General features: G+C 72.6%; 208 protein-coding genes, 1 pseudogene and 2 riboswitches. Of the genes and pseudogenes, 131 read left to right on the forward strand and 78 right to left on the reverse strand.

Annotated elements, in window-relative coordinates:
- The first annotated feature begins 537 nt into the window (after window positions 1–537).
- The 7 genes from infA (at window position 538) to truA (ending at window position 4,791) form a co-directional block, all read left to right on the forward strand.
- On the forward strand, window positions 538–759 hold the full coding sequence (gene infA / locus ACGF3J_RS04830) for a translation initiation factor IF-1 (RefSeq protein ID WP_003948620.1): 222 nt from the start codon (window positions 538–540) through the stop codon (window positions 757–759).
- A 68-nt stretch (window positions 760–827) separates the two neighbouring features.
- Entirely contained in the window at window positions 828–941 is a 114-nt protein-coding gene (gene rpmJ, locus ACGF3J_RS04835; protein WP_003974245.1) for a 50S ribosomal protein L36, read from the forward strand.
- Window positions 942–1,128: 187 nt separating this feature from the next.
- Entirely contained in the window at window positions 1,129–1,509 is a 381-nt protein-coding gene (rpsM, locus tag ACGF3J_RS04840) for a 30S ribosomal protein S13 (protein ID WP_003974244.1), read from the forward strand.
- Window positions 1,510–1,576: 67 nt separating this feature from the next.
- Entirely contained in the window at window positions 1,577–1,981 is a 405-nt protein-coding gene (gene rpsK / locus ACGF3J_RS04845) for a 30S ribosomal protein S11 (RefSeq protein WP_007443997.1), read from the forward strand.
- A gap of 147 nt (window positions 1,982–2,128) precedes the next feature.
- A complete protein-coding gene (locus tag ACGF3J_RS04850) occupies window positions 2,129–3,151 on the forward strand; it encodes a DNA-directed RNA polymerase subunit alpha (protein WP_003966937.1) in 1,023 nt (340 codons plus the stop codon).
- A gap of 143 nt (window positions 3,152–3,294) precedes the next feature.
- Window positions 3,295–3,795, forward strand: coding sequence for a 50S ribosomal protein L17 (gene rplQ, locus ACGF3J_RS04855; RefSeq protein WP_161327693.1), 501 nt, complete (start codon window positions 3,295–3,297; stop codon window positions 3,793–3,795).
- Between the two features lie 141 nt (window positions 3,796–3,936).
- Window positions 3,937–4,791: a tRNA pseudouridine(38-40) synthase TruA gene (truA, locus tag ACGF3J_RS04860; protein ID WP_161327692.1), complete on the forward strand. Its 855-nt coding sequence runs from the start codon at window positions 3,937–3,939 to the stop codon at window positions 4,789–4,791.
- Here the strand turns inward: truA and ACGF3J_RS04865 are convergent, their stop codons facing one another.
- On the reverse strand, window positions 4,792–5,685 hold the full coding sequence (locus ACGF3J_RS04865) for a hypothetical protein (RefSeq protein ID WP_161327691.1): 894 nt from the start codon (window positions 5,683–5,685) through the stop codon (window positions 4,792–4,794).
- A 74-nt stretch (window positions 5,686–5,759) separates the two neighbouring features.
- Here ACGF3J_RS04865 and ACGF3J_RS04870 point away from each other — a divergent pair, with 74 nt between their 5' ends.
- From ACGF3J_RS04870 to glmM, 4 genes are all read left to right on the forward strand, one after another.
- A complete protein-coding gene (locus ACGF3J_RS04870) occupies window positions 5,760–6,965 on the forward strand; it encodes a glycosyltransferase 87 family protein (RefSeq protein ID WP_161327690.1) in 1,206 nt (401 codons plus the stop codon).
- Window positions 6,966–7,172: 207 nt separating this feature from the next.
- On the forward strand, window positions 7,173–7,616 hold the full coding sequence (gene rplM, locus ACGF3J_RS04875) for a 50S ribosomal protein L13 (RefSeq protein ID WP_122615770.1): 444 nt from the start codon (window positions 7,173–7,175) through the stop codon (window positions 7,614–7,616).
- 42 nt (window positions 7,617–7,658) lie between these two features.
- Window positions 7,659–8,171 (forward strand): 30S ribosomal protein S9, encoded by a 513-nt coding sequence (gene rpsI, locus ACGF3J_RS04880; RefSeq protein ID WP_073725049.1) that lies wholly within the window; start codon window positions 7,659–7,661, stop codon window positions 8,169–8,171.
- Between the two features lie 157 nt (window positions 8,172–8,328).
- Window positions 8,329–9,687: a phosphoglucosamine mutase gene (gene glmM, locus ACGF3J_RS04885; RefSeq protein WP_161327689.1), complete on the forward strand. Its 1,359-nt coding sequence runs from the start codon at window positions 8,329–8,331 to the stop codon at window positions 9,685–9,687.
- 79 nt (window positions 9,688–9,766) lie between these two features.
- Here glmM and ACGF3J_RS04890 read toward each other — a convergent pair whose 3' ends face one another.
- Window positions 9,767–10,708, reverse strand: a complete 942-nt coding sequence (locus tag ACGF3J_RS04890) for a DUF389 domain-containing protein (protein WP_161327688.1) — start codon at window positions 10,706–10,708, stop codon at window positions 9,767–9,769.
- A 31-nt stretch (window positions 10,709–10,739) separates the two neighbouring features.
- Window positions 10,740–11,729 carry a type I pantothenate kinase gene (coaA, locus tag ACGF3J_RS04895; protein WP_161327687.1) on the reverse strand — a complete coding sequence of 330 codons (990 nt, stop codon included), beginning with the start codon at window positions 11,727–11,729 and terminating at the stop codon, window positions 10,740–10,742.
- 236 nt (window positions 11,730–11,965) lie between these two features.
- On the opposite strand from coaA, the gene ACGF3J_RS04900 reads away from it, so the two are divergent.
- Both ACGF3J_RS04900 and glmS read left to right on the forward strand, forming a co-directional pair.
- Window positions 11,966–12,757 (forward strand): hypothetical protein, encoded by a 792-nt coding sequence (locus tag ACGF3J_RS04900; RefSeq protein WP_161327686.1) that lies wholly within the window; start codon window positions 11,966–11,968, stop codon window positions 12,755–12,757.
- Window positions 12,758–12,853: 96 nt separating this feature from the next.
- Window positions 12,854–14,701, forward strand: a complete 1,848-nt coding sequence (glmS, locus tag ACGF3J_RS04905) for a glutamine--fructose-6-phosphate transaminase (isomerizing) (RefSeq protein WP_161327685.1) — start codon at window positions 12,854–12,856, stop codon at window positions 14,699–14,701.
- 12 nt (window positions 14,702–14,713) lie between these two features.
- On the opposite strand, the gene ACGF3J_RS04910 is transcribed toward glmS, so the two are convergent.
- Together ACGF3J_RS04910 and ACGF3J_RS04915 are read right to left on the reverse strand one after the other, a co-directional pair.
- Window positions 14,714–15,175, reverse strand: coding sequence for an ASCH domain-containing protein (locus ACGF3J_RS04910; protein ID WP_161327684.1), 462 nt, complete (start codon window positions 15,173–15,175; stop codon window positions 14,714–14,716).
- A 351-nt stretch (window positions 15,176–15,526) separates the two neighbouring features.
- Window positions 15,527–16,993: an NAD(P)H-hydrate dehydratase gene (locus tag ACGF3J_RS04915; protein ID WP_161327683.1), complete on the reverse strand. Its 1,467-nt coding sequence runs from the start codon at window positions 16,991–16,993 to the stop codon at window positions 15,527–15,529.
- 72 nt (window positions 16,994–17,065) lie between these two features.
- Here ACGF3J_RS04915 and ACGF3J_RS04920 point away from each other — a divergent pair, with 72 nt between their 5' ends.
- A complete protein-coding gene (locus ACGF3J_RS04920) occupies window positions 17,066–17,674 on the forward strand; it encodes a helix-turn-helix domain-containing protein (protein WP_161327682.1) in 609 nt (202 codons plus the stop codon).
- Window positions 17,675–17,712: 38 nt separating this feature from the next.
- Here the strand turns inward: ACGF3J_RS04920 and ACGF3J_RS04925 are convergent, their stop codons facing one another.
- Window positions 17,713–18,084 carry a holo-ACP synthase gene (locus tag ACGF3J_RS04925; protein WP_161327681.1) on the reverse strand — a complete coding sequence of 124 codons (372 nt, stop codon included), beginning with the start codon at window positions 18,082–18,084 and terminating at the stop codon, window positions 17,713–17,715.
- Between the two features lie 89 nt (window positions 18,085–18,173).
- Between ACGF3J_RS04925 and alr the strand changes: the two genes are divergently transcribed.
- The 4 genes from alr to ACGF3J_RS04945 all read left to right on the forward strand — a co-directional run bounded on the left by alr (window position 18,174) and on the right by ACGF3J_RS04945 (window position 21,515).
- Entirely contained in the window at window positions 18,174–19,340 is a 1,167-nt protein-coding gene (gene alr / locus ACGF3J_RS04930; protein ID WP_161327680.1) for an alanine racemase, read from the forward strand.
- 97 nt (window positions 19,341–19,437) lie between these two features.
- Complete coding sequence (locus ACGF3J_RS04935; RefSeq protein ID WP_161327679.1) at window positions 19,438–20,697, forward strand: alpha/beta fold hydrolase; 1,260 nt, start codon at window positions 19,438–19,440, stop codon at window positions 20,695–20,697.
- Window positions 20,663–21,196 carry a tRNA (adenosine(37)-N6)-threonylcarbamoyltransferase complex ATPase subunit type 1 TsaE gene (tsaE, locus tag ACGF3J_RS04940; RefSeq protein ID WP_161327678.1) on the forward strand — a complete coding sequence of 178 codons (534 nt, stop codon included), beginning with the start codon at window positions 20,663–20,665 and terminating at the stop codon, window positions 21,194–21,196. The genes ACGF3J_RS04935 and tsaE overlap by 35 nt, the downstream gene beginning before the upstream one ends.
- Window positions 21,197–21,341: 145 nt before the next feature.
- A complete protein-coding gene (locus ACGF3J_RS04945; RefSeq protein WP_202557797.1) occupies window positions 21,342–21,515 on the forward strand; it encodes a hypothetical protein in 174 nt (57 codons plus the stop codon).
- Window positions 21,516–21,570: 55 nt separating this feature from the next.
- Here the strand turns inward: ACGF3J_RS04945 and ACGF3J_RS04950 are convergent, their stop codons facing one another.
- On the reverse strand, window positions 21,571–22,125 hold the full coding sequence (locus ACGF3J_RS04950; protein WP_161327677.1) for a hypothetical protein: 555 nt from the start codon (window positions 22,123–22,125) through the stop codon (window positions 21,571–21,573).
- A gap of 151 nt (window positions 22,126–22,276) precedes the next feature.
- Between ACGF3J_RS04950 and tsaB the strand changes: the two genes are divergently transcribed.
- The 8 genes from tsaB (at window position 22,277) to ACGF3J_RS04990 (ending at window position 29,428) form a co-directional block, all read left to right on the forward strand.
- On the forward strand, window positions 22,277–22,930 hold the full coding sequence (tsaB, locus tag ACGF3J_RS04955) for a tRNA (adenosine(37)-N6)-threonylcarbamoyltransferase complex dimerization subunit type 1 TsaB (protein ID WP_161327676.1): 654 nt from the start codon (window positions 22,277–22,279) through the stop codon (window positions 22,928–22,930).
- A gap of 50 nt (window positions 22,931–22,980) precedes the next feature.
- Window positions 22,981–23,466, forward strand: a complete 486-nt coding sequence (gene rimI, locus ACGF3J_RS04960; protein ID WP_161327696.1) for a ribosomal protein S18-alanine N-acetyltransferase — start codon at window positions 22,981–22,983, stop codon at window positions 23,464–23,466.
- Entirely contained in the window at window positions 23,459–24,583 is a 1,125-nt protein-coding gene (gene tsaD, locus ACGF3J_RS04965; RefSeq protein WP_161327675.1) for a tRNA (adenosine(37)-N6)-threonylcarbamoyltransferase complex transferase subunit TsaD, read from the forward strand. Before rimI ends, tsaD begins: the two co-directional genes overlap by 8 nt.
- Window positions 24,580–24,834 carry a hypothetical protein gene (locus ACGF3J_RS04970; RefSeq protein WP_161327674.1) on the forward strand — a complete coding sequence of 85 codons (255 nt, stop codon included), beginning with the start codon at window positions 24,580–24,582 and terminating at the stop codon, window positions 24,832–24,834. Before tsaD ends, ACGF3J_RS04970 begins: the two co-directional genes overlap by 4 nt.
- Before the next feature lie 381 nt (window positions 24,835–25,215).
- Window positions 25,216–26,268: a LacI family DNA-binding transcriptional regulator gene (locus tag ACGF3J_RS04975; RefSeq protein WP_161327673.1), complete on the forward strand. Its 1,053-nt coding sequence runs from the start codon at window positions 25,216–25,218 to the stop codon at window positions 26,266–26,268.
- A 289-nt stretch (window positions 26,269–26,557) separates the two neighbouring features.
- Complete coding sequence (locus tag ACGF3J_RS04980; protein ID WP_161327672.1) at window positions 26,558–27,595, forward strand: LCP family protein; 1,038 nt, start codon at window positions 26,558–26,560, stop codon at window positions 27,593–27,595.
- A gap of 165 nt (window positions 27,596–27,760) precedes the next feature.
- A complete protein-coding gene (locus ACGF3J_RS04985; protein ID WP_122615791.1) occupies window positions 27,761–28,117 on the forward strand; it encodes a YciI family protein in 357 nt (118 codons plus the stop codon).
- A gap of 57 nt (window positions 28,118–28,174) precedes the next feature.
- Window positions 28,175–29,428: a sigma-70 family RNA polymerase sigma factor gene (locus ACGF3J_RS04990; RefSeq protein ID WP_161327671.1), complete on the forward strand. Its 1,254-nt coding sequence runs from the start codon at window positions 28,175–28,177 to the stop codon at window positions 29,426–29,428.
- Window positions 29,429–29,449: 21 nt separating this feature from the next.
- Here ACGF3J_RS04990 and ACGF3J_RS04995 read toward each other — a convergent pair whose 3' ends face one another.
- Window positions 29,450–30,631, reverse strand: coding sequence for a class I SAM-dependent methyltransferase (locus tag ACGF3J_RS04995; protein WP_346346020.1), 1,182 nt, complete (start codon window positions 30,629–30,631; stop codon window positions 29,450–29,452).
- A 90-nt stretch (window positions 30,632–30,721) separates the two neighbouring features.
- Between ACGF3J_RS04995 and ACGF3J_RS05000 the strand changes: the two genes are divergently transcribed.
- The 5 genes from ACGF3J_RS05000 to ACGF3J_RS05020 all read left to right on the forward strand — a co-directional run bounded on the left by ACGF3J_RS05000 (window position 30,722) and on the right by ACGF3J_RS05020 (window position 35,250).
- Window positions 30,722–31,678: a polysaccharide deacetylase family protein gene (locus tag ACGF3J_RS05000; RefSeq protein ID WP_161327669.1), complete on the forward strand. Its 957-nt coding sequence runs from the start codon at window positions 30,722–30,724 to the stop codon at window positions 31,676–31,678.
- Complete coding sequence (locus ACGF3J_RS05005) at window positions 31,675–32,403, forward strand: polysaccharide deacetylase family protein (protein WP_161327668.1); 729 nt, start codon at window positions 31,675–31,677, stop codon at window positions 32,401–32,403. Before ACGF3J_RS05000 ends, ACGF3J_RS05005 begins: the two co-directional genes overlap by 4 nt.
- A gap of 298 nt (window positions 32,404–32,701) precedes the next feature.
- Entirely contained in the window at window positions 32,702–33,010 is a 309-nt protein-coding gene (groES, locus tag ACGF3J_RS05010; RefSeq protein WP_003974211.1) for a co-chaperone GroES, read from the forward strand.
- A 127-nt stretch (window positions 33,011–33,137) separates the two neighbouring features.
- Window positions 33,138–34,760, forward strand: a complete 1,623-nt coding sequence (gene groL, locus ACGF3J_RS05015) for a chaperonin GroEL (protein ID WP_161327667.1) — start codon at window positions 33,138–33,140, stop codon at window positions 34,758–34,760.
- Between the two features lie 178 nt (window positions 34,761–34,938).
- The gene (locus tag ACGF3J_RS05020; protein ID WP_161327666.1) at window positions 34,939–35,250 is read left to right on the forward strand and encodes a cold-shock protein; all 312 of its coding nucleotides are present in this window, start codon (window positions 34,939–34,941) and stop codon (window positions 35,248–35,250) included.
- A gap of 83 nt (window positions 35,251–35,333) precedes the next feature.
- Here ACGF3J_RS05020 and ACGF3J_RS05025 read toward each other — a convergent pair whose 3' ends face one another.
- A complete protein-coding gene (locus tag ACGF3J_RS05025) occupies window positions 35,334–36,293 on the reverse strand; it encodes a hypothetical protein (protein ID WP_237552408.1) in 960 nt (319 codons plus the stop codon).
- A gap of 457 nt (window positions 36,294–36,750) precedes the next feature.
- Between ACGF3J_RS05025 and ACGF3J_RS05030 the strand changes: the two genes are divergently transcribed.
- The 4 genes and pseudogenes from ACGF3J_RS05030 to ACGF3J_RS05045 all read left to right on the forward strand — a co-directional run bounded on the left by ACGF3J_RS05030 (window position 36,751) and on the right by ACGF3J_RS05045 (window position 38,326).
- Window positions 36,751–37,161, forward strand: coding sequence for a hypothetical protein (locus ACGF3J_RS05030; RefSeq protein WP_393853486.1), 411 nt, complete (start codon window positions 36,751–36,753; stop codon window positions 37,159–37,161).
- Between the two features lie 22 nt (window positions 37,162–37,183).
- Window positions 37,184–37,288: pseudogene (locus ACGF3J_RS05035) on the forward strand (transcriptional regulator); the annotation flags it as partial.
- A 6-nt stretch (window positions 37,289–37,294) separates the two neighbouring features.
- Window positions 37,295–37,648 carry an RNase A-like domain-containing protein gene (locus ACGF3J_RS05040; RefSeq protein ID WP_346346021.1) on the forward strand — a complete coding sequence of 118 codons (354 nt, stop codon included), beginning with the start codon at window positions 37,295–37,297 and terminating at the stop codon, window positions 37,646–37,648.
- A 9-nt stretch (window positions 37,649–37,657) separates the two neighbouring features.
- Entirely contained in the window at window positions 37,658–38,326 is a 669-nt protein-coding gene (locus tag ACGF3J_RS05045) for a contact-dependent growth inhibition system immunity protein (RefSeq protein WP_237552407.1), read from the forward strand.
- 390 nt (window positions 38,327–38,716) lie between these two features.
- Here the strand turns inward: ACGF3J_RS05045 and ACGF3J_RS05050 are convergent, their stop codons facing one another.
- Together ACGF3J_RS05050 and ACGF3J_RS05055 are read right to left on the reverse strand one after the other, a co-directional pair.
- Window positions 38,717–39,490 carry an SDR family NAD(P)-dependent oxidoreductase gene (locus ACGF3J_RS05050; RefSeq protein ID WP_393853487.1) on the reverse strand — a complete coding sequence of 258 codons (774 nt, stop codon included), beginning with the start codon at window positions 39,488–39,490 and terminating at the stop codon, window positions 38,717–38,719.
- A gap of 95 nt (window positions 39,491–39,585) precedes the next feature.
- On the reverse strand, window positions 39,586–40,254 hold the full coding sequence (locus ACGF3J_RS05055) for an MOSC domain-containing protein (RefSeq protein WP_393853488.1): 669 nt from the start codon (window positions 40,252–40,254) through the stop codon (window positions 39,586–39,588).
- Window positions 40,255–40,335: 81 nt separating this feature from the next.
- Here ACGF3J_RS05055 and ACGF3J_RS05060 point away from each other — a divergent pair, with 81 nt between their 5' ends.
- Window positions 40,336–41,271 (forward strand): LysR family transcriptional regulator, encoded by a 936-nt coding sequence (locus ACGF3J_RS05060; RefSeq protein WP_161327661.1) that lies wholly within the window; start codon window positions 40,336–40,338, stop codon window positions 41,269–41,271.
- A 100-nt stretch (window positions 41,272–41,371) separates the two neighbouring features.
- Here the strand turns inward: ACGF3J_RS05060 and ACGF3J_RS05065 are convergent, their stop codons facing one another.
- Window positions 41,372–41,710, reverse strand: a complete 339-nt coding sequence (locus ACGF3J_RS05065; protein ID WP_161327660.1) for a WhiB family transcriptional regulator — start codon at window positions 41,708–41,710, stop codon at window positions 41,372–41,374.
- Between the two features lie 422 nt (window positions 41,711–42,132).
- On the opposite strand from ACGF3J_RS05065, the gene ACGF3J_RS05070 reads away from it, so the two are divergent.
- The 4 genes from ACGF3J_RS05070 to ACGF3J_RS05085 all read left to right on the forward strand — a co-directional run bounded on the left by ACGF3J_RS05070 (window position 42,133) and on the right by ACGF3J_RS05085 (window position 46,710).
- Window positions 42,133–42,744 carry a response regulator transcription factor gene (locus tag ACGF3J_RS05070; protein WP_003948568.1) on the forward strand — a complete coding sequence of 204 codons (612 nt, stop codon included), beginning with the start codon at window positions 42,133–42,135 and terminating at the stop codon, window positions 42,742–42,744.
- A 483-nt stretch (window positions 42,745–43,227) separates the two neighbouring features.
- Window positions 43,228–43,815, forward strand: coding sequence for a sigma-70 family RNA polymerase sigma factor (locus ACGF3J_RS05075; protein WP_064729392.1), 588 nt, complete (start codon window positions 43,228–43,230; stop codon window positions 43,813–43,815).
- A gap of 149 nt (window positions 43,816–43,964) precedes the next feature.
- Complete coding sequence (gene guaB, locus ACGF3J_RS05080) at window positions 43,965–45,470, forward strand: IMP dehydrogenase (protein WP_161327659.1); 1,506 nt, start codon at window positions 43,965–43,967, stop codon at window positions 45,468–45,470.
- A 115-nt stretch (window positions 45,471–45,585) separates the two neighbouring features.
- Window positions 45,586–46,710 carry a GuaB3 family IMP dehydrogenase-related protein gene (locus ACGF3J_RS05085; protein WP_161327658.1) on the forward strand — a complete coding sequence of 375 codons (1,125 nt, stop codon included), beginning with the start codon at window positions 45,586–45,588 and terminating at the stop codon, window positions 46,708–46,710.
- Between the two features lie 70 nt (window positions 46,711–46,780).
- Here ACGF3J_RS05085 and ACGF3J_RS05090 read toward each other — a convergent pair whose 3' ends face one another.
- The gene (locus tag ACGF3J_RS05090; RefSeq protein ID WP_393853489.1) at window positions 46,781–47,989 is read right to left on the reverse strand and encodes a nucleotide sugar dehydrogenase; all 1,209 of its coding nucleotides are present in this window, start codon (window positions 47,987–47,989) and stop codon (window positions 46,781–46,783) included.
- Window positions 47,990–48,274: 285 nt separating this feature from the next.
- Here ACGF3J_RS05090 and ACGF3J_RS05095 point away from each other — a divergent pair, with 285 nt between their 5' ends.
- The 8 genes from ACGF3J_RS05095 to ACGF3J_RS05130 all read left to right on the forward strand — a co-directional run bounded on the left by ACGF3J_RS05095 (window position 48,275) and on the right by ACGF3J_RS05130 (window position 63,704).
- Complete coding sequence (locus tag ACGF3J_RS05095; RefSeq protein ID WP_393853490.1) at window positions 48,275–49,981, forward strand: glycerol-3-phosphate dehydrogenase/oxidase; 1,707 nt, start codon at window positions 48,275–48,277, stop codon at window positions 49,979–49,981.
- A gap of 147 nt (window positions 49,982–50,128) precedes the next feature.
- Window positions 50,129–52,177 carry a protein kinase gene (locus ACGF3J_RS05100; protein WP_393853491.1) on the forward strand — a complete coding sequence of 683 codons (2,049 nt, stop codon included), beginning with the start codon at window positions 50,129–50,131 and terminating at the stop codon, window positions 52,175–52,177.
- A gap of 152 nt (window positions 52,178–52,329) precedes the next feature.
- Complete coding sequence (locus ACGF3J_RS05105) at window positions 52,330–55,224, forward strand: protein kinase (RefSeq protein ID WP_393853492.1); 2,895 nt, start codon at window positions 52,330–52,332, stop codon at window positions 55,222–55,224.
- 145 nt (window positions 55,225–55,369) lie between these two features.
- On the forward strand, window positions 55,370–57,085 hold the full coding sequence (locus ACGF3J_RS05110) for a protein kinase (protein ID WP_393853493.1): 1,716 nt from the start codon (window positions 55,370–55,372) through the stop codon (window positions 57,083–57,085).
- Window positions 57,086–57,205: 120 nt separating this feature from the next.
- Window positions 57,206–58,303 carry a serine/threonine-protein kinase gene (locus tag ACGF3J_RS05115; RefSeq protein ID WP_393853494.1) on the forward strand — a complete coding sequence of 366 codons (1,098 nt, stop codon included), beginning with the start codon at window positions 57,206–57,208 and terminating at the stop codon, window positions 58,301–58,303.
- 81 nt (window positions 58,304–58,384) lie between these two features.
- Window positions 58,385–60,097 carry a protein kinase gene (locus ACGF3J_RS05120; protein WP_393853495.1) on the forward strand — a complete coding sequence of 571 codons (1,713 nt, stop codon included), beginning with the start codon at window positions 58,385–58,387 and terminating at the stop codon, window positions 60,095–60,097.
- A gap of 103 nt (window positions 60,098–60,200) precedes the next feature.
- Window positions 60,201–61,814, forward strand: coding sequence for a succinic semialdehyde dehydrogenase (locus ACGF3J_RS05125; protein ID WP_161329273.1), 1,614 nt, complete (start codon window positions 60,201–60,203; stop codon window positions 61,812–61,814).
- 99 nt (window positions 61,815–61,913) lie between these two features.
- Complete coding sequence (locus ACGF3J_RS05130; protein ID WP_393853496.1) at window positions 61,914–63,704, forward strand: GMC oxidoreductase; 1,791 nt, start codon at window positions 61,914–61,916, stop codon at window positions 63,702–63,704.
- 598 nt (window positions 63,705–64,302) lie between these two features.
- Here ACGF3J_RS05130 and ACGF3J_RS05135 read toward each other — a convergent pair.
- On the reverse strand, window positions 64,303–64,611 hold the full coding sequence (locus tag ACGF3J_RS05135) for a chorismate mutase (protein WP_202558241.1): 309 nt from the start codon (window positions 64,609–64,611) through the stop codon (window positions 64,303–64,305).
- 335 nt (window positions 64,612–64,946) lie between these two features.
- Between ACGF3J_RS05135 and guaA the strand changes: the two genes are divergently transcribed.
- Complete coding sequence (guaA, locus tag ACGF3J_RS05140; RefSeq protein WP_161329275.1) at window positions 64,947–66,527, forward strand: glutamine-hydrolyzing GMP synthase; 1,581 nt, start codon at window positions 64,947–64,949, stop codon at window positions 66,525–66,527.
- A 27-nt stretch (window positions 66,528–66,554) separates the two neighbouring features.
- Here guaA and ACGF3J_RS05145 read toward each other — a convergent pair whose 3' ends face one another.
- Window positions 66,555–67,052: a pyridoxamine 5'-phosphate oxidase family protein gene (locus ACGF3J_RS05145; protein WP_393853497.1), complete on the reverse strand. Its 498-nt coding sequence runs from the start codon at window positions 67,050–67,052 to the stop codon at window positions 66,555–66,557.
- A gap of 126 nt (window positions 67,053–67,178) precedes the next feature.
- Here ACGF3J_RS05145 and ACGF3J_RS05150 point away from each other — a divergent pair, with 126 nt between their 5' ends.
- From ACGF3J_RS05150 to ACGF3J_RS05160, 3 genes are all read left to right on the forward strand, one after another.
- Window positions 67,179–67,982, forward strand: coding sequence for a class II aldolase/adducin family protein (locus ACGF3J_RS05150; protein ID WP_393853498.1), 804 nt, complete (start codon window positions 67,179–67,181; stop codon window positions 67,980–67,982).
- A 271-nt stretch (window positions 67,983–68,253) separates the two neighbouring features.
- Window positions 68,254–69,549: a hypothetical protein gene (locus ACGF3J_RS05155; protein ID WP_393853499.1), complete on the forward strand. Its 1,296-nt coding sequence runs from the start codon at window positions 68,254–68,256 to the stop codon at window positions 69,547–69,549.
- A 238-nt stretch (window positions 69,550–69,787) separates the two neighbouring features.
- On the forward strand, window positions 69,788–70,318 hold the full coding sequence (locus ACGF3J_RS05160) for a DoxX family protein (protein WP_202558242.1): 531 nt from the start codon (window positions 69,788–69,790) through the stop codon (window positions 70,316–70,318).
- A gap of 58 nt (window positions 70,319–70,376) precedes the next feature.
- On the opposite strand, the gene ACGF3J_RS05165 is transcribed toward ACGF3J_RS05160, so the two are convergent.
- On the reverse strand, window positions 70,377–70,592 hold the full coding sequence (locus ACGF3J_RS05165; RefSeq protein WP_161329280.1) for a hypothetical protein: 216 nt from the start codon (window positions 70,590–70,592) through the stop codon (window positions 70,377–70,379).
- Entirely contained in the window at window positions 70,579–72,000 is a 1,422-nt protein-coding gene (locus ACGF3J_RS05170; protein WP_393853500.1) for a PspC domain-containing protein, read from the reverse strand. The genes ACGF3J_RS05165 and ACGF3J_RS05170 overlap by 14 nt, the downstream gene beginning before the upstream one ends.
- A gap of 180 nt (window positions 72,001–72,180) precedes the next feature.
- Here ACGF3J_RS05170 and ACGF3J_RS05175 point away from each other — a divergent pair, with 180 nt between their 5' ends.
- On the forward strand, window positions 72,181–73,470 hold the full coding sequence (locus tag ACGF3J_RS05175; protein ID WP_161329282.1) for an ATP-binding protein: 1,290 nt from the start codon (window positions 72,181–72,183) through the stop codon (window positions 73,468–73,470).
- Window positions 73,467–74,213: a response regulator transcription factor gene (locus tag ACGF3J_RS05180; RefSeq protein WP_122615817.1), complete on the forward strand. Its 747-nt coding sequence runs from the start codon at window positions 73,467–73,469 to the stop codon at window positions 74,211–74,213. Before ACGF3J_RS05175 ends, ACGF3J_RS05180 begins: the two co-directional genes overlap by 4 nt.
- 69 nt (window positions 74,214–74,282) lie before the next feature.
- Here the strand turns inward: ACGF3J_RS05180 and ACGF3J_RS05185 are convergent, their stop codons facing one another.
- Entirely contained in the window at window positions 74,283–75,338 is a 1,056-nt protein-coding gene (locus tag ACGF3J_RS05185) for an NlpC/P60 family protein (RefSeq protein ID WP_393853501.1), read from the reverse strand.
- A gap of 344 nt (window positions 75,339–75,682) precedes the next feature.
- Between ACGF3J_RS05185 and ACGF3J_RS05190 the strand changes: the two genes are divergently transcribed.
- The gene (locus tag ACGF3J_RS05190) at window positions 75,683–76,036 is read left to right on the forward strand and encodes a hypothetical protein (RefSeq protein WP_161329284.1); all 354 of its coding nucleotides are present in this window, start codon (window positions 75,683–75,685) and stop codon (window positions 76,034–76,036) included.
- Here ACGF3J_RS05190 and ACGF3J_RS05195 read toward each other — a convergent pair.
- Both ACGF3J_RS05195 and ACGF3J_RS05200 read right to left on the reverse strand, forming a co-directional pair.
- Window positions 76,014–77,033, reverse strand: coding sequence for a tellurite resistance/C4-dicarboxylate transporter family protein (locus ACGF3J_RS05195; RefSeq protein WP_161329285.1), 1,020 nt, complete (start codon window positions 77,031–77,033; stop codon window positions 76,014–76,016). The two genes, ACGF3J_RS05190 and ACGF3J_RS05195, sit on opposite strands and share 23 nt — an antisense overlap.
- A 27-nt stretch (window positions 77,034–77,060) precedes the next feature.
- Entirely contained in the window at window positions 77,061–78,257 is a 1,197-nt protein-coding gene (locus tag ACGF3J_RS05200; RefSeq protein ID WP_161329286.1) for a C40 family peptidase, read from the reverse strand.
- An 8-nt stretch (window positions 78,258–78,265) separates the two neighbouring features.
- A riboswitch (cyclic di-AMP (ydaO/yuaA leader) is annotated at window positions 78,266–78,440 on the reverse strand.
- Between the two features lie 231 nt (window positions 78,441–78,671).
- Here ACGF3J_RS05200 and pcrA point away from each other — a divergent pair.
- Window positions 78,672–81,188, forward strand: a complete 2,517-nt coding sequence (gene pcrA, locus ACGF3J_RS05205; RefSeq protein WP_161329287.1) for a DNA helicase PcrA — start codon at window positions 78,672–78,674, stop codon at window positions 81,186–81,188.
- Between the two features lie 97 nt (window positions 81,189–81,285).
- Here the strand turns inward: pcrA and ACGF3J_RS05210 are convergent, their stop codons facing one another.
- Together ACGF3J_RS05210 and ACGF3J_RS05215 are read right to left on the reverse strand one after the other, a co-directional pair.
- Window positions 81,286–82,971 (reverse strand): M23 family metallopeptidase, encoded by a 1,686-nt coding sequence (locus tag ACGF3J_RS05210; RefSeq protein ID WP_393853502.1) that lies wholly within the window; start codon window positions 82,969–82,971, stop codon window positions 81,286–81,288.
- Between the two features lie 196 nt (window positions 82,972–83,167).
- Window positions 83,168–84,151: a triacylglycerol lipase gene (locus ACGF3J_RS05215; RefSeq protein ID WP_161329289.1), complete on the reverse strand. Its 984-nt coding sequence runs from the start codon at window positions 84,149–84,151 to the stop codon at window positions 83,168–83,170.
- A 532-nt stretch (window positions 84,152–84,683) separates the two neighbouring features.
- On the opposite strand from ACGF3J_RS05215, the gene ACGF3J_RS05220 reads away from it, so the two are divergent.
- Window positions 84,684–85,100, forward strand: a complete 417-nt coding sequence (locus tag ACGF3J_RS05220; protein WP_125492772.1) for a cobalamin B12-binding domain-containing protein — start codon at window positions 84,684–84,686, stop codon at window positions 85,098–85,100.
- Between the two features lie 57 nt (window positions 85,101–85,157).
- Here ACGF3J_RS05220 and ACGF3J_RS05225 read toward each other — a convergent pair whose 3' ends face one another.
- Together ACGF3J_RS05225 and ACGF3J_RS05230 are read right to left on the reverse strand one after the other, a co-directional pair.
- Entirely contained in the window at window positions 85,158–86,786 is a 1,629-nt protein-coding gene (locus tag ACGF3J_RS05225; RefSeq protein WP_393853503.1) for a DUF5691 domain-containing protein, read from the reverse strand.
- A 191-nt stretch (window positions 86,787–86,977) separates the two neighbouring features.
- On the reverse strand, window positions 86,978–88,345 hold the full coding sequence (locus tag ACGF3J_RS05230; protein WP_393853504.1) for an SWIM zinc finger family protein: 1,368 nt from the start codon (window positions 88,343–88,345) through the stop codon (window positions 86,978–86,980).
- Window positions 88,346–88,476: 131 nt separating this feature from the next.
- On the opposite strand from ACGF3J_RS05230, the gene ACGF3J_RS05235 reads away from it, so the two are divergent.
- The 6 genes from ACGF3J_RS05235 (at window position 88,477) to sucD (ending at window position 97,191) form a co-directional block, all read left to right on the forward strand.
- Window positions 88,477–89,601 carry an AAA family ATPase gene (locus ACGF3J_RS05235; protein ID WP_386931287.1) on the forward strand — a complete coding sequence of 375 codons (1,125 nt, stop codon included), beginning with the start codon at window positions 88,477–88,479 and terminating at the stop codon, window positions 89,599–89,601.
- Window positions 89,602–89,751: 150 nt separating this feature from the next.
- A complete protein-coding gene (locus ACGF3J_RS05240) occupies window positions 89,752–92,169 on the forward strand; it encodes a DUF5682 family protein (RefSeq protein WP_161327512.1) in 2,418 nt (805 codons plus the stop codon).
- Window positions 92,166–93,335 carry a VWA domain-containing protein gene (locus ACGF3J_RS05245; RefSeq protein ID WP_161327511.1) on the forward strand — a complete coding sequence of 390 codons (1,170 nt, stop codon included), beginning with the start codon at window positions 92,166–92,168 and terminating at the stop codon, window positions 93,333–93,335. The genes ACGF3J_RS05240 and ACGF3J_RS05245 overlap by 4 nt, the downstream gene beginning before the upstream one ends.
- A 171-nt stretch (window positions 93,336–93,506) precedes the next feature.
- Entirely contained in the window at window positions 93,507–94,484 is a 978-nt protein-coding gene (locus ACGF3J_RS05250; RefSeq protein WP_161327510.1) for a hypothetical protein, read from the forward strand.
- A 609-nt stretch (window positions 94,485–95,093) separates the two neighbouring features.
- The gene (sucC, locus tag ACGF3J_RS05255) at window positions 95,094–96,278 is read left to right on the forward strand and encodes an ADP-forming succinate--CoA ligase subunit beta (protein WP_125495374.1); all 1,185 of its coding nucleotides are present in this window, start codon (window positions 95,094–95,096) and stop codon (window positions 96,276–96,278) included.
- Window positions 96,279–96,306: 28 nt separating this feature from the next.
- Window positions 96,307–97,191, forward strand: a complete 885-nt coding sequence (gene sucD, locus ACGF3J_RS05260; protein ID WP_161327509.1) for a succinate--CoA ligase subunit alpha — start codon at window positions 96,307–96,309, stop codon at window positions 97,189–97,191.
- Window positions 97,192–97,302: 111 nt separating this feature from the next.
- On the opposite strand, the gene ACGF3J_RS05265 is transcribed toward sucD, so the two are convergent.
- The gene (locus tag ACGF3J_RS05265) at window positions 97,303–98,466 is read right to left on the reverse strand and encodes a helix-turn-helix domain-containing protein (RefSeq protein ID WP_161327051.1); all 1,164 of its coding nucleotides are present in this window, start codon (window positions 98,464–98,466) and stop codon (window positions 97,303–97,305) included.
- 96 nt (window positions 98,467–98,562) lie between these two features.
- Here ACGF3J_RS05265 and ACGF3J_RS05270 point away from each other — a divergent pair, with 96 nt between their 5' ends.
- Window positions 98,563–100,236 carry a DUF6350 family protein gene (locus tag ACGF3J_RS05270; protein WP_393853505.1) on the forward strand — a complete coding sequence of 558 codons (1,674 nt, stop codon included), beginning with the start codon at window positions 98,563–98,565 and terminating at the stop codon, window positions 100,234–100,236.
- 156 nt (window positions 100,237–100,392) lie between these two features.
- On the opposite strand, the gene ACGF3J_RS05275 is transcribed toward ACGF3J_RS05270, so the two are convergent.
- A complete protein-coding gene (locus ACGF3J_RS05275; RefSeq protein WP_161325912.1) occupies window positions 100,393–101,217 on the reverse strand; it encodes a hypothetical protein in 825 nt (274 codons plus the stop codon).
- A gap of 278 nt (window positions 101,218–101,495) precedes the next feature.
- Between ACGF3J_RS05275 and purN the strand changes: the two genes are divergently transcribed.
- The 3 genes from purN (at window position 101,496) to ACGF3J_RS05290 (ending at window position 104,333) form a co-directional block, all read left to right on the forward strand.
- Window positions 101,496–102,134: a phosphoribosylglycinamide formyltransferase gene (purN, locus tag ACGF3J_RS05280; RefSeq protein WP_360883190.1), complete on the forward strand. Its 639-nt coding sequence runs from the start codon at window positions 101,496–101,498 to the stop codon at window positions 102,132–102,134.
- Window positions 102,131–103,690: a bifunctional phosphoribosylaminoimidazolecarboxamide formyltransferase/IMP cyclohydrolase gene (gene purH / locus ACGF3J_RS05285; protein ID WP_161325914.1), complete on the forward strand. Its 1,560-nt coding sequence runs from the start codon at window positions 102,131–102,133 to the stop codon at window positions 103,688–103,690. Before purN ends, purH begins: the two co-directional genes overlap by 4 nt.
- 196 nt (window positions 103,691–103,886) lie before the next feature.
- The gene (locus ACGF3J_RS05290; protein WP_393853506.1) at window positions 103,887–104,333 is read left to right on the forward strand and encodes a peptidoglycan-binding protein; all 447 of its coding nucleotides are present in this window, start codon (window positions 103,887–103,889) and stop codon (window positions 104,331–104,333) included.
- Window positions 104,334–104,408: 75 nt separating this feature from the next.
- On the opposite strand, the gene ACGF3J_RS05295 is transcribed toward ACGF3J_RS05290, so the two are convergent.
- The 5 genes from ACGF3J_RS05295 to ACGF3J_RS05315 form a co-directional block, all read right to left on the reverse strand.
- Window positions 104,409–105,770: a protein kinase gene (locus tag ACGF3J_RS05295; RefSeq protein ID WP_393853507.1), complete on the reverse strand. Its 1,362-nt coding sequence runs from the start codon at window positions 105,768–105,770 to the stop codon at window positions 104,409–104,411.
- Window positions 105,767–106,507: an FHA domain-containing protein gene (locus ACGF3J_RS05300; RefSeq protein WP_161325917.1), complete on the reverse strand. Its 741-nt coding sequence runs from the start codon at window positions 106,505–106,507 to the stop codon at window positions 105,767–105,769. Before ACGF3J_RS05300 ends, ACGF3J_RS05295 begins: the two co-directional genes overlap by 4 nt.
- A 138-nt stretch (window positions 106,508–106,645) precedes the next feature.
- Window positions 106,646–108,235 carry a serine/threonine protein kinase gene (locus tag ACGF3J_RS05305; protein WP_393853508.1) on the reverse strand — a complete coding sequence of 530 codons (1,590 nt, stop codon included), beginning with the start codon at window positions 108,233–108,235 and terminating at the stop codon, window positions 106,646–106,648.
- On the reverse strand, window positions 108,232–108,978 hold the full coding sequence (locus ACGF3J_RS05310; protein WP_161330106.1) for an FHA domain-containing protein: 747 nt from the start codon (window positions 108,976–108,978) through the stop codon (window positions 108,232–108,234). The genes ACGF3J_RS05305 and ACGF3J_RS05310 overlap by 4 nt, the downstream gene beginning before the upstream one ends.
- A 132-nt stretch (window positions 108,979–109,110) precedes the next feature.
- A complete protein-coding gene (locus ACGF3J_RS05315; protein ID WP_161330107.1) occupies window positions 109,111–109,719 on the reverse strand; it encodes a hypothetical protein in 609 nt (202 codons plus the stop codon).
- Between the two features lie 250 nt (window positions 109,720–109,969).
- Here ACGF3J_RS05315 and ACGF3J_RS05320 point away from each other — a divergent pair, with 250 nt between their 5' ends.
- The 9 genes from ACGF3J_RS05320 to ACGF3J_RS05360 all read left to right on the forward strand — a co-directional run bounded on the left by ACGF3J_RS05320 (window position 109,970) and on the right by ACGF3J_RS05360 (window position 122,038).
- Complete coding sequence (locus tag ACGF3J_RS05320; protein WP_122615840.1) at window positions 109,970–110,824, forward strand: bifunctional methylenetetrahydrofolate dehydrogenase/methenyltetrahydrofolate cyclohydrolase; 855 nt, start codon at window positions 109,970–109,972, stop codon at window positions 110,822–110,824.
- A gap of 298 nt (window positions 110,825–111,122) precedes the next feature.
- Window positions 111,123–111,563, forward strand: coding sequence for a DUF3017 domain-containing protein (locus tag ACGF3J_RS05325; RefSeq protein ID WP_393853696.1), 441 nt, complete (start codon window positions 111,123–111,125; stop codon window positions 111,561–111,563).
- Between the two features lie 371 nt (window positions 111,564–111,934).
- The gene (locus ACGF3J_RS05330; protein ID WP_393853509.1) at window positions 111,935–113,248 is read left to right on the forward strand and encodes a DUF2690 domain-containing protein; all 1,314 of its coding nucleotides are present in this window, start codon (window positions 111,935–111,937) and stop codon (window positions 113,246–113,248) included.
- A 377-nt stretch (window positions 113,249–113,625) separates the two neighbouring features.
- Window positions 113,626–114,615 carry a malate dehydrogenase gene (locus tag ACGF3J_RS05335; protein ID WP_161327434.1) on the forward strand — a complete coding sequence of 330 codons (990 nt, stop codon included), beginning with the start codon at window positions 113,626–113,628 and terminating at the stop codon, window positions 114,613–114,615.
- Window positions 114,616–114,853: 238 nt separating this feature from the next.
- Window positions 114,854–116,383: an aldehyde dehydrogenase family protein gene (locus tag ACGF3J_RS05340; RefSeq protein ID WP_161327433.1), complete on the forward strand. Its 1,530-nt coding sequence runs from the start codon at window positions 114,854–114,856 to the stop codon at window positions 116,381–116,383.
- A gap of 58 nt (window positions 116,384–116,441) precedes the next feature.
- The gene (locus ACGF3J_RS05345; protein ID WP_161327432.1) at window positions 116,442–117,974 is read left to right on the forward strand and encodes a GMC family oxidoreductase; all 1,533 of its coding nucleotides are present in this window, start codon (window positions 116,442–116,444) and stop codon (window positions 117,972–117,974) included.
- Window positions 117,971–119,134: a glycine betaine/L-proline ABC transporter ATP-binding protein gene (locus tag ACGF3J_RS05350; protein WP_161327431.1), complete on the forward strand. Its 1,164-nt coding sequence runs from the start codon at window positions 117,971–117,973 to the stop codon at window positions 119,132–119,134. The genes ACGF3J_RS05345 and ACGF3J_RS05350 overlap by 4 nt, the downstream gene beginning before the upstream one ends.
- On the forward strand, window positions 119,134–121,080 hold the full coding sequence (locus tag ACGF3J_RS05355; protein WP_161327430.1) for a proline/glycine betaine ABC transporter permease: 1,947 nt from the start codon (window positions 119,134–119,136) through the stop codon (window positions 121,078–121,080). The genes ACGF3J_RS05350 and ACGF3J_RS05355 overlap by 1 nt, the downstream gene beginning before the upstream one ends.
- Window position 121,081: 1 nt before the next feature.
- Window positions 121,082–122,038 (forward strand): ABC transporter substrate-binding protein, encoded by a 957-nt coding sequence (locus ACGF3J_RS05360; RefSeq protein WP_161327429.1) that lies wholly within the window; start codon window positions 121,082–121,084, stop codon window positions 122,036–122,038.
- Between the two features lie 125 nt (window positions 122,039–122,163).
- Here ACGF3J_RS05360 and ACGF3J_RS05365 read toward each other — a convergent pair whose 3' ends face one another.
- Window positions 122,164–122,610, reverse strand: coding sequence for a carboxymuconolactone decarboxylase family protein (locus tag ACGF3J_RS05365; protein ID WP_161327428.1), 447 nt, complete (start codon window positions 122,608–122,610; stop codon window positions 122,164–122,166).
- On the reverse strand, window positions 122,607–123,119 hold the full coding sequence (locus ACGF3J_RS05370) for a carboxymuconolactone decarboxylase family protein (protein WP_161327427.1): 513 nt from the start codon (window positions 123,117–123,119) through the stop codon (window positions 122,607–122,609). The genes ACGF3J_RS05365 and ACGF3J_RS05370 overlap by 4 nt, the downstream gene beginning before the upstream one ends.
- Window positions 123,120–123,166: 47 nt before the next feature.
- On the opposite strand from ACGF3J_RS05370, the gene ACGF3J_RS05375 reads away from it, so the two are divergent.
- The 6 genes from ACGF3J_RS05375 to ACGF3J_RS05400 all read left to right on the forward strand — a co-directional run bounded on the left by ACGF3J_RS05375 (window position 123,167) and on the right by ACGF3J_RS05400 (window position 129,734).
- Entirely contained in the window at window positions 123,167–124,555 is a 1,389-nt protein-coding gene (locus ACGF3J_RS05375) for a PLP-dependent aminotransferase family protein (RefSeq protein WP_393853510.1), read from the forward strand.
- Between the two features lie 78 nt (window positions 124,556–124,633).
- A complete protein-coding gene (locus ACGF3J_RS05380; protein ID WP_114530095.1) occupies window positions 124,634–124,981 on the forward strand; it encodes a hypothetical protein in 348 nt (115 codons plus the stop codon).
- Between the two features lie 4 nt (window positions 124,982–124,985).
- A complete protein-coding gene (locus tag ACGF3J_RS05385) occupies window positions 124,986–126,170 on the forward strand; it encodes a glutathionylspermidine synthase family protein (protein WP_161329036.1) in 1,185 nt (394 codons plus the stop codon).
- A gap of 107 nt (window positions 126,171–126,277) precedes the next feature.
- Window positions 126,278–126,364: riboswitch (ZMP/ZTP riboswitch) on the forward strand.
- 29 nt (window positions 126,365–126,393) lie between these two features.
- On the forward strand, window positions 126,394–127,839 hold the full coding sequence (locus ACGF3J_RS05390) for a glycine hydroxymethyltransferase (protein WP_161329035.1): 1,446 nt from the start codon (window positions 126,394–126,396) through the stop codon (window positions 127,837–127,839).
- Between the two features lie 126 nt (window positions 127,840–127,965).
- Window positions 127,966–128,979, forward strand: a complete 1,014-nt coding sequence (gene trpS, locus ACGF3J_RS05395; protein ID WP_161329034.1) for a tryptophan--tRNA ligase — start codon at window positions 127,966–127,968, stop codon at window positions 128,977–128,979.
- Between the two features lie 176 nt (window positions 128,980–129,155).
- Window positions 129,156–129,734, forward strand: a complete 579-nt coding sequence (locus ACGF3J_RS05400; RefSeq protein WP_161329033.1) for a 2'-5' RNA ligase family protein — start codon at window positions 129,156–129,158, stop codon at window positions 129,732–129,734.
- A 25-nt stretch (window positions 129,735–129,759) separates the two neighbouring features.
- On the opposite strand, the gene ACGF3J_RS05405 is transcribed toward ACGF3J_RS05400, so the two are convergent.
- Both ACGF3J_RS05405 and ACGF3J_RS05410 read right to left on the reverse strand, forming a co-directional pair.
- Window positions 129,760–130,515, reverse strand: coding sequence for a decaprenylphospho-beta-D-erythro-pentofuranosid-2-ulose 2-reductase (locus ACGF3J_RS05405; protein WP_161329032.1), 756 nt, complete (start codon window positions 130,513–130,515; stop codon window positions 129,760–129,762).
- Window positions 130,516–130,531: 16 nt separating this feature from the next.
- Window positions 130,532–131,893, reverse strand: a complete 1,362-nt coding sequence (locus tag ACGF3J_RS05410; protein WP_161329031.1) for an FAD-binding oxidoreductase — start codon at window positions 131,891–131,893, stop codon at window positions 130,532–130,534.
- A gap of 133 nt (window positions 131,894–132,026) precedes the next feature.
- Between ACGF3J_RS05410 and ACGF3J_RS05415 the strand changes: the two genes are divergently transcribed.
- Genes ACGF3J_RS05415 through ACGF3J_RS05430 form a run of 4 tightly spaced genes read left to right on the forward strand, consistent with a single transcriptional unit; the run spans window position 132,027 to window position 134,881 of the window.
- Window positions 132,027–132,536, forward strand: a complete 510-nt coding sequence (locus tag ACGF3J_RS05415; RefSeq protein WP_385794681.1) for a phosphatase PAP2 family protein — start codon at window positions 132,027–132,029, stop codon at window positions 132,534–132,536.
- Window positions 132,529–133,479 (forward strand): decaprenyl-phosphate phosphoribosyltransferase, encoded by a 951-nt coding sequence (locus ACGF3J_RS05420; protein WP_161332667.1) that lies wholly within the window; start codon window positions 132,529–132,531, stop codon window positions 133,477–133,479. Before ACGF3J_RS05415 ends, ACGF3J_RS05420 begins: the two co-directional genes overlap by 8 nt.
- Complete coding sequence (locus ACGF3J_RS05425; RefSeq protein ID WP_161332668.1) at window positions 133,473–133,943, forward strand: GtrA family protein; 471 nt, start codon at window positions 133,473–133,475, stop codon at window positions 133,941–133,943. Before ACGF3J_RS05420 ends, ACGF3J_RS05425 begins: the two co-directional genes overlap by 7 nt.
- Window positions 133,931–134,881 carry a YihY/virulence factor BrkB family protein gene (locus tag ACGF3J_RS05430; protein WP_237552866.1) on the forward strand — a complete coding sequence of 317 codons (951 nt, stop codon included), beginning with the start codon at window positions 133,931–133,933 and terminating at the stop codon, window positions 134,879–134,881. The genes ACGF3J_RS05425 and ACGF3J_RS05430 overlap by 13 nt, the downstream gene beginning before the upstream one ends.
- On the opposite strand, the gene ACGF3J_RS05435 is transcribed toward ACGF3J_RS05430, so the two are convergent.
- Window positions 134,829–136,103: a D-alanyl-D-alanine carboxypeptidase gene (locus ACGF3J_RS05435; RefSeq protein ID WP_346346345.1), complete on the reverse strand. Its 1,275-nt coding sequence runs from the start codon at window positions 136,101–136,103 to the stop codon at window positions 134,829–134,831. The two genes, ACGF3J_RS05430 and ACGF3J_RS05435, sit on opposite strands and share 53 nt — an antisense overlap.
- A gap of 91 nt (window positions 136,104–136,194) precedes the next feature.
- On the opposite strand from ACGF3J_RS05435, the gene ACGF3J_RS05440 reads away from it, so the two are divergent.
- Both ACGF3J_RS05440 and ACGF3J_RS05445 read left to right on the forward strand, forming a co-directional pair.
- Window positions 136,195–136,434, forward strand: coding sequence for an SCO4848 family membrane protein (locus tag ACGF3J_RS05440; protein WP_122615862.1), 240 nt, complete (start codon window positions 136,195–136,197; stop codon window positions 136,432–136,434).
- A gap of 36 nt (window positions 136,435–136,470) precedes the next feature.
- The gene (locus tag ACGF3J_RS05445; RefSeq protein WP_161332671.1) at window positions 136,471–137,799 is read left to right on the forward strand and encodes a metallophosphoesterase; all 1,329 of its coding nucleotides are present in this window, start codon (window positions 136,471–136,473) and stop codon (window positions 137,797–137,799) included.
- Here the strand turns inward: ACGF3J_RS05445 and ACGF3J_RS05450 are convergent.
- The 4 genes from ACGF3J_RS05450 to ACGF3J_RS05465 form a co-directional block, all read right to left on the reverse strand.
- On the reverse strand, window positions 137,790–138,557 hold the full coding sequence (locus ACGF3J_RS05450; protein WP_161332672.1) for a TetR family transcriptional regulator: 768 nt from the start codon (window positions 138,555–138,557) through the stop codon (window positions 137,790–137,792). The genes ACGF3J_RS05445 and ACGF3J_RS05450 overlap by 10 nt on opposite strands.
- Window positions 138,558–138,568: 11 nt before the next feature.
- Complete coding sequence (locus tag ACGF3J_RS05455; protein WP_393853511.1) at window positions 138,569–139,054, reverse strand: thiol-disulfide oxidoreductase DCC family protein; 486 nt, start codon at window positions 139,052–139,054, stop codon at window positions 138,569–138,571.
- A gap of 3 nt (window positions 139,055–139,057) precedes the next feature.
- A complete protein-coding gene (locus ACGF3J_RS05460; protein WP_161329039.1) occupies window positions 139,058–139,465 on the reverse strand; it encodes a hypothetical protein in 408 nt (135 codons plus the stop codon).
- 84 nt (window positions 139,466–139,549) lie between these two features.
- Window positions 139,550–139,960, reverse strand: coding sequence for a VOC family protein (locus ACGF3J_RS05465; protein WP_122615867.1), 411 nt, complete (start codon window positions 139,958–139,960; stop codon window positions 139,550–139,552).
- A gap of 169 nt (window positions 139,961–140,129) precedes the next feature.
- On the opposite strand from ACGF3J_RS05465, the gene ACGF3J_RS05470 reads away from it, so the two are divergent.
- The 3 genes from ACGF3J_RS05470 (at window position 140,130) to ACGF3J_RS05480 (ending at window position 141,480) form a co-directional block, all read left to right on the forward strand.
- Entirely contained in the window at window positions 140,130–140,594 is a 465-nt protein-coding gene (locus ACGF3J_RS05470) for a TM2 domain-containing protein (protein ID WP_161329040.1), read from the forward strand.
- Complete coding sequence (locus tag ACGF3J_RS05475) at window positions 140,587–141,006, forward strand: DUF2752 domain-containing protein (RefSeq protein WP_122615869.1); 420 nt, start codon at window positions 140,587–140,589, stop codon at window positions 141,004–141,006. Before ACGF3J_RS05470 ends, ACGF3J_RS05475 begins: the two co-directional genes overlap by 8 nt.
- Window positions 141,007–141,213: 207 nt before the next feature.
- Entirely contained in the window at window positions 141,214–141,480 is a 267-nt protein-coding gene (locus ACGF3J_RS05480) for a TM2 domain-containing protein (RefSeq protein ID WP_122615870.1), read from the forward strand.
- A gap of 72 nt (window positions 141,481–141,552) precedes the next feature.
- Here ACGF3J_RS05480 and ACGF3J_RS05485 read toward each other — a convergent pair whose 3' ends face one another.
- From ACGF3J_RS05485 to ACGF3J_RS05505, 5 genes are all read right to left on the reverse strand, one after another.
- A complete protein-coding gene (locus tag ACGF3J_RS05485; protein WP_122615871.1) occupies window positions 141,553–142,326 on the reverse strand; it encodes a succinate dehydrogenase iron-sulfur subunit in 774 nt (257 codons plus the stop codon).
- The gene (gene sdhA, locus ACGF3J_RS05490) at window positions 142,326–144,080 is read right to left on the reverse strand and encodes a succinate dehydrogenase flavoprotein subunit (RefSeq protein WP_161329041.1); all 1,755 of its coding nucleotides are present in this window, start codon (window positions 144,078–144,080) and stop codon (window positions 142,326–142,328) included. The genes ACGF3J_RS05485 and sdhA overlap by 1 nt, the downstream gene beginning before the upstream one ends.
- Window positions 144,081–144,099: 19 nt before the next feature.
- Entirely contained in the window at window positions 144,100–144,582 is a 483-nt protein-coding gene (locus ACGF3J_RS05495; RefSeq protein WP_122615873.1) for a succinate dehydrogenase hydrophobic membrane anchor subunit, read from the reverse strand.
- Between the two features lie 5 nt (window positions 144,583–144,587).
- On the reverse strand, window positions 144,588–144,968 hold the full coding sequence (gene sdhC / locus ACGF3J_RS05500) for a succinate dehydrogenase, cytochrome b556 subunit (protein WP_079163643.1): 381 nt from the start codon (window positions 144,966–144,968) through the stop codon (window positions 144,588–144,590).
- Window positions 144,969–145,190: 222 nt separating this feature from the next.
- Window positions 145,191–145,700: a 2-oxo-4-hydroxy-4-carboxy-5-ureidoimidazoline decarboxylase gene (locus ACGF3J_RS05505; protein WP_346346282.1), complete on the reverse strand. Its 510-nt coding sequence runs from the start codon at window positions 145,698–145,700 to the stop codon at window positions 145,191–145,193.
- A gap of 251 nt (window positions 145,701–145,951) precedes the next feature.
- On the opposite strand from ACGF3J_RS05505, the gene ACGF3J_RS05510 reads away from it, so the two are divergent.
- The 6 genes from ACGF3J_RS05510 to ACGF3J_RS05535 all read left to right on the forward strand — a co-directional run bounded on the left by ACGF3J_RS05510 (window position 145,952) and on the right by ACGF3J_RS05535 (window position 151,511).
- Window positions 145,952–147,517, forward strand: a complete 1,566-nt coding sequence (locus ACGF3J_RS05510) for a glycoside hydrolase family 20 protein (protein WP_393853697.1) — start codon at window positions 145,952–145,954, stop codon at window positions 147,515–147,517.
- Window positions 147,518–147,668: 151 nt separating this feature from the next.
- Complete coding sequence (locus ACGF3J_RS05515) at window positions 147,669–148,205, forward strand: hypothetical protein (protein WP_161331538.1); 537 nt, start codon at window positions 147,669–147,671, stop codon at window positions 148,203–148,205.
- Between the two features lie 87 nt (window positions 148,206–148,292).
- Entirely contained in the window at window positions 148,293–148,823 is a 531-nt protein-coding gene (locus ACGF3J_RS05520; RefSeq protein WP_161331539.1) for a hypothetical protein, read from the forward strand.
- Between the two features lie 126 nt (window positions 148,824–148,949).
- Entirely contained in the window at window positions 148,950–149,357 is a 408-nt protein-coding gene (locus tag ACGF3J_RS05525) for a hypothetical protein (RefSeq protein ID WP_161331540.1), read from the forward strand.
- Window positions 149,358–149,712: 355 nt separating this feature from the next.
- Window positions 149,713–150,375, forward strand: coding sequence for an RNA polymerase sigma factor (locus ACGF3J_RS05530; RefSeq protein WP_161331541.1), 663 nt, complete (start codon window positions 149,713–149,715; stop codon window positions 150,373–150,375).
- Complete coding sequence (locus ACGF3J_RS05535) at window positions 150,375–151,511, forward strand: hypothetical protein (RefSeq protein ID WP_161331542.1); 1,137 nt, start codon at window positions 150,375–150,377, stop codon at window positions 151,509–151,511. The genes ACGF3J_RS05530 and ACGF3J_RS05535 overlap by 1 nt, the downstream gene beginning before the upstream one ends.
- Before the next feature lie 131 nt (window positions 151,512–151,642).
- Here ACGF3J_RS05535 and ACGF3J_RS05540 read toward each other — a convergent pair whose 3' ends face one another.
- Window positions 151,643–152,551 (reverse strand): L,D-transpeptidase family protein, encoded by a 909-nt coding sequence (locus ACGF3J_RS05540; protein ID WP_161331543.1) that lies wholly within the window; start codon window positions 152,549–152,551, stop codon window positions 151,643–151,645.
- Between the two features lie 163 nt (window positions 152,552–152,714).
- Between ACGF3J_RS05540 and ACGF3J_RS05545 the strand changes: the two genes are divergently transcribed.
- Together ACGF3J_RS05545 and leuE are read left to right on the forward strand one after the other, a co-directional pair.
- On the forward strand, window positions 152,715–154,313 hold the full coding sequence (locus ACGF3J_RS05545) for a methylmalonyl-CoA mutase (protein ID WP_393853512.1): 1,599 nt from the start codon (window positions 152,715–152,717) through the stop codon (window positions 154,311–154,313).
- 71 nt (window positions 154,314–154,384) lie between these two features.
- Window positions 154,385–155,041 carry a leucine efflux protein LeuE gene (gene leuE, locus ACGF3J_RS05550; protein WP_161328646.1) on the forward strand — a complete coding sequence of 219 codons (657 nt, stop codon included), beginning with the start codon at window positions 154,385–154,387 and terminating at the stop codon, window positions 155,039–155,041.
- Between the two features lie 13 nt (window positions 155,042–155,054).
- On the opposite strand, the gene ACGF3J_RS05555 is transcribed toward leuE, so the two are convergent.
- A complete protein-coding gene (locus ACGF3J_RS05555) occupies window positions 155,055–156,479 on the reverse strand; it encodes an FAD-dependent oxidoreductase (RefSeq protein ID WP_393853513.1) in 1,425 nt (474 codons plus the stop codon).
- A 72-nt stretch (window positions 156,480–156,551) separates the two neighbouring features.
- Here ACGF3J_RS05555 and ACGF3J_RS05560 point away from each other — a divergent pair, with 72 nt between their 5' ends.
- On the forward strand, window positions 156,552–157,202 hold the full coding sequence (locus ACGF3J_RS05560; RefSeq protein WP_161328644.1) for a TetR/AcrR family transcriptional regulator: 651 nt from the start codon (window positions 156,552–156,554) through the stop codon (window positions 157,200–157,202).
- On the opposite strand, the gene ACGF3J_RS05565 is transcribed toward ACGF3J_RS05560, so the two are convergent.
- Together ACGF3J_RS05565 and ACGF3J_RS05570 are read right to left on the reverse strand one after the other, a co-directional pair.
- Window positions 157,187–158,182, reverse strand: coding sequence for a class I SAM-dependent methyltransferase (locus tag ACGF3J_RS05565; protein ID WP_393853514.1), 996 nt, complete (start codon window positions 158,180–158,182; stop codon window positions 157,187–157,189). The genes ACGF3J_RS05560 and ACGF3J_RS05565 overlap by 16 nt on opposite strands.
- 188 nt (window positions 158,183–158,370) lie before the next feature.
- On the reverse strand, window positions 158,371–159,285 hold the full coding sequence (locus ACGF3J_RS05570; protein ID WP_161328642.1) for a class I SAM-dependent methyltransferase: 915 nt from the start codon (window positions 159,283–159,285) through the stop codon (window positions 158,371–158,373).
- Between the two features lie 301 nt (window positions 159,286–159,586).
- Here ACGF3J_RS05570 and ACGF3J_RS05575 point away from each other — a divergent pair, with 301 nt between their 5' ends.
- Complete coding sequence (locus ACGF3J_RS05575) at window positions 159,587–160,681, forward strand: acyltransferase (protein ID WP_161328643.1); 1,095 nt, start codon at window positions 159,587–159,589, stop codon at window positions 160,679–160,681.
- Window positions 160,682–160,742: 61 nt separating this feature from the next.
- On the opposite strand, the gene ACGF3J_RS05580 is transcribed toward ACGF3J_RS05575, so the two are convergent.
- The 3 genes from ACGF3J_RS05580 to ACGF3J_RS05590 all read right to left on the reverse strand — a co-directional run bounded on the left by ACGF3J_RS05580 (window position 160,743) and on the right by ACGF3J_RS05590 (window position 165,489).
- On the reverse strand, window positions 160,743–162,116 hold the full coding sequence (locus ACGF3J_RS05580) for a polysialyltransferase family glycosyltransferase (protein WP_161329017.1): 1,374 nt from the start codon (window positions 162,114–162,116) through the stop codon (window positions 160,743–160,745).
- 3 nt (window positions 162,117–162,119) lie between these two features.
- Window positions 162,120–163,085, reverse strand: a complete 966-nt coding sequence (locus tag ACGF3J_RS05585; protein ID WP_161329018.1) for a glycosyltransferase family 2 protein — start codon at window positions 163,083–163,085, stop codon at window positions 162,120–162,122.
- Between the two features lie 136 nt (window positions 163,086–163,221).
- Window positions 163,222–165,489 carry a polysaccharide pyruvyl transferase family protein gene (locus tag ACGF3J_RS05590; protein ID WP_161329019.1) on the reverse strand — a complete coding sequence of 756 codons (2,268 nt, stop codon included), beginning with the start codon at window positions 165,487–165,489 and terminating at the stop codon, window positions 163,222–163,224.
- A gap of 158 nt (window positions 165,490–165,647) precedes the next feature.
- Here ACGF3J_RS05590 and ACGF3J_RS05595 point away from each other — a divergent pair, with 158 nt between their 5' ends.
- The gene (locus tag ACGF3J_RS05595; protein ID WP_161329020.1) at window positions 165,648–166,844 is read left to right on the forward strand and encodes an RNA-guided endonuclease TnpB family protein; all 1,197 of its coding nucleotides are present in this window, start codon (window positions 165,648–165,650) and stop codon (window positions 166,842–166,844) included.
- A gap of 29 nt (window positions 166,845–166,873) precedes the next feature.
- Here ACGF3J_RS05595 and ACGF3J_RS05600 read toward each other — a convergent pair whose 3' ends face one another.
- From ACGF3J_RS05600 to ACGF3J_RS05610, 3 genes are all read right to left on the reverse strand, one after another.
- A complete protein-coding gene (locus tag ACGF3J_RS05600; protein ID WP_393853515.1) occupies window positions 166,874–168,139 on the reverse strand; it encodes a hypothetical protein in 1,266 nt (421 codons plus the stop codon).
- A gap of 130 nt (window positions 168,140–168,269) precedes the next feature.
- Window positions 168,270–169,604, reverse strand: coding sequence for a polysialyltransferase family glycosyltransferase (locus tag ACGF3J_RS05605; RefSeq protein WP_393853516.1), 1,335 nt, complete (start codon window positions 169,602–169,604; stop codon window positions 168,270–168,272).
- Entirely contained in the window at window positions 169,601–170,575 is a 975-nt protein-coding gene (locus ACGF3J_RS05610; protein ID WP_161331199.1) for a glycosyltransferase family 2 protein, read from the reverse strand. Before ACGF3J_RS05610 ends, ACGF3J_RS05605 begins: the two co-directional genes overlap by 4 nt.
- Before the next feature lie 198 nt (window positions 170,576–170,773).
- Here ACGF3J_RS05610 and ACGF3J_RS05615 point away from each other — a divergent pair, with 198 nt between their 5' ends.
- The 13 genes from ACGF3J_RS05615 to ACGF3J_RS05675 all read left to right on the forward strand — a co-directional run bounded on the left by ACGF3J_RS05615 (window position 170,774) and on the right by ACGF3J_RS05675 (window position 186,240).
- Window positions 170,774–172,114 (forward strand): DUF6716 putative glycosyltransferase, encoded by a 1,341-nt coding sequence (locus ACGF3J_RS05615; protein ID WP_161331198.1) that lies wholly within the window; start codon window positions 170,774–170,776, stop codon window positions 172,112–172,114.
- Window positions 172,115–172,461: 347 nt separating this feature from the next.
- Window positions 172,462–173,748, forward strand: coding sequence for an N-acylneuraminate cytidylyltransferase (locus tag ACGF3J_RS05620; RefSeq protein WP_161331891.1), 1,287 nt, complete (start codon window positions 172,462–172,464; stop codon window positions 173,746–173,748).
- Window positions 173,749–173,760: 12 nt separating this feature from the next.
- A complete protein-coding gene (locus ACGF3J_RS05625; RefSeq protein WP_161331892.1) occupies window positions 173,761–174,699 on the forward strand; it encodes an N-acetylneuraminate synthase family protein in 939 nt (312 codons plus the stop codon).
- 52 nt (window positions 174,700–174,751) lie between these two features.
- Entirely contained in the window at window positions 174,752–175,819 is a 1,068-nt protein-coding gene (locus tag ACGF3J_RS05630) for a hypothetical protein (RefSeq protein WP_161331893.1), read from the forward strand.
- Between the two features lie 270 nt (window positions 175,820–176,089).
- The gene (locus ACGF3J_RS05635) at window positions 176,090–177,328 is read left to right on the forward strand and encodes a M20 family metallopeptidase (RefSeq protein ID WP_161331913.1); all 1,239 of its coding nucleotides are present in this window, start codon (window positions 176,090–176,092) and stop codon (window positions 177,326–177,328) included.
- A gap of 204 nt (window positions 177,329–177,532) precedes the next feature.
- Window positions 177,533–178,573: a BMP family protein gene (locus tag ACGF3J_RS05640; protein ID WP_161331894.1), complete on the forward strand. Its 1,041-nt coding sequence runs from the start codon at window positions 177,533–177,535 to the stop codon at window positions 178,571–178,573.
- A gap of 281 nt (window positions 178,574–178,854) precedes the next feature.
- Window positions 178,855–179,901 carry a BMP family protein gene (locus tag ACGF3J_RS05645; RefSeq protein WP_161331895.1) on the forward strand — a complete coding sequence of 349 codons (1,047 nt, stop codon included), beginning with the start codon at window positions 178,855–178,857 and terminating at the stop codon, window positions 179,899–179,901.
- A 232-nt stretch (window positions 179,902–180,133) separates the two neighbouring features.
- Window positions 180,134–181,693 (forward strand): ABC transporter ATP-binding protein, encoded by a 1,560-nt coding sequence (locus ACGF3J_RS05650; RefSeq protein ID WP_161331914.1) that lies wholly within the window; start codon window positions 180,134–180,136, stop codon window positions 181,691–181,693.
- On the forward strand, window positions 181,693–182,817 hold the full coding sequence (locus tag ACGF3J_RS05655; RefSeq protein ID WP_122615902.1) for an ABC transporter permease: 1,125 nt from the start codon (window positions 181,693–181,695) through the stop codon (window positions 182,815–182,817). Before ACGF3J_RS05650 ends, ACGF3J_RS05655 begins: the two co-directional genes overlap by 1 nt.
- Window positions 182,814–184,079: an ABC transporter permease gene (locus tag ACGF3J_RS05660; RefSeq protein ID WP_125493311.1), complete on the forward strand. Its 1,266-nt coding sequence runs from the start codon at window positions 182,814–182,816 to the stop codon at window positions 184,077–184,079. The genes ACGF3J_RS05655 and ACGF3J_RS05660 overlap by 4 nt, the downstream gene beginning before the upstream one ends.
- Complete coding sequence (locus ACGF3J_RS05665) at window positions 184,076–184,468, forward strand: cytidine deaminase (RefSeq protein ID WP_122615904.1); 393 nt, start codon at window positions 184,076–184,078, stop codon at window positions 184,466–184,468. The genes ACGF3J_RS05660 and ACGF3J_RS05665 overlap by 4 nt, the downstream gene beginning before the upstream one ends.
- Window positions 184,469–184,497: 29 nt before the next feature.
- Entirely contained in the window at window positions 184,498–185,781 is a 1,284-nt protein-coding gene (locus ACGF3J_RS05670) for a thymidine phosphorylase (RefSeq protein WP_161331896.1), read from the forward strand.
- Window positions 185,782–185,847: 66 nt separating this feature from the next.
- A complete protein-coding gene (locus tag ACGF3J_RS05675; RefSeq protein WP_161331915.1) occupies window positions 185,848–186,240 on the forward strand; it encodes a Uma2 family endonuclease in 393 nt (130 codons plus the stop codon).
- 1 nt (window position 186,241) lies between these two features.
- On the opposite strand, the gene ACGF3J_RS05680 is transcribed toward ACGF3J_RS05675, so the two are convergent.
- Window positions 186,242–187,162 carry an AEC family transporter gene (locus ACGF3J_RS05680; RefSeq protein ID WP_161331897.1) on the reverse strand — a complete coding sequence of 307 codons (921 nt, stop codon included), beginning with the start codon at window positions 187,160–187,162 and terminating at the stop codon, window positions 186,242–186,244.
- A 144-nt stretch (window positions 187,163–187,306) separates the two neighbouring features.
- Between ACGF3J_RS05680 and ACGF3J_RS05685 the strand changes: the two genes are divergently transcribed.
- Window positions 187,307–187,678 carry an STAS domain-containing protein gene (locus tag ACGF3J_RS05685; RefSeq protein WP_237552792.1) on the forward strand — a complete coding sequence of 124 codons (372 nt, stop codon included), beginning with the start codon at window positions 187,307–187,309 and terminating at the stop codon, window positions 187,676–187,678.
- On the opposite strand, the gene ACGF3J_RS05690 is transcribed toward ACGF3J_RS05685, so the two are convergent.
- Together ACGF3J_RS05690 and ACGF3J_RS05695 are read right to left on the reverse strand one after the other, a co-directional pair.
- Complete coding sequence (locus tag ACGF3J_RS05690; RefSeq protein ID WP_161331899.1) at window positions 187,571–188,575, reverse strand: sigma-70 family RNA polymerase sigma factor; 1,005 nt, start codon at window positions 188,573–188,575, stop codon at window positions 187,571–187,573. The genes ACGF3J_RS05685 and ACGF3J_RS05690 overlap by 108 nt on opposite strands.
- 163 nt (window positions 188,576–188,738) lie before the next feature.
- A complete protein-coding gene (locus tag ACGF3J_RS05695) occupies window positions 188,739–190,022 on the reverse strand; it encodes an MFS transporter (protein WP_161331900.1) in 1,284 nt (427 codons plus the stop codon).
- Window positions 190,023–190,085: 63 nt separating this feature from the next.
- Between ACGF3J_RS05695 and ACGF3J_RS05700 the strand changes: the two genes are divergently transcribed.
- Window positions 190,086–191,039 (forward strand): LysR family transcriptional regulator, encoded by a 954-nt coding sequence (locus tag ACGF3J_RS05700; protein WP_161331901.1) that lies wholly within the window; start codon window positions 190,086–190,088, stop codon window positions 191,037–191,039.
- A gap of 21 nt (window positions 191,040–191,060) precedes the next feature.
- On the opposite strand, the gene ACGF3J_RS05705 is transcribed toward ACGF3J_RS05700, so the two are convergent.
- Window positions 191,061–191,822: an alpha/beta hydrolase gene (locus ACGF3J_RS05705; protein WP_202558893.1), complete on the reverse strand. Its 762-nt coding sequence runs from the start codon at window positions 191,820–191,822 to the stop codon at window positions 191,061–191,063.
- A gap of 157 nt (window positions 191,823–191,979) precedes the next feature.
- On the opposite strand from ACGF3J_RS05705, the gene ACGF3J_RS05710 reads away from it, so the two are divergent.
- Entirely contained in the window at window positions 191,980–193,170 is a 1,191-nt protein-coding gene (locus tag ACGF3J_RS05710) for an adenosine deaminase (protein WP_161331902.1), read from the forward strand.
- A 139-nt stretch (window positions 193,171–193,309) separates the two neighbouring features.
- Complete coding sequence (locus tag ACGF3J_RS05715; protein ID WP_161331903.1) at window positions 193,310–193,678, forward strand: ATP-binding protein; 369 nt, start codon at window positions 193,310–193,312, stop codon at window positions 193,676–193,678.
- 86 nt (window positions 193,679–193,764) lie between these two features.
- Here ACGF3J_RS05715 and ACGF3J_RS05720 read toward each other — a convergent pair whose 3' ends face one another.
- The 5 genes from ACGF3J_RS05720 to afsQ1 form a co-directional block, all read right to left on the reverse strand.
- On the reverse strand, window positions 193,765–193,968 hold the full coding sequence (locus ACGF3J_RS05720) for a PspC domain-containing protein (protein ID WP_064729508.1): 204 nt from the start codon (window positions 193,966–193,968) through the stop codon (window positions 193,765–193,767).
- A gap of 95 nt (window positions 193,969–194,063) precedes the next feature.
- Window positions 194,064–194,615, reverse strand: coding sequence for a VanZ family protein (locus tag ACGF3J_RS05725; protein WP_393853517.1), 552 nt, complete (start codon window positions 194,613–194,615; stop codon window positions 194,064–194,066).
- A 90-nt stretch (window positions 194,616–194,705) separates the two neighbouring features.
- The gene (locus ACGF3J_RS05730) at window positions 194,706–195,326 is read right to left on the reverse strand and encodes a hypothetical protein (RefSeq protein ID WP_161331905.1); all 621 of its coding nucleotides are present in this window, start codon (window positions 195,324–195,326) and stop codon (window positions 194,706–194,708) included.
- A complete protein-coding gene (locus ACGF3J_RS05735) occupies window positions 195,326–196,945 on the reverse strand; it encodes a HAMP domain-containing sensor histidine kinase (RefSeq protein WP_161331906.1) in 1,620 nt (539 codons plus the stop codon). The genes ACGF3J_RS05730 and ACGF3J_RS05735 overlap by 1 nt, the downstream gene beginning before the upstream one ends.
- The gene (gene afsQ1 / locus ACGF3J_RS05740; RefSeq protein WP_234955147.1) at window positions 196,942–197,619 is read right to left on the reverse strand and encodes a two-component system response regulator AfsQ1; all 678 of its coding nucleotides are present in this window, start codon (window positions 197,617–197,619) and stop codon (window positions 196,942–196,944) included. Before afsQ1 ends, ACGF3J_RS05735 begins: the two co-directional genes overlap by 4 nt.
- A gap of 254 nt (window positions 197,620–197,873) precedes the next feature.
- Here afsQ1 and ACGF3J_RS05745 point away from each other — a divergent pair, with 254 nt between their 5' ends.
- Window positions 197,874–198,617, forward strand: coding sequence for a SigE family RNA polymerase sigma factor (locus ACGF3J_RS05745; protein ID WP_161331908.1), 744 nt, complete (start codon window positions 197,874–197,876; stop codon window positions 198,615–198,617).
- 293 nt (window positions 198,618–198,910) lie between these two features.
- Here the strand turns inward: ACGF3J_RS05745 and ACGF3J_RS05750 are convergent, their stop codons facing one another.
- The gene (locus tag ACGF3J_RS05750) at window positions 198,911–199,546 is read right to left on the reverse strand and encodes a uridine kinase (RefSeq protein WP_393853518.1); all 636 of its coding nucleotides are present in this window, start codon (window positions 199,544–199,546) and stop codon (window positions 198,911–198,913) included.
- Between the two features lie 159 nt (window positions 199,547–199,705).
- Here ACGF3J_RS05750 and ACGF3J_RS05755 point away from each other — a divergent pair, with 159 nt between their 5' ends.
- Window positions 199,706–200,110 (forward strand): hypothetical protein, encoded by a 405-nt coding sequence (locus tag ACGF3J_RS05755; RefSeq protein WP_161331909.1) that lies wholly within the window; start codon window positions 199,706–199,708, stop codon window positions 200,108–200,110.
- A gap of 84 nt (window positions 200,111–200,194) precedes the next feature.
- On the opposite strand, the gene ACGF3J_RS05760 is transcribed toward ACGF3J_RS05755, so the two are convergent.
- The 3 genes from ACGF3J_RS05760 to deoC are packed head-to-tail and all read right to left on the reverse strand — an operon-like array spanning window position 200,195 to window position 203,518.
- On the reverse strand, window positions 200,195–201,100 hold the full coding sequence (locus tag ACGF3J_RS05760) for an aldehyde dehydrogenase family protein (RefSeq protein ID WP_161331910.1): 906 nt from the start codon (window positions 201,098–201,100) through the stop codon (window positions 200,195–200,197).
- On the reverse strand, window positions 201,093–202,529 hold the full coding sequence (locus tag ACGF3J_RS05765; protein ID WP_161331911.1) for an aldehyde dehydrogenase family protein: 1,437 nt from the start codon (window positions 202,527–202,529) through the stop codon (window positions 201,093–201,095). The genes ACGF3J_RS05760 and ACGF3J_RS05765 overlap by 8 nt, the downstream gene beginning before the upstream one ends.
- A gap of 5 nt (window positions 202,530–202,534) precedes the next feature.
- Window positions 202,535–203,518: a deoxyribose-phosphate aldolase gene (gene deoC / locus ACGF3J_RS05770; RefSeq protein WP_161331918.1), complete on the reverse strand. Its 984-nt coding sequence runs from the start codon at window positions 203,516–203,518 to the stop codon at window positions 202,535–202,537.
- A gap of 127 nt (window positions 203,519–203,645) precedes the next feature.
- On the opposite strand from deoC, the gene ACGF3J_RS05775 reads away from it, so the two are divergent.
- Window positions 203,646–204,323 (forward strand): PH domain-containing protein, encoded by a 678-nt coding sequence (locus tag ACGF3J_RS05775; protein WP_393853519.1) that lies wholly within the window; start codon window positions 203,646–203,648, stop codon window positions 204,321–204,323.
- Window positions 204,324–204,785: 462 nt separating this feature from the next.
- On the opposite strand, the gene ACGF3J_RS05780 is transcribed toward ACGF3J_RS05775, so the two are convergent.
- The 3 genes from ACGF3J_RS05780 to ACGF3J_RS05790 form a co-directional block, all read right to left on the reverse strand.
- Complete coding sequence (locus tag ACGF3J_RS05780; RefSeq protein WP_161330872.1) at window positions 204,786–206,435, reverse strand: phospho-sugar mutase; 1,650 nt, start codon at window positions 206,433–206,435, stop codon at window positions 204,786–204,788.
- Between the two features lie 388 nt (window positions 206,436–206,823).
- Complete coding sequence (locus ACGF3J_RS05785) at window positions 206,824–207,648, reverse strand: purine-nucleoside phosphorylase (protein ID WP_122615924.1); 825 nt, start codon at window positions 207,646–207,648, stop codon at window positions 206,824–206,826.
- 93 nt (window positions 207,649–207,741) lie between these two features.
- On the reverse strand, window positions 207,742–208,179 hold the full coding sequence (locus ACGF3J_RS05790; protein WP_125495169.1) for a gamma-glutamylcyclotransferase: 438 nt from the start codon (window positions 208,177–208,179) through the stop codon (window positions 207,742–207,744).
- 85 nt (window positions 208,180–208,264) lie between these two features.
- On the opposite strand from ACGF3J_RS05790, the gene ACGF3J_RS05795 reads away from it, so the two are divergent.
- Window positions 208,265–209,713 (forward strand): NAD(P)H-quinone dehydrogenase, encoded by a 1,449-nt coding sequence (locus ACGF3J_RS05795; protein WP_161330873.1) that lies wholly within the window; start codon window positions 208,265–208,267, stop codon window positions 209,711–209,713.
- A gap of 179 nt (window positions 209,714–209,892) precedes the next feature.
- On the forward strand, window positions 209,893–210,879 hold the full coding sequence (locus ACGF3J_RS05800; RefSeq protein ID WP_161330874.1) for a DeoR/GlpR family DNA-binding transcription regulator: 987 nt from the start codon (window positions 209,893–209,895) through the stop codon (window positions 210,877–210,879).
- Between the two features lie 145 nt (window positions 210,880–211,024).
- On the opposite strand, the gene ACGF3J_RS05805 is transcribed toward ACGF3J_RS05800, so the two are convergent.
- A complete protein-coding gene (locus ACGF3J_RS05805) occupies window positions 211,025–212,797 on the reverse strand; it encodes a biotin carboxylase N-terminal domain-containing protein (RefSeq protein ID WP_161329402.1) in 1,773 nt (590 codons plus the stop codon).
- A 374-nt stretch (window positions 212,798–213,171) separates the two neighbouring features.
- On the opposite strand from ACGF3J_RS05805, the gene ACGF3J_RS05810 reads away from it, so the two are divergent.
- Window positions 213,172–213,654 (forward strand): hypothetical protein, encoded by a 483-nt coding sequence (locus ACGF3J_RS05810; RefSeq protein WP_161329401.1) that lies wholly within the window; start codon window positions 213,172–213,174, stop codon window positions 213,652–213,654.
- Here ACGF3J_RS05810 and ACGF3J_RS05815 read toward each other — a convergent pair.
- The 4 genes from ACGF3J_RS05815 to ACGF3J_RS05830 form a co-directional block, all read right to left on the reverse strand.
- A complete protein-coding gene (locus tag ACGF3J_RS05815; protein WP_161329400.1) occupies window positions 213,623–214,246 on the reverse strand; it encodes a nucleoside triphosphate pyrophosphatase in 624 nt (207 codons plus the stop codon). The genes ACGF3J_RS05810 and ACGF3J_RS05815 overlap by 32 nt on opposite strands.
- A gap of 38 nt (window positions 214,247–214,284) precedes the next feature.
- The gene (mmpB, locus tag ACGF3J_RS05820; protein WP_272924142.1) at window positions 214,285–214,413 is read right to left on the reverse strand and encodes a morphogenic membrane protein MmpB; all 129 of its coding nucleotides are present in this window, start codon (window positions 214,411–214,413) and stop codon (window positions 214,285–214,287) included.
- Between the two features lie 135 nt (window positions 214,414–214,548).
- Window positions 214,549–214,755, reverse strand: a complete 207-nt coding sequence (locus ACGF3J_RS05825) for an acyl-CoA carboxylase subunit epsilon (RefSeq protein ID WP_161329399.1) — start codon at window positions 214,753–214,755, stop codon at window positions 214,549–214,551.
- A gap of 9 nt (window positions 214,756–214,764) precedes the next feature.
- A complete protein-coding gene (locus ACGF3J_RS05830) occupies window positions 214,765–216,357 on the reverse strand; it encodes an acyl-CoA carboxylase subunit beta (protein ID WP_161329398.1) in 1,593 nt (530 codons plus the stop codon).
- A gap of 110 nt (window positions 216,358–216,467) precedes the next feature.
- Between ACGF3J_RS05830 and ACGF3J_RS05835 the strand changes: the two genes are divergently transcribed.
- A complete protein-coding gene (locus tag ACGF3J_RS05835; protein ID WP_161329397.1) occupies window positions 216,468–217,331 on the forward strand; it encodes a biotin--[acetyl-CoA-carboxylase] ligase in 864 nt (287 codons plus the stop codon).
- Window positions 217,332–217,882: 551 nt separating this feature from the next.
- Window positions 217,883–219,028: an adenylate/guanylate cyclase domain-containing protein gene (locus ACGF3J_RS05840; protein WP_161329396.1), complete on the forward strand. Its 1,146-nt coding sequence runs from the start codon at window positions 217,883–217,885 to the stop codon at window positions 219,026–219,028.
- Window positions 219,029–219,053: 25 nt separating this feature from the next.
- On the opposite strand, the gene ACGF3J_RS05845 is transcribed toward ACGF3J_RS05840, so the two are convergent.
- Window positions 219,054–219,698 carry a hypothetical protein gene (locus ACGF3J_RS05845; protein WP_202558275.1) on the reverse strand — a complete coding sequence of 215 codons (645 nt, stop codon included), beginning with the start codon at window positions 219,696–219,698 and terminating at the stop codon, window positions 219,054–219,056.
- A gap of 209 nt (window positions 219,699–219,907) precedes the next feature.
- On the opposite strand from ACGF3J_RS05845, the gene ACGF3J_RS05850 reads away from it, so the two are divergent.
- From ACGF3J_RS05850 to hutH, 3 genes are all read left to right on the forward strand, one after another.
- On the forward strand, window positions 219,908–220,708 hold the full coding sequence (locus tag ACGF3J_RS05850) for an enoyl-CoA hydratase/isomerase family protein (RefSeq protein ID WP_161329395.1): 801 nt from the start codon (window positions 219,908–219,910) through the stop codon (window positions 220,706–220,708).
- Window positions 220,709–220,780: 72 nt separating this feature from the next.
- Window positions 220,781–221,929, forward strand: a complete 1,149-nt coding sequence (locus tag ACGF3J_RS05855; protein ID WP_161329394.1) for a sensor domain-containing diguanylate cyclase — start codon at window positions 220,781–220,783, stop codon at window positions 221,927–221,929.
- 138 nt (window positions 221,930–222,067) lie between these two features.
- A complete protein-coding gene (hutH, locus tag ACGF3J_RS05860) occupies window positions 222,068–223,606 on the forward strand; it encodes a histidine ammonia-lyase (RefSeq protein ID WP_161329404.1) in 1,539 nt (512 codons plus the stop codon).
- Between the two features lie 68 nt (window positions 223,607–223,674).
- Here the strand turns inward: hutH and ACGF3J_RS05865 are convergent, their stop codons facing one another.
- Entirely contained in the window at window positions 223,675–224,001 is a 327-nt protein-coding gene (locus ACGF3J_RS05865) for an LPXTG cell wall anchor domain-containing protein (RefSeq protein ID WP_346346136.1), read from the reverse strand.
- Between the two features lie 109 nt (window positions 224,002–224,110).
- Between ACGF3J_RS05865 and ACGF3J_RS05870 the strand changes: the two genes are divergently transcribed.
- The gene (locus ACGF3J_RS05870; RefSeq protein ID WP_161329393.1) at window positions 224,111–224,464 is read left to right on the forward strand and encodes a hypothetical protein; all 354 of its coding nucleotides are present in this window, start codon (window positions 224,111–224,113) and stop codon (window positions 224,462–224,464) included.
- Window positions 224,465–224,580: the final 116 nt, after the last annotated feature.

A 224,580-nucleotide genomic window follows, 5' to 3' on the forward strand; every position in this document is an offset into this window, starting at 1 on the left:
GCGGCGCCGGATCCGTTGGCCTGACGCCGGGCCGAGCCGCGACCGCCGGTCCGAGGCCGGCACAGCCGCTCGAAGCTTGTGCGGCGCCCGTGGCGCGGAGCCCGCGAGGGCGGGCGTGAAGAGATCGGTCGGGGGCAGGGCGAAGCCGGCGGAGATGGGTGTGACGGCGGCGCCGGATCCGTTGGCCTGACGCCGGGCCGAGCCGCGACCGCCGGTCCGAGGCCGGCACAGCCGCTCGAAGCTTGTGCGGCGCCCGTGGCGCCGAGCCCGCGAGAGGTGCGTGGAGGGATCGCCCGGCGGCGGGGCGGAGCCGGCGGAGCCGGGTGTCACGGTCGCGCCGGATCCGCCGGCGTGAGGGGTCGGTGCCGAGGGTGGAGCCCTTGCATAACGATCTCGCATCCGGGGCAGACTTCCCCGTTTCGCCTTTCAGGGGCTGCTGACGTAGACTGACTCGTCGGCTCTCGTGCACCCGCATGTCTGCATGCGCTCGTACGGTGCGCAGGAGTCGATCAAGGTAGTCGATTCGAAGGGCGAAGCGTGGCCAAGAAGCAAGGTGCCATCGAGATCGAGGGCACTGTCGTCGAGTCTCTTCCGAACGCCATGTTCAAGGTCGAGCTCCAGAACGGCCACCAGGTCCTGGCACACATCAGCGGCAAGATGCGCATGCACTACATCCGCATCCTCCCTGACGACCGGGTCGTGGTGGAGCTGTCTCCGTACGACCTGACGCGTGGCCGGATCGTCTACCGGTACAAGTAGATCTTGCCCACGTCCCAGGCCGTCAGGCCCCGGGACCGCCGGCAACTGACCCGGAGAACCTCACACCCATGAAGGTCAAGCCGAGCGTCAAGAAGATCTGCGACAAGTGCAGGGTGATCCGCCGTCACGGTCGGGTCATGGTCATCTGCGACAACCCGCGCCACAAGCAGCGCCAGGGCTGACGCACGACCGTCCCTCCGCGATTCGCAGGACTTCGCGCGACGCGAGCTGAACATGTTCATACGCAGAACCCGGGCGCCCAGGCGTCCGACACCCCCGGTTCGGAGGCCGGGGACCCGACTCGTACCTCATACGGCGGCCGGGGACCGGTTCTGTGGAAGACCTCCGACAATCAACTGGAGCCATTGAATGGCACGCGTTTCCGGTGTTGACATCCCGCGCGAAAAGCGCGTCGAGATCGCCCTCACCTACGTGTTCGGCATTGGCCGGACCCTCTCGCAGCAGACGCTCGCCGCCACCGGCGTGGACCCGAACACCCGTGTTCGGGACCTCTCCGAGGAGCAGCTCGTCGCGATCCGCGAGTACGTCGACAACAACATCAAGACCGAGGGTGACCTTCGCCGCGAGGTCCAGGCCGACATCCGCCGCAAGGTCGAGATCGGCACCTACCAGGGTCTGCGTCACCGTCGTGGCCTGCCCGTCCGCGGTCAGCGCACCAGCACGAACGCCCGCACCCGCAAGGGCCCGCGTCGCGCCATCGCCGGCAAGAAGAAGCCGGGCAAGAAGTAGTCCGCAGCGGACTTCGCCGTCCAGCGGTCTTCGCTGTAGGACCGACCACCTCCCGTAGGAGAACGACATGCCCCCCAAGGGACGTCAGGGCGCGACCAAGAAGGTGCGCCGCAAGGAAAAGAAGAACGTCGCTCACGGCCACGCGCACATCAAGAGCACGTTCAACAACACGATCGTGTCCATCACGGACCCGACCGGCAACGTGATCTCCTGGGCCTCCGCCGGCCACGTCGGCTTCAAGGGCTCCCGGAAGTCCACGCCGTTCGCCGCGCAGATGGCCGCCGAGTCGGCTGCCCGCCGCGCCCAGGAGCACGGCATGCGCAAGGTCGACGTGTTCGTCAAGGGCCCGGGTTCCGGTCGTGAGACCGCCATCCGCTCCCTGCAGGCGACCGGCCTCGAGGTCGGCTCGATCCAGGACGTCACGCCCACCCCGCACAACGGCTGCCGTCCCCCGAAGCGCCGTCGCGTCTGATCGCGTTCCGCCGCGACGTCGCTTCATCGCTTCACCCGCTTCACCAGGGTTTTCGGGCGGTACGGCTCCTTCGGGTCGTATCGCCCGTACCCTTGCAGTACTGGTCGGGCGTCAAATAGCGGGCGCCCCTGACTGAAGGATCACCACATGCTGATCGCTCAGCGTCCCTCGTTGACCGAAGAGGTCGTCGACGAGTTCCGCTCCCGGTTCGTCATCGAGCCGCTGGAGCCGGGCTTCGGCTACACCCTCGGCAACTCCCTGCGTCGTACGCTCCTCTCCTCGATCCCCGGCGCTGCTGTCACCAGCATCCGGATCGACGGTGTCCTGCACGAGTTCACCACCGTGCCGGGCGTCAAGGAGGACGTCACCGACCTGATCCTCAACATCAAGCAGCTGGTCGTGTCGTCCGAGCACGACGAGCCCGTCGTGATGTACCTGCGCAAGCAGGGCCCGGGTCTGGTCACCGCCGCCGACATCGCGCCCCCGGCCGGTGTCGAGGTGCACAACCCCGACCTCGTCCTCGCCACGCTCAACGGCAAGGGCAAGCTGGAGATGGAGCTGACCGTGGAGCGCGGTCGCGGCTACGTCTCCGCCGTGCAGAACAAGCAGGTCGGTCAGGAGATCGGGCGCATCCCGGTCGACTCGATCTACTCGCCGGTTCTCAAGGTCACGTACAAGGTCGAGGCCACGCGTGTCGAGCAGCGCACCGACTTCGACAAGCTGATCGTCGACGTCGAGACCAAGCAGGCCATGCGTCCGCGCGACGCCATGGCGTCGGCCGGCAAGACCCTGGTCGAGCTGTTCGGTCTCGCCCGCGAGCTGAACATCGACGCCGAGGGCATCGACATGGGTCCGTCCCCGACGGACGCCGCGCTCGCCGCCGATCTGGCGCTGCCGATCGAGGAGCTGGAGCTCACCGTTCGGTCGTACAACTGCCTCAAGCGCGAGGGCATCCACTCCGTGGGTGAGCTCGTCGCCCGCTCCGAGGCCGACCTGCTGGACATCCGCAACTTCGGTGCGAAGTCCATCGACGAGGTCAAGGCCAAGCTCGCGGGTATGGGGCTTGCGCTGAAGGACTCGCCTCCCGGATTCGACCCGACCGCCGCCGCGGACGCCTTCGGCGCCGACGACGACGCGGACGCCGGGTTCGTGGAGACCGAGCAGTACTGATCGGTTTTCGGCTGCGGGACCGCTGTGGCTGGTCGCGCAGTTCCCCGCGCCCCTTGGGCGCGGGGTCTCCGACGGGCGACCGCCCGCTCGGATACTGACTTCGGTACCTGATACGGCCGGGGCAGACACCTAGGAGAAACACCATGCCGAAGCCCGCCAAGGGTGCCCGTCTGGGCGGCAGCGCCGCGCACGAGAAGCTGCTCCTCGCGAACCTCGCGAAGTCGCTCTTCGAGCACGGCAAGATCACAACCACCGAGGCGAAGGCCCGCCGCCTGCGCCCGTACGCCGAGCGTCTGGTCACCAAGGCGAAGAAGGGCGACCTTCACAACCGCCGTCAGGTGCTCCAGGTGATCACGGACAAGAGCGTCGTCCACACGCTCTTCACCGAGATCGGCCCGCGCTACGAGAACCGCCCCGGTGGTTACACGCGCATCACCAAGATCGGTAACCGCCGTGGCGACAACGCGCCCATGGCCGTCATCGAGCTGGTCGAGGCGCTGACCGTGGCGCAGCAGGCGACCGGTGAGGCCGAGGCCGCCACCAAGCGTGCCGCCAAGGACGCCGACGTTGCCGAGACCAAGGTCGACACGACCAAGGGCGACGAGGCTGCCGAGGCTCCCGCCGAGGAGTCGAAGGACGCCTAAGCGTCTGCCGGGGGCTGTGCGATTGCGGCTGCGGGTTCGTCGTGGCTTGTCGCGCAGTTCCCCGCGCCCCTTGAGGGCGTTGCGGGTCCGTCCCCTGTAGGGGGCGGGCCCGCTTTTTTGTGCACCTGAGAGGATCCTGGAGTGAGTGACGAAGTTGAGGCCGGGTACGTCCGGGTGCGGTTGGATCTCTCCTACGACGGGAGCGAGTTCTCCGGGTGGGCCAAGCAGGCCGGCGGGCGGCGGACCGTGCAGGGGGAGATCGAGGACGCGCTGCGGACCGTCACGCGGTCCCGGGAGACGTACGAACTGACCGTGGCGGGCCGCACCGACGCCGGGGTGCACGCCCGGGGACAGGTGGCCCATGTCGACCTGCCGCGCGAGGTGTGGGCCGAGCACCACGTGAAGTTGCTCAAGCGGCTCGCGGGGCGGCTGCCGAGGGACGTGCGGGTGTGGGCCCTGCGTGAGGCGCCCGGCGGCTTCAACGCCCGGTTCTCCGCGGTCTGGCGGCGCTACGCCTACCGGGTCACCGACAACCCGGGCGGCGTCGACCCGCTGCTGCGCGGCCACGTCCTGTGGCACGACTGGCCGCTCGACGTGGACGCCATGAACGAGGCCGCCCGCGGACTGCTGGGCGAGCACGACTTCGCCGCCTACTGCAAGAAGCGGGAGGGGGCCACCACCATCCGGACGCTGCAGGAGCTGAGCCTGGTGCGCGGGGAGGACGGGATCGTCACCGCCACCGTGCGGGCCGACGCCTTCTGCCACAACATGGTGCGCTCCCTCATCGGGGCGCTGCTGTTCGTCGGCGACGGACACCGGACGCCCGACTGGCCGGCGAAGGTGCTGGCCGCCGGGGTCCGCGACTCGGCCGTGCACGTCGTACGCCCGCACGGGCTGACGCTGGAGGAGGTCGGTTACCCGGCGGACGAGCTGCTCGCCGCCCGGAACAAGGAGGCCCGCAACAAGCGGTCCCTGCCCGGGGCCGGCTGCTGCTGATCAGCCCTCCGCCGCCGCCGACGCCTGGGCCTCACCGCGCCCGCGGATCTGCCGGAAGGCGAACTCCGCGAGGTCGTCGCCGGCCCGGAACACCTCCGTGGACTTCTCCGTGACGTCCTTGCCGCTGGTGGAGCCCGCGACGGTGAAGTAGGCGTAGCGGCCGTAGGAGTTGGTGGTGGAGCGGCAGACGGCGCCGGTGCAGAAGGACTTGACCCCGCCGCCGGACAGCGAGCGCACGATGCTCTTCTTGTCGGCCTGCTTCTTGGCCTTGGCGGCCTGCGCCTCGGTGTCGAAGACGGCCACGCCGACGGTCACGGCGGTGTCGCCCTGGGTGTACGTGACGCGGATCAGGCGGGTGCAGTCGTTGTCGTTCAGGACCTTCGGCAGGGTGCCCTGGACGGCCGAGCCGCAGGTGCGGGTGTCGGCCGTCGGTCCCTTCTTGTAGACAGTCTCGCCCATGGTCAGCTGCGTGCCGGGGAAGAGCAGGTCCGGGCTGAGCGGGGCCTTGTCCTTCTTGGCGCTGGCGACGAAGTCCTTCGGGTCCAGCGGCGGCGGGGCGCTGGTCGGCGCGAAGGAGGGGGCGGTGGCCGTCGCGCTCGGGATGTCGGCCGTCCCGGGCAGCTGCGAGGACGGGCTGTCGGAGGCCTGACCGGAGCCGTTGGCCGAGACCACGGCCACGGCGACGGCACTGGCTATCGCCACGGTGGCCAGCGCGCCCCCGCCGATGAGGAACAGCCGGCGGCGCTTGGCACGGGCCTCGGAGGCCTCGGCGAGGGCCGCCCAGTCCGGGGTGTTGTCGCTTTCACCACTGTTCCAGGGCTGCTGTTGCTGCTGCTGCGACTGCGGTGTCCAGGGATCCCACTGTGACTGAGGTCCCCCCTGCCCAAAGCTCATGGGGCGCATCTTAGACGGGCCGAGCGGCGTGCTGGTGCGCGTCCCCGGGGCCCGCAGCGCCTAGCGTTCCGTGCATGCGGACGGGCAAAAGCGACATCTCCGGGTGGTTGGTGCGGCCTGCGGGAGGGCACCTGTGGGCGGTTCTCGTGACCGTGTTGGCGGCCTGCGCGGCCCACGCGGCACGTGTGACCTCGGACGGCGGGATGGACAACGCGATCGTCGTGCGGGCCGCCCGCACCTGGCTGGACGGCGGCTCCCCGTACGACGATCCGCACTTCCTCTATTTTCCGAGCGCGGTCCTCGCCGCCGTCCCGCAGGCGCTGCTGCCCGGGGCCGTGCTGCCGGTGCTGGTCCCGTGCGCGGTGACGGTCCTGCTGGCGCTGGCCTGGGCCTGTGCGCTGCGGCTGCACCGCGTGCCGCTCGGCAGCCGACTCGCCGTCCTCGGGCTGACCGGGCTCGCGGTGGGCTTCGCGCCGTTCGGGCACCTGGTGCGGCTCGGCAACTGGACGGTGACGGCGACCGTGGCGCTCCCGCTGTCCCTGCTGCTGGCCGGCCGGGGCCGGTGGACGGCGGCGGGGGCGGTCGTCGGCGCGGCGGTCGCGCTCAAGCCGCTGCTCGCGCCCGTCCTGCTCCTCTTCCTGTTCGCCGGACGGTGGCGGGCGCTGGCGACCGCCGTGCTGGTACCCGCGCTGGCCTCCGGGGCGGCGGCGCTGGCGATGCCCGACCCGGCCGGCTTCTTCACCCGCACCCTGCCCTTCCTGCTGCGCGGCGACGACGGCTTCGTGCGGCTCTACGAGGCCTCCCCGGCGGCCGTGCTGCCCCGGCTGGGGGTGCCGCAGGGGCTCGCACAGGGGCTCGCGGTGGCGGCGGCGTGCGCCGGGGTGCTCTGCGCATACCGGCGCTGGCGCCGCGGGGACCCCGGTCCGCTGCGGCTCGCGGAGACCGGCGCCGGACTGATGCTCTCGGCGTTCCTCGTCTCCCGGCCCTCCTACGACCACTACCTCCTGGTCGCCGTGCCGCTGCTGCTCGCCGGGCTGCCGTACGGTGGATCGGTGGCCCGCGGGGTGTGGTTCTGGATCTCCCTGGTGCCCCAGGTACCGGGGCTGACCTGGCCCTGGCTGGATTCGGAGCGGCGCCGGGCCTTCCGGGACGCGTTCACCCTGTGCGTGCTCGCGGTGACGGTGGCGCGGCAGGGCCGGGCCGGTGCGCCGGACGCCGGCGGCCGGGTGCCGACCGGGCGGTCGCCGGAGCCCGCGCGGGCCCCGGCGACCCCGTTTTGACCCGGCCGTGGCCGCCCGGGTATTCTGCACAGTCGTATGTGTATTGGCTTGCTCATTCTCACGTGAGGGGCCCTTACACCGGTCCACCGGGACCGATGACCAGCGACCAGCACGCGGTATGCGTCACCGCGGTGCGGTCAGGGCTGTCGTGATCGTCTTCGGTGACCATGTCAGGACCACTCACTGAAGAAGCGAAGGCTACGAACCGTGCGTACGTACAGCCCCAAGCCCGGCGATGTGACGCGCCAGTGGCACGTCATCGACGCTCAGGACGTCGTCCTGGGTCGTCTGGCCACCACTGCGGCCTCCATCCTGCGCGGCAAGCACAAGCCGATCTACGCGCCCCACGTCGACACCGGTGACTTCGTCATCATCATCAACGCCGACAAGGTGCACCTCTCCGGCAACAAGCGGACCCAGAAGATGGCGTACCGCCACTCCGGCTACCCGGGCGGTCTGCGCTCCGTGCGCTACGACGAGCTCCTGGACAAGAACCCGGAGAAGGCGGTGGAGAAGGCCGTCAAGGGCATGCTCCCCAAGAACTCGCTGGGCCGTCAGATGCTCTCGAAGCTGAAGGTCTACAAGGGTGACCAGCACCCGCACGGCGCGCAGCAGCCGCAGCCGTTCGAGATCACCCAGGTCGCGCAGTAGTTCCGGCCACCCCCTAAGACTGAAGAGAATCTGAGGAGCATCGTGGCCGAGACCACTGCCGAGCAGCCGCTCGAAGAGATCGACATCGACAGCTACACCACCGAGTCCGAGGTCCCCGTCGAGGGTGAGTACACCTCGGAGTCCATGGCCTCCGCCTTCGGCGAGCCCCAGCCGGCCGCCGGCCTGGGCCGTCGCAAGAACGCCATCGCCCGCGTCCGGATCGTCCCGGGCACCGGCAAGTGGAAGATCAACGGCCGCACCCTTGAGGACTACTTCCCCAACAAGGTGCACCAGCAGGAGGTCAACGAGCCCTTCAAGGTGCTCGAGCTGGACGACCGTTACGACGTCGTCGCCCGCATCGCCGGTGGCGGTGTCTCCGGCCAGGCCGGCGCGCTCCGTCTCGGTGTCGCCCGCGCCCTGAACGAGGCCGACGTCGACAACAACCGCGGTCCGCTCAAGAAGGCCGGCTTCCTCAAGCGCGACGACCGTGCGGTCGAGCGCAAGAAGGCCGGTCTGAAGAAGGCCCGCAAGGCTCCGCAGTACAGCAAGCGCTAAGTCGCACCGGCTGTACTCCGAACGCCCCGGCGGCACGCCACTGTGCTGCCGGGGCGTTCGTCTATCCCCGTCGTTGGGCGTATAACGGCACAAGACGTTCAAGCGTTCAGAAGCTGAAATGCTTGTGTTCGGAATTGACGTTTCCTCAGGAGGACAAGTGGGACGACTCTTCGGCACGGACGGCGTGCGCGGCGTCGCCAACGCGGATCTGACGGCCGAGCTGGCGCTCGGACTCTCCGTGGCCGCGGCGCACGTACTGGCCGAGGCGGGCACCTTCGCCGGACACCGGGCGACCGCGGTGGTCGGCCGGGATCCGCGCGCCTCCGGCGAGTTCCTGGAAGCCGCCGTCGTCGCGGGTCTGGCCAGCGCCGGCGTGGACGTGCTGCGGGTCGGCGTGCTGCCGACGCCCGCGGTGGCCCACCTCACCGGCGCGCTCGGCGCCGACCTCGGCGTGATGCTGTCCGCCAGCCACAACGCCATGCCCGACAACGGCATCAAGTTCTTCGCCCGCGGCGGCCACAAGCTCGCCGACGAGCTGGAGGACCGGATCGAGTCCGTCTACGCGGAGCACCGCACCGGCGCCCCCTGGGACCGCCCGACCGGCGCCGGCGTGGGCCGGGTGCGGGACTACGACGAAGGGCTCGACCAGTACGTCGCGCACCTCGTCGGTGTCCTCCCGAACCGGCTCGACGGTCTGAAGATCGTCCTCGACGAGGCGCACGGCGCGGCCTCCCGGGTCTCGCCGGAGGCGTTCGCGCGGGCCGGTGCCGAGCTGGTCACCATCGGTGCGGTGCCCGACGGCCTCAACATCAACGACGGCTGCGGTTCCACCCATCTCGACCTGCTCAAGGCCGCCGTCGTCGAGCACGGCGCGCACCTCGGCATCGCCCACGACGGTGACGCCGACCGCTGCCTGGCCGTCGACCACACCGGCGCGGAGGTGGACGGCGACCAGATCCTCGCCGTGCTCGCGCTGGCCATGCGGGAGCGGGAGGCGCTGCGTTCGGACACGGTCGTCGCGACGGTCATGTCCAACCTGGGCTTCAAGCTCGCCATGGAGCGCGAGGGCATCCGGTTCGTGCAGACCGGCGTCGGTGACCGGTACGTCCTGGAGGAGATGAAGGAGCACGGCTACGCCCTCGGCGGCGAGCAGTCCGGGCACGTCATCATCCTCGACCACGCCACCACCGGTGACGGCACGCTGACCGGGCTGATGCTGGCGGCGCGGGTCGCGCAGACCGGCCGCTCGCTGCGGGAACTGGCGGGCGTCATGGAGCGGCTGCCGCAGGTGCTGATCAATGTGCCGGACGTGGACAAGTCGCGGGTGACGACCTCTGCCGAGTTGGCGACGGCGGTCTCCGAGGCCGAGCGGGAGCTGGGCAGTACCGGGCGGGTGTTGCTGCGGTCGTCCGGGACCGAGCCGCTCGTGCGGGTGATGGTCGAGGCGGCGGACATCGAGCAGGCTCGGTCTGTTGCCGGGCGGCTGGCGGATTCCGTCAAGTCCGCGCTGGGGTAATCGCCGGGTTGGGGGCGGGGGTTCTGTCCGTCGCGGGCTGCGGGTTCGTCGTGGCTTGTCGCGCAGTTCCCCGCGCCCCTTAGGGGCGTGACGCTGTCCGGCGTCGTTGGGTTGCCCACAGGGCCTTCTGGGCGAGCAGGGTCAGGGTGCCGGCCAGGATGATGGCGACCAGGTTGAGCAGGAGTTGCTCGCTCGAGCGGAACGCCTGGTGGGTGTCGTCGTAGAAGAGGGCCACGGCCGCGTTCGCGGCCGCCGGGACGGTCGTCACCGAGATGGCGACGCCGACCAGGGCACCCGACTTGGCGGAGGTCAGGGACAGCGTCCCCGCGGCCCCGGCCAGGACCGCCACCACGAAGGAGAACCAGTCGGGGGCGTAGACGAACCCGGTGTTGGGGCGGTCGCCCTCCAGCCTGGCCTCGCTGAACAGGTTGAACGCGTCCATCATCCAGCTGAAGCCCACCGTCACCGTCATCGCCACCGCGAAGCCCACCAGCAGGGCGGTCAGTGAGCGCAGGGCCAGCCGCGGGGCCCGTTGGACGATCGCGGTGCAGACGCCGGCGAGGGGTCCGAACTCCGGGCCGACCGCCATCGCGCCCACGATCAGGATCGCGTTGTCCAGCACCACACCGCAGGCCGCGATCATCGTGGCCAGCGTGATGAAGGCGACGTAGGTGACGGAGAGGGTCGACTCCTCGTGCGTCGCCTCCTCCAACTGCTCCCACAGCACCGCGTCGGCGGGCTCGCCCGGGGCGTCCTTCTCCGCCTTGTCGGCCCGCTCGGAGAGGGACAGGTCGATGTTCTCCGCGGTGATGGCGCCGCAGCTGTCGATGCCCAACGACCGCAGGCCGCCGATGAGTTCGTCACCCGCCTCACGGGCCACGTCGCACATGACGACGTCCCCCTCGGGCTCGCGGGCGACGCCCGGCAGGACGACGAGATGAGTGGTGCCGACGGTACGGTCGATCAGTCGGACCACCTCGTCGGTCCGGTCGGCCGGGGTGATCAGGCGCAGATGCAGCATCCGGTATTTCTACCGTCGACCGCGCCCCGCGTCACAGCTTGCGCAGACTGAGGCGCTGCACCTTGTGGTCGGGGCCCTTGCGCAGGACGAGGGTGGCCCGGCCCCGGGTGGGGGCCACGTTCTCCACCAGGTTGGGCTTGTTGATGGTGCGCCAGGTGGTGCGGGCGTAGTCGAGGGCCTCCTCCTCCGACACCTGGGTGTACTTGCGGAAGTACGAGGACGGGTTCTGGAAGGCGGTCTCGCGCAGCTTCCGGAAGCGGCTGAGGTACCAGCGCTCGATGTCCTCCGTGCGGGCGTCGACGTACACGCTGAAGTCGAAGTAGTCGGCGAGCCCGACCCTGGTGCGGCCGTCCTTGCCGGGCAGCGCGGGCTGGAGCACGTTGAGGCCCTCGACGATCAGGATGTCGGGGCGGCGGACGACGAGCTTCTGGTCCGGGACGATGTCGTAGATGAGGTGGGAGTACACGGGTGCCGTGACCTCCGCCTTGCCCGCCTTGATGTCGGCGACGAAGCGGGTCAGGGCCCGGCGGTCGTACGACTCGGGGAAGCCCTTGCGGGACATCAGGCCGCGTTGCTCCAGTTCCCGCGTCGGCAGCAGGAAGCCGTCGGTCGTGACCAGTTCCACGCGCGGGTGCTCGGGCCAGCGGGACAGCAGCGCCTGGAGCAGGCGGGCGACGGTGGACTTGCCGACCGCGACCGAGCCGGCGACCCCTATGACGAACGGGGTGCCGGACTGGGAACCCTGCGCGCCCAGGAAGGTGTTCAGGGCTCCGCGCAGCCCGTCGGTGGCGCCGACGTAGAGGTTGAGGAGCCGGGACAGCGGGAGGTAGATGTCCCGCACCTCGTCGAGGTCGATGACGTCGCCGAGGCCGCGCAGCTTCTCGACCTCCTCGGCGGTCAGCGGCAGCGGCGTCTTCTCGCGCAGCGCGCTCCACTCGGGGCGGGTGAGGTCGACGTAGGGAGTCGCCTCCGGCCGGTGCCGGTGGGCGCTCCGCGGTATCGAGGGGACCGGAGAGATCACAGTCCATTGTTAACGGAGTTTGAACGGGGCGGCAGGTGGGCTGTGTCACGCCCGCACCGGGCCGTCGCGGCGGAGATCACGTGGGCGTCACGGTCGGATATCGGCTGGCACAGTCCTGATCACCTGTCAGTCCGCTGTGTCTAGAGTCATCGCACGTTTGTACGGATGTTTGTCCTGGCGCCTGCGTGGTGTGCGGACCTTCGAGGGCATCCGCCATCTGGAAGAAAGAGCCCGACGTGAGACTGACCGTCATCCGCCGTACCGCGCTCGCGGCCTCCGCCGCCGCCCTGGCCCTGCTCGTCACCGCCTGCGGGTCCTCCGACGACGGCGGCGACGGCAGCGGCGGCAAGGTGTCCGGCGACGGCAAGGACGCGGGCGGCGGGGCGGCTTCCGCGGCCCCGGCGCTCACCGCGGCCGAGCTGGAGAAGGCGGCCCTGGCGCAGGCGGACGTCAAGAACGGCAAGGTCACCAAGGTGTCGGCGACGGACGACGTGGCCAAGGACAAGGTGAAGGGCGACAAGGCGGAGTGCGAGCCGCTCGCCTTCGCCGAGACCGGTGTCCCCCTGGGCGAGCCCGCGGCGGCCGTCAAGCGGAGCTGGACCGAGGGCCCGAAGAAGCCGTCCGGCGACGCGGGCACCGAGGAGGCCATCGGCGCCGCGTTCGACCTGGACAAGGCGCTGGTGACGCTGGCGACCTACGACGACGGCGGCGCCGAGGCGGTGCTGAAGGACGTGAAGGAGGCGGCCGGCGCCTGCGCCGGCGGCTTCACCTTCACCGCAATGGGTGAACCGGCCAAGATCGCCAAGGTGGCGCAGGGAGAGGCGACCGGCGGGGCGGACGAGTCCGTCGCCATGACGATGACGATGGTCGGGGAGGACGGCGACGAGTTCCCGGTCAAGGTGTCCGTCACCCGCAAGGGCTCCACCGTGGCCACCTTCACCGTCCTCAATCTGGCCTCCGCCGGCACCGGCAAGGACTTCCCGTTCCCCACCGAGATCAGCGACGCGCAGCTCGCCAAGCTGGGCTGAGTCCGGCCGCCGGGGTGTTCGTACCCCGGTGGGAATTTCCGATTTCGGGCACGACAAGGCCGGTTCGGGATCGAATCTGATCGTAGGCTGCCGGGCATGTGCGGAATCGTGGGATACGTGGGGTCGCAGTCGGCGCTCGATGTCGTGATGGCCGGACTGAAGCGGCTCGAGTACCGGGGATACGACTCGGCGGGCGTGGCCGTGCTCGCGGACGGCGGCCTCGCCGCCGCGAAGCGGGCCGGCAAGCTCGTCAACCTCGACAAGGAACTGTCCGAACACCCGCTGCCGTCCGCCGCGACCGGCATCGGCCACACCCGCTGGGCCACCCACGGCGGCCCCACCGACACCAACGCCCACCCGCACCTCGACAACGCGGGCCGGGTGGCCGTGGTGCACAACGGCATCATCGAGAACTTCGCGCCCCTGCGGGCCGAGCTGGCCGAGCGCGGCCACGAACTGCCCTCCGAGACCGACACCGAGGTCGTCGCCCACCTGCTCGCCGAGGAGTTCTCCGCCTGCGCCGACCTCGCCGAGGCGATGCGGCTGGTGTGCCGGCGGCTGGAGGGCGCGTTCACCCTGGTCGCGGTGCACGCGGACGCGCCGGACGTGGTCGTCGGCGCCCGCCGCAACTCGCCGCTGGTGGTGGGCGTGGGGGAGGGCGAGTCCTTCCTCGCCTCGGACGTGGCGGCCTTCATCGCGCACACCCGGGACGCCCTCGAGCTGGGCCAGGACCAGGTCGTCGAACTGCGCCGGGACGGTGTGACGGTCACCGGCTTCGACGGCAGCCCCGCCGAGGTCCGCTCGTACCACGTCGACTGGGACGCCTCGGCCGCCGAGAAGGCCGGCTACGACTACTTCATGCTCAAGGAGATCGCCGAGCAGCCCAAGGCGGTCGCCGACACCCTGCTGGGCCGCATCGACGGGTCCGGCATGCTGAGCCTGGACGAGGTGCGCATCCCGCCGGGGGTGCTGCGCGAGGTCGACAAGGTCGTCATCGTCGCCTGCGGTACGGCCTTCCACGCCGGGCTGATCGCCAAGTACGCCATCGAGCACTGGACGCGCGTCCCCTGCGAGGTGGAGCTGGCCAGCGAGTTCCGCTATCGCGACCCGATCCTCGACCAGCAGACGCTGGTCGTCGCCATCTCCCAGTCCGGCGAGACCATGGACACCCTCATGGCCCTGCGCCACGCCCGCGAGCAGGGTGCCAAGGTGCTGGCCATCTGCAACACCAACGGCTCCACCATCCCGCGCGAGTCCGACGCGGTGCTCTACACGCACGCGGGGCCCGAGGTCGCCGTCGCCTCCACCAAGGCGTTCCTCACCCAGCTGGTCGCCTGCTACCTGGTCGCCCTCTACCTCGGGCAGGTGCGGGGCACCAAGTACGGCGACGAGATCCGCGACGTCGTCCGCGACCTCTCGCGGATCTCCGGTGCGGTCGAGCGGGTGCTGGAGACCATGGAGCCCGTGCGCGAGCTGGCGCGCTCCCTCGCCCACAAGAACACGGTGCTGTTCCTGGGCCGGTACGTCGGGCACCCGGTCGCCCTCGAAGGCGCGCTGAAGCTCAAGGAGTTGGCGTACATGCACGCCGAGGGGTTCGCGGCGGGGGAGCTGAAGCACGGGCCGATCGCGCTGATCGAGGAGGACCTGCCGGTCGTCGTGGTCGTGCCGTCGCCGCGCGGGCGCTCCGTCCTGCACGACAAGATCGTGTCGAACATCCAGGAGATCAGGGCCCGGGGCGCCCGCACCATCGTGATCGCCGAGGAGGGCGACGAGGCGGTCGTCCCGTACGCCGACCACCTGGTCCGCATCCCGGCCACGCCGACCCTGCTCCAGCCGCTGGTGGCGACGGTGCCGTTGCAGGTCTTCGCGTGCGAGCTGGCGACGGCCCGGGGCAACGAGGTGGACCAGCCGCGGAACCTGGCGAAGTCCGTGACGGTCGAGTGACCGAGCGGCGCCTCAGCGGGCGGGGGCGGGCAGCACGCTGACGACCCGGAAGCGCTCCAGCACCGCGGGCGTCGTGTCGTCCACGGTGAACTCCGGGTCGTCCAGGGCCGCGCGCATCTCCTCGCCGTGCCAGAACTCCTCGTGGCCCGCCCGCCACTCGGCCACGCTGGTGTACCCCTCGCCCTCGTCCACCGCGTGGGCGAGATCCACCTCGCCGAGCGGGACCACGCGTACCCCGGTCACCTCGACGACGGCCACGGGGTGCTCGTGCGAGTCGACGAGCACCCCGCGGTCGCCGGCCCGCGGCAGCGGCTCGCCCTCGTGCTCGTAGTCGACGAGCAGGCCGGTCGTGGAGGTCTTCGACCCGTCGAGGACCGCCGCGACGAGCCGGTCGCGCAGGAGGCCGGGGAAGGCGAACTCGACCTTGGGCAGCGAGCCGAGGTCCGCGGGCACGGGGTCCTGACCGGGGATCATGCGACCACCCTACGCAGGGCGGGGCGGCGGGTGGGCGCTTGCGGGGACCGTCTTCCGGACCGCTTGCGGGACCCGCCTTTCGGACCGTCTTCGGGACGGCCTTCTGGACCGTCCTCGGGAGGGGCCTTGTGGACCGTCTTCCGACCCGCCGACCCGCCGACCCGCCGACCCGCCGACCCGCCGACCCGCCGACCCGCCGACCCGCCGGCCTTGCGGCCGGCCTTGCGACCGGTCTCCCGGACGGCCTCCCGGCCGGTCTCCCGACCGGTCTCCCGGACGGCCTTCCGGCCGGTCTCCCGACCGGCCTCCCGACCGGCCTTCTGGGCCGCCTTCCGGGAGTACGCCCCCTGCTCAGCCCTCCTGCACATCCCGCCACGCCCGCGGGATCGCCGCCGCCACGTCGTGCGCGCCCACCGGCGCTCCCTGAGCCGCGAAGCGGCCCGCCAGGCCGTGCAGGTACGCCGCCGCGCTCCCCGCGTCCCGGGCCGACAGCCCGGCCGCCAGCAGGGAGCCCGCGAGCCCGGAGAGCACATCCCCGCTCCCGGCCGTCGCGAGCCACGACGTGCCCGTCGGGTTGACCCGGACCGGCCCTCCGTCCGGCCCCGCCACCACCGTCGTCGAGCCCTTCAGCAGCACCGTCGCCCCGTACCGCGCCGCCAGCTCCCGCGCCGAGGCCAGTCGCGCCCCCTCGACCTCCTCCCGGCCCACCCCGAGCAGGGCGGCCGCCTCCCCGGCGTGCGGCGTCATCAGCGTCGCCGCCGTGCGTGCCCGGACCGCGTCCGCGTCGGCCAGCCGCAGCCCGTCCGCGTCGATCAGCACCGGCACCTCGGCCGCCAGCACCTCGGCCACCGTCCCCGCGTCGTCTCCGGCCCCCGGTCCGACCACCCACGCCTGCACGCGCCCCGCCCGCTTCGGGCCCCGCTCGGACACGAGCGTCTCCGGGAAGCGGGCGATCACCGCGTCCCCCGCCGGACCGACGTACCGCACCGCCCCGGCCCCGCCCCGCAGCGCACCGGCGACGGCGAGCACCGCCGCGCCCGGATAGCGGGCCGACCCGGCGGCGACCCCCACGACCCCCCGCCGGTACTTGTCGCTCTCCGCGCCCGGCACCGGCAGCAGCCGGGCCACGTCCGCGTGCTGCAGGGCCTCCAGCTCGGCCGCCTCACCGGGCAGCGGCAGCCCGATGTCCACCAGCCGCACCGAACCGGCGTACTCCCGCGCCGGATCGACCAGCAGCCCCGGCTTGTGCGCCCCGAAGGTGACCGTCAGGTCGGCGCGGACCGCGGCCCCCCGCACCTCCCCCGTGTCCGCGTCGACCCCGCTCGGCAGGTCGACGGCGACGACGGCGGCCCGGGACCGCGCGGCCGCGTCCGCGAGCGGCACCGCCTCCTCCCGCAACCCGCCCTTGCCGCCGATCCCGATGATCCCGTCGACGACCAGGTCGGCCCGCGTGACCAGCTCCACGGCCGACCCGGCACCGGTCTGAGGCCCGCCCGCCACCGCCCGGCCACCCGCCCGGCGCAACGCGGCCAGCCCCGGTCCGTGCGCGCGGTCCGGCGCCAGCAGCACCGCCGTCACCCCCGCCCCCCGCCGGGCCAGCCGCGCCCCGGCGTACAGGGCGTCACCGCCGTTGTCCCCGCTGCCGACCAGCAGCACCACCCGGCTGCCGTAGACCCGGCCCGCCACCCGCCCGAGCACCTCGGCGCAGGCGGCGGCCAGCCCGGCGGCGGCCCGTTGCATCAACGCGCCCTCCGGCAGCCGTGCCATCTCCTGGCGTTCCGCCGTCCTGACCGTCTCCACGCTGTACGCAGTCCGCATGCCGTCGAGTCTTCCCCGTACGCCCGGAACACGCACGAGCCCGGCGCCCGCGATGTGCGGGACAGTTGTCGCATGGGCGACGAGGAGACGGCACAGGTCATGACCTCGCTGGGGACCCGCCTGCGGGCGATCCGGCAGGCCCGCGGGCTCACCCTGGCGCAGCTCGCCGCGGCCACCGGCGTCTCCGTGAGCACGCTGTCCCGGCTGGAGTCGGGGCAACGGGAGCCCGGACTGCGGCACCTGCTGCCGCTGGCCAGGGCCCACCGCCTGCCCCTGGACGAACTGGTCGGCTCCAGCACCGGCGACCCCCGCGTCCACCCCCGGCCCTTCACCCGGCACGGCCAGACCTGGGTCCCGCTCACCCGGAACCCGAACGACGGGCTGCACGCCTACAAGCAGATCCTCCCCGCCCCGGCCGTCCCGCGGACCCCGGGCGGCCCGCGTCCCGAACAGGGGTCCCACGAGGGCCACGAGTGGCTCTACGTCCTCTCCGGCCGCCTGCTCCTCGCCCTCGGCGACCACGACCTCGTCCTGACGGCCGGCGAGACCGCGGAGTTCGACACCCGCGTCCCGCACGGCATCGCCAACGCGGGGGACCGGCCGGTCGAGTGGATCGCCCTGTACGGCGCCCAGGGCGAGCGCATGCACATCCGGGTCCGGCCGACCGGGGGCGGGGCCTAGGAACCCTTGACGGCACCTGGGGATCCTTGGAGGAGGCGCTACCCCTCCGCGATCACCACCGCCGAGGCCACGCCCGCGTCATGGCTGAGCGACACGTGCCACGACGCCACGCCCAGCTCCGCCGCCCGCGCCGCCACTGTCCCCGTCACCCGCAGCCGCGGCCGGCCGCTGTCCTCGACGTACACCTCGGCGTCCGTCCAGAGCAGGCCGGCCGGCGCGCCCAGCGCCTTCGCGAGCGCCTCCTTCGCCGCGAAGCGGGCGGCGAGCGAGGCGACGCCCCGGCGCTCCCCGCTCGGCAGCCGCAACTCGCTCTCCAGGAAGAGCCGCTCCGCCAGGGCCGGTGTGCGCTCCAGCGACGCCCCGAACCGCTCGATCTCGGCCACGTCGATCCCGACCCCGATGATGCTCATGCCGGGCACCCTAGCCACTGCCGGCCGCCGCCCGGCGGTGACGCCGGGCACACGGCGGCGGCCGGGGGCTCTGAGAGACTGTGGGCACGATGAGTGAGACAGCTGCTCGGCGGGACGCGGTACTGCGGGCCCGGGCCGAGATCGACCTGGCCGCCCTGCGGGCCAACGTCCGCGCCCTGCGCGAACGGGCCCCCGGGGCGGCTCTCATGGCCGTCGTCAAGGCCGACGGATACGGCCACGGCGCGGCACCCTGCGCCCGCGCGGCCGTCGAGGCGGGCGCGACCTGGCTGGGCACGGCCACCCCGCACGAGGCACTCGCCCTGCGTGCGGACGCAGGGGTGCCGGACGACGTACGGATCATGTGCTGGCTGTGGACGCCGGGCGGCCCCTGGCGGGAGGCCGTCGAGGCCGGTCTCGACGTCTCCGTCAGCGCCCTGTGGGCCCTGACGGAGGTCACCGCGGCGGCACGGCTCGCCGGGCGCCCCGCGCTCGTGCAGCTCAAGGCCGACACCGGGCTCGGCCGGGGCGGCTGCCAGCCGGGCGCGGACTGGGCGGAACTGGTCCGTCAGGCCCTGCGGGCCGAGGCCGAGGGCGTGCTCCGGGTCACCGGTCTCTGGTCGCACTTCGCCTGCGCCGACGAACCCGGGCACCCCTCCATCGCCGCCCAGCTCACCCTCTTCCAGGAGATGACCGCGTACGCCGAGCGGCAGGGCGTACGCCCCGACGTGCGGCACATCGCCAACTCGCCGGCCACGCTCACCCTCCCCGAGGCCCACTTCGACCTGGTGCGGCCCGGCATCGCGATGTACGGCGTCTCGCCCAGCCCCGAGATCGGCACCCCCGCCGACCTCGGACTGCGGCCCGTGATGACGCTGACCGCCGCGCTGGCCCTGGTCAAGCAGGTCCCCGGTGGCCACGGCGTCAGCTACGGGCACCACTACACGACCCCCGGCGACACCACCCTCGGCCTCGTCCCCCTCGGCTACGCGGACGGCATCCCGCGCCACGCCTCCTCCACCGGCCCCGTCCTGGTCGACGGCAAGTGGCGCACCGTGGCGGGACGGATCGCGATGGACCAGTTCGTCGTCGACCTCGGCGGCGACCGGCCCGAACCGGGTGCCGAGGCGGTGCTGTTCGGGCCCGGCGACCGCGGCGAGCCCACCGCCGAGGACTGGGCGCAGGCGGCGGGCACCATCGGGTACGAGATCGTCACCCGGATCGGATCCCGCGTCCCGCGCGTCTATGTGAACGAGTGACGCGTCGGTACACCCAGTTGGGCGCGTGACGCGCGTTGAGGTGAATCGGCAACCAGTGGGTATCCGCACAGCGGCCCGGCGAAGAGGAGCGGTGTACGTGAGCGAGAGCAACGCGGAGGCCGTCGTGTCGGCCGTCGCCTCCGCCACGGAAGCGGCCACCGAGGCCGCCGCCGGCGGCTGGCGCCGGGCGACCGGCATCGCCGGCGTCGCCATAGGCGTGGTCGCGGCGGGCGCGGCGGCCGGCGTGGCGATAGAGCGGCTGACGGTCGGCCGCGGGATGCGTCAGAAGGCCCGGCTCGCCCTGGACTCGGCGGGACCGTACGGCGGACTGCGCGGCAACCCCGGCAAGGCGTACGCCGACGACGGCACCGAGCTGTACTACGAGGTCGACGACGTCGAACCGGCGGCGGAGTCCGCGCTCACCCGGCGCAGGCGGCGGCTGTTCGGCCGCAAGGAGCCCGCTCCGGTGACCGTCGTCTTCAGCCACGGCTACTGCCTCAACCAGGACTCCTGGCACTTCCAGCGGGCCGCTCTGCGGGGCGTCGTCCGCACCGTGCACTGGGACCAGCGCAGCCACGGCCGGTCCGCGCGGGGCGTGGCCCAGGCGCGGGACGGCCGCCCGGTCACCATCGAGGAGCTGGGCCGGGACCTGAAGGCCGTCATCGACGCGGCCGTGCCCGAGGGGCCGATCGTGCTGGTCGGGCACTCCATGGGCGGCATGACCGTGATGGCCCTGGCCGACGCCTTCCCCGACCTGGTCCGCGAGCGGGTCGTCGGCGTCGCCCTGGTCGGCACCTCCTCCGGCGGCCTCGGCGAGGTCAACTTCGGGCTGCCGGTGGCCGGTGTCAACGCGGTCCGGCGGGTGCTGCCGGGCGTGCTGAAGGCGCTGGGGCAGCGCGCCGAGCTGGTGGAGAAGGGGCGGCGGGCGACGGCGGACCTGTTCGCCGGGATCATCAAGCGGTACTCGTTCGCCACCCGGGACGTCGACCCGGCCGTGGCCCGGTTCGCCGAGCGGATGATCGAGTCGACGCCGATCGACGTGGTCGCCGAGTACTACCCGGCCTTCAACGACCACGACAAGACCGAGGCCCTCGCCCACTTCGCCGGACTGCCGGTCCTGGTGCTGGCCGGCGTGCGGGACCTGGTGACGCCCAGCGAGCACAGCGAGGCGATCGCGGGACTGCTGCCGGACGCGGAGCTGGTGCTGGTCCCCGACGCGGGGCACCTGGTGATGCTGGAGCACCCGGAGCTGGTCACGGACCGCCTGGCCGACCTGCTCGCCCGCGCGGGCGCGGTGCCCGCAGCGGCTACCGTGGACGGCTATGGAAGCACCAGCAGCAGCGCGGGGCCCGGCTGAGCCGGACCGGCCCGTCGCCGAGACCGAGATCACCGTCACCTCCCCCGAGCAGATGCGGGAACTGGGCCGCAGGCTCGCCAAGCTGCTGCGCGCCGGTGACCTGGTGATGCTCAGCGGGGAGCTGGGCGCGGGCAAGACGACGCTGACCCGGGGGCTCGGCGAGGGCCTGGGGGTGCGCGGCGCCGTCACCTCCCCGACCTTCGTGATCGCCCGCGTACATCCCTCGCTCGGTGACGGCCCGCCGCTCGTCCACGTGGACGCCTACCGGCTCTCCGGCGGCCTGGACGACATGGAGGACCTCGATCTCGACGTCTCCCTGCCCGACTCGGTGATCGTCGTGGAGTGGGGCGAGGGCAAGGTCGAGGAGCTGACCGACGACCGGTTGCAGCTGTGGATCCACCGCGCCGTCGGCGACACCACGGACGAGGTGCGGCACGTGACGGTGACCGGCGTCGGCGCGCGCTGGGCCGAGGCCGACATGAGCGTGCTCGCCGGCTGAGCGCGGCCCCGGCGGAAGCCGCCGGGAGTGTTCCGACAAAGCGTCGGCAAAATATTGCGTTCCGGGTCTTGCGCGTGGTCACATGGTACCCAGCTCGTGGTTAGGCATGCCTAACCACGCCGCCCCCGACCTTCAGGAGGCGTCCATGTCCCAGACCGAGCCGCAGACCCGCCGCAGGCCGCAGTCGCCCGCGCTCAGCGGGGTGCCCATGAGTGAACTGCTGGCGTCCTGCGCCGCCGCCGCGGCGGTCTCGACGCCGCCGCGCGCACCCGAACCGGAGGCCCGCGGGCCCGTCCGGGAGCACCGCGAGGCCGCCTGACCTCCCAAGGCTCCGCGCCTCGGGGAGCGACTCGGGGAGTGCCTCAGGAAACGACTCACGGAACGACGACGACCGGCTGCCCGATCGTCGCGAACCGCCACATCGCGTCGCCGTCCGCGCGCGACTCCCGGATGCCGCCGGTGCGCTCGCCCGGATCGGGCTTCGCCGTCGAGCCGTCGAGCGCCGCGCTGAACCCGATGACCACGCCGTCGGTGCTGGTGAACCGCACGACGTGCTCGACCGGGACGCCGTCGGACCCGGTGACCCGGTTGGACCTGGAGGTGACCGCGTAGGTGCCCGGCGCCGGGTCGACCGAGCTGGGCGTGACCCGGAAGGTGCGCCGCACCTTGCCGCCCGCGCCGACCAGCCACACCCGGTCGTCGTCCACGGAGTACACCACCCGTTCACCCTGACCGGATCCGGTCGGCAGCGCCTCGGGGTGCCTGCGGTCGCGCGGTGCCTTGGAGGCGCCCGGGGCGGGTGTGCTGCCGACCTGGGTCCGGCCGAGGCCGGGCGGGACGTTGGCCGACGCCTGGTGGGCGAGGAAGCCGACGGTCGCGAGGGCGGCCGCGGTGAGGCCGGTGACGAAACCGGCGCTGCTGCTTGCCACGGGCGACCACCTCGTCGTCGTACGTCGTGCCTGGGTTCCCCGGCGACGGTAGCAGTCCGTGACGTGCCGGCCGCGCTGTGCGACACGGGTAGGGGCGGGGGCCGCCGACCGAGCGTCCACTGAGGGGCGCGCGGCGCCGTAGGCTGTTTGCGTGCTCTTGCTCGCTCTGGATACCGCCACGCCCGCCGTGACCGTCGCGCTGCACGACGGTACGGACGTCATCGCCTCGTCGAGCCAGGTGGACGCACGCCGGCACGGCGAGCTGCTGCTGCCCGCCGTAGACCGGGTGCTCGCCAAGGCCGGACTGCGGCTCGACGCCGTCACCGGGATCGTCGCCGGTATCGGCCCCGGCCCGTACACCGGGCTGCGCGTCGGCCTGATGACCGCGGACACCTTCGGGCTCGCGCTCGGGGTGCCCGTGCACGGCGTGTGCACGCTGGACGGCCTCGCCTACGCCGCCGACCTGGAGGGGCCCTTCGTGGTGGCGACCGACGCCCGCCGCAAGGAGGTCTACTGGGCGCGCTACGCCGACTCCCGCACCCGCCTCACCGACCCGGCCGTCGACCGCCCCGCCGACATCGCCGGGCAGGTGGCCGGAGTACCGGCCGTCGGCGCGGGCGCGCTGCTGTACCCGGACACCTTCCCGAAGGCGCACGAGCCCGAGCACGTGTCCGCCGCCGCCCTCGCGTGCCTGGCCGCCGAGAAGCTGGCCGCGGGCGAGGAACTGCCCGAGCCCCGGCCGCTGTACCTGCGCAGGCCCGACGCCCAGGTCCCCAAGAACTACAAGGTGGTCACGCCCAAGTGACCGGAGCGACGGAACCCGTGACCCCGGCCGTGGCGGCCGGGCTGCGTGAGATGCGCTGGTGGGACATCGACCCCGTGCTCCGCATGGAACGGGAGCTGTTCCCTGAGGACGCCTGGTCGCGGGGCATGTTCTGGTCCGAGCTGGCCCACGCGCGCGGCCCCGGGGCGACCCGGCGCTACCTGGTCGCCGAGGAGGACGGCCGCCTCGTCGGCTACGCCGGCCTCGTCACCTCCGGGGAGCAGGGCGACGTGCAGACCATCGCCGTCGCCCGGGACCACTGGGGGACCGGCCTCGGCGCACGGCTGCTGACCGAGCTGCTGCGGGCCGCGACCGCCTTCGAATGCACCGAGGTGCTGCTGGAGTGCCGGGTGGACAACACCCGCGCCCAGCGGTTGTACGAGCGGTTCGGCTTCGAGCCCATCGGCTTCCGGCGCGGTTACTACCAGCCGGGCAACGTGGACGCCCTGGTGATGCGCCTGACCGACCCTTCCACCTCCGTACCGGGAACCGAACGAGGAACCGACCACCATGGCTGACTCACGCGACGAGCCCCTCGTCCTCGGGATCGAGACCTCCTGCGACGAGACCGGCGTCGGTGTCGTCCGCGGCACCACCCTGCTGGCCGACGCCATCGCGTCCAGCGTCGACGAGCACGCCCGCTTCGGCGGCGTCGTCCCCGAAGTGGCCAGCCGCGCCCACCTGGAGGCGATGGTCCCCACCATCGACCGCGCCCTCAAGGAGGCCGGGGTCAGCGCCCGCGACCTCGACGGCATCGCGGTGACCGCCGGTCCGGGCCTGGCCGGCGCCCTGCTGGTCGGCGTCTCGGCGGCCAAGGCGTACGCCTACGCCCTCGGCAAGCCCCTGTACGGCGTCAACCACCTCGCCTCGCACATCTGCGTCGACCAGCTGGAGCACGGCGCGCTGCCCGAGCCGACGATGGCGCTGCTGGTCTCCGGCGGCCACTCCTCGCTGCTGCTGTCGACGGACATCACCTCCGACGTCCGCCCGATGGGCGCCACCATCGACGACGCGGCCGGCGAGGCCTTCGACAAGATCGCCCGGGTGCTGAACCTGGGCTTCCCCGGCGGCCCGGTCATCGACCGGTACGCGCGCGAGGGCGACCCGAACGCGATCTCCTTCCCGCGCGGGCTGACCGGTCCGCGCGACCCGGCGTACGACTTTTCCTTCTCCGGGCTGAAGACCGCCGTGGCCCGCTGGATCGAGGCGAAGCGGGCGGCGGGGGAGGAGGTGCCGGTGCGCGACGTGTCGGCGTCCTTCCAGGAGGCGGTCGTGGACGTGCTGACCCGCAAGGCGGTGCGCGCCTGCAAGGACGAGGGCGTCGACCACCTGATGATCGGCGGCGGCGTCGCCGCCAACTCCCGGCTGCGCGCGCTGGCCCAGGAGCGCTGCGAGGCGGCCGGCATCCGGCTGCGGGTGCCGCGCCCCAAGCTCTGCACGGACAACGGGGCCATGGTGGCCGCCCTCGGCGCCGAGATGGTCGCCCGGGGCCGGGCCGCCTCCGACTGGGACCTGTCCGCGGACTCGTCGCTGCCGGTGACCGACCCGCACGTGCCGGGGAATGGGCACGGGCACGGTCACGGCCGCTCGCACGACCACGTCCACGAGGTCAGCAAGGAGAACCTGTACTCGTGACCGTCGCCCTGATGTGGGAGGCGCGGGCCGTGCCCGGCCGGGGCGCGGACCTGCTGGCCTGGACCCGCGCCCAGCCCCTCGCCGGCACCCCGCTCCGCCGCGAGACCCTGCGCGCCCCGCAGGACCGGGTCCTGGTCATCACCTGGTGGGACGCGCCGTACGACGCGGAACTTCCGGAACTGCCCGAACCCGACGGGGACCTGGTCACGAGGGCGGTGCACCGGTGGCGGTTCGAGTCGGTCGGTGACTGATCCGGTGCGGTAAGTGCGGTCATGCATCGATCGTCGATCGGTCCACGCTGTGCGGGCACGGGTGCCCGTCTTGCCGGCGTTCCACAGGCGTTTCGCGGTCGTGCGCGGTGACAGACCTGAGAGGACCCTGTACGTACCGTTCGACCCCGCCCTGCAGTCCCCCGACTGGCAGCTGCGACGGCTGCGACCGGCCACGACGGAGGCGTTCCTCCGGCCGGCCGAACTCGTGACGGAGGAGGGCTGAAGCGACGGGCACGGGAGAGGGGCGTCGAATGTTTTGGCGCGTCGACCGAATGTTTTGGTCCGAGCTCAGTGTGACCATCCGGTCCCCGGACCGTCGAGGGCTTCGTCCAGCGGGCCCGCAGGGATACGATCGCCGCCATGACATCCCCGCAGCCCGCTGAAACCCGGACGCAAAAGCGGTCCGCGCAGACCGCGACCCTCGCCGAGATCGCGCGTGCGGCCGGTGTGTCGGCGCCGACTGTTTCGAAGGTGCTCAACGGCCGCGCCGACGTCGCGCCGTCGACCCGGGCCCGCGTGGAGGAGCTGCTGCGCACCCACGGCTACCGGCGCCGGCGGGCCGAGTCGACCCGTTCGCCGCTGATCGACCTGGTCTTCCACGAGCTGGAGAGCGCCTGGGCGATGGAGGTCATCCGGGGCGTGGAGAACGTGGCCCGGGACACCGGGCTCAGCGTGGTGCTCTCCGAGAGCGCGGGACGCCTCACGCCCGGCCGGACCTGGGCCGACCAGGTCGCCGCCCGCCGTCCGCACGGCGTGATCCTGGTCCTGTCCGGCCTCGACGAGTCCCAGCGGGCCCTGCTCACCAGCCGCTCCATCCCGTTCGTGGTGATGGACCCGGCGGGCGATCCCGGCGCCGACGTGCCGTCCATCGGCGCCACCAACTGGCAGGGCGGACTCGCCGCCACCCGGCACCTGGTCGACCTCGGGCACACCCGCATCGGGGCGATCAGCGGCCCCACCCGGATGATGTGCAGCCGCGCCCGCGTCGACGGCTACCGGGCCGCACTGGAGACCGCCGGGCTGCCGGTCGAACCCGACCTGATCGTGACCGGCGACTTCCACCACGAGGCCGGTTACCGGCGGGGCCTGGAACTGCTGCGCCGCCCCGACCGGCCGACCGCCGTCTTCGCGGGCAACGACCTCCAGGCGCTGGGCCTGTACGAGGCCGCGCGCGAGCTGGGGCTGCGCATCCCGCAGGACCTCAGCGTGGTCGGCTTCGACGACCTGCCGGTGGCCCGCTGGGTGGGGCCGCCGCTGACGACCGTACGGCAGCCGCTGACGGAGATGGCCGAGGCGGCGGCACGGCTGGTCCTGGACCTCGGGCGGGACGACGGCTCCGCGTCGGCGACCCGGGTGGAGCTGGCCACCAGCCTGGAGGTACGCAGCAGCACGGCGGCGCCCGGCACCGTCTGAGCCACGCGGAGCGCCCCGGGCCACGCGGAAGCCCGGGGCGCTCCGCACCCCGGCCGCGCAGGAGTCCGAGTCGCTCCGCAGGCCGAGCCGAGCAGGAGTCCGGGCGGCGCTGCGGTCCGGGCGGCGCCGCGGTCCGGGCCGCGCTGCGGTCCGAGCCGCGCCGAAGTCTGAGAATTTACGCAGAATCCCGACCCGCACGTTCCTGATTCAACAATTCCGACTTATGTTCCCTCCGACGGGGCACTCGCGTGGGGACGCGAACGGGACCGGCTGGGGCGGGGGCGGACGCATGGCTGCGCGGGACGCGCGGGACGGGCACGGTGGGCGCTCGAAGGGGTTCAAGGTGGCAGGCCTGGCGCTGGCCGGGGCGCTGCTGCTCGGGTTCGCCGCGGCGGGCTGGGCGTACTGGCACCTCAACGGCAACATCAACAGCGTCGACATCGAGGGCGCGCTCGGCGACGACCGCCCCGCCCGCCCGGCCACCGTCCCCTCCGCCTCGCCCTCCGCCTCCCCGGTGCCCACGGGCGCCCTGAACATCCTCGTCCTCGGCTCGGACTCGCGCAGCGGGGAGGAGAACCGGGAACTCGGCGGCGGCGACAGCGGGGGCGCCCGCTCCGACACGGCCATGGTCGTCCACCTCGACGCGGGCCGCACCGCCGCCACCGTCGTCAGCATCCCGCGCGACACGCTCGTCGACCGTCCCTCGTGCCCGCTGGAGTCCGGCGACTCGACCCGGGAGGCGAGCAACGCGATGTTCAACACCGCCTACGAACTGGGCGGTCCGGTCTGCGCGGTCAAGACCGTCGAGTCCTTCACCGGCGTCCGCATGGACCACTACATCGAGATCGACTTCTCCGGCTTCGCCAAGCTGGTCGACGCGCTGGGCGGGGTCACCGTCACCACGGACGTGGACATCGACGACGACAAGAGCCACCTGCACCTGGCCGCCGGCACCCACCACCTCGACGGCACCGAGGCGCTCGGCCTGGCCCGCACCCGCTACGGGCTGGCGGGCGGCAGCGACCTGGCCCGGATAGAGCTCCAGCAGAACCTGGTCAAGGCGCTCCTCGAACAGATCGCGACCACCGATCTGCTCACCGACCCCCCGCGCCTCTACCAGGTCGCGGACGCGGTCACCGGCAGCCTCACCACCGACACCGGCCTGGACTCGCTGGGCGAGCTGACCGGCCTCGGCCGCAGCCTCGGGGGCCTCGCGGCGGACGACGTACGCACCGTGACCATGCCGGTGAACCCGGCGCCCTGGGACCCCAACCGGGTGGTCGCCCGCGAGCCGGACGCCGGTGACCTGTGGGAATCGCTGCGCTAGCGGTTCCGCAACGGTCCTCGTAGCGGCCCCGTAGCGGCCCCGTGGCGGCTCCCGGAAAAGTTCTTGAAGAAATCCGGCGGCGGATGTCGATCCGCGCCGCGCCCGTTCGACGCACTGGGTGAGAGGCCGGGGAGCGACCCCGGCCGCCGGACCCGAGGAGTCACCGTGCCCCGCTACCTGTCGCTGATCCGCATCGAGGAGAACGACGCCCTCTCCGGCGGCCCCAGCCCCGAGCTGGTGCAGCGCATGGAGAAGCTGATGGAGGAGATGACGAAGGCCGGCGTCCTGCTCGACACGGCCGGCCTCACCCCGACCGCCGACGGCACCCGCGTCCACTACGAGGGCGGACAGCTGTCCGTCACCGACGGGCCCTTCACCGAGTCCAAGGAGGTCGTCGGCGGTTACGCCCTGCTCCAGGCCAAGGACAAGGCCGAGGCCGTCGAGTGGACCAAGCGCTTCCTGAAGGTGCACGAGGAGCACTGGACGGTCACCTGCGAGGTGCGCCAGCTGATGGAAGGCTGACGTGAAGGGCTGAGCACCGTTTTGCCCGGCCGCCCCGAGGGTGTTGCATGGTGGGCTGTGGAACCGCAGCCCACCGAGGCCCTGGAGACCGTCTTCCGACTGGAGACGCCGCGCGTCGTCGCCGGCGTCGCCCGGCTCGTGCGGGACGTCGGCATCGCCGAGGAACTCACGCAGGACGCCCTGGTCGCCGCCCTGGAGCAGTGGCCGAGGGACGGCGTGCCCGACAACCCCGGCGCCTGGCTGATGGCCACCGCCCGCCGCCGCGCCGTCGACCTGATCCGGCGCCGGGAGACCTACGCCCGCAAGCTCGCGGAGATCGGCCGCGAACTGCCCGCCGAGGCGGGGCCGCCCGAGGAGCCCGCAGGCCCGGACGACATCGACGACGACCTGCTGCGGCTGGTCTTCACCGCCTGCCACCCGGTGCTCTCCGCCGAGGCCCGCATCGCCCTGACCCTGCGGCTGCTCGGCGGCCTGACCACGCCCGAGATCGCCCGTGCCTTCCTCGTCCCGGAGCCGACGGTCGCGCAGCGCATCGTGCGCGCCAAACGCACCCTGGCCACGAAGAACGTCGCCTTCGAGGTGCCGTACGGCCCGGACCGGGCGGCCCGCCTCGGCTCGGTCCTGGAGGTCATCTACCTGATCTTCAACGAGGGGTACGCGGCCACCGCGGGCGACGACTGGCTCCGCCCGGCCCTGTGCGAGGACGCCCTGCGCCTGGCCCGCGTCCTCGCGGCCCTGATGCCGAAGGAACCCGAGGTCCACGGCCTGACGGCACTGCTGGAGTTCCAGGCCTCCCGTACCGCCGCCCGCACCGGCCCCGACGGCGAGCCGGTCCTCCTGCGCGACCAGAACCGCCGCCGCTGGAGCCGGCTGCTCATCGCCCGCGGCATCACCGCCCTCGACCACGCCCATGCCACGGCCGGTCCCGGCGCCCCGGGCCCCTACGTCCTCCAGGCCGCGATCGCCGCCTGCCACGCGACGGCGTACCGCTACGAGGAGACCGACTGGCCGCGGATCGCCGCGCTCTACGGCCTGCTCGCCGCCCGCGCGCCGTCCCCGGTCGTCGAACTCAACCGCGCGGTCGCCGTGTCGATGGCCGAGGGCCCGGCCCCCGCGCTGGCCCTCGTCGACGCCCTGGCCGCCGAACCGGCCCTGCGCGACTACCACCTGCTCCCCAGCGTCCGCGGCGACCTCCTGCTCCGCCTGGGGCGGACGGCCGAGGCGCGCACGGAGTTCGAACGGGCCGCGTCCCTGACCCGCAACGCACGCGAGCGCGACCTGCTGAACCGCCGGGCGGAGGAGTGCGGTTAGGGCCTGTCCGCCGGTCAGGTCCTACGGCTTCCGCACCGGCTGACCGACCAGCATCGTCGGCGCTCCCGCGACCCGGGTCATGAACACGGTCGCCGCGTTCGGCCCCTGCGGCCTGACCTTCCGCCGCAGCTCCTCCGGCTCGACCGCGGACCCCCGCTTCTTCACGGTCAGCGTGCCGACGCGGCGCTCCCGCAGCAGTGCCTTCAGCTTCTTCACGTTGAAGGGCATGAGGTCGGTGATCTCGTACGCCGTGGCGTACGGCGTCGGCAGCAGCTCGTCCGCGGTGACGTAGGCGATGGTCGCGTCGAGCAGCCCGCCGCCGACCTGTTCGGCGACCTCGGCGACCAGATGGGCGCGGATCACGGCACCGTCCGGCTCGTACAGGTACCGGCCGGGTGTGCGGACCTCCGGGTCGGGCAGGCCGGTGCCGGGCAGGGTGCGGGGCCCCGGCAGCAGGGTGGCCCGCACGGCCCCCGCGGCGCCGCCGAACCACAGCACCGCCTCCTTCACGTCCCCGCCGTCGGAGATCCACTCGGCCTCGGCGTCCTGTGGCACCGCCTCGTGCGGAATGCCGGGCGCCACCTTCAGCGCGGCGGCACGGGAGGCCGTACGGGCCGCGCCGACGGCCCAGGACAGCGGCGGCGAGTAGGCCTCGGGGTCGAAGATCCTCCCCCTGCCGCCGCGCCGGGCCGGGTCGACGAAGACCGCGTCGTACCCGCTGGTGTCCACCGCCTCGACATCCGCCTCGCGCACCTCGATCAGCTCGGCCAGCCCCAGCGCCTCGGCGTTGGCGCGCGCCGCAGCGGCGGTCGCCGGGTCGCGGTCCACCGCCAGCACCCGGATGCCGGCCCGGGCCAGCGCGATCGCGTCGCCCCCGATCCCGCAGCACAGGTCGGCCACGGAGGTGACACCCAGAGCCGCGAACCGCTCCGCCCGGTACGCCGCCACGCTCGCCCGCGTGGACTGCTCGACCCCGTTGGCCGTGAAGAACATCCGCCCCGCGTCCCCGGCCCCGAACTTCGCCGCCGCCCGCTGCCGCAGCCGCGCCTGCCACAGCGCGGCCGACACGAGCTCCGCGGGGTGGTCGCGGCGCAGCCGGGTGGCGACGGCCAACTCCCGCGCGGGGTCGGTGTCGCGCACCTCGTCGAGGAGCGCGCGGCCTTCGGGGGTGAGCAGGGAGAGCAGGGCGTCGAGGTCGTTCACCGACTCATTGTGGGCCAGTCGGTGGACGGTGTGCCTCCGGCGTGGTGTCGGGCGGGGTCCGGCGGCCCGGGACTGCGAGGATCCGGCACCATGCGAGCAGTCGTACAAAATGACAAAAGCCGGGCGTCGCGAGTGCTGCGGGCGGCGACTGCCCCCGGACCGCGCGGACGCGCCGCCACCGTCACCGCCGTCCTCGCCCTGGCCGCCCTCGCCGCCGGCTGTGCGCAGGACACCTCGGACGTCCGGGGCGCCCACGGTCAGGAGCCCCTCCAGGCGCCCCCGGCCCGCGCGCTCGATGCGTACGCGGCCAAACTGCGCGCGGCGCAGGCCGCCCGGGTCGCCGCCGCCAAGCGCTGGGACCTCAAAAAGGTCCCGCTGACCCCGCCCGCGCCCCCCGCGAAGAAGCCGGAGATCAAGGCGCGCGAAGGCTTCGAGGTCGACGGCCAGGAGCGGGACGGCCTCCCGCCGGTCTTCACCACGATCCCCACCAAGGACAAGGTCGTCTTCCTCACCATCGACGACGGCGCCGAGAAGGACCGGGCGTTCCTGAGGATGATGAGCGAGCTGAAGATCCCGTACACCGTCTTCCTCACCGACGAGGAGATCAAGGACGACTACGGCTACTTCAAGAAGATGCAGGCCCGCGGGGTCACCCTCAACAACCACACCCTGACCCACCCCTACCTCCCCGGCCTCTCCTACGCGGAGCAGAAGCGCGAGATCTGCGGCATGCAGGACGTCATGGAGAAGCGCTACGGCAAGCGCCCCGTCCTCTTCCGCCCGCCCTTCGGCAACTACAACCGCGACACCCTGCGCGCCGCGAAGACCTGCGGTATCAGGTACGCGCCCATCTGGAGCGAGGAGGTGTTCGTCGACCACTGGGAGTACCGCGAGTGGGACCGGGACCTGCACCCCGGGGACATCGTCCTCACCCACTTCCGGGGCCGCGAGGACTGGGACGGCACCATGACCGAAATGGCCCGGCGCTTCCTGAACCGGATCACCGCCGAGGGCTACGCGGTGGCCCGCCTGGAGGACTACCTGTGAGGCGAGGGCGGTTCGGGCCGGCCGGGGCCGCCCTGGCCGCCGTACTGCTCACCGGGTGCGCCCAGTTCGCCGGCCCCGCCGGACACCAGGCCGCGGTGGAACCGGCCCGGGGCGGCGACCGGTCCGGCGACCAGAACCGGAACCTCCCGCCCGTCGTGGACCACGTCCGCACCACGGACCGGGTCGTCTTCCTCACCTACGACGACGGCGCCGAGCGCGACCCCCGCTTCACCGCCCTGATCCGCGAGCGGCGCCTCCCCGTCACCCTGTTCCTCACCGACACCGTGGCCGGACCGGCGTACGGCCGCTTCGCCGGGCTGCGCTCGGTGGGCGCGAGCCTGCAGAACCACACCCTGGACCACCGCTCCCTGCGGGGCCTGCCCTACGCCGGCCAGCGCGCCGAGATCTGCGGCCAGCAGACCAAGCTCAGGTCCCGCTTCGGCGTCCGCCCCCACCTCTTCCGCCCTCCGTACGGCACGTACGACACCACGACCCTGCGCGCCGCCGCCGACTGCGGCATCACGGCCGTGGTCCTGTGGCGGGCGTCCCTGAACGCCGACGGCCACCTCGCCTACACCCGGGGCGAGCACCGCCTGCACCCCGGCGACATCGTGTCCGTGACCGCGGCCGCCCGCACGGCGGACCTGCTGGACACGATCGAGGACCAGGGCTTGAGAGTGGCCGCCCTGGAGGACTACCTCACTGTCAGCCCGTCCGGCGTTTGAGGACGAGGCCGTCCAGGCCGAAAGGGGGGTCTGGGGGCGCAGCCCCCAGCGAGGCCCACACCCACGCCGGATGCGCTCCACAGACCCGCGTTCACGCGAAAAACCCGGCCGACGCGCCGCAGGCATTGGCACTCCGCTTGACCGAGTGCTAATCGCAGTCATAGTCTCGGCTCTGGCACTCCCCACTGGAGAGTGCCAACTACGCGACGGGCAGGTCCGGCACCCGCGACGACGGATCCACCTGGTCGCCACCTCAGACAGTTAACCCCGTGAGATCTCCGAAGGGGGAGGTCGGATCGTGACGACCACCAGCTCCAAGGTTGCCATCAAGCCGCTCGAGGACCGCATTGTGGTCCAGCCGCTCGACGCCGAGCAGACCACGGCTTCGGGCCTGGTCATTCCGGACACCGCCAAGGAGAAGCCCCAGGAGGGCGTCGTCCTGGCCGTCGGCCCGGGCCGCTTCGAGGACGGCAACCGTCTTCCGCTCGACGTCAGCGTCGGCGACGTCGTGCTCTACAGCAAGTACGGCGGCACCGAGGTGAAGTACAACGGCGAGGAGTACCTCGTCCTCTCGGCCCGCGACGTGCTCGCGATCGTCGAGAAGTAGTACTTCGCTTCACCGAAGCACCTTGCCTTACAGCTGCGCCCCTGGCTCCCGCGACCATAAAAAGCCGGGCGTCGGGGGCGCAGTTGCCGTATAACCCCGAGATTTCCGGAAGAGGGCTCACGCTCCCATGGCGAAGATCCTGAAGTTCGACGAGGACGCCCGTCGCGCCCTCGAGCGCGGCGTCAACAAGCTCGCCGACACCGTGAAGGTGACGATCGGCCCCAAGGGCCGCAACGTCGTCATCGACAAGAAGTTCGGCGCTCCCACCATCACCAACGACGGCGTCACCATCGCCCGCGAGGTCGAGGTCGAGGACCCGTACGAGAACCTCGGCGCCCAGCTGGTGAAGGAGGTGGCGACCAAGACCAACGACATCGCGGGTGACGGCACCACCACCGCCACCGTGCTCGCCCAGGCGCTGGTCCGCGAGGGCCTGAAGAACGTCGCCGCCGGCGCCTCCCCGGCGCTGCTGAAGAAGGGCATCGACGCGGCCGTCGCCGCCGTGTCCGAGGACCTCCTCGCCACGGCCCGGCCGATCGACGAGAAGTCCGACATCGCCGCCGTCGCCGCGCTGTCCGCCCAGGACCAGCAGGTCGGCGAGCTGATCGCCGAGGCGATGGACAAGGTCGGCAAGGACGGTGTCATCACCGTCGAGGAGTCCAACACCTTCGGTCTCGAGCTGGACTTCACCGAGGGCATGGCCTTCGACAAGGGCTACCTGTCGCCGTACTTCGTGACGGACCAGGAGCGCATGGAGGCCGTCCTCGAGGACCCGTACATCCTGATCAACCAGGGCAAGATCTCCTCCATCGCGGACCTGCTGCCGCTGCTGGAGAAGGTCATCCAGGCCAACGCCTCCAAGCCGCTGCTGATCATCGCCGAGGACCTGGAGGGCGAGGCGCTCTCCACCCTCGTCGTCAACAAGATCCGCGGCACCTTCAACGCCGTCGCGGTGAAGGCCCCGGGCTTCGGCGACCGCCGCAAGGCGATGCTCCAGGACATGGCCGTCCTCACCGGCGCCACGGTCATCTCCGAGGAGGTCGGCCTCAAGCTCGACCAGGTCGGTCTGGACGTACTCGGCACCGCCCGCCGCATCACCGTCACCAAGGACGACACCACGATCGTCGACGGTGCCGGCAAGCGCGACGAGGTCGAGGGCCGCATCAACCAGATCAAGGCCGAGATCGAGTCCACGGACTCCGACTGGGACCGCGAGAAGCTCCAGGAGCGCCTCGCGAAGCTGGCCGGCGGCGTGTGCGTGATCAAGGTCGGCGCCGCCACCGAGGTGGAGCTGAAGGAGCGCAAGCACCGTCTGGAGGACGCCATCTCCGCGACCCGCGCCGCGGTCGAGGAGGGCATCGTCTCCGGTGGTGGCTCCGCGCTGGTCCACGCCGTCAAGGTGCTGGACGGCAACCTCGGCAAGACCGGCGACGAGGCCACCGGTGTCGCGGTCGTCCGCCGCGCCGCCGTCGAGCCGCTGCGCTGGATCGCCGAGAACGCCGGCCTGGAGGGCTACGTCATCACCTCCAAGGTCGCCGAGCTCGACAAGGGCCAGGGCTTCAACGCCGCCACCGGCGAGTACGGCGACCTGGTCAAGGCCGGCGTCATCGACCCGGTGAAGGTCACGCGCTCCGCCCTGGAGAACGCGGCCTCGATCGCCTCCCTCCTCCTGACGACCGAGACCCTGGTCGTCGAGAAGAAGGAAGAGGAGCCGGCCGAGGCGGGCCACGGCCACGGCCACGCCCACTGAGCGACACGCTCGTAGAAGGGCCCGGCACCCACCAGGGTGCCGGGCCCTTCGGCTGTCGTATCACTTGATGACGGGAAACGGTGGAGCACCTGTTGGCGTCATGATCGATTCGGTCGAGCGCTGCTGACCACAGCGTGCGCCGAACGGCGATGCTCCATTGAGCATGGGGGACGAAGGAATGCCTGACATTCCGTCCGGCGACGTGTTCACCGGCCGCGTGCTGGAGTGGCACAGCGAAGAGGGCTGGGGCGTACTGGTGTCCGATGCCCTGCCGGAGCGGGTGTGGGCTCTTTTCTCAGTCGTGGAGGCCGAGGGCTTCCGCGAACTGACCGCAGGCCAGTACGTCGTCTTCACAGCCGAACCGGCCGAGCAGGACGACTACCACTGGCGCGCCGTGTGTGTCCGGCCGGAGACCGCCGCACACCGCCGGCTGGACGAAAAGGACGGACCGGGCTACTCGTCCGGTCTGGACATCGACTTCGAGTCCTGACGGGCGGCCGGTTCTCCGTACGTGTGGAGCGTGCGGAGAGCCAGCCCTTCCCGCTACGGGGCGATTTCCCGCGTGCGACCGCATCAGCCCGGTGAGCAGGGCGAACACAGCAACCCGCTCAGCGGCAGTACCCGCTCGGCGAGCCGTCCCCGCAGGCTTCCGCCGGCGGTCTCGGCCTCCACGAGCCAGTCGGCGGCGACCAGCAGTCCGGCGTGCCCGGCGACGTCCTCGGGCCTCAGGGCGCAGAACGAGGCGACCGTGTCCAGGTCGAGACCGTCGTCCTCCGCACTGCCGAGACGGCCGTCGGGACGGCTGTGGGCCGCCGTGTACACGGCGAGGAGCCGGGTGGCGGCGCCCGCCTTCTTCTTGCGCAGCTTCCGGTCGCCCACGACCCGCTGCGCCCACCCCGACAGGCGCGCGCGGGTGACCTTGCCGAAGGAGAACGGGCGGGGCTCGCCGGGCAGCAGCGAGGGGACCGTGACCTGGGTGGGCTCCTCGGGCCGGGACGTCAGCGCGTCGTCGGCGGTGAAGTCGTCCGGCAGCCGCAGCCAGCCGACGTCGACGAGTTCCTGGAGCACCCGCTCGGCGTCGCCCTGCAGCCAGCCGGCGAGGTCCTGCCCGGTGACGTTCCCGGTGCCGGCGCGCGCGGCCCGCAGGGAGAGCATGAGCACCGCGAGCCTCGCCTCGGCCCCGGAAAGCGGGGCGTGCACCCGGACATACTCCAGCACGCCACGGGCGTGGACGCCCTGCCCCCGGGTCAGCAAGCGCTCGACGACCGGCCCGCCCCCGTCGACCTCGATGCCGAGGCGGTTGGCGTTCATCTCGCGGGTGGACCGCGCCGCGGCCTCCGCCCGTACGGCCTCCTCCCGCAGGGACGCGTCCTCGGTGACGTCGGCCCACAACGCGAACGCGCGGGCCTTGCGGTCGTGGAGTTCGGCGAGGACGGCGAGATCCGGTTCGGGGCGCCGCTGGTACGCGCGGAACGCGTTCCCGAGTTCGGTCAGCTCCAGCCGCAGCACGTCGGGCTGGAGGTCGTCCGGCACGATCCGCTGCGCGATCTTGCCCCACCGCCCCGCACCCAGGTGCCCGGCAGGGACAGCACCGGGCCGGGGACGCGGGGCGGGCCGGGCGCGCGGGACGGAAGCAGTCCCGGCACCGACCGCACCGGGACGACCCGAGGCGGCAGCCGCCGACGACCACCCACCGAGGCCGGGGGCGTCGGAAAACATCGCTGACCCCCCACCAGTCACCGCGCTCCGATCCGGCTTTCCCCTGCCTTGACGCCCGCTGTCGGCGCCGTCGAACCGTCCGCCCCGGTCACCCGTGCCCGCGCTCACCCGATGCCACCTTCTCCCTTGCCAGCCTGCTACCTCCCGCCCGCTGCGGGCGCAGCCACCTGACGCTACGTTTCCCACCGCATCCGCCAGGGAGGGACCGGAATGGACCACACGTTCGGGTGACGCTCCCGTGCGTGCACCGGAGCTGGGCCATCCGAGTGACATGAGCCCTAAGATCCGTGCCGTGCAGGTGAATTCAGAACAGCACCACTTCGCCCACGCAGCCGCGCGCCACTACAAGGACGCCGTCTTCCTGATGGACGCGGCACGGCTGCCGAACGCCGACCACCACTTCGGCGTGGCGGTGGAATGCGCCCTCAAGAGCCTGCTGCTCCGCTTCACGGCCGTCACCATGGACCCCGAGAAGCCGGGCGGCAAACGGTCGAACAGGCCCTATTTCAAGGACCCCAAGACCGGCAAGACGCGCTACTACAGCCACCTGCCATGGGTCGCCACCGACATCGCCCTCCTGACGCACGGCAGAACGGCGTCCCCGCTGACCACAGCCCTTGGTGGCGAGCCTGGAAGGCGAGGCAGCGTAACTGCACGCCTACGACACCCAGCTGATCAATAGGCACTTGCAGGGCGAGGAGTACATGCGAGCGGTCTTTGGCATGCGGCGCCCTCTGGACGCCGAGACAGTAGAGCAGCGGGTGGCCGCACGTCGTGACCGCCAGAGGCTGTTGTGCCGCACGCCCATGCCGCTCATGAGCTTCGTCATCGATGAGCGAGTGCTTCTCAGGCCCCTCGGGGGCCGGGAAGACGCCAGCCTGACCGCTGACTCACGCTACGTCTTCGTCAAAACGGCACAACATTTCACCGACAAGACTCTCACCACGGCAGAAAATCAGCGGAAGATATCGGCCTGGCTGGCCAAGGGCGCCAAAGGGCCACTACGGCTGGAAGGGAAGTTCAACGAGAACACGGGCCTGCATCTCACCCGCTACGAGTTCACTCACGGGCAGCCCACACAATGGGTGAAGGGAGTCCGGGTGATCCTCAAGGCCGACCCGTCGGCACCGTCCGGCTACCGCGTCCTCACCTCGTTCCCCCAGCCGTAGAACGCATCCTTGGAGCAGTTGATGAGTCAGGCACTTCCGCCAGGGCAACGATTCTACGAACTCAGCGACCTGCTGGCGGCATACGCCCACGTGGATTTCACGTTCTCCGACACCGCGGAAGCTCCGGGACCCGCCCTGTCCGCCTACCTCAGGATGGCCGCACGTGACCCCGGGCGCGCCGCGACGGCGATTCAGCAGATCGACGACCTGCTCTCCGTCGGTCTGTTCTCCGAGGAGATCGCGGACGAGGTGGAACACCTCCCGCACATCCGTCCTCCGATGGGTACGAGCGTCGAGGACTGTCTTCGCGTGGTGAAGGACCACCTTCACCGCTTCCTGCGCGACCCCTCACGCACCCCGCAGGCGAACCCGCAGAGCTCCTGGGAATGGAACGAGCGCTTCCCGTCCTTGGGGCAGCTGCTCGGCGCCTACTTCCACCGGGACTTCTCCTACATCTACGAGTCCCGCGAAGAGGCCCTCGACGAGTACGTCGGCGAAGCCGATCCGCAGGACCGCGAACAGGCGGCCCAGGAAATCGGTGAGCTTCTGGAAATGGTGTCGTCGGAACAGGAACTCCGCACCGCGACGACGGCCTTGGGGCTCGACATCCTGCCGCCGCGAGGCATGTCCCTGCGAAAGTGGCTCGAGTCGATTCGCCGCAGGATCACCGCAGCGTAGTCGCCCTCGTCGCCCAGCCTCGTCCCGTATCCGGCCGCCGGGGACCGAGCGCTGCCTCGGGCGCGTGCGTCCCCCTGACCTTCCCGCCGAGGAGCCTTTCACCGACGTTCATCGGACGTCGGTCGTTCCACGACTCGGGAGGCGGGCCGAAGACGTGCCGCCCCCCTCACCGCCAGGATGGCGTTGGCGCCGCCACCGATCACGGCGCCGATACCGAACGACGCCACTCGACCGAGGACGATGAACGTGGCCCAGGCCCGGAAGGGCTCGGTCCTCGGCATCAGCGCCCGAAGGTGATCGAGCCCTTCCTCCTCCCAGCGGAATCCGGATTTTCGCGGCTGGAACCAGCGTTCCCGGCTGCAGCGAGGGGACGTCGCTCGTCCCCTCCTCTTACTGCGGCCCGTACTTCCGCCCCGTCCGTGAGCTGATCCCGCCCAGCATCCCCCGCGGTACCAGCTTCGCCGCGCCCATCAGGGTCTTGTAGCGGGGGTCCGGGATGGAGAGGGACTTGCCCCGGGAGAGGTCGTCCAGGGCGGCCGCGACGACCTTGTCCGCGTCGAGCCACATCCAGTTCGGGATGTTGTCCGTGCCCATGCCGGCCCGCTCGTGGAACTCCGTGCGGACGAAGCCGGGAGCCAGGGCCATCAGGCGGACGCCGCTGCCGGACAGGTCCTTCGCCACGCCCTGGGTGAACTGCACGACCCACGCCTTGGACGCGCCGTAGGTGCCGCGCGGCACGAAGGCCGCGACCGAGGCCACGTTGACGACGCCGCCGCGGCCGCGCTCCCGCATCGCCTCCACCGCCGCCGAGGTCAGCCGCAGCACCGCCTCGCAGTGCACCTTGAGCATGGTCAGCTCGTCGGCCATGGAGACGTCGAGGAACTTGCCCTTGTTGCCGAAGCCGGCGTTGTTGATCAGCAGGTCGACGGGGTGCCTGCGCTCGCCCAGCCGGGTGGCCACCGCCTCGATGCCGGCGTCCGTGGACAGGTCGGCCGTCAGCACCTCCGCCTCGATGCCGTGCCGGTCGTGCAGCTCGGTGGCCTGTTCGCGCAGCCGCTTGGTGTCCCGGGCCACCAGCACCAGGTTGTGTCCGTCGGCCGCCAGCCGACGGGCGAACGCGGCGCCGATGCCCGCCGTCGATCCCGTAATCAATGCCGTTGTCATGGCGCAAGGTTAGGGGTCGCAGTGGACGGGTCCACTTCGCTCACCCCTCCCGCCACCGGTGAAGGGCGCGTGAAGAAAGTACTGGTGAGGAGCGGTCAGCCGCCGTACCTCGCCACGTACTTCCGCGCCTGCGCCAGCGCCTCCGGGTGCAGCGCCCCGCCCGCCGCGAGCAGCCGGGGCAGCAGCTCCCGCTGAGTGGTGACCGCCCGGAACTGCAGGGCCACCGTCACCTCGTGGTCGGGCCGGTGCACGATGCGGACCGGGTCGCCCGCCCGTATCTCGCCGGGCTCCACCACCCGGAAGTACGCGCCCGGCGCGGCCTTCTCCGTGAAGCGCTTCACCCAGCGCTGCTCACCCATGTGGCCCTGGAAGGTGCGGCAGGGGATGCGCCCGGAGGTCACTTCGAGGAGCAGGTCGGGGCCGACCCGCCAGCGCTCGCCGATCAGGGTGCCGGAGACGTCCAGGCCCGTGGTGGTGAGGTTCTCGCCGAACGAGCCGCTGGGCAGCGCACGGCCCAGTTCGCGTTCCCAGTCGTCCAGGTCCTCGCGGGCCACCGCGTAGACCGCCTGGTCCTCGCCGCCGTGGTGACGCGTGTCGCACACCGTGTCGCCGGCCAGCCCGCTCGCCCCGACGCCCTTCGGCCCGGGCGCCGCCACCCGCACGGGCCCGTCGGCCGGTCGCTTGTCGATGCCGGTGACGCCCTCCGGGTGGTCGGTGAACGGCACGGTCTTCGCGCGGCCGAGGTTGACAGAGAGAAGCTTCATGGCCGAACGGTAGGACAATCCTCATCAAAGTGTCGACGCGGTATTCGGCGTTCGGTCAAAGGGTCACTTATCCTCGGGGGTGTGATCGAGGCTCGTCATCTCCGTGTACTGCGCGCCGTGGCATCGACCGGTTCCTTCTCCGCCGCCGGGCGCGAGCTGGGCTGCACCCAGCCGGCCGTCAGCCAGCAGATGAAGGCCCTGGAGTCCTCCGTCGGCACCCCCCTGCTGGTCCGCACCGGGCGCGAGATGCGCCTCACCCAGGCCGGTGAGGCGCTGGTGAGACACGCCGCAGGGATCATCGCGGGGCTCACGGCCGCCGAGGAGGAGGTCGCAGCCATCGCCGGGCTGCGCGCCGGCCGGGTCCGGCTGGTCTCCTTCCCCAGCGGCAGTTCCGCCCTCGTACCCAACGCCCTGGCCGCCCTGCGTGCCGCGCACCCCGGCACCCGGGTCTCCCTGGAGGAGGCCGAGCCGCCGAACTCCGTCGAGCTGCTGCGCGAGGGCGACTGCGACGTGGCGCTCGCCTTCCGCTACGAGGGTGCGGCGGGCGCGGAGGAGTGGGAGGACCTGGTCGTACGGCCGCTGCTGACCGACCGCCTCGTGGCGCTGGTCCCCGACGGGCACCGGCTGGCCCGCGCGGAGTCCGCCGGGCCCGTGGCCATCGGGGAGCTGGCCCGGGAGTCCTGGATCGCGGGCTGCCCCCGCTGCCGGGGCCAGCTGGTCGAGGTCTGCGAGGGGGCCGGCTTCACCCCCCGCATCGACTTCGCGACCGACGACTACCCGGCCGTCGTCGGCCTGGTCGGCGCCGGCCTGGGCGTGGCCGTCCTGCCCCAGCTCGCCGTCGAGTCCGTACGGCCCCGCGGTGTGCGCACGGTGACGCTGGAGCCGGCGGTGCGGCGGGAGATCGTCGCGCTCACCCTGCCCGACCTGGCCCAGGTGCCCGCGGTGGCGGCGACGCTGGACGAGCTGGCCCGCGCGGCCGCGCGTCTGTCGGCGGCACGTCGGCCCGACCCCGTCTGAGAATCCCCTGCTCCGAGAACCCTTGCTCCGAGCACCCCTGCTCTGGGAACCCCTGCTCTGAGACTCCCGGTTCTCAGACCCCCTGGAAAGAAACGTTCCTTCAGTGGTGGGCGGCCGCGTCCCCGCCGGCCGGTCCGGACGCCGACGCCGACACCAGGCGGTGGCGCGCCCGTCCCATGAGCTCCTCGCGCTCGTCCTCGGTCAGTCCGCCCCACACGCCGTACGGCTCACGCACCGCCAGCGCGTGCGCCGCGCACTCCGCGCGGACCGGGCACCTCATGCAGACCTCCTTGGCCGAGTTCTCACGAGCACTCCGTGCCGCACCGCGTTCGCCCTCCGGATGGAAGAAGAGCGAGCTGTCCACCCCGCGGCACGCGGCCAGGAGCTGCCAGTCCCACAGGTCCGCGTTCGGTCCTGGAAGGCGGGAGAAATCTGCCATTGCGTGACCCCTTGTTGCCGATATGGGTGAATCCCGACGATGCGGCGATGCGGCGATGCGGCGATCCAGCGACCCAACATCCACGACCGTACAACTACGATCTAAGGAGATGAAAATATGACTCATTGGAAATCTAGTCGCAGACACCACCGAAGTGGAAGAAAAACGGCCAAACGGGGCACCGGTTGTGATGAAACGGCGCGGGTCCGACGCGCGTGTCTGCTGTGTGGCCGCCCCCTCACGTAGAGTGCCGAAGACGACACACAGCCCCGTAACTCTTTCGAGTGACCATCGTTGAGAGTGCGGAGGCGGTTGAAGGAACAAGTGCTCGGGCGGGCGTCCGGGACGGTCGACCGCACAGGTGACGATTTCGTACCAGCCTGGAGGCTCAACGTGACGCGCAAGAGCTGCGGAGGACGGCCATGACTTCCGTTCTCGTCTGCGACGACTCCCCGCTTGCCCGAGAGGCGCTGCGCCGCGCGGTGGCGACCGTGCCCGGCGTCGAGCGCGTGACGACGGCCGCCAACGGCGAGGAAGTCCTCCGCCGCTGGGGTGCCGACCGCTCGGACCTGATCCTGATGGACGTGCGCATGCCCGGTCTGGGCGGTGTCGAGACCGTCCGGCGGCTGCTCTCCGCCGACCCCGGGGCGCGCATCATCATGCTCACCGTCGCCGAGGACCTGGACGGCGTGGCCCTCGCGGTCGCCGCCGGTGCCCGCGGCTATCTGCACAAGGACGCCTCGCGCGCCGAGCTGCGCGCCACCGTCACCCAGGCCCTCGCCGACCCGACCTGGCGGCTCGCCCCGCGCCGGCTGCGCTCGGCCGAGATGGGCGCCGCGCCCACGCTCACCGCGCGTGAGATCCAGGTGCTGGAGGGCATGAGCCACGGCCGGTCCAACGCCGAGATCGGCCGCGAGCTGTTCCTCTCCGAGGACACCGTCAAGACCCACGCCCGGCGGCTCTTCAAGAAGCTCGGCGCCTCGGACCGCGCGCACGCCGTGGCGCTCGGCTTCCGGTGGGGCCTGGTCCGCTAGGGCCTGCTGCGAACGTCCCGCCTGCCGGGCGACGCCGTGCACGCACTCTCGCCGCACCGGGCCTCGCGCCGAGTACATCCGGTACGAGGCCCAAGGCCCGGCACGCCGAGAGCACGCATCTGACGCCGCCCGGCCCGCCCCTCCGGCGGACAACGGGACTGTCGCAGCAGGCCCTAGGGGCACCCGTGCGGTGGAGGCCCGGTGGGGCACCCATGCGGTGGACGCGGAAAGGCCCCGTCGGGGAGGTGACGTTCCCCGCTTATCGCGAGGTGAGCGGGGGTGACAAGACGACCCGCCGGGTGCCCGCTGCTTGTTTCGCCGCCGATGACGCATCCTTGAGGTGTGGAGTTCCTCGGGGACGAGTCGTTCAAGCGGAAGGGGAGGGCGCAGGGGATGAGTTCCGGCGCACCTGCTCATAACGCTTCGGTGCACAACAGCGGGCACGGAGCCACGGATCGGACGGCCGCAAGGCACGATGGACCGATGCGTGACGACGAGGCGCCCCGTGACCAGGGGACGGTCGGTGGGCTCGTCCACCGCGCCGTCGACGGGGACGAGCAGGCCACGCACGACCTGCTCGCCCATGTCCACCCTCTGGCGCTGCGCTACTGCCGTACCCGTCTGTCGCGCCTGCCCGGCGACGCCCGCCACTTCGTCGAGGACCTCGCCCAGGAGGTCTGCGTCGCGGTGCTGCTCGCGCTGCCCCGCTACAAGGACACCGGCCGGCCCTTCGAGGCGTTCGTCTTCGCCATCGCCGCCCACAAGGTCGCCGACCTCCAGCGCGCGGCGATGCGGCACCCCGGCTCGACCGTCGTCCCGTCCGACGAGATGCCCGAGCGGCCGGACGACTCCCTGGGCCCGGAGGAGCGCGCGCTGCTCAACAGCGACGCCGCCTGGGCCAAGAAACTGCTGGCCAACCTGCCCGAGAACCAGCGCGAGCTGCTCCTGCTGCGCATCGCGGTCGGGCTCACGGCCGAGGAGACCGGCCAGATGTTGGGAATGTCACCCGGTGCCGTGCGGGTCGCCCAGCACCGGGCGCTGAGCCGACTGCGGGCGTTGGCGGAGCAGTAATCTCCGCCGACTGCCGCTGTGAACGGACGGCGGCGCCTGTCCGTACAAAACTACGAAGATCGCAGGCCTTCCTGATCGTGGAATGAGCCACGTCCGCTTCCCGTTAGCATGGACATCCGCACCGATCAAGGCCATTTGGGGAAGGTGTCATGACTGCCAACGTCGACGGAGTGCCCGAGAAATTCGCGACACTCGGGCTGACCTACGACGACGTGCTGCTGCTGCCGGGCGCCTCCGCGGTGCTCCCGAACGCGGTCGACACCTCGTCCCGAATCTCCCGCAACGTGCGGGTCAACATCCCGCTGCTCTCGGCGGCGATGGACAAGGTGACCGAATCCCGGATGGCGATCTCCATGGCCCGCCAGGGCGGTGTCGGCGTCCTGCACCGGAACCTGTCCATCGAGGACCAGGCCAACCAGGTCGACCTGGTCAAGCGCTCCGAGTCCGGCATGGTGGCCAACCCCATCACCATCCACCCGGACGCCACCCTCGCCGAGGCCGACGCGCTGTGCGCCAAGTTCCGCATCAGCGGCGTACCCGTCACCGACGGCGCGGGCCGGCTGCTCGGCATCGTCACCAACCGCGACATGGCCTTCGAGAGCGACCGCTCCCGCGGGGTGCGCGAGGTCATGACGCCGATGCCGCTGGTCACCGGCGAGGTCGGCATCTCCGGCGTCGAGGCCATGGAGCTGCTGCGCCGCCACAAGATCGAGAAGCTTCCGCTGGTCGACGGCAACGGAGTCCTGAAGGGCCTGATCACGGTCAAGGACTTCGTGAAGGCCGAGCAGTACCCGCACGCCGCGAAGGACGCGGAGGGCCGTCTGATCGTCGGCGCCGCCGTGGGCGCCAGCCCCGAGGCGCTCGACCGCGCCCAGGCCCTCGCCGAGGCCGGGGTGGACTTCCTGGTCGTCGACACCTCGCACGGCCACAACAGCAACGCCCTGAGCTGGATGTCGAAGATCAAGTCGAGCGTCGGCATCGACGTCGTCGGCGGCAACGTCGCCACGCGTGACGGCGCCCAGGCGCTGATCGACGCCGGTGTCGACGGCATCAAGGTGGGCGTGGGCCCCGGCTCCATCTGCACCACCCGCGTCGTCGCCGGCATCGGCGTCCCTCAGGTCACGGCGATCTACGAAGCCTCCCTCGCCGCCCGGCCCGCCGGAGTCCCGCTGATCGGCGACGGTGGCCTGCAGTACTCCGGCGACATCGGCAAGGCGCTGGCCGCCGGCGCCGACACGGTGATGCTGGGCAGCCTGCTCGCGGGCTGCGAGGAGTCGCCGGGCGAGCTGCAGTTCATCAACGGCAAGCAGTTCAAGTCGTACCGCGGCATGGGCTCGCTGGGCGCCATGCAGTCCCGCGGCCAGGGCAAGTCGTTCTCGAAGGACCGCTACTTCCAGGCCGAGGTGGCCTCCGACGACAAGCTCGTGCCCGAGGGCATCGAGGGCCAGGTGCCCTACCGCGGCCCGCTGGGCAACGTGCTGCACCAGCTCGTCGGCGGCCTGCGCCAGACCATGGGCTACGTGGGCGCCGGCACCATCGAGGAGATGGAGTCCAAGGGCCGGTTCGTGCGGATCACCTCCGCCGGCCTCAAGGAGAGCCACCCGCACGACATCCAGATGACGGTCGAAGCACCGAACTACAGCCGCAGCAAGTAGGCAGCAGCCTCCCGAGGGCGGCCCCGGACCACCCGGGGCCGCCCTCTGCGGTGCCCCGCCGTACCCGTCGGGGATACTGGAAGGCGCTGCAACGCATCAGGGAAAGGCCACAGACGTGACTGAGATCGAGATCGGGCGCGGCAAGCGCGGCCGCCGGGCGTACGCCTTCGACGACATCGCCGTCGTCCCCAGCCGCCGTACGCGGGACCCGAAGGAGGTCTCGATCGCCTGGCAGATCGACGCCTACCGCTTCGAGCTGCCGTTCCTGGCCGCTCCCATGGACTCGGTCGTCTCGCCGGCCACCGCCATCCGCATCGGCGAGCTGGGCGGCCTCGGCGTGCTCAACCTCGAGGGCCTGTGGACCCGGCACGAGGACCCGCAGCCGCTGCTCGACGAGATCGCCGGTCTCGACGCGGACACCGCGACGCGCCGCCTCCAGGAGATCTACGCCGCTCCCATCAAGGAGGAGCTGATCGGGCAGCGCATCAAGGAGGTGCGCGACTCGGGCGTGGTCACCGCCGCCGCGCTCTCCCCGCAGCGCACCGCCCAGTTCTCCAAGGCCGTCGTGGACGCGGGCGTGGACATCTTCGTCATCCGCGGTACGACGGTCTCGGCGGAGCACGTCTCCGGCTCGCACGAGCCGCTGAACCTGAAGCAGTTCATCTACGAGCTGGACGTCCCGGTCATCGTCGGCGGCTGCGCCACCTACACCGCCGCCCTGCACCTGATGCGCACCGGCGCGGCGGGCGTCCTCGTCGGCTTCGGCGGCGGCGCCGCACACACCACGCGCAACGTGCTGGGCATCCAGGTGCCCATGGCGACGGCGGTGGCGGACGTGGCGGCGGCCCGCCGCGACTACATGGACGAGTCCGGCGGCCGGTACGTGCACGTCATCGCCGACGGCGGCGTCGGCTGGTCCGGCGACCTGCCCAAGGCCATCGCCTGCGGCGCCGACTCCGTGATGATGGGCTCCCCGCTGGCCCGCGCCACCGACGCGCCGGGCAAGGGCAACCACTGGGGCATGGAAGCCGTCAACGAGGAGCTGCCCCGCGGCAAGAAGGTCGACCTCGGCACGGTCGGCACCATAGAGGAGATCCTCACCGGCCCGTCCCACACCCCGGACGGCTCGATGAACTTCTTCGGGGCGCTGCGCCGCGCGATGGCCACGACCGGCTACAGCGAGCTGAAGGAGTTCCAGCGGGTCGAGGTCACCGTGGCGGACTCGCAGCACCGGCGGTAGTCACCCGGACGGCGTAGCGAAGGGGCCCGGAGCAGTCGCTCCGGGCCCCTTCTCGCCTGTCCGGCCCCGCTCAGAGCCGGTGCGCCGCGCCCGTGGGCGTCGCCCCGCGCGTGTCCAGCAGGAGCTGGGCCTTCACCGACAGGCCCTGGAGGTCGTACGTGCGGTGCTGCTGGAGGAGGATCGTGAGGTCGGCGTCGGCGGCGGCCTCGTAGAGGGAGTCCGCGCGGGGGACGGGGCGCTCGGCGACGTTCCAGGACGGGATGTGCGGGTCGTGGTAGCTGACGGCGGCGCCGAGCCCCATCAGGCGGGTCGCGATCTCCTCGGCCGGGGTGGCCTGCTGGTCGGCGAGGTCGGCCTTGTAGGTGACGCCGAGGAGCAGAACGCGGGCGCCGCGCGCGGACTTGCCGTGCTCGTTGAGCAGGGCGGCGGCGCGCTGGACGACGTAACGCGGCATCTGTGCGTTGACCCGCTGGGCGACCTCCACCATGCGCAGGCTGTGGGGGGCCTGGCCGGTCAGGTCCTGGGGGACGGAGTGGCCGCCGACGCCGGGGCCGGGGCGGAAGGCATGGAAGCCGAAGGGCTTGGTCTCGGCGCAGCGCAGGACGTCCCACAGGTCGACGCCCAGGTCGTCGCAGAGGACGGCCATCTCGTTGACGAGGGCGATGTTGACGTGGCGGAAGTTGGTCTCCAGGAGCTGGACCGTCTCCGCCTCGCGGGGGCCGCGCGCGCGGACCACCTTGTCGGTGAGGCGGCCGTAGAAGGCGGCGGCCGACTCGGTGCAGGCCGGGGTGAGGCCGCCGATGACTTTCGGGGTGTTGGCGGGCGTGAAGTCGCGGTTGCCGGGGTCGACGCGGCTGGGGGAGTAGGCGAGGTGGAAGTCGCGGCCCGCGCGCAGCCCGGAGCCCTGCTCCAGGATCGGGCGCAGGAACTCCTCCGTGGTCCCCGGCCGCACCGGGGACTCCAGGATCACCGTGGTGTGCGGGCGCATGTGGGCGGCGAGGGTGCGGGCCGCGGCCTCGACCTGGGTGAGGTCCAGGCCGCCGTCCGGCGCCGGCGGGGTGGGCGCGCAGATCACCGCGGTGCGGACCCGGCCCACCTCGGCCGGTCCCGCGGCGGTGCGGAAGCCCGCCGAGAGCATCCGGCGCAGCTCGGCGGGGGAGAGGGGGCCGGCCTCGGGGCCGGTCTTGTAGCCGAGGGTGGGGATGCCGGCGGCGACAGCGGCCTGGGCCAGGGGCAGGCCGTACGGGCCGAGTCCGATGACGGCGAGATCTGCGGGCATGGCGTGGGCCGTCCTTCCCAGTAGCCGAAGCGGGACAGGTGCGCAAGCCCGGTGGACAGGATGGGCGAGCACAACGTCAGACTAGGAGTAAATATGACCGATTTGTGGGATTGATTCGCCTCGTTTCGGGTGAGTCTCGACGGTGACCTGCGGGAAGTTGTCCACAGGCTGAGGACGTGCGGCGGCCGATGTCGGGCAGGCCGGACAGAATCTGGGCATGGTGGGTACCAGGAGACGGGCTTCGCCCGACGGGTGCGGCCGACGCGACCACAGCGGGAGGCAGCAGTGAGGACAGCGACACTGGGGCCGGCGCAGCGCGCCGAGTCGCTCGCGGCCATGGCCGAGCGCGAACTGGACGTACTGGTGGTGGGCGCCGGCGTGGTCGGCGCGGGCACCGCGCTGGACGCCGTGACGCGCGGCCTGTCGACCGGTCTGGTCGAGGCGCGGGACTGGGCGTCGGGCACCTCGAGCCGGTCCAGCAAGCTGATCCACGGCGGCCTGCGCTACCTGGAGATGCTCGACTTCGCGCTCGTCCGGGAGGCGCTGAAGGAGCGCGGCCTGCTGCTCGAACGGCTGGCGCCGCACCTGGTGAAGCCGGTGCCCTTCCTGTACCCGCTGCAGCACAAGGGCTGGGAGCGGCTGTACGCGGGCTCCGGCGTCGCGCTCTACGACGCCATGTCCATGGCGCGCGGCCACGGCCGGGGCCTGCCGATACACCGTCACCTGAGCCGCTCTCACGCCCTGCGGGTGGCCCCCGCGTTGAAGAAGGACGCGCTGGTCGGCGCGCTCCAGTACTACGACGCGCAGATGGACGACGCCCGCTTCGTCGCCACCCTGGTGCGCACCGCCGCGGCGTACGGCGCCCAGGTCGCCAACCGCGCGCGGGTCACCTCGTTCATTCGCGAGGGCGAACGCGTGGTCGGTGCGCGCGTGCAGGACGTCGAGGCCGGCGGCGAGTACGACATCCGCGCCAAGCAGATCGTGAACGCGACCGGGGTGTGGACCGACGACACCCAGTCGATGGTGGGCGAGCGCGGCCAGTTCCACGTCCGGGCCTCCAAGGGCATCCACCTCGTCGTGCCCAAGGACCGCATCCACTCCACCACCGGGCTCATCCTGCGCACCGAGAAGTCCGTGCTGTTCGTCATCCCCTGGGGGCGGCACTGGATCATCGGCACCACGGACACCGACTGGGATCTCGACAAGGCCCACCCCGCCGCCTCCAGCGCGGACATCGACTACCTCCTGGAGCACGTCAACTCGGTGCTGTCGGTGCCCCTCACCCGCGACGACGTCGAGGGGGTCTTCGCCGGGCTGCGCCCGCTGCTGGCCGGCGAGTCCGACGCCACCAGCAAGCTCTCGCGCGAGCACACCGTCGCGCACCCGGTGCCCGGCCTGGTCGTCGTGGCGGGCGGCAAGTACACGACGTACCGGGTGATGGCCAAGGACGCCGTGGACGAGGCGGTGCACGGGCTCGACCTCCGGGTCGCCGACAGCGTCACCGAGGAGACCCCGCTGCTCGGCGCCGAGGGCTACCACGCGCTGTGGAACGCGCGGGCGCGGATCGCCGCGCGCACCGGCCTGCACGTGGTGCGCGTGGAGCACCTGCTGAACCGGTACGGGTCGCTGGCCGAGGAGGTGCTGGAACTCGTCACCGCCGACCCCTCGCTGGGCGAACCGCTGCACGCCGCCGACGACTACCTGCGCGCCGAGATCGTCTACGCCGCCTCGCACGAGGGCGCGCGGCACCTGGACGACGTCCTCACCCGGCGCACCCGCATCTCCATAGAGACCTTCGACCGCGGGACGCGCAGCGCCCGTGAGGCCGCCGAGCTGATGGCACCGGTGCTGGGCTGGGACAAGGACCAGGTCGAACGCGAGGTCCAGCACTACGAGAAGCGGGTCGAGGCCGAGCGGGAGTCGCAGCGCCAGCCGGACGACCTGACGGCCGACGCGGCCCGGCTGGGGGCGCCGGACATCGTGCCCAAGTAGCGTCCGCAGCGGCGGGCCGGACGCCTCGAGCCCGCCGCACGGCCCGTCCCCCGCGTCACCCGCGCCCCCGTGGCACCCTGGGCGTCGAGCACTTGTCGCGTGAGGGACAATGAAGGCTCTGTCAGGGCGGGTTGCATGAGGGGACGCATGTCGGACGCGGAGCGGGCGGGGACACCCCGTACGGACAAGAGCGCACGTCTCCTCGCCGGGCGATACCGGCTGGGAGACGTGCTCGGCCGCGGCGGCATGGGGACGGTGTGGCGGGCCCAGGACGAGACCCTGGGACGCACGGTCGCCGTCAAGGAGCTGCGGTTCCCGGGCAACATCGACGAGGAGGAGAAGCGGCGTCTGATCACGCGCACGCTGCGCGAGGCGAAGGCGATCGCGCGGATCCGCAACAACGGCGCCGTCACCGTCTACGACGTGGTCGAGGAGGACGACCGGCCCTGGATCGTGATGGAACTCGTCGAGGGCAAGTCGCTCGCCGAGGCCATCCGTGAGGACGGTCTGCTGGAGCCGAAGCGCGCCGCCGAGGTCGGCCTCGCCGTCCTCGACGTGCTGCGCTCGGCGCACCGCGAGGGCATCCTGCACCGGGACGTGAAGCCGTCCAACGTGCTGATCGCCGAGGACGGCCGGGTCGTGCTCACGGACTTCGGCATCGCCCAGGTCGAGGGCGACCCGTCCATCACCTCCACCGGCATGCTCGTCGGCGCCCCCTCCTACATCTCCCCGGAGCGCGCCCGCGGCCACAAGCCCGGACCGGCCGCCGACCTCTGGTCGCTCGGCGGGCTGCTGTACGCCGCCGTGGAGGGCACCCCGCCCTACGACAAGGGATCCGCGATCGCGACCCTCACCGCGGTGATGACGGAGAACCTGGAGGAGCCGAAGAACGCCGGCCCGCTGCGGGACGTCATCTACGGGCTGCTCAACAAGGAGCCCGCCCACCGGCTCGACGACGCCGGCGCCCGCGCGATGCTGACCAAGGTCATCCACGCTCCCGCCCCCGACGAGATCGACCCGGCCGAGGCCACCAAGGTCGTACCGATCCCGCCCCAGCCGGACGAGCGGACGGGCCGGGGCGGCGCCGCCGGCAAGCGGGCCGAGGAGGCCGGGGAGCGGCTGCGCGGGGCGCTGCGCTCGGTGCGCAAGGCCGCGGTCGGGGCGGGTGCGGCCGGTGCCGCCGCCGCCTCGCGGAGCAGGCAGGGCGGTACGGGCTCCGGGACCGGCGCGGACTCCGGCTCCACGGGGGCGGGCGCGTCCGGTACTTCCGGAACAGCGGCGTCCGGTACCGCCGGAGCGGCGGCCGCCACGGGATCGGCGCAGGGCTCGGGCGCGCAGGGCGGGAACCCTCCCGGCGGCAAGCGCAGTTCCGGCTGGCCCGTCGTGCCGCCGCCGGACCTGCCGGCCAGGCCCGTGCCCCGGGCACCGCTCACCGACGTGGTGCCGCGCCGGACGCTGATCGTCATCGCGGTGATCGTGGCGCTCGCCGTGCTCGGCACCGTGCTGGCGCTCACCCTCGGCGGCGACGACGAGAAGGGCGCCGAGGGCGGCAACGGCGGCAAGCCCGCCGCCTCCGCGGGACCGAGCGGCGAGACCAAGCAGGACGACGAGGGCGGCACCGGCACCGACGGCGCCGCCTCCGACCCGGCGGCGGACGGTGACGCGAGCGGCGCGCCGGAAGGCGGCGCGAGCGCGTCCGGCGACGCGGACGGCGGGTCCCCGGACGCCGGGAAGTCCGAGGGCCGGGAGTCCGAGGGCCAGGAGGACGTGGCCGCCACCCACAAGGGCGGCCAGGGCTACCGCCTCGGGCTGCCCGAGGGCTGGAAGTTCACCTCCACGGGCGCCTCGGGCGACCGGTTCACCGGCCCCGGCGGGCAGAAGCTGCTGGTGGCCTGGACCTCCACGCCCAAGGGCGACCCGGTCGCCGACTGGGAGAACCAGGAGCGGTACATGGTCCGCTCGCAGTACCAGAAGATCCGCATAGAGAAGGTGGACTACCGGGGCTGGAACACGGCCGACTGGGAGTTCACCTACGCCGACGGCGGCACCAAGTACCGCACCGTGGACCGGGGTTTCGTCGTCAACGACCACCAGGGCTACGCGCTCATGTACACCGCGAAGGCCGACGACTGGGACGGCGACCTGCGCCGGAACACCTGGCAGACCCTGACGAAGTCCTTCGAACCCAAGTCCTGAGCGGACGGCTTCGGGTTTGAGCGGCGCGATATCTGGCATCAGCTCTTTGCGGGTTGCCTCCGGCACGTATCGTGAGTGCTTGCGGACCGTACGCAGCCGGAACGGCCCGCCGGGCGAACGGAATTGACCGACGGGCTGCCGGGGGTGGCGACGTGGACGACTATGCGGGACGGGTGCTCGCCGACCGCTACCGCCTGCCCCTGCCGCCGTCCGACGAGTACGAACTCACCGAGACCCGGGCCTTCGACACGTACAGCGGCCAGGAAGTCCTGGTCCGACAGGTCCCGTTGCCTGAGGTCGTCGAGGCCGAGGTGCTCGACGCGGACGGTCTGCCCGACGGCTTCACGGCCCGTGACGGCGGCGTCCGGCACCCCGGCAGGCGGACCTCCGGCGGGAGCACCGGCATCCGGCGACCGGCCGACCCGGTGGTGCGGCGGGCCGTCGAGGCCGCGCAGGCCGCCGCCGCCGTTCCCGACCACCCGCGCCTCGACCAGGTCTTCGACGTGTTCGCCGAGGGCGGTTCGCTGTGGATCGTCAGCGAGCTGGTGGCCGCGAGGCCGCTGGCCGCGCTCCTCGCCGAGCAGACGCTGACGCCCTACCGCGCGGCGGAGGTGGCCTCCGACATCCTGCTCGCGCTGCGGGTGCTGCACACCTACGGCTGGGTGCACCGCAACATCACCGCGCGCACCGTGCTGGTCTGCGACGACGGGCGGGTGATGCTGACCGGCCTGGCGGTCGGGGCGGCGGAGGAGGCGCTGTGCGGGTACGACCCGGTCCCGCCGCCCGACGAGGACCCCGCTCCCGGCCCGCTCGACCCAGGCGGGACCTTCGGCCCCGGCGGCGGTGTGCCCGGCCCGGGGGGCGCCGGGGCCGGGGCGCTGGGGCCGGTCGGAGCGCGCGCCGGAATCCTGGGTTCCGGTGACTCCGGAATCCTCGGCCCCGGTGGCGCCGATCCGGAGGCCGCCCGGCGGGCCGCCATCGAGGCCCGGGGCGTCGGCGGGCTGCCGGTGCCCGGGGCCGCGGGCCCGGGTGCACCCGCCGGGCTCGCGCCCGCGCAGCTCGACACCAGCGGCGACATCCGCGCCGCGCGCGCCGGAGCGATCGCCGCGTACCGCGCCGGCGCCCGTGCCGCCGCCCGCGTCCAGGAGGCCCAGAACGGCCGCGCCGCCCTCCCGGGAGCCCGCCCGGCGCCCGACGACACGACGGGGCGACCCGGCCAGGGACCGGGAGACCCGGGGCCCGGCGCCGCGTACTCCCTCGGAATCGACCGCCCGCCGCACACGCCCGCCCCCGCTGCGGGCGATGAGCACTCCCCGCGCTTCGAGGGGTCCGGGTACGGCGCGGACTCCTCGGGCCAGGGTGCCGAGGGCCACGAGCCCCGGCGCGAGGCGGATCCGGGCTGGTCCTCCCGAGCCACCGCACCCGGGTCCCGCTACGGAACCGACCCCGCGGATCGGGCCGCCGAGGACACCCCTCCCGGGCAGATCGCCGACCCCTACGGCGTACGCACGACCGCCTGGCACGGTGCCACGCCCCGCACCGGAGGCGACCCGGCATCCGCCCCGCCCCGAACCGGAGGCGACCCGGCGACCCCCGCGTCCCCGCTCCACGGTGACCCGGCACCCCACGCCCCGCGCCTCCCCGGCGATCCGGCCGCCTCCGGTCGTGCCCTGCCCCCCGCCCCCCGGCAGGGGGACACCGCCGGGTACGCCGTCCCGCCGCAGGAGGGTGGGCCGGTGACCTCCGGGCGCTGGGACGACCTCGTCGCCCGTACCGCCGTGCCGCGCGGGCCCGCCACCGCGCTCGACGCCGAGCGGGCCCGGCAGACGCGGATGGCCGTGGTCGGGCCGGTGACCGAGCGGTGGGCGCCCGAGCAGGCCGGGCCGGTGCACGAGAACTGGCAACTGGCCGCGCCCATCGGCCCCGCCACCGACCTGTGGGCACTGGGCGCGCTGCTCTACCGCGCCGTACAGGGGCACGCGCCCTACCCGGAGGAGTCCACCGCCGAGCTGGTGCAGATCGTGTGCGCGGAACCCCCCGCGTTCGCCGAGGAGTGCGGTCCGCTGCGGCCGGTCGTGGAGTCGCTGCTGCGTCAGGACCCCACCGAGCGCATCGACTTCGAGGAGCTGAGCGGCTGGCTGCGCTCCCTCGTGCGCTCCGCGCCCGAGCCCGAGGCCGGACTGCACGTCATCTCGGCCCCGCCCGTCGAGACCGGCCGCAGCCGGCTGCCCATCGTGCGCCGCCGCGGCGAGCTGGTGCGCCGGCGCCGGGCCGGACTGCCCGCGCACCACGGCCGCCACAAGCGGGGCCGCGCGGAACCCGCCCGCTCGCCGCGCAGCCTCGGCCGGACCCTGCTCGTGCTGATACTGCTCGCCCTGGCCGGAGCCATCGCGTACGCCATGTTCTTCCTGCCGAAGAGCGACACGCGCGACTCCGGCGCCGCCGACCGCACCGGCACCGCCGGTGACGCGAGCCAGGCGCCGCCCGCCGGGTCACCGGACGTCAGCAGCGAGCCCCGGCCCGAGCAGACGTCCCCGGAGTCCACGCCCGGCGGCTCGGAGACCGAGGGCGGCTCCACCGAGACGCAGTCGAACGTCGCCGACGGGTTCACCCTGCGCAAGGACCCGGAGGGCTTCCGCGTCGCCGTCGCCGAGGACTGGGAACGCACCCCTCGCAACGGCAGCGGGCAGATCGTCTACGCCAAGGGCGACTTCGAGCTCCTCGTCGTACCGGGCCGCGACCGCACCTCCGAGTTCGGCGACGACCCGATGGTCTACCAGCGCGACAGCGAGCCCGAGTTGGCCCCCTACCGCGCCTCCAGCTGGGCCACCTCCAGCGGGCTGAAGACCATCGAGGTCGGCGGACGGACCATGGCGGAGGGCCAGTTCACCTGGAGCGGAGCGAGCGGCGAGCTGTTCGTGCGCAACGTCGCCATCCTGATCGACGGCCGCTACCACGTGGTGCAGGTGCGGGGCCCGGAGGCCGAACGGGACGAGGTGAGCCGGCTGTTCGAACAGGCGTCGGCGACCTACCAGTACACGCGCTGACCGCAGTTCGCCCCGATGGTTGCCTCCCGTCACGGAAAGCGACAACCGTCACAGAGCGGTTTCCATGCGACCCCAGCCGTTCCCCGGGAGGGGACCGGTCCCTAGTCTGGCCCTGACAAGACCATTGCGGGGCAACGTGAATCAGATGCAGGGCCGGCTCGTCGCGGGCCGTTACCGGCTCGGGGACGCCATCGGCAGCGGCGGCATGGGCCGGGTGTGGCGCGCACACGACGAGGTACTGAACCGGACCGTCGCCATCAAGGAGTTGACCGCCGCGCTCTACGTCTCCGAGAGCGACCAGGCGATCCTCCTGGCACGCACCCGGGGCGAGGCGCGCGCGGCGGCGCGGATCAACCACTCGGCCGTCGTCACCGTGCACGACGTACTCGAACACGACGGCCGCCCCTGGATCGTGATGGAGCTGGTCGAGGGCCGCTCGCTGGCCGACGCGGTCAAGGAGCGGGAGCGGGTCGAGCCGCGCGAGGCGGCCCGTGTCGGCCTGTGGGTGCTGCGCGCCCTGCGCGCCGCGCACACCGCCGGCGTCCTGCACCGCGACGTCAAACCGGGCAACGTCCTGCTCGCCGACGACGGCCGCGTCCTGCTCACCGACTTCGGCATCGCGCAGATCGAGGGCGACTCCACCATCACCCGGACCGGCGAGGTCGTCGGCTCCGTCGACTACCTCGCGCCCGAGCGGGTGCGCGGCCACGACCCCGGGCCCGCCTCCGACCTGTGGGCGCTCGGCGCGACGCTGTACACGGCGGTGGAGGGCAGGTCGCCGTTCCGCCGCACCTCACCGCTCACCACCATGCAGGCCGTGGTCGAGGAGGAGGCCACCGAGCCCCGGTACGCCGGTCCGCTCGCGCCGGTCATCAGCGCCCTGCTCCGCAAGGACCCGGAGACGCGGCCCGACGCGACCGAGGCCGAGCACCTGCTGGCCCAGGCGGCCGAGGGACGGCGGCCGGACGCGGCCCAGGCGTACGTGCCGACCACCCGGCACACGGGTCCGGTGCCGCAGGGCGACACCCTGCACCACGGGACGCCGGGCACGCCCACCGCGACGCCGTACCCGCCGGTGACCGGCCCCACCGCGGCCGTCGGCCACCCCGCGACGGGCCACACGGCACAGGCGTACGGGACGGGCACCGTGCCGCCGGGCCACCCGCACGCCGCGCCGTCCGGAGGCCCCGGCTCCCGGCGCCGTCGGCAGGGCCGTCTGCGCACGGTCGCCCTGGTCGTCGCCGTCGCCGCCCTCATCGGCGCGGGCACCGCCGTGCTGCTGCAACAGCGCGACGGCGGCGGCACGGAGGCCGGCCCGGAGCCCACCCCGTCGACATCCTCCTCGCCCCCGGCGTCCCCCACCGACGGCAAGGGCCCCGGCGGATCCGTCCCGGACAACTGGAAACGCCGCGACGACCCGTTGGGTTTCAGCCTCTACCTGCCAAGGAACTGGCAGCGGGAGGCCTTCGACGACGAGGGCGAACTCAAGCAGGCCGACTACAGCCCCGACGGCGGCAAGCACCTCCTGCGGGTATCCGTCGACACCGCCCCCGACTACAACGACCCGCACGCGCACCAGCTCGATCTGGAGGTCCAGCTCCAGCGGCTGGTCGACTACCGGCGCGTCACCCTGGAGCGCGGTACCTACCGCGACCGCGACAGCGCCAGGTGGGAGTACACCTGGACCGCGCTGGCCAAGGACACCCCTTTCCCCGGCCCGCGCCGCGCCGTCGCGCACACGTACATCTCCCGGGACGGTGTCGAGTACGCCCTCAACATGTCGGGGCCCGCGGACGACTGGCCGACCACCGAGCGGCAGTTCAGGTCGGTGCTGCAGAGCTGGCAGGAGCGGACGGGCTGAGACCCGCACCGCGCGACGCAGGACACCCGCCGGGAGCCGCCCCAACGGGGCCAGCGCACCCGTCGGTTGTCGGCCACCCGGGTGGCCACGGCGCGGAGGCGCCGCGTCCGGTGGGGCATCATGGGACGCATGGTGACCGAGGGGGCCGGCGGGCGTGTCATCGCGGGCCGTTACCGGCTCCACGAGCGGCTCGGCAGCGGCGGCATGGGCATCGTGTGGCGGGCCACCGACCAACTGCTCGCCCGCGAGGTGGCCGTGAAGGTGCTGCCCCTCGACGAGACCCTGTCCGCCGCCGAGGCCCGGGGGCGCCGCGAGCGCACCCTGCGCGAGGCCCGGGCGGTCGCGCAGCTGCGGCATCCGCACGTCATCGTCGTGCACGACGTCGTCGAGGACGACGCCCGCGCGTACATGGTCATGGAACTCGTCGACGGCGGCTCGCTCGCGGACCGCGTCATCAGTCGCGGTCCCGTGGGGCCTCGCGAGGCCGCCCGGATCGGCATCGCCCTGCTCGACGCCCTGCGCACCGCGCACGCGGCCGGCGTCCTGCACCGCGACGTGAAGCCGTCCAACGTGCTGATCGCCGAGGACGGCCGGGTCGTCCTCACCGACTTCGGCGTCGCCCAGGTCGCGGGCGCCACCACCCTCACCGAGAGCGGCTCCTTCGTCGGCTCGCCCGAGTACACCGCGCCGGAGCGGATGTCAGGCGCCGGGACCGGACCGGAGTCCGACCTGTGGTCCCTGGGCGTCCTGCTGTGCGCGATCCTCAGCGGCGCCTCCCCCTTCCACCGCGACTCGCTCGGCGGCGTCCTGCACGCCGTGGTGACCGAGGAGATCCACCCGCCCGCCCAGACCGGACCGCTCCTCCCCGTCGTCCGGGGCCTCCTCGAACGCGATCCGCGACGGCGGCTGGACGCGGCCGAGGCGGACCGGATGCTGCGTCTCTACCTGAGTACCGGCCGTACGCCCGCGACTACGGCGGCCCGCGAGTCCCGGCGGATGAAGCGGAGCGTGCTCATGGCGGTGCTGCTGGTCGTCGCGGCGGCCGGCGCGGGTATCTCGGCGGCGGTGCTGCTCGTGGACGGCGACGACGGCGGGGGCGGCGCCCCGACGAGCTCGGCGCCCGCGACACCGACGACGGATCCCGCGTCCCCCTCGGTGTCCCCGTCCGGCGCTCCGTCCGCCCACGAGTCCCCCGCATCGCACCTAAAGGGGAGATAAGCGACAGCCCGCGTCACGGGTCTGTGACCACCGTGCACCCGCGGTGGATACGGGCGCGTCCGGCGCGATATGGATGGACCCATGAGCAGCAACGGGGGACCCCGCAGGGGGTCGGAAGAGCCGACGAGTTATGGCCTGCAACCACCGAACCAGCCCGTCGCCGTGCCGCATCCCGGCAACCCGTACGCGGCACCCACCCAGGTCGTGCCGTCCGAGCCGGTGTCACCCGCCGTCCAGACCCCGTCCGCCCGGACCCCGCCCGAGCAGACCCCGTCCGCGCAGGACCCGGGTACCGGGCGCCTGATCGCGGGCCGTTACCGGCTGCTCGCCAAGCTGGGGCACGGCGGCATGGGCACGGTGTGGCGGGCGAAGGACGAGACCGTGGACCGCGAGGTGGCCGTCAAGGAGCCCCGCGTACCCGACCACCTTCCCGAGCGCGAACGGGACAACGCCTTCGAACGGATGCGCCGCGAGGCCCGCGCCGCCGCCCGCCTCGACCATCCCGGCGTGGTCAACGTGCACGACGTGGCGGTCGTCGACGGTCAGCCGTGGATCGTGATGGAGCTGGTGCGGGGCCGCTCGCTGGGCGACGCGTTGCAGGAGGGCACGCTGGGCGCCCGAGAGGCCGCCCGGATCGGCCTGGAGGTGCTCGGCGCGCTGGAGGCCGCGCACGCGGCCGGCATCCTGCACCGCGATGTGAAGCCGGACAACGTGCTGCTCGGCCGGCACGACCGGGTCGTCCTCACCGACTTCGGCATCGCCCAGATCGAGGGCGAGACCAACCTGACCGACACCGGCGGCTTCGTCGGCTCGCCCGAGTACATCGCCCCGGAGCGGGTGCTGGGCCAGCGCCCCGGCCCCGCGAGCGACCTGTGGTCGCTGGGTGTGGTGCTGTACGCGGCCACGGAGGGTGTCTCGCCGTTCCGCCGCAGCAACACCCCCGCCACGCTCCAGTCGGTGCTCAACGCCACCCCCGCGGCGCCCGCCGCCGCGCAGGGCCCGCTGGCCGAGGTGATCACGGCCCTGCTGGACAAGGACCCGGCGCGCCGCCCGGACGCCGCCCGGGTGCGCGGCCTGCTGGACGCCGCCGCCAACCCGCCCGCGCCACCGCCCACCCAGGTCGTCCGCGTCGCCGCGCCGTACGGACCCTCGGGGCCGGGGTCGCGGTGGAGCGTCCGGCTGGGCCGCAACGCCTGGATCACCCTCGGCGCGGCGGTCGTCGCGGCGGCGGTGGCGTCGTACCTGGTGGTCGCGGACCCCTTCGCGGGACCGCTGCCCGAGGGCTGGAAGGAGCAGAAGCTCGACGCCCGGCTCGGGATGAGCGTCGGCCTGCCCACCGAGTTCGTGAAGCAGAAGCACCCCGACGCCTGGGACGGCACCAACGAGACGTTCACCGACCCGAGCGGAGCCGTCAGCGTCCTCGTCGACCGCGACATCAAGGACGACGACAAGACGGGCGAGATCCCCGAGACGGCGATGGCGGGCGCCTGGGCGGACTGGGACACCTTCAAGGACGGCGAGTACTCCTACGGCTTCGCCGACGACCCCGCCCCCAAGGGCGAGCCGAGCGAGACCGAGTCCCAGGGCGGCAAGGCCGCCGAGAACACCATCGAGTACGTGACCACGGACTCGCAGAACCCCCGGCCGCGCGAATTCCACATTCTGTACTACCGGGCGGGCAACGGCGACATGTACAAGGTGTCGATCGACTACCCGCGCGAGGGCTACTTCGCCGATGAGGGAAAGGAGATCGCCCGCACGGTCGTCGCCAACTGGACGGTCGCAAAGCCCTGATCAGCGGGTTTGTGCCAGCGATCACTGGCGTCGTGTGAGTACTCGGTGAATCCCCGTTACCGACGGGTACACAAAGGCCCCGCGGCGTCATACCCTGCGGCTCATGACGGACGCGCAGGCCCCGGAACTCACCGGCACGAATCCCCCCGCCCCCTCCCCGGAGGGCGCCCGCACCGCTGCCGACGTGGTCACGCCCGAGCTGGTCGCCCAGCTCACCAAGGGCGTGGCCGGCTCCGGCCGCACCGCCAACCACACCCCGTTCACCGGCGAGAAGCTCGCCGACCTGCCCGAGTCCACGCCCGAGGACGTGGCCGGGGCCTTCGAGCAGGCCCGCGCCGCCCAGGCCGTGTGGGCACGCGTGCCGGTACGGCAGCGCGCCGCGGTCCTGCTGCGCTTCCACGACCTGGTCCTGGAGCGCCAGGCCGAGGTCCTCGACCTCATCCAGCTGGAGACCGGCAAGGCCCGGCTGCACGCCCACGAGGAGGTCCAGGCCGTCGCCGTCGCCGCCCGGCACTACGGACGCAAGGCGCCCGCCTACCTGCGGCCCAAGCGGCACACCGGCGCCGTGCCGACCCTGACGAAGGTCACCGAACTGCGCCACCCGCGCGGCGTCGTCGGTCAGATCGCCCCGTGGAACTACCCGCTGGAGCTGTCCGTCGGCGACGCGCTCCCCGCGTTCGTCGCGGGCAACGCGGTCGTCATGAAGCCCGACACCGAGACCTGCCTGACCGCACTGTGGGCCCGTGACCTGCTCATCGAGGCCGGCCTGCCAGCCGAGGTCTTCCAGGTCGTCCTCGGCGACGGCCCCGTCGTCGGCCCCGAGGTCGTCAGGCACGCCGACTACGTCTCCTTCACCGGCTCCACCCGCACCGGCCGCGAGGTCGCCCAGGGTGCCGCCGCCCGCCTGGTCGGCGTCTCCCTCGAACTCGGCGGCAAGAACGCCATGCTGGTCCTGGAGGACGCCGACGTCGAGAAGGCCGCGGCGGGCGCGGTCCGCGCCTGCTTCTCCTCCGCCGGCCAGCTGTGCATCTCCATCGAGCGGCTGTACGTCCAGGAGTCCGTCGCCGACGCCTTCCTGGAGCGCTTCGCCGCCCGCACCAAGGCCATGCGGCTCGGCACCTCCCTCTCCTACGGCGCCGACATGGGCTCGCTGGTGGGGGAGCGGCAGCTGGAGACCGTGGAGCGGCACGTCGCGGACGCCGTCGAGCGGGGCGCGAAGCTCGTCGCCGGCGGCGTCGCCCGCCCGGACATCGGCCCGTACTTCTACGAGCCGACCATCCTGGAGGGCGTCACGGCCCCCATGACGGTGTGCGCCGAGGAGACCTTCGGCCCGGTCGTGTCCGTCTACCGCTTCAAGACCGAGGACGAGGCGGTCGAGCACGCCAACTCCACGCCGTACGGCCTGAACGCCTCGGTCTGGACGAAGGACGCCCGGCGCGGCCGCGACGTCGCCGCCCGCCTGCGCACCGGCACCGTCAACATCAACGAGGGCTACGCCTCCGCCTACGGCAGCGTCCAGTCCCCGATGGGCGGCATGGGGGACTCGGGCCTCGGCCGCCGGCACGGTTCGGAGGGCATCCTCAAGTACACCGAGGCCCAGACGGTCGCCCACCAGCGCCTGCTGCCGATGGCCCCCTCGCTGGGCATGGACGACGAGAAGTACGCGCAGTTCATGAGCCGCAGTCTCCGGCTCATGAAGGCATTCCGGTTCAGGTAGCCCACGTGGGGGCGCGGGGCCGCATCGACATGCGGCTCCGCCGCCCGGGCGCGACCAGCCACGAAACAGCCGCACGTGAAACTCGACGAGGAGACCCCCGTGCCTCAAGACGCCTACGACTACGACGTCCTGATAGTCGGCTCCGGCTTCGGCGGATCCGTCTCCGCCCTCCGCCTCACGGAGAAGGGCTACGACGTCGGCGTCCTGGAAGCCGGCCGCCGCTTCACCCGGGAGTCGCTTCCCCGGAACTCCTGGGACCTCAAGAGCTACCTCTGGGCGCCGAAGCTCGGCATGTTCGGCATCCAGCGCATCCATCTGCTCGGCAATGTCATGGTCCTGGCAGGCGCGGGCGTCGGCGGCGGTTCCCTCAACTACGCCAACACGCTCTACGTGCCGCCGAAGCCGTTCTTCGAGGACCCCCAGTGGCGTGACATCACCGACTGGCACGCGGAGCTGTCGCCGTACTACGACCAGGCCCGCCGCATGCTCGGGGTCCGGCTGAACCCGACGATGACCCCGTCCGACGTGCACCTGAAGGCCGCCGCCGAGCGGATGGGCGTCGGAGACAGCTTCCACATGGCGCCGGTCGGCGTGTTCTTCGGCGACGGCGAGGACGCTGACGGCAAGGCGAGGGCGAAGCCGGGCGGGACGGTGCCCGACCCCTACTTCGGCGGCGCGGGCCCCGACCGCAAGGCCTGCAACGAGTGCGGCGAGTGCATGACGGGCTGCCGGCACGGCGCGAAGAACACCCTCAACGAGAACTACCTGTACCTCGCCGAGAAGGCGGGCGCGGTCGTGCACCCGATGACGACGGTCGTCTCGGTCACCGAGGACTCGCGCGGCGGCTTCGCGGTCGCCACCCTTCCCACCGACCGGCAGAAGAAGGACGCGGGCCGCACCTTCACGGCCCGCCGGGTCGTCATCGCCGCCGGCACCTACGGCACCCAGACCCTCCTGCACCGCATGAAGGCGGGCGGCCAGCTCTCCCACATATCCGGCAGGCTCGGCGAGCTGACCCGCACCAACTCCGAGGCGCTGGTCGGCGCCCAGACCGACGACCGCCGCTACCGCAAGGCCACCGGCGAGTCCCGCGCCGACTTCACGCGCGGCGTCGCCATCACGTCCTCGATCCACCCGGACGCGAACACCCACATCGAGCCGGTCCGCTACGGCAAGGGCTCCAACTCGATGGGCGGCCTGTCGATCCTCCAGGTCCCCTACGCCGGGCACACCGCCTCGGGCGCCTCCCGCGTCCTGGGCTTCCTGGGCCACGCGGCCAAACACCCGCTGCTGGTCCTGCGCTCCCTGTCCAACCGCAAGTGGTCGGAGCGGACCATCATCGGCCTGGTCATGCAGTCGCTGGACAACTCCCTGACCACGCATCTGAAACCGACGGGCGTCGGCAAGGGCCTGCTCACCGCGCGCCAGGGCCACGGCTCGCCCAACCCGAAGCAGATCAAGGCCGCCACCGAGGGCGCCTCCGCGCTCGCCGCCGAGATCAACGGCTTCGCCGGCTCCAACGTCGGGGAGCTGATGGGCACCCCGCTCACCGCCCACTTCCTCGGCGGCTGCCCGATCGGCGCCTCCCGCGAGACCGGTGTCATCGACCCCTACCACCGGCTCTACGGCCACCCCGGCATCTCGGTCGTCGACGGCGCCGCGGTCTCCGCCAACCTGGGCGTCAATCCGTCCCTGACCATCACGGCGCAGGCCGAGCGGGCGATGTCGTACTGGCCGAACAAGGGCGAGAGCGACCCGCGCCCCGCCCAGGGGGCCGCGTACGAGCGGCTGGCGGCGGTCGAGCCCAAGTCGCCGGCGGTCCCGGCGGAGGCCTTCGGCGCGCTGCGTCTGCCCTTCCTGGGCATACCGGCGGTGCCGCCGAAGGAGTAGCGCGAAGGAGGTGAGAGGGACCCGCACCCCCCTCCGAGCGCGGGTCCCTCTCCACACGGGCGCGGCACAGCCGCCGTCCGTGGGATGCCTCGGCCTGTTGGATCGGTGAACCCTGTGAATGGTTGCCCCGACTTCACAGAACCCTTATGTGGCTTACGTCACGTACGCGCCGAGTGTCGAGTGCCGAGTGGCGAGTGCCGCGATCGGGAACGCCGGGACACGGCGAAGGGCCCCGCGGACTACGGCCGCGGGGCCCTTCCTCAGCCAGCACCGGCGTCAGGGCAGCGCCGGTGCCTCGGAGCGGCGCCGGGGGGTAGCGCCGCTGTTCTTGAAGGCTGTTCCGTCGGCCGGCCCCGGGCGTCCCCGGAGCCGGCCGTTCTCTTGGGTGACCGGGCTGCTGTCCCCTGCCGTCCGGTCACTTGTCTGGAGCGAGGTCCCACGACGTACGGCACGATCCGCACGTCTCATCGCTCCAGCGAGCCACGCGTGGTTCTCTCGGGCCCGCCCCTGGCTGACACGGACACCGGGACAACGAAGCCGCTCGCGCCGCGGTCACGCGCCGTACGGGTGAGACGGTGCCCGAACTCAGATGCGAGGCTCAGACCCGCCCGCGGCACAGCTCCAGCATCGTCATCGCCAGCGCCGTACCCGGCCTGCCCAGCGCCGAGCGGTAGTGGTCGAGGACCTCCATCTCGCGGGAGAGGTTCACCCGCCGGCCGCCGGAGGTGATCCGCGCCTCCTGGATGACGGCGGAGACCGCCATCCGTTCCTGGATGAGGCCGATGATCCGGTCGTCCAGGGCGTCGATGCGGTCCCGGGCGCCGGTGATCACCTCGGCCGCCTCGGTGGTGCGCGCGCCGGTCTTCTCCGCGGCGGTGACGGACTCGGCTGCTGTGGTGACGGTCATGTCGGTGGCTCCTCGCCGATGGGTGGCGGTGCCCCGGACCGGCAGGGTCCGCAAACGCCAGGCGCCCCGGACCTTGTCGGCCCGGGGCGCCTGGGAAGTCGCTTGTCAGTTGCTCAAGCAGCACGACCATGGCAGCCGGTGGGCCGGTTGCCATAGGTAAACAGGAAGACCTGGTGCGTGAGCATGGCGCCAGTATGCCCGCGAGGGCCGACGGTGTCCAAGCCGGGTCACGCACCGGCCGCGCACCGGCCGCGCACCGGGTCGGGACGGGCCACCCGCCCGCCTCGGTAGAATCGGCAGCACAAGACCCCCGCCCGACCGCCGGAAGGCACCCCGTGTCATCAGCGACTCCCGCTGCCGCCGCCCCCGACACCGTCCTGGTCGTCGACTTCGGTGCGCAGTACGCCCAGCTCATCGCCCGTCGTGTCCGCGAGGCGCGGGTCTACAGCGAGATCGTGCCCAGCTCCATGCCGGTCGCGGAGATGCTCGCCAAGAACCCGGCGGCCATCATCCTCTCCGGAGGCCCCTCGTCCGTGTACGAGCCGGGCGCCCCGACCGTCGACCGCTCCCTGTTCGAGGCCGGCGTCCCCGTCTTCGGCATGTGCTACGGCTTCCAGCTGATGGCGCAGGCCCTCGGCGGCACCGTCGACAACTCCGGCGCCCGCGAGTACGGCCGCACCGAGCTGACCGTCTCCCGGCCCTCCTCCACCCTCTTCGAGGGCACTCCGGCCGAGCAGGCCGTGTGGATGTCGCACGGCGACGCCTGCTCCGCCGCCCCCGAGGGCTTCACCGTCACCGGCTCCACGGACGTCGTCCCGGTCGCCGCCTTCGAGAACGACGAGAAGCAGCTCTACGGCGTCCAGTACCACCCCGAGGTCATGCACTCCACGCACGGGCAGCAGGTGCTCGAGCACTTCCTGTACCGCGGCGCGGGCCTCACCCCCGACTGGACCATGGGCAACGTGATCGAGGAGCAGGTCGCGGTCATCCGCGAGCAGGTCGGCGACCGGCGCGCCATCTGCGGCCTCTCCGGCGGTGTGGACTCCGCCGTCGCCGCCGCCCTCGTCCAGAAGGCCATCGGCTCCCAGCTGACCTGCGTCTATGTCGACCACGGCCTGATGCGCAAGGGCGAGACCGAGCAGGTCGAGAAGGACTTCGTCGCCGCGACCGGCGTGCAGCTCAAGGTCGTGGACGCGCAGGAGCGGTTCCTCAAGGCGCTCGCCGGGGTCTCCGACCCCGAGGAGAAGCGGAAGATCATCGGCCGCGAGTTCATCCGCGTCTTCGAGCAGGCGCAGCTGGAGATCATGCAGGAGGACGGCCCCGAGGTCGCCTACCTCGTGCAGGGCACGCTCTACCCGGACGTGGTCGAGTCCGGCGGCGGCACCGGTACCGCCAACATCAAGTCCCACCACAACGTGGGCGGGCTCCCGGACGACATCGAGTTCCAGCTGGTCGAGCCCCTGCGCAAGCTGTTCAAGGACGAGGTCCGGATGGTCGGCCAGGAGCTGGGCCTGCCGGAGGAGATCGTCCAGCGCCAGCCCTTCCCCGGCCCCGGCCTCGGCATCCGCATCGTCGGCGAGGTCACCGAGGAGCGGCTCGACCTGCTCCGCGAGGCCGACGCCATCGCCCGCGAGGAGCTGACGGCGGCCGGCCTCGACCGCGAGATCTGGCAGTGCCCCGTGGTCCTGCTCGCCGACGTCCGCTCCGTCGGCGTCCAGGGCGACGGCCGCACCTACGGCCACCCGATCGTGCTGCGGCCCGTCTCGTCCGAGGACGCCATGACCGCCGACTGGTCCCGGCTGCCGTACGACGTGCTCTCCAAGATCTCGACCCGGATCACCAACGAGGTCAAGGACGTCAACCGCGTCGTCCTCGACGTGACGTCGAAGCCGCCGGGCACCATCGAGTGGGAGTGAGCGCCGCGGCACGAGCCGCAGCAGAGGCTACGTGCGCTTGATCGTGCGCACGGGCCGGCCGGGCTGCCAGATCTCGACGACGAGGTACTTGTCGTCCTCGACGCGGGTCCGTACGACCTCCGTCAGCTCGGTACGGAAGAGGTGGAACGGCTCCGGCGGTTCCACCTCTTTCACGTACCGGGCCCGGGTCGCGGCGTCCTCGGCCGCCACCGCCCGGCCGCCGATCCGGACGTCCCCGCCGCCCATGCCGGTGCCGTCCCCCGGGTTCGCCTGCAACGCGAAGCGCGGGTCGCGGCGCAGATCGAGCGCCTTCACCGACCCCGGCATCATGCCGAGCCACAGCTCACCGTCCAGGAACCGCACCTCCAGGCCGGTGGTGCGCGGCGAGCCGTCCTTGCGGAGGGTGGCGAGAACATGGTGCGTGTACGCGTCCAAACGCGCCTCGACGGTGGCGGCCAGAGCGGGTTCGGCGGTGACGAAACCGGCCCAGTCGGTGGCAGCGTCGGGTGCCGTGTCTGAGGTCATGGACTCAGTCTGCGGCCGAAACCCGACACCCTGTGTCGAGTATCCCGCCCGGATCTGTCGCACCGGCCGCACCCCCGGTAACTTCCGGCACGTAAGGCAATTCCAGTGCCGGAGGACAGAGGACACATGCACGGGACGCCCGGGGCCACTCCGCCCCCGCCGCTGCCCACCGACAAGCTGCGGTTCGCGATGCCGCCGATGCACGACTCGATCGAGGACGAACGCCGGCACCGCAAGGAACGGCTCGCGGGCGCGCTGCGCCTCTTCGGCCGGTACGGCTTCGAGGACGGCGTCTCCGGACACATCACCGCCCGCGATCCCGAGTACACCGACTGCTTCTGGGTCAATCCGTTCGGCATGCCCTTCGCCCACATCACCGTGAGCGACCTCGTGCTGGCCAACTCCGACGGCCAGGTGGTGCAGGGCGGCCACCACGTCAACCAGGCCGCGTTCACCGTGCACTCCCAGGTCCACGCCGCCCGCCCGGACGTCGTCGCGGTCGCCCACTGCCACTCGGTGCACGGGCGCGCGCTGTCGGCCCTCGGCGACCTGCTCGACCCGATCACCCAGGAGAGCTGCGCCTTCTACGAGGACCACGCCCTGTACGACTCCTACTCGGGCGTCGCCGTCGACGCCGAGGAGGGGCGGCGCATCGCCCGGGTGCTCGGCTCCGGCAAGGCGCTCGTACTGCGCAACCACGGACTGCTGACGGTGGGCGACTCGGTGGACGCGGCGGCCTGGTGGTTCCTGTCGCTGGAGCGGTCCTGCCAGGTGCAGCTGACGGCCCGGGCGGCGGGACGGCCGGTGCTGATCGACCACCGCCAGGCGGTGGCCACCCGGGAGCAGCTCGGCGGCGACCTGGTGGCGTGGATCAACTACCAGCCCCTGTGGCAGGAGATCAGCCGGAGCGAGCCTGACCTGTTCGACTGACACTCTCTCTCGCGACCGCGTCAAGGCGGTGCCCCGAACGTCACCCCCGCTGAGCACGAGGGACCGGGGCCGCCCGGCGCGCGGGAGGTCGTGTACGGCACAATTCGCTGTCGCCCCAAGGGACTTAGGGACTCAGGGGCTCAGGGACGCAGGGATGTGGAGACCTGGGGAACCAGGGGCGGTTTCACAGATGTTCGTTCACAGATGTTCGTTCACGGATGTTCATTCACGGATGTTCTGTCGCATGGGTGCGGAAAGGCGGGCGTAGGGCGTGGCGGTGCAGGAGGCGAGACGCGGGAGCGGCTCGGACAAGGGCGCGATCGAGGCGGCTCACGACGGCGGCTGCACTTGCGGGGACTGCCCGCACGGCGCCCGGGAGGGGCACCGCCGGGCGGTCGCCGCGTTCCTGCGGCGGCGCGACGAGTTCGCGGCCGGGCAGGGGCTGCCGGCCGCCGTGGCCCACTCGGCCTCCGCCTCCCGCCAGTGGGTCTCCGAGGAACTGACCCAGTCCGCCGAACTCGTCGCCCAACGCGGCCGCGCCGAGGGCGACGCCTGGCTCGCCGGTCTGGGCCGGCGCACCGTGGCGGCCGTGTGGGCGGGGGTCGTCCTGCTGCTGCTCGGCCAGTCCCTCACCGCGATCGGCGCCGGCTGGACGGCGGCGCGCACGGCCGGACTCGCCGCCGCGCTGGTGGTGGCGGGGGCGCTGACGGCGGCCTCGTGGTTCCACCGGACGCGGGGCGGAGCGCTGGCCCCGGTCATCGGGGAGGACAACCGTCTCTCCACCTCCCGGGCCGTGGCGGCCGCCTGGGTCCTCCTCATCGCCTACGCCGTGCTGGTACTGGCCGGACAACTGGCCCTCGCCTCGGGCCATGAGGGGCGGGACGCGCTGATCTCCGGTCTCGAACTCGGCCGCGCCACCGGCGCGGTGACCGTGCTCGCGGTGGTGTGCGGCATCGCCGTCCTGGTGCGCCGCGTGGTCGGGCTGCGGGTACTGGGCCAGCGTCTCCAGAAGGTACGGGCGGACCGGCCGCGCGCCTCCGACCTGCTGACGGACGACGCGGGCCGCGGGACCTTCGCCGACATCCAGTACGTCGTGATCAGCGCCGTCGCCCTCGTCTTCGCGGCGGTACGGCTGGCCCGGCGCCCGGAACACCTCCCCGACCTGCCGTGGGGGCTCGCGGTGGTGGCGCTGGTGTCGGCGGCGACCTACGTGGCCGGCAAGTACGCCGAGGGCGGCAGGCCGGTGATCCTCTCCGTGGTCCGGGCACGCGAGGCCGGCGACCTGGACGGGCCGATCCGCACGGGCGACGACATCGAGATCCGCGGCGCCGGATTCGTGCCCCCGGGCGCCCAGCGCGCGGACCGCCTGTCCCGCATGGTCGTCCGCATCGGCGCGGTCAACGTCCACGTCCCCCTCGTCCCCGTGACGGGCGGCTTCAGCAACCCGACGGACGACGCGCTGACCGTCCCCGTCCCGGCCGACGTGGAACCGGGCCGGGTCGACGTCCAGGTGGTCACCGGCGCCGGAGTCGAGACCAACCGGTACGCGATCGACGTCACGGACTGATTCCACGGACTGATTCCACGGACGGATCCCACGGACTGATTCCACGGGGTGATTCCACGGGGTGATTCCACGGGGTGATCACACGGACTGAACCCCTGGACTGACTCCCACCGGCGGACGCCAACCTGTCGAAACCGACAGCAAGAAACCGGTTGCGGAGGGTTGAGCGGGGCCAGGGTGTCGTACGTATGGTCTGGTGGAGGGGCTCGGCATGCGCGGCGAGAGGCGGCTGGCAGTGATGACTCACGGTATGCGGGGCGATGTGTACTCCTCCCGGCAGAACGGCGGCGACTGGCGGGACAACGCCGCCCGGTACGCCCTCCTGCCCCTGCGGATCTTTCTCGGCGTCACCTTCATCTACGCGGGCCTCGACAAGCTCACCGACAGTGCCTTCATGAAGGACTCGGGCGCCGGTTCCATCGGCGACATGATGCGGACCGTCCGGGACTCCTCGGCCATCCCCGCGCTGGTCGACATGGCCCTGAAGAGCCCGTCCGGCTTCGGCTACGCCATCGCCCTGGGCGAACTGGCCGTCGGCATCGGCACCCTGCTCGGCCTGTTGACCCGCCTGGCCGCACTCGGCGGCGCACTGATCTCGCTCAGCCTGTGGCTGACCGTCAGCTGGGCCTCCGATCCCTACTACTACGGCAACGATCTCGCCTACCTCATGGCCTGGCTCCCCCTCGTCCTGGCGGGCGCGCCGCTCCTCTCCGTCGACGCCGCCCTGCGCTCGCGGCGCCGGAACCGGTCGGAGGGCGGGTACCGGTAGAGGCGCCGTCGCGGCCTGCCGTGCGCCGGCGCAGCGCGGGCCGGTGCTCCTCGGACCGTCAGCCGGGCAGGTCCGCCCGGGTGTCGTCCCGGCGCGCGGAGCGGGTCACGACCCCCACCGCTCCCGCGAGGCAGAGACCGCCCACCACGAGCGGGATGATCACGAACCACGGTGTCTCCCACAGTCCGCCCGCGTCACCGGCGTAGACGACGCCCGCCAGCATCAGGAAGAAGCCCGCCACCAGCCGTCCCGGCTGGAACCTATGACGCAGCACGGGTCACCTCCGCCTGTCCGAGACCGACCTGGAGATCGAGGTCGAGCGTCCCGCCGTCCTCGTCGCTCACGGTGGGAGCCAGGGTGACCTCCTTGTGCTTGCCCGGTGCCACGTCCACGTCCTTCTCGTTCTCCCCGGGCAGCTGGATGTCTCCGACGCCCACCTCGACGTTGAGCCGCACGGTCACGTCCCGCGGCACGACGACCTTTATCCGGCCCACGCCCACGTCGGCGCGGGTGGTCACCGTCTGCCCGTCGGCCACGTTCAGCCGGGAGAGGTCGAGCGTGCCGTCACCCGCCCCGATCTCGTACTGCTCGCGCACGTCGGTCACCGCCGTCGGCCTCCAGGTGGTGCGGGTCCACTCGGTGCCGACGTCCTTCGGCACGGCTGCCGACCCGGCGAGCAGGGCCGCCGTGATGATCGCCAGGAAGACCGAGCCGGCTCCCGTGCGCCCCAGGAAGGCGCTGACCGCGATACCGAGGCCGAAGACGGCGAGCGCGCACGCCAGTCCGGTCTGGAGGCTGGTGCCGAGCGGCTGGTCGTCCCAGGTGAGCCTGGTGCCGAGGAAGCCGGCGAGCAGAGCGAGGAGGAACACCCAGCCGCCGATGCCGCGCGGGCCGCGCGGCCGGGGTCGCCGCTCACCCGGCGGGGTGTGGCCGCCCCGGTGCGGGGCGCCGCGGCCGATGTTGACGGCCGCGGCGATGTCGCGCTCGTCGGAACCGGGCGGACCCCACAGGTAACCCGTACCGCCGTCATGGGTGCCGTCCTTGACTATCGGGTCCCGCCACCAGGAGGGCCAGGTGAACATGATCGGGGGCGCCTGCGCCTCCGGCGGGGCGTCCGCGACGGCCTGGGCGGCTATCGGGTCGGGGGCGGGGGTCCTCCGCTGCCGCGACCAGTACCCGGCGCCCGCGAGGAGGAGGGAGAGGACGACCGCGAAGGTGAGCACCCCGCCGTTGTGCAGCATGGTCAGGAAGACTCCGCAGCCGACCAGGGCGAAGAGCACCGCGGCCAGGGCCTGACCGTCGACCCGGCCGGTCAGCAGCTTGCGCACCTCGTTCTCCTCCTCTTCGTCGGCGGGGACGAAGAGCCAGGCGAAGCCGTAGAAGATGAGGCCGATGCCGCCGGTCGCGGAGAGCACCGCGAGGGTGATGCGGAAGATCACCGGATCCAGGTCGCACTGCCGGCCGAGGCCGGCGCAGACCCCGGCGATCGTCCGGTGCTGCCGGTCCCGCCGGAACTCGTGCGGCGGCCCGGGGACGCCGGTGCCGGCGCCGCCCGCGCCCGGGTCGGTCGCGGCACCCGTGGCATCCGCGGCGGGCGCGGCATCCTGCGGCCCGGCACCTCGTGGAGGGCGCGGGCCGGAGCCGGGTCCCGGACCCGTCGCGGCGTGCTCGTGATCTGTCATGAGTCCATGGTGACGGGCGCGGCGTCCGGACGGCAGTCGGTTCGACCCTGGTCGGACCCTGATTTCGGCCCTGACACGGGGCCCGGGGAGCGTTCGAGGCCGCGGCGGCCCGAAGATCAGGGGAGTCTCGGGGGCCGACCCTGATGCTCCGCCTCCCGCACCCGTGTGACCATCAGTGTCATGCCGGAAGCCGCAGCACCCCTCGTCGAACCGCGGCCGCCGCGCAAGCTCTACCGCAGCAGTGACGGACGCTGGCTCGGTGGCGTGGCGCGGGGGCTGGCCGGTCATCTCGGCCTGCCCGTCATCTGGGTGCGGTTCGTCTTCGTCGGTCTGTTCATGGCCGACGGACTGGGCGCGCTGCTGTACGCGGCTTTCTGGTTCTTCGTGCCGCTGGGCGTAGGGGGCGTCGACGCGCAGAAGCCGCCGTCCCTCGTCACCTCCGAGACCTCGCCGGACGGCCGCCGCAGACTCGTCGCCCGCAAGCCGGACAAGGGGCAGATCGTTGCCCTGCTCCTCATGGTCGTCGTCGCCCTGGTCTTCGTGGGCAACGTCGACCTCGGCGGCGGGGCCCGCGTCTACCTCTGGCCGACCGTGCTCGTAGGCGCCGGCGTCGCCCTCGTCTGGCGTCAGGCGGACAACGCGCGCCGGGCCCGCTGGGCCGAGGTGGGCCGGCACCGGCGCACCGTCACCCTGCTGCGCTCGGTCGGCGGCGTCCTGCTGGTGACGGCGGGTGTCACCGGCATCTTCGTCCTCCAGGGCTCCGCCGCCCACCTCGGTTCCGTCCTGCAGGCGGCGCTCGCCGTCCTCGTCGGCATCACGCTCCTCGCCGGTCCCTACCTGGTGCGGATGACGCAGGACCTCTCCGAGGAGCGGCTGATGCGCATCCGCGCGCAGGAGCGGGCCGAGGTCGCCGCCCATGTCCACGACTCGGTGCTGCACACCCTGACCCTGATCCAGCGCAACGCGGAGAACGCGGGGGAGGTGCGCCGCCTCGCCCGCGCCCAGGAGCGCGACCTGCGCTCCTGGCTCTACAAGCCGGAGGGCAACGGGAAGGACGAGGACGACGAGCCCACCACCCTCGCCGAGGCCGTGAAGCGCAGTGCCGCGGAGGTCGAGGACAAGCACGGAGTCCCCATCGAGGTCGTGGTGGTGGGCGACTGCCCGCTCGACGACAGAATCGGCGCACAGATGCAGGCCGCGCGCGAGGCGATGGTGAACGCGGCCAAGTACGGTGGCGAGGGCGGCGCCGTACAGGTCTTCGCCGAAGTCGAGGGCAGGACGGTCTTCGTGTCCGTCCGTGACCGCGGCCCCGGCTTCGACCTCGACTCGATACCCGCCGACCGCATGGGCGTCAGAGAATCGATCATCGGCCGCATGGAGCGCAACGGCGGCACGGCGCGACTGCGCGCGGTGCCGGACGGCGGCACGGAGGTCGAACTGGAAATGGAGAGGGCGGAGAAGACGTCATGAGCGACCCGACCGAGGCGAACGGTACGGCGGGAGCGGACGAGGCGGCCGAGCCCGCGCAGCCGGCCGGCGGCACCGCGGGGGAGCGGCGCGTGCGCGTGGTGCTCGTCGACGACCACCGCATGTTCCGCACCGGCGTCCAGGCCGAGATCGGCCAGACCGCGCAGACCGGCGTCGAGGTCGTCGGCGAGGCCGCCGACGTCGACCAGGCCGTCACGGTGATCACCGCGACCCGCCCCGAGGTCGTGCTGCTCGACGTCCACCTCCCGGGCGGCGGTGGCGTCGAGGTCCTGCGCCGCTGTGCGCCCTTGATGAGCGACACCGAGCGTCCCGTCCGTTTCCTCGCCCTCTCCGTCTCGGACGCGGCCGAGGACGTGATCGGCGTGATCCGCGGCGGCGCCCGCGGCTACGTGACCAAGACGATCACCGGCACCGACCTGGTGAACTCGGTCTTCCGCGTCCAGGAGGGCGACGCCGTCTTCTCCCCGCGCCTGGCCGGTTTCGTCCTGGACGCGTTCGCGTCGACCGACGCCCCGCCGGTCGACGAGGACCTGGACCGCCTCACCCAGCGCGAGCGGGAGGTGCTGCGCCTGATCGCCCGGGGCTACGCGTACAAGGAGATCGCCAAGCAGCTGTACATCTCGGTGAAGACGGTCGAGTCCCACGTCTCGGCGGTCCTCCGCAAGCTCCAGTTGTCCAACCGGCACGAGCTGACGCGGTGGGCGACGGCGCGGCGGCTGGTGTGACTCCGTGAGCGGGGTGCCCGGTGGTCAACGCCGGGGCATTCCGCAGGAGTCCCGCTGCCGACCGGGCCGTCACACCACCCGCGCCGCCCCCGCGAACGGCATCTGGTCGACGGGTGCCACCCGCACCGGGGCCGACGGGTTCGGGGCGTGGATCATCTGGCCCTTGCCGACGTAGATGCCGACGTGGCTGATGCCGGAGTAGAAGAAGACCAGGTCGCCCGGGGCGAGTTCGGACCGGGCGACGCGGCGGCCGGCGTCGATCTGGGCGTAGGTGGTGCGGGGGAGGGAGACACCCGCGGCGCGGTAGGCGGCCTGGGTGAGGCCCGAGCAGTCGAAGGCGTCCGGGCCGGTCGCGCCCCACACGTAGGGGCTGCCGAGCTTCTGGTAGGCGTAGGCGACGGCTGCCGCGGCACGGGAGTTGGGGGCCTGGACGGACGGGGCGGACAGTGGCTCCCGGTCGCCCGCCGACGAGCGGGACGCGCGGTCACCGGTGCCCTGGCCCACCCGGGCGCGTTCCTCCGCGGTCAGCCGGGCCAGCAGGCGGCGGGCCGTCTCCAGCTTGCCGGTGACGGTCTCGTGGTGACGCTTCAGCTCGGCCCGGCGTGACGTCAGCGAGGTCAGTTCGACGCGGGCGGCGCCGCGCAGGCGCTCGATGTCCCGCAGTTCCTTGCGCACCCGGCCCACGGCGGCCGTCTGCCGGCTGCCCGCGCGTTCGACGAAGGCGGCGCCGTCGAGATACCGGTCGGGGTCGGCGGAGAGCATGAGCTGCACGGCCGGGTCGAGGCCGCCGCTGCGGTACTGCGCCGCGGCGACCGACCCCAGCGCCTCCCGGGCCGAGTTCAGCCGGTCCTCCTTGCGGGCGGCCTGGTCCCGCAGCTTCTCCAGGCGCTGTTCGGCGGCGTCCGCCTTCTCCTTGGCGCCGTTGTACTTCTCGGTCGCGACCTCCGCCTGCTGGTACAGCTTGTCCACCTTGGCCCTGACCTGGGCCGCCGTCGGCTGCGGGTCGGCGTGACCGGTCCCGCCCAGGCCCGTCGCCGTGGCCGCGCCCGCGAGGGTGATGGTGGCCGCCGTACGGGCCCTGCCGCCGCCCGTCACGCGCTGTCGCGGCCTGCGGTGCGTTCCCACCTGCGATCCACGTCCTTCCGTACGACTCGACTCCGGCCCGTGCCGGGTCGGCTCCGGTCAGCTCCGGCTGCCTGGGGGAGGACGCTAGGCGCGTCGGTAACGGTCCGGTGACGGGATGCGCGGAAGTGGCGGTACCGGATCGGCCCGTGTACGCATCTGACCGCGTGCCCGTCCGGCGGCCGTCGTGTTCACGCGGGGTGATGACCGAGCTGCCCGATCGGGGGCGGGTGAGGTACCTGAGCTGTTATGGGACGCATATATGCGCCGCTCTGCACACCGCGGCGGCTCAGGCACGGTCGGGCCGGTGTCGGCCGGCCTCCGGCCGCTCATTAGGCTCCGGCCCCATGGACGTACTCATCCACCTGTTCGTCGGTCTGCACATCATCGGCATCGCCGCGCTGCTCGGCGGCTTCCTGACCCAGATGAAGGCGATGGGCCGCGGCACGGCCCGCTTCATCCCCGCGATGCTGCACGGCGCGCTGACGATGCTGGTCACCGGTGTCGCCCTGGTCGGCCTCAACCAGGCCGACGACCAGTCCGTGGACAACGTCAAGATCGGGGTGAAGCTCGCCCTGCTGATCGTGATCCTCGGCCTGGTCTACGTGAAGCGCGACGACGAGAAGGTCGACAAGCCGCTGTTCGGCCTCGTGGGCCTGCTGACCGTCGCGAACATCTTCATCGCGGTGCTGTGGACGTGACGGCGCCCGCGCCCGCGGACCGCACCCCGGTCCGGGCCTGCGCGACCGCTCCCGCCGCGACCGCCAGCCACCCGGCCACCGCGATCCACAGCAGGACCTGGCCGGGTGCGTCCAGCCACGCGACGTCGATCGCGGCGGCCACGGAGAGCGTCGCCGCCGCCGTCATGCCGAGCGGGAAGACCGTCGACCAGCGCCGCACGTCGTAGCGGACCCGCGGCCAGACGAACTCGGCGACCAGCAGGACGACGTACCAGGCGAGGTCGAGGGTGAGCAGGAAGACGGTCACGTCGTGCAGCACGGCGCTGTCGTCGGAGTTCCACAGGTACATGCCGGTCCCGGCCGCCGCGATCAGTTTGGCGCCTGCGAGGGCCGAGATGGCGAGCGCACCGCCCGCCACCCAGTGGTCACCGGAGCCCAGGGCCACCTGCCGCAGATCGAAGCGGAACAGGGCGATCAGGTAGAGCACGATCCCCAGCCAGAACGGCACCAGCGCCGCGTGCGCCAGCCAGGGCGTCGAGGTGACCGCGGACAGCGTGGCGCCGAGCACGGCCAGGCCCTCCGTGGCCACGCACCCCAGGAAGACCGCCCCCGGCATCCTGCGCCCCCAGTGCCGCACGACCAGGAGGAGCAGCACCGGCCACAGCAGTGCCGCCAGCGCCAGCAGCGCGGCGGCCAGGGCCGTCCAGCCGAGCAGCGAGAACCGGGTGCCGAGCACGGTGGTCGCGGCGACCGCGGTGAGCGCGCCCGGTGTCCCCGCCCGCGTCAGCCACTGCGGGCGCTCGACCAGCAGCAGGTAGACGAAGTTCGCCGCCAGGGCCAGCCAGGCGGCGCAGGCCAGGAACAGGGCGATGCGGGACAGGACCTCGTATCCCGTCAGGTGCATGGCGACCGACAGGATGCCGGTCGCCATGACCGCGGCCCCGGCCGCCGGTGGACGCTGCGCCCACCAGGCGCGCAGGGGGGAGGGGAGAGTGCCTGACGACGTGCCTGACGACATGTCCCCGATGCTAGAGAGCCGGGCCGGTCAGGCCGGGCGCACCACGCTGTGGATCGACGACTCGCCGTCGTAGTAGATCGACTCCTCGCGGACGTACGCGCCCGGCTTCGGGGCGTGGATCATCATGCCGTTGCCGATGTAGAGGCCGACATGGCTGAGGTCGTCGTAGAAGAAGACGAGGTCACCGGGTTGCGCCTGGGAGACGGGGACGGTCGTTCCGGCGTTGACCTGGTCGTACGTGACGCGCGGCAGCGTCACCCCCGCGGCCTTCCAGGCGGCCTGGGTGAGGCCGGAGCAGTCGTAGGAGCCGGGGCCGGTGGCGCCCCAGACGTACGGCTTGCCGATCTGGGCGCGGGCGAAGCCGAGCGCCTTCTCGGCCTTGGTGCCGTACGACGAGTCCGGCGTCGAGGAGCCCGACGAGCTGTTGCCGCCGGACTCCGAGGAACCGGAGGAACTTCCTCCGCCGCTCTCCTGCTGTGCGGCCTCCTCCCGCCGCTCGCGCTCCTCGGCCTGCTGCCGGGCCTGCTGCTCGGCCAGCTCCGCGGCCTTGCGGGCGGCCTCCTCCTGCTTCTTCTTCTCGATCGCCGCGAGCCGGGCCTTCTCCTCGGCGGTCAGCTTCGAGAGCAGTTCACGCGCGGTGGCGAGCTTCTTCTGGACGGTCGACTTGGCCGTCTTCAGGTCCTGCTGGGAGCCGGTGAGCGTCTCCAGGCTCTCGGCGGCCTCCCGGCGCTTCTTCATCGTCTCGGACTGCTGCGTGACGTAGTCGTCGACCGCGGTCTTCTGACGGCCGGTGAGCCGGCCCATCAGCTGGTTCTGGTCGAAGTACTCCTGCGGCGAGTCCGCGAGCAGGAAGGTCGCCGTCTCCGGGACCGCCGTGCCCGTGCGGTACTGCGCGGACGCGAAGGAACCCAGTTCCTCGCGCGCGTCGTTGAGCTTCTGGGTGCGCTGGGCGACGTCGTCGAGGAGGGTGTCGACCTTCTTGCGCTGCTTGGCGGTCTTCTCCTTGGCCGCGTTGTACTTCTCGGTGGCCGACCCCGCCTGGCGGTAGAGGTCGTCGACCTTCTTCTCGACCTCTTCGAGGCTCGGCCTGTCGTCGTCCGACGGCGTGGCGTTCGCTGTCTGGGACAGCAGGGCGACGGAGGTGAGGGCCGCTGTGGCGAGGGCCGGGGTCCGTATGCCCGCGACGCGTGATCCGGTGGGGCGCGACTTGCGGTGCGACGCCAAGGAGGCGCTCCTTCCAAGTGCTCCGCCTACCGGGTTAGCTGTCGGGTTCGGGCGGCACGGAAGGGTTGCCCTACGGCGGACCGTCCTCATGGAGGGCGGTACGGCCGATTCACCCCAAGTTCTCGGTTGGGTCCCCGGCTCCGGGCGCCGTGGCGGGCACGCCGGACTCGGCGGAGGCCGCGCGGCCCGGCGAGGTTCGCCGGAGGGGGTCGTTCGGCCTGCTCGCACGGTAGCCAACTCGTGTGGCCGCTGTGAAGGTTGGTGGGTGATATGCCCGATACATTTTCGTGACCTTGGCGACGGGTGTCACTCTCCGTGTTCCGGCAGGTCGCAGGGCGTACCGGTGTGAGGTGTCCCGGACATTCTCCGGGGTGGCATCGGGTTGTCGGTGGGGCGCCCTAGACTCGGAGAGCGATGAGCAGCCTCTTTGACGACAGCTTCCTGGCGAGCCTCCAGACCCCCCGGGGTCACGAGGAGGAACCCCCGCCGCCGCCCGAGGACGGTCACGGACCGGAGCCGGTCCCGCACGACCTGTTCGGCGGGAAGTTCGACGCGCCCCCGGAGCGGGACCGGTACTACCGGGACGGCGCCCCGCGCCCCGCCCTGGACCCGGCCGCCCTCCTGGACGGGCTGAACGACAATCAGCGCGCCGCCGTGGTGCACTCCGGCTCCCCCCTGCTCATCGTGGCCGGCGCCGGCTCCGGCAAGACCCGCGTGCTCACCCACCGCATCGCCCACCTGCTGGCCGAGCGCGGCGTCCACCCGGGCCAGATCCTCGCGATCACCTTCACCAACAAGGCCGCCGGCGAGATGAAGGAGCGCGTCGAGCAGCTCGTCGGCCCGCGCGCCAACGCGATGTGGGTGATGACCTTCCACAGCGCCTGCGTCCGCATCCTGCGCCGCGAGTCGAAGCGGCTCGGTTTCACGTCGTCCTTCTCGATCTACGACGCCGCCGACTCCAAGCGGCTCATGGCGCTGGTCTGCCGCGACCTCGACCTGGACCCCAAGCGCTTCCCGCCCAAGTCCTTCAGCGCCAAGATCAGCAACCTGAAGAACGAGCTGATCGACGAGGAGGACTTCGCCGCCCAGGCGGCTGGGGGCACCTCCCAGACGGAGTCTGGGGGAGGCTTCGAGAAGACGCTCGCCCAGGCGTACGCGATGTACCAGTCGCGGCTGCGTGAGGCCAACGCCCTCGACTTCGACGACCTGATCATGACGACGGTCAACCTGCTCCGCGCCTTCCCGGACGTCGCCGAGCACTACCGCCGCCGCTTCCGGCACGTCATGGTCGACGAGTACCAGGACACCAACCACGCCCAGTACGCCCTGGTGCGCGAGCTGGTCGGCGGGGCCTCGGAGCACCCCGTCGACGTACCGCCGGAGGCCGAGGTCCCGCCCGCCGAGCTGTGTGTGGTGGGCGACGCCGACCAGTCGATCTACGCCTTCCGCGGCGCCACCATCCGCAACATCCTCCAGTTCGAGGAGGACTACCCGAACGCGACGACGATCCTCCTGGAGCAGAACTACCGCTCGACCCAGACCATCCTCACCGCCGCCAACGCGGTCATCGAGCGCAATGAGTCCCGCCGGCCCAAGAACCTGTGGACCAACCAGGGCGCCGGCGCCCAGATCACCGGGTACGTCGCCGACACCGAGCACGACGAGGCCCAGTTCGTCGCCGACGAGATAGACCGCCTCACGGACGCGGGCGAGGCCAAGGCCGGCGACGTCGCCGTCTTCTACCGCACCAACGCGCAGTCCCGTGTCTTCGAAGAGGTCTTCATCCGCACCGGCCTGCCCTACAAGGTCGTCGGCGGCGTCCGCTTCTACGAGCGCAAGGAGGTCCGGGACGTCCTGGCCTACCTGCGGGTGCTGGCCAACCCGGAGGACTCGGTGCCGCTGCGCCGGATCCTCAACGTCCCCAAGCGCGGCATCGGCGACCGGGCCGAGGCGATGATCGACGCCCTGTCGCAGCGCGAGAAGATCAGCTTCCCGCAGGCACTCAAGCGCGTCGACGAGGCGTACGGCATGGCGGCGCGCTCGGCCAACGCCGTCAAGCGGTTCAACACGCTCATGGAGGACCTGCGCACCATCGTCGAGTCCGGCGCCGGACCGGCGACCGTCCTCGAGGCCATTCTCGAACGCACCGGCTACCTCGCCGAGTTGCAGGCCTCCACCGACCCGCAGGACGAGACCCGTATCGAGAACCTCCAGGAACTCGCGGCCGTCGCCCTGGAGTTCGAACAGGAGCGGGCCGAGGGCGAGGAGGCCGGCACCCTCGCCGACTTCCTGGAGAAGGTCGCCCTGGTCGCCGACTCCGACCAGATCCCGGACGAGGAGGACGGCGACGGCGTCGTCACCCTCATGACCCTGCACACCGCCAAGGGCCTGGAGTTCCCGGTCGTCTTCCTCACCGGCATGGAGGACGGCGTCTTCCCGCACATGCGCGCCCTCGGCCAGGCCAAGGAACTGGAGGAGGAACGGCGGCTGGCGTACGTCGGCATCACCCGCGCCCGCGAGCGGCTCTACCTGACCCGGTCCACCCTGCGCAGCGCCTGGGGCCAGCCCTCCTACAATCCGCCCTCGCGCTTCCTGGAGGAGATCCCGGCCCCCCACCTGGAGTGGAAGCGCACCGGTGCGAACGGACCGGCGCCCTCCGCGCCGGTCTCGGGAGTGGCGGCCTCACTGTCGTCGTCCCGTTCCCGCTCGTCGGCGTCGGGCGCGTCCGGCTTCGCCACCCGCCGGTCCGCCGGCGCGGAGCAGCCGACGGTGTCCCTGGCGGTCGGCGACCGCGTCACGCACGACCAGTTCGGGCTCGGGACGGTCGTCGGGGTCAAGGGCACCGGGTCCAACGCCGAGGCGACCATCGACTTCGGCGACACCAAGCCGAAGCGCCTGCTGCTGCGGTACGCGCCGGTGGAGAAGCTCTGACGGTGCCGGACCGGCCGCGCGGGCCCGGGCTGCGGCTCGGGTCCGCGGCCGGGCGCGCACGCACCGGGGGCGGACCGACGGCTGAGACGCTACGGCGTCACTGAGGGTTGAGGCCGTGGCTGCGCAGCCACGAGAGCGGGTCGATCGCCGAGCCGCCCGAGGGGCGCACCTCGAAGTGCAGGTGCGGGCCGGTCGAGTTGCCCGAGTTGCCGGAGAACGCGACGGCGTCACCGGCTTTGACGGTCGTACCCGAGGGAACCTGGTAGCTGGAGAGGTGGCAGTACCACGTCTCCGTGCCGTCCTTCGCCGTCACGATCATCATGTTGCCGTACGCGCTGTTGTACTGCGTGCGGACGGTGCCGTCGGTCGCGGCCATCACCGTCGTCCCGTACGACACGGGGAAGTCGATGCCGCTGTGCACGGACATCCAGTTGATGCCGGCCTGCCCGTAGTAAGCGCTGAGTCCGTGCTGCGCCACCGGGAGGGCGAACTTGGGGCGCAGCCGCTCCTTGCGGGCCGCCTCCTCCGCCGCGCGCTTCTTCTCGGCGGCCTGCTCGGCCTTGAGGTCGATGCGCTCCTGCGTCCGGCTGGCCCGGTCGGCGAAGTCGTCGGCTCCGGCGGCGAGGCTGGTGAGCTGGGTGTCCAGCTTGTTGTTGGCCGTGGACGGCTTCACCGGCGCGGCCTGCTGCGCGCCCGGGTCGGCGGCCGCCGCCGTGGTCTCCGTGCCCTCGTCGCCGGTGAGGCTGCCGACGGAGGCGGCCGCGATGCCGGCGACGCTCATCACGCAGGCCGACGGCACGGCGATGGTCAGCAGCGCGGAGCGCTTGGCGGGCTGGCGGCGGCGGGAACGCGCCCCGGCCCGGGAGGCGCCGCGCGCGGCCGGGACACGAGGGGCCGGGGTGATCTCCTCCTGGTCGTCCAAGAGGGCGGTCACGGTCGGGAGTTCGCCGGTGGCGGTCAACTCGCCCTCGTGCGGGGCCGGTTCGTCCTCGGCGGACAGGATGTCCGGGGTGGCGTCCTGCACTGCCGCGGGCTCCGCCGGGTGCGCGGTGGTGCCGTCGGGGTTCCACTGGGTGGCGTCGTAGGCGCCGGTGTCGAACGTGCCGGTGGCGAAGGCGTTGGCCTCGAAGGTGGCCGTCTCGAAGGCCGTCGCCTCGAAGGTGGCCGTCTCGTAGGCGGCGGTCTCGTCGAAGGCGACCGTCTGGAAAGCGCCCGTGTCCAGGGTGCCGGTGGCGAAGGCACCGGTCTCGAAGCTGCCGGTCTCAAAGGTCTGCGTGCCCCAGTCCCACTGCTGGGTCCCGTCGGCAGGGTTGCCGGACGGGTCCGGCTGGGTCCAGACGCCGGTGTCCCACTGCCCGGTGGCCTCGGCGCCCGTGGCCTGCGGCTGCGCACCGGCGGGCTCCTGGTAACCGGCCGTCCACGCGGTCGCGTCGTAGGGCCCGGAGTCGTAACCGGTGTGGTGCTGGGCGGCGTACGCGTCGTAGTGCTGCTGCCCGCCGCAGTCGGACCACTGGGTGGTGTCGTAGGCGCCCGTGGTGCCGTACGAGCCCGTCGTGTCGTAGGTGCCGGTGGCGTGGCCCGGCAGGTTGCCGAAGAGGGGGTCCGCGTCGAAGGCCGCGGGGGCGGGACCGTTGGTCGGAAAACCAGTGGTGTCGTAGCCGCCGTACGTGGTGAGGTCGCCGTACTGGGCCTCCCCTGTGCCGTACGACGCGTAATGCGCCGACGCGGCGTCGGAAGCCGAAGCCGGGGTGGTCATGGTCCCCGACGGGTGACGGTCGTTCACCAACTTCTCTTTCGCCTCGACAACAGGGGCTGCCAGAGCAGTGCGGCGACTGTACCCGGCGGTATACGGGCACGACAATCTTCGTCAGGTTTCGTTGGCGAAGGAAACGGGCAATCGGCCGTGTTTTGGGGGACGGCGGGCACGAGTTTGGCTTTTTGTTCGAGCGGTGTTCGATGCTGAACGGGTTGTTTCGGAGTCAGGCGACCGTCAGACCACCGGCTCGTCCGCCCGATCCCGCTCGTCCACCGGATCCCGCTCGCCCGTCCGTCTCCGCGCCGGTCTCCGCCTCGATGGCGTCCAGTGCCTGCCGGATCCCCGTGGCCACGGCGGGGTGCACCGGCAGCGCGAGGTGGCCGACGCCGCTGACCCGTACGTTCTGCACGGTCAGGTCGGGATGGTCGAGGCAGGCCGTCTCCAGCGGGTCCATCACCCGGTCCAGGTCGCTCCAGAAGCTCACGAACTGCGTACGGCAGCCGGGCGTGGGCCGCGACAGCTCCTCGATCACCGCCGACCCGGGGCGCATCTGGCGCACGATCGGGTGCGCGTTGGCCAGCGGGACCACGCGGGTGCCGGAGTGCGGGGTGCCGAGCGTCACCAGCGTCCGTACCCGCAGGTCACCGCCGAGCCGCTGCACGTAGTACCGCGCGATCAGCCCGCCGAGGCTGTGCCCGACGACGTCGACGCGCTCGCTGCCGGTGCGCTCGCAGATCTCCTCGATGTGCCGGCCGAGCAGCTCGGCCGCCGTACGGATGTCGCAGGTCAGGGGGGAGTAGTTCAGTGAGTCGACCTGGTGCCTGCCGTGCTGGGCCAGGCTGCGGCGCAGCAGCAGGAAGACCGAGCGGTTGTCGATGAAGCCGTGCAGCAGGACGACCGGCGTGCTCGGGGGTGCCGGAAGCCGGGGGGCCGGCGGGGAGGGCTCCGGGTCCCGTGAACCGGCGGACGGGAGGGGCAGGGAGGGGCGGCGCTCCTGGATGATCCCCGAGGGATAGAGGAGCAGATGCCCGGCGAGGATCGCGACCTCCAGGGCGCTCGCCTTCAGGAAGGTCAGGGAGAGCCCGGTCAGCCGTCCGGGCAGGCTCGCCAGTTCCGGTAGTCCCGGGATTCCTGGCAGACCTGGAAAGCCCGGGAGGAGACGCTGGAAAAGCGGAAGAAGGGGCAGTGCTGCCGTGGTGACCTTCATGGGGCCGACCTCCGTCCGGCACGCGCAGGGACGCCTCTGTCCCCCGTGTGCCCTCGTTGGAGTGCCGTGACACCAGTGATTGGCGATGTTCGCGAGGTTTACCCGGATGGGTGTGTCGGCGTGCGGTATCCGAGCCGGGGGTGTCCCGTGGGTCTGGTCTGACCTGTGGGTTTCGTCTGGCCCGTGGTGTCGGTGATACGGCGACGAGGCCCGCTGCTTCCCCGTCCCGCCCTCGCTGCGGCTCTCCGTGCGCGTGATGCCGCCGCGCCCTGGTGCGGTGCGCGGCGAACGTGTCCCACCGTGTGATTTCCCCCTCTGTATCCACCGCGAAACTGCCGGTTGCGGGATGCTGGCGATAACGTTCGTTCACTTCCCGGACGCCGTGGTGCGGGACATGCGCGCCGCGAGGGTGCGCGCTTCGCGGACTTCGTGCACGTGGCGCGGTTTGAGTGCCGTGCTCCTGTGTACGGCTTCGGCGAAGTGTGCGGTACTTGTCGGTACGGATGGATGTAGTCGCTTCATGGAGGCAGTGATGGGTGTGGCAGCCGGTCCGATCCGCGTGGTGGTGGCCAAGCCGGGGCTCGACGGCCACGATCGCGGAGCCAAGGTGATCGCGCGGGCCCTGCGTGACGCCGGTATGGAGGTCATCTACACCGGGCTTCACCAGACACCCGAGCAGATCGTGGACACCGCGATCCAGGAGGACGCCGACGCGATCGGGCTGTCCATCCTCTCCGGTGCGCACAACACGCTCTTCGCCGCCGTGATCGCGCTGCTGCGGGAGCGGGACGCGGCGGACATCCTCGTCTTCGGCGGCGGGATCATCCCCGAGGCGGACATCGCTCCGCTGAAGGAGAAGGGCGTCGCCGAGATCTTCACGCCGGGCGCCACGACGGCGTCGATCGTGAACTGGGTCCGCGCGAACGTGCGGGAGCACGCGGAGGCGTAACCGCCCCCCCTCTCGGGCGGTCGCGGGTGCAGGCGGCCCCCCGGCGTACGCCATGTCCTACCCCGCTGCCAGCTCCTCCGCCATCGCCGCCCGCAACCGCAGTGTCGTGACGAGCCGTTGGAACGCCTCCGCCCAGTAGCCACCGGCGCCCGGCGACGCGTCCTCCGACTCGTCCGGTATCGCCAGCAGGCCGTTGAGACGGCCCGCCTCCGCGGGGTCGAGGCAGCGTTCGGCCAGCCCCATCACGCCGCTGAAGCTCCACGGATAACTCCCGGCGTCCCGGGCGATCTCGAGCGCGTCCACCACGGCACGACCGAGCGACGGCGCCCACGGCACCCCGCACATGCCGAGCAGCTGGAACGCCTCGGACAGCCCGTGCGTGGCGATGAAACCGGCCACCCAGTCGGCCCGTTCCTCCGCCCTCAGCGTGCCGAGCAGCTTGGCCCGCTCGGCCAGGGACACCGCCCCGGGACCACCGGCCTCGGGCGCCGTGGGTGCTCCCAGCAGCGCCCGCGCCCACGCCCCGTCGCGCTGTCGTACCGCCGCCCGGCACCATGCCGCGTGCAGCTCGCCCCGCCAGCCGTCCGCCACCGGCAGGGCGACGATCTCCTCGGGGCCGCGCCCGCCGAGGCGGGCCGGCCAGGTCGCCAGCGGGGCCGCCTCGACCAACTGGCCGAGCCACCACGACCGTTCGCCCCGTCCACCGGGCGGCTTGGCCACCACGCCGTCCCGCTCCATGCCCGCGTCGCACTCGTGCGGCGCCTCGACGGCGATCGCCGGATGGTCCGGGGCGCGATCGAGGGACACGCAGGTCACGGCCCGCGCCGCCATCCGCGCGGCCAGCGCCGAGTCCGGCAGGGCCGAGAGCAGCTCCGCCGCCGTCGCCCGCACATTGCGGCTGCGGTCGGCCAGCGCCTGTTCCAGGAAGGGCTCGTCCGCCGGTGCGAGTCCGGTCCGCAGCGAGTCGAGGAACATCAGCCGGTCCTCGGCCCGTTCCGTCGCCCAGGTCGAGGCCAGCAGCCCGCGCGCGCCGGCCGGGTCGCGGGCGCGCAGGGACGCCAGCAGCGCGACCCGTTCGGCGAACAGGCCCTCGTCCCAGAGCCGCCGCACCCGGTCCGCGGCGCCGGGGCCGGGCAGCGCGGTCCCGCCGCCCGGCGTGGCACGCAGGGCGAACCGCCAGTCCGGATTCAGCCGGGCCAGCCACAGGGCACGCGGTCCCGCGAACCGCAGCGCCGCCGGCCGGAGGTCCGTGCGCCCACGTGCCGCGTCCAGCAGTGCCGGAAGCGTCTCGGGCGGCGCCGCGAAACCGCGCGTGTTGGCCGTCGCCAGCCACTGGGGCAGCAGCTCCATCAGATCGGGCGCCGTCCCCCGGCGCCCACCGGCCGCGGCGCCGGGCCGGTCGGCGAGCAGCATCGTGAGGCGCCGGGCGGCCGCGGCGGGCAGGGGAGGACGCGGATCCTCGGGAGCCGGGTCGGGGCGCCGCGCCGCACGGGCCGGCCGCAGCCCGGCACGGCGCCGGACCGTCTCCGCGGCCGCCGCGTCGAGCAGCGCGGCCGGCGCACCCGGTCCGGGCTCGCTGCCCGGCGGCGTACGCCGGTCCGTGCCGAGCAGCGCGGCGGTGACGAGTTCCTCCCAGGAGGCCGTCGTCGGCGACGGTGTGCTCGGGGGAGTGGGTGTGCTGGTCATGCGATCCCCTCTGTTCCCTCTTGTGTCCATGGCCTGGGGCGGGTCGGCGCGGGCGTGGGGCGTGTAGCGGTGGGCGTGGGTGCGGGTGCGGGTGCGGGTGCGGGCGTGGGTGCGGGCGTGGGGCGTGCAGCGGTGGGCCTGGAATTCGGCGGGTGCGGGCGGGGGACGCGCCGGTTCCGGCGCCGGGCGTGTCAGTACAGCGGCACCGCCGGGCCGGGGCCGGTCGGCCAGGCCGTGAGCGGAGTGAAGCCCCGGTGGCCGCACTCGCCGAAGACCGTGACGGGCGCGCCGCCCGACAGTGCGGCCAGCCGCCAGATGCCCGCCCGGTTTCCGGCGCCCGGTACGAGCGGCAGCGCGGTGTCGTCGTCGGCGTCCGCCAGCTGCCACGCGGCGCCGTCCGGCACCGGGACGACGCGCCCCAGCGTCAACGGCACCGAGTCCAGCCACGGGTCGTCGCTCAGGGCCTCGCCGAACCGGGCGGTGGCTCGGGAGGTGGTCACTCCTCCCGGGCGTATCCCCGTTGTCGCGGGCTGGGTGAACCGCCGCCCCAGGGCCGCCCGCCGCTGTCCGGCGCCCGGATACGCCGACACTTCGGCCTCCAGCGCCAGACCCACCGGCAGCGCCAACTCCGGTGCCCTGCCCGCGGCACCGTAGGAGAGGAGCAGCGCGGTCCGGTCCGTCTCGGCGCCGTACAGCCAGATGCGACGGGTCGTCAGCCGCGCGTCCGCGGTGTCGTACTGGGCGAGGACCAGCCAGCGGTCCCGCACCGGCGGACCGTCCGCCGAGGCCGGCAGACCCACACGTGAACGGACGGTCGCCGCCAGCCCGTCGGGCAGGCTCTCGCGTCGCAGCCAGCCCTGGTCGAGCAGGTGGAGGAGGGCGCACTCCTCCAGCAGCCGGACCGGCCAGCCGGGGCCCGACGACGGTATGGAGCCCAGCTCGCGCACGCGTGCGGCCAGACCCGGGGCCTGGGCGTCGACCATGCGGGCGGCCGTCTCCTCCCACAGCCCGTAGCCCGCCTGCCCGGCGCCGGCCAGACCGCCGCGCAGCAGGTCCGTCAGCCGCTGCTCCAGCTCCGTCGCGCCCGCGGTGATCCGTCCGGCCCGCTGCAGGGCCCGGCGCCGCGCCGCCTCCGGATCAGCGGCCCCCGACCCGCGTCCGGGCGACGAGTCCGCCGCGCCCGTCCCCTCTCTCCCCTCCGCGCGCCGGCGTCGTCCGGTGAGCCAGCGCTCCGCCCACTGGGGCACTTCCGCCCCCGGCACCGCGACGCCCCCGCCCGACCAGAGCAGCAGCAGCCCGAGCGCGTGCTTGCACGGGAGCTTGGGACTCGGACACGCACAGCGGTACGCGGGCCCGGACCCGTCCGTGACGTCGACGACCGTCCGGTACGGCTCGCTGCCGCTCCCCTTGCACAGCCCCCACACCGCCCCCTCGTCGGAACCGCCCACCTCGGACCACGGACCGGATGTCGCCAACCTGCCGCCCGCCGCACGTGACGCGGCGTCAGGCGCCAGTGCCAGCACCTGGTCCGTGGTCCAGCGCACCCCCTGCTGAGTCATGACATCGAAGGTAGATCCTCCCACTGACAACGCCCCCGGAGAGATTGTTTTCGCTGGTCAGAGCGATTGTCAGTGGCGTGGTGCACCGTGGATGACAGATCGAACCGGCCGAGCTGGAGGGGGAATCAGCCATGCCTGTGTCCGTGGAAGCGATGTCCGTGGAAGCGATGTCCGGAGTGGAGAGCCTGCGGCCCCACGCCGAGCAGGCCTTCGGGGCCGAACTGGCCGCGCTGGCCTCGCAGGACGACCGTCCGCGCCCGGCCCGCTGGAAGCTGTCGCCCTGGGCCGTCGCCACCTATCTGCTCGGCGGCACCCTGCCCGACGGCACCGTGATCACCCCGAAGTACGTGGGCTCGCGCCGCATCGTCGAGGTCGCCGTCAGCACACTCGCCACCGACCGTGCCCTGCTCCTGCTCGGCGTGCCCGGCACCGCGAAGACCTGGGTGTCCGAGCACCTCGCGGCGGCCGTCAGCGGCGACTCCACCCTGCTGGTGCAGGGCACCGCCGGCACCCCGGAGGAGGCGATCCGCTACGGCTGGAACTACGCGAGACTCCTCGCCGACGGCCCGAGCCGCGACGCCCTCGTGCCCAGTCCCGTCATGCGGGCCATGACGGACGGCGCGACCGTGCGGGTGGAGGAGCTGACCCGCATCCCCGCCGACGTGCAGGACAGCCTGATCACCATCCTGTCGGAGAAGACCCTGCCGATACCGGAGCTGGGCCAGGAGGTGCAGGCGGTCCGCGGCTTCAACCTGATCGCCACCGCCAACGACCGCGACCGCGGGGTCAACGACCTGTCCAGCGCCCTGCGCCGCCGTTTCAACACCGTGGTGCTGCCGCTGCCCGAGAGCGCCGAGGCCGAGGTCGAGATCGTCACGCGCCGCGTCGACCAGATCGGCCGTTCCCTCGACCTGCCCCCGACCCCCGACGGCATCGCGGAGATCCGCCGCGTCGTCACCGTCTTCCGCGAGCTGCGCGACGGCCTGACGGGCGACGGGCGTACGAAGGTGAAGTCGCCCAGCGGCACCCTGTCCACGGCCGAGGCGATCTCCGTCGTCACCGGCGGTCTTGCGCTGTCCGCGCACTTCGGTGACGGGGTGCTGCGGCCCGGCGACATCGCCGCGGGCATCCTCGGCGCGGTCGTCCGCGATCCCGCCGGCGACCGCGTCATCTGGCAGGAGTACCTGGAGACGGTCGTCCGGGAGCGCGACGGCTGGCAGGACTTCTACCGCGCCTGCCGCGAGGTGAGCGGGTGAACGGCGCGGCGTGGACGAGGACGCGGCACGGAGCGGAGACGCGGGTGGCCGGAGCCACGGGGGACGACGAGGACTCGACGTGGGCACGCGGGCTGCGGAGTCGGGCGCGGGGGACCCGGGGGCGGGGGCCCGGTGGGCGAGGGGGACGGTGTGACGGGCACTGACCGCGGAGGGGGTGGCGGCGCGCCCGGACCGCTGCTGCTGGGTGTGCGCCACCACGGCCCGGGGTCCGCGCGGGCGGTGCGGGCCGCGCTGGAGGCGGCCCGGCCGGGGGTCGTGCTGATCGAGGGGCCGCCCGAGGCCGACGCCCTGATCCCGCTGGCCGCCGACGAGGACATGCGGCCACCGGTGGCGCTGCTCGCGCACGCCGTGGACGAGCCCGGTCGCTCGGCCTTCTGGCCGCTGGCCGAGTTCTCCCCGGAGTGGGTGGCCCTCCGCTGGGCCCTGGAACACGGAGTGCCGGCCCGCTTCATCGACCTCCCGGCCGCGCACTCGCTGGCCCGGCGGGCGGAGGAGGACACGGAGGGGGAGGACGCGGAGAGGACGGGCGAGGAGCCGGAGTCGGGAACAGGGGGCCCCGCCGACGCGTCCGGCCCCGAGGTGCGGGTCGATCCGCTCGCCGCCCTCGCCGGGGCCGCCGGTCATGACGACCCCGAGCGCTGGTGGGAGGACGTCGTCGAGCACCAGGGCCACGGGGGCGGCGACGGGGACGCGCTCGCGCCGTTCACCGCGCTGGAAGAGGCCATGGGTGCCCTGCGGGAGACCGAGGAGGACGGCGGAGGGGACGAGCGGGACCTGGTGCGGGAGGCGTACATGCGGCTCCAGGTGCGGGCGGCACAGCGGGAGTTCAGCGGGGGCGTCGCCGTGGTGTGCGGGGCGTGGCACGTGCCCGCGCTCAGGCGCAAGGTCACCGCCACCGCCGACCGGGCCCTGCTGAAGGGGCTGCCGAGGACCAAGGTGGACCTGACGTGGGTGCCCTGGACGTACCGACGGCTGTCCCGGTCCGGGGGGTACGGGGCGGGCATCGAGTCGCCCGGCTGGTACGCGCATCTGTTCGGCGCGGCGGACCGGCCGGTCGAGCGGTGGCTGACCAAGGTGGCCGGGCTGCTGCGGGACGAGGGCCGGACCGTCTCCTCGGCGCACGTCATCGAGGCGGTGCGGCTGGCCGGGACGCTCGCGGCGCTGCGTGGGCGCCCGCTGGCCGGGCTGGGCGAGACGACGGACGCCGTGCGGGCGGTGATGTGCGACGGCTCGGACGTGCCCCTGGCGCTGGTCCGGGACCGGCTGGTGGTGGGGGACGTGCTGGGGGAGGTCCCCGCTGGGGCGCCCGCGGTGCCCCTGCAGCGCGACCTGGCCCGCGTCCAGCGCCGGCTGCGGCTCAAACCGGAGGCGCGGCGAAGGGAGTTGGAACTCGACCTGCGCAAGGACACCGACGCGAGCCGCAGCAGACTGCTGCACCGGCTGCGGCTGCTCGGCGTCGGCTGGGGCGAGCCGGCCGCCTCCCGGGGGAGTACGGGGACGTTCCGGGAGACATGGCGGCTGCGCTGGGAGCCGGAGCTGTCGGTGCGGGTCGCCGAGGCCGGAGTGTGGGGCACGACGGTGCTCGCCGCCGCGACCGCCATGGCGGAGGCGGACGCCGTCAGCGCGCGCGACCTCGCCGAGGTCACCGCGCTCGCCGAACGCTGCCTGCTGGCCGGGCTGCCGGACGCGCTGACGCCGGTGATGCGGATACTCGCCGACCGCGCGGCGCTCGACACGGACGTCGGTCACCTCGCGCGGGCCTTGCCCGCCCTGGTCCGCTCGTTGCGCTACGGCGACGTGCGCGGCACCGACACGGGTGCGCTGGCGGAGGTCGCCGCGGGGCTCGCCGAGCGCGTCTTCGTCGGCCTGCCCGCGGCCTGCGCGGCCCTGGACACCGACGCGGCCGACGAGATGCGCGGCCATGTGGACGCCGTGCACGGAGCGGTGGGCCTGCTCGGCGACACCTCCGCGCCGGGCCACGGCGGTCTGCGGAACCGCTGGCAGGAGGTGCTGCGGACCCTTTCGGCGCGGGACATCGTGCCCGGTGTCGTCCGGGGGCGTGCCGTGCGGCTCCTGCTGGACGACGGGGTGCTGGCGGCGGACGAGGCAGCGCGCTTCATGGGCCTGGCGCTGTCCCGGGGGACACCACCGGCGGACGCGGCGGCGTGGATCGAGGGCTTCGTCGGAGGCGGCTCGGGCGGCGGCCTGCTCCTCCTGCACGACGAACGGCTGCTGGCCCTGGTGGACGCGTGGCTGACCGGCGTGGCGGCGGAGGCGTTCACGGACGTGCTGCCGCTGCTGCGCCGCACCTTCGCGGCCTACGAGCCGGGTGTGCGACGCAGCCTCGGGGAGCTGGTCCGGCGCGGACCCGAGGCGCGGGGGAGGGTGACCACGGCAGGCCCTGGGGCACCGGGCTTCGCGGCCGGCCTCGACACCGGGCGCGCCGACGCGGTGCTCCCGGTGGTCCGGCTGCTGCTGGGCCTGGAGGGCACCGCCCCGGCGCGAAGCGGCCCGGACGGCAACGACCTGGTGGGGGTGGACGCATGACGACCGAACCGGTGGGGGACGACGCCGCGCAGGAGCGGCTGCGGCGGTGGCGGCTCGTGCTGGGCGGGGACCCGGCCGACGGCACCGGCCGCACGCTCTCCGGGCAGGACGCCGCGATGGACGGGGCGCTCACCGCGCTCTACGGGAAGGAGGCCGCCGCGCGGGGCGGACGGGACCGTGCGGCGGGGCTCGGCGGCTCCGCACCGGCCGTCGCGCGCTGGCTGGGTGACATCCGGACCTACTTCCCCTCCTCCGTCGTACAGGTCATGCAGCGGGACGCGATCGACCGGCTCGGTCTCGCCACGCTCCTGCTGGAGCCGGAGATGCTGGAGGCGGTGGAGGCCGACGTGCACCTGGTGGGCACCCTGCTCTCGCTCAACCAGGCGATGCCGGAGGCGACGAAGGAGACGGCGCGAACCGTCGTGCGCAAGGTCGTCGAGGACCTGGAGAAGCGGCTGGCCTCCCGCACCCGGGCCACCCTCACCGGCGCCCTGGACCGCAGCGCCCGCGTCACCCGTCCCCGGCACCACGACATCGACTGGAACCGCACGATCTCGGCCAACCTCAAGCACTACCTGCCGGAGTACGGGACGGTCGTACCGGAGCGGCTCGTCGGCCACGGGCGGGCGTCCCGGTCGGTGAAGAAGGAGGTCCTCCTCTGCGTCGACCAGTCGGGGTCGATGGCGGCATCGGTCGTGTACGCGTCGGTGTTCGGGGCGGTGCTGGCGTCCATGCCGTCGTTGGAGACCCGGCTCGTCGTCTTCGACACGGCGGTCGTCGACCTGACCGACCAACTGGACGACCCGGTCGACGTGCTCTTCGGCACGCGACTCGGTGGCGGCACGGACATCAACCGGGCGCTGGCGTACTGCCAGTCGCGGATCACCCGCCCCGCGGAGACCGTGGTCGTACTGATCAGCGACCTCTACGAGGGAGGCATCCGGGACGAGATGCTCAGGCGGGTCGCGGCGATGCGGGCGGCGGGCGTGCGGTTCGTGACGCTGCTGGCCCTGTCCGACGAGGGGGCACCCGGCTACGACAGGGAGCACGCGGCGGCGCTCGCCGCGCTGGGGGCACCCGCGTTCGCCTGCACGCCCGACCACTTCCCGGAGGTGATGGCGGCGGCGATCGAGGGGCGGCCCCTGCCGATACCGGACGCCGGGTGACGATTCGTCCATCCGAGGTGGCCCAATTCCCGCCACGGAAACGGACATCGCTACCCATCGGTAATGAGGGGCTTGCGCACACCGCGGAGTCCCGTGCGAGGATCGCGCGTCATCGGTGCGTTGTTCGACGCGCGAGCCGTTCCGCCGCCGCACGGGAGGAATCTCCCCGTCTTGATCTGGTCAGCCGTCCTGCCCGGTGCCGCTCTGCGCGTGATGCGCACGGCGGCCGGGCGGCGTGCCCTCCACGTGGCGCTGCTGGTGGGCGGGTTGTTCGTGCTCGGCCTGCTCTGCGGGGAACGGGCGCATGCGGCCGACGGGGCGCCGTCCCTGCGGGACACCGTGCGGCAGGTCGTCGACGTGCCGGTGAAGCGGCCGGCGCCGGAGGCGCGTGAGTCGGCCCAGCTTCCGCCGGAGGACGCGCTCCTGGCCGTCGGGGACGTGGTGGAGAAGACGACCGAGCGGCTGCCCCTGCTCTCCGCCGCCGACGCAGCCTCAGGCTTCTCCGACCCCGCCCTCTCCGCCCCCGCCCTCTCCGTCCCCGCCCTCTCCGTCCCCGGCTTCACGGACCCCGGCTCCTCCGATCCCTCGGTCCCCGCGTGGCCGTCGTTGCCTCCGCTGCCGGAGCTGCCGGACCCATCCGGGGCCGACGGTTCGGACGGCTGGGCCGACCCGTACCTTCCGGACGATCGCCGGTCGGACCCGGCCGGGGCCGACGACTCCGCGCACCCTTCCGACGGAGCCGGCACCCCCGACGCCTCCGAGGCCACCGAACCCCGCACCACCACCACCGGCACCGGCACCGGGCTCGACGCCACCGACCACGCGGCGCACATCGGCCCCGCCCCCGCCCAAGCCCCCGTCGCGGTCGGCACCGGCGCACGACCCCCGGTGACCCACTCCGGCAACCCCCGCCGAACCCCTCCGGCGCACACCGACCACGCCCCCACCCGGCACGCGCCCGCCGGCGCCCCCGACGGCTCGCTGGGTACCGCGGCCGGTGCCGACCAGGGGATGCCGCGTCACGGTGACGCTCACGCGGTGACCCCGCAGCACCGGATCCCGTTCCGGCTCGTACCCGAGGTGCTGGAGCGTGCCGACGCGGGCGAGATCCGGGATCCGTACCGGGACATCCCCGTCTCTCCCGCCTGACCGGCGGAACCCTCCTGCCGCGAGCGCGCGTCTGATGCCCCTGGGGCGGATGCGCCCCGACGGGCGTCCGCCGACGCGCCCGCGCCCTCGCCCTCGCTCCCGCCCTCGTACTCCCGTACCTCCGCCGCCGCACCCCCGTCCCACCCACAGACTCCGCGAAGCGGCAGCCCGAGACGGTCGAAAGCCGTCGGCCTCCCTCGGGCCGAAACTCCGCGGATGGGCCGGACGGTCCCCATTGGGGTGGGGACCGTCCGGCCCGCACACCGGAGACCCGCACCCCTGCGGGCTTCGGCCGACGGGCCTCACCGGGCTAACCCCAGCCCGGTGAGGCCCACCCGCGCCCCGCCCGCCACGCCCCGCACCCCGCCGAAGCCGCTCACATCCGGCACCGCGTGCCAGTGAGCGCGGCATCATGTGACAGGCATCACCGCTCAGGTGTGACCCACGATTTAGGGACCCCCGGCATGCGGCGATAACCTGCGAGACGGACATGCCGCGCGCTCGGTCACCGTGTGCGCTCCCCTTGTGACACAGCGGACGTCACGTTGCCCTTCGCGGCACGCCCACGCATCCAACGAACCGCGAGATCACTGATAGGGACGGAAGCGCGTGGACCTGTTCGAGTACCAGGCGAGGGACCTCTTCGCCAAGCACGATGTACCGGTGCTGGCCGGTGAAGTCATCGACACGCCTGAGGCGGCGCGCGCGATCACCGAGGGTCTGGGCGGCAAGTCCGTCGTCAAGGCTCAGGTGAAGGTCGGTGGCCGCGGCAAGGCCGGCGGCGTGAAGCTCGCCGCCTCCGCGGACGAGGCCGTCGCCCGCGCGACGGACATCCTCGGGATGGACATCAAGGGCCACACGGTCCACAAGGTGATGATCGCCGAGACCGCTCCGGAGATCGTCGAGGAGTACTACGTCTCCTTCCTCCTCGACCGTGCCAACCGCACCTTCCTCTCCATCGCCTCCGTCGAGGGCGGCGTGGAGATCGAGGAGGTGGCGGCCACCCGTCCGGAGGCCGTCGCCAAGACGCCGATCGACGCGATCGACGGCGTGACGCCCGAGAAGGCGCGCGAGATCGTCGAGGCCGCGAAGTTCCCGGCCGAGGTCGCCGACAAGGTCGCCGACATCCTGGTCAAGCTGTGGGACACCTTCATCAAGGAGGACGCCCTCCTGGTCGAGGTCAACCCGCTGGCCAAGGTCGCGGGCGGCGACGTCATCGCCCTCGACGGCAAGGTGTCGCTCGACGACAACGCCGAGTTCCGCCACCCCGACTTCGAGGCCCTCCACGACAAGGCTGCCGCCAACCCGCTCGAGGCGGCCGCCAAGGAGAAGAACCTCAACTACGTCAAGCTCGACGGCGAGGTCGGCATCATCGGCAACGGCGCGGGTCTCGTCATGAGCACCCTGGACGTCGTCGCGTACGCCGGTGAGGCGCACGGCAACGTGAAGCCCGCCAACTTCCTGGACATCGGTGGCGGCGCCTCCGCCCAGGTCATGGCGAACGGCCTGGAGATCATCCTCGGCGACCCGGACGTCCGCTCCGTGTTCGTCAACGTCTTCGGCGGCATCACCGCCTGCGACGAGGTCGCCAACGGCATCGTCCAGGCGCTGAAGCTCCTGGAGGACCGCGGCGAGAAGGTCGAGAAGCCGCTCGTCGTCCGTCTCGACGGCAACAACGCCGAGCTGGGCCGCAAGATCCTCACCGACGCCAACCACCCGCTGGTCCAGCGCGTCGACACCATGGACGGCGCGGCCGACAAGGCCGCCGAGCTGGCTCACGCCGCCGCCAAGTAAGCACTCAGGACGAGGACACCAACACACCATGGCTATCTGGCTCAACAAGGACAGCAAGGTCATCGTCCAGGGCATGACCGGCGCCACCGGCATGAAGCACACCAAGCTCATGCTCGGCGACGGCACCAACGTCGTGGGCGGCGTGAACCCGCGCAAGGCGGGTCAGTCCGTGGACTTCGACGGCACCGAGGTACCGGTCTTCGGCACCGTCAAGGAGGCCATCGAGAAGACCGGCGCCAACGTCTCCGTCATCTTCGTGCCGGAGAAGTTCACCAAGGACGCCGTCGTCGAGGCCATCGACGCCGAGATCGCGCTGGCCGTCGTGATCACCGAGGGCATCGCCGTGCACGACTCGGCGTCGTTCTGGGCGTACGCCGGCAAGAAGGGCAACAAGACCCGCATCATCGGCCCGAACTGCCCCGGCATCATCACCCCGGGCCAGTCCAACGTCGGCATCATCCCGGGCGACATCACCAAGCCGGGCCGTATCGGCCTGGTCTCGAAGTCCGGCACGCTGACGTACCAGATGATGTACGAGCTGCGCGACATCGGCTTCTCGACCTCCGTCGGCATCGGTGGCGACCCGATCATCGGCACCACGCACATCGACGCGCTCGCCGCGTTCGAGGCCGACCCCGAGACCGACCTGATCGTCATGATCGGCGAGATCGGCGGCGACGCCGAGGAGCGTGCGGCCGAGTACATCGCGAAGAACGTGACCAAGCCGGTCGTCGGCTACGTCGCGGGCTTCACCGCGCCCGAGGGCAAGACCATGGGCCACGCCGGCGCCATCGTCTCCGGTTCGTCCGGCACCGCCCAGGCGAAGAAGGAGGCCCTGGAGGCCGCGGGCGTCAAGGTCGGCAAGACCCCGACCGAGACGGCGAAGCTCGCCCGGGAGATCCTGGCCGGCTGACCGCAGCCCCGTCGTACGGCACCGAGTGGGCCCGTCCTCGCGGAGGACGGGCCCACTCGTCGTACCGCCGGGCCGCTCGTCGTACCGCCGGGCCGTTCGGCGTCCCGTCGGTCATTCGAGCCGTGGAGTCAGCCGCTCCGGCCCGTCCTGCATCTGGTCGCGCAGCTTCTGCCGCAGCTCCAGTTCCTCGTCCGACAGCGCGCCCGGTGCCACCTTGGGCGGCACCCCGCGCACCGTCTCGCCGGGGGAGACCGGCGGCTCGTAGTGCGTGGGCGCGGTGCGCAGCGCCAGCGCGGTGGTCCCGATGAGGGCGGCGGTGAAGGCGATCGCCGCCCGGGTCCAGAACCGGGCCCGGCGTTCACTGCCCACCCGTACCGTCGGCGGCTTGGCCGCGCGCAGCCGCTCGTTCGACGCCACCTCGGCCAGCCGCCGGTGCAGCACGTCGGGGTCGGCCAGTTCGGGCAGCCGGCCGGCCATCGCCCTGCGCGCGTTCAGCAGCCGGTTGGCCGTCGCCGGAGTGCTCGCCTCCGTCTCCGCCGCCGTCTCGGGCAGGTCCAGGCCCACACCGTCGTACAGGAGGAGCGTCCGGCGGTGCCGCGGGGGGAGGCGGAGCAGGGTGTTCAGGAGCGTGCGGTCGCCGGGGTCGGCGGGCGGCGGCTCCGGGTGCCGGTGGCGCGGGCGGAACCGCTGCCAGGGCGAGAGCGCGTACTCGTACGCCACCGCCCGCACCCACCCCACCGGGTCCGGGTCGCGGGCCACTTCCGGCCAGTTCTCCCAGGCGGTCTGGAAGGCCCGCTCCACCGACTCGCGCGCCAGCTCCCGACGGCCGGTCAGCAGGAAGGTCTGCCGTACGAGGGCGGGGGTGCCGAATTCGTAGAGCGCGTCGAACGCCTGAGCGGGCGTCAGTGCGACCGGCTCCGGCAGTGGTTCCGGTCGCCGTTCCCGCTGCTCCTCCGTAGGCGGCGCCTTCGTCGGCAGTACCAGGGTCTCGGTGTCCTCGGCCGGGCTCCCGGGGCCGGTGCGGACGGCCACGACGACGGGCACCGGCGCCGGCTTCGCCGCCGCCGACTCCTCCTCGACCAAGGTCTTCAGCAGTGCCGCGTACGCCTCCCGTTTCCGGCCGCGTGGTGTCGTGCGACCGCTCTCCCACGTACGGACCGTCGCGCGGGTGACCCCCATCCGGTCCGCGAGCTGAGCCTGCGTCAGCGAGGCCGCCTCGCGCAGACGTCGGCGGGCCTTGGGGGGTGGGAGCGGGGTTCCAGGGCTCCGTGTCACAGGGCGCCCCTTCGTACGAAAAAGTACATAAACATATATTGAGCGACACAACGGTGCTTCGCCTGTTACGCCGGGAAAGCGCGTGTCGTTGGGAGCATGGCGGGCGTGACCCAGACGACCGCCCGCCCGGCCCCGCTGACTCTGCTGCGCACCCGCTGGCGCGACCGGTCGCCCGGCCTGGGCGCCGGCCTCCTGGGGGGTGCGGTCGCCGCGGTGCTGGGACTCGCCTCGTGCGCCGCGCTGGTCACCCTGCTGTGGATCAGTTCGCCCTACCCCGACAGCGGCCCCGAGGGCACCCTGCACATCGCCGCCTCGCTCTGGGTGCTGGCGCACGGTGCCGAACTGGTCCGCGCCGACACGCTCTCCGGCACCCCCGCTCCGATGGGCGTCACCCCGCTGCTGCTGGTCCTGCTGCCGGTGTGGCTGCTGCACCGCGCGGCCCGGGACGCCACCGACCCCGGTGACGGGGTGGGCGTGGCCGTCGGCTCCGGGCCCGGGGCGGGGGCCGGGACGGGCTTCGCGGGGGAGGGGCGCCTCCGGGACGCCGGGCCACCGCCGGTCTCCGCGCGCTTCGCCTGGGTGGGGGTCGTCGCGGGCTACCTCTGCGTCGCCGGGCCCGTCGTGCTCTACGCGACGGGCGGCGCGCTGCGGCCCTCCTGGTGGTGGGCCGCCCTCTGCCTGCCGCTGGTCGCCATGGGCGCCGCGGGCGCGGGCGTGTGGACGGCGTTCGGCCGGCCGGGCGGGCCGGTGGGCCGGGCGCTGCGCGCGCTGCCGCGGAACCTGCGGGAGCTGATGGTGGAGCCGGACGCGCGCCTGGGCGCCTCGACGCGCGCCGCGGGTGCCGGTGCGGCGGTGCTCGTCGGCGGCGGGGCGCTGCTGGTGGGGGTCTCGCTGGTGTGGCACGGGGACGCCGCGCAGGAGGCCTTCCTGCGGCTGACCGAGGGCTGGTCCGGGCGGTTCGCCGTACTGCTGCTCTGCCTGGCGCTGGTGCCGAACGCGGCGGTGTGGGCGGCGGTGTACGCCCTCGGCCCCGGGTTCGCGCTCGGTGCCGGGCATGTCGTGCACCCCTTGGCCTCCGCCCCGGCCCCGCTGCTGCCGCCGTTCCCGCTGCTGGCGGCGGTGCCGGAGGCGGGGCCCGGTACGCCGCTGCACTGGGCGGCGGGAGGGGTGCCGCTGGTGGCGGGGACGGTGGTGGGGTGGTTCACGGCGCGGGCGGCCACGGGGGCTCCCGTGGGAGCGGTGGGCGACGGCCACGCCGCCGGGGGTGAGGGGGCCGCCGGGGTGTGGTCGTGGCGGCGGACCGCCGGGGCCGCCGTCGTGGCCGCCGTGCTGTGCGCGGTGCTCGTCGCCCTGCTGGCCGCGTTCGCGGGCGGGCCGCTCGGGAGCGATGCCCTCGCGCGGTTCGGGCCGGTGTGGTGGCAGGCCGGGGGCGCGACGCTGGTGTGGATCGCGGTGCCGGCGGTGCCGGTGGCGGTGGTGGTGCGGGCCTGGCGGGGGCGGGGCGGCGCCGTGCGGGAGCCGGCCGTGCGCGAGCCGGCCGTGGACGGCGGCGAGGCCGCCGACGGAGGTGGGCGGGGGTCGGCGCCGGTGCCCCTCGTGGGGCGGTGGTGGAAGCGGGGTGGCGGGGGCGATGCGGAGGGCGGCGAGGATGCGGGGGACGTGGGCGAGGATGCCGTGCCGTTCGGGCTGTACGACGGCGACGACGAGGGTGGTGGCGGGCCGTACGACCTGCTGCCGGTCGATCCTCCGGCGGAGCCGCCGCGGGGGTAGGGGGAGGGTGTTTCGCCCCCGCCGCCCCTACCCTTCCCGTCCCTGGGGGCTGCGCCCCCAGACCCCCCTTTTTTTCGGCCTGACGGCCTCGTCCTCAAACGCCGGACGGGCTGGGAGAGAAGACCGGACGGGCTGAAGGGCAGAACCGTCGGCCGGTCAGCCCTCCGTGCCCAGCAGGTCCCGCAGTTGTTCCGGGAGCAGGCGCTCGCAGCCCTGTTTCGCCGTATTGGTCAGGGCGTCCTCGCGGCAGGTGTAGTAGTCGTTGTAGACCAGCTGGGCGCCGAAGGACGCGGCGACCAGGAGGATGGCCAGCGACGACGTGACCAGGCCGCTGATGGCCGCGGTGCGCTGCGGGCGGCCGGTCTGCTCGGCGGGGCGGGCCGGGGCGTCCGGGTCGGCGGCGGCGCGGGGCTTTGCGCGCAGGGAGCTGATGCCCCAGTACAGGGCCAGGGCGCCGAGCAGCAGAGCCACGTACGGCCAGGTGAAGAGCGCGAAGAAGAGGGCCCACATGCCGCACAGCAGGGCGTAGCGCGCACGTCGCTGGGACGGGTCCGTGGGGTCCCAGCGCGGGCCCGGGCCGCCGCCCTGCCCCTCGGGACCGGAACCGGGACCGGCACCGCCGGGCCGCTCCCCGAAGCCGCCGGAGGAGCGACCGGGCTGCCGGTCGCTCCACTGACCGCCCCACGGCGAACGCCCGCCGCCCCGGGAACCGGACGAGTCCTGCGAGTCGCCGCCGTCGCCCGACGGGTGCCGCGGCTGCCAGGGCCGGTCCGGGGTGCCCTCCGGGGGCGGGGCGAACGGGTTGTCCCGGTCCGGGGTGGCCGGGTTGTCCTGGGAGCCGTCCTGCCCGCCGCCGTTCCCGCGGTCCGAGGGCGTGTCGGGCGGTGACGAGGGGCGCTCCCGCAGCAACACGGTGCTGCGCCCCCCTGGCTGCGCCGACTGCTGGGGGAGCGTGAGCGGTCTCAGGCTGCGGTCCGGCATCAAGTGAGCGTCTTCCCCTTGGCGGCGATGAACGGGTGGAACGGGCGAACGGGTCGGCACGACTGGTGAACGCGTGACGCGCAGGTCGCGTTCCCGGTCCGGCTCCACGCAGACGCTACCTTCCGGCCACGCCCCCGTCCCGAGGGGGCCGTCCGGTGTGCCGGTATCGTTGCTGACGGTCGGCCGCTTCGTAGACTTCCCCGTATCCCGGGGCGCGAAGCATTCGTACGACTGTACAAACCGACGAACGTACCGCTTCCCCGAGAAAGGCCCTCACCGTGGCCGCCAAGCCCGTGGCCCCGCGAGCCAAGCGCCTCGTCGTGCTGGTCTCCGGATCCGGCACCAACCTCCAGGCGCTGCTCGACGAGATCGCCGCCACCGGCGTCGAGGCCTACGGAGCCGAGATCGTCGCCGTCGGAGCCGACCGCGAGGGCATCGAGGGGCTGGCCCGCGCCGAGCGCGCCGGGCTGCCGGCCTTCGTGACGAAGGTCAAGGACTACGGGAGCCGCGAGGAGTGGGACGCGGCGCTCGCCGAGGCCGTCGCCGCGCACGAGCCGGACCTCGTCGTCTCGGCCGGGTTCATGAAGATCGTGGGCAAGGAGTTCCTGGCCCGCTTCGGGGGGCGGTTCGTGAACACCCACCCCGCCCTCCTCCCGAGCTTCCCGGGAGCCCACGGTGTGCGGGACGCGCTCGCGTACGGCGCCAGGGTCACCGGCTGCACCGTCCACTTCGTCGACGACGGCGTCGACACCGGGCCGATCATCGCGCAGGGCGTGGTGGAGATCCGGGACGAGGACGACGAGAGCGCTCTGCACGAGCGCATCAAGGAAGTCGAGCGAAGGCTGCTCGTCGATGTCGTGGGGCGGCTCGCCCGCAACGGCTATCGCATCGAGGGACGAAAGGTAGTTATCCAGTGACCGCCGAGAGCAACAAGCGGGCCGTCCGACGGGCGCTCGTCAGCGTCTACGACAAGACCGGTCTGGAGGAGCTGGCGCGCGGGCTCCACGAGGCGGGCGTCGAACTCGTCTCCACCGGGTCCACGGCCGGCCGTATCTCCGCCGCCGGCGTCCCCGTCACCAAGGTCGAGGAGCTGACCGGCTTCCCCGAGTGCCTGGACGGCCGGGTCAAGACCCTGCACCCCAAGGTGCACGCCGGAATCCTCGCCGACCTGCGCCTGGACAGCCACCGCGAGCAGCTCGCGGAGCTGGGCGTGGAGCCGTTCGACCTGGTCGTGGTCAACCTCTACCCGTTCGAGCAGACCGTCGCCTCCGGTGCGTCGCCCGACGAGTGCGTGGAGCAGATCGACATCGGCGGGCCCTCCATGGTCCGCGCCGCCGCCAAGAACCACCCCTCTGTCGCGGTCGTCACGAGCCCCGCCCGGTACGCGGACGTGCTCTCCGCCGTGCAGGACGGCGGCTTCGACCTGACCGCCCGCAAGCGGCTCGCCGCCGAGGCGTTCCGCCACACCGCCGAGTACGACGTGGCGGTCGCCGGCTGGTTCGCCGGGGAGTACGCCGGTGACGGCGAGCAGTTCCCGGAGTTCATCGGCGTGACGTACGAGCGCAAGAACGTGCTGCGCTACGGCGAGAACCCGCACCAGCCCGCCGCCCTCTACACGGGCGGCTGCGGCGGCCTCGCCGAGGCGGAGCAGCTGCACGGCAAGGAGATGTCGTACAACAACTACGTCGACACGGACGCCGCCCGCCGTGCCGCGTACGACCACGCCGAGCCCTGCGTCGCGATCATCAAGCACGCCAACCCGTGCGGCATCGCGGTCGCCGCGGACGTCGCCGAGGCGCACCGCAAGGCGCACGCCTGCGACCCGCTCTCCGCGTTCGGCGGCGTGATCGCGGTCAACCGCCCGGTGTCCAAGGAGATGGCCGAGCAGGTCGCGGAGATCTTCACCGAGGTCGTCGTCGCGCCGGACTACGAGGAGGGCGCCCTCGAAGCCCTCACCAAGAAGAAGAACATCCGTGTACTGCGCTGCCCCGAGGCGCCGCAGCCGCCCGCCGAGTTCCGCCCGATCGACGGCGGTGGCCTGGCCCAGGTCAAGGACGTCTTCCAGGCCGAGGGCGACGACCCGGCGCACTGGACGCTGGCGACGGGCGAGGCGCTGAGCGACGCCGACCTGGCCGGCCTGGCCTTCGCCTGGAAGGCCTGCCGCGCCGTCAAGTCCAACGCGATCCTCCTCGCCAAGGACGGCGCCTCCGTCGGCGTCGGCATGGGCCAGGTCAACCGCGTCGACTCCGCGAAGCTGGCGGTGGAGCGAGCGGGCGCCGAGCGGGCGCAGGGGGCGTACGCCGCCTCCGACGCCTTCTTCCCCTTCCCGGACGGCCTGGAGATCCTCACCGCGGCCGGCGTGAAGGCCGTGGTCCAGCCGGGCGGCTCGGTCCGCGACGAACTCGTCGTCGAGGCCGCTAAGAAGGCCGGCGTGACGATGTACTTCACGGGGACGCGGCACTTCTTCCACTGAGCGGCACGCACAGGGCCGCCCGCCGGTATTCACCCCGACACCGGCGGGCGGCCTGGCCGGAAGGACCCGTCTAGCACGAAACGTCCGGAAGGCACCCCCGAAAAGTTACAGGTACCGCGCGACGCGGCAACTCCCCAAGCTGGTCACTGTGCTTGCCGAGGCAGGCACACGACACATCCACACGGAGGGGAACAGCATGCGAGCTCTCACGAAGGCAATCGTCGGTGTCACCGCCGCGCTCGGGATCGCCACCGGCGGCCTGGCGACCGCGGGCACGGCCATGGCGGCTCCCGCGTCGGCCCCGCAGGCGGTGACTGCCGAGGCCGTCGCACCGCTCGCGGTGGTCAACCTGGGTCTGGACACCGCCCATGCGAAGAGCTGGCAGTGCTGGCTGCGCACCACCGGCTACAACCCCGGCACGATCGACGGGCAGCTGGGCACCAACAGCTGGAAGGCGGCCCAGAGGAAGTTCGATGCCATGGGCTACTACGACGATTCCATCGACGGGATCGTCGGAACCAACACGATCAAGGCGCTGCAGAGGTACCTCAACCTCCACGGTGCCAACCTCACCGTCGACGGGGACGCCGGGCCGCAGACCAGGTCCGAGTTCTGGGACTTCGCCGGCACCCACCGCTGCTGAGCCGGCCGCTGCCGCACACACGCCGCGGCCCGCCCTCCCTCAGGGGAAGGGCGGGCCGTGGCGTCGCCAAGGCCGTTACCGGGGCTCCCCGCCCTTCCGCAACGCCCGCCACGTCGCCGGCCCCACCACCCCGTCCGCGTCCAGTCCCGCCCGCTCCTGGAAGATGACGACCCCGCTCCGGGTCTTCGGGCCGAAGTCGCCGTCGACCTCGCCGACCTCCGGGATGCCGTGCAGGTGGCGGAGCAGGCACTGCAGTTCCCTGACCTGGCTGCCGCCGTCGCCGCGTTTGACGGTGAAGTCCCAGGTGCCGCTGTGGCCAGCCATGTATCCGCGGCCGTCGGCGTTCTCGTACACCATGGGTTTCTCGCAGGTGGGAGGGGCCGCGGCGGCGGGCGCCGACTCCCACGGGGCGGTGTAGGCGAGGCTCGCCGCTCCGACGAGCGCTGCCGCGAGCCCCGCGGCCAGGGCCGGGCGGCGCCATCGCCGGGGACGCAGTCTCGGCAGCCGCGCCGAGCGGGAGGCGCCCGCCGCCTGCTCCACCCGGCGCAGCAACGCGGCGGTGTCGGTGGCGCGTTGCCCGTGGGCCGGGGCCAGGCAGTCCTGGAGGATGCCGCGCCAGGCCGCCGGGAGGGCGGGGGACAGGCGCAGTTCCCCGCGGCCGCGGGCGTACCGCATCGCCGCGTCGGAGCGGGCCTCCGAGGTGCCGCCGGGTAAGGGGAAGCCGCCGGTGAGGACGACGTGGGCGAGAACGCCGAAGGCCCAGACGTCGGCGGACGGGCGGATCCGCGTCCCGCGCTCGTCGACCTCGGGCCACAGCAGTTCGGGCGGTGTGTAGTCCGGGGTGGCGAAGGCGGGGGAGTAGGCGTGGGTGCCCTCCAGTTCGGCGGCCATGTTGAAGTCGGCCAGCCGGGCCGAACCGTCCGCCATCAGCAGGACGTTGGCCGGCTTCAGGTCGCCGTGCACCCAGCCCGCGTGGTGCAGCTGCGCCAGCCCCTCGCAGATCTGGGCCAGGAGGGCGGGTCCGGCGTCCGGACGCGGGGTCCGGGCCAGTACGGCGTCCAGGGAGCCCTCGGCCCGCTCCAGCACCAGCACGGTCGCGCCGTCCAGCTCCGGATGGTCCGGGTCGTCGACCGTGAGGGTGTCGTACATCCGGATCAGGCGGGGCGAGCGCAGCCGCCGCAGCAGATGCACCTCGCGCTCGGCCAGGTCGCGCAGATGGTGCAGCTGACGCGGGGTGCGGGTGCCCGTGGGCAGGAACTTCAGCGCCGCCCGGTGTGGCGGTTCGCCGCCGTCCGCGGCGGGGTCCCCCGGGTCCGCGGTGTGCCGGGTCCCGTCGTAGACCGTGGCGAAGGCCCCCGACGCCAGCGGCTCCCGCACCTCCCACGGCCCGACCCGGTAGCCCTTCGGCACCGGGACCGCGTACGGCCGCCCGGTCACCGGGCCGCTCCGCTCGGGGCCGGGGCGAGCACCACGAGGTCGTCCTCGCGGACCAGGTCGAAGCGGAGGGCGAGTGAGGCCAGGGACTCCTTCTTGCCGTGGGTGCGCCGGCCCGGCTCGGCGGTGTCCGGGCCGGGCCTCAGCCGCAGCTTGACGGCGAGGTAGTCGATGTTCCAGTAGACGGCGGAGCGGCTCACCTTGGGCCAGCTCGGCCGCAGCCGCTCCACGATCTCCTCGACCGCGGGCAGCGGGGCGCGGGGCTCACCGCGCAGGCGCCGCTCGCACAGGGCGGCCAGCACCGCGAAGTACCGCTTGGTGCGGTCCAGGGCGAACGCCGGGACGGTGCCGGCCCCCTCGAGACCGTGGCGCCCGACGCTGCGGAAGGCGTGCCGCGGTGCCCAGACGTCGAAGGTGAGCAGGTCCCCCGCCGCGGGCAGGGTCACCCGCGCCAGCTCGAACGGCACCGGCGCCTCCACCCGGCCCGGGCCGACCTTGATGTGCTCGCCCGCGCCTTCCGGGTTCTCCACCACGTAGGTCTGGTCCACGCTGAGATTGCTCAGCAGCCAGAACGTCCGGTGGGCCGCGATCTCCCCGGCGACCCGGGGCACCCCCGCGTGTGCGATGGCGAGTCCGCCGCCGGGTCCGGCCCTGCCGAACTCGATGCGCTCACCCGCGCCGATCCTCAGTTGTTCGGCCACACTGCCGCACGACGGCGGCACGACGATGACGCTGTACATGGAGTCGTCCCCCTCCCCCGATCCCCTCGGGGTAGCCCTTCCCCAGTCCAACGAGGGGCAGCGTACGGGAGGCGGACGAGGGCGCCCCAAGCATTCGGGCGGCGCGGCGGGTCGCCGTGAACCTGGGACCTCACAGGGTCACTTCCGCCCCTCGGGCGTGTACTCCTTGAGGTGGTGAGCGACGCGGTCGGCGTAGTCACGGTACTTCGGGGGAACCCCGCCCGCGTCGTTCACCTTCTTGTACGACGTCCGGTACGCGACGGCGACCAGGACGGAGCGGTCGCCGGGCAGGCCGTCCTCCAGACGGGGCGTGATCCAGCACAGGTAGCGGCCCATGGCGGGGATGGACTCGGCGGGCGGGAACGGCGGTTCCGGGACGGTCTCGCCGGGTGTGCCGTCCTCGTTCATCCACCAGCGCAGCACGCTCGGTGTCCAGCGGGCGATGCCGTACTCGTTCCTGGCCGGGTCGGACAGGGCGGGGTCGAAGTCGCTCTCCACCTTGAGCATGGCCGCGATCAGGGCCGGGCTGACCTCCTCGCGGTCGCAGTCGTGCGCGGTCTCGACGATCAGCAGCCGGTAGGCGGGCGGCACGCCCCGGTCGGTGCGCAGCACGTCCGCGCCGTAGGCGGCGGCGGAGACGCTCGCGGTGCCGCCGCCGGGCGGGCCCGCGGCGGGCTGCCGGCCGTCACCGGCCCAGGAGACGACGCCGTAGGCGAGCGCGGCCAGCGCCACGGTGCCCGCGGCGGAGGCCGCGACGACGCCCCGCCGGATGCCGCCCCGGGCCCGGAGCGAGAACCTCGCCGCCCCGCTCGCGGCGGCCGCCGCCGTCACCCGGCGCAGCAGGGCGGCGGTGCCGGTCCGGCCGGCGTGCGTCCGGGTCAGACAGTCCCGCACGATCTCCCGCCACGCCTCCGGCAGTTCGGGGGAGAGCCGCAGCTCGTGGGTGCCGCGGGCGTAGGCGACGGCGGCGTCGCGGCGGGCCGTCGGCGTGCCGCCGGGCAGCGGGAAGGACCCGGTGAGGACGAGGTGGGCGAGGACACCGAAGGCCCACACGTCGGCGGACGGCCGGATGCGGCGGCCGCGTTCGCCGATCTCGGACCAGAGCAGTTCGGGCGGCGTGTAGTCCGGCGTGGAGAAGGCGGGCGTGTAGGCGTGGGTGCCCTCCAGTTCGGCGGCCATGTTGAAGTCGGCCAGCCGCACCGAGCCGTCCGCCATCAGCAGGACGTTGGCCGGTTTCAGGTCACCGTGCACCCAGCCCGCCCGGTGCAGCTGTGCCAGCCCCTCGCAGACCTGGGCGAGCAGCGCGGGCCCGTCCGGTGGGCGGGGCGAGGCGGCGATCAGGGCGGACAGCGAGCCCTCCGCCCGCTCCAGGACGAGGACGGTGGCGCCGTCCAGCCGGGGTTGGCCGGGGTCGTCGACGGTGAGGGTCTCGTACATCCGGATCAGCCGGGGCTGCCGCAGCCGGCGCAGCAGCGCGATCTCGCGCTCGACCAGGTCCCGCAGGTGGGCGAGTTGCCGCGGGGTGCCGGTGCCGGTGGGCAGGAACTTGAGGGCGGCCGTGTCCGGCAGGTGCCCGCCGCTTCCGTCGCCGCCCTCGGCGCCTCCGGTGCCGTCGACGCGGCGCGCGGCGTACACGCTGCCGAAGGCGCCGGTGGCGATCGGCTCGCGCACCTCCCACCCGCCCACCCGGTAGCCCCGGGGCACCGGGACGGCGTACGGCTCGGTCATCGCGGCGCCTGTCGGGACGGAGCCGCGAGGACCGCCAGGTCGTCCTCGCGGACCAGGTCGAAGCGGAGCGCCAGGGAGACCAGCGACTCCTTCTTGCCGTTCAGCCGCGGGCCCGGTTCGGCGGTCTCCGGGCCCGGCTTCAGCCGCAGTTTCACGGCGAGGTAGTCGATGTTCCACTGCACCGACGTACGGGACGCGGCGGGCCAGGCCGGGCGGAGCCGCTCGACGACCTGGTCCATGGTCGGCAGCGGCGCGTGCGGCGCCCCGCGCAGCCGCGGTTCGCACAGCGCGGCCAGCACCGCGAAGTACCGCTTGGTGCGGTCGACGGAGAAGGCGGGCGCGGTCGGCTCGCCGTCGGTGCCGTCCTCGGCGCGCAGATAGTCGTGGCGCGGCGCCCACACCTCGACCGGCAGCAGGTCGCCCGCCGCGGGCAGCACGATCCGCGAGAACTCGAACGGCACCGGCGCGTCCAGTCGGCCCGGCGCGACCTTGATGTGCTCGCCCGCGCCCTCCGGGTTCTCCACCACGTACGTCTGGCGGGCCGAGAGGTTGCTCACGGTCCAGAAGGTGCCGTGGGCGGTGATCTCACCGGCCCGGCGGGACACCCCGTCGTGCGCGATCAGCAGCCCGCCCTCGGGCACGGCGCGTCCGAAGACGAGCCGTTCGCCGGGTGCGAGACGGAGCTGGGCGCTGCTGTGTTCGTCCTCCGAGGTCGGCGGAGGTACCACGATGATGCTGAACAAGGTGCGTCTCCCCGTGCCTGACGGCTACCCGCGTCAGACTATTGCGACGCACCAGGGCCGTGCCCCCCTCGTACGGGTGAGACACGGCCCTGTGACGTGATTGGCGAGAAGTACGCACTGGCGTACGCCGGTTCAGTACTGCGGGCGGGTGAACCAGTAGCTGCCGTTCCGGTTGGCGCAGAAGACGATGATCAGGATGCCGAGCACCAGGCTGATGAGGGCGAAGACGTTCGCCGTGAACAGGCTGATGACGCTGAACAGCACGACCACCGACGCGTAGATGATCGCGGAGACGCGCACCCCGCCCCGGCCCGTGGCGAACTTGACGCCCGTGAATATCGCCCAGAACGCAAACGCCAGCACGATGACCCCGAGGACGATCATGATGCCGGTGCCGACGCTGGCGGCGGCGTCCGCGTCCTCGGCGGACAGGCTCGGGTCGGAGTTGACCGCGTCCTCGAACTCCTCCGAGAACCAGGCGCTGGCGATCATCATCAGCAGGCCGCCGATCACCTGGAAGCCGCCCAGGACGAACAGCATCACGCGCGCTGCCTTCACCGAGCCGGGCATCGCCACCGGGGCGGGCGCGTAGCCACCGCCGTACGGCTGCTGGACCGGCGGCGCCGCGGGGTAGCCGTAGCCGGGCTGGCCCTGGGGCTGCTGCTGGGGGTAGCCGTAGTTCGGCTGCTGGCCGCCGCCCTGGGGCGGGCCGTAGGGGTTGTTCGGATCGCCGAAACTCATCGCGGGACTTCCTCCGTCGCTGTCAAGTGCGGGGACGGCGCGCGGCGCGAGTCGGAGGAGCTTCTTCGTTGCGGTTCGTCCCCCCGGTACGGCCCCGCGGCACTGTGCACCCCAATCGTTCTTGACCGATCTCTTACTTGTCCAGCCCGCTCACAAGGTGTTGTGCAAGTGCAACAACGTCGATCATGGATCGACGACCGGATGCCGGCCGGATTGGAACCGGGGGCCGGTCATCCGCGAGGATGGGGGCATGACCGCCCAGATTCTCGATGGCAAGGCCACCGCAGCCGCGATCAAGTCCGAACTGACCGCCCGCGTGGCGGCGCTGAAGGAGAGGGGTGTCACACCCGGCCTCGGCACCGTCCTGGTCGGCGACGATCCCGGCAGCCAGAAGTACGTCGCCGGCAAGCACCGCGACTGCGCGCAGGTCGGCATCGCCTCCATCCAGCGTCACCTGCCGGCCACGGCGACCCAGGAGGAGATCGAGGCGGTCGTCCGCGAGCTGAACGAGGACCCCGCCTGCACCGGCTACATCGTCCAGCTGCCGCTGCCCAAGGGCATCGACGAGAACCGCATCCTGGAGCTGATGGACCCGGACAAGGACGCGGACGGCCTGCACCCGATGAACCTCGGCCGCCTCGTCCTGAACGAGCCGGCGCCGCTGCCCTGCACCCCCAACGGCATCCTCACCCTCCTGCGCCGCTACGGCGTGGAGATCAAGGGCGCCGAGGTCGTGGTCGTCGGCCGCGGGGTCACCATCGGCCGCCCGATGCCGCTGCTGCTCACCCGGCGCAGCGAGAACGCCACCGTGACCCAGTGCCACACCGGCACCCGGGACCTCTCCGCCCACCTGAAGCGCGCCGACATCATCGTCGCCGCGGCCGGTTCCCCCCACCTGGTCCGCGCCGAGGACGTGAAGCCGGGCGCCGCCGTGCTCGACGTGGGCGTCTCCCGCAACGCCGAGGGCAAGATCGTGGGCGACGTCCACCCGGACGTGGCCGAGGTCGCCGCCTGGATCTCCCCGAACCCCGGCGGCGTCGGCCCGATGACCCGCGCCGAGCTGCTGGTCAACGTGGTGGAGGCGGCGGAGCGCCGTGCCGGCTGAGGACACCCACGCCGAGCGCCCGGGCAGGACGACGGATCGCGCGGAGGCCCGGGAGAACACCGCGGTACGCGCCGACAGCGCCGACAGCGCCGAGGGCGCCGAGGGCGCGGAGACGGTCGAGGGCACCCAGGGTGTGGAACGGGCGCCGGACTCCGGCGACACCGCCAAGTCCTCCGGGTCCGCCAAGTCCTCCGGGTCGGCCGGGTCGGCCGGGTCCTCCGGGCCCGCCGAGAAGTCCGGGCGCCCCGACCGCGCGGGGGACGCCTCGGAGCCCGAGGACGCCGAAGACCCCGACGAGATCCTCGTCCGGGACCCGGTCAGCGCGCCCGACGCCCACGGCCGGCCGAAACGCGCCACGCGCCGGTTCCCGCTCTTCACCCGCGACACCGCGCGCCCCGAGGGCGGCGGCCGGGCCGCGGCCGGCGACGCCCCGGCGCCCGCCCGGCAGTGGCCGGTGCTCACCGTGGCCGGCCTGGTCGGGATCGGCCTGCTGATCACCGGGCTCGACGTGTTCCGGTGGGGACTGGTGCTCGTCGGCGTCGCGCTGCTGATCGGCGCAGCGCTGCGCTGGTCCGTGCAGGACGTCGGCATGCTCGCCGTCCGCTCGCGCTTCACGGACATCGTCACCTACGGCGTGCTGGGCACCGCCATCGCCATGCTGGCGCTGATGGCCCAGCCGCACGCGCCGCTGAAGATCCCGTTCCTGAACGATCTGCTGCACTTCACCGTAAGTAGTTAGCGAAGCCCCGCTCGAACGGCGGCCCGTCCCCACCCCCGTGGAAGGACGGGCCGCCGTCGGGATCCACACTCCTGCACGTCGAACGCGCTGTTCAACGCCTGTCAGGGCGCTGTGGCACGGAAGTGACCGTTCCGCTACTCCGCTACGCGGGCCCCGGAAACGGCTCCGTTCAGGGGTTCCGTCACCAGCACGGGAACGCCGGTGGGAGACTGGACCAGGTGTCGGTGGGCGTGCGACCGTGCATGCCTGCGGCCTCTGTGCTCCTGTGCGCCCCCACCCCGGGAACTGAGCTCCTGACCGGGCGCATCCCTGTGGGTAGCCAGAACGGCGGGGGAACGACCAGCACGTACCGGGGGAAGAGGGGGGAAGCAGTGCCTCGTTGGAAGGCCTTGCCGGAGGAACTCGATCCGCAGATCAAGGAGTTCACCGGCCAGCTGCGCCGACTCGTGGACCGCAGTGAACTGAGCGTCGCGTCGGTGGCCGACGCCACGGGCTACAGCAAGACGTCCTGGGAGCGGTACCTGAACGGACGGCTGCTGGCGCCGAAGGGCGCCATCATCGCCCTGGCGGAGGTGACGGGGACCAACCCCCTGCACCTGACCACCATGTGGGAGCTGGCCGAGCGCGCCTGGAGCCGCTCGGAGATGCGCCACGACATGACGATGGAGGCCATCCGCATATCCCAGGCGCGTGCCGCGCTCGGCGACCTGGGCACCGCGTCCGGCAAGACCGGACCGGCCCACGGCGCCAGGAACGGCCGCGGAAGCCGCTCCGGCCGCCACGGTGGCGGCGCGTCGGCCACGTCCGGCGTCGCAGGTCCCGCCGGGGTGGCGCCCACGTTGGGGCCGACGGTCCCCGCCCAGCCGACCGCGGCGGACAGCCCCGACTCGGCCGCCGGCCCGGTCCGCGGCGGCACCACCGGCGCCCCCTCCCTCCCGTTCCCCGGCGACCCGTCGCCGGGCGGCGCCACCGACGGCAACTCGTGGGGCCTGGCCGGATACCGGGGACCGGCACCGACCGGTGACCGCACGGCACGCCCCGGGCACCGGGCCGGTTCCGGCGAGGCCGCCACGGCCATGGGCCCCGCGGCGACGCCCGGTCCCGCCGCGCCCGACGGCCGGAGCCCCTCCGGCGGGTACGGCGAGCCCCCGCGCGGCGGCTCGGGCTCGCGCGGCCGGTCGGGCGGGGGCGGCAGCAGGCGGATGACGACGTTCGTCGCGGGTGTCGTCGGTGTGCTCGTCGTGATCGCGGGCGCCTTCTTCCTGCTGAACGACGGCGGGGGCAAGGAGAACGAGGGCGCCAAGCCCTCCCCGTCCCCCACGGTGAGCAGCGAGCAGCAGCTGCCGCCGGGCGTGAAGTGCAGCGGCGACGCCTGCACCGGCAAGGACCCGGAGGTCATGGGCTGCGGAGGCGAACTGGTCACCACCGCCGCGACCGCCACCGTCGGCACGACCGCGGTCGAGGTCCGCTACAGCAAGACCTGCGGTGCCGCGTGGGCCCGCGTGACCCAGGCCGCCCAGGGCGACAAGGTCCAGGTGAGCGCCGAGGGCAGGAACCAGCAGACGGGGACGGTCTCCGGAGTCGGCGACACCGTCGCGTACACCCCGATGGTGGCGGTGAAGTCCGCGGCCGCGGCGGAGGCGTGCGTGACCACCGCGTCCGGCGTCCAGGGCTGCACGGAGTAGGCGGCGGGACGGCACGGCGCGGGCGCACCGAGCAGGCGCACCCAGCAGGCCCGCGAAGAAAGTTCGCCGGCGGCAGGCATGTCCGGCGAAGACCCGGGCACGCGAGAAGTACCCCCACGGGAGTCCGGCAACGGTATCCCCCGAAACGGCGGTCGCCTTCGTCCCCCCTCTCCCGGACGGGCGGCCGCCTTTCCGTTGCCCTGCCCGCGCGCCCGGCGCCGCCGGGACGCCCCTGTGGGCCGGGCCACACCGACCCGGACGTCCCGGACACGGTGGGCGCGATAGCCTGACGGCCGGATCGGTCTCTTGGTATCAAGAGATCGATCAAATGCCCGGGGCAGGGACGCCCCACCGCCAGCTGTCATACGGAGAACGCCATGACCCGCACTCCCGTGAACGTCACCGTCACCGGCGCGGCCGGCCAGATCGGTTACGCCCTGCTCTTCCGCATCGCCTCCGGCCAGCTGCTCGGCGCGGACGTGCCGGTCAAGCTCCGCCTCCTGGAGATCACCCCGGCGCTCAAGGCCGCCGAGGGCACCGCGATGGAGCTGGACGACTGCGCGTTCCCGCTCCTCCAGGGCATCGAGATCACCGACGACCCGAACGTCGCCTTCGACGGCGCCAACGTCGCCCTCCTCGTCGGCGCCCGCCCCCGCACCAAGGGCATGGAGCGCGGCGACCTCCTGGAGGCCAACGGCGGCATCTTCAAGCCGCAGGGCAAGGCCATCAACGACCACGCCGCGGACGACATCAAGGTCCTCGTCGTCGGCAACCCGGCCAACACCAACGCCCTGATCGCCCAGGCCGCCGCCCCGGACGTACCCGCGGAGCGCTTCACCGCGATGACCCGCCTGGACCACAACCGCGCGCTGACCCAGCTCGCGAAGAAGACGGGCTCGACGGTCGCCGACATCAAGCGCCTGACCATCTGGGGCAACCACTCCGCCACCCAGTACCCGGACATCTTCCACGCCACCATCGGCGGCAAGAACGCGGCCGAGACCGTCAACGACGAGAAGTGGCTGGCCGACGAGTTCATCCCGACCGTCGCCAAGCGCGGCGCGGCCATCATCGAGGCGCGCGGCGCCTCGTCGGCCGCCTCCGCCGCCAACGCCGCCATCGACCACGTGCACACGTGGGTCAACGGCACCGCCGACGGCGACTGGACCTCCATGGGCATCCCGTCGGACGGCTCCTACGGCGTCCCGGAGGGCCTCATCTCCTCCTTCCCCGTCACCACCAAGGACGGCAAGTACGAGATCGTCCAGGGTCTCGACATCAACGAGTTCTCCCGCGCCCGCATCGACGCCTCCGTCAAGGAGCTGTCGGAGGAGCGCGACGCGGTCCGCGGTCTCGGCCTCCTCTGAGCCCACCCCGCCCGCAGACGGGCCCCGCTCCGGTTCGACCGGAGCGGGGCCCGTTCGCGTTTCCGTCTCCGGTCCGCCTCGGGACCGTTATGCACCCTTCACGCCCTTCCTCAGTGATGCGCCGCACTTTCGATGTCCGAATCGGCATGCCTGGGGGGCTCCGGGGCAGGGGCTCGGTCCCCGGGGTGGCACGCGTGTGACACAGGGGCGTTGATCAGGAACGGAAGGCAATCCCACCATGGCGAACAGCACGGAAACCCAGGCGGACCGGGGGCACCGGACCATCCACGCCGGCGGCCGGTGGCTGGCCGCGTCCTCCGGCGCGACCCGCGACATCCTCGACCCCGCCGACGGCCTGCCCTTCGCCGTGGTCGCGGAGGGCGACGAGAAGGACACCGACCTCGCGGTGGCCGCCGCCCGGCGGGCGTTCGACGAAGGCCCGTGGCCGCACACCCCGGTCGCCGAGCGGGCCGCCCTGCTGCGCCGCGTCGCCGACCTCCTCGTGCGCGACCGCGAGACCCTCGGCCTGCTGGAGAGCCGCGACGCGGGCAAGACGGTCGAGGAGGGGCGCGTCGACATCGACTGCGTCGCCGACGCCTTCCGCTACTTCGCCGACCTGGTCGCCGGCGAGGCCCCCGGCCGGGTCGTCGACGCGGGCTCGCCCGAGATCCACAGCGTCGTGGTGCACGAGCCGGTCGGCGTCTGCGCCATGATCACGCCCTGGAACTACCCGCTCCTCCAGGCCAGCTGGAAGATCGCCCCGGCCCTCGCCGCCGGCAACACCTTCGTGATCAAGCCGAGCGAGATCACCCCGCTCACCACCGTCGCCCTGATCGACCTGCTCGTCGAGGCCGGCCTCCCCACCGGCGTCGCGGGCATCGTCACCGGTCCCGGCCACACGGTCGGCGCCCGGCTCGCCGAGCACCCCGACGTCGACCTGGTCTCCTTCACCGGCGGCCTGGTCAGCGGCACCAAGGTCGCCCAGGCAGCCGCCGTCACCGTCAAGAAGGTCGCCCTCGAACTCGGCGGCAAGAACCCCAACGTCGTCTTCGCCGACGCCTGCGCGACCGAGGACGGCTTCGACACCGCCGTCGACCAGGCCCTCAACGCGGCCTTCATCCACAGCGGGCAGGTCTGCTCCGCCGGTGGCCGCCTCATCATCGAGGAGTCGGTCCGCGAACGCTTCGTCGCCGAACTCGCCCGCCGCGCCCAGAAGATCCGCCTCGGCCGCGGCACCGAGGACGGCGTCGAGTGCGGCCCGCTCGTCTCCGAGCAGCAGCGCGCCAAGACCGAGGACTTCGTCGCCTCCGCCCTCGCCGAGGGCGCCGTGCTGCGCAGCGGCGGCAAGCGCCCCGAGCCGTCCCCCCAGCGGCCCGGGAGCGGCTACTTCTACGAGCCGACCGTCCTCGACCAGTGCCACCGCGAGATGCGGGTCGTCCGGGAGGAGGTCTTCGGACCGGTCCTCACCGTCGAGACCTTCCGCACCGAGGACGAAGCCATAGCCCTGGCCAACGACACCGAGTACGGTCTGGCCGGTGCCGTCTGGACCGCCGACGCGGGACGGGCCCGCCGGGTCGCGGGCCGGCTGCGGCACGGCACCGTCTGGATCAACGACTTCCACCCCTACCTGCCGCAGGCGGAGTGGGGCGGCTTCGGCAAGAGCGGCGTGGGCCGCGAACTCGGCCCCGCGGGTCTGGCCGAGTACCGCGAGAGCAAGCACGTCTACCAGAACCTCGCGCCGAAGCCCGTCCGCTGGTTCACCGGCTGATATCGCGCACCTCCACGCATCTCCCCGCACCATCCGCTCGCCCCACTGGAGTACCCCCATGCCAGATACCACTCACGTCTACGACTACGTCGTCATCGGCGGTGGCACGGCGGGATCGGTGATCGCCTCACGGCTCACCGAGAACCCGGACGTCACCGTCGCCGTCATCGAGGGCGGCCCCAGCGACGTCGGCCGCGACGACGTACTCACCCTGCGCCGCTGGATGGGCCTGCTCGGTGGCGAACTCGACTACGACTACCCCACCACCGAGCAGCCGCGCGGCAACTCGCACATCCGGCACAGCCGCGCCCGCGTGCTCGGCGGCTGCTCCTCGCACAACACCCTCATCGCCTTCAAGCCGCTGCCGTCCGACTGGGACGAGTGGGAGGCAGCGGGCGCCAAGGGCTGGGGCGCGGTGCAGATGGAGGCCTACTACGCGCGGCTGAAGAACAACATCGTCCCCGTCGACGAGAAGGACCGGAACGCCATCGCCCGGGACTTCGTCGACTCCGCGCAGAAGGCGCTCGAGGTCCCCCGGATCGACGGCTTCAACAAGAAGCCGTTCACCGAGGGCGCCGGCTTCTTCGACCTCGCCTACCACCCCGAGAACAACAAGCGCTCCTCCGCCTCGGTCGCGTACCTGCACCCGGTGATGGACGAGCGCCCCAACCTCACCCTGATGCTGGAGACCTGGGCGTACCGGCTGGAGCTGGCCGGCACCCGCGCCGAGGGCGTCCACGTCCGCACCAAGGACGGCGAGGAGATCCTGGTCAAGGCGCGCAACGAGGTGGTGCTGTGCGCCGGGGCGGTCGACTCGCCGCGCCTGCTGCTGCACTCCGGCATAGGCCCCCGCCAGGACCTCGAAGCGCTCGGCATACCCGTGGCGCTCGACCTGCCCGGCGTCGGCGAGAACCTGCTCGACCACCCCGAGTCGGTGATCGTCTGGGAGACCGAGGGACCCATCCCGGACAACTCCGCGATGGACTCCGACGCCGGTCTCTTCGTGCGCCGCGATCCCGAACACGCGGGCCCCGACCTGATGTTCCACTTCTACCAGATCCCGTTCACGGACAATCCGGAGCGCCTCGGCTACGAACGCCCGGAGTTCGGCGTCTCGATGACCCCGAACATCCCCAAGCCGAAGTCCCGCGGACGCCTCCACCTCACCAGCGCCGACCCGTCCGTGAAGCCCGCCCTGGACTTCCGCTACTTCACCGACGAGGACGACTACGACGGCCGCACCCTCGTCGACGGCATCAGGATCGCCCGCGAGATCGCGAAGACGCAGCCGCTGGCCGGCTGGCTCAAGCGCGAGGTCTGCCCCGGCCCGGACGTCACCGGTGACGAGGAGCTGAGCGAGTACGCCCGCAAGGTCGCCCACACCGTCTACCACCCGGCGGGCACCTGCCGGATGGGTGCCGCCACCGACGAACAGGCCGTCGTCGACCCCGAGCTGCGCATCCGGGGCCTGCAGGGCATCCGCATCGCCGACGCCTCCGTCTTCCCGACCATGCCCGCCGTGAACCCGATGATCGGCGTCCTCATGGTCGGGGAGCGCGCCGTCGAGCTGATCGGTGGTGACGCCCGATGAGTACCTCCACCAGCACCAGCGCCAGTACGCCGCCGGGTACGGACGAGAGCGCGGCTCCCGTCTTCGCCGTGGACGGGCTGTGGAAGGTCTTCGGACCCAAGGCCGACCGCGTCCCCGCCGACCCCGAACTGGCCGCCCTGAGCCCGGCCGAGCTGCGCTCGCGCACCGGCTGCACGGCCGCCGTGGCCGATGTCTCCTTCGACGTCCGCAAGGGCGAGGTCTTCGTCGTCATGGGCCTGTCCGGCTCCGGCAAGTCCACCCTCGTACGCTGCCTGACCCGGCTCATCGAGCCGACCGCCGGCTCCATCGCCATCGACGGCGAGGACGTCCGCGCCATGGACAAGTCCCGGCTGCGCGAACTGCGCCGGCACCGGGCCGCGATGGTCTTCCAGCACTTCGGCCTGCTCCCGCACCGCACGGTCCTCGACAACGTGGCCTACGGCCTGGAGGTCCAGGGCGTCGCCCGCGCCGAGCGCCGCGAGCGCGCCGCCGCCATCGTCGCCAAGGTCGGCCTGGAGGGTCTGGAGCAGCGGCGCCCCGGCCAGCTCTCCGGCGGACAGCGCCAGCGGGTCGGCCTCGCCCGCGCCCTCGCCGTCGACCCCGAGGTGCTGCTCTTCGACGAGCCGTTCAGCGCCCTGGACCCGCTGATCCGGCGGGACATGCAGGAGGAGGTCGTCCGGCTGCACCGCGAGGAGGGCCGCACGATGGTCTTCATCACCCACGACCTCCAGGAAGCCCTCAAGCTCGGCGACCGCATCGCCCTGATGCGCGACGGCCGCGTGGTCCAGCTCGGCACCCCGGAGGAGATCGTCGGCTCGCCCGCCGACGACTACGTCCGCGAGTTCGTCCGCGACGTCCCGCGCGAGCAGGTCCTCACCGTCCGTACGGCGATGCGCCCCGCGTCCTCGTCCGACGAGGCCGGCACCGGCCCGGCGATCCGCCCCGAGGCCACCGTCTCCGAGGCCATCGAGGCCGTCGCCCGCGCCGGCTCCCCGGCCCGCGTGATGTCCGACGGCCGCTGCCTGGGCGTGGTCGACGCGGAATCCCTGCTGTCGGTGGTGGCGGGCACGGCCGGCGCGGCCACCGCGGCCCCGGCCGACGGTGCCGACGCAGCGGACGAACCCACCCCGCCCCTCGCCACCAGCGAGGAGCCGGTCTGATGGCAACGATCACCGCACAGGCCCAGAAGGCCGCCCCGCCGGGCTTCCTCACCCACCCCGCCGTCCGCAAGCTCCTCACCCTCGGGGTGCTCGCCGCGATCCTCGTCCCCCTGGCCGTCACCCAGTGGGGCGGCGCCACCTGGCCGAGCGCGCTGACCGTCGACGTCTCCGAGCCGCTCGGCAAGGCCAGCGACTGGATCATCGACAACCGCGACAGCCACCCCCTGTTCCTCTATTTCTTCGGCCACGTCAGCAACGTCGTCGTCCTCGCCGTACGCGCCGTGTACCTCGCCCTCCTCGCCGTCGGCTGGGCCGGGGTCACCGCGATCGGCGCTCTGGTCGCCTGGCGCGTGGCCGGCGTGAAGCTGGCGCTCGGCACCGCGGCCGCGTTCCTGGCCTGCGGCCTGCTCGGCATGTGGGTGCCGACCATGCAGACCCTCGCCCTGATGGTCGTCGCCGTCCTCGCGTCGGTCGTCGTGGGCGCCCTGCTGGGTCTCGCCGCCGGCCTGTCCGACCGGATGGACCGCGTCCTGCGCCCGGTGCTCGACACCATGCAGGTGCTGCCCGCCTTCGCGTACCTCCTCCCCGTCGTCCTGGTCTTCGGCATCGGTGTCCCCGCCGCCGTCCTGGCCACCGTCGTCTACGCCGCCCCGCCCATGGCCCGGCTCACCTCGCTGGGCCTGCGCGGCGCCGACAAGGAGGTCCTGGAGGCCGTCGAGTCCCTCGGCACCACCGCCCGCCAGCGGCTGCTGACCGCCCGTGTCCCGCTGGCCCGCAAGGAACTCCTGCTCGGCGTCAACCAGACGATCATGATGGCGCTCTCCATGGCCGTCATCGCATCGGTCATCGGCGCCGGCGGCCTCGGCGACCGCGTCTACCAGGCGCTCGCCTCGGTCGACGTCGGCGCCGCCCTCGCGGCCGGCATCCCGATCGTGCTGCTCGCCGTCGTCCTGGACCGGGTGACCGGCGCGGCGGGGGAGGAGCGGCTCGGGGAGCCCGGCAGGTCGCCGCTGACCTGGCTGTACGCCCTGGCCGCCGCCGCGGCCGTCGCCGTCGCCGGACGCCTCGCCGGCTTCCTGGAATGGCCCGAGGGCTGGGAGGTGAACATCGCCGAGCCCGTCAACCGGGCCGTCGACTGGATGACCGCCCACCTGTACTCCGGCGTGCCCGTCGTCGGCGGCACCGCCGACTGGGCGGCGCACTTCACCAGCTGGGTCCTCAACCCGGTCCGGGACGGCCTGCAGTGGCTGCCCTGGTGGTCGGTGCTCCTCGTCGTGGCCGCCCTCGCGTGGCTGATCGGCACCTGGCGCACCGCGCTCACCGCCGTCCTCGCCATGGCCGCGATCGGTGTGCTCGGCGTGTGGAACCCGTCCCTGGACACGCTCTCGCAGGTGCTCGCGGCCGTCGCCGTGACCCTGGTCCTCGGCTTCGCGACGGGTATCGCCGCCGCCCGCAGCGAGCGGTTCGAACGCCTGCTGCGGCCGGTTCTGGACGTCTTCCAGACCATGCCGCAGTTCGTGTACCTGATCCCCGTCGTCGCCCTGTTCGGCGTGGGACGGGCGCCCGCGGTGGCCGCCGCGGTCGTCTACGCCCTTCCGGCCGTGGTCCGCATCACCGCCCAGGGCCTGCGCCAGGTCGACCCGGCCGCCCTGGAGGCGGCCCGCTCGCTCGGAGCCACCAGCGGACAGCAGCTGCGCCAGGTCCAGCTCCCGCTGGCCCGCCGGTCGCTGCTGCTCGCCGTCAACCAGGGCGTCGTCCTGGTCCTCGCCGTCGTCATCATCGGCGGCCTGGTCGGCGGTGGCGCGCTCGGCTACCAGGTCGTCTTCGGCCTGGCCCAGGGCGACCTGGCGAGCGGTCTGGTGGCCGGCGCGGCCATCGTCTGCCTCGGTCTGATGCTCGACCGGGTCACCCAGCCCACCGGACGCCGCGCGACGAAGGGAGCCTGACATGCGCGTACGTACCACCGCGGCCGTCGCCTCGGCCGCCGCGCTGACCCTGCTCACCGGCTGCGGCGCCGCCGACATGACCAAGCAGGCGTCCCCGTTCGCCAACGCCCAGGGCGCCAAGACCGTCACCCTGTCCGTGCAGTCCTGGGTCGGCGCCCAGGCCAACGTGGCCGTCGCCCAGTACCTGCTGGAGCACGAGCTGGGCTACCGCGTCGACACCGTCCAGGTCGACGAGGTCCCCGCCTGGGACGCGCTCAGCCAGGGCCGCGTCGACGCCATCCTGGAGGACTGGGGCCACCCCGAGCAGGAGCAGCGGTACGTCAAGGACAAGAAGACCATCGCCCCCGGCGGCGACCTCGGCGTCACCGGGCACATCGGCTGGTTCGTCCCGACGTACTTCGCGAAGAAGCACCCGGACGTCACCGACTGGAAGAACCTCAACAAGTACGCCGACCTGCTGCGCACCGCGGAGAGCGGCGGCAAGGGCCAGCTGATGGACGGCTCGCCGTCCTACGTCACGAACGACAAGGCGCTGGTGAAGAACCTGAACCTGGACTACCAGGTCGTCTTCGCCGGCTCCGAGGCCGCCCAGATCACCCAGATCAAGCAGTTCGCCAAGGAGCAGAAGCCCTTCCTCAGCTACTGGTACACCCCCCAGTGGCTGTTCGAGAAGGTCCCGATGACCGAGGTGAAACTGCCCCCGTACAAGGAGGGCTGCGACGCCGACCCGGAGAAGGTCGACTGCGCCTACCCGGTCACCCCGCTCCAGAAGTACCTCAACGCCGACTTCGCGAAGAAGGGCGGCAAGGCGGCGGACCTCCTCGAGAAGTTCAAGTGGACGACCGAGGACCAGAACCAGGTCTCCCTGATGATCGCCGAGCAGAAGATGCGGCCCGAGGAGGCGGCGAAGAAGTGGGTGGAGAGCCACGAGTCCGTCTGGAAGGAGTGGCTGTCCTGACGCTCACCGCGTCACGAACGTGACCCGGGTGGCCCCGAGTCCGCCCAGCTCGGCGGACTCGGCGCCACTCCCGGGCCGCGCGCACGTTCAGCGGTCCCCGGATCGGAACCGCGCGGCGCCGGTCGTCACCACCGCGTGCTCCCCACCGGGATCCGCCGCGCGACCATCAGCCGGTTCCAGCTGTTGATCGCCGCGATCAGCGCGAGCAGGTGCGCCAGGCCGTCGGCGTCGAAGTGCCGCGCGGCCTCCTCGTACACGTCGTCCGGCACGAAGCCGTCGGTCAGCACCGTCACCGCCTCGGTCAGCGCCAGCGCGGCCCGCTCCCGAGCGTCGAAGACCTCCCCGGCCTCCTCCCACGCGGCGAGCAGATCCAGCTGCTGCTCGCTCACCCCCTGCTTGCGGGCGATGCCCAGATGCATGTCGAGGCAGAAGGCGCAGTGGTTGAGCTGCGAGGCGCGGATCTGCACCAGCTCGGCGAGCCGGGCGTCACCGAGGCCCCGCTTGGCGGCCGCGCCCATCCCCTGCAGCGCCGAACGGACGCCTGCGTCCAGTCGGGTCGTACGGGTCGTCACGCGTACTGGCCCGGCGTGTAGTGCCCCGGCGTCAGCCGGCAGGTCACCCCGAAGCGGTTCCAGGCGTTGATCACCGTGATCGCGGCGATCAGCTGTGCCAGCTCCGGCTCGTCGAAGTGCGCGGCGGCCTTCTCGTACACCGCGTCCGGCACGAAGCCGTCGGTCAGCACCGTCACGGCTTCGGTCAGCTCGATCGCCGCCAGCTCCTTCTCCGTGTAGAAGTGCCGCGACTCGTCCCAGGCGCCGAGCTGCACGATCCGCTCCACGCTCTCCCCGGCCGCCAGCGCGTCCTTGGTGTGCATGTCCAGGCAGAAGGCGCAGTGGTTGAGCTGGGAGGCGCGGATCTTCACCAGCTCCCCCAGCTTCGGGTCGAGCCCCTGCGTGGCGGCCTTGTCCAGGCGGAGCATCGCCTTCCAGACCTCGGGGGCGTGCTTCGCCCACTCCAGCCGGGGTGCGTGCTCGGCGGCGAAGGCCTCGGGGGCGGTCGTGGTGTTCTCGTTCGTCGTCATGCCACCGAGCCTAGAAGTGAGGCAGCCCAGGAGTATGGTCCATTCCCATGGCGAAATCCTGGGCCACTTTCGGCGTCGACCTGCACTTGGACCGCTCCGGACCCGGCCTGCGCCGGAGCCTCACCGAAGCGCTGCGCGAGGCCGTCCGCGGCGGCCGGCTGGCCCCCGGCACCCGGCTGCCCTCCTCCCGCTCGCTCGCCGCCGACCTGGGCGTGGCCCGCAACACGGTCGCCGAGGTCTACGCCGACCTGATCGCCGAGGGCTGGCTGGCCGCCCGGCAGGGCTCCGGCACCCGGGTCGCCGACCGCACGCCCGCCACCCCCGCACACCGCCCGGCACCCCACCCGCGCGAGCCGGGCCGCCCGGCCTACGACCTCGTCCCCGGCACGCCCGAACTCGCCTCCTTCCCCCGCGCCCAGTGGCTCAGGGCCGCCCGCCGCGCCCTGGCCGCCGCCCCCGACCAGGCCCTCGGCTACGGCGACCCACGCGGCCGCGTGGAACTGCGCACGGCGCTCGCCGGATACCTGTCCCGCGCACGGGGCGTGCACGCCGACCCCGACCGGATCGTGGTGTGCGCCGGCTTCCTCGGCGGCCTCGGTGTCCTCGCCGAACTGCTGCGCCGCCGGGCCGGGAACGCGGTCGCCGTCGAGTCCTACGGCCTGCCCCACCACCGCCGGCTGCTCCGGCGAGCGGGCTGCGGAACTCCCCCGCTGTCCTTCGACGACCGCGGCACCCTCCCGCCCGACGACCCGGCCGCCGCCGGCGCGGTCCTGCTGACCCCCTCCCACCAGTTCCCCCTCGGCCTCCCGCTGCTCCCCGAGCGCCGTACGGCGCTGATCGACTGGGCCCGCCGCACCGGCGGCCTGGTCCTGGAGGACGACTACGACGGCGAGTTCCGCTACGACCGCCAGCCCGTCGGCGCCCTCCAGGGCCTCGACCCCGACCGCGTCGTCTACCTCGGCACCGCCAGCAAGTCCCTCGCCCCCGCCCTGCGCCTGGGCTGGCTGGTCCTGCCGCCCGCGCTCGTCGAGGAGGTCATGGACGGCATGGCGGGCCGCACCCCGGGCGTCCTCGACCAGCTGACCCTGGCCGAGTTCCTGGGCTCCGGCGACTACGACCGCCACGTCCGCTCCGCCCGCCTGCGCTACCGGCGCCGCCGCGACGCCCTGGTCGCCGCCCTAGCCGAACGGGCCCCCGGCGTCCGCGTCACCGGCATCGCCGCCGGCCTCCACGCCGTCCTCGAACTGCCGCCCGGCACCGAGCGGCAGACCGTCCGCGCCGCCGCCTGGCACGGGCTCGCGGTCCACGGCCTCTCCATGTTCCGGCACCCCGACGCCGACGTCCCCCCGCTGGACGCCCTCGTCGTCGGCTACGGCACCCCGCCCGACCACGCCTGGGCGGGGGCACTGGACGCCCTGTGCCGGGCGCTGCCGTAAAGTCCACCCGCGACGGGGGCCGTACACTCGACCGGCCCAACTGTCGTACAAGCGCACGGACAACGGGGAGACGAGGAAATGGCAGAGACCCGGCGACGGCTGCGGTCGAGCACCGTGGTGCTCGGTGGCATGGGAATGCTCGCGGCGGCCCTGAGCGCCTGCGGCTCGGACCCCGACCGCCGCTGTGTGGACCGCGACAGCTACGACTACCTCAACGGCTACAAGGTCGTCTCCGACCAGAACTGCAAGTCGGGCTCGTCCGGCGGCTCGTACGGCAAGGGCGGCAAGAAGAAGAAGTCGGCCGACGGCGACTGGTACTACGACGCCGACGTCAGCGGCGGCTGGGCCGACGACGGCACCTTCAGCCGGTCCGAGGCCGTGGACCGGGGCGGCTTCGGCTGCTCGGGCGGCAGCGGCGGAGGCTGAGCGCGTGGAACGCCGCACCATCGCCCCGCGCACCGGCTGGCAGGAGACCGTCGAGGAACAGGGCCTGATCTACCCCCTGACCCGCTACCCCGACGGCTCCCTGCGCCCCTACTGGGACGAGAGCGCCCACTACGTCTTCTCCCTGCCGGAGGTCGAGGCGCTGGAGGAGGTCGTCGAGGAACTCCACCGCATGTGCCTGGCCGCCGCCGAGCACATCGTCACCCACGACCGGTTCGCCGACCTGGGCATCACCGACCCCCGCATCGTCCGGGCGGTCACCGAGGCCTGGCACCGCCGCGCCGAACTCCCCTCCGTCTACGCCCGCTTCGACCTGCGCTACGACGGCACCGGGCCCGCCAAGCTCCTGGAGTACAACGCGGACACCCCGACCTCCCTGGTCGAGGCCGCGTCCCCGCAGTGGTTCTGGATGGAGGAGCGCTTCCCCGGCGCCGACCAGTGGAACAGCCTGCACGAGCGCCTGGTCGACGCCTGGAAGAAGCAGGCCGCGCTGCTCCCGCCCGGCAACCCCCTGTACTTCGCGCACTCTTCGGACGACGAACTCGGCGAGGACCTGATGACGGTCGCCTACCTCAAGGAGACCGCCGAACAGGCCGGTCTCGAGACCGACTGGATCTCCATGGAGGAGATCGGCTGGGACCGCCTCTCCGGCCGCTTCGTCGACAACAAGCTGCGCTTCATCCGCAGCCTCTTCAAGCTCTACCCCTGGGAGTGGCTCACCACCGACCGCTTCGCCGGACACGTCCTGGACACCCTCGACAACGGCGGCGGCACGGGCACCACCCTGTGGATCGAGCCCGCCTGGAAGATGCTGCTCAGCAACAAGGCCCTGCTGGCCGTCCTCTGGGAGCTGTACCCGGACCACCCCAACCTCCTGGCCGCCTACCTCGACGGCCCCCGCGAGCTGGCCCACTCCACCGGCTGGGTCGCCAAGCCCCTCCTGGGCCGCGAGGGCGCGGGCGTCACGATCCACGAACCGGGCACCGCCCCCGCCCCCCGCGACGAGCCCTGCTGCTACCAGGAACTGGCCCCCCTCCCCGACTTCGACGGCAACCGCGTGGTCCTCGGCGCCTGGGTGGTGGAGAACGAGTCGGCGGGCCTGGGAATCCGGGAGTCGTCGGGCTTGGTGACGGACGAATACGCCCGCTTCCTGCCCCACGTGATCTTGTAGATGGCCCCGTAGGGGCCTGCCAGGGGCGCGGGGAACTGCGCGACCAGCCACGACGAGTCCGCACTCCGAAACGCACAGCAATCCGGCAGACGCCATCCGGTAGCCTGGCCCCGGGCCGTGACTGGCGCGCAAGGATGGGATGAACCATCGGGAAGCGGCCCGAGCGACATGTGCCGAGCGCCTGGGCCGACCTGAACGCTGATCCCAACGTCCGGAGGCCCCCATGTCCGCAGACCTCACCCCCGAGTCCGTCGCCTACCGAGCCGCGCTGCAAGCGATCCGCGCCGTCGAGCCCCGCGTCGCCGACGCCATCGGCCAGGAGGTCGCCGACCAGCGCGAGATGCTCAAGCTGATCGCCTCGGAGAACTACGCCTCCCCGGCCACGCTCCTCGCGATGGGCAACTGGTTCAGCGACAAGTACGCCGAGGGCACCATCGGCCGCCGCTTCTACGCCGGCTGCCGCAACGTCGACACCGTCGAGTCCCTCGCCGCCGAGCACGCCCGCGAACTCTTCGGCGCCCGGCACGCCTACGTCCAGCCGCACTCCGGCATCGACGCCAACCTGGTCGCCTTCTGGGCCGTCCTCGGCGCCCGCGTCGAGGTGCCCTTCCTGGAGAAGACGGGCGTCCGCCAGGTCAACGACCTGACCGACGCGGACTGGGCCGAGCTGCGCCAGGCCTTCGGCAACCAGCGGATGCTCGGCATGTCCCTGGACGCCGGCGGCCACCTCACCCACGGCTTCCGTCCGAACATCTCCGGCAAGATGTTCGACCAGCGCTCCTACGGCACCGACCCGGCCACCGGCCTCATCGACTACGAGGCCCTGCGCGCCTCCGCCCGCGAGTTCAAGCCGCTGATCATCGTCGCGGGCTACTCGGCCTACCCCCGGCTGGTGAACTTCCGGATCATGCGCGAGATCGCCGACGAGGTCGGCGCGACCCTCATGGTCGACATGGCGCACTTCGCCGGTCTCGTCGCGGGCAAGGTCCTCACCGGCGACTTCGACCCGGTCCCGCACGCCCAGATCGTGACGACCACCACCCACAAGTCGCTGCGCGGCCCGCGCGGCGGCATGGTCCTGTGCGACGACTCCCTCAAGGACCAGGTCGACCGCGGCTGCCCGATGGTCCTCGGCGGCCCGCTCCCGCACGTCATGGCCGCCAAGGCCGTCGCCCTCGCCGAGGCCAGGCAGCCCGCGTTCCAGGACTACGCCCAGCGCATCGTCGACAACGCCCGCGCCCTCGCCGAGGGCCTGATGCGGCGCGGCGCCACCCTGGTCACCGGCGGCACGGACAACCACCTCAACCTGATCGACGTGGCGTCCTCCTACGGCCTCACCGGCCGCCAGGCCGAGGCCGCCCTCCTCGACTCCGGCATCGTCACCAACCGCAACGCCATCCCGTCCGACCCGAACGGCGCCTGGTACACCTCCGGCATCCGCATCGGCACCCCGGCCCTCACCACCCGCGGCCTCGGCACGGCGGAGATGGACGAGGTCGCGGGCCTGATCGACCGCGTCCTGACGACGACGGAACAGGGCACGACGAAGTCGGGCGCCCCGTCGAAGGCCTCGCACGTCCTGGACGAGAAGGTCGCGGAGGAGATCGCCCAGAGGGCCACGGACCTGGTGGCGGGCTTCCCGCTGTACCCGGAGATCGACCTGGGCTGAAGCGCCCCTTCAGGGGCGCGGGGCCGTGTCGATGTGCGGCTGCCGCCGCGTGGGCGCGACCAGCCACACACGGCGCGCAGTTCCCCACGCACAGAACCCCCCGCTCCCTCTGAGACAATGAAAAACATGGCGACAGACCACCCCCGCGTGCTCTCCGGAATCCAGCCCACCGCAGGCTCGTTCCACCTCGGCAACTACCTCGGCGCCGTCCGCCAGTGGGTGGCCCTCCAGGAGACCCACGACGCGTTCTACATGGTCGTCGACCTGCACGCGATCACGGTCCCGCAGGACCCGAAGGAACTGCGGGCCAACACCCGGCTGGCCGCCGCCCAGCTCCTGGCGGCCGGCCTGGACCCGGACCGCTGCACGCTCTTCGTGCAGAGCCACGTCCCCGAGCACGCCCAGCTCGCCTGGATCATGAACTGTCTCACCGGCTTCGGCGAGGCCGGCCGCATGACCCAGTTCAAGGACAAGTCCGCCAAGCAGGGCGCCGACCGCGCCTCCGTCGGCCTGTTCACGTACCCGATCCTCCAGGTCGCGGACATCCTGCTCTACCAGGCCAACGAGGTCCCGGTCGGCGAGGACCAGCGCCAGCACATCGAGCTGACCCGCGACCTGGCCGAGCGCTTCAACGGCCGTTTCGGCGAGGCGTTCACCGTGCCCTCCCCGTACATCCTCAAGGAGACGGCGAAGATCTACGATCTCCAGGACCCGTCGATCAAGATGAGCAAGTCGGCGTCCACGCCGAAGGGCCTGATCAACCTCCTGGACGAGCCCAAGGCCACCGCGAAGAAGGTGAAGAGCGCGGTCACCGACACGGACACCGTGATCCGCTTCGACCGCGAGCACAAGCCGGGCGTCAGCAACCTCCTCTCGATCTACTCGGTGCTCACCGGCACGGAGATCGCCGAGCTGGAGGAGAAGTACGTCGGCAAGGGCTACGGCGCGCTCAAGACGGACCTCGCCGACGTCATGGTCGAGTTCGTCACCCCCTTCCGGGAGCGCACCCAGCAGTACCTGGACGACCCGGAGACGCTGGACTCGATCCTGGCCAAGGGCGCCGAGAAGGCCCGCGCCGTCGCCGCCGAGACCCTCTCGCGGACGTACGACATGATGGGCTTCCTGCCCGCCAAGCACTGACCCCCGGGCCACCCCCGGCCCCGGTCCCGGCCCCGCCGTGCGCCCCGGCATGCCGCCGTAGCGCTGCACATCACTCCGGTTGCGCCTGCCCCGGGCACGGTCGTGGCCGTACAGTCGATAGCCGGGTGTCCGACACAGCGACATTCGACGAGTGACACGTAACGACAGGAGACGACGTGGGGACCGTAACGATCGGCGTGTCGATCGCGGTCCCGGAGCCTCACGGCAGCCAGCTCCAGCAGCTGCGCGCGGGCTTCGGCGACGCCGCTGCTCACGGCATCCCCACGCACGTCACCCTGCTGCCGCCGACCGAGGTCGACGGCAGCGCGCTGCCCGCGATCGAGGCGCACCTGGCGGAGGTGGCGGCGCGCGGCCGCCCCTTCCCGATGCGGCTGTCCGGCACCGGGACCTTCCGTCCGCTGTCGCCCGTGGTCTTCGTCCAGGTGGTCGAGGGCGCCGCCGCCTGCTCCTGGCTCCAGAAGCGGGTGCGCGACGCGTCCGGTCCCGTCCCACGCGAACTGCAGTTCCCGTACCACCCGCACGTCACCGTGGCGCACGGCATCGAGGAAGCGGCGATGGACCGCGCCTACGAGGAGCTGTCCGACTACGCGGCCCAGTGGTCCTGCACCGGCTTCGCGCTCTACGAGCAGGGCCCCGACGGGGTGTGGCGCAAGCTGCGCGAGTTCCCCTTCGGCAGCGCCACGGTGCCCCCGCAGGCCGGGCGCGTGGAGAGCGGCTCGCTGCCCGGCCGGTGACACCGGCCCACCCGGCGGCCTGACGTCACACGGGCAGCCGCCGGAAGAGCGTCCGCGGCAGGTGCCGCACCGCCGACATCACCACCCGCAGCGCGCCGGGCACCCACACCGTCTCCGAGCGCCGCCGCAGCCCCAGCTCGATCGCCGTGGCGACCGCCTCGGGTGTCGTGGCGAGCGGCGCCTCCTCCATCCCGGCGGTCATCCGCGACCGTACGAACCCGGGGCGTACGACCATGACGTGCACGCCCGTGCCGTGCAGCGCGTCGCCGAGGCCCTGCGCGAAGGCGTCCAGGCCGGCCTTGCTGGAGCCGTAGATGAAGTTCGCGCGCCGGGCCCGTTCACCGGCCACCGAGGAGAGCACCACCAGCGAGCCGTGGCCCTGCGCCTGGAGTGCGCGGGCGCTGACCAGGCCCGCCGAGACCGCTCCGGTGTAGTTCGTCTGCGCGACCCGCACGGCGTTCAGCGGCTCGCGCTCGTCGTGCGCCTGGTCGCCCAGGATGCCGAAGGCCAGCAGCACCAGGTCGACGTCGCCCTCGGCGAAGACCTTGCCGAGCGCCGCCTCGTGGGACTCGGGGTCGAGCGCGTCGAAGGCGACGGTGCGCACCTCTGCGCCGAGGCTGCGCAGCTGCTCGGCGGCCGCGTCCAGGGCGGGGGAGGGGCGGCCGGCCAGCCACACCGTGCGGGTGCGGCGGGCCACCAGGCGGCGTGCGGTGGCGAGCGCGATCTCGGACGTACCGCCGAGGACGAGCAGGGACTGGGGGAGGCCGAAGGCGTCCTTCACGACAGCTCCAGAGGGGTCAGAGGGTGAGGCGGCGGGCCAGGTCGGACACGAACACCCCGTGCGGGTCCAGCTCCGCGCGCAGCGCGCGGAAGTCGTCGAGGCGCGGGTACATCGCGGCGAGCAGTTCGGGCCGCAGCCGCGAGTCCTTGGCGAGGTAGACCCGGCCGCCGGCCTGCGCGACCTCCTCGTCCAGCTCGTCCAGGAAGGCGCCGAGGCCGGGCAGGCCCGCCGGGATGTCCAGGGCCAGGGTCCAGCCGGGCACGGGGAAGGAGAGCCAGCCCGGGTCGGCCTCGCCGAACCGCTTGAGCACGGCGAGGAAGGACGGGCAGCGGCGGTCCGAGATGCGCTGCACGATCCGGCGCAGGGCGTCCTCCCGGCCCTCGCCGACGACGAACTGGTACTGCACGAAGCCGCCGCGGCCGTAGATCCGGTTCCAGTGCGGGACGCCGTCCAGGGGGTGGAAGAAGGTGGAGATCCGCTGGAGCCTGCCCCGGCTGAACCGGGGGGACTTGCGGTACCACACCTCGTTGAACAGGCCCACCGTGGTCCGGCCGAGCAGTCCGTCGGGTACGAGGTCGGGGGCGGCCGGGAGGCGGGAGGTGCGGAAGGCCAGCGGCGCCCGCCGCGCGCGGGAGCGGGCGGGCAACGCGTCCAGCGGGGCGTGGTCGCCGCGGGTGAGCACCGCGCGGCCGGTCGCCCGGCCGCGCGCGAGCAGGTCGATCCACGCGACGGAGTAGCGGTAGCGGTGGTCGGTGGCCGTCAGACGGGCCATCAGGTCGTCCAGGTCGTCGGCGCGCTCGGTGTCGACGGACATCAGCGCGGTCTCGACCGGGTGGAGCCGCAGCGTCGCGGTGAGGATCACCCCGGTCAGGCCCATGCCCCCGGCGGTCGCGTCGAACAGGGGCGTGCCCGGGGTGACGGTGCGGACCCCGCCGTCGGCGGTGAGCAGTTCCAGGGAGACCACGTGCCGCGCGAAGGACCCCGACACGTGGTGGTTCTTGCCGTGGATGTCCGCGCCGATCGCCCCGCCGACCGTGACGTAGCGGGTGCCGGGCGTCACCGGCACGAACCAGCCGAGCGGCAGCAGCACCTCCATCAGGTGGTGCAGGGAGACGCCCGCGTCGCAGAGCACGGTGCCGCCGGCGACGTCGACGGCGTGCACGCGGTCCAGGGCCGTCATGTCGAGGACGGCGCCCCCCGCGTTCTGCGCGGCGTCCCCGTACGCCCGCCCCAGCCCCCGCGCGATGCCACCGCGGGCCCCGCAGTCCCGCACGGCCAGGGCGGCCTCCTGGTACGTCCGCGGGCGGATCAGACGGGCCGCGGTGGGCGCGGTGCGGCCCCAGCCGGTGACGGGACCCCAGTCGGTGTCGGCAGACATGCCGGTGACCGTATCGCCCCTATGAGAACGATTAGTTCCAAAACATCACGCACATACCCGAAACGGGTGATTAATGGTATGTCGCTCGATCGTGCCGTCCTTCCGGTCCGACGGGCGGGAACAGTGAGTCGGCATGGACGACCTCGACGACATGGACCACCGGATCGTCACGGCGCTCAGAGCCTGCGGCACGGACCCGCGCGTGGCCGGCGCCGCGCGCGCCCTGTCCTGGGCCGGGGAGCACGCGGCCCTGTGGCTCGCCGCGGGTCTCGCCGGAGCCGCCGTGGACCGCGCGCGGCGGGGGGCCTGGCTGCGCGGCACCGCGCTCACCGCGGGCGCCCACGTCGCCAGCATGGCCCTGAAGCGGGTCGTGCGCCGTCCGCGCCCGGCACACGTCGTGCCCCTGGTGCGCACCGCCGGACGGCACTCGTTCCCCAGCTCCCACGCCACCTCGGCCGCGGCCGCCGCCGTCGCCTTCGGCGCGCTCGGCGTACCCGCGGTCCGGCCGCTGGCCGCCGCGGTGTGCGCCTCCCGGCTGGTCGTCGGCGTCCACTACCCCTCGGACGTAGCGGCCGGCGCGGCCCTGGGCGCGCTCACCGCCCGGCTCGGCGCCCGCTGGATGCGAGGAGGCACCCGTGACTGACACGGCCGTCCTGAGACAGCGCGCCCCGCAACGGCCGGGGGAGCCCGCGACGCCCCGCGCGAAGGGCGTGCTGAGCGGCCTCCTCCGGACCGCACGCCCCCGCCAGTGGGTCAAGAACGTCCTGGTCGTCGCCGCCCCGGCCGCCGCGGGGGAGCTGTTCTCGGTGCCCGCGCTGAGCCGGCTCGCCCTGGTCTTCGTCCTGTTCACCGCCTGCGCCTCCGCCGTCTACCTCGTCAACGACGCCCGCGACGCCGAGGCCGACCGCGCCCACCCGGTCAAGCGGCACCGCCCGGTCGCGGCCGGACAGGTCCCGGTGCCGCTCGCGTACGCCGTCGGCGGCCTCCTGGGCGTTCTCGCGCCCCTCGTCGCCGCCTGGACGTGCCCGCCGCCCGTCGCGGCCCTGCTGACCGCCTACCTCGCGATGCAGGTGGCGTACTGCGTCACCCTCAAGCACGTCCTCGTCGTCGACCTGGCCGTCGTCACCACCGGCTTCCTGATGCGGGCGATGATCGGCGGACTCGCGCTCGGCATCCCCCTCTCGCGCTGGTTCCTCATCACGACCGGCTTCGGCGCGCTGTTCATGGTCGCCGCCAAGCGGTACTCCGAGGCAGTCCAGATGGCCGGGCGGGCGGGCGCCACCCGCGCGCTGCTCACCGAGTACACCACCGGCTACCTCCGCTTCGTCTGGCAGCTCGCGGCCGGTGTCGCCGTCCTCGGCTACTGCCTGTGGGCCATGGAGGAGGGCGGCGTCCCGCACACCAGCGTGCTGCCCTGGCGCCAGCTGTCCATGGTCGCCTTCGTCCTCGCCGTCCTGCGCTACGCGGTCTTCGCCGACCGCGGCACCGCGGGCGAACCCGAGGACGTCGTCCTGCGCGACCGGGCGCTCGCGCTGATCGGCGTGGTCTGGGTGGCGATGTACGGCCTGGCGGTGGCCAATTGGTAGCCGACCGGCGCGAGCTGGCCGGCTTCGCCTCCGTGGGCCTGCTCGCCTACGCCGTCGACCTCGGTCTCTTCACCTGTCTGCGCGGCCCCGCCGGCCTCGGCCCGCTCGGCGCCAAGACGCTGTCCTTCGTGGCCGGGTGCGCGGTGGCGTACGCGGGCAACGCGCTGGGCACCTACCGGCACACCCGCCCCCGGGGACTGCGCCCCTGCGCCGTGTTCGTCGCGGTGAACCTCGCCGGGGCCGGCGTGCAGCTGCTGTGCCTGACCGTCAGCCACTACGGCCTCGGCCTCACCTCGCAGCGCGCCGACACCGTCTCCGGCGCCGGAATCGGCATGGTCCTGGGCACGATCCTGCGCTTCTGGGGCACAAGAACACTGGTCTTCCGGGCCGCGGGCGGATCCGGGGGCCCGACGAGATCATGGACCGGGACGAGCGGGGGCAGGGTCGGATCATGGACTGGCTGAAGAAGCTCCCCGTCGTGGGACCGTGGATCGCACGCCTGATGACCACGCACGCGTGGCGCTCGTACGAACGGCTCGACCGGGTGAAGTGGGCACGGCTGGCCGCCGCCATGACCTTCACCAGCTTCGTCGCGCTCTTCCCGCTGCTGAGCCTGGCCGCCGCGGTGGCCGCCGCCACGCTCAGCAAGAAGCAGCAGGACCAGCTCCAGGACAAGATCGCCGAACAGATCCCCGGCATCGCCGACCAGCTGAACATCCAGGGCCTGGTGGACAACGCCGGCACCGTCGGCCTCATCTCCGGCCTGCTGCTGCTCTTCACCGGCATGGGCTGGGTCGAGGCCACCCGCGGCTGTCTGCGCGCCGTCTGGGAGCTGCCCGACGAGGAGGAGAACCCGGTCCTGCACCGGGCCAAGGACGCCGGCGTCCTCGTCGGCCTCGGCGGCGCGCTGCTGATCACCGTCGGCATCTCCACCGTCGCCTCGGCGCTGGTGGGCTGGATCATCCGCTCGATCGGCCTGGCCGAGGGCGGCGTCGGCGGCGTCCTGCTCTACATCGCCGCCTTCGCGGTGGCCGTCCTCGCCGACTTCCTCCTGCTGCTGTACGTGCTGACCCTGCTCCCCGGCGTCCACCCCGAGCGCCGCCGTCTGGTCGTCGCGGCGCTGATCGGCGCGATCGGCTTCGAACTGCTGAAGCTGCTGATCAGCGGCTACATCCAGGGGGTCGCGGCGAAGAGCATGTACGGCGCCTTCGGCGTCCCCGTGGCCCTGCTGCTGTGGATCAACTTCACCTCGAAGCTGCTGCTGTTCGCGGCCTCCTGGACGGCCACCGGGAGCAAGGCGCAGGAGGTAGGGAGCGGGGACGACGGCGACGGTGCCGACGCCCCCGACGTCACGGGCGGGTCCGGCGGCGGACCAGGTCCGGCAGCGGCCACTTCCGGTTGACCAGGAACGCGCCGCCGGCGAGCAGCACCAGCACCCCGGCCGTGACACCGGCCGCGACCCCGATCCCGCCGGAGCCGTCCGAGGCCGTCGCGCCCGCCACCGGCCCGGTGCCCGCCGCGCCCTTCCCGGTGCCGCCGGCCTCCCCGGAGGCGTCCGGCCCGGGGCTCGCCTGCGCGGCGCTCTTCGGCCGGACCAGCTCGCCCACCGGCCGCGTCTTGCCGGCCGCCGCGAAGCCCCAGTCGAAGAGGCGGGCCGTCTCCTTGTAGACCTCGTTGTGCTCGTCCTTGGCCGGGTTCATCACCGTGACGAGCAGCACCTTGCCGTTCCGCTCCGCGACGCCGGTGAAGGTGGCGCCCGCGTTGGTGGTGTTGCCGTTCTTCACGCCCGCGATGCCCGGGTACACGTCCATGTCCGAGTCGCCGGACAGCAGCCGGTTGGTGTTCTGGATCTCGAAGGGCTTGCGGGTCGTCTTGCCCTTCTTGTCCTTCTCCGTCTGGCCGGGGAACTTCGCGCGGACCGTCGAGGCGTACTCGCGGAAGTCCTTCTTCTGGAGCCCCGAGCGCGCGAACAGCGTCAGGTCGTACGCGGAGGAGACCTGGTGCGGCGCGTCGTAGCCGTCGGGGCTGACCACGTTGGTGTCGAGGGCCTGGAGCTCCTCGGCGTGCTCGTTCATGTCCGCGACGGTCTTGTCGACCCCGCCGTTCATCGCGGACAGCACGTGCACGGCGTCGTTGCCGGAGCGCAGGAAGACCCCGAGCCACAGGTCGTGGACGGTGTAGGTCTCCTCCTCCTTGACGCCGACCAGGCTGGACCCGGCGCCGATGCCCGCGAGGTCGGAGACAGCCACCTTGTGCTCGGTGGTCTTCGGCCACTTCGGCAGCAGCGTGTCGGCGAACAGCATCTTCAGGGTGCTCGCCGGGGCCAGCCGCCAGTGCGCGTTGTGGGCGGCGAGCACGTCGCCGGACTCGGCGTCGGCCACGATCCAGGACCGCGCGGTGATGTCCTTGGGCAGCACCGGCGCCCCGTCCGCCAGGTCGACCTGCGTGCCCGGCTGCCCGAGCCGCGCGCCGCCCTTGGTCGACATCGACGCGGGGGGAGTGGGCGTCGGGCTCTTCGAGGGGTCGGGGGCCGCGAGCGCGGCGGGGGAGAGCACGGCGAGCGCGGTCAGGGCGGCGGAGGTGACCGACAGGGTTCGCCTGAGGGCCTTCTTGGGTGCGGGCACGAGCGAGAACGTACCTCCCGGGAGCTGGCCCTTCCCACCCCCCTCCCCACCCCGCGCACGGTTCAGGACAGCGTGCGGCGATACTGAAACCATGAAGCTCAGCCGCCCCGTCTCCTGGTTCCTGCTCGCTTTCGGGGTGTGGAGCTGGATCATCTGGATCACTTTCGTCAAAAACCTGATCAAGGACAGCAGCGGGCTCGCCTTCGAGGACGGCGACCCCACGGCGTACTTCTGGGTGCACCTGCTGCTCGCCGTCGTCTCCTTCGTATTGGGGACGGTCGTCGGAGGCATCGGGTTGCGTTCGGTGCGCGTACTGCGCCGAAGCTCATAGACGTCGCGGACGTCACAACCGAGGGGATACGGCGGCATGGTGGTCGTCTTCGCGCTGGTCGCGCTGGCAGTGGTGAGCGTCCTCGTGACGTCCAACTGGTACGTGTGGCGGCGCCTGTTCCGTGACACCACCCCGGGCCCGGGCCCGGTGCGCCGGATCGGCGGGGCGGTGATCGCGGGGGGCTGGGTGCTGGCTGTCGGCGCTTTGGTCGCCGAGCGCGCGGGCGCCCCCTTCTGGCTCCAGCAGGTGCTGGCCTGGCCGGGCTTCCTGTGGATGGCGCTCTCCATCTACCTGCTCCTGGCGCTGCTGGCGGGCGAGGTCGTCCGCCCGCTGCTGCGGCGCTTCCTGGAGCGGCGCGGGGCGGTGCGGAAGGCCGGTGCGGAGCCGCCGCGGCCCGAGGCCACGGACCAGGAGCGGATACCGGCCGCCACGGCCCCGCCCGAGCAGCCGGAACCCGCCGGGCCGGGCCAGGCGGCCGAGCCGCCCCCGGCGTCCGGGGGGCCGCAGCCTCCCGAGGCGCCCGACAGCCCGCTCGCTCTCCCCTCCCGCCGCCTCTTCGTCTCCCGCGTCGTCGCCGGTGCCGCCGCCGCGGCGGCCGTCGGCACGGTCGGCTACGGCACGTACGGCGTGCTGAACGGCCCCTCGGTCAAGCGGGTCACCGTGCCGCTGGCCAAGCTCCCGCGCGCGGCGCACGGCTACCGCATCGCCGTGGTCAGCGACATCCACCTCGGGCCGGTGCTCGGCCGGGGCTTCGCGCAGAAGGTCGTCGACACGATCAACTCCACGCAGCCCGACCTCATCGCCGTCGTCGGCGACCTGGTCGACGGCAGCGTGAAGGACCTCGGTCCGGCGGCCGCCCCGCTGGCCGGGCTGAGGGCGCGGGACGGCGCGTACTTCGTCACCGGCAACCACGAGTACTTCTCCGGCGCCGAGCAGTGGGTCGAGGAGGTGCGGCGGCTCGGTCTGCTCCCGCTGGAGAACGCCCGTACCGAGCTGCGCCACTTCGACCTCGCCGGCGTCAACGACGTGGCGGGCGAGGAGGAGGGCCAGGGCCCCGACTACGCCAAGGCCCTCGGCGACCGGGACCGGGCGCGGGCGTGCGTGCTCCTCGCCCACCAGCCGGTGCAGATCCACGACGCCGTCGACCACGGCGTCGACCTCCAGCTCTCCGGCCACACCCACGGCGGCCAGCTCTGGCCCGGCAACCTCATCGCGGGGGCCGCCAACCCCACCCTGGCGGGACTGGAGCGCTACGGCGACACCCAGCTGTACGTCAGCCGCGGCGCGGGCGCCTGGGGCCCGCCCACACGCGTGGGTGCGGAGTCGGACATCACGGTGATCGAGCTGGCGTCCCGTCAGGCCTGACCCCCGGTCTTCCCGCCGGTCTTCCCGCCGGGCCTCCGGCCGGGGTCCGGCAGTGCCCGCGTCATGCCCGGCAGGAAGTCCGTGAACAGCTCGTGCACCTCGCGCACCAGGGGGCGCAGGACCCGGAAGCGGGCCAGCACGACGCCCCGCGCGGTGAGCCGGGCGCCGCGTTCGGCGAGCCGGTAGCTGCGCTCGCGGCCCTCCGTCCGGTCGAAGATCCAGTACAGGACGAGGCCCATCTGGGAGAGCCACATCAGCTCCGGCAGGATGTCCCGCAGGTCCTCCGGCACCTTGGTCTTCGCGCCCGCCAGCACCGCCCGGTGGATGCTGATGGCCTCCTTGCGCGCGTGCTCCGACTCGGGGGAGAAGGGGCTGAGCGGGCTGTCCGGGTCGGCGGCGTTCTTGAAGAACTGCACGGCGAACTCGTGGTACGGCGTGGCGATGTCCAGCCAGACCTTCAGCACGCCCGCCAGCCGCGCCTCCAGGTCGGTCTCCTTGGCCAGGACCTCGCGGACCGCCGCCTGGTGCTCGGCGGCGATCCGGTCGTAGAAGCCCTGGATCAGGTGTTCCTTGCCGGCGAAGTAGTAGTACGCGTTGCCGACGGAGACCCCTGCCTCCTGGGCGATGGCCCGCATCGTCGTCCGGTCGTAGCCGCGTTCCTGGAACAGCCGCATGGCCGTCTCCAGGATCAGCGCGCGGGTCTGCTCGGACTTGGTGGGGTGGGCGCCGCCGTCGGGGCCGTCGTTGGTCGCAGGCACGGGTACAGAGCCTATCCAGTGGCGCAGGTGCCGTCGTCACACCCCGGTCCGGCGTACATCCAGCCGAGCCCCGGCTCGTAGACCCAGCCGTCGGCGCGCCGGTACCCGTTGCCGCCCCACCGCTGCCGACCGCCCCGCCACTTCGCGGCGGCCAGCACGGCCCCGCGGGCGAGCCGGGCGCCCGCGGGCGTGCTGAGCCGGTGGGCGAGGGCCCGGTGCTCGCGCAGGGCCCACAGGACGACGACCCAGGCGGCGGCGCCCCGGTAGACCTGGCCGGCGTCCCCCACGGCGGTGACCTCGTCGAGGGTGGCCGCGTGGTCGAGGCCGGGCAGGCGCCCGCGCGCCTCGTCCGACCCGGCGGGGACCAGGTCCAGCTCCACCAGGCGGGGCTGACGCAGCAGCCAGTCCCGCACGTGGGTGCACAGGGAGCACTCGGCGTCGTAGAGGACGGTGAGCCGGCGCACGGGGTCGCCGGCCGTCCCGGTGGCGGGAGCCATGGCTCAGGCTCCGGCCGTCGGGGCCACCCAGCCCTGCGGCGGGACCGGCGGCACCTGCTCCCGCTCCATCATGCCGCGCCGCCGGATCTTGTTGAGCACGTAGACGTTGCCCAGGTGCATCACGCCGAGCACCAGCAGCACCACGCCGAGCTTGGTCGAGAGCGCCTCGAAGATGCCGCGGGTGTCGGTGATGGTCGCGTCGTCGCTCAGGTAGAGGGCGACGAAGCCGAGGTTGACCAGGTAGAAGCCGACCACCAGGAGGTGGTTGACGGCGTCCGCCAGCTTCTCGTTGCCGTGCAGGACGTCGGAGAGGAAGACCCGTCCGTTGCGGCTGAGCGTGCGGGCCACCCAGACGGTCAGCCCGATGCTGACGGCCAGGTAGATGACGTAGGCGATGACGGTGCGGTCCATGCCCCACCCCTTCTTGAACGCGTTCAAAACGCTGACAGGACTGACTGTAGACCTGTTTTTGAACGCGTTCAAGCGAGAAGTCGCTCAGGGGCGACGGCCCAGTTCCGGACGCTTGGAGTAGTCCGTCAGGCCGATGACGTTGCCCCACGGGTCGGCGAACTCGACGGTCCAGCCGGTGGCCACGGGGAACGGCTCGTCGAGCGGCGGCACCCCGGCCTCCCGCAGCGCCGTGGCCGCCGTACGGGCGTCCGTCGTCTCCAGCCACACCCGCGCGGAGGGCCACAGCGGCGGCTGCCGCCAGAACTCCTCCTCCACCCGCAGCAGCAGCCCGGGTGTCTCGCCCCCCACCTTCAGCAGTGCGATCCCGGCCTCGTCGAGCCGGTAGGCGACCGTGAACCCGGCCCGCTCGTAGAAGTCGACGGCCTCGCCGAGGTTTCCGACGGGCAGCAGCACGTTGTCGAACCCGAGCAGTTCGTACGACTCATGATCTGACATGACGTCAGATTAGGTGTGCGCGGGCGCCGTACGGACGGACCGGGCGGCGACGCAGCGGCGCCGTCACTCGCCCGGGCGGACGGCCGTTCCCGGCCCCGACTTCTCTTGTGCCGCTCCGGTCCTGCAATATGACCGGCAGTTTCCGAAGTCGACCAGGAGTGACCCCACTGTGAGCGAACAGCCGCCCCAGCCTTCCCAGCCGCCCGGCTACGGCTACCCGAACCAGGGCTCGGGCCCCGCCGGGCAGCCCGGCCCCTACGGCTACCCCCAGGGTGGCCAGCAGCCCCCGCCCGGCGGCTACCAGACCCCCGGCTACCCGCAGGGCGCTCCCGGCTACCAGACCCCCGGCTACCCCCCGCCGGCGCCGGGCTACTACGCCACCGACCCGAGCGCCCCCTACGGCTACGACCCCTACGGCCGCCCGTACTCCGAGAAGTCGAAGATCGTCGCCGGTGTGCTCCAGCTCTTCCTCGGCAGCTTCGGCATAGGCCGCTTCTACGTCGGCTCCGTCGGCATAGGCCTGGCCCAGCTGTTCACCTGCGGCGGCCTCGGCTTCTGGGCGCTGATCGACGGCATCATGTACCTCGTCAGCAACGACCGCACGGACGACCAGGGCCGCGTCCTGCGTGGCTGACACCGCGCCCTGCGCACCCCCCGGCCGGCGACGGCGGCAGTGGCATCCCGCGGCCGCACCCCTCGGGGTGCTCGTCGCGGGCGCCGCGGGTGCGGGGTACCTGTGGGGCACCGATCCGCACGAGGGCGGGCACCCGCTGCCCCAGTGTCCGTTCCGCTTCGTCACCGGGCTGCTCTGCCCCGCCTGCGGTGCCACGCGCATGGTCTACGACCTGATGCACGGTCACTTCGCCGCGGCCTGGCTGGACAACCGGGCCCTGCTGCTCGCCGCGCCGTTCGCGCTGGCGCTGTGGGCCCGTTGGACGGTGGAGGGCCTGCGCGGCCGCTCCTACCGGCCCCGGATCGCCCCGTGGGGTCAGGCGCTGATCCTGCTGACGGCGGTGGCCTGGACGGTCGTTCGCAACGTCGTGTGATCAATGATCACGAAATGGGAACGTTGGATCATAATATTTCCCAACTGACCCACACGTCTCCTACGCTTCGTCACGCACAGAGGGGGGACGGCCACGTCACTGACGTGAGCCGCCGTGCGTCGAGCGTGCGATCAGCGGTGTCCCCTCCTGGGCCGCCGGGGCCATTCCGCCCCGGTCCGTCCCACATCTCCCCAGGAGCACCACACCATGACCGTTCCCCCGAACCCCACCGCTCCCTACGGCGTCGACCCGCAGGGCCGCCCGTACTCCGACAAGTCGAAGATCGTCGCCGGTATCCTCCAGCTCTTCCTGGGCACCCTGGGCATCGGCCGCTTCTACGTCGGCTCCGTCGGTGTCGGTGTGGCCCAGCTGCTCACCTGCGGCGGCCTCGGCTTCTGGGCGCTGATCGACGGCATCATCTTCCTGGTCAGCAACGACCGCACGGACAAGGAAGGCCGCCCGCTGCGCGGCTGACCCGCCCGTAGTACGGCCGAGGGCCCCGATCACACGGATCGGGGCCCTCGGCCGTGGCGGTCGTCCCGCGGGTCAGAAGCGGCGCGTGATCAGCGCCCGCTTCACCTCCGCGATCGCCTTGGTGACCTCGATGCCGCGCGGGCAGGCGTCCGTGCAGTTGAAGGTCGTGCGGCAGCGCCAGACGCCGTCGCGGTCGTTGAGGATCTCCAGCCGCTGCTCGCCGGCCTCGTCGCGCGAGTCGAAGATGAAGCGGTGGGCGTTCACGATCGCGGCGGGACCGAAGTACTGCCCGTCGTTCCAGAACACCGGGCACGACGACGTGCAGGCGGCGCACAGGATGCACTTCGTGGTGTCGTCGAAGCGCTCGCGGTCCTCGGCGGTCTGGAGGCGCTCACGCGTCGGCTCGTTGGTGTCCTTCGTGATCAGGAAGGGCATCACGTCCCGGTACGCCTGGAAGAACGGCTCCATGTCGACGACCAGGTCCTTGAGGACCGTCAGGCCCTTTATGGGCTCGACCGTGATCGGCTTCTCGGGGCTGAGGTCCTTGATCAGCGTCTTGCAGGCCAGCCGGTTCTTGCCGTTGATCCGCATGGCGTCCGACCCGCAGATGCCGTGCGCGCAGGAGCGGCGGAAGGTCAGGCTTCCGTCCAGGTCCCACTTGATCTTGTGCAGCGCGTCGAGGACGCGCTCCTTCGGGTCGATCTCCAGCTGGAAGTCTTCCCAGGCGGCCTCGGCCGCGACCTCCGGGTTGAACCGGCGGACTCGGAAGGTGACCGTGATGTAGGGGGAGTCGGCGAAGCCGGGCTCGGGGGCCGAGTCGCTCTTCTCCATGACAGGGGTAGCCATCAGTACTTACGCTCCATCGGCTGGTAGCGGGTCTGGACGACCGGCTTGTAGTCGAGCCGGATGGACTCGGCGCCGTCGTCGCCCACCTCGCGGTACGCCATGGTGTGGCGCATGAAGTTGACGTCGTCGCGGTTGGGGTAGTCCTCGCGGTAGTGACCGCCGCGCGACTCCTTGCGGGCGAGGGCGGAGACCGCCATCACCTCGGCCAGGTCGAGCAGGTTGCCCAGCTCGACGGCCTCCAGCAGGTCGGTGTTGAACCGCCGGCCCTTGTCCTGGATCGACACGTTCTTGTAGCGGGCGCGCAGCTCGGCGATCTTCTCGACGGCCGTCTTGATCGTCTGCTCGGTGCGGAACACCATGACGTTGGCGTCCATGCACTCCTGCAGCTCGCGGCGGAGCACCGCCACCCGCTCGGTGCCGGTGGACGAGCGCAGCCGCTCGATCTGCTCGACGACCAGGGACTCCGGGTCCGCGGGCAGCTCGACGAAGTCCGCCTTCTGGGCGTACTCCGCGGCGGCGATGCCGGCCCGGCGGCCGAAGACGTTGATGTCGAGCAGCGAGTTGGTGCCCAGGCGGTTGGCGCCGTGCACCGACACGCAGGCCACCTCGCCGGCCGCGTACAGGCCCGGGACGACGGTGGTGTTGTCCGCCAGGACCTCACCCTCGACGTTGGTCGGGATGCCGCCCATGGCGTAGTGCGCGGTGGGCTGGATCGGGATCGGGTCCGTGTAGGGCTCGATGCCGAGGTAGGTCCGCGCGAACTCCGTGATGTCCGGGAGCTTGGCGTCCAGCTGCTCCGGCGGGAGGTGCGTGAGGTCCAGGTAGACGTGGTCGCCCTCGGGACCGCAGCCGCGGCCCTCGCGGATCTCCGTGTAGATGGAGCGGGAGACGACGTCACGGGACGCGAGGTCCTTCATGACCGGCGCGTACTTCTCCATGAAGCGCTCGCCGTCCTTGTTGCGCAGGATGCCGCCCTCACCGCGGGCGCCCTCCGTCAGCAGGATGCCCATGCGCCAGATGCCGGTCGGGTGGAACTGGAAGAACTCCATGTCCTCCAGCGGCAGTCCGCGCCGGTACACGGCCGCCTGGCCGTCACCGGTGAGCGTGTGCGCGTTGGAGGTCACCTTGAAGAACTTGCCGGTGCCGCCGGAGGCGTAGATCACGGACTTCGCCTGGAAGACGTGGATCTCGCCGGTCGCCAGCTCGTACGCGACCACGCCGGACGACTTCTTGACGCCGTCGACCTCGGTGATCAGCTGGTCCAGGACGTAGAACTCGTTGAAGAACTCCACGCCCTCCTTCACGCAGTTCTGGTACAGCGTCTGGAGGATCATGTGGCCGGTGCGGTCGGCCGCGTAGCAGGAGCGGCGGACGGGGGCCTCGCCGTGGTTCCGGCTGTGCCCGCCGAAGCGGCGCTGGTCGATCGTCCCGTCGGGCGTCCGGTTGAACGGCAGGCCCATCTTCTCCAGGTCGAGGACCGAGTCGATGGCCTCCTTCGCCAGGATCTCGGCGGCGTCCTGGTCGACCAGGTAGTCACCGCCCTTGACCGTGTCGAAGGTGTGCCACTCCCAGTTGTCCTCCTCCACGTTGGCCAGCGCGGCGGCCATGCCGCCCTGCGCGGCGCCCGTGTGGGAGCGCGTGGGGTAGAGCTTCGTCAGGACGGCGGTGCGGCTGCGCTTCGTCGACTCGATGGCCGCGCGCATGCCGGCGCCACCGGCGCCGACGATGACGGTGTCGTACTTGTGTACCTTCATGATTTTCGCAGCCCCGTGCCTAGCGGATGTTCGGGTCGAAGGTGAAGATCACCAGCGTGCCCAGCAGGATGGTGAACACCGTGGCGGTGTAGAGCAGGCCCTTGAGCCACAGCCGGGTGTTGGGGCGCTCCGCGTAGTCGTTGATGACCGTGCGCAGGCCGTTCGCGCCGTGCAGCATCGCGAGCCAGAGCATCAGGAGGTCCCAGACCTGCCAGAACGGCGAGGCCCAGCGGCCGGCCACGAAGGCGAAACCGATCTTCGAGACGCCGCCGTCCAGCACCAGCTGGATGAGCAGGTGCCCGATGACCAGGACGACCAGCACCACGCCGGACAGGCGCATGAAGAGCCAGGCGACCATCTCGAAGTTGCCACGGGTGGACTTCGGGGTCTTCTTCGTCCGCGCGCGGGGGGCTTCGATCAGCGGCGCCGGGTTGTCGACCGTGTAGAGGGAGGCGCCCTCGACGGGGCCGATCCCGGATGCGGGGGATTCAGTCGTGGACATTGGCGTCAGCTCCCGAACAGTTCACGAGCGGCGTGGCCGAGGACGGGGTAGATCGCCCCGATCATCAGCACGACCCACAGGGCGACGACGGTCCAGAGCATCTGCTTCTGGTAGCGGGCGCCCTTGACCCAGAAGTCGACGGCGATGACACGCAGGCCGTTGAGCGCGTGGAAGAGGATGGCGGCGACGAGGCCGTACTCCAGCAGCGCGACGATCGGCGTCTTGTACGTGGCCACGACGGTGTCGTAGGCCTCGGGGGACACCCGCACGAGAGCGGTGTCCAGCACGTGAACGAACAGGAAGAAGAAAATGAGGACGCCGGTGACTCGATGAGCCACCCAGGACCACATTCCTTCCCGGCCGCGGTACAGCGTTCCAGCCGGCACGGAAATTTCCTCCGGGAGCGGGGATTGGGGCCGCGCCGGCTTTCCTTGTCGGTCGGGCCCGGCCGGGTACGGTCCACCGGCCCCCAGCATGGTAGCGACGGTTGCCTGCGGCGCTTACGGGGGGCCTGCCTGTGTGATCAAAGTTGCACTCAAAGGAGCAGCGGATGGGGGGTGGGGCGGGTCAGGGGGTGGGGGTTTGGGTGGTTTGCCGGGTGCGGGCCGTCAGTGGCTGGTCGCGCAGTTCCCCGCGCCCCTGAGGGCGTTGCTCAGCCGCATCCTGGCGAGTCGCCGGAGTTCTTCGGCCGCCACTGGGCGCTCCTCCTCCGGATCGTTGGACAAACGTGACCGGATGCCCGCGAGTACGTGGTCCAGGGCCTCGTTCGCCTTCAAACCGTCCAGGCAGATGACGAACGCGTGTCCGAAGCGGGATTCGTAGGCCGCGTGGGCCGCGCTCAGGGCCGTGTGGGCCGCCGCGTAGGTGCCGGCCGGGAGGGCGGGCTGGGTCTCCGCCGACAGGGCCTCCGTCAGTGCGGTCGGCGTCAGGTCGTATGCCGCCTCGTCCGCCGCCGCGAGGAGGGCGGGGAGATCCGGGTACGGGCGGTGCGCCGTCAGGCGGTGGGCCCAGTCGTGGCTTCCCAGGCAGGTCAGGAGGGTCCGGGCGGCTTCGTCGGCGGGGGCCGTGTTGAAGCGGTCCAGTGATGAGGGCGTTGCCGGAGTGGCGCGTGTTTGCACCGGTACCGGTATGGCCACTCGGCCGGAGAGATCTGGGAGACGGTGCACGGGCAGCGTGGTCCTCGTGTGCGAAAGATGTGGCGTCACGTTATCGAGTGACGGCATGACGTGTCCGACCGATGCCCGAATTTCACCCGAACGGGAGAGTTTCAGAACATGTGGTGGACGCATTGCGGCAGCAGCGCCCTTAGGTTGGCGCTGTGAGCGAGCACGGACGCCGGATACCGGCGAACAAGGTGAGGCAGCGGGCCGTGATCGCCGGTGCGGTGGTCGCCTCGCTCGGTGTGGGAGTCGGCCTGTGGGCCACCGACGGAGACGGTGACGGCGGGCCGGGAGGCCAGGCCGCGCGGTCCTCCGCGGAGGCGGCCGCGCCCAGCCCGAGCCGTTCCTACCCGCTGTCCGAGGAACCGCGCACCATACCCGCCGTACGCGAGCACACCGCGGCCCGCGGCCCCGGCTGGCAGCCGGAGAAGGAGCACCGGGTCGTCGTCGCCGACGCCGCCCTCGCCGACGAGGGACGGCAGATCGCCGGTGACCTCGGGCTGACGTACGCGGGAGAGAAGGACGACGAACGCGCCGGAGACGTGCTGCTCGACGTCAAGGCCGACAAGGGCGCGAACCCCGAGTCGTACACCATGACCGTGCGCGACGGCCGGGTCACCGTGAGCGGGCCGGCCGAGGCCGGCGTCCACTACGGCACCCGCACCCTGAAGCAGGCCGTGGACGGCGGCGGCACCGCGCCGGAAGGCGTGGTGGAGGACGAGCCCGCCAAGCCGAAGCGCGGCTTCTCGCTCGACATCGCCCGCAAGCACTACGACGCCGACTGGATCAAGGACCGGATACGCGAGCTGGGCGACCTCAAGTTCAACGAACTGGGCCTGCACTTCTCCGACGACCAGGCCTTCCGCATCGAGTCCGACTCGCACCCCGAGATCGTCTCGGACGACCACCTGACCAAGGCGGAGATGACGGAGATCATCGATCTCGCCTCCTCGCGCCACATCACCGTCGTCCCCGAGATCGACTCGCCCGGCCACCTCGGCGCCGTGATCGCCGCCCACCCGGACCTCCAGCTGCGCAACGCGCAGGGCACGCCGACGCGCGGCGCCATCGACATCTCCAAGCCCGAGTCCGCCGAGATAGTCGACGACCTGCTGAACGAGTACGCCGACCTCTTCCCCGGCTCCCAGTTCCACCTGGGCGCCGACGAGTACCAGGCGCTCGTGGTGCCCGACCCCGAGGCGTCCTACCCGGACCTGGCCGCCGCCGCCCGCAAGGCCTACGGCTCCGGCGGCACCGTCGCCGACCTCACCACCCAGTGGCTCAACGACCGCGCCAAGACGGTGCAGGCCCACGACCGCGTCCCGCGCGCCTGGAACGACGGCTTCTTCAAGGACACGTCCGTCGAACCGTCGAAGGACATCAAGGTCGCCTACTGGACCGGCAAGGAGATCGGTGCCCGGCCGCCCACCGAGTACCTCGCCGAGGGGCGCCAGGTCCTGAACTACAACGACGAGTTCCTCTACTACGTCCTCGGTGAGCCGCAGACCTTCGTCTACCCGACCGGCGAGCGCATCTACGAGCAGTGGACCCCGCGCGTCATCCGCGGCACCACGGCCGTCGACGCCAAGTACGACGACCAGATACTCGGCGGCAGCTTCGCGGTCTGGGGCGACATCCCGAGCGCGCAGACGCAGGCGCAGGTCGCCGAGGGCATCAGGCTGCCGCTGGCGGCGACGGTCCAGAAGCTGTGGGATCCCGGCGAACCCGAGCTGTCCTGGGCCGACTTCAGCTCACTGGCGAACCGGCTCGACTGATCTCCTCGGCTGACCTCTCCGGCTGATCTCCTCAGCTGGTCTCCTCGGCGGACCTCCTCGGCTGGTACGAGATTGTCCTATCCGGCTGCGAACTCCCGTACGGCTGTGGTGGTCTTTGGGCAGCCGAACCGACACCGGGGGGAACCGGGACATGGGGTACTGGGGCTATTTCGTCGTGGGCCGCGGGGCGCGGCCGCTGGCCGAACTGGACGCGCTGGCCGGCGCCTCGGACATGGCGCTGCGTCAGTCCGCGCCGGACGGCTGGCAGGTGTGGGAGTTCCCGGGCGGCGACGGAGACGTCGGCAACATGAACGACCTGGCCGGACAGACCGGCGCCCCCGCCCTGTTCGGGTACGTCATGGACAGCGACTGCGTGGTCGTGGAGGCCGCGGCGCCCGAGAGCGGGGCGTGGACGACCTGTCTCGCGCGGTCCGCGATGGCCGGGTACCTCGGCGCCGAACGGGACGGGCTCACGCTGGAGGACTACTTCCTGGAGCCCCGGGACGCCGCCGAACGCGCCGTCGCCTGGGCCGCCGAGGCGGGGCGCACCGCGAGCGCCGTGGACTTGGCGGAGGTGCTCGCGGCGGAACCGGCCGCCGGTGCGGACGCCGGGGGCGACGACTCCGGTCCGGTGGCCGAAAAACTCTTCTTCCGGTTCCTCGACCGGCTGGGCGTCGTCCCGCTGTGACACTCCCGGGTCGTCGCACGCTGTAAGGGTCAGTGCGGGCTCCGTGGTGGTGAGCGGGGCGAATCGGCGGGAACAGGGAGGCAACCGATGAGCCTGGTGGAACTGATCGCGCAGGCCGACGCACGCGGACTCGCCGCGAGCGGACTGGCTTGTTTGGATCGCTGCCTGCCGCTCCTCGACGGCGACGACGAGGTCCTCAGACCCCTGTGGGCCAGCCTCGCCGACGACGCCGAACCGGACTGGGCGGGGGAGCTGGCGAAGGTGCGCGCCGCACTCGCGGCGACCGGTGGCGAGGGCGAGGACGAGGCCGTGGTGCTGGCCCGCGTGATGCTGGCCGACGCGCCGGACGCGTGCTCCGGCCCGGCGCTGCGGTCCTGGGCCGACGCCTGTTCCGCCGCCGCTCTGCGCGTCCACCGGCTCCTGGACCCGGCGGCGGACACGAACGGGCCGGCCCCGCTCGTCGCGGGCGAGCTGCGCCGCCAGGTCACGGTCCTGGACCTGCTCGCCGCGCACGGCCCGGCCGGGCTGCGACCCGCCCTCGAGGTCTCCACGGAGGGCCGCCGGGTCCTGCGTGCCGTGGTGTCCCGCCGGGCCCGGGGGCGGGACGCCCGCCTGTGACGGTCGTGCGGCGAACGCGCGGCGGCGGTGCGGCGGACATGGTGGAGGTGGGGCGGTCCTGCGCCGGTTGCGGGACGGCCCCCGCGATCCTGTGACGAAACTCGGCCCGGTGGCGCTCTAGCCCATATGACTACTGTGACCAGCGGATTGACGACCCAGCAGGAGAACCGGCCGTCGGCCGCCGCGAAGCCGGTGCGGTGGGCGGCGGACGCGGTGGCCACGATGCGGGAGGGCGCCCGGCTGCGCCTCGACTACTCGGCGCAGAGCCTGTGGCGCGTCGACCGCGTGATCGACGGCATCCGCCGCGAGGGGGCCCCGTACGCCGCCGTGGAGACCGCGCTGCGCGGCCTGGGCGCCTACGCCGGTGAGGTGATCGCGCGGGAGTCCGGCGGCGAGTGGTGGGCGACCGGGGGCGATCACTGGGTCCGCACCCCCGACGGCCGGCTGTGGGACCCGGTCGACGAGGCCCGTCGCTGCTTCGCCGGTGACGGTTCGCTCCGGCTGCTGTGCCGGGACGCGACGGCGGACCGGTGAGGGCGGCGCGGTCCGGCGCCAAGGCAACGGCCGGGGCCGCCACCCCCCACAGGAGAGGCCCCGGCCGTCGCGCGGCACGGGCCGCGCGGCGGCCCGTACTCCCTTCAGCGCCGGGAGTGCGTTTTCTGTCACACCTCAGCGCGTCACGGGTTAGTTGCATCTTGTACGGCAATGCGATCAGGACATGGACGAGTGGCGGTTTCAAGACGTAACGTGCCATTCGTGCCGACCAGCGGGGGGCTCGCTCCCGCGAACGGGGTTGCGGGAGACCACCGCGACCATCAAGTGCGAATCCACGACGGCGAGGACCACGTCCGCGAGAGCGGCGCCGGTTTAGGCGCAGAAAGGCTTCTCGGTGCTGGGGGACGACGCGGAGTTGACCGCCGCGCTGCGTGCGGCACAGGACGGGAGCGAGAGCGCGTTCCGGACTGTGTACCGCGCCGTGCATCCGCGGCTGCTCGGGTACGTGAGGACGCTCGTCGGCGATCACGACGCCGAGGACGTGGCGTCCGAGGCCTGGCTGCAGATCGCCCGCGACCTGGAGCGGTTCGACGGGGACGCCGACCGGTTCCGCGGCTGGGCCGCCCGGATAGCCCGCAACCGGGCCCTGGATCACATCCGGATGCGCGGTCGCCGGCCCGCGATCGGCGGTGACGAGACGGAGCTGGCCGGCAGGCCCGCCGAGTCCGACACCGCGGGCGAGGCCATGGAGGCCCTGGCCACCGACAGCACCCTCTCGCTCATCGCGCGGCTGCCCCAGGACCAGGCCGAGGCCGTCGTCCTGCGCGTGGTGGTGGGCCTCGACGCCAAGAGCGCCGCCGAGACGCTCGGCAAGCGGCCCGGCGCCGTCCGCACCGCCGCGCACCGCGGCCTGAAGCGGCTGGCCGAACTGCTCTCCTGCGATCCGGAATCCGGCGGCGGGCTCGACGCCCTGCCGCCGCAGCGAGAACCGCGCGGTCGTGCGGTGACGTCCGCCAGTGTGACGCATACGCGTGCGCGGACGCAGAAGGACATGTGATGGCCGACGAGCAGGACAAGTGGCTGGACCGCGAAACAGCGGAGCTCTTGCTGCGCGGAGAGTCACCGGACGCTGTCCGCCCCACGGACCGCGAACGCGCCGAACGACTCGCCCTGGCCCTGGGCGCGCTCTCCACCCCACCCCCGCAGAGCGCCGACGAACTCCCCGGCGAGGCAGCCGCGTTGGCCGCTTTCCGCAAGGCGTACGCCGAACGGACCGACCTCTCCGCGGTGGCCCCGGGCACGCCCGCGACCGGCACCGCGACCCGGCCCTCCGACGCCGGTCTGGTGCGGATCGGCCCGCGCGTCGACGGCCTCCGGCGTCCCCGCCGGAGCCGGCCCCTGCGGCTCGGCCTGGTCGCCGCGCTGACCGTCGGCATGATCGGCGGGGTGGCCGTGGCGGCCGGAACCGGACTGCTGCCCACGCCGTTCGACCGCGGCCAACCGGAACCCGGCGCCAGCGCCTCGGCCGCCGCGTCCCCGGACCGTCCGCTCCTCTCGCCCTCCCCGATGGAGAGCGTGCAGGGCGGGGCGGTACCCGACGGCACCCCCTCGGGCTCGCCCGGCGCGAACACTCCGGGCGACGGCGGCACCGCGGCGAACCGGACCCCGGAGCGCCGGGACGCGGAGGACCGGGGGACCGGCGGTGCCGACAGCCGGCGTTCCGGACATGTCGCGGTGTGCCGCAAGGTGCGGGCCGGCAAGGACGTCGACGGCGCGCACCGGCGCGCCCTGAAGGAGGCGGCAGGCGGCTCGTCGCGGGTCGGGAAGTACTGCAGGCACCTCCTCGCCGTCACCGGGGCCGACGGCCGGGCCGGCGACCTCCGGAGGGGTGACGGCGACGGGGACGACAGGACCGACCGCCGCGACAAGAACGGCAAGAGCGAAAAGGACGGCAAGGGCGACAAGGACGACAAGGGCGGCGAGGGCAAAGGCAAGGAGAGAGGCGGAAAGAAGGGCGACGACGGCGACGGCGACGAGGGCAGGGACGAGGACGACGACGACCGCCGCCCCGACGCCGTCCGCCCCCACCAGCGGCACACCCCGTCCGCCTTCCGCTCCCTGACCTGCGCTTTCACCGACGTCAGGGATCCGTGCCCGACGGGTGTGACACTTTCGGCCACCCGGGCGCAGTAATGAGTGAGCCGACTGGTCATCGGCTTCCGCACCGAGCCGGGGTTCCCCCCGTACCTACGGCTCGTGCACCTGGCGCGGGCGGGACACGTTCCCCCGGTCCCGCCCGCGCCCCATTCACCCCGCCCCGCGCCTCACCGGTACACGACGACCTTGTCGCCGTTCCTCACCTGGGCGAACAGATCCTTGATCGCCGCTTCGTCCCGTACGTTGACGCAGCCGTGCGAGGCTCCCGCGTAGCCGCGGGCCGCGAAGTCGTACGAGTAGTGCACGGCCTGGCCCCCGCTGAAGAACAGCGCGTAGGGCATGGCCGTGTCGTAGAGCGTCGACCAGTGCTCGCGGGACTTCCAGTACACCTCGAAGACGCCCTCGCGGGTCGGTGTGCGCTGCGAGCCGAAGCGCACCGCCATTGTCGAGACGGTCCGGCCGTCGACCATCCAGCGCAACGTCCGGCTCGACTTGCTGACGCACAGCACGCGGCCGGTCGTGCAGCGGGGGTCGGGCGCGGCGGCCGGCTGCCCGCCCATCAGGTACAGGTCCCACTTGTCGGGCTCGCGCGTCATGTCCAGCAACCGCTGCCAGGTCACGGTGTCCGTCCTGCCCGTCCTCGGCAGCCCGCGCTTGCCCTGGAAGCCGCTCACCGCGCGCTCGGTCAGGTCGTCGTACGTGCCGGTGGGCCCGTCGACCAGCCACTCGACCTGACGCAGCCGGGCCTGGAGTTCGCGCACGTCCCGGCCGGAGTCGCCGCGTGTCCACAGCACCCGGGCCGGGAGCGGCTCGGGGTCGGAACGTGGTTCGTCCGTACGCGGCTGGTCCGTACGCGGCTGGTCCGTACGAGGTTCACCCGAGGGCGGCCCGCTCGACGACGGCCGGTCCTCGGCCGGGGTGTGCTTCGGCGGGGCGCCGGTGACGTCTATGCGCACCGACGAGTGCCCCTTGCCGTCCGGGCCCGTGCCCTGCACGGTGCAACCGGCCGCCACCAGCGCGGCCCCCAGGGTGAGGGCGACCGCCCTCCCCGCGTTCCCCATGCTCGCCTCACGCATCACGGCCCCCCGTCGTCCCACGGCTCCGCACGGATGTCCCCTGAGATGTTCCCCGCGGATGACGCCGCCTGAACGGAGCGGCATTGTTGTGACCGGGACCGCTCGGAGCAGGAGTCGGTGGCCCGATCGGTTCGAACAGGTGCTCAGAGGGAGGCGACACACCATGACGCGCGAGTCGGGCGGTGCTCGGTCCACCGAGAGCGGACTGCCCATCGAGCCGGTCTACGGGCCGGACGCCCTGGCGGGCTGGGACCCGGCCGAGCGGCTGGGTGAGCCGGGGGAGTACCCCTTCACGCGGGGTGTGTATCCGTCGATGTACACGGGCCGGCCGTGGACGATGCGCCAGTACGCGGGTTTCGGCACGGCCACCGAGTCCAACGCCCGTTACAAGCAGCTGATCGCCAGCGGGACCATGGGTCTGTCGGTGGCCTTCGACCTGCCGACCCAAATGGGCCATGACTCCGACGCGCCGCTCGCGCACGGCGAGGTCGGCAAGGTCGGTGTGGCGATCGACTCGGTCGACGACATGCGGGTGCTGTTCGGCGGGATTCCGCTGGACAAGGTCTCGACGTCGATGACGATCAACGCTCCGGCCGCGCTGCTGCTCCTGCTGTACCAACTGGTGGCGGAGGAGCAGGGGGTGAGCGCGGACCGGCTCACCGGCACGATCCAGAACGACGTGCTGAAGGAGTACATCGCGCGCGGGACGTACATCTTCCCGCCCAAGCCGTCGCTGCGGCTGATCGCGGACATCTTCAAGTACTGCCGGGCCGAGATCCCGCGGTGGAACACCATCTCGATCTCCGGCTACCACATGGCCGAGGCGGGTGCCTCGCCGGTGCAGGAGGTCGCGTTCACCCTGGCGGACGGCATCGAGTACGTGCGCACGGCGGTCGCGGCCGGTATGGACGTGGACGACTTCGCGCCCCGTCTGTCGTTCTTCTTCGTGGCGCGTACGACGGTCCTGGAAGAGGTCGCCAAGTTCCGTGCGGCCCGCCGGATCTGGGCGCGGGTGATGCGCGACGAGTTCGGCGCGCGCAACCCCAAGTCGCTGATGCTGCGCTTCCACACCCAGACGGCCGGGGTGCAGCTGACCGCGCAGCAGCCCGAGGTCAACCTGGTCCGCGTCGCCGTGCAGGGCCTCGCCGCGGTGCTGGGCGGCACGCAGTCGCTGCACACCAACTCCTTCGACGAGGCCATCGCGCTGCCCACCGACAAGTCGGCGCGCCTGGCGCTGCGTACCCAGCAGGTCCTGGCCCACGAGACCGACGTGACGGCGACCGTGGACCCCTTCGCCGGCTCCTACGCCGTGGAGAGGATGACCGACGACGTCGAGGCCGCCGTCCTGGAGCTGATGGCCAGGGTCGAGGACCTCGGCGGCGCGGTCGACGCCATCGAGCACGGTTTCCAGAAGAGCGAGATCGAGCGCAGCGCGTACCGGATCGCCCAGGAGACCGACTCCGGGGAGCGGGTGGTCGTGGGCGTCAACCGCTTCCAGCTCGACGAGGAGGAGCCCTACGAGCCCCTCCGGGTCGACCCGGCCATCGAGGCCCGGCAGGCCGAACGACTCGCCAGGCTCCGCGCCGAACGCGACCAGCAGGCCGTCGACACGGCCCTGGCCGCGCTGAGGAAGGCCGCCGAGGGCGAGGACAACGTCCTCTACCCGATGAAGGATGCGCTCAGGGCCCGTGCCACCGTGGGAGAGGTGTGCAACGCCCTGCGGGAGGTCTGGGGGGCGTACGTGCCCTCCGACGTCTTCTGACGCCGTAGGGGCCGTTCTCGAACAGTGGAACATGTGGGCGGAGTTTCGTGACTTCGTGCGACACTCCGCCCATGTTCGGCGTCATCGATCTCCCCACCTACCTCGCAGGTCTCGCTCTGATCGTCCTGCTCCCCGGTCCCAACTCGCTCTACGTCCTCTCCGTCGCCGCCCGTCGCGGCGTGCGCGCCGGGTACACGGCCGCCGCCGGCGTCTGGTGCGGGGACACGGTGCTGATGACGCTGTCGGCCGCCGGGGTCGCCTCGCTGCTCCAGGCCAACGCGGTGCTGTTCGGCATCGTGAAGTACGCCGGTGCCGGATACCTCACCTGGATGGCGTTCGGCATGCTGCGCGCCGCGTGGGGCATGTGGCGCACACGCCGGGAGCAGGCCGCGCGGGACACCGACGCCCCCGCCGCCGCCGGCGGTGACGAGCGGCCCTTCCGCCGGGCGCTGGTGGTCAGCCTGGTCAACCCCAAGGCGATCCTGTTCTTCGTCGCCTTCTTCGTGCAGTTCGTCGACCCGGGCTACGCCTATCCCGCCCTGTCCTTCGTCGTCCTGGGTGTCTTCGCGCAGGTGGCCAGCTTCCTGTACCTCAGCGCGCTGATCTTCAGCGGCACCCGGCTCGCCGCCGCCTTCCGGCGCCGCAGGAGGCTCTCGGCGGGGGCGACCTCGGCGGCGGGCGCGCTGTTCCTGGGCTTCGCCGTGAAGCTCTCGGTCGCGAGCGCGTAGCCGCCGGGCTCCCTCAGGACCGGCCGAAGCGCGCGAGATGGGCGTCGAGGCCGGCCGGGGAGTCGCCCGCCCAGCCGACGTACCCGTCCGGGCGTACGAGGAACAGGCCCGTGCCGTACGCCGGGTGCGGCTCCCCGCGCACCACCCGCACCGCGCCGTCCACACCGCCGGGCGCCGCGGGGGCCTCCGCGCCCAGCGCCAGCAGCGTCCAGTGCGGTCCCCGGAACGCGTCGAAGAGCCGCACGCCGTCCACCTTCCCGTCGGGAGCGCGGTCGCCGGCCCGCAGCGCGTCCCCCGGGACCGCCGACCGCGCCTCCACGGTCAGGGCCGAGTCCCGGTATCCCAGCCCCAGCTGGCGGGTCGCGTCCCCGCGCCGCACCTCGCCGCGGTGGACGCCGGTGGACAGGCCGAGCATCCGGTCGGCGACCGGGCGCCGTTCCGCCTCGTAGCTGTCCAGCAGCGCCTCCGGGGCTCCGTCGCGCAGGACGGCGCCCAGCTTCCAGCCGAGGTTGTAGGCGTCCTGGACGCTGGTGTTCAGACCCTGGCCGCCCGCGGGTGAGTGCACGTGCGCCGCGTCCCCGGCGAGGAAGACCCGGCCCGCGCGGAAGCGGTCGGCCAGGGCGGCGCGGGGCCGGAAGTCGGAGGCCCAGCGCACCTCGGTGACGGCCTCGGGGGCGAGGTGCGAGCGGGCGGCGACGACCGCGCGGATCCCGTCCGGGGTGAGGTCGACCGCCGTGGCCTCAGGGAACCGGGCGACCACCTGGAAGTCCTCGGTGCCGGCCAGCGGGCAGACGGCGAGGAAGCCGACGCCCTCGTCGCCGTCGCGGGGCGGGAAGATGTGCCAGTTGTCGCGGTCCAGGCCGGTGATCCGGACGTCCGCGACCAGCGTCGGGTGCGGGTCGACGGCCTCCCCGGTTATGCCGATGCCCACCGCGCGCCGCACCGCCGATCGTCCGCCGTCCGCCGCGACCAGGTAGCGGGCCCGGACGGCCGGACCCGAGGCGAAGTGCGCGGTGACGCCGTCCGCGTCCTGCGTCACGCCGGTGACCTCCCGGCCGAAGGACACCCCGCCGCCCAGCTCGGTCAGCCGCGCGGCCAGGATCTCCTGCGTCCGCCACTGCGGGACCATCCACGGCGCGTCGTACGGCGCGCCCTCGCTCGCCTTCGCCGGGTCGAACATCCGGTGCTCGCCGACCCGCTCGCCATCCCGCCAGACCATGCCGACCGGATAGGTGCCGCCCGCCGCGTGGACGGCGTCGAGGACTCCGAGGTCGTCGAAGACCTCCATCGTGCGCGGCTGGATTCCCTTGCCCCGCGAGCCGGGGAACAGCGTGCCGGCGCCCTCCACGACCAGCGCGTCCACCCCGCGCCTGGCCAGGTCGATGCCGAGGGCGAGACCGGTGGGACCCGCGCCGACGACCAGAACGTCCGTGTCCACGGCCACTCTCCTTAACGTTGTTAAGTGCTACGTGGGTCCGAGAATGGACTTAACGCCGTTAAGCTGTCAAGCGTGAGTACCGAACGACGCACCCCCCTGGACCGCCGACGGGTCGCGGACACGGCGCTGAGACTGCTGAACGACGTCGGTCTGGACGGCCTGACCCTGCGCACCATCGCCAGGGAGCTGGACGTCAAGGCGCCCGCCCTGTACTGGCACTTCAAGGACAAGCAGGCCCTGCTCGACGAGATGGCCACCGAGATGTACCGGCGGATGGTGGCGGGGACCCCGCTCGACCCGGCCGACACCTGGCGGGAGCGACTGCTCAAGACCAACCGCGGCCTGCGCGCGAGCCTGCTCGGCTACCGGGACGGCGCCAGGGTGTTCAGCGGCTCACGCTTCACCGGCGCCGAGCACGCGGAGCAGATGGAGGACAGCCTGCGCCTGTTCACGGCCGCCGGGCTCACCCTCGCCCAGGCGGTGCGGGCCAGTACGACGGCGTACCTGTTCACGCTCGGTTTCGTCACCGAGGAACAGGGCGTCCAGCCGCTGCCCGACGAGCGCCGGGAGGGTTTCGACGTGGACGAACGCGCCCGCCTGCTGGCCGCCTACCCACTGACGGCCGCGGCGGGCGCGGAGATCTTCACGGACTACGAGCGGCACTTCGAGGAAGCGCTCGCCCTGGTGATCACGGGCATCGGCACGGCCTACGGCCTGGACTGACCCGGCCTGCCCGCCTTCGTCCGCCGGGCGGCCAGGTACCTGCGCACCGCGCGGGTGACGATCGGCGGGAGCAGGTCCAGGGCCAGCCGGCGGGTCCGGGCGCGCGGGCTCGGCGGCCGGGTGGCCCGCGGCGTGCGGCCCGCCGGGCGCGGCTGGGTGGTCTGGCCCGGTACGGGTGCGGTGTCCGCCGGCGGTGCCTCCGGCTCGGCCGGCGCCGGGTAGCGGGAGACCGGCAGCGGGGGCGGGCTCAGCCGCTTGCTCTTGGCGCGGGTCCGCACCAGCCGCTGTCCCGCGGCCCGCTCCACCGTCACGGCGATGTCGTCGCGCCCGCGCAGCGCGGCCAGCAGGGCCTCCTGCACCGGCTCCGGGTCGCCCCAGGTGCCGTACAGCTTCTGGCTGCTCAGGCAGACCGGGCGAAGCCCGCGGTTGAGCACCGCCTCCCAGGCGGCGACGGCCACGCCCGGGGTGTGCTCGCTGCGGAAGTCGTCGAGGACGACGATCCCGTCGGGCCCCAGCAGATCGCGGGCCGCGCCGATGTCGCCCTCGACGTGCTCGTACAGGTGCGAGGCGTCGATGTGGACGAAGCGGCAGCTGCCCGGCGCGACCTCGTCGACGATCGCGGAGCTGGGCGCCTGGACGATGGTGGGCAGGGTCTTGTGGAAGGAGAGGTAGTTCCGTTCGAAGGCCTGCCGGGTGAGGGAGGAGTACGACTTCGCCGCCTCCGCCCGGTTGGCCGCGTCCGGCGGCTCGGCTCCGAACAGGTCGCAGACGGTGAGCGTCTCGCCGTCCCGCAGCCGGTGCCCGAGCAGGATCGCGCTCTTGCCCAGATAGGCACCCAGTTCCAGCAGGTCGCCGCGGGTGTCCATGGTCTCCTGGCGCTCCAGGAACCAGGAGAACAGCACCTGGTCCAGCGGCCAGAACCAGCCGGGGACGTCGTTCAGCTCACCGGGGTACTCGTGCGTCTCTTGCGCAGTGGCCATGAGGGGAGGATGCCTCCTCCAGGCCCGAAAAGGGGTCGGCGCGCACGATTCGATGGAAGGAAAATCGCACGAATTGCTCAACGCGTCCGGGCAGGCACCGTCCGCAACCCGGGCGCCGGTGGCCGCTCCGACGGCATCCGGGAGGGCGCCGACGGCACCCTCGGACCGCGGGTTCGGGGCATCCCCCATCACCCGTCCGGGGTGCCGCCGAACGGCGCTCGGGACGCCCGCAGGAAGGCGGAGTGGGCCGCCCTGCCCAGGTAGGTGAAGCGCGTGCCGTCCCGCAGATGGTCGTCCAGGGCCTCCTTGATGCCCGGCCAGCTCGGGTCGCCGTAGTCGTCCAGGACGACGATCCCGCCCGGCGCGGCGATCTCCTCGGCCCACTGGAGGTCCTGGCGGACCCCCTTCGCCGAGTGGTCGCCGTCGACGACGATCACGCCGTACGCGCGGTCCGAGACGGCCGCCCGGGTCTCGGGGTCCTCGGAGTAGCCGCGCCGGATCCGGGCCTCCGCGCCCGCCCGCCCGGCGAGGGCCAGGTTGGTGCGCACGGCGTGCTCGTCGACCGGGGTGCCCGTCGGGTCGGGACGCACGGTGGTGCCGGGCTGGAGCTGCACACCGGCGAAGGGGTCCACGATGGTCAGGCCCGGGCTGCGGCCGTCGCGCTCCAGCATCCGGACCAGCCCGGTGGAGAACATGCCGTACAGCGTCCCTATCTCCAGGATCTCGTCGTTCGGCGGGCCGAGCAGCGGGACGGTGGCGAGCTTGCCGCAGATGTTCATGGTGCCGCCCGCGATCCGGCCCACGCCCAGCGACTCCAGCGCGATCAGGAGACGGTAGGCGGTCGTGACGTTACGGGTGGCCGCGGCACGGTCGCCGGACAGCGCCGCCACCTCGGCGCGCAGCCGCTCCAGCGGGCCCTCGGCCAGCACCCGGGACAGGCCCCGGCCGTCCGCGCCGAGCAGCACGTCGCAGGTCAGCCGGTGCGGAGTGGCCTCCCGGACCGCCGAGCGCACCCGGCGGTCGATGCGCTGGTCGATCAGATCCGCCACGGGACGCAGCAGACGCCGGGAGACCGGACTGCGGAGCAGGGAACGGCTGTTCATGGGCGAACGACCTCGATCCGTCACGGGGAGCAGGTGGGTACGCGGAACGCCAGTGGGGTGGGTGCGGCCAGACTAGGGAGGTCCCCGGCCGGACGCGCTGCCTCCGGACGGGCCGCCGGGCGAACTTCTGCGGAACTCCGGGAGGCCGCCGGACGACGTCTCCCGCCGTTCACCGGAAGGTCACGCACAGGTGGCCGATGTTCATCCGGCACGGCTTCCGGCCGCTCACGGCGCCCTCATAGCCTGCACCGATGTCCCCGCGCGTCCTACCCGGGAGTGACCACCCATCGCCGCCGAGCCCCTGACCGCCGCCGACTCCGTACGGCCCGCCGCCCCCGCCGCGGCGCCCCCGCCCCCGCCCCCGCGCGTCCGGGGGGAGCACCGGTACGACATCGACCTCGTCCGCGTCCTGGCCTCGGTCGGGGTCATCGTCTGCCACGCCGCGGGCGAACTCATGAAGGCCGTGGACCGCACCCCCGCGGGCGGCGGGCCCGTCTACTGGACCGCCCTCACCGGGGACGCGCTGAGCCGGTGCGCCGTGCCGCTCTTCTTCGCCATCGCCGGGTGGGTCGTGCTCAGCGGCGCGCCGCCCCGTGACGACGGCCAGGTCCGCAAGCGGCTGATCCGCATCGTCGTCCCGATGGCCGTGTGGACCGCCGCGTACCTCCTCTGGGACCGGGCGCGGGACGCCCACACCGACCCCGTGCGCGACCTCGCCCTGGACGCGGTGTTCGGCTCCGTCCGGCCGGCCTTCCACCTCTGGTACCTGTACGCCTACGTCCCCGTGATCCTGCTGCTCTCGGTGGCCGTCCTGGTCCGGAGCGGCAGAAGGCCCTGGGGCGCGGGTGCCGCGCTGCTCGGCATCGCCCTCGCGCCGACCGTGCTCGGCGACCTCGGGCGCCTCCTCGACGTCCGGGTCCCGCCCTTCGCCTGGCAGTTCGGCGTCTACCAGATCGTGTACGCCGTCGCCGGGGCCGCCCTGCTCTCGCTGCCGGGTTCCGCCGTCGGCGGCCGGGGACGACGGCTGCTGTGGCTGGCCGGCGGGCTGTGCGCGTGGGCCGCGGTGGCCGTCTACGAGCACCGGGTGCACTTCCCGGGCCCGTACGGCTCGCTCGTGGTGGCGCTGCTGGCGGGGACCCTGCTGATGGCCCTCAACCGGATCAGGGTGCCGGAGCGCTTCCGTCCGCTCCTCGCCCGGCTCGCCGGGGCCTCCTTCGGGGCCTACCTGGTCCACCTGATGTTCCTGGAGGCGCTCGCCCCGCGCGTGGTCTCCGCGGACGCGGGCTGGGCGGGCGCCGTGGGCGGGCTCGCCGGGCTGACGGTCGCGACGGTCGTGCTGTCGTTCGCCGCCGCCCTGCTCTGGACCCGGCTGCGGCTGGGCCGCTGGCTGGGCTGAGCGGCGGGGACCGCGACGACGGCCGGGCCGCGGGCGGACGGCGCCCGCGGCCCGGCCCGGGTCACTTCTTGCCGGCGCCGCGCCGCACCGCCCTGCGCACCATCCGCCGGGCCCGCCGCACCTGGAGCCTCGCGCGCAGCTGCGGGCGGCTGCCGGGCAGCCCCAGCTCCGTCAGCCGCAGCTCGGGGAAGTAGTGGGCCGGGGTGGCGGCCAGCTGGGCGCGCAGCCACGCCTCGGTCGGCTCCCGCAGGTCCGCGTACGTCTTGGGCTGCATGCAGAAGCCGATCGCCCGCACCAGCGGTGACAGCGTCTCGGGTGCCGCGCCGACGCGGGCCGGCTCCTCGCCGCGCTCCAGGTCGGGCACCAGGTGGTCGACCACGGCCAGTGGCACCCGGTTGCTGTTCGGGTACGGCTTGAGCCGCTCCATCACCAGCGCCGTCCCCACCCGGGCGACGGGCACGTCGTAGTAGGCCGAGGCGGTCACCATCGCCGTCGAGAAGCAGCCGACGACCAGTTCGGGCGCGCAGCGGTCGTACAGCGTCTCGGCCAGCAGCGGCGCGTCCAGCACGGTGAGCCGTACGCCCGCGTCCGCCGCCGCCTTGCTCAGGGCCGCCGTGTAACCGGCGGGGGCCGTCGGGTGCGGCTTGAAGACCACGGACCGGTGCCCGGCCCGCGCGGCCCCGGTGAGCATCCGGACGTGCAGGTCCTCCTCCTCCTGCGCGGTGAGGATGTTGATCGCCGCCAGGTACTGGCCGAGCAGCACGGCCGTCGGCTTCTCCCGGATCACCGGGGCCAGTTCGGAGTCGTCCGCCGCGTCCCGGGAGATCTCGTCGAGCACGGCGCGGAACGCGTCGTCGGGGACGATCTCGGGCTCGACGCCGTACTCGGACAGCAGCAGGGGCCGCAGCCCCGGGATCAGGTCCAGGTGGAGGAGGCGCCGCACGCGGCTCGCGATGGTCAGCGGGAGCTTCTCGCGGGTCGGGCCGTAGCTCATCAGGCCGTCGGCGTACACGTGGACGGCGCTCTCGGAGAAGATCGCCGCCAGTGCGCGGGCCGGGTTGACCTGGATCGACTCGACCGCCAGCTCGACCAGGTCCCGCTCGTCGATGCCCCAGGCCAGCCGGAAGGCCTCCTGCCACAGTGCCGTGTCGTTTCCGCGCGGGCCCCAGGCGCTGGGGTGGTGCGGGCGGATCGCCTCGTTCCAGCTGACGACGGAGTCGAACCGCGCCGTTATTCGCCCGTACCCGTGCATCTCGTCCAGCCGCAGCGCGGTCTCGGGTATCGCCGCGTTGTTCGAGATCAGCAGCACCCGCCGGGCGCCGTGGCGCGGCCCGAACAGGCCCGCGTCGAGCGCCGCGGCGAGGGTGGCCGCTCCGTACAGGGTGGAGACCTGGAAGATCTGGGTCCGGTGGGGCGTGGAGGTGGTGTGGGACATGGGTCAGGCAGCCTTCCGCCCGTCACGCAGGCGGTTGAGCAGCCTGCCGCGAGTCCTGTCGATGGTCCGGAGGGTCTCCTCCAGCACGTGCTGGGGCATACGGTGCAGCGCGTCCCGTGCCTCCCGGCGCAGCCGCTGGGCCGCCGCCGACTCGTACTCGTCCACCTTGCCGAGGTGGAAGGCGATCATGGCGCAGTACGTCCGCACGGCCTTCGGCAGGAAGCGCTCGGCCTCCGGGTCCTTCAGCAGGTCCGCGAGGAGCATGTCGTAGGCCGGGATGAAGTCCAGCTGCCGGGAGTCCTTGATCTGCGTCAGCGAGGTGGCGACGCCGCGCCGGTAGAACACGCCGTGCAGACCGACGGACGCGTACGAGCGGGCCTTCAGATGCAGGCGCCAGATCCACAACCGGTCCTCCGCGGTGCGCAGTTCGGTCGCGAAGCGCATCCCGCCGTCGGCGAAGAGGTGCCGGCGGTAGATCCCCGCCCAGACGAAGGGGTAGTCCACCATCGTCTCCATGTGCGGCGGCGCGATGCCGTCGCGCGGGTCCATCACGGTGTTGCGCACGGGCGCCGGCGGCCGCTTGATCACCCGCTCCGTGCCGGTGGCCTGCACATGGTCGGTGCGGGCGAAGTCGCAGCCCAACTCGTCCATACTGCGCACGAGTTCGGGCAGGTAGCCCGGCCAGTACCAGTCGTCGCCGTCGAGGAACGTGACGTACTCGCCCCGGGCCGCGTCGATTCCGCTGTTGCGGGCCTGCGCTATGCCCCGGTTGGTCTCGTGCCGGATCACCCGGGTGTCGGGGCGTCGCTCCGCCCAGCGGTCGATCACCCATGGCGTGGCATCCGTGGAGCAGTCGTCGACGAGCAGGAACTCGAAGTCCGGGTCCGCGTTGTTGGCGAGACTTCTCAGAGTGCTCTCGGCGAAAGTCTCCACATTGTGCATGGGGACGACGACGGACAGTTTCGGCACGCGGGCCTCTCACGCTCGAAGGTCGGGGATTGGAACAGGCTAACGACGCCGCCGAATCCGCCGGTGTCCAATCGGGCGCGGAAAAGCGAACTCCGTTCGCGGTGGAAGTGAATTCTTGGTGATTCGCGCCCGTGGTTCACGTCGGGTCGAACACGCCCCGGAGTTCCTGGAGGTTCGCCTGCGTGGTCTTCCACAGGAATTCCTGCGCGCGGTGCACGTCGGCGACCGCCGTCGCGTGGTCGTCGAGCACCGCGGACGCCCGCTCCGCCAGGCGCGGTCCCAGCTCCCGGTCGTGCACCGACAGCCCCCACTCCGGGCGCCCGATGTCCGACAGGAAGTAGGCCAGCTTCGGATGGGAGACGAGGCTCAGGATCGGAGTCCCGCAGCCGAACGGGATCATCCCGGCGTGCCCGCGCATCCCGATCACCAGTCGCGCACGGGCGTACAGGTCGCGGATCGCGTCGTTCGACAGGGCGTAGAGCCGCTCGACGGGCAGGGCGATGCCGTGCTCCCGGCGCAGGTCGTGCACGAACCGCTCGTCGGCCGGCATGTGCGCCGCGTACCGGACGTCCGCCCGCTCCCGCAGCGCGCCGAGGGCGTGGGCCGTCTGGGCGAGGAAGTGCCCGTAGTCGTGGCCGAACCGCAGGCCCGCGCGGTCGTAGGCGCAGTTGACCAGGACGGTGTCGGACCGCTCGGCCGCCTCGAAGCGGCCCGGGAGCAGTTGCCGGGCCACCGTGGTCGGGCAGGGCTGGTAGCGCACCCGGTCGCGCAGCGAGGCGGGGAGCAGCTCGCGGACGCGGTCGATGGAGCCGTGGTTGCGCAGCCCGAAGAACGCCGACCGCTCCACGAGGACGCGCAGGCTCTCGGCGAACCGGCGCCGCCGGTACAGCTGTCCGTCGAAGACGTTGTAGCCGACCGCGAACACCGCGAGCGGCGCGGTGACGCGGGCCAGCAGGTCGTCCGGCACGTTCCACTGCCAGTGGCTGTTGCCGTTGGGCGAGGTGTCCGGGAGGAAGAGCCCGCCGCCGCCCACGACCACCCCGCGGCGCGCGTTCAGTTGCTCCAGGGCCGCCTCGTCGACCAGCCGGTGCACCGGCTGGGGGTACCAGTGGCGGGGGCCCGTGTCGGGGCCGAAGCACATGCGTACGGCCTCGGGCAGGACCTTGTCCCCGGCGTTCTCGTCCCCCTCGGCGAACAGCGCCACGTGCGCGAGCTGTTCGGCGGGGTCCGGCTCGGGAGCGGCGGCACCGCCCTCCGGCTCCCGCGTCCGGGTGCGGACGTACCAGGCGTGGCAGCCCGCGTCGGTCGGGTCGGCGTCCAGGCCCTCGCGGGCGTAGGCGTGCGCGTCCGCCTCCCGGCCGCGGAGCCAGGCCAGCCGGGCGAGCTGCGCGAAGGCGCGCGGGGCGACGTCGGGGGAGGCGGCCGCCAGCAGCAGGTGGGCCTCGGCCTCGTCGTAGCGGGACAGCGCCATCAGGCAGACGCCCAGGGTCTCGTGGCAGCGCGGCGCGTCCAGCCGGTCCGCCACGACGGGCGCGAGGACCTCGACCGCCTCGTCGTACCGGCCCTGCCCGCGGTACACGTCGGCGACCGTGCGGGCCAGGTCCAGCGAGGGACGGGCCTTCAGCAGGGGCGGGGCGTAGTGCGCCAGCAGCTCGGGGTGCTTGCGGCCGCGCAGGGCGCGGAAGGCGGCGCGGAACTCCTCGTCGCCCAGCTCGAAACGGTGCCGCGCCTCGGCCGCCGGGCCGTGCCCGGGGGCGTCGGACGGTCCCGTGAGGCGCAGGACGACGACGTCCTCGGGCACCGGCAGGTCGTCGTGCAGGCGGCGGGCGGGGAAGTCGTACCGCGCGTCGAGCGGGGTGAGGGCGCCGTCGGACGCCATGCCCTCGCCGGAGCCGGAGCCGGAGCCGGAGCCGGCGGCGAGCCGGGTCGCCAACGCGTCGTCCACGTCCGCGCGCTGGACGACGATCAGCCCGTCGGGCAGCACCCTCGGCCGCTCCCCGTCCTGCTCTCCGGCGTGCCGTCCGTCGTGCGGCGACCGCGGTACGGCGGCCACCTCGCGGCGCATCCGCAGCAGCTCGCCGAGGTCGCCCAGGACGACCATGCCGGGATCGAGGGCGATGACGGTGTCGTACCCCTCCAGCCGGAGGACGTCCCCGCGGCCGCCCTCCGCGCGGCGGGTGACGAGGCGCGGGTGCAGCGGCCGCAGCGCGTCGAACGCGTCGTCGGGCAGACCGGGGTGGAGGACCACGAAGTCCTCGCACACCCCCGGGTTGGTCAGCGCCAGACTGCGTATCAGCGTGGAGAGGCGGGACAGGCCGTCCCGGTCGGTGTGGACGGCGAAGGCGATCCGGCGTCTGCCGGTGACGGTGCTCCGGTCGTCCGCCGAGGCGGGGGAGTGGGTCATCTAAGCCTTCCTTCGTGGATACCCCCGGTTTCAGCCGGGGGAGGCAGCGAAGTTCGCTTGGAGCGGGGAAGGGCGGGCCGGTTCGCTGCCAGGGCGGACCGATGTTCACCCGCAACTGTCTGTGCACCTTCACTAACTGAAGGTTCAATGTGTGAATCGTGAAGACCATCCACGTGAAGCGGGCGTTCAAGTACCGCTTCCGTCCGACCGATGCGCAGGCGGCAGAGCTGTCCCGCACGTTCGGATGCGTGCGAAAGGTCTACAACCTCGCCCTGGCCGCACACACGGAAGCGTGGACGCGGCAGGAGCGGGTGAACTACAACCAGACGTCGGCGATGCTCACGGCCTGGAAGAAGACCGAGGAACTCGCGTACCTCAACGAGGTCTCCTCGGTCCCCCTCCAGCAGGCCCTGCGGCACCTCCAGACGGCGTTCGCCAACTTCTTCGGCAAGCGTGCCAAGTACCCGCGCTTCAAGTCGCGGAAGAAGTCGCGGAAGTCGGCGGAGTACACCACCAGCGCCTTCCGGTTCAGGGACGGGAAACTGACCCTGGCGAAGATGGCGGAGCCGCTCGGCATCGTGTGGTCCCGTCCCCTGCCCGAGGGCGCGACGCCGTCCACGGTGACCGTGTCGCAGGACGCCGCCGGACGCTGGTACGTGTCCCTGCTGTGCGAGGACCCGACCGTGATGCCGCTGCCCGCCACCGGCACTGCCGTCGGTATCGACGTCGGCCTCGACCACCTGCTGACCCTCTCGACCGGTGAGAAGGTCTCCAACCCCCGGCACGAGCGGCGTGACCGCGCCCGCCTCGCCAGGGCCCAGCGGCAGCTCGCCCGCAAGGCCAAGGGCGACGGAGCCAACCGGGCCAAGGCCCGCCGGAAGGTCGCCCAGGTTTGCGCCCGCATCACCGACCGCAGGCGTGACCTTCTGCACAAACTCACCACACAGCTCGTTCGTGAGAACCAAACGATCGTGATCGAGGACCTCGCCGTCCGGAACATGGTGAAGAACGGCAGCCTGGCCCGTGCCATCAGCGACGCGGCCTGGTCGGAGTTCCGGAGCATGCTGGAGTACAAGGCCCAGTGGTACGGGCGCGACGTAATCGCGATCGACCGCTGGTTCCCCTCCTCCAAGCTCTGTTCCGCCTGCGGCACCTTGCAGGACAAGATGCCGCTGAACGTCCGTGCATGGACGTGCGCCTGTGGAGCGACCCACGACAGGGACGTGAACGCAGCGAAGAACATCCTGGCCGTCGGGCTGACGGCGTCTGTCTGTGGAGCTGGTGTAAGACCTCAACGGAGTACTCCGGGCGGGCAGTCGGCGATGAAGCAGAAACTCCTGCGGCGCGAGCCGTAGGACCCCCCTCCCTCAGGAGGGGAAGGAAGTCAACGCAGGGCGATCCTCATCTTGCTGTCGTCTACGTGCGTCGCGCGGTCCATGACCCACTCGGCCTCCCTCGGCCGCAGCCGCCCGGGCAGGGTGAAGCCGATCAGGTCGAGGCGGGGGCTCGCGTCCAGGAAGTCCAGGAGCCTGAGCACGGTGAAGGCGGTGGTCGTCGCCGGCTCCCAGCCGCCCTCGCCCAGCAGGGCCGGATCGGCGAGCGGGCGGCGCAGGGAGGCGTCGCCGACGTGCTCCTGCGCCCCGGGGGCCAGCCGGGTCCGTACGGCGCGGCGCCAGTCGGCGGCCGGGTCGCCGAAGACCAGCCGGATGCCGGCCGGCCGCGTCCAGGCGGGCTCCTCCCAGGGGGCGCCGCCCCGCAGCGTGACGGCGTGCAGGCCGGTGCGCTCGCCGGTGCCCTCGGCGCGGACGCGGTGGCCGTCGCAGCGCACCACCAGGTCGTAGCGGTCGATCTCGGGGCCCAGGGTGCTCGCGGCGACGTCCGCGGCGTTCGCGACCAGGCACGCCGTCCGCCCCGCGATCAGGCCCCGCAGGCCGGCCACGCCGACGGGGGTGGCGCCGCCGAGCAGTGGTTCGGGTGCGGCGCCCTGCTCGACGAGGCGCCGGTGGCGGCCGTGCAGCTCCAGCAGGCGCCGCACCGCCGGGTCGCCCGGGCCGTGCTCGGCCAGCCTCTCCCGTACGAAGGAGGCGAACCGGGGTTCGACGACCGCGGTGGTCGCTGCGGGCTCGCGGAGCAGGCCGGCGAGACCGGCGCCCGCCTCGGGGAAGAGCGCCACGGCCGCTTCGAGGCAGGCCCGGCGGCGGCGCAGGGTGTCCATCCCGCGGGCGACCTCGGGCGCCGGGGCGCCGCCGCCGAGGAGCGTGACGTAGCGCTCGTAGCACTGGAGCGCCTCGTCCCCGCGGCCGAGCCCGTCCAGCGCCAGGCCGCGCAGCCGCCAGGCGCCCTTGGACCGCTGCCGGATCCCGGCCGCCGACTCGGCGAGCCCGAGTGCCAGGCCCAGCCCGCGCTCCCCGCCCGCCTCCAGCGCCCGCTCGCCGACCTGGAGCAGGGCGTCGAAGGGGTCGGCCGACGGGCTGTCCAGCGAGGCCGCGAACACGCCGATCGCCCGGGTGAGCCGCACCTGCGGGACGCCGGCCCCGTCGCCCTCCCCGGCGAGGTGCTCACCGCACAGACGCATGCTCCGCGCGTACAGCACCGGCCTGGCGGCGTCCTTCTGCCGTGCCCTGAACAATCCCGCCAGGGGTTTCGTCATGCGCTCCACCGTTCTCCGACCGGAGCCCGAATGTGCCGCAGCCCAACGCTCCGCGGGTGTCCGGGGGACGGACACCGGGTGAACACTCGCCCCGTCCAGGAGCCCCGCGCCCACCCGGCATCCGGCCGCCTCAACGCCCCAGGGACCGCCGGACCGCCCGCGCCCGTCGCACGACCCTCCGGGCCGTCGAGTTGTGCGGCAGGAACGCCAGGCGGGACGGGATGCCGCCGGGGAGGCCCAGGGACGTGAGGCGGCGCTTCTTGAAGTAGCGCCAGGTGTGTGGGGTCAGGCTGGTGCGGAGGTAGGTCTCGGCGGCGGGGCGCAGCTCCGGGAGGACCTTCGGCTGCATCGCGAAGCCGACGGTCCGCAGCAGCGCGGTCAGGGTGTCGGCGTCCGTGGCGGGCCGGCCCTCGGCGACCGCCGCGGCGTCGGAGAGGTCCGGCAGCAGCGCGTCCACGAGGGTCGCGGGGACGCGGTTGCTGTTCTCGTACGGCGTCAGCCGGTCCAGCAGCGTCTCGGTGCCGACCCGCGCCACCGGCAGCCCGTACAGCGTCGACGCGGTGAGCAGCGCCGTGGAGAAGCAGCCGACGACCAGCGCCGGGCGGGTCCGCTGGAACAGCACCTCCGCGAGGACCGGCGTCTCCACCACGTGCAGCTCGACGCCGAGTCTCCCGGCCTCCCGCTCCAGCGTCCGCGTGAACCGGGCCGGCGCGGTCGGGTGGGACTTGAACACCACGCGGGTGTGCCCGAGCGCCGCCGCACCGGTCAGCATCCGCACGTGCAGGTCTTCCTCCTCCTCGGCGGAGAGCACCCCCAGCGCCGAGAGGTACTGGCCGAGCAGCACCGCGGGCCGCTCCACGTCCGGCAGACCCGCGCCGGTCTCCGCCAGCTCGGCGAGCACCTTCGTGAACGCCGGGGCCGGCACGATCTCCTGCTCGACGCCGAACTCCGTCAGCAGCAGCGGCGCGAGCCCCGGCACCAGGTCCAGGTGGAGCAGCCGTTCGACGCGCGTGCCGACCAGCGGGGCCAGCTTGGTGCGGGTGGGCCCGTGGCTCATCAGCCCGTCCGCGTAGACGGTGAGCGGCGCGTCGGTGAAGATCTGCGCCACGCCGAGCGCGGGGTGCACCTGGATCGACTCCACGGCCAGCGCCACGTCGTCGTCGCCGATGCCCCAGGCCAGCCGCAGATGCCGCTCCCACATCGGTACGTCGTCCAGCCGCGGCGACCAGCCGCCGGGGTGGAAGGGGAAGATCGCCTCGTTCCACGACACCACGTCGTCGAACCGGTCGCGCAGCCGCTCGAATCCCGGCATCCGGTCGACGGACGGAGCCGTCTCGGGCGTCGCCGCGTTGTTGGAGACCAGCAGGATCCGCCGGTCGGCCGGGGCGAAGCAGCCGGTGTCCAGGGCCGCCGCGAGCGTCGCCGTGCCGTACAGCGTCGACGCCAGGAAGATCTGTGTGGTCACGCCGCCGCCCCCGTCCCCGCACGCCGGCGCAGCCGGCGCAGCCGCGTGGCGCGCTCGGCGTCCATCGACCCGAGCGCGACGTCGAGCGCGTCCTGCGGCATCCGCCGCAGCGCCGCCGCGCTCATCTCCTTGAGTTTCCGCGCCACGGCAGGCTCGAACCTTTCGATGGAACCGAGATGGTGGGAAATGATCGCGCAGTACGTCCGCACGGCCTTGGGCAGCAGCAGCTCCGCCTCCGCGTCACCCGCCGCCCCCGCGACGACCTCGTCGAACGCGCGGATGAAGTCGAGCTGGCGGACGTCACCGATCTGGGTGAGCGAGGACGCCACCCCGCGCCGGTAGAAGGAGCCGAGCAGCCCGGTCACCGCGAAGGAGCCCGCCTCCCGGTGCAGCTTCCAGATCCACGGCCGGTCCTCGGCCGTGCGCAGCCCGTCGGTGAAGTGCAGCAGACCGCGCTCGGCCAGCCGCCGGTGATAGATCCCCGCCCACGCGTACGCGTAGTCCACGGAGGTCGAGCGGTGCGCGGGCAGGATCGCGTCCCGCGGACGCAGCGCCACGTTGCGGCGGCCGTGCGGGACGCGGTGCAAGGTGCGCGCCCGGCCTGTGCACTGCACGTGGTCGGTGCGCACGAAGTCGACGTCCAGGCCCTCGATCGCGGCCACCAGCCGGGCGCAGTGGCCCGGCGCCAGCCAGTCGTCGCCGTCCAGGAAGGCGATGTACTCGCCGCGCGCCCGGTCGATGCCGGTGTTGCGGGCGGTCGCCAGGCCGCCGTTCTTCTCGTGTATGACCAGCACCGCCCCCGGCAGCTCGCGCTCGGCACGGACGAGGAGGTCCGCGGTCCCGTCGGTCGAGCAGTCGTCGACGAGAATGAATTCGAAGTCGTCCCGCGCGTTTGCGCGCAGACTCCGCAGAGTGTCTGGTGCGTACTGCCGAACGTTGTAGAACGGCACGATGACGGAGAGCTTGGGCACGTGAGCGACGTTATGCGCCGGCCCGGCATTCGGTTTGACCGCCGCCTTGATGTGAGGTGAACGCGGCGTGGCGAAGCAGTGAAGCGAACATTTTTACGGATGCCGGGCGAGCTGATTCCCCTGTCGGCGATGTGCTGTTCACCATTTGTTGGATTCCGGTTGGGCGGTTCCTAGAAATGGCTTCCTAGCGTCTACGGCGTGCCAGCAAGTGCAACGAAGGCCCTGCGAGTCGCCGTCCTGGCGGACTCCGACACCCGGTGGAAATGGGGCGCGCTCACCGCGACCCGGATCTCCCCCGCGGAACCGGAGTACATCCGCCTCGACGGCTACCTCCTGCGCGGCCGAGCCACCCCCACCGCCCGCCAGCTGCAAGAGGTCGGCGTCACCGCGGACTCGCTCCGCGAGGTGACCGCCGTCGAGTTCCTGCGCGCCATGGAGGCGGCGACGGGCGAGGAGTCCTACGACGTCCTCGTCCTCGCCCTGGTCGGCGGCGGCGTCCAGGCGATGCTGCACGGACTCGGGCGCGTCTGGCGGGACCGGGCCGACCGGCCCGTGGTCGTCACCGGCTACGTCGGCGTCGTCTACGAGAAGCTCGCCGACGGCCTGCTGCTGCGCCACGGCGCCGACCTGGTCCTCGCCAACTCCCGCCAGGACGCGGAGCGTTTCCGTTCCGTGTACGAGGGGGTCGGCGCCGGCGCCGACGCCGTGACCGAGGTGGCCCTGCCCTTCCTGGGCGGCGCGGGGTACCCGGGCGAGCCCGACGGCACCGACCGCCCCTACACGGTGGTCTTCGCCGCCCAGCCGTCCGTCCCGGACAGCCGCAAGGACCGTACGTACCTCCTCGAACGGCTGATCCGGCACGCCCGCCGGCACCCCGAGCGCGAGGTGCTGCTCAAGCTGCGCTCCAAGCCCGGCGAGCACACCACGCACATCGAGGAGCTGCCGTACCAGAAGCTGGTGCAGCGGGCCGATCCGCCGCCCAACTTCCGCCTGGTCTACGGGCACATGGGCGAGGTCCTGGACCGCACCGACCTGCTGGTCACCATCAGCTCCACGGCGGCTCTGGAGTCCCTGCACCGGCGCATCCCGACGGTCGTCCTCACCGACCTGGGGGTCCGCGAGACCCTCGGCAACCACCACTTCGTCGGCTCCGGCTGCCTCGCCTCCTGGGACCAGCTCGACGAGGGCCACCGCCCGGCACCCGACGCCGAGTGGGTCGCCCGGCAGGGCGTCGCGGCGGACGGCGGGTACGCGACCGCCTTCGACGAGGCCCGCGACCGCATCGCCGCCCTGCTCGGCCGGTCCGGCGGACTGCCGCCGCTTACCCCGTACTACACACCCGTCACCGCCCCCGGCTACCTGCCCGGCATCCTCGCCCGCCACCACCTCGGCACCGACGGCACCCCGCTGCCCGGCGCCCCGGCCGCCGACCGCGAGCCCGGCCCCGTCCGCCAGGTCGTGCGCAGGGCGGCACGCGGCGCCTACCGCCACGGCGTCCAGCGCGTCGCCCCGGTGATCCGCCGCATGGGGGAGCTGTGACCGCCTCCGCGCCCCACCCGGCTCTCGGGCCCGCCCCGGCGCCCGGGTCCGCTCCGGCCCCCTCACCCGTCCCGCACCCGCCGGGGCCCGCCCCGGCGCCCGGGTCCGTTCCGGCGTCCGGGTCCGTTCCGGCGTCCGGGCCCGTTCCGGCGTCCGGGCCCGCTCCGGCTCCCGGGCCCGCCCCGGCCCCCGCACCCGTCCCGCACCCGACGGGGCCCGCCCCGGCGCCCGGGTCCGTTCCGGCGTCCGCGACCGGCCGGGCGCCCGTCCCGGGCCCGGCGTCCGCGGCCGACCCCGCCCCCCAAGCCTCCACCCCCGCCCAGATCCCCGCACAAGGAGCAGACCCCATGTCCAACCCGCAAGCGGGCCAGGGCGCTTCGGTGCGCCGGGTGCTCGCGGTGATCCCCGCGCGCGGCGGCTCCAAGGGAGTGCCCGCGAAGAACCTCGCCCCCGTCGGCGGCGTCCCGCTGGTGGCCCGCGCGGTGCGCGAGTGCCGGTCCGCCCGCCTGGTGACGGACGTCGTCGTCTCCACCGACGACCAGACCATCGCCGCGGCGGCCCGGGAGGCCGGCGCCGAGGTCGTGCTGCGGCCCGCCGCCATCGCCGGGGACACCGCCACCTCCGAGGCCGCCGTGCTGCACGCCATGGACGCCCACGAGGCGCTGCACGGCTCCGCCGTCGACGTGGTCCTGCTCGTGCAGTGCACCAGCCCCTTCATCGTCCGGGAGGACATCGACGGGGTGGCCGGCGCGGTCGCCGAGGCCGGCGCCGACACCGCGGTGACGGTGGCGCCGTTCCACGGCTTCGTGTGGCGCGACGGCGGGGACGAGCCCGAAGGGGCCAGCGCCCCCGACGGCGGCTACGGCGTCAACCACGACAAGTCGTACCGCCCCCGCCGCCAGGACCGCCCCCAGGACCTGCTGGAGACCGGCGCCGCCTACGCCATGGCCGCCCCCGGCTTCCGCAAGCACGGGCACCGCTTCTTCGGCCGCACCGAACTGGTCCGCACCGACCCGGCCCGCGTCCTGGAGATCGACGACCCGCACGACCTGGCCCGCGCCCGGGCCCTGGCGCCGCACTTCGACGCCGCCCGGCCCGGCGCCCTCCCGACCGCGCGGGACATCGACGCGGTCGTCCTCGACTTCGACGGCACCCAGACCGACGACCGGGTGCTGATCGACTCCGACGGACGGGAGTTCGTCTCCGTGCACCGCGGCGACGGACTCGGCATCGCGGCCCTGCGCCGCAGCGGCCTGACGATGCTGATCCTGTCCACGGAGGTGAACCCGGTCGTCGCCGCCCGCGCGCGCAAGCTCAAGCTCCCCGTGCTGCACGGCATCGACCGCAAGGACCTCGCGCTCAAGCAGTGGTGCGAGGAACAGGGCATCGCGCCCGAACGCGTGCTCTACGTCGGCAACGACGTCAACGACCTCCCGTGCTTCGCCCTCGTCGGCTGGCCCGTGGCGGTCGCCAGCGCCCACGACGCCGTACGCGGCGCGGCCCGCGCGGTCACCACCGTCCCCGGCGGCGACGGCGCCGTCCGGGAGATCGCGAGCTGGCTCCTCGGCCCCTCGCTCGACTCCCCCGACACCCCCGACTCCCTCGAATCCCCCACGATCACCCAGTCCAAGTAAGGAACCACTGCCATGAGCACCAACTCCCGCATCCGCACCTTCGGTACCCGCGAGGCCGGCCCCGGCCGCCCCGTCTACGTCACCGGTGAGATCGGCATCAACCACAACGGCGAGCTGGAGAACGCCTTCAAGCTGATCGACGCCGCCGCCGAGGCCGGCTGCGACGCCGTCAAGTTCCAGAAGCGCACCCCCGAGATCTGCACCCCGCGCGACCAGTGGGACATCGAGCGGGACACCCCCTGGGGCCGGATGACGTACATCGACTACCGCCACCGCGTGGAGTTCGGCGAGGACGAGTACCGCCAGATCGACGAGTACTGCAGGACCAAGAACATCGCCTGGTTCGCCTCCCCGTGGGACACCGAGGCCGTCGCCTTCCTGGAGAAGTTCGACGTCCCCGCCCACAAGGTCGCCTCCGCCTCGCTCACCGACGACGAGCTGCTGCGCGCCCTGCGCGCCACCGGCCGCACGGTCATCCTCTCCACCGGCATGTCCACCCCGAAGCAGATCCGCCACGCGGTCGAGGTGCTGGGCAGCGACAACATCCTCATGTGCCACGCCACGTCGACGTACCCGGCGCAGGCCGAGGAGCTGAACCTGCGGGTCATCAACACCCTCCAGCAGGAGTACCCGAACGTCCCGATCGGCTACTCCGGCCACGAGACAGGCCTGCAGACCACGCTCGCCGCCGTCGCCCTCGGCGCCACCTTCGTCGAGCGCCACATCACCCTCGACCGCGCCATGTGGGGCTCCGACCAGGCCGCCTCCGTCGAACCGCAGGGCCTGACCCGCCTGGTGCGCGACATCCGCACCATCGAGGCCTCCCTCGGCGACGGCGTCAAGAAGGTCTACGAGTCCGAGCTGGGCCCGATGAAGAAGCTGCGCCGCGTCACCGGTGTCGTCGCCGAGGCGGAGATCGCCGACGCCGCGGGCGAGCCCGTCACCGTCTGACACCAGGCCCCACCACCCCACAAGGCCCTCACCACGGGACGGTCGTACGCCGATGAGCCCCCGCGCCGGGAATGCCGGCCCCCGCACTCTCACCTTCGTCGAGAGCCCGGTACAACTGCTGAACGTGCTGGAGTGGGCGCACACCCGCGCACCCGGCGCGGAGCTCACCCTCGTGGTGCTGTCACCCGTGGACCCGATGACCCGCGGTCAGCTGCGCCGCATGGCGGAACTGGCCCGCAAGGAGGGCCACACGATCCGCTGGGAGGAGGCCCGCGGCGGTGCCACGGCACCCTTCCGCACCGTGGGCGGCCTCACCACCGCCCTGCGCCAGGCCGAACGGGTCGTGATGGGCGACCCCTTCTCGCGCTACGTCCAACTGCTCCTGACCATCACCCGCGCCCACGACCTCGTGGTCGTCGACGACGGCACGGCCACGATGGAGTTCGTCACCCAGCTCGCCCAGGGCGAACGCCTGGTGCGCTGGCACCGCAAGGGCAGCCGACCAGGCCCGCGCGACCTGCTCTTCGCGCCCGTCTCCCGGTCCGCCCGGCACCGCCTGACCCCGACACCCGACCGGCAGGTCTCGGTCTTCTCCTCCATGCCGATCGAGGACGTCCCGGACGGCGTCACCGTCACCGCGAACGACTTCGCCTGGACCCGCGCCCGCTTCGGCCCGCCGCGCATCACCAAGGGCGCCGACATGGTCGGCACCTCCCTGGTCGAGACCGGCGTCGTCGAGGCCGACCGCTACCTGGACGCCGTACGCGGCCTGGCGAAGGCGCACGGGGCCGCCCGCTACTTCGCCCACCGCCGGGAGAGCGCCGAGAAGCTGCACCGGCTGGCCGTGGAGACGGGCCTGCAGATCGTCCGCCCCGACCTCCCCCTGGAGCTGATCGCCCGCCGCGGCCCGATCGGCCGAACGGTCCTCAGTTTCCCCTCCACCGTCGTCCACACCCTGCCGCTGGCCCTGGCCGGCACCGAGGTCCGCGTCGCGGTCTGCGACATCGACCCCGCCTGGCTCACCCAGCACGCCTCACCGCGGGCCCGGGGCTTCCTGTCCGGGGTCACGGGCTCGGCCCGGGACGTCCACCGGCTGTCGGCGGTGGCACACGCGGGGTAGGCCGTCTCATGGGCGTCTCACGGGCATCTCACGGGCCATCTCACGTGGACGGTCCAGCGTGGCTCAGCCGTACCGTGGTATGCGTGAGAGGAGCAAGTAAACAGGAAAGACGGAGCCGGGTGCCGAGGCCAGAAGCGGGTGAGTGTACCCACCCCCGTTGAGAGCCATGCGCCGAGCGGCCAACTTTCTTCGCCCAGCGGGCTGAAATTTTGTTGATCGCGGGACAGTTGACCACCCCGGCGTCCTACCCTTCAGAGGGTGAAGCAACTGATGTCCCGTGAGACCGAGGCCGATCCGTCAGGGGAAGCGCAACTTCCCGGTACGTTGCCGGAGGCGTTGCGCGCAGAACTCGTGGCCTTCCGCCGCGACCTGCACATGCACCCCGAGCTGGGCAACCAGGAGTTCCGCACCACCGCGGCGATCAAGGAACGGCTCGAACGAGCCGGCCTCAAGCCGCGCGTCCTTCCGGTCGGAACCGGGCTCGTCTGCGACATCGGCACCAACACCGAATCGGGACAGTGGGCCGGCGGGCCGCGCATGCTCGCCCTGCGGGCCGACATCGACGCCCTGCCCATCCCGGACACCAAGACCGACTGTGCGTACCACTCGCGGGTGCCGGACCGAGCCCACGCCTGCGGCCACGACGTGCACACCACCGTCGTCCTCGGCACCGGACTGGTCCTCGCCGCGCTGCACGAGCGGGGGCTGCTGCCCCGGCCCGTGCGGCTGGTCTTCCAGCCCGCCGAGGAGGTGCTGCCCGGCGGCGCCGCCGACGCGATCGAGGGCGGCGCGCTCGACGGGGTGCGCCGGATCCTGGCCGTGCACTGCGACCCCCGGGTGGACGCCGGGCGGATCGGACTGCGGGTGGGGCCCATCACCTCCGCCTGCGACCGGCTGGAGATCGCCCTCAACGGCCCCGGCGGCCACACCGCCCGCCCGCACCTGACCACCGACCTGGTCACCGCCGCCGCGCGGGTGGTCACCGACGTGCCCTCGCTCGTCGCCCGGCGCGTGGACAGCCGCAGCGGCCTCGCCCTGACCTGGGGCCGGGTCGAGTCCGGCCACGCCCCGAACGTCATCCCGCAGCACGCCGAACTCGCCGGGACGGTCCGCTGCCTCGACCTCGACGCCTGGCGGCAGGCCCCCGACCTGGTCGTGGGCGCCATCGACGAGATCGCCAACCTGTACCGGGCGAAGTCCGAGATCACCTACGTACGGGGCGTGCCGCCGGTCGTCAACGAGGTGACCAGCGTCGAACTCCTCCAGACCGCCATGATCGCCCGGCTCGGCACGGACTCGGTGGAGAGCACCGAGCAGAGCCTGGGCGGCGAGGACTTCTCCTGGTACCTGGAGCACGTGCCCGGCGCCATGGCCCGCCTCGGCGTCCGCCCGCCCGGCGAGCGCACCGTCCGCGACCTGCACCAGGGCGACTTCGACGTGGACGAGCACGCCATCACCGTCGGCGTGGAGATGTTCACCGCGGCGGCGCTCATCGACGCCGTCAACTGAGCGGCACCCGTCCACCGAGCCCGTCGCGGTTGCGGCCGCGGCGGGCCGGGGGCAGCCTGATGCGGTCGTTCACAAGGTCGTAACCGGCCAGCGGCACGAATGGGTAACGGCCACGCGGAACCCCGTTCCCAGGAGTTTCTACGCGCGTTAATCTGCGCCGAACCGAGCGCCCGCTGCGGGGCTTTGGAGAATGGGGAACTTCAGATGCGTCGGATATCGAGACTCACCCGCGTCGCGGTGGGGGCCGCGTCGCTCGCACTCGCCGCCACGGCCTGCGGAGGCACCAGCAGCGACAGCGGCGACGGCAAGGACGACAAGGGCCTCGCCATCGCGTACGACATCGGCGGCAAGGGCGACCAGTCCTTCAACGACGCCGCGTACGCCGGTCTGGAGCGGGCGAAGAAGGAGTTCGGCTACCAGACCGCCGACATCGAGCCCACCGACGGTGAGACGGACGCCGACAAGGAACAGCGTCTGACCTCCCTGGCCAAGCAGGGCTACAACCCCGTCATCGGCGTCGGCTTCGCCTACGGCCCGGCGATGAAGGCGGTCGCCTCGAAGTACCCGGACACCACCTTCGGCATCGTCGACTCGGTGGTCGAGGGCAAGAACGTGGCGTCCCTCGTCTTCGCCGAGAACGAGGCGTCCTACCTCGCCGGCGTCGCCGCCGCCAAGGCCACCAAGACCAAGACGGTCGGCTTCGTGGGCGGTGTGGACATCCCGCTGATCCACAAGTTCGAGGCCGGCTACAAGCAGGGCGTCCAGGACACCGACCCCAAGATCAAGGTCATCTCGCAGTACCTGACGCAGACCGCCGAGGAGGGCGGCTTCTCCAGCCCCGACAAGGGCCGCGCGGCGGCCGAGGGCCAGATCGAGAAGAAGGCCGACGTCGTCTACCAGGCGGCCGGGCTGTCCGGGCAGGGCGTGATCGAGGCGGCCGCCAAGGCCAAGGTCTGGGCCATCGGCGTCGACTCGGACCAGTACGAGCAGGAGGCCCTCGCGGCCTACAAGGACTACATCCTGACCTCCGCCCTCAAGGACATCAACGGGGCGGTCTTCGCCCTGGCCAAGTCCGTCGAGGACGACAAGCCGCTGACCGGCACCCACACCTTCGACCTGAAGTCGGACGGGGTGGGCCTGTCCGACAGCAACCCGAAGTTCGCCGAGGTCGCGGGCGCCAAGGACGCCGTGGCCAAGGCCAAGGAGGGCATCACCGGCGGCTCGATCAAGGTGAAGACCGAGTAGCGCGGGCCTCCACGGCACTTCCTGAAGCGGGCGGGCGCCCCGGGCGCCCGCCCGCTTCGGCATGCCCCGCCCGGGCGCCCGGCACCGCCCGCTGTGTCACCCTCCGCCACCCTCCGTTTGCGTCCGGCAAGACTTTCCCGCTCCTCCGGGCCCCCTAGCTCACGGGCGGATAACAAGGTGGACAGAAGGGGTTTTCAGGCAGGTCTACGCGCGTTAATCTGCGGCGAAACCAGCGCCGCAGCCGAACCGTCCCAGGCGCTTGTACGACAGGAGCACCAGACATGCGCCGGATTTCCCGGATCACGGTCGCAGGCGCAGCGACCGCCTCCCTCGCCCTCGCGCTCTCCGCCTGCGGTGGTACCTCGACCTCCTCGGGGTCGGACTCCGACGGCGACAAGGGCCTCGCCATCGCCTACGACGTCGGCGGCAAGGGCGACCAGTCCTTCAACGACGCCGCGTACGCCGGTCTGGAGCGGGCGAAGAAGGAGTTCGGCTACGAGACCGCCGACGTCGAGCCCACCGACGGCGAGACCGACGCCGACAAGGAGCAGCGCCTGGTCTCCCTGGCCAAGCAGGGCCACAACCCGGTCGTCGGTGTCGGCTACGCGTACGCCGCCGCGATCAAGAACGCCGCCGAGAAGTACCCGGACACCACCTTCGGCATCGTGGACGACGCCACGATCGAGTCGAAGAACGTGGCGGACCTGGTCTTCAACGAGGAGCAGGCCTCCTACCTCGCCGGTGTCGCCGCGGCCAAGACCACCAAGACCGACACGGTCGGCTTCGTCGGCGGTGTGGACATCCCGCTGATCCACAAGTTCCAGGCCGGCTTCGCGCAGGGCGTCAAGGACACCGACCCGAAGGTCAAGGTCCTCTCCCAGTACCTCACGCAGACCGCGGAGGAGGGCGGCTTCTCCAGCCCCGACAAGGGCAAGACCGCCGCCGAGGGCCAGATGGAGAAGAAGGCCGACGTGGTCTACGCGGCCGCCGGCCTCTCCGGCCAGGGCGTGATCGAGGCCGCCGCCGCCAAGAAGATCTGGGCGATCGGCGTCGACTCCGACCAGTACAAGCAGGAAGCCCTCGCCAAGTACAAGGACTACATCCTGACTTCGGCCACCAAGGACGTCGCCAAGGCCGTATACAACCTCGCGAAGTCCGTCGAGGACGGCAAGCCGGAGACCGGTATCGTTCGGGGCGATCTGAAGTCCGGCGAGGTCGGTCTCTCGGACTCCAACCCGAAGTTCGCGGACGACGCCGAGCTCCAGGCAGCCATCAAGACGGCCAAGGAGAAGATCATCAGCGGCGAGATCAAGGTCAAGAGCAGCTGAGCACCGAGCAGCTGACCAGCAATACCTCGAACAGCGTGTAACCGCGCCGGTCGCACCGCTCGGCGGGGTACGGGGAAGGGCTTTCCGGCTCTCCTCGTACCCCGTCGTGTCGATGTGCCGCCGCTTTTAGATGCCGTAGGGGCGCTACGCGCGTAGACGGCCCCCGTCCCCAGGAGTGTGCGCCATCAACGCGTCCAGCAGCCCTCCGGCCAAAGCGGCGGTCAACGACCCGGTGACCGCCGTCGAACTCGCCGGGATCACCAAGCGCTTCCCCGGCGTCGTGGCCAACCACGACATCCACCTCACCGTCCGCAAGGGCACCGTGCACGCCCTCGTCGGCGAGAACGGCGCCGGCAAGTCGACGCTGATGAAGATCCTCTACGGCATGCAGAAGCCGGACGAGGGCACCATCGCGGTCGACGGCGAGAAGGTGGCCTTCTCCTCGCCCGCCGACGCCATCGCCCGCGGCATCGGCATGGTCCACCAGCACTTCATGCTCGCCGACAACCTCACGGTCCTGGAGAACGTGGTCCTCGGCAGCGAGAAGCTGTACGGCATCGGCGCCAGGGCCCGCCGGAAGATCAAGGAGATCTCCGAGCGGTACGGCCTCGGCGTCAAGCCCGACCTCCTGGTCGAGGAGCTGGGCGTCGCCGCCCGGCAGCGCGTGGAGATCCTCAAGGTCCTCTACCGCGGCGCCCGCACGCTGATCCTGGACGAGCCGACCGCCGTGCTCGTGCCGCAGGAGGTGGACGCCCTCTTCGACAACCTGCGCGGGCTGAAGGCCGAGGGCCTGTCCGTCATCTTCATCTCCCACAAGCTGGGCGAGGTCCTGTCGGTCGCCGACGAGATCACCGTCATCCGCCGGGGCACCACGGTCGGCACCGCCGTCCCCGCCGAGACCACCCCGCGCCAGCTCGCCGAGCTGATGGTCGGCAGCGAACTGCCCACCCCGGAGACCGCCGAATCCACGGTCACCGACCGCCCGGTCCTCACCGTCGACACACTGCGCCTGGCGGCCCCGGGCGGCAAGGCTCTCCTCGACGACATCTCCTTCACCATCCACGCCGGTGAGGTGCTGGGCATCGCCGGTGTCGAGGGCAACGGCCAGACCGAGCTGGTCGACGCGCTCATCGGCCTGCGCCACGCCGACTCCGGCTCCATCCGCTTCCTCGACGAGGACATCACCGCGCTGCCCACCCGCAAGCGCCGCGAGCAGGGCGTCGGTTACATCCCCGAGGACCGCCACCGCCACGGCCTGCTCCTGGAAGCGCCCCTCTGGGAGAACCGCATCCTCGGCCACGTCACCGAGAAGCCCAACAGCAAGGGCGTCTGGCTGGACCCGAAGGGCTCCCAGGAGGACACCCGCCGCATCGTCGAGACGTACGACGTCCGCACCCCCGGCATCGACGTCACCGCCGCCTCGCTCTCCGGCGGCAACCAGCAGAAGCTGATCGTCGGCCGCGAGATGAGCCACAAACCGCGCTTCCTGATCGCCGCCCACCCCACCCGCGGTGTGGACGTCGGCGCGCAGGCCGCGATCTGGGACCACATCCGGGAGGCCCGCCGCGAAGGGCTCGCCGTCCTGCTGATCTCCGCCGACCTGGACGAGCTGATCGGCCTGTCCGACACCCTCCGGGTGATCTACGACGGCAGGCTGGTGGCCGACGCCGACCCCGCCTCCATCACCCCCGAGGAGCTGGGCTCGGCCATGACCGGCGCCGCGAGCGGCCACCTGGAACACGAAGAGACGCCGACCGACGACGGTCCGGGTGCGGAAGACGAGGCCCGCTGATGAAGAAGTTCGACAAGGAGCGCGTGCTCCTCGCGGTGGCCGGACCGGTCATCGCGCTCGCCGTGGCCTTCGTGCTCAGCGCGATCGTCCTGATCGCCTCGGGCAAGAACCCGGTCGAACCGTTCGCCCTGATGTTCGAGCAGGCCGGATTCTCCGACATCCAGGTCCTGATCATCAACCAGGCGTCGATGTACTACATCGCCGCCCTGGCGGTCGCCATCGGCTTCCGGATGAACCTGTTCAACATCGGCGTCGACGGCCAGTACCAGCTGGCCGCCATGATGGCCGCGATCGTCGGCGCGCACGCCAACCTGCCGGCGTTCCTCCAGATCCCGCTGCTGCTCCTGACCGCCGTGTGCACCGGCGCCTTCTGGTCCGGCATCGCCGGTGTCCTCAAGGTCACCCGCGGCGTCAGCGAGGTCGTCGCGACGATCATGCTGAACGCCATCGCCACCTCCGTCATCGGCTACCTGTGGCTGCCGGACGTCTTCGGCGTGAAGATCGGCAACAACAACACCACCGGCGAGATGCACGAGTCCGGCTGGGTCCCCGGCATCGACATGGGCGCGGCCGGCGAGATCTACGGCCTGGTCGTCCTCGCCGTGCTCCTCGGCATCGCCTACTGGGTCGTCCTCAACCGCACCCGCTTCGGCTTCGACCTGCGCGCCTCCGGCGCCTCCGAGTCCGCCGCCGCGGCCAGCGGCGTCGACCCCAAGCGCATGGTGCTCACCGCGATGCTCCTCTCCGGCGGCCTCGCCGGTCTCGCGGGCCTGCCGATCCTGCTCGGCGGCACCCACACCTACAGCCTCAACTTCCCCACCGGCATCGGCTTCCTCGGCATCGGCATCGCCCTGCTCGGCCGCAACAGCCCGGTCGGCATCGCCTTCGCCGCCCTGCTGTGGGCCTGGCTCGACAAGGCCTCGCCCGAACTGGACTTCCACGGCTACGACAAGGAGATCGCGGTCATCATGCAGGGCCTGATCGTCCTCTCGGTCGTCGTCTCCTACGAGGCCGTCCGCGAGTGGGGTCTGCGCCGCCAGCAGCGCCGGGTCGGCGCCGAGCTGGCCGCCGGACACGTCCTCGGCGCCACCGACAACACCAAGAAGGAGGTGGCTGGCCGATGACCACCGCAACCGACCTCAACCAGCCCACGCTGGAGCACGGCGCGCCGGCCGGCCGCCGGATCTCGCTGGGGGTCCTGATGCTGGTCATCGCCGGCGCCCTGGCGCTGACCTCCATCGTCCGCCTCATCACCGGCGCCAACGGCATCACCAACGTCAGCCAGATGTCCACCGCGCTCCAGCTCGCCGTGCCGATCGGCCTCGCCGGTCTCGGCGGCCTGTGGGCCGAGCGCGCGGGTGTGGTCAACATCGGCCTCGAGGGCATGATGATCCTCGGCACCTGGTTCGGTGCCTGGGCCGGCTTCCAGTGGGGTCCGTGGACCGGCGTCCTCGTCGGCATCGTCGGCGGCGCGCTCGGCGGCCTGCTGCACGCCATCGTGACGATCACCTTCAACGTCAACCACATCGTCTCCGGCGTGGCCATCAACATCCTCGCCCTCGGCGCCACCCGCTACCTCGCCCCGCTGGCCTTCGAGGGCCACCAGGGCGGCTCGGCCAAGCAGTCCCCGCCGGTGGACTCCCTCGGGCACTTCACGGTGCCGGGCCTCTCCGACGGGCTGGTGAGCCTGAACGACCGGCACTGGTTCCTGATCTCGGACATCGCGGGCCTGCTCGGCGGTCTGGTCACGAACGTCTCCTGGCTCACCCTGATCGCCGTCGCGCTGATCCCCGCCACCTGGTACATCCTGTGGCGAACCCCGTTCGGCCTGCGCCTGCGCTCCTGCGGCGAGAACCCGATCGCGGCCGAGTCGCTCGGCGTCAACGTCTACAAGTACAAGTACCTCGCCGTGATCATCTCCGGCGGCCTGGCCGGCCTCGGCGGCGTCTTCCTCTCCATCGTGGCCAACCCCTTCTACCTGGAGGGCCAGACCAGCGGCCGCGGCTACATCGGCCTCGCGGCGATGATCTTCGGCAACTGGATGCCGGGCGGACTCGCCATCGGCGCCGGGCTGTTCGGCTACACCGACAGCCTCAACCTGCGCGGCGGCTCCGCCAACGTGCACGCCCTGCTGCTGCTCGGCGCGCTGCTGCTGGTGGCCGGCGCCATCTGGCTCGCGATCCGCAAGAAGTACGTCAAGGCCGCGATCACGGTGCTCGTCGGCGCCCTGGTCTTCGCCTGGTACGCCGGCACCGACGACGTCCCCAACCAGGTCGTCTCCGCCACGCCGTACGTCGTCACCCTCGTCGTCCTCGCGCTCTCCGCCCAGCGGCTGCGGATGCCCAGGGCGAACGGCATGCCGTACCGGAAGGGACAGGGCAAGTGACGGCCGTCGACTGGGACGGACTGCGCGCGGCCGCCCGGGACGCGATGTCCCGGGCGTACGCCCCCTACTCCGGGTACGCCGTCGGCGCCGCCGCCCTGGTCGACGACGGCCGCACGGTGACCGGCTGCAACGTGGAGAACGCCAGCTACGGCATCTCCCTGTGCGCCGAGTGCGGGCTCGTCTCCCAGCTGCGGCTGACCGGCGGCGGCCGTCTGACGCACTTCGTCTGCGTCGACGGCGAGGGCGCGGTCCTCGTCCCGTGCGGCCGCTGCCGCCAGCTGCTCCACGAGTTCGGCGGCCCCGAGCTGCTGCTGGACACCCCGGCGGGGATCGTCCCCCTGTCGGAGATGCTCCCGCAGGCCTTCGGCCCGGACCACCTCACCAAGTAACTCCCGCAATCCCGTTAGGAAAGCCATACATGGGCATGGACGTCATCTCCGTCATCCGCACCAAGCGGGACCGCGGCGAACTCAGCGGCGAGCAGATCGACTGGGTCATCGACGCCTACACGCGCGGCGAGGTGGCCGACGAGCAGATGTCGTCGCTGGCGATGGCGATCCTGCTCAACGGCATGAACCGCGGCGAGATCGCCCGCTGGACGGCCGCCATGATCGCCTCCGGCGAGCGGATGGAGTTCTCGTCCCTGTCCCGCCCCACCGCCGACAAGCACTCCACGGGCGGCGTCGGCGACAAGATCACGCTGCCGCTCGCGCCCCTGGTGGCGGCGTGCGGCGCGGCCGTCCCGCAGCTCTCCGGCCGCGGCCTCGGCCACACCGGAGGCACGCTGGACAAGCTGGAGTCCATCCCGGGCTGGCGCGCCCTCCTCTCCAACGAGGAGATGCTGAACGTCCTGGACACCACCGGCGCGGTGATCTGCGCGGCGGGTGACGGCCTCGCACCCGCCGACAAGAAGCTGTACGCCCTCCGGGACGTCACCGGCACGGTGGAGGCGATCCCGCTCATCGCCTCCTCCATCATGTCCAAGAAGATCGCCGAGGGCACGGGCTCCCTGGTCCTGGACGTCAAGGTCGGCTCGGGCGCCTTCATGAAGACGCTGGACGACGCCCGCGAACTGGCCTCCACGATGGTCGGCCTCGGCACCGACCACGGCGTGAAGACCGTCGCGCTGCTCACCGACATGGCGACCCCGCTCGGCCTCACCGCGGGCAACGCCCTCGAGGTCCGCGAGTCGGTCGAGGTCCTGGCCGGCGGCGGCCCCTCCGACGTGGTGGAACTGACCCTCGCCCTGGCCCGCGAGATGCTGGCCGCGGCGGGCCTGCCGGACGCCGACCCGGCGAAGGCGCTGGCCGACGGCTCCGCGATGGACGTCTGGCGGCGCATGATCGCGGCCCAGGGCGGCGACCCGGACGCGGCCCTGCCCACGTCGAAGGAGCAGCACGTGGTGAAGGCGGGTGCCTCCGGCGTCCTGACCCGCCTCGACGCCTACGACATCGGCGTCGCCGCCTGGCGCCTCGGCGCGGGCCGCGCCCGCAAGGAGGACCCGGTGCAGGCCGCGGCGGGCGTCGAACTGCACGCCCGGCCCGGCGACACCGTCACGGCCGGCCAGCCCCTCCTCACCCTCCACACCGACACCCCGGACCGCTTCGAGTACGCCCTCGCGGCGATCGAGGGCTCCTACGACGTCGCCCCGGAGGGCACGGACTTCACGGCGTCGCCGGTGGTGCTGGAACGCATCGCCTGACCAGGCGTTTCCCTATTCGGGTGAACGGGACCGGTTGACCCTTGCCGGTCCCGTTCGGCATGTTGACTGCCCGCATGCGGGAGTTCGACGGCGACTACATCCTGGCCGACAACGTGTGGGACGAGATCGCCGGACCTCGCTGTGATGCCGGAGAAGTCGCTCTGTGCAGGGGACGCACGGGTGATTGCCGCGTCCGAGGCCGAACTCGTCGGGGAGATCGTCTCCCCGGCCACGGCGAACAACGACCGGATCCACAAACTGGCGGGCTACGCACGAGCAGGAGTCCCGCTGTATCTCCTGATCGACGGCCTGGCACCCGGCGGCCCGACGGTCACGCTCCACAGCGAACCCGAAGGCGACACTTATCGCTCCCTGCGTGAGGCACGGTTCGGCGATCCGGTCGCGCTGCCGGCACCCTTCACGTGCACGCTGCACACCAGCGAGTTCCCCGAAGCGTGACTCACCCCAGCACCGCCGCCACCCCCACCAGCACCGGCACGGACACCACCGTCGACACCAGGATCGCGTCCCGGGCCAGGCGTTCGCCCACACCGTACGTCGACGCGTACGTGTACAGGTTCTGCGCGGCGGGCAGTGCCGACGTCACCACCACGTCCAGGAGTTGGGCACCCCGCAGGCCGAACACCCCCGACGCCAGCGCCCAGGCCACCGCGGGCTGGCCGACCGCCTTCAACGCCACCGCCAGCAGCACCGGTTCGCGGTCCGCGCCCCGCATGGGCATCGTGGAGCCGCACAGGGAGATGCCGAAGGCCAGCAGCACCGCCGGGACGGACATGTTGCCGATCAGGGTCACCGGGTCCATCACCGCGTCCGGCACCCGCAGCCCGGTCGCGGCGACCGCGACGCCGGCGAGGGAGCCCAGCGCGATCGGATTGCGCACCGGCGTCAGCAGCCGCCGCCACAGCGGGCCCTTGCCGCCCCCTGCCGACAGGTCCAGGATCGTCACCGCCACCGGCGTCACCAGCACCAGCTGGAACAGCAGCACCGGCGCCACCAGGGAGGCGTCGCCCAGCACGTACACGGCGATCGGGATGCCGAGGTTGCCGGAGTTGACGTAACCGGAGCACAGTGCGCCGATCGTCGTCCTGCCCACGCCCCAGCGGCGTGCCACGCCCACCGCGACGAAGACCCCGGCCACCGCCACCGTGGACAGCGCCGTCACCAGGAGCCGGCTGGAGAAGACCACCGACAGGTCGGCCGTCGCGAGGGTGGTGAACAGCAGGGCGGGGGACGCCACGTGGAAGGCCAGCTTGGTCAGCACCTCGCGCCCCTGCGGCCCCAGGTGGCCGCGCAGCCCCAGAACGTAGCCGACGGCGATGACGACCGCGATGACCGCGAACCCGGTCAGCACCCCCTGCACGGCGACGTCTCCTCGGCGAGGACGCGGACGTCCGGCGGCACGGCGGGGCACGGGGATGCATGGGGCATACAGCAAACCCTCCGGCGGAGGGCATGCGCAGGTCAATGTGATCTCTGCCCGCGGACACCGATGAGTTCGGGGCGCATGCCGGGTCTACCGCACGTGGACGCCGTGACACCCGCCGTACTCGTGCTGCCGGGGCCCGTCTCCCGAGGGGAGACACCCCGGCTCTGCGACGAGGCGCGCGCGCTGCTGGAAGCCACCCGCGCCGGGGTGATCGTCTGCGACGTCGGGGGGCTCGGACCGCCGGGGCTGGCGGTCGTGGACCTGCTGGCCCGCCTGGAGCTCACCGCCCGGCGGGTGGGGGGCCGGATACGGCTGCGGGACCCCGATCCCGCCCTGCACGCCCTACTGGACCTGGTCGGCCTCCGCTTCGAGACGGAGGGGCAGGTCGAACAGCGGGAACCACCGCTTCGTGTCGAGGAAGCAGTGGAACCCGGTGATCCGGCCGTCTGAGATCTCCAGCACCTGGACCGCCCACGGCGTGTATCCGCCCGCCTCGGGGTCCGGCTTGTAGTGCGCGAAGGCGGGCAGCCCGTTGGCCTCCACCCGCACCAGCCGGGAATCCGCGCAGGCCGCGCCGAGCGTCGTCATGAAGCCGGTGATGTCCTCGGGACCGGCCAGCCAGAGGTCGAACGGCGGCATGGTCATGACCGCGTCCTCGTGCAGCAGCGCCGTCAGCGCCGTCATGTCGTAGCCCTCGAAGGCGGCGACGTAGCGCTCCAGGAGCTTCTGCTGCTCCTCGTCCAGCGGGTCGGAGACTGCCGCGCCGTCCCCGCGGTCCGCCCGCTCGGCGAGGGTGGCGCGGGCGCGCTGGAGGGCGCTGTTGACCGACGGGACCGAGGTGCCGAGCAGCTCGGCGACCTCGCTCGCCTTCCACGCCAGCACCTCGCGCAGGATCAGCACGGCCCGCTGCTTGGGCGGCAGCTGCTGGAGGGCGGCCATGAAGGCGAGCCGCACGGACTCCTTGGCGACCGCGGCCTCGGCCGGGTCGGCGGTCGAGGGCAGCACGCGGGCGTCGGGCATCGGCTCCAGCCAGGTGTGGTCCGGGCGGGGGGAGAGGGCGGCCTGGGCGAGCGGCGTGGACTCCGTCAGGTCCATCGGACGGGCCCGCTTGTTGCCCGCGGTCAGCATGTCCAGGCAGACGTTGGTCGCGATCCGGTAGAGCCAGGAGCGGAGACTGGAGCGGCCCTCGAACTTGTCGTAGCTGCGCCAGGCGCGGACCAGGGTGTCCTGCACCGCGTCCTCGGCCTCGAAGGAGGAGCCGAGCATCCGGTAGCAGTACCCGGTCAGCTCGGTCCGGTGCTTCTCCAGCGCGGAGTCCAGCTCCGTCGTCATGGTGCCGTTGGTCATCGTCCACCCACCCCTGTGGCCGTCCCGTCGTGCGCGTCTTCGCGCCCCGCACTTCGGAAGCTACCGCAGGGGACTGACAATGGCCTGTGCAGCGAATGAAACCGCAGGTCGAGGCGGTCCCTACAGTCCGGCCCCCGACCTGCCCCCGGCCCTCGGGGAACCCTCAGGCCCCCGCCGCGACCGCCCCCGCCGTGCGCCGTGCCGCCACCGAGCCCGTCACCGTGATCGCCACGACGCCCAGTACCGCCAGCAGGCCGATGCCGACGGTGCCGGTCCAGCCGCCCGTGTGGAAGGCGACCGCGCCGACCGTGCTGCCCGCGCTGGAGCCCACGTAGTAGGCGGACTGGTACAGGGCCGAGGCCTGGGCGCGGCCGTGCTGGGCGGTCTTGCCGACCGCCGAGGAGGCCACCGCGTGGCCGGCGAAGAAGCCCGCCGTGATCAGCACCAGGCCCAGCAGGACCAGGGGGAGGGAGGGGGCGAGGGACAGCAGCAGGCCCGCCGCCGTCGTGCCGCCGCCCAGGTACAGCGCGCCGCGCCGGCCGAGGCGGCCCACCAGGCGGCCCGCCGTCGAGGCCGACACCGTACCGACCAGGTAGACCAGGAAGATCGAGCCGATGAGGCCCTGCGGGAGGGAGAACGGCGCCTCCGCCAGCCGGTAGCCGATCACCGTGTAGACGCCGCCGAAGACCGTCATGAACAGCGCGCCGATCGCGTACAGGCGCCGCAGCAACGGGTTGGCGAGGTGGTCGCGGACCGTGCGGACCAGCACGCGGGGGCGCAGCGAGCCCGCCCTGAAGTGCTTCGGCGCCGGGAGCAGCAGCCGGAAGGCGACCGCGCACGCCACCGCCACGACGCCGATCACGCCGACGGCGACCCGCCAGCCCCACTCCTGGGCCACCCAGCCGGTGATCACCCGGCCGCTCATCCCGCCGACGCTGTTGCCCGCGACGAACAGGCCGATCGCGGTGACCAGCGCCCGCGGCGTGACCTCCTCCGCGAGGTACGCCGTCGCCGAGGCCGGCAGCCCCGCCAGCGCCGCGCCCTGCACCGCCCGCAGCGCGACCAGAGCCGGCAGCGAGGGGGCGAAGGGGACCAGCAGACCGACGGTCACCGCGACCGCCAGCGACGCCGTCATGACCGTACGCCGTCCGAAACGCTCCGAGAGCGCGCTCATCGGCAGCACGAACACCGCCAGACCACCGGTCGCGGCGGCCACCGTCCAGCTCGCGTCGCTCGCCGTGACGCCCATGTCGCCCGAGATCAGCGGCAGCAGCGCCTGCGTGGAGTACAGCAGCGCGAAGGTCGCGACGCCCGCGAGGAAGAGGGCGAGGCTCATCCGGCGGTAGCCGGGCCCGCCCGGGGCCATGCGCGCGTCGGAGGTGTCGGGGACGGAGACTGCGGGTGCGGCGCCCACGGTGGTGGACGCCCCGGTATCGGCGGGAGTCATACGGTGACCGTACGGAGCCCGTGACTCATCCGTCCAATGCATGGAATGGGCATAATCGTTCCCATGGTGCATCAGCAGAGCTCACAGGCCCGCCTGTCACGGTCCGGTGACACAGAAGACATCGTCGCGCTGCTCGCGCCCCGCCTCGCGCACTTCGCCGGCGTCGCCCGCACCGAGCACGTGACCCGGGCCGCGCAGGAGATGAACGTCCCCCAGTCGACCCTCTCCCGCGCCCTCGTCCGCCTCGAAGCCGACCTGGGCGTCGACCTCTTCGTCCGCCACGGCCGCACCCTCGCGCTGACCGTCGCCGGTCGCACCTTCCTCGGCTCCGTCGAACGCGCCCTCGCCGAGGTCGAGCGCGCCGCCGAGGAGGTCCGCGCGGACGCCGACCCGGCCACCGGCAAGGTCGCCTTCGGCTTCCTGCACACCATGGGCGCCGAGACCGTCCCAGGCCTGCTGCACGCCTTCCGCGCCGACCACCCCCGCGTCCGCTTCAGCCTCGTCCAGAACTACGGCGAGGCCATGCTGGAGCGCCTGCGCGCCGGTGAGCTCGACCTCTGCCTCACCTCCCCGGTCCCGGACGCCCCCGACCTGGTCGCCCGCCGCCTCGACGAGCAGAAGCTGCGCCTGGTCGTGCCGGCCGACCACGCCCTGGCCGCCCGCAGGCGCATCCGGCTCGCCGAGGCGGCCGACGAGAACTTCGTGACCCTGGAGCCCGGCTACGGCCTGCGCCGCATCACCGACGCCCTGTGCGCGGAGGCCGGGTTCCGTCCCAAGGTCGCCTTCGAGGGGGAGGAGGCGGAGACGCTGCGCGGCCTGGTCGCGGCGGGTCTCGGCGTCGCCCTGCTGCCCCCGCCCGCCGTTCCCCGCCCCGGCGTGGTCGAGTTGACGGTCACCGCCCCGCGCGCGGCCCGGGAGATCGGCGTGGCCTGGCTGGCGGGACGCGCGGACACCCCGCCCGTGGCCGCCTTCAAGAGGTTCCTGCTCTCCAGGAGGGGGAGCCTGCTGCCGTCCTGACCCCAGGGGCCCACCAGGCCCCTACCGCCGTAACGACTTCCCGAACCCCACCGCCAGCGGCATCCGCAGCCCCAGCGGCGGCGGAGCGGCCAGCGCGTCCTCCACCGGGCGCGAGAAGGACTGCCCGAAGAGGGTGCCCATCACGAAGTCCTCCGCCAGTGCGGCGACTTCCTCCCGGTACTGACGCAACCCGTGGCCGTCGGAGTGCACTTCGAAACGGCACACCGCGCGGTTGGCCTTCTTCGCCCGCGAGGCCAGCCGGAACGACAGTTCGGGGTCGCTGCGTTCGTCGTTCGTGCCGTGCACGATCAGCACCTGCCGGCCGACCAGCTGCTTCACCGGTTCGGGCGGTGCGGCCACATCCTCCTCCGGCAGCCAAGGAGCGATCGCCAGCACCGAGTTGACGGCCTCGTGCCCGGCCGCGCGCAGGGCCGCCCGGCCGCCCATGCCGATGCCGGCCAGGCAGACGGGCACGTCTCCGTAGCGCCGTACCGCCTCGTCGGCGGCCCAGTCGGCGTCCCGGGCGAGGTGCGCCTCGGTGCCGTTCCAGCCGCGGTAGCGGTAGTGCACGACGTGCGCGGCCAGCCCCTCGCCCCGCCCCGCCCGCGCCACCCGGCGCCCCAACGCCCGTACGGACGCGGCCGCCAGCAGCGGGGAGGGTCTGCGGCCGGACACCTCGTCACCGCCGGGGAGCAGCAGCACCACTCCGCTCACCGCCGTCCCCTCCGGGCCGAGCGTCCGCCCCAGCCGGGCCTGTCGGACCGGCGTCGCTTGCTGTGCCATGGCAGAACATTCTCAGAAGACCGGGTGTACGCCACCTGTCCGTGCAATCACCGTTACATATCGGCGCGGCTGTACACCGGGGCGCCGCGTTCCGCCCGCATTCACGTTCCTGTGCGTTCGCCCCGCGTTCTACGCGCGTAGGAGTTAGAGTGCGGAAATGACGAGCCAGAACACCGCGCATAGCGCCGCGGCGAACACCGCGAAGGCAGGGAACGCGCCGACACCGGACCGGATCCGCCGGGCGCCGAAGGTTCTGCTGCACGACCATCTCGACGGCGGGCTGCGCCCCGGCACGGTCGTCGACCTCGCCCGGGAGGCCGGGTACCCGGGCCTGCCCGAGACCGACCCCGACCTGCTCGGCACCTGGTTCCGGCAGGCCGCCGACTCCGGGTCGCTGGAGCGGTACCTGGAGACCTTCTCGCACACCGTCGGTGTCATGCAGACCCGCGACGCCCTGGTCCGGGTCGCCGCCGAGTGCGCCGAGGACCTCGCCGAGGACGGCGTCGTCTACGCCGAGGTGCGGTACGCCCCCGAGCAGCACCTGGAGGGCGGGCTCACCCTGGAGGAAGTCGTCGAGGCCGTCAACGAGGGCTTCCGGGAGGGCGAGCGGCGCGCCCGGGAGAACGGCCACCGCATCCGCGTCGGCGCCCTGCTCACCGCGATGCGGCACGCCGCCCGCTCCCTGGAGATCGCCGAACTCGCCAACCGCTACCGCGACCTGGGCGTCGTCGGCTTCGACATCGCCGGCGCCGAGGCCGGCTACCCGCCCACCCGGCACCTGGACGCCTTCGAGTACCTCAAGCGCGAGAACAACCACTTCACCATCCACGCAGGCGAGGCCTTCGGGCTGCCGTCCATCTGGCAGGCCCTCCAGTGGTGCGGCGCCGACCGGCTCGGCCACGGCGTGCGCATCATCGACGACATCCAGGTCCACGGGGACGGCACGGTCAAGCTCGGACGGCTCGCCTCGTACGTCCGGGACAAGCGCATCCCGCTGGAGCTGTGCCCCAGCTCCAACCTCCAGACCGGCGCCGCGGACTCCTACGCCGAACACCCCATCGGCCTGCTGCGCCGGCTGCACTTCCGCGCCACGGTCAACACGGACAACCGGCTGATGTCCCACACGAGTATGAGCCGGGAATTCGAGCACCTGGTCGACGCCTTCGGTTACACGCTCGACGACATGCAGTGGTTCTCCGTCAATGCGATGAAATCAGCGTTCATTCCTTTCGATGAACGACTGGCCATGATCAATGACGTCATCAAACCCGGATATGCCGAGCTGAAGTCCGAATGGCTGTTCCAGCAGACCGCTTCGACCAGCGACTATTCGGAAGGCGAGGGGTGAGCGGGGCCGCACGGTAATACGGAAACACCGTCCGGCGTTCACAATCCGTCCGCATTTCGATGTTTGCCGGGCGAGGTGGGGCGTGTTTACGGTCGAGCACCGCTCACATCCCCGTCACCCCAATACGAGGACGCATTTCATGAAGCAGTCTGCTGTCAGGACCCTCGGTGTCGCCGCACTCGGTGCCGCCTTCGCCGCCGCCGGTGCCGGCGCGGCCACCGCGGCCCCCGAGCTCCCCAACACCGCGCAGACGGTGGACTCCGTCGCCCGCACCCTCCCCGCGGAGACCGTCTCCCAGGTGGCACCCGGCGCGGGCAACGCGCTGGAGCAGGGCCGCCGCGTCTCCGGCACCGGCCTGACCGCCGCGCAGCCGGTCGTCGAGCAGGTGGTCGCCGAGCAGCTCGCCGAGGGCCCGACCGAGCCGGTCGCCAAGCAGCTCGGCGGTGTACCGGTGCAGGGACTGCCCACCAAGGGCCTGCCGGTCAACGGCATCCCGCTCGGCGGCTGAGTCCCGCCCTCCCCGCACGCGCCGACGGGGCGCACCCGGTGTCGCCGGGTGCGCCCCGTCGGCGTACCAGAGGGGAGGGGTGCGCGTCACCAGGCCGTGCGCGCCGCCTTCTCCTCGGAGGGGAGCAGCAGCCACAGGGCCAGGTACAGCAGGAACTGCGGGCCGGGCAGCAGGCAGGAGACCACGAAGATCACCCGCATCGTGGTGGTGGAGGTGCCGAAGCGCCGGGCCAGCGCGGCGCACACTCCGCCGATCATGCGGCCGTGGGTGGGGCGGGCGAGGCGGGACATCGCGGCTCCTTCGTGAGCGTGTGGGCGGGGCTGCCGTTCGGCTTCCCCTTCATCTGCCCTCCACGCTACGGAGACGAACGGAACATAGCGTCGCTCTACGGGGCGATCCCGACCCTGGGAATTGTCGGGGTCCGACCCTGAGCGGGCTCCTCCCGGGGGACGTCCTGCCGCCCCTCCCGCCGGTACCTGCGGCGTAGCCGGGCGCGGCCCGCCGGGACGACGGCCAGGTGCACGAGGGCCACGCCCGCCGTGTTCAGCAGCAGCGAGTCGACGTCGACGAACTGCCCGGGCACCCCGGTCTGCAGCAGCTCGATGCCCAGCGACAGCAGGATGGCCGCGGCCGTGGTGCGCAGGAGGGAGGCCAGCGGCGAACCGGTCAGCCGCCCCCCGGCCATCGGCAGCAGTACGCCGAGCGGCGCCAGCAGCGCGAGCGCCCCGCCGAGCGAGCGGGCCGCCCCCGGCCAGCCCAGGGCCACGTCGGCGCGGATCCCGTCGAGCGGGCGCAGGTTGGGCGGCAGTACCCAGGGGACGTCCAGTGGGCGCAGCGTGTACCAGGCGACGAACGCGAGATGTGCGACCAGGAGAACACTTCCTGTCACACGGATGCGGAGCGGGGCGCTGCCGCCGAGGAACCCATGACGCTGCACGTCCCCCTAGACGCGGCCTCCGCCACGCGCGGTTCCGGTCTCTCCCGCGCGAGGATGAGGCTTGCGCCACACGGCCCCCACGCGGGGTGGTCAGCCGTCCTTGACCTCGGTGGCCGGCGGCTCGTTGCTGCCCGGCCGGGCCCGCACCTCGTCCGTGCAGGCGTAGCGGCGGGCGGGCCGGTCGCCGGGCCCGGCCAGGACGACCGAGCCGTCGCCCTCGGCCGCCGCCGAGTCGGAGAAGGTGCAGACGACCTGGGCGAGGGCGTACGAGGTCAGGTCGTCGGGCGCGGTGCTCAGCCGCAGCGTGTCGTCGGGGTCGCCGGCGCGCGGCCCGGTCACGGCGATCCCGCGGTGGACGTCCGTCGTGTACCCGGCCTCCTTCTCGGCGGCCGACGGCGACGCCGCGAGCCGGTCGAGCAGCCCCTGCGCCACCAGCACCCGCCGCCCCGAGTCGGACGCCCCGTCCGGCACCCGCACCGTGCGGTCCACCGCCACCAGCGACGAGCCGCACAGCAGGAACACCTGGGCCGGCACGCCGGTCGCGTCCTGCGCCGACATGTCCGGCTCGGCGAGCGAGCAGCGCACCCGCGACGGCGCCGGACCGTAGTCCGTGGGCACCTCCGTGGCGCGGATGCCGCACCCGGCCAGCAGTGCGGTCAGCGCGGCCAGCACCGCGAGCCCGGGCAGTGCCGGCAGGCGGCGTACGGTCATCAGACCTGTCCCTTCGCGTCCTTGCCCCTGCTCCCGTCGTCCGGGACGCCCCCGGTGCCGCCGTCGTCGCCGTCGCCGGCGTCCTCGTCGGTGGGCGGCGACGGGTCCTGCGGCAGCCGCAGTACGAACACCGCACCCCCCTCGGGCGAGTTCTCGGCGGTGATACCACCGCCGTGGATGTGCGCGTTCTCCAGGGCGATCGACAGGCCGAGCCCGCTGCCCTCGGAGCGCGGCCGGGAGGCGCTCGCCTTGTAGAAGCGGTCGAAGACGTGCGGCAGGACGTCCTCGGGGATGCCGGGTCCGTGGTCCCGCACCCGGATGACGATCTCGTCGTCCGCCCGCGCCACCGACACCCTGACCGGCGAACCGCCGTGCTTGAGCGCGTTGCCGATCAGGTTGGCCAGGATCACGTCGAGCCGGCGCGGGTCGAGGCGGGCGTGGATGCCGCGCTCGGCGTCCAGGTCGACGGCGTCCAGCCAGGCGCGGGCGTCGATGCAGGCGGTGATCTGGTCGGCGACGTCGACGTCGTCCAGGACCAGCCGGGCGGTGCCCGCGTCGAAGCGGGTGACCTCCATCAGGTTCTCCACCAGGTCGTTGAGCCGCCGGGTCTCGCTCACCACCAGCCGGACCGCGGGCTCGACCATCGGGTCGAAACTCCCGCCCTCGCCCTCGAACTCCAGCTCCTCCTCCAGGACCTCCGTCACGGCGGTGAGCGCCGTCAGCGGCGTACGCAGCTCATGGCTCATGTCCGCGACGAAGCGCCGGGAGGCCTGCTCGCGGCCCGCCATGTCCGCGACCCGCTTCTCCAGGTTCTCGGCGGCGCTGTTGAACGTCCTTGACAGATCGGCCAGTTCGTCGGTGCCGGACACCCGCAGCCGGGTGTCCAGCCTGCCCTCGCCCAGGCGCCGCGCCGCGACCCCCAGCCGGTGCACGGGCTTGAGCACGGTCGTCGCCAGGGCCTGCGCGAGCAGCGCGGAGCCGAGCAGGGCGAGCGCGGTCGCGATGCCCAGCGACCAGGCCAGCGAGTTCAGGTCCTTGGCCTCCGGTTCCAGCGACTTGAGCATGTAGCCGGTCGGCCCGCCGCCGATCACCTTCGTGCCGGCCACCAGGTACGGGGTGTCGTCATCGGTGATCCGCTGCCAGTACAGGTGGTACGGGTGCTTGTTGGCGGAGGTGAGCTTCTGCTCCTTGTTCACCGCGGTGCGCAGCGACTCGGGCACGTCGGACAGCGCGAAGCCGTCCAGGCCGCCGGAACTGCCGTACACGGTGTCCCCGTCGGCGTCCTCGGCGACCAGCAGCACGCCGAACCGCTGGCTGCTGTTGGCCATCTGCCCGGCGGTGTGCTGCAACTCGTCCTGCGTGGGGTGCTCGGAGAGCGCGCCCGCCCGGTTCTGCATCTCCTGCTCGAAATCGCGCAGCACGGCGTCCTGGGTGCGGGTGAGCACCGCCTCCCGGTTCAGCCAGTAGGCGATGCCGGACGCGGACACGGCGGCGGTCAGCGCGACCAGTCCGAAGACGAGGACCAGCCGCAGCCGCAGGCTGGTGAAGCGCAGCCAGGACCAGACTCCCTTGCGAGCCGCGGTCCAGCCGCGTGAACCCCCCTGGTGTTCCTCCGTCACTGAGGCGGATCCAGCCGGTAGCCGACACCCCGCACGGTACGGATCAGGGTCGGCGACGACGGTACGTCCTCGACCTTGGCGCGCAGCCGCTGCACGCAGGCGTCCACCAGCCGGGAGTCACCGAGGTAGTCGTGCTCCCACACCAGCCGCAGCAACTGCTGACGGGACAGCGCCTGCCCAGGCCGCCGGCTCAGCTCCAGGAGCAGCCGCAGCTCGGTCGGCGTCAGCTGGAGGTCCTCGCCGTTCTTCGTCACGGTCATCGCCGAACGGTCGATGACCAGGCTGCCGAAGCTCGCCGAATCACTGGACTCCCGTTCCCCGCGCCGCAGCACGGCCCGGATCCGGGCGTCAAGGACCCGGCCCTGGACCGGTTTGACGACGTAGTCGTCGGCGCCCGACTCGAGGCCCACGACCACGTCGATGTCGTCGTTGCGCGCGGTCAGCAGGATGATCGGCAGCTGGTCGGTGCGCCGGATGCGACGGCACACCTCGAAGCCGTCGATGCCGGGCAGCATCACGTCCAGCACGATCAGGTCCGGCCGCTGCTCGCGCAGCAGCTTCAGACCGTCCTCACCGCTGGCAGCCGTGGCCACCCGGTGACCCTGGCGGCTCAGGGAGAGCTCCAGGGCCGTGCGGATGGCGTCGTCGTCCTCGATCAGCAACAGGGAAGGCACGGGCTCATTCTGGCCCATGGAGGGGCCGGTGTTCGACCTGTGGGTGCGGAAGCGGGCCCAGCGCGCCGCCGGACCCTGTGAAGGAACGGTGATCCAGCCGTGAGAGACCCCTGTGACAGGTCTGTGACAGTCGACGGACACGGCCATTAAATCGCCGCGGCAGGATTTTCGTCACGAGCAACACAGCAGGTCGCAGTAAGGCACGACGCACCACAGCAGGCCGAACACCGGAAGTCCACGACGGGGGGCGCGAGATGAACACGCTGAAGGGCACCAGCACCAGCGCAGTGGTCACGCGTCTGCACGACGTGCACGGACACCGGGGTTCCGACAAGTCCGGTGCCGTGAGCGGGCGGGGGTGCGCTCGCGGCACCGGGCGTCAGCACACCGGTTACATGACGGTGGTCGACGCCCGCCAGGGGGAGACGCACGGGGGAACCGCGTACGGGGAGGCAGAGGGGGAGCGCCGCTCCCTGTCGGAGGCGGAGTTCACCGCCTACGTCCAGGAGCGCCGCGCCTCCCTGTACGCCACCGCCTACCACCTGACCGGCGACCGCTTCGAGGCCGAGGACCTGCTGCAGAGCGCGCTGTTCTCGACCTACCGGGCGTGGGACCGGATCAGCGACAAGGCGGCGGTCGGCGGATACCTGCGCCGCACCATGACCAACCTGCACATCAGCGCCTGGCGGCGCCGCAAGCTCAACGAGTACCCGACCGAGGAACTGCCGGAGACGCCCGGCGACATGGACGCGATGCGCGGCACCGAGCTGCGCACGGTCCTGTGGCAGGCGCTCGCCCGGCTGCCCGAACTCCAGCGCACCATGCTGGTCCTGCGCTACTACGAGGGCCGCACGGACCCGGAGATCGCGGACATCCTCGACATCAGTGTCGGCACGGTGAAGTCCAGCATCTGGCGCTCGCTGCGTCGGCTGCGCGAGGACGAGGTCCTCAGCTTCGGCCGTGACCGGGAGGACGCCTTCGGCGAACTGGTCGCCTGAGGGCAGGGGGGCCGGGGGGCCCGCGAAAAAAAGTAGGAGCCGGGGTGTATCAGGGGGAGGATGCCGGGCTCTTATTCACGGGGAAGCACCACGGGGGAACAACGGGGGACCGCCCCGGGGGGACACGGGGGAACGGAACCACGGGGGTCACGGGGGATACGGGGGACCCACGGGGGAGCGGAAAGAGAGCGGGACTGGAGGGCCGGGGGGTCCGTCCAGTCCCGCTCTTCCGTTTGCCCGGGAGGGTGTGCCGTTTGTCCGGGAGGGTGTGCCGGCGGGCGGGGTGCGGCGCCTTACGCGGCCGTACGCGCCGTCGCGCACCGTCCGGCCGCGGCGTCCGCCAGCCGTCCCATCGCCTCGTCGCGGTCGCACGCGTACGCGCCCAGCGCCGTCTGCCGGGCGATGACCGACCGCTCCTGCCGCATCAGCCGCCACCCCCTGCGCAGCAGGAACGGCACGGACTTGCGCCCCTCGCGCAGATCCCGCACGAAGCGGCGGCGGAACGTGGTCACCGGCCCGCGGCTCAGGCACAGGGCGTCCGCCAGCAGGCCCAGTTCCCGGCAGCGCGTCACCAGCTCGGCGGCGAAGATGCCCTCCGCGAGGAACAGCGGCGTCCGCCCGATGTCGACCGCTTCCGCGCCGGTGCGGGCGCTCAGCGAGAGGTCGTAGACCGGCACCCGGGTACGGCCGGTGCCGCACAGTTCCGCGATGGCGGCGACGGCCGCGTCCGCGTCCCACGACCCGGGGTGGTCCCAGTCGATGTCGGAACTCTGGGGCACCGTCGGCAGCGTCGGGTCGGTCCCCTCCTTGTAGAAGTCGTCGAGGCGCAGCACCGGGAGACCGGAGCGGGCCGCGAGGAGGGACTTGCCGGAGCCGGAGGGGCCGCAGAGCAGCACGACTCGGGTCGGTATGGGCGGATGGGAGCTCACGGGACACCAGTCTGAGGCATCGAACGGCCGTCGTACGACCCCGCGGGTGGACTTTGCAACCCGCGTCACATCTCGACCGCGCCGCGCGGTGACCTGATCGCGGTGTGCGCTGTTATCAGGGCAGTCCGTAGCAATCCACATCAAGAGGTGGCAGCAGGCATGGCCCGACACGCGTCCCCCCGCACCCCGCACGCACAGCGCGCCCTGGTCGCCCTCGCGACCGCCGGGGCCGCCCTGGCCGCAGGAGCGGCGACGGCTTCCGCGGACAGCGGTGAGACGATCGCCGGCCTGGCCCACACCCGCCCCACCTCGCTGGGCAACATCGACCCGCAGGCCGGGGCCGAGGCCCTGACCGGAACCGTCGGTTACGTCACCGGGCCGGTCTCCGACCTCAAGCCCAACCCGCTGGCAGGCACCGGCGTCGACCCGCTGGACAACGGCGTCGGCACGAAGGTCGCCGACTTCCAGCCGCTGACGTCCACGGCGCTGACCGGGCCGGTGGCTCAGGCCCAGTCCCTCGGCAGCATGCCGGTGCTGGGGCAGGCGACGGAACTGCTGCGCTGACGCGCCCGCACGCGAAGAGCCGCGCCCTCCCCGGACGGAGGGAGGGCGCGGCTCGCTCTCGGTGCGCGCGGTGCCGCGGCTGTCTCAGTACGACGACCCGGACGCGCCCAGCGCGCCCGTCGGGTGCCAGACCGTCTTCGTCTCCAGGAACGCCGTCATGCGGTCGGTGCCCGGTGCCGCCGACCAGTCCACGTTGTCCACAGCCTGTGGACGCAGAACGCGCTTGAGGTTGTCCGCCGCCGCGATCTCCAGCTCCTTCGCCAGCGCCTCGTCGGCGCCCGCGAGGTCGATCGCGTTGACGTCCTGGTGGGCTGCGAGCGGGGCGGCGATCTCCGCCGTACGACCGGAGAGGACGTTGACCACGCCGCCGGGGAGGTCGGAGGTGGCCAGCACCTCGCCGAGGGAGAGGGCGGGGAGCGGCGACTTCTCGCTCGCGATCACGACCGCGGTGTTGCCCGTCGCGATGACCGGGGCGACGACCGAGACCAGGCCCAGGAAGGACGACTCCTGCGGGGCCAGGACGGCGACGACGCCGGTCGGCTCCGGCGAGGACAGGTTGAAGAACGGGCCCGCGACCGGGTTGCCGCCGCCCACCACCTGGGCGATCTTGTCGGTCCAGCCCGCGTACCAGACCCAGCGGTCGATCGCCGCGTCCACCTGCGCCGCCGCCTTCGACTTCGACAGGCCCTCGGCGCCGGCGACCTCCGCGACGTACTGCTCGCGGCGGCCCTCCAGCATCTCGGCGACGCGGTAGAGGATCTGGCCGCGGTTGTACGCCGTCGCGCCGGACCAGCCGCCGAACGCCTTGCGCGCGGCGACCACCGCGTCACGGGCGTCCTTGCGGGAGGAGAGCGGGGCGTTCGCCAGCCACTTGCCCTTTGCGTCGGTCACCTCGTACACCCGGCCGCTCTCGGAACGCGGGAACTTCCCGCCGACGTACAGCTTGTAGGTCTTCAGCACGCTGAGACGCTGCTCGGACTTCTCAGACATCGAGGTACGCCTCCAGGCCGTGGCGGCCGCCCTCGCGGCCGAAGCCCGACTCCTTGTAGCCGCCGAAGGGCGACGTCGGGTCGAACTTGTTGAACGTGTTGGACCAGATCACACCCGCGCGGAGCTTGTTCGCGACCGCCAGGATGCGCGAGCCCTTCTCTGTCCAGATGCCCGCGGACAGGCCGTACGGCGTGTTGTTGGCCTTGGCGACCGCCTCGTCCGGGGTGCGGAACGTGAGGACGGAGAGGACCGGGCCGAAGATCTCGTCGCGGGCGACGGTGTGCGCCTGGGTGACGTTGGTGAAGAGCGTCGGCGCGAACCAGTAGCCGGAGGACGGCAGTTCGCAGGCCGGGGACCAGCGCTCGGCGCCCTCCGCCTCGCCCTGGTCGGCCAGCGCGGTGATACGGGCCAGCTGCTCGGCGGAGTTGATGGCGCCGATGTCGGTGTTCTTGTCCAGCGGGTCGCCCAGGCGCAGGGTGGCCAGGCGGCGCTTGAGCGAGTCGAGCAGCTCGTCGTGGATCGACTCCTGGACCAGCAGGCGGGAGCCCGCGCAGCAGACCTGGCCCTGGTTGAAGAAGATGCCGCTCACGATGCCCTCGACGGCCTGGTCGATCGGGGCGTCGTCGAAGACGATGTTGGCGCCCTTGCCGCCCAGTTCGAGAGTGAGCTTCTTGCGGGTGCCCGCGACCGTGCGGGCGATCTCCTTGCCGACGGCCGTGGAGCCGGTGAAGGCGACCTTGTTCACGTCGGGGTGGGCGGTCAGCGCGGCGCCGGCGCGGCCGTCGCCGGTGACGATGTTGACGACGCCCCGGGGCAGGCCCGCCTGCCGGCAGATGTCCGCGAAGAACAGGGCGGAGAGCGGGGTCGTCTCGGCGGGCTTGAGGACGACCGTGTTGCCGGTCGCCAGGGCCGGGGCGATCTTCCACGCCAGCATCAGGAGCGGGAAGTTCCAGGGGATGACCTGGCCCGCGACGCCCAGCGGGCGCGGGTTCGCGCCGTAGCCGGCGTGGTCGAGCTTGTCGGCCCAGCCCGCGTAGTAGAAGAAGTGCGCGGCGACCAGGGGGAGGTCCGCGTCGCGCGTCTCCCTGATCGGCTTGCCGTTGTCCAGGGTCTCCAGGACGGCCAGCTCGCGACTGCGCTCCTGGATGATCCGGGCGATGCGGAACAGGTACTTCGCGCGCTCGGCGCCGGGGAGCGCCGACCACTTCTCGAAGGCCTTGCGGGCGGCCTTGACGGCCCGGTCCACGTCCGCCTCGCCGGCCTCGGCGACCTCGGAGAGGACCTCCTCGGTCGAGGGGGAGACCGTCTTGAAGACCTTGCCGTCGGCGGCGTCGGTGAACTCGCCGTCGATGAACAGGCCGTACGACGGGGCGATGTCGACGACCGCGCGCGACTCCGGCGCCGGTGCGTACTCGAAAACAGGTGCCATGGTGATCAGTCCACCGTCACGTAGTCGGGGCCGGAGTAGCGGCCGGTGGCCAGCTTCTGGCGCTGCATCAGCAGGTCGTTCAGCAGCGAGGAGGCGCCGAAGCGGAACCAGTGGTTGTCCAGCCAGTCCTCGCCCGCGGTCTCGTTGACCAGGACCAGGAACTTGATCGCGTTCTTGGCGGTGCGGATGCCGCCGGCCGGCTTCACGCCGACCTGGACGCCGGTCTGCGCGCGGAAGTCGCGGACCGCCTCCAGCATCAGGAGGGTGTTGGAGGGCGTGGCGTTGACCGCGACCTTGCCGGTGGAGGTCTTGATGAAGTCGGCGCCCGCCAGCATGCCGAGCCAGCTCGCGCGCCGGATGTTGTCGTACGTCGACAGCTCGCCGGTCTCGAAGATGACCTTCAGGCGGGCCGCCGTCCCGCAGGCCTCGCGTACGGCGGTGATCTCGTCGTACACCTTCATGTAGTGCCCCGCGAGGAACGCCCCGCGGTCGATGACCATGTCGACCTCGTCCGCGCCCGCGGCCACGGCCTCGCGCACGTCGGCCAGCTTGACGGCCAGCGAGGCGCGGCCCGCCGGGAACGCGGTGGCGACCGAGGCGACCTTCACGTCCGAGCCGGCGACGGCCGCCTTCGCGGCGGGCACCATGTCGGGGTAGACGCAGACCGCGGCCGTGGCGGGGGCCGTGCGGTCGGTCGGGTCGGGGCGGACCGCCTTCGCGCCGAGCGCCCGGACCTTGCCCGGGGTGTCCGCGCCTTCCAGCGTCGTCAGGTCGACCATCGAGATGGCGAGGTCGAGGGCGTACGCCTTCGCGGTGGTCTTGATGGAACGGGTGCCGAGCGAGGCGGCGCGCGCCTCCAGGCCGACCGTGTCGACGCCGGGCAGTCCGTGGAGGAAGCGGCGCAGCGTGCTGTCGGACGCGGTGACGTCGGCGAGTCCGTGTGCGGATGCCGCGGGTGCGGCGGATGCGGCGGGTGCAGTGGTGGGCATGGTCACCAGGCGAGCATATCTACGCGCGTAGCGGCTGTACAGTCCCGGGCGCTTATTCGTCCTGACGGCATCGCCCATGAGCGTCCCGGCGGTCGGCGGCGGCAACCGGTCGTGCACAATCGGCAGCATGACGACCCCGGAGCCCCAGTCCCCCTCGCCGCAGCCGCCGGTGCCCGCGTCCAAGGACCGCGTCTACCGCTCGCCCGCGGGCATCGCCGGCGGCGTGCTGCTGCTCGCGCTCGCCCTGTGGCTCGGTATCGACGCCGTCGTCGCCGGCGAGGGGCGCACTCCGTGGACGGCTGCCGCGGCGCTGCTCTTCCTGGTGCCCCTGATCGCCGCCTACACGGTGCGGCCCGCCGTCTTCGCCGGCGACGACCGGATGCGGGTGCGCAATCCCTTCCGCGTGATCGTGCTGCCCTGGGGGCAGGTCGAGTCGTTCCGGTCCGCCTACTCCAACGAGGTCTTCAGCGAGGCCGGCGACAAGTACCAGCTGTGGGCCCTTCCGGTCTCGCTGCGCGGGCGCAAGAAGGCGGCCCGGCAGGAGTCCCGGCGGGTCGCCGGGGGTGGCCGGGGGCGGGGCGGTCTGCTCGGGGGCGGTCGGGGGGCCGGTTCCGGCGGGGCCGTGCACGAGGGTCCGGTGCGGGCCGAGGCCGACAAGGTCATGGACGAGCTGCGGGAGCTGTGGGAGGCCCGGAAGGACGCCGAGACATCGCGGGGTGAGGTGGCTGTGCGGTGGGCGTGGGAGGTCGTGGTGCCGGTGGTGGTGGGGGTTGTGGGGTTGGCGGTGTTGTTGGGGACTGGGTGACGGGGGGGCTGGGGGACTGGTTGGGAGGGGGTCCGGGAGCCCGGGGGCCCGGGAGCTCGGTGGCGGTAGCCCCGTGGCCCTGTGGCCCTGTGGCCCTGTGGCCCTGTGGCCCTGTGGCCCTGTGGCCCTGTGGCCGGGTGGCCGGGTGGCCGGGTGGCCGGGAGGTCGATGGCCGGTGGCCGGTGGCGGTACCCCTGTGCTTGGGAGGCGGGTGGCCCGGCGGGCCTGTGCTCGGGAGGCGGTGGCCTGGCCTGTGCTCGGGAGGCGGGTGGCCTGGCGGGTCTGCGCACAAGAGGCGGGTGGCCCGGCGGGCCTGTGCCCGGGAGGTGGTGGCCTGGCGGGCCTGTGCACAGGAGGCGGTGGCCCTGTGACCGGGAGGGCGGTGGCCAGGTAGCCGGGTGGCCGGTGGCCGGGTGGTTTGGAGGGGGGTGCGTCGTCTTTGGTGCGCACCCCCCGGGTGGGTCAGATGCCTGCCGCTGCCGAGAGGTCTCGCTTGAGTGTCGTCAGCAGGTCCGTCGCCTTCGCGCGGGCCGCGGGGAGGTCGGCGTGGTCGCCGACCGGGACGACCACCTCCAGGTAGCACTTCAGCTTCGGTTCCGTGCCGCTGGGGCGGACGATGACCCGTGCGCCGTCCAGGGTGTAGCGCAGGCCGTCCGTGGGCGGGAGCGTGGCCGTGCCCCGGGTGAGATCCTCGGCGTCCGTGACCGGCAGGCCCGCGAGGTGGGTCGGGGGCTGCTCGCGCAGCCGCTCCATCGCGGCCGAGATGAGGGACAGGTCCTCCACGCGTACCGAGAGCTGGTCGGTGGCGTGCAGGCCGTGCTCCACGGCCAGGTCGTCGAGGAGGTCGAGGAGGGTGCGGCCGTCCTCCTTGAGGGTGGAGGCCAGCTCCGTGATCAGGAGCGCGGCGGTGATGCCGTCCTTGTCGCGGACGCCCTCCGGGTCCACGCAGTAGCCGAGGGCCTCCTCGTAGCCGTAGCGGATGCCGTCGACGCGCGCGATCCACTTGAAGCCGGTGAGGGTCTCGACGTGCGGGCGGTCCGCCTTCTCGGCGATACGGCCGAGGAGGGACGACGACACGATCGACTCCGCGAACGTGCCCTGCGCTCCGCGGGTGACCAGGTGGGCGGCGAGGAGGGCGCCGACCTCGTCGCCGCGGAGCATGCGCCAGTCGTCGGTGGCGTCCCGTACCGCCACCGCGAGGCGGTCGGCGTCCGGGTCGTTGGCGATGATCAGGTCGGGGGCCGTCTCGCGGGCCCTCGCGAAGGCGAGGTCCATCGCACCGGGCTCCTCCGGGTTGGGGAAGGCGACGGTGGGGAAGTCCGGGTCGGGGTCCGCCTGCTCGGTGACGAGGGCGGGGGTGGGGAAGCCGGCCCGGGCGAAGGCGGCGAGGAGGGTGTCCTTGCCGACGCCGTGCATCGCGGTGTAGACCGTGCGGGCCGTGCGGGGGGAGTCGGGGGAGAGGACCGCGTCCGTGCGGGCGAGGTAGGCGTCGAGGACGTCGTCGCCGAGGGTCTGCCAGCCGGTGGTGGGGCGCGGGACGTCGTGCAGGGAGGCCACGGCGTCGATCTCCGCGGCGATGCCGGCGTCCGCGGGGGGCACGATCTGGGAGCCGTCGCCCAGGTACACCTTGTAGCCGTTGTCGCGGGGCGGGTTGTGGCTGGCCGTGACCTCCACGCCGGCGACCGCGCCGAGGTGGCGGATGGCGAAGGCCAGCACCGGGGTGGGGAGGGGGCGGGGGAGTACGGCCGCCCTGAGGCCGGCGCCGGTCATGACCGCGGCGGTGTCGCGGGCGAAGTCCTCGGACTTGTGGCGGGCGTCGTAGCCGATGACGACGAGGCCGGCTGTGTCGTCCCCGTGAGGGGTTCCCTGCTTCTTGAGGTAGGCGGCGAGGCCCGCTGCGGCGCGGATGACCACGGAGCGGTTCATGCGCATCGGGCCGGCGCCTAGCTCGCCGCGGAGGCCCGCGGTGCCGAACTGGAGGGTGCCGGAGAAGCGTGCGGTGAGCTCTGCGTGGTCCTCGGCGTCGATGAGCTTGGCGAGTTCGGCACGGGTGTCCGCGTCGGGGTCCTCGGCCAGCCATGCCTTGGCCCGTGCGAGGAGGTCGTCTTGCACGTCGGTCAGCCTCTCGTGTGTCGGTTGTTCCGTGGGTGGATGCCTGCGGCGGCCTGTGGCTGCTTCGGTGGGGGTGCGCGTAGCGCCGTGCGTTGTGTTGTGGGTCGGGGGCGCGCCGGGGGGTGTCCGTCCTCGGAACGGCGCGGAATCGGTCGGCCACAGAAGTGACCTGTGTTGACGCGCCAACCGCTGCGGGCGGACACCCCCCGGCACGCCCCCTTCTCGCCGTACGCGGCTCTCCCGCGTACCCGCGTAGCTGCGGGCAGGCGTGCCGCTGGGGCGGCACGGGTGGCACCCGGCAGGCGCCAGGTCGCGTCCCACCCCCGGCGCCCGCACCCACGCCGGGGGTGGGTGAACGCCGGGTTGCGAGGCCGGCCCTGGTGTCCGGTTACAGCCGGCCCAGGACCTGGGTCAGGAGCGCGCCCATCCGGGTGGCGGAGTCGCGGCCCGCCTGGAGGACCTCCTCGTGGTTGAGCGGCTCGCCCGTCATGCCCGCGGCGAGGTTGGTGACCAGGGAGATGCCCAGTACCTCCGCGCCGGCCTCACGGGCGGCGATCGCCTCCAGGACCGTCGACATGCCCACCAGGTCGGCCCCGATGACGCGGGCCATGCGGATCTCGGCCGGGGTCTCGTAGTGCGGGCCGGGGAACTGGGCGTAGACGCCCTCCTCCAGCGTGGGGTCGACCTCCTTGCACAGGGCCCGCAGGCGGGGGGAGTAGAGGTCGGTGAGGTCGACGAAGTTGGCGCCGACGATGGGGGAGGTGGCGGTGAGGTTGATGTGGTCGCTGATCAGGACCGGCTGGCCGGGGCGCATGCCCTCGCGCAGGCCGCCGCAGCCGTTGGTCAGGATGATCGTCTTGGCGCCGGCCGCCACCGCGGTGCGGACGCCGTGGGAGACGGCGGCGACGCCGTGGCCCTCGTAGTAGTGGGTGCGGCCCAGGAAGACCAGTGCGCGCTTGTCGCCGATCGAGTACGAGCGGATCTTGCCGCCGTGACCCTCCACCGCGGGCTTGGGGAAGCCCGGCAGGTCGGTGACCTGGAGATCGGCCTCGGGGGCGCCCAGGGCGTCCACGGCCGGTGCCCAGCCGGAGCCCATCACGAGGGCGACGTCGTGGGTCTCGGCGCCGGTGAGTTCGCGCAGGCGGGCCGCGGCGGCGTCGGCGGCGGCGTAGGGGTCGCCCTGGATGTCGTCCGGAAGAAGAGATGCGTTCACGCCGAAGAGGGTATCCGGTTTCCGCCTACGCGCGTAGATGACAGAGGTCACGGGATGGTGATGGTTCGGTTGGAGGATCTGACAGGGGTGGCGTCAGCAGGGGCGTTTGCGGAGTTCCATCACGTAGTCGTGAGGGGCGCCCGCCGATTCGGCCGCGTCCGCCACCTCGCCCAGGTAGCGGGCGGAGGGCAGGCCGCCCTCGTAGGCGTTCAGGACGTACGTCCATGCCTTCTCCTCGCCCTCCAGGGTGTGGACGCGCACCCGGGTGCGGCGATAGATGTCCAGACCCACGCCCTCCCACCGGTCGAGCGAGTCCTCGTCCATCGGGGCGACGTCGTAGAGCGCCACGAACACCTGTGAGATCGGGTCCTCGACCAGGGTCGCCAGCGCGCCCTCCCAGCCCATGTGCTCGCCCCCGAAGGTCAGTCGCCACCCGTTCAGCCAGCCGGTCGCGCGCAGCGGCGAGTGGGGAGCGCGGCGGGTCATGAGCCGCGCGTCGAGGTTGCCGGCATAAGCGGCGTAGAGCGACATGGGGGAAGGGTACGACAGGCGTCACGCGCATCACGTTCGTAACGGTGGTCCCCCCGGGCAGCCGCCCGTTGAAGGGTGCGGGACAATGGAGTACGTGACTCGGATCGTGATCATTGGCGGCGGACCCGGCGGATACGAAGCGGCGCTGGTGGCCGCGCAACTCGGTGCGGAGGTGACCGTCGTCGACTGCGACGGTCTGGGCGGGGCGTCGGTGCTGACCGACTGCGTGCCGTCCAAGACCCTCATCGCCACGGCCGAGGTGATGACCACCTTCGACTCCTCCTACGAGGAGCTGGGGATCATCGTCGCCGACGACACCCCGCCCATGGAGCAGGCCGCCCGGGTCGTGGGCGTCGACCTCGGGAAGGTCAACCGACGGGTCAAGCGGCTCGCGCTCGCCCAGTCGCACGACATCACCGCCTCCGTGACGCGGGCCGGCGCACGGGTCATGCGCGGGCGCGGCCGGCTGGAGGGGATGCAGGCGCTCGACGGGTCACGGAAGGTCGTGGTGCGCGCCGCCGACGGGAGCGAGGAGACGCTGACCGCGGACGCAGTGCTGATCGCCACCGGCGGGCATCCGCGTGAGCTGCCGGACGCGCGGCCCGACGGGGAGCGCATCCTGAACTGGACCCAGGTCTACGACCTGGACGAGTTGCCGGAAGAGCTGATCGTGGTCGGGTCCGGTGTGACCGGTGCCGAGTTCGCCGGTGCCTACCAGGCGCTCGGGTCGCGGGTCACCCTCGTGTCGTCGCGGGACCGGGTGCTGCCCGGTGAGGACCCCGACGCCGCCGCCGTGCTGGAGGACGTCTTCCGGCGGCGCGGCATGAACGTCATGTCGCGGTCCCGGGCCCAGTCCGCCAAACGGGTGGGGGACCGGGTGGAGGTCACGCTCGCCGACGGACGGGTCATCACCGGGTCGCACTGCCTGGTGGCCGTCGGCGCCATCCCCAACACCGACGGGATGGGTCTCGAGGAGGCCGGGGTCAAGCTCAAGGACTCCGGGCACATCCGCACCGACCGCGTGTCGCGGACCTCGGCTCCCGGTGTGTACGCCGCCGGTGACGTCACCGGTGTCTTCGCGCTGGCTTCGGTGGCGGCGATGCAGGGGCGCATCGCCATGTACCACTTCCTCGGGGACGCGGTCACTCCGCTGAACCTCAAGACCGTCTCCGCCAACGTCTTCACCGACCCCGAGATCGCCACCGTCGGCTACTCCCAGGCCGACGTCGACGCCGGCAAGATCGACGCCCGCGTGGTGAAGCTGCCGCTGCTGCGCAACCCGCGCGCCAAGATGCAGGGCATCCGGGACGGCTTCGTCAAGATCTTCTGCCGGCCCGGCACCGAGATCGTGGTGGGCGGTGTCGTGGTGGCGCCGCGTGCCTCGGAGCTGATCCACCCCATCTCCCTCGCCGTCGACAACAACCTGACGGTCGAGCAGATCGCCAACGCCTTCACCGTGTATCCGTCGCTCTCCGGATCGATCGCGGAGGTCGCCCGGCAGCTGCACACGCGGAAGGCGGGGGGAGAGGGCTAGCGTCCTGGGGCGCGGCTTGAAGTGACTCCCCGCTGGTCACAGGGAGTTGTGGCGTTTGCGGGTGGCATAGGCGGGCAGAGTAGGCGCTTATACCACTTCTGGTACTCCCTTGCGAACAACTTCTGTTATTCGGCGCATACTGCTGAAAGCAGACGGTCGTTGGGGTTACTGTCAGTTTCGTGTTCGCTGCAGAACGTCGCCAATTGATCCTCGAAATGGTGCGCGCGAACGGGGCCGTGTCGCTCCGTGAGCTCGCCCGCGTCGTCCAGACCTCCGAAGTGACCGTACGGCGGGACGTGCGCGCACTGGAGGCAGAAGGACTCCTCGACCGCCGGCACGGCGGTGCGGTACTGCCGGGTGGGTTCACGCGAGAGTCCGGCTTCCCGCAGAAGTCCCATCTCGCGACCGCCGAGAAGACGGCCATCGCCGATCTCGCCGCGGGCTTCGTCGAAGAGGGCGAGGCCATCGTGGTGGGTGCCGGGACGACCACGCAGGAGCTGGCCCGCCGGCTCGCGCGGGTGCCCGGGCTGACCGTCGTCACCAACTCGCTGCTGGTGGCCCAGGCCCTCGCGCACGCCAACCGGGTCGAGGTCGTGATGACCGGCGGCACGCTCCGCGGGTCCAACTACGCCCTGGTCGGGTCGGGTGCCGAGCAGTCCCTGCAAGGGCTGCGGGTGTCCAAGGCCTTTCTGTCCGGGAGCGGGCTGACGGCGGAGCGGGGGCTGTCCACGTCCAACATGCTGTCGGCGTCCGTCGACCGCGCGCTGGTGCAGGCCGCCGCCGAGGTCGTCGTCCTCGCCGACCACTCCAAGCTGGGCACGGACACCATGTTCCAGACCGTGCCCACGGACCTCATCACGCGCCTGGTCACCGACGAGGCGCCGGCTCACGACGACCGTGCCGCCACCGAGTTGCAGGCCCTTGCCGACCAAGGGGTGCAGATCGCCGTGGCGGGCGCGTCCGGCGGTGCGGCGTCCGGCCCGGGGGGCTCAGGGGCCCCGGGGGGTGATGCCGTCCCGGCGCGTCAGCAGCGCCGCGACGTGCCGCTTCCGGGGCCGCGCCGACAGGTTCCGGGCGCGGCGGCGGGGCTCCGCTCGGCGACCGCCCTGGGCGAACAGCCGGCCGGGCCGGAACGGGCGCGCGTCGCCGACATGCGCCGACGCTAGCCGTCGTACGGCCGCCCCGGCGGCCGCCGCACTGCCTCGGCGGCCGTCGTACGGTCCCGGGCGCGCCCCCCCGAAAACGGCGGGGCGCCCGGCGGGACCGGTTGGTCGGTCCGCCGGGCGCCCCGGATGCATTCCTGCGGGTGCCTCAGTCCTTGATCTCGCAGATCGCCGCGCCGGAGGTCACGGAGGCCCCGATCTCGGCGCCCAGGCCCTTGATGGTGCCGGACTTGTGGGCGTTGAGGGGCTGCTCCATCTTCATCGCCTCGAGTACGACGATCAGGTCGCCCTCCTGGACCTCCTGGCCCTCCTCGACGGCGATCTTGACGATGGTGCCCTGCATCGGCGAGGCGAGGGTGTCGCCGGAGGCCGCGGGGCCGGACTTCTTCGCCGCGCGGCGCTTGGGCCGGGCGCCGGCCGCCAGTCCGGTGCGGGCCAGGGACATGCCCAGGCTGGAGGGCAGGGAGACCTCCAGACGCTTGCCGCCGACCTCGACGACGACCGTCTCGCGGCCCGACTCCTCGTCCGCCTCGGTGTCGGCGGGCGCGTTGAAGGGCTTGATGTCGTTGACGAACTCCGTCTCGATCCACCGGGTGTGGACCGTGAAGGGGTCGCTGGAGCCGGTCAGCTCCGGTGCGAACGCCGCGTCACGCACGACCGTGCGGTGGAACGGGATGGCCGTGGCCATGCCCTCCACGGTGAACTCGTCCAGGGCGCGGGCGGCGCGCTGGAGGGCCTCCTTGCGGGTGCGGCCGGTCACGATGAGCTTGGCCAGCAGGGAGTCCCACGCCGGGCCGATCACGCTGCCGGACTCGACACCGGCGTCGAGGCGGACACCGGGGCCGGTGGGCGCGTCGAAGAGGGTGACGGTGCCGGGGGCGGGCAGGAAGCCGCGGCCCGGGTCCTCGCCGTTGATGCGGAACTCGAACGAGTGGCCGCGCAGCTCAGGGTCGTCGTAGCCGAGCTTCTCGCCGTCGGCGATGCGGAACATCTCGCGGACCAGGTCGATGCCGGCGACCTCCTCGGTGACCGGGTGCTCGACCTGCAGACGGGTGTTGACCTCCAGGAAGGAGATCGTGCCGTCCATGCCGACGAGGAACTCCACGGTCCCGGCGCCGACGTAGCCGGCCTCCTTCAGGATCGCCTTGGATGACGAGTACAGCTCGTCCATCTGCGCCTGGGACAGGAACGGGGCGGGGGCTTCCTCGACCAGCTTCTGGTGGCGGCGCTGCAGCGAGCAGTCACGGGTGGAGACGACGACCACGTTGCCGTGCTGGTCGGCCAGGCACTGGGTCTCCACGTGGCGGGGCTTGTCGAGGTAGCGCTCGACGAAGCACTCGCCGCGGCCGAACGCGGCCACCGCCTCACGGACGGCGGAGTCGTACAGCTCGGGGACCTCGTCCAGGGTGCGGGCGACCTTCAGGCCGCGTCCGCCGCCGCCGAAGGCGGCCTTGATCGCGATCGGCAGGCCGTGCTCCTCGGCGAACGCGACGACCTCGTCCGCGCCGGAGACCGGGTCGGGGGTGCCCGCGACCAGCGGGGCGCCCGCGCGCTGCGCGATGTGCCTGGCCGCGACCTTGTCGCCCAGGTCACGGATGGCGTGCGGGGGCGGACCGATCCAGATCAGGTCCGCGTCCAGGACCGCCTGGGCGAACTCGGCGTTCTCGGAAAGGAATCCGTAGCCGGGGTGGATGGCGTCCGCGCCCGACTCCCGCGCGGCCTTGAGGACCTTGTCGATGTCCAGATAGCTGGTGCCGGGGGTGTCACCACCCAGGGCGAACGCCTCATCAGCGGCACGGACGTGCAGAGCGTCCCGGTCCGGGTCCGCGTAGACGGCCACGCTCGCGATCCCCGCGTCCCGGCAGGCCCGGGCCACACGGACAGCGATTTCGCCACGATTGGCGATGAGCACCTTGCGCACGATTGAGGCTCCCTCCTTGAAACAAGCCGATTTTAGGGACTGCCGACACGGCACTTCGACCCGTCCCCAATGGTGAGCTTGCCCACACGGAGCGTGATTCGAGGCTCGCTCGACCTGCGAAAGCCCTTGTAGTACCGCGCTACGCAGGACTCATGGGGGAAACCCTAGCTCCCTCGTGTGGTCAAGGTCTCTGTAAGAGCGTGCTGCGGGCCACTCCGTTTCTTTGTCGAGTCCCTACTAATGGCCCAATGATTCTTTGCTCGCGGCAGACCCCTTGTCGCGAGGTTTACCCGTTAGTAGCGTGCTGGCTGTCTCGGACGTACTTGGGGTAACAGCTGTCCCGTGCGGCAGCGGTCGAAAGTGGGTGGGGGCCGGTGTCAGTGCGCAGGCCGGTGGCGTGGATCGTGACGGTCGTGCTCTTCCTGGAGGCGGTCGGCGTCGCGGCGCTGAACTGGTTCCTGGGGATCGTCGTCGACAGGCAGGACATGTCCCTGGCCGGTCTCGATCCGGACGCGATGTCCGTGTCGTCGAAGATCGGCGGAGTGGTCTTCGGGCTCTACTTCGCGCTGTGCGGGCTGGTCGCCCTGCTGGTGGCGCTCCGCGACCGCGCGCCGGCCGGGCTCGGCCGGATCCTGCTGATCAGCGCGGCCGTGGTGCACGGGCTGCTCGGGGCCTTCACCTGGGGACTGGTGGGCCCCGGCGCCTTCGTCTTCATGATCGTCGTGCTCGGGCTCATCGTGCTGCTGCTGATGACCTACGACGCCCACGAGCGGCCCGCGCCCGCGGCGCGCCCCGAGGACGGCGCGGGCGACGACGGTACGCCGGTCAGCCCGCCGCCGGCGCCCACAACTCCGTGATGCCGGTCCCCAGCTCGGCGAGCAGCCGCCGCAGCAGGGGCAGGCTGAGGCCGATCACGTTGCCGTGGTCCCCGTCGATGCCGTCGATGAACGGGGCCGAGCGGCCGTCCAGGGTGAACGCCCCGGCGACGTACAGCGGCTCTCCGGAGGCCACGTAGGCCGCGATCTCCTCGTCGGTGGGCTCGCCGAAGCGGACGAGGGTGGAGGCGGTGGCCGAGACGTGGCGGCCGGAGGCGGTGTCCCAGACGCAGTGGCCGGTCTGCAGGGTGCCCGCCCGGCCGCGCATCGCCTTCCAGCGGGCGGTCGCCTCCTCGGCGTCCGCCGGCTTGCCGAGGGCCTGGCCGTCCAGGTCGAGCACCGAGTCGCAGCCGATCACCAGGGCACCGTGCACCTCGGGCTTCGCGGCCACGACGGAGGCCTTGGCCTCGGCCAGGGCGAGGGCCAGCTCGGCGGGGGTGGGGGCGGTGACGGCGTCCTCGTCGACCCCGCTCACCAGCACCTCGGGAGCCAGGCCGGCCTGGCGGAGCAGGCCCAGTCGGGCCGGGGACTGGGAGGCGAGGACGAGGCGGCGGCGCGGCTGCTGGTCGGTCATGGGACCAGGGTATCGGCGGCGCGGGGATCGCCGGCGGCTCAGTGCAGGCCGGCGACCAGCATCGCGAGAACCATCGCCAGCGCCAGGAAGACGCCCAGTCGCCGCAGCCGGTGCTGCATGTCGCGCAGTTCCTCGGGCGGCTCGTTCTTCGGGTCGGACCACAGCATGGCACCAGCGTGCGGCTTGGGCGGGGGGCTGCGCTTGAGTACGGGTACCTAGATCGGGGCGCGGGGTTCCGCCGCCGTGCGCCCACGCGGCGGAGCCGCATATCGGCACCGCCTCGCGCCCCTGGGCGTTCGCCCTCAGGCCGGCCAGTAGGTGCGGCCCCATGTCGCCGGCCCCGGCTGGGGCAACCGGTGGGCGGCGATACGGGCAGGGTCGGACCACGCGTCCCTGCTGCCCGGCGCGGCCGCGGGCGGCGCTTCCGCCGCGACCGCGCGGGCCCTGACCACCGTCAGGGCCGCGGCCAGTTCCTCCGGGGTCGGGTTGCCCCGTACGACCTTGATCACAGCGGCTCCTTAGAGGGGGATGTTGCCGTGCTTCTTCGGGGGGAGGGATTCGCGCTTGGTACGCAGTTGGCGCAGGCCGCGGACGATGTGGCGGCGGGTGTCGGACGGCATGATCACCGCGTCGACGTAGCCGCGTTCGGCCGCCGTGTAGGGGTTGAGGAGGGCGTCCTCGTACTCCTGGATCAGACGGGCGCGGGTGGCCTCGACGTCGTCACCGGCCTCGGCGAGGGTGCGGCGGTGCAGGATGTTGACCGCGCCCTGCGCGCCCATGACGGCGATCTGGGCGGTCGGCCAGGCCAGGTTGAGGTCGGCGCCCAGGTGCTTGGAGCCCATGACGTCGTAGGCGCCGCCGAAGGCCTTGCGGGTGATGACCGTGATGAGGGGGACGGTGGCCTCGGCGTAGGCGTAGATCAGCTTGGCGCCGCGGCGGATGATGCCGTCGTGCTCCTGGTCGACGCCGGGCAGGAAGCCGGGGACGTCCACGAAGGTGATCACGGGGACGTTGAAGGCGTCGCAGGTGCGGACGAAGCGGGCCGCCTTCTCGGAGGCGGTGATGTCCAGGCAGCCGGCGAACTGCATCGGCTGGTTGGCGACGATGCCGACCGGGCGGCCCTCGACCCGGCCGAAGCCGGTCAGGATGTTCGGCGCGAACATCGCCTGGGTCTCGAAGAACTCCGCGTCGTCGAGGACGTGCTCGATGACCGTGTGCATGTCGTACGGCTGGTTCGCCGAGTCCGGGACGATCACGTCCAGCTCGGCGTCCTCGTCGGTGACCGCGAGGTCGGCCTCCTCGGGGAAGGCGGGCGGCTCGGAGAGGTTGTTGGACGGCAGGTACGACAGCAGTTGCTTGACGTACTCGATGGCGTCCTTCTCGTCGCCGGCCATGTGGTGCGCCACGCCCGAGTTGGTGTTGTGGGTGCGGGCGCCGCCCAGCTCCTCGAAGCCGACGTCCTCGCCGGTGACGGTCTTGATGACGTCGGGTCCGGTGATGAACATGTGCGAGGTCTGGTCGACCATGACCGTGAAGTCGGTGATCGCCGGGGAGTAGACCGCGCCGCCCGCGCAGGGGCCCACGACCAGGCTGATCTGAGGGATGACGCCGGAGGCGTGGGTGTTGCGGCGGAAGATCTCGCCGTAGGCGCCGAGCGAGGCGACGCCCTCCTGGATGCGGGCGCCGCCGGAGTCGTTGATGCCGATGACCGGGCAGCCGGTCTTCAGCGCGAAGTCCATGACCTTGACGATCTTCTGGCCGTAGACCTCGCCCAGGGCGCCGCCGAAGACGGTGAAGTCCTGGGAGAACACGGCGACGGGGCGGCCGTCGACGGTGCCGTAGCCGGTGACGACGCCGTCGCCGTAAGGGCGGTTGGCGTCCAGGCCGAAGTTGGTGGAGCGGTGCCGGGCGAACTCGTCCAGCTCGACGAAGGAGCCCTCGTCGAGCAGGAGCTCGATGCGCTCACGGGCCGTCAGCTTGCCCTTGGCGTGCTGCTTCTCCACGGCACGTGAGGAACCGGCGTGCGTCGCCTCCTCGATACGGCGCGTCAGATCCGCGAGCTTGCCCGCGGTCGTGTGGATGTCGGGCTGCTGCTCTTCCGGCTCGGACATCGGGATGCGGCTCCCTGCCTGCTCAAAAGGGGGGACGGTTACTCGTTCGTAGAGTAGTAGGGGGTCTTCCGTTCGGCAGTGCGGTCTTTCCCACACCTAGGGTGGGTTGCATGACGCCGCGCGATGCCTCTGGCTCCCCGAGCAACCGCTGGTCCGACCTGGACCGGCCGCCCCTCAACGGCACGGCCCTGCGCCGGGCGCTGGTGCGGCAGGGAGGGCTGTGGCGGCAGGTGGACGTGGTGCAGCGGACCGGCTCCACCAACTCCGACCTCGTGGCCCGCGCCGCCGACGAGGAGCTGGAGGAGGGGGCCGTCCTGGTCGCCGAGGAGCAGACCGCCGCACGGGGCCGCCTGGACCGGCAGTGGACGGCACCGCCCCGCTCCGGGCTCTTCTTCTCCGTGCTGCTGCGGCCCACCGAGGTGCCGGTGGCCCGCTGGGGCTGGCTGCCGCTGCTCACCGGCGTGGCCGTGGCGACCGGTCTCTCCCGGGTGGCGGGCGTCGACACGGCCCTGAAGTGGCCCAACGACCTGCTGGTGACCGTCGGCGACGAGGAGCGCAAGGCCGGCGGCATCCTCGCCGAGCGGGCCGGCGACGGGGTCGTGATCGGCGTCGGCGTCAACGTCAGTCTCCGGGCCGACGAGCTGCCGGTCCCGCAGGCCGGCTCGCTGGCGCTGGCCGGCGCCGCGAACACCGACCGGGACCCGCTGCTGCGGGGCGTCCTGCGGTCGCTGGAGGACTGGTACGGGCGGTGGCGGTCGGCGGAGGGCGACCCGGTGGCCGCCGGGCTCCAGGAGACCTACGTGGCGGGCTGCGCCACGCTCGGACGCGTGGTCCGGGCCGAGCTGCCCGGTGACCGGTCACTGGTCGGGGAGGCGGTGGCCGTGGACGGCGACGGGCGGCTGGTACTGGCCACGGGTGCGGGCGTGCAGGAGCCGGTGGGGGCCGGGGACATCGTGCACCTGAGATTGGCGTGAGCGAGGCTCGGCGGGAGGCCGGGCGGGGCGGGAACGGTCCGGTGCCGGGCCGGGCGCGCGCGAACGGGAGTGCCGGCTTGCAGGGCGGGGGCGCGGGAGAGCCCGTGGGGGCATCGTGCACCTGCCGTTGGTGTGAGCCCGGTTCAAGGACATGCTCGGGGCGCGCAGGGGCCGGTGCGGGTTCGGGCTTCCGCCGCGCGGGGGCACGCCGGCCGCAGGACGGGGCCGGGGATGCGGGAGCCCTTGAGGCCGGGGGACCGCCCGCGGCTGCGGGTGGCGTGAGTGCCGTTCCGGGCGCAGGCTCGGGCGAGCGGGGTTCGTGCGCGCTCCGGCCTGTGGCTGTACGGCGAGGGGGCGTGTGCCGAGTGGGAGAACGGTGGCGTCCGTGCGGGACCGGGGACCCGGGATCCGGGATCCCGGATCCGGGATGCGGGGCGGGCCCGGGGACGGCGGGCCCGGAGTGCCGCCGCACGGCAGTGAGCTGGGGCACACCTGACGTAAAGTTGTGGCCGGTCGATATCTGACCGCGGCAGATCGGAAGGGCAGCAGGCTTGAGCGTCGACGACACGGGCTCCGGCGCGGACGGGGACGGCCGGGTGGACCCCGAGCCCGCCCCGGACTCCGCCGACTCCGGCGAGGACCCGCTCGCGCTGCGCCTCGAAGGGCTCATCCTGGGCGCCGAGCGCCGCTACACCCCCTTCCAGGCCGCCCGCAGCGCGGGCGTCTCCATGGAGCTGGCGTCCCGTTTCTGGCGGGCCATGGGCTTCGCCGACATAGGCCAGGCCAGAGCGCTCACCGAGGCCGACGTCCTCGCCCTGCGGCGGCTGGCCGGTCTGGTGGAGGCGGGCCTGCTCAGCGAGGCGATGGCCGTGCAGGTGGCCCGGTCCACCGGGCAGACCACCGCCCGGTTGGCCGAGTGGCAGATCGACTCCTTCCTGGAGGGCCTGACCGAGCCCCCCGAGCCCGGGATGACGCGCACCGAGGTGACGTACCCGATCGTCGAGCTGCTCCTGCCCGAACTGCAGGAGTTCCTCGTCTACGTCTGGCGCCGCCAGCTCGCCGCCTCCGCGGGCCGGGTCGTGCAGGCCGCCGACGACGAGGAGATGGTGGACCGGCGGCTCGCGGTCGGCTTCGCCGACCTGGTCGGCTTCACCCGGCTGACCCGCCGGATGGAGGAGGAGGAACTCGGCGAACTGGTCGAGGCCTTCGAGACCACCGCCGCCGACCTGGTCGCCGCGCGCGGTGGACGGCTGATCAAGACCCTCGGCGACGAGGTGCTCTACGCCGCCGACGACGCCGGAACGGCCGCGGAGATCGCGCTGCTCCTCGTCGAGACGCTGGCGAACGACGAGACCATGCCGGAACTGCGCGTCGGCATCGCCTTCGGCACGGTCACCACCCGGATGGGCGACGTCTTCGGTTCGACCGTGAACCTGGCCTCCCGGCTGACCTCGATAGCTCCCCGTGACGCCGTCCTCGTCGACGCCGCGCTCGCCGAGGAGCTGATCCGCACGCAGGACGCGCCGGCCTCGGAGGCGGTCGCGGCCGAGGAGGCCGCCGCCGCGGAGAAGGCGGGCGAGGACCCGCCGTCGTACCGCTTCGCGCTCCAGCCGATGTGGCAGCGCCCGGTGCGCGGTCTCGGCGTGGTCGAGCCCTGGCTGCTCACCCGCCGGGGCGACGACGGCGACGGGTCCTGAGGCCCGAGGGGCGTCCCGGTGGCGGTCAGTTGCCGCCGCGCAGGTCCACGCAGAGGCCGATGACCGGCACGCACAGCCCCGGATCGTGGGGTTCCGGGGCGGGGGCCGCAGGTGTGCCGCGGTCCGGGGGCCGGGTCGGTGTGGGGTGCGGGGCGTCGGAGTGCGGGGGCCGTGGGGCGTGGGTGGAGCCCGGCGGCCGTGCGGTGTCCGGCGCGGCCGTGGCGCCGGACAGGTCTTCGGGCGGGTTCGGAGCCACGGGGACGGTCGTCGTACCGGAGGACGAGAACGAGGACGACGACGAGGCCGAGGGGTGGGGCGGGGACGGGGCCGGTATCGGTCCGCCCGCCGGGGAGCCGCTCAGACCGCCCATGGCGGACGTCGCCGAGGGGCTCACGTCGGACGGACCGGCGGTGCGGGCGGCGCCCGGTGTCCCCGCCCGGTCCGTCGCGGTCTCCCCGCCCCCGCGCGGGTCCACGCGCGGCGCGGCCTCGGCGCCGTGGCCCCCCGCGTCGCCGTCCGGTCCGGGCAGCAGGCGTACGAGGCTCAGCGCGCCGGCCGCGAAGGCCAGGCCGCCCGCGGCCAGCAGCACCTTGCGGGGCCGCGGTCGGCGGTGTCGGCCCCGGCGGCCCCAAGGGTGCGCCCGTCCTGTCGGTGTGCCGGTCGTCGTCATGAATCCTCCCCGGTGCCACGGCCCCCCGCCGCGCCGTGGCGGGGCGACGCTACGCGGTGCCGGTGGTCCCGGTACGACGGTCGGTCGGATGTCACTCGAACGGGTGGACGGCGTGGCGCGGGGGCGGGGCGGGTCCGGCCTTCCGTCGCGCGGGCATGCCTGCGATGATCGGACGGTCGGCTGTTAACACGCGTTAACCGGAGGGTGTCATGAGCGAGGAGCGGTTCGGAGATTTCGTCCTGGTGCGGCGGCACGGGGACGGGCATGTCGCGGAGCTCGCGCTCGACCGGCCGAAGGCCATGAACGCCGTCTCGACCGCGATGGCCCGCTCCGTCGCCGAGGCGTGCGCGGCGCTCGCCGGGGACCGCGGCGTGCGGGCGGTGGTGCTGACCTCGACCCACGATCGGGCGTTCTGCGTCGGCGCCGATTTGAAGGAGCGCAACTCCTTCTCCGACGCCGACCTGCTGCGCCAGCGGCCGGTGACGCGGGGCGCGTACACCTCGGTGCTGGAGCTGCCGGTGCCGACGATCGCGGCCGTGCACGGCTTCGCGCTGGGCGGCGGCTTCGAGCTGGCGCTCTCCTGCGACGTGATCGTGGCCGACCCCACGGCGGTCGTGGGGCTGCCCGAGGTGTCCGTCGGGGTGATCCCGGGCGGCGGCGGTACGCAGTTGCTGCCGCGCCGGGTGGGGGCGGCGCGCGCCGCCGAGCTGGTGTTCACGGCGCGGCGCGTGGAGGCCGCGGAGGCGCGCGAGCTGGGGCTGGTGGACCAGCTGGTGGACGAGGGGCGGGACCGGGAGGAGGCGCTGGAGCTGGCGTCCCGGATGGCCGCGAACTCGCCCGTGGGGCTGCGGGCGGCCAAGCGGGCGCTGCGGCTCGGACACGGACTGGACCTGCGGGCGGGGCTCGAGGTCGAGGACGCGGCGTGGCGCGCGGTGGCGTTCTCGGGTGACCGCGCGGAGGGGGTGGCGGCGTTCAACGAGAAGCGGGCGCCGCGGTGGCCGGGGGAGTAGCACGCGGGTCGCATGCGCCCCGTTCGCCCTGCTTGAGTCACATTTCGGGCTGAATCTCCCTAGCCTGGAGTGATGGGTGAGGACAGACGGCTGGCGGCGGTGGTGGCACTGGCGCAGGGCATGGCCGCCGCGCACAGCTCCCGCGAGGCGTGGCGGGCGGCGGCGGCCGGTGCGTGTCTGGCGCTGGGCGGCAGCTTCGCCGCGCTGTCGGTGTGGGAACGCGAGCTGGGCCGGCTCCGCGTCCTGGTGAACGTGGGCAGGCGGGCCGAGGACGAGGAGGAGTTCCCGGAGGACGAGTCCTACCCGGTGCACCAGTTCGCGGAGATCACCGAGTTCCTGCACGAGCGCTGGGCCGGCGGTGGTGAGCCCGACGCCTGGGTGGAGACGGCCGAGGGGCCCGCCACCGGGCGGCCGGGGTACGTCCATCAGCGCGTCGCCGCGCTGCGCCGCCGGGGGCGCGGCTGCTGCGTCGTCGCCCCGATCGTGCTGCACGGCCGCGCCTGGGGTGAGCTGTACGTGGCCCGCCCCGTGGGGGACCCGGTCTTCGCGCGGCCCGACGCCGACTTCGCCACCGTGCTGGCCTCGGTCGTGGCCGCCGGGATCGCGCAGGCCGAGCGTCTCGAGGAGGTCCGGCGCCTCGCCTACACCGACGCGCTCACCGGGCTGGCCAACCGCCGCGCCGTGGACGCGGCGCTGGACGAGGCCGTCGAGCGGCACCGCAGGGACGACGTGGTCGTGAGTCTCGTCGTCTGCGATCTGAACGGCCTCAAGCGGGTGAACGACACGCACGGGCACGCCGTCGGGGACCGGCTCCTGGAGCGGTTCGGGTCGGTGCTGTCGCTGTGCGGGGCGATGCTGCCGGGGGCGCTGGCCGCGCGGCTGGGCGGGGACGAGTTCTGCCTGCTCGCGGTCGGGCCGTCCGCCGACGACGTGGTCAAGGCCGCCGAGGAGCTGTGCCGCCGGGCGGCCGAGCTGGAGCTGGGCGACGGGGTGGCCTGCGGGGTCGCGTCCACGGAGGACGAGGTCGGGCCGGTGCGCTCCGCCCGCCGGCTGTTCCGGCTCGCCGACGCCGCCCAGTACCGCGCCAAGGCGGAGCGGTCGGCGGGACCCGTCGTCGCGGGCCGCGAGGGACCGGACGACCCCGTCGTACGGCTGGCCGACGAGCCGTCCCGGGAGGAGGGCGGGGAGCGCCGGCGCTTCCGGGGGCGGCACTCGCCGTAGGGCGGGGTCCCGCGCGAGGGTCACCTCCGTAAGGGGTGCGGGCGGTAAGGGGTGAAACCGCTGCCCGATGGTGACGCATCCCCTCGTCGTCCCCTCGTGACATCAAGGAATTCACTGCGTACGCTCCTGAATATGGATATGCACACTGTGGTGGTGGGGACGTCCGGGGTGACCGCGTCCGACGTTCTCGCCGTGGCGCGCGCCGGCGCCCGGGTCGAGCTCTCCGACGAGGCCGTGGCGGCCCTGGCCGCGGCCCGCGACATCGTGGACGCGCTGGCCGCCAAGCCGGAACCCGTCTATGGGGTGAGCACCGGCTTCGGCGCCCTGGCGACCCGGCACATCAGCCCGGAACTGCGGGCACAGCTCCAGCGCAACATCGTCCGCTCGCACGCCGCCGGGATGGGCCCGCGGGTCGAGCGCGAGGTGGTCCGCGCGCTGATGTTCCTGCGTCTGAAGACCGTCTGCTCCGGCCGGACCGGCGTCCGCCCGGAGGTGGCGCGGACCATGGCCGACGTGCTGAACGCCGGGATCACCCCGGTCGTGCACGAGTACGGCTCCCTGGGCTGCTCCGGCGACCTCGCGCCGCTGTCGCACTGCGCGCTGACCCTGATGGGCGAGGGGGACGCCGAGGGCCCCGACGGCACCGTGCGCCCGGCCGGTGAACTGCTCGCCGAGCACGGGATCACGCCGGTCGAGCTGCGCGAGAAGGAGGGCCTCGCCCTCCTCAACGGCACCGACGGCATGCTCGGCATGCTGGTCATGGCCCTCGCCGACCTCGACACCCTCTACAAGTCCGCCGACGTCACCGCCGCGCTGACCATGGAGGCCCTGCTCGGCACCGACAAGGTGCTCGCCCCCGAGCTGCACGCCATCCGCCCGCACCCCGGGCAGGCCGCCAGCGCCGCCAACATGCTCGCCGTGCTCGACGGCTCGGGCCTGACCGGCCACCACCAGGACGACGCCCCCCGCGTCCAGGACGCCTACTCGGTGCGCTGCGCCCCGCAGGTCGCCGGTGCCGGACGCGACACCATGGCCCACGCGGGGCTGGTCGCCGAGCGCGAGCTGGCGGCCGCCGTGGACAACCCCGTGGTGCTGCCCGACGGACGGGTGGAGTCCAACGGCAACTTCCACGGCGCCCCGGTCGCCTACGTCCTGGACTTCCTCGCCGTGGCCGTCGCCGACCTCGGGTCCATCGCCGAGCGGCGCACCGACCGGCTGCTCGACAAGAACCGCAGCCACGGCCTGCCGCCCTTCCTCGCCGACGACGCGGGCGTCGACTCCGGGCTGATGATCGCCCAGTACACGCAGGCGGCCCTGGTCGGCGAGTTGAAGCGGCTCGCCGTACCGGCCTCGGCGGACTCGATCCCGTCCTCCGCGATGCAGGAGGACCACGTGTCCATGGGCTGGTCGGCGGCGCGCAAGCTGCGCACGGCCGTCGACAACCTGGCCCGCGTGATCGCCGTCGAGCTGTACGCCGCCACCCGCGCGATCCAGCTCCGCGAGGGCCTGACCCCGGCCCCGGCCTCGCGGGCCGTCATCGACGCCGTACGGGCCGCGGGCGTGCAGGGCCCGGGACCCGACCGGTACTTGTCACCGGACCTGGCCGCGGCGGACGCCTTCGTGCGGGCCGGGCACCTGGTCGCGGCGGCGGAGACGGTCACCGGACCGCTGCGCTGACGCCGACGCGCGAGGGGCCCCGTCCGCGGACGGGGCCCCTCGCGCGTGACCGGCGGCGTCGGAACCTCTCAGAACTCGAGGCGTTCCCGGCGCACCGAGTACCCGACGAAGCCGGCGCCGAGCCCGAGGCACAGGGCGCCGCCGATGACGTACGGGGTGCTGTCGAAGCTGCCGGTGTCGGCCAGGCGGGTGGTGCCCCCGTCGGTGGCCGTGGTGGCCGCCGTGTCCGTGGACGCGGCTCTGGCCTGTGCGGTGACCTGCGGAGACGGGGTCGCGGCCGCGGACTCGAACGCGGGTGTCTCGGGTGTCGCGTTCGCCGACGGGACGAACCACAGGGCGCACAGGAGGCCCCCCGCGGCGGCGGCGGTCAGCAACGGACGGCGAGCGGATGACACGGAATATCGATCCCCTTGTGGCGCTGGCGAATTGGCCGTGTGGGCAGATGTTAGTGAAAGGCGCGGGTCACAGGAAAGTCACGGGAGCGGTCGGCCTTACGCTCCGGGCATGACCACTCCAGAGACATCCCGGTTCGTCCGTATTCGCGTCGAGCTCGTCGTCGAGATCGACGACGAGGAGGCCCTCACCGGGGCCGCGCTGCAGCGCCTCGCCGACGACGCGGACCTGCCGGACGCGGAACGCACCCGGTCCGAGCACGCTGTGACGGAGGACACCGCCGAGGCCCTGGCCCATCTCGTCGACCCGTTCGACCTGGTCGGAGGGGTGCCGGGGGTCGAGCTCCAGCAGGCCTCCTGGAGCAGCGAGCAGATCGACTACGACCCCGACTCGCCCGAGTGGGACCTGCACGAGGATGATGACGACGAGAACGACCCGGAGGACGACGAAGTGAGGGTCGGCTGACGCCGCGTGGGGAAATTCGTGACCCCGGGTGGCAACCACCACCCGGGGTTTCGTCGTCTCAAAGTGCGCACTGACCGACCCCGCGCCCCGACCCGATGGGTAAACGTGGCGTGACC

The sequence above is a fragment of the Streptomyces sp. NPDC048171 genome (genome assembly GCF_043202655.1).
Classification (GTDB): domain Bacteria; phylum Actinomycetota; class Actinomycetes; order Streptomycetales; family Streptomycetaceae; genus Streptomyces.

What these genes read in the sequence shown, in the direction of transcription:
- rpmJ (WP_003974245.1), top strand. Translation starts at nt 828, where the DNA reads ATGAAGGTCAAGCCGAGCGTCAAGAAGATCTGCGACAAGTGCAGGGTG.
- rpsM (WP_003974244.1), top strand. Translation starts at nt 1,129, where the DNA reads ATGGCACGCGTTTCCGGTGTTGACATCCCGCGCGAAAAGCGCGTCGAG.
- rpsK (WP_007443997.1), top strand. Translation starts at nt 1,577, where the DNA reads ATGCCCCCCAAGGGACGTCAGGGCGCGACCAAGAAGGTGCGCCGCAAG.
- ACGF3J_RS04850 (WP_003966937.1), top strand. Translation starts at nt 2,129, where the DNA reads ATGCTGATCGCTCAGCGTCCCTCGTTGACCGAAGAGGTCGTCGACGAG.
- rplQ (WP_161327693.1), top strand. Translation starts at nt 3,295, where the DNA reads ATGCCGAAGCCCGCCAAGGGTGCCCGTCTGGGCGGCAGCGCCGCGCAC.
- ACGF3J_RS04865 (WP_161327691.1), bottom strand. Translation starts at nt 5,685, where the DNA reads ATGAGCTTTGGGCAGGGGGGACCTCAGTCACAGTGGGATCCCTGGACA.
- ACGF3J_RS04870 (WP_161327690.1), top strand. Translation starts at nt 5,760, where the DNA reads ATGCGGACGGGCAAAAGCGACATCTCCGGGTGGTTGGTGCGGCCTGCG.
- ACGF3J_RS04890 (WP_161327688.1), bottom strand. Translation starts at nt 10,708, where the DNA reads ATGCTGCATCTGCGCCTGATCACCCCGGCCGACCGGACCGACGAGGTG.
- glmS (WP_161327685.1), top strand. Translation starts at nt 12,854, where the DNA reads ATGTGCGGAATCGTGGGATACGTGGGGTCGCAGTCGGCGCTCGATGTC.
- ACGF3J_RS04910 (WP_161327684.1), bottom strand. Translation starts at nt 15,175, where the DNA reads ATGATCCCCGGTCAGGACCCCGTGCCCGCGGACCTCGGCTCGCTGCCC.
- ACGF3J_RS04915 (WP_161327683.1), bottom strand. Translation starts at nt 16,993, where the DNA reads ATGCGGACTGCGTACAGCGTGGAGACGGTCAGGACGGCGGAACGCCAG.
- ACGF3J_RS04920 (WP_161327682.1), top strand. Translation starts at nt 17,066, where the DNA reads ATGGGCGACGAGGAGACGGCACAGGTCATGACCTCGCTGGGGACCCGC.
- ACGF3J_RS04925 (WP_161327681.1), bottom strand. Translation starts at nt 18,084, where the DNA reads ATGAGCATCATCGGGGTCGGGATCGACGTGGCCGAGATCGAGCGGTTC.
- alr (WP_161327680.1), top strand. Translation starts at nt 18,174, where the DNA reads ATGAGTGAGACAGCTGCTCGGCGGGACGCGGTACTGCGGGCCCGGGCC.
- tsaE (WP_161327678.1), top strand. Translation starts at nt 20,663, where the DNA reads ATGGAAGCACCAGCAGCAGCGCGGGGCCCGGCTGAGCCGGACCGGCCC.
- ACGF3J_RS04945 (WP_202557797.1), top strand. Translation starts at nt 21,342, where the DNA reads ATGTCCCAGACCGAGCCGCAGACCCGCCGCAGGCCGCAGTCGCCCGCG.
- rimI (WP_161327696.1), top strand. Translation starts at nt 22,981, where the DNA reads ATGCGCTGGTGGGACATCGACCCCGTGCTCCGCATGGAACGGGAGCTG.
- tsaD (WP_161327675.1), top strand. Translation starts at nt 23,459, where the DNA reads ATGGCTGACTCACGCGACGAGCCCCTCGTCCTCGGGATCGAGACCTCC.
- ACGF3J_RS04975 (WP_161327673.1), top strand. Translation starts at nt 25,216, where the DNA reads ATGACATCCCCGCAGCCCGCTGAAACCCGGACGCAAAAGCGGTCCGCG.
- ACGF3J_RS04980 (WP_161327672.1), top strand. Translation starts at nt 26,558, where the DNA reads ATGGCTGCGCGGGACGCGCGGGACGGGCACGGTGGGCGCTCGAAGGGG.
- ACGF3J_RS05000 (WP_161327669.1), top strand. Translation starts at nt 30,722, where the DNA reads ATGCGAGCAGTCGTACAAAATGACAAAAGCCGGGCGTCGCGAGTGCTG.
- groL (WP_161327667.1), top strand. Translation starts at nt 33,138, where the DNA reads ATGGCGAAGATCCTGAAGTTCGACGAGGACGCCCGTCGCGCCCTCGAG.
- ACGF3J_RS05020 (WP_161327666.1), top strand. Translation starts at nt 34,939, where the DNA reads ATGCCTGACATTCCGTCCGGCGACGTGTTCACCGGCCGCGTGCTGGAG.
- ACGF3J_RS05030 (WP_393853486.1), top strand. Translation starts at nt 36,751, where the DNA reads ATGAGCCCTAAGATCCGTGCCGTGCAGGTGAATTCAGAACAGCACCAC.
- ACGF3J_RS05040 (WP_346346021.1), top strand. Translation starts at nt 37,295, where the DNA reads ATGAGCTTCGTCATCGATGAGCGAGTGCTTCTCAGGCCCCTCGGGGGC.
- ACGF3J_RS05050 (WP_393853487.1), bottom strand. Translation starts at nt 39,490, where the DNA reads ATGACAACGGCATTGATTACGGGATCGACGGCGGGCATCGGCGCCGCG.
- ACGF3J_RS05055 (WP_393853488.1), bottom strand. Translation starts at nt 40,254, where the DNA reads ATGAAGCTTCTCTCTGTCAACCTCGGCCGCGCGAAGACCGTGCCGTTC.
- ACGF3J_RS05065 (WP_161327660.1), bottom strand. Translation starts at nt 41,710, where the DNA reads ATGGCAGATTTCTCCCGCCTTCCAGGACCGAACGCGGACCTGTGGGAC.
- ACGF3J_RS05070 (WP_003948568.1), top strand. Translation starts at nt 42,133, where the DNA reads ATGACTTCCGTTCTCGTCTGCGACGACTCCCCGCTTGCCCGAGAGGCG.
- ACGF3J_RS05075 (WP_064729392.1), top strand. Translation starts at nt 43,228, where the DNA reads ATGCGTGACGACGAGGCGCCCCGTGACCAGGGGACGGTCGGTGGGCTC.
- guaB (WP_161327659.1), top strand. Translation starts at nt 43,965, where the DNA reads ATGACTGCCAACGTCGACGGAGTGCCCGAGAAATTCGCGACACTCGGG.
- ACGF3J_RS05090 (WP_393853489.1), bottom strand. Translation starts at nt 47,989, where the DNA reads ATGCCCGCAGATCTCGCCGTCATCGGACTCGGCCCGTACGGCCTGCCC.
- ACGF3J_RS05100 (WP_393853491.1), top strand. Translation starts at nt 50,129, where the DNA reads ATGTCGGACGCGGAGCGGGCGGGGACACCCCGTACGGACAAGAGCGCA.
- ACGF3J_RS05110 (WP_393853493.1), top strand. Translation starts at nt 55,370, where the DNA reads ATGCAGGGCCGGCTCGTCGCGGGCCGTTACCGGCTCGGGGACGCCATC.
- ACGF3J_RS05115 (WP_393853494.1), top strand. Translation starts at nt 57,206, where the DNA reads ATGGGACGCATGGTGACCGAGGGGGCCGGCGGGCGTGTCATCGCGGGC.
- ACGF3J_RS05120 (WP_393853495.1), top strand. Translation starts at nt 58,385, where the DNA reads ATGAGCAGCAACGGGGGACCCCGCAGGGGGTCGGAAGAGCCGACGAGT.
- ACGF3J_RS05125 (WP_161329273.1), top strand. Translation starts at nt 60,201, where the DNA reads ATGACGGACGCGCAGGCCCCGGAACTCACCGGCACGAATCCCCCCGCC.
- ACGF3J_RS05135 (WP_202558241.1), bottom strand. Translation starts at nt 64,611, where the DNA reads ATGACCGTCACCACAGCAGCCGAGTCCGTCACCGCCGCGGAGAAGACC.
- ACGF3J_RS05145 (WP_393853497.1), bottom strand. Translation starts at nt 67,052, where the DNA reads ATGACCTCAGACACGGCACCCGACGCTGCCACCGACTGGGCCGGTTTC.
- ACGF3J_RS05150 (WP_393853498.1), top strand. Translation starts at nt 67,179, where the DNA reads ATGCACGGGACGCCCGGGGCCACTCCGCCCCCGCCGCTGCCCACCGAC.
- ACGF3J_RS05160 (WP_202558242.1), top strand. Translation starts at nt 69,788, where the DNA reads ATGACTCACGGTATGCGGGGCGATGTGTACTCCTCCCGGCAGAACGGC.
- ACGF3J_RS05170 (WP_393853500.1), bottom strand. Translation starts at nt 72,000, where the DNA reads ATGACAGATCACGAGCACGCCGCGACGGGTCCGGGACCCGGCTCCGGC.
- ACGF3J_RS05175 (WP_161329282.1), top strand. Translation starts at nt 72,181, where the DNA reads ATGCCGGAAGCCGCAGCACCCCTCGTCGAACCGCGGCCGCCGCGCAAG.
- ACGF3J_RS05180 (WP_122615817.1), top strand. Translation starts at nt 73,467, where the DNA reads ATGAGCGACCCGACCGAGGCGAACGGTACGGCGGGAGCGGACGAGGCG.
- ACGF3J_RS05190 (WP_161329284.1), top strand. Translation starts at nt 75,683, where the DNA reads ATGGACGTACTCATCCACCTGTTCGTCGGTCTGCACATCATCGGCATC.
- ACGF3J_RS05195 (WP_161329285.1), bottom strand. Translation starts at nt 77,033, where the DNA reads ATGTCGTCAGGCACGTCGTCAGGCACTCTCCCCTCCCCCCTGCGCGCC.
- pcrA (WP_161329287.1), top strand. Translation starts at nt 78,672, where the DNA reads ATGAGCAGCCTCTTTGACGACAGCTTCCTGGCGAGCCTCCAGACCCCC.
- ACGF3J_RS05215 (WP_161329289.1), bottom strand. Translation starts at nt 84,151, where the DNA reads ATGAAGGTCACCACGGCAGCACTGCCCCTTCTTCCGCTTTTCCAGCGT.
- ACGF3J_RS05220 (WP_125492772.1), top strand. Translation starts at nt 84,684, where the DNA reads ATGGGTGTGGCAGCCGGTCCGATCCGCGTGGTGGTGGCCAAGCCGGGG.
- ACGF3J_RS05225 (WP_393853503.1), bottom strand. Translation starts at nt 86,786, where the DNA reads ATGACCAGCACACCCACTCCCCCGAGCACACCGTCGCCGACGACGGCC.
- ACGF3J_RS05230 (WP_393853504.1), bottom strand. Translation starts at nt 88,345, where the DNA reads ATGACTCAGCAGGGGGTGCGCTGGACCACGGACCAGGTGCTGGCACTG.
- ACGF3J_RS05235 (WP_386931287.1), top strand. Translation starts at nt 88,477, where the DNA reads ATGCCTGTGTCCGTGGAAGCGATGTCCGTGGAAGCGATGTCCGGAGTG.
- ACGF3J_RS05245 (WP_161327511.1), top strand. Translation starts at nt 92,166, where the DNA reads ATGACGACCGAACCGGTGGGGGACGACGCCGCGCAGGAGCGGCTGCGG.
- sucD (WP_161327509.1), top strand. Translation starts at nt 96,307, where the DNA reads ATGGCTATCTGGCTCAACAAGGACAGCAAGGTCATCGTCCAGGGCATG.
- ACGF3J_RS05270 (WP_393853505.1), top strand. Translation starts at nt 98,563, where the DNA reads ATGGCGGGCGTGACCCAGACGACCGCCCGCCCGGCCCCGCTGACTCTG.
- ACGF3J_RS05275 (WP_161325912.1), bottom strand. Translation starts at nt 101,217, where the DNA reads ATGCCGGACCGCAGCCTGAGACCGCTCACGCTCCCCCAGCAGTCGGCG.
- ACGF3J_RS05290 (WP_393853506.1), top strand. Translation starts at nt 103,887, where the DNA reads ATGCGAGCTCTCACGAAGGCAATCGTCGGTGTCACCGCCGCGCTCGGG.
- ACGF3J_RS05300 (WP_161325917.1), bottom strand. Translation starts at nt 106,507, where the DNA reads ATGTACAGCGTCATCGTCGTGCCGCCGTCGTGCGGCAGTGTGGCCGAA.
- ACGF3J_RS05305 (WP_393853508.1), bottom strand. Translation starts at nt 108,235, where the DNA reads ATGACCGAGCCGTACGCCGTCCCGGTGCCCCGGGGCTACCGGGTGGGC.
- ACGF3J_RS05315 (WP_161330107.1), bottom strand. Translation starts at nt 109,719, where the DNA reads ATGAGTTTCGGCGATCCGAACAACCCCTACGGCCCGCCCCAGGGCGGC.
- ACGF3J_RS05320 (WP_122615840.1), top strand. Translation starts at nt 109,970, where the DNA reads ATGACCGCCCAGATTCTCGATGGCAAGGCCACCGCAGCCGCGATCAAG.
- ACGF3J_RS05335 (WP_161327434.1), top strand. Translation starts at nt 113,626, where the DNA reads ATGACCCGCACTCCCGTGAACGTCACCGTCACCGGCGCGGCCGGCCAG.
- ACGF3J_RS05340 (WP_161327433.1), top strand. Translation starts at nt 114,854, where the DNA reads ATGGCGAACAGCACGGAAACCCAGGCGGACCGGGGGCACCGGACCATC.
- ACGF3J_RS05345 (WP_161327432.1), top strand. Translation starts at nt 116,442, where the DNA reads ATGCCAGATACCACTCACGTCTACGACTACGTCGTCATCGGCGGTGGC.
- ACGF3J_RS05350 (WP_161327431.1), top strand. Translation starts at nt 117,971, where the DNA reads ATGAGTACCTCCACCAGCACCAGCGCCAGTACGCCGCCGGGTACGGAC.
- ACGF3J_RS05355 (WP_161327430.1), top strand. Translation starts at nt 119,134, where the DNA reads ATGGCAACGATCACCGCACAGGCCCAGAAGGCCGCCCCGCCGGGCTTC.
- ACGF3J_RS05360 (WP_161327429.1), top strand. Translation starts at nt 121,082, where the DNA reads ATGCGCGTACGTACCACCGCGGCCGTCGCCTCGGCCGCCGCGCTGACC.
- ACGF3J_RS05370 (WP_161327427.1), bottom strand. Translation starts at nt 123,119, where the DNA reads ATGACGACGAACGAGAACACCACGACCGCCCCCGAGGCCTTCGCCGCC.
- ACGF3J_RS05375 (WP_393853510.1), top strand. Translation starts at nt 123,167, where the DNA reads ATGGCGAAATCCTGGGCCACTTTCGGCGTCGACCTGCACTTGGACCGC.
- ACGF3J_RS05380 (WP_114530095.1), top strand. Translation starts at nt 124,634, where the DNA reads ATGGCAGAGACCCGGCGACGGCTGCGGTCGAGCACCGTGGTGCTCGGT.
- ACGF3J_RS05390 (WP_161329035.1), top strand. Translation starts at nt 126,394, where the DNA reads ATGTCCGCAGACCTCACCCCCGAGTCCGTCGCCTACCGAGCCGCGCTG.
- trpS (WP_161329034.1), top strand. Translation starts at nt 127,966, where the DNA reads ATGGCGACAGACCACCCCCGCGTGCTCTCCGGAATCCAGCCCACCGCA.
- ACGF3J_RS05410 (WP_161329031.1), bottom strand. Translation starts at nt 131,893, where the DNA reads ATGTCTGCCGACACCGACTGGGGTCCCGTCACCGGCTGGGGCCGCACC.
- ACGF3J_RS05415 (WP_385794681.1), top strand. Translation starts at nt 132,027, where the DNA reads ATGGACGACCTCGACGACATGGACCACCGGATCGTCACGGCGCTCAGA.
- ACGF3J_RS05430 (WP_237552866.1), top strand. Translation starts at nt 133,931, where the DNA reads ATGGACTGGCTGAAGAAGCTCCCCGTCGTGGGACCGTGGATCGCACGC.
- ACGF3J_RS05440 (WP_122615862.1), top strand. Translation starts at nt 136,195, where the DNA reads ATGAAGCTCAGCCGCCCCGTCTCCTGGTTCCTGCTCGCTTTCGGGGTG.
- ACGF3J_RS05445 (WP_161332671.1), top strand. Translation starts at nt 136,471, where the DNA reads ATGGTGGTCGTCTTCGCGCTGGTCGCGCTGGCAGTGGTGAGCGTCCTC.
- ACGF3J_RS05455 (WP_393853511.1), bottom strand. Translation starts at nt 139,054, where the DNA reads ATGGCTCCCGCCACCGGGACGGCCGGCGACCCCGTGCGCCGGCTCACC.
- ACGF3J_RS05460 (WP_161329039.1), bottom strand. Translation starts at nt 139,465, where the DNA reads ATGGACCGCACCGTCATCGCCTACGTCATCTACCTGGCCGTCAGCATC.
- ACGF3J_RS05465 (WP_122615867.1), bottom strand. Translation starts at nt 139,960, where the DNA reads ATGTCAGATCATGAGTCGTACGAACTGCTCGGGTTCGACAACGTGCTG.
- ACGF3J_RS05480 (WP_122615870.1), top strand. Translation starts at nt 141,214, where the DNA reads ATGACCGTTCCCCCGAACCCCACCGCTCCCTACGGCGTCGACCCGCAG.
- ACGF3J_RS05485 (WP_122615871.1), bottom strand. Translation starts at nt 142,326, where the DNA reads ATGGCTACCCCTGTCATGGAGAAGAGCGACTCGGCCCCCGAGCCCGGC.
- sdhA (WP_161329041.1), bottom strand. Translation starts at nt 144,080, where the DNA reads ATGAAGGTACACAAGTACGACACCGTCATCGTCGGCGCCGGTGGCGCC.
- ACGF3J_RS05495 (WP_122615873.1), bottom strand. Translation starts at nt 144,582, where the DNA reads ATGTCCACGACTGAATCCCCCGCATCCGGGATCGGCCCCGTCGAGGGC.
- ACGF3J_RS05515 (WP_161331538.1), top strand. Translation starts at nt 147,669, where the DNA reads ATGGGGTACTGGGGCTATTTCGTCGTGGGCCGCGGGGCGCGGCCGCTG.
- ACGF3J_RS05520 (WP_161331539.1), top strand. Translation starts at nt 148,293, where the DNA reads ATGAGCCTGGTGGAACTGATCGCGCAGGCCGACGCACGCGGACTCGCC.
- ACGF3J_RS05525 (WP_161331540.1), top strand. Translation starts at nt 148,950, where the DNA reads ATGACTACTGTGACCAGCGGATTGACGACCCAGCAGGAGAACCGGCCG.
- ACGF3J_RS05535 (WP_161331542.1), top strand. Translation starts at nt 150,375, where the DNA reads ATGGCCGACGAGCAGGACAAGTGGCTGGACCGCGAAACAGCGGAGCTC.
- ACGF3J_RS05540 (WP_161331543.1), bottom strand. Translation starts at nt 152,551, where the DNA reads ATGCGTGAGGCGAGCATGGGGAACGCGGGGAGGGCGGTCGCCCTCACC.
- ACGF3J_RS05545 (WP_393853512.1), top strand. Translation starts at nt 152,715, where the DNA reads ATGACGCGCGAGTCGGGCGGTGCTCGGTCCACCGAGAGCGGACTGCCC.
- leuE (WP_161328646.1), top strand. Translation starts at nt 154,385, where the DNA reads ATGTTCGGCGTCATCGATCTCCCCACCTACCTCGCAGGTCTCGCTCTG.
- ACGF3J_RS05565 (WP_393853514.1), bottom strand. Translation starts at nt 158,182, where the DNA reads ATGGCCACTGCGCAAGAGACGCACGAGTACCCCGGTGAGCTGAACGAC.
- ACGF3J_RS05570 (WP_161328642.1), bottom strand. Translation starts at nt 159,285, where the DNA reads ATGAACAGCCGTTCCCTGCTCCGCAGTCCGGTCTCCCGGCGTCTGCTG.
- ACGF3J_RS05580 (WP_161329017.1), bottom strand. Translation starts at nt 162,116, where the DNA reads ATGTCCCACACCACCTCCACGCCCCACCGGACCCAGATCTTCCAGGTC.
- ACGF3J_RS05590 (WP_161329019.1), bottom strand. Translation starts at nt 165,489, where the DNA reads ATGACCCACTCCCCCGCCTCGGCGGACGACCGGAGCACCGTCACCGGC.
- ACGF3J_RS05600 (WP_393853515.1), bottom strand. Translation starts at nt 168,139, where the DNA reads ATGACGAAACCCCTGGCGGGATTGTTCAGGGCACGGCAGAAGGACGCC.
- ACGF3J_RS05620 (WP_161331891.1), top strand. Translation starts at nt 172,462, where the DNA reads ATGTCCAACCCGCAAGCGGGCCAGGGCGCTTCGGTGCGCCGGGTGCTC.
- ACGF3J_RS05625 (WP_161331892.1), top strand. Translation starts at nt 173,761, where the DNA reads ATGAGCACCAACTCCCGCATCCGCACCTTCGGTACCCGCGAGGCCGGC.
- ACGF3J_RS05630 (WP_161331893.1), top strand. Translation starts at nt 174,752, where the DNA reads ATGAGCCCCCGCGCCGGGAATGCCGGCCCCCGCACTCTCACCTTCGTC.
- ACGF3J_RS05635 (WP_161331913.1), top strand. Translation starts at nt 176,090, where the DNA reads ATGTCCCGTGAGACCGAGGCCGATCCGTCAGGGGAAGCGCAACTTCCC.
- ACGF3J_RS05640 (WP_161331894.1), top strand. Translation starts at nt 177,533, where the DNA reads ATGCGTCGGATATCGAGACTCACCCGCGTCGCGGTGGGGGCCGCGTCG.
- ACGF3J_RS05645 (WP_161331895.1), top strand. Translation starts at nt 178,855, where the DNA reads ATGCGCCGGATTTCCCGGATCACGGTCGCAGGCGCAGCGACCGCCTCC.
- ACGF3J_RS05655 (WP_122615902.1), top strand. Translation starts at nt 181,693, where the DNA reads ATGAAGAAGTTCGACAAGGAGCGCGTGCTCCTCGCGGTGGCCGGACCG.
- ACGF3J_RS05660 (WP_125493311.1), top strand. Translation starts at nt 182,814, where the DNA reads ATGACCACCGCAACCGACCTCAACCAGCCCACGCTGGAGCACGGCGCG.
- ACGF3J_RS05670 (WP_161331896.1), top strand. Translation starts at nt 184,498, where the DNA reads ATGGGCATGGACGTCATCTCCGTCATCCGCACCAAGCGGGACCGCGGC.
- ACGF3J_RS05685 (WP_237552792.1), top strand. Translation starts at nt 187,307, where the DNA reads ATGCCGGGTCTACCGCACGTGGACGCCGTGACACCCGCCGTACTCGTG.
- ACGF3J_RS05690 (WP_161331899.1), bottom strand. Translation starts at nt 188,575, where the DNA reads ATGACCAACGGCACCATGACGACGGAGCTGGACTCCGCGCTGGAGAAG.
- ACGF3J_RS05695 (WP_161331900.1), bottom strand. Translation starts at nt 190,022, where the DNA reads ATGACTCCCGCCGATACCGGGGCGTCCACCACCGTGGGCGCCGCACCC.
- ACGF3J_RS05700 (WP_161331901.1), top strand. Translation starts at nt 190,086, where the DNA reads ATGGTGCATCAGCAGAGCTCACAGGCCCGCCTGTCACGGTCCGGTGAC.
- ACGF3J_RS05705 (WP_202558893.1), bottom strand. Translation starts at nt 191,822, where the DNA reads ATGGCACAGCAAGCGACGCCGGTCCGACAGGCCCGGCTGGGGCGGACG.
- ACGF3J_RS05710 (WP_161331902.1), top strand. Translation starts at nt 191,980, where the DNA reads ATGACGAGCCAGAACACCGCGCATAGCGCCGCGGCGAACACCGCGAAG.
- ACGF3J_RS05715 (WP_161331903.1), top strand. Translation starts at nt 193,310, where the DNA reads ATGAAGCAGTCTGCTGTCAGGACCCTCGGTGTCGCCGCACTCGGTGCC.
- ACGF3J_RS05720 (WP_064729508.1), bottom strand. Translation starts at nt 193,968, where the DNA reads ATGTCCCGCCTCGCCCGCCCCACCCACGGCCGCATGATCGGCGGAGTG.
- ACGF3J_RS05730 (WP_161331905.1), bottom strand. Translation starts at nt 195,326, where the DNA reads ATGACCGTACGCCGCCTGCCGGCACTGCCCGGGCTCGCGGTGCTGGCC.
- ACGF3J_RS05745 (WP_161331908.1), top strand. Translation starts at nt 197,874, where the DNA reads ATGAACACGCTGAAGGGCACCAGCACCAGCGCAGTGGTCACGCGTCTG.
- ACGF3J_RS05755 (WP_161331909.1), top strand. Translation starts at nt 199,706, where the DNA reads ATGGCCCGACACGCGTCCCCCCGCACCCCGCACGCACAGCGCGCCCTG.
- ACGF3J_RS05760 (WP_161331910.1), bottom strand. Translation starts at nt 201,100, where the DNA reads ATGTCTGAGAAGTCCGAGCAGCGTCTCAGCGTGCTGAAGACCTACAAG.
- ACGF3J_RS05765 (WP_161331911.1), bottom strand. Translation starts at nt 202,529, where the DNA reads ATGGCACCTGTTTTCGAGTACGCACCGGCGCCGGAGTCGCGCGCGGTC.
- deoC (WP_161331918.1), bottom strand. Translation starts at nt 203,518, where the DNA reads ATGCCCACCACTGCACCCGCCGCATCCGCCGCACCCGCGGCATCCGCA.
- ACGF3J_RS05775 (WP_393853519.1), top strand. Translation starts at nt 203,646, where the DNA reads ATGACGACCCCGGAGCCCCAGTCCCCCTCGCCGCAGCCGCCGGTGCCC.
- ACGF3J_RS05790 (WP_125495169.1), bottom strand. Translation starts at nt 208,179, where the DNA reads ATGTCGCTCTACGCCGCTTATGCCGGCAACCTCGACGCGCGGCTCATG.
- ACGF3J_RS05795 (WP_161330873.1), top strand. Translation starts at nt 208,265, where the DNA reads ATGGAGTACGTGACTCGGATCGTGATCATTGGCGGCGGACCCGGCGGA.
- ACGF3J_RS05815 (WP_161329400.1), bottom strand. Translation starts at nt 214,246, where the DNA reads ATGACCGACCAGCAGCCGCGCCGCCGCCTCGTCCTCGCCTCCCAGTCC.
- mmpB (WP_272924142.1), bottom strand. Translation starts at nt 214,413, where the DNA reads ATGCTGTGGTCCGACCCGAAGAACGAGCCGCCCGAGGAACTGCGCGAC.
- ACGF3J_RS05830 (WP_161329398.1), bottom strand. Translation starts at nt 216,357, where the DNA reads ATGTCCGAGCCGGAAGAGCAGCAGCCCGACATCCACACGACCGCGGGC.
- ACGF3J_RS05835 (WP_161329397.1), top strand. Translation starts at nt 216,468, where the DNA reads ATGACGCCGCGCGATGCCTCTGGCTCCCCGAGCAACCGCTGGTCCGAC.
- ACGF3J_RS05845 (WP_202558275.1), bottom strand. Translation starts at nt 219,698, where the DNA reads ATGACGACGACCGGCACACCGACAGGACGGGCGCACCCTTGGGGCCGC.
- ACGF3J_RS05850 (WP_161329395.1), top strand. Translation starts at nt 219,908, where the DNA reads ATGAGCGAGGAGCGGTTCGGAGATTTCGTCCTGGTGCGGCGGCACGGG.
- ACGF3J_RS05855 (WP_161329394.1), top strand. Translation starts at nt 220,781, where the DNA reads ATGGGTGAGGACAGACGGCTGGCGGCGGTGGTGGCACTGGCGCAGGGC.
- hutH (WP_161329404.1), top strand. Translation starts at nt 222,068, where the DNA reads ATGCACACTGTGGTGGTGGGGACGTCCGGGGTGACCGCGTCCGACGTT.
- ACGF3J_RS05870 (WP_161329393.1), top strand. Translation starts at nt 224,111, where the DNA reads ATGACCACTCCAGAGACATCCCGGTTCGTCCGTATTCGCGTCGAGCTC.